This is a genomic window from Vibrio sp. S9_S30, assembly GCF_014694455.1.
GTDB lineage: Bacteria > Pseudomonadota > Gammaproteobacteria > Enterobacterales > Vibrionaceae > Vibrio.
On record NZ_JAAUWT010000013.1, the window covers coordinates 1 to 167385 of the forward strand.

At 45.0% G+C, this 167385-nt stretch carries 139 protein-coding genes and 3 pseudogenes; 52 read left to right on the plus strand and 90 right to left on the minus strand.

Features of this window, described 5'->3' with window-relative positions; translation table 11 throughout:
- Positions 1–198: 198 nt before the first annotated feature.
- Both HC752_RS15680 and HC752_RS15685 read right to left on the minus strand, forming a co-directional pair.
- Positions 199–1725, minus strand: a complete 1527-nt coding sequence (locus HC752_RS15680) for an anti-phage dCTP deaminase (RefSeq protein ID WP_190336116.1) — start codon at positions 1723–1725, stop codon at positions 199–201.
- Between the two features lie 659 nt (positions 1726–2384).
- Positions 2385–2587 (minus strand): annotated as a pseudogene (locus HC752_RS15685) (hypothetical protein).
- A gap of 619 nt (positions 2588–3206) precedes the next feature.
- On the opposite strand from HC752_RS15685, the gene zur reads away from it, so the two are divergent.
- A complete protein-coding gene (zur, locus tag HC752_RS15690) occupies positions 3207–3665 on the plus strand; it encodes a zinc uptake transcriptional repressor Zur (protein ID WP_190336117.1) in 459 nt (152 codons plus the stop codon).
- 13 nt (positions 3666–3678) lie between these two features.
- Positions 3679–4140 carry a chemotaxis protein CheX gene (locus HC752_RS15695; RefSeq protein WP_102523156.1) on the plus strand — a complete coding sequence of 154 codons (462 nt, stop codon included), beginning with the start codon at positions 3679–3681 and terminating at the stop codon, positions 4138–4140.
- Between the two features lie 130 nt (positions 4141–4270).
- On the opposite strand, the gene pgi is transcribed toward HC752_RS15695, so the two are convergent.
- Positions 4271–5923 carry a glucose-6-phosphate isomerase gene (gene pgi, locus HC752_RS15700; protein ID WP_190336118.1) on the minus strand — a complete coding sequence of 551 codons (1653 nt, stop codon included), beginning with the start codon at positions 5921–5923 and terminating at the stop codon, positions 4271–4273.
- 284 nt (positions 5924–6207) lie between these two features.
- Here pgi and HC752_RS15705 point away from each other — a divergent pair, with 284 nt between their 5' ends.
- Entirely contained in the window at positions 6208–6633 is a 426-nt protein-coding gene (locus HC752_RS15705) for a secondary thiamine-phosphate synthase enzyme YjbQ (RefSeq protein WP_190336119.1), read from the plus strand.
- A 114-nt stretch (positions 6634–6747) separates the two neighbouring features.
- Here HC752_RS15705 and HC752_RS15710 read toward each other — a convergent pair whose 3' ends face one another.
- The 3 genes from HC752_RS15710 to HC752_RS15720 are packed head-to-tail and all read right to left on the minus strand — an operon-like array spanning position 6748 to position 10464.
- Positions 6748–7962: a BamA/TamA family outer membrane protein gene (locus HC752_RS15710; protein WP_238930534.1), complete on the minus strand. Its 1215-nt coding sequence runs from the start codon at positions 7960–7962 to the stop codon at positions 6748–6750.
- Positions 7963–7965: 3 nt separating this feature from the next.
- Entirely contained in the window at positions 7966–9042 is a 1077-nt protein-coding gene (alr, locus tag HC752_RS15715) for an alanine racemase (RefSeq protein WP_190336247.1), read from the minus strand.
- An 18-nt stretch (positions 9043–9060) separates the two neighbouring features.
- On the minus strand, positions 9061–10464 hold the full coding sequence (locus HC752_RS15720; RefSeq protein ID WP_190336120.1) for a replicative DNA helicase: 1404 nt from the start codon (positions 10462–10464) through the stop codon (positions 9061–9063).
- A 224-nt stretch (positions 10465–10688) separates the two neighbouring features.
- Here HC752_RS15720 and HC752_RS15725 point away from each other — a divergent pair, with 224 nt between their 5' ends.
- On the plus strand, positions 10689–11447 hold the full coding sequence (locus HC752_RS15725; protein WP_190336121.1) for a DUF481 domain-containing protein: 759 nt from the start codon (positions 10689–10691) through the stop codon (positions 11445–11447).
- Between the two features lie 88 nt (positions 11448–11535).
- On the opposite strand, the gene rplI is transcribed toward HC752_RS15725, so the two are convergent.
- From rplI to pilM, 29 genes and pseudogenes are all read right to left on the minus strand, one after another.
- Positions 11536–11988 carry a 50S ribosomal protein L9 gene (gene rplI / locus HC752_RS15730; RefSeq protein ID WP_190336122.1) on the minus strand — a complete coding sequence of 151 codons (453 nt, stop codon included), beginning with the start codon at positions 11986–11988 and terminating at the stop codon, positions 11536–11538.
- A 33-nt stretch (positions 11989–12021) separates the two neighbouring features.
- Positions 12022–12249 carry a 30S ribosomal protein S18 gene (rpsR, locus tag HC752_RS15735; RefSeq protein WP_000090471.1) on the minus strand — a complete coding sequence of 76 codons (228 nt, stop codon included), beginning with the start codon at positions 12247–12249 and terminating at the stop codon, positions 12022–12024.
- Between the two features lie 67 nt (positions 12250–12316).
- Positions 12317–12554: pseudogene (locus HC752_RS15740) on the minus strand (primosomal replication protein N).
- An 8-nt stretch (positions 12555–12562) separates the two neighbouring features.
- Positions 12563–12952, minus strand: a complete 390-nt coding sequence (rpsF, locus tag HC752_RS15745; RefSeq protein WP_190336123.1) for a 30S ribosomal protein S6 — start codon at positions 12950–12952, stop codon at positions 12563–12565.
- Positions 12953–13189: 237 nt separating this feature from the next.
- Positions 13190–13981, minus strand: coding sequence for a DUF1338 domain-containing protein (locus tag HC752_RS15750; RefSeq protein ID WP_190336124.1), 792 nt, complete (start codon positions 13979–13981; stop codon positions 13190–13192).
- A 143-nt stretch (positions 13982–14124) separates the two neighbouring features.
- Positions 14125–15585, minus strand: coding sequence for a succinylglutamate-semialdehyde dehydrogenase (gene astD / locus HC752_RS15755; RefSeq protein ID WP_190336125.1), 1461 nt, complete (start codon positions 15583–15585; stop codon positions 14125–14127).
- A 27-nt stretch (positions 15586–15612) separates the two neighbouring features.
- On the minus strand, positions 15613–16632 hold the full coding sequence (gene astA / locus HC752_RS15760) for an arginine N-succinyltransferase (protein WP_190336126.1): 1020 nt from the start codon (positions 16630–16632) through the stop codon (positions 15613–15615).
- A gap of 94 nt (positions 16633–16726) precedes the next feature.
- On the minus strand, positions 16727–17938 hold the full coding sequence (locus HC752_RS15765) for an aspartate aminotransferase family protein (protein WP_190336127.1): 1212 nt from the start codon (positions 17936–17938) through the stop codon (positions 16727–16729).
- Between the two features lie 349 nt (positions 17939–18287).
- Entirely contained in the window at positions 18288–18866 is a 579-nt protein-coding gene (locus HC752_RS15770; RefSeq protein WP_190336128.1) for an aminodeoxychorismate/anthranilate synthase component II, read from the minus strand.
- 211 nt (positions 18867–19077) lie between these two features.
- Complete coding sequence (locus HC752_RS15775; RefSeq protein WP_190336129.1) at positions 19078–20718, minus strand: chitinase; 1641 nt, start codon at positions 20716–20718, stop codon at positions 19078–19080.
- A 291-nt stretch (positions 20719–21009) separates the two neighbouring features.
- On the minus strand, positions 21010–22806 hold the full coding sequence (locus HC752_RS15780) for a HEAT repeat domain-containing protein (protein ID WP_190336130.1): 1797 nt from the start codon (positions 22804–22806) through the stop codon (positions 21010–21012).
- A 21-nt stretch (positions 22807–22827) separates the two neighbouring features.
- The gene (locus HC752_RS15785) at positions 22828–25212 is read right to left on the minus strand and encodes a hypothetical protein (RefSeq protein ID WP_190336131.1); all 2385 of its coding nucleotides are present in this window, start codon (positions 25210–25212) and stop codon (positions 22828–22830) included.
- Between the two features lie 8 nt (positions 25213–25220).
- On the minus strand, positions 25221–26354 hold the full coding sequence (locus HC752_RS15790; RefSeq protein WP_190336132.1) for a hypothetical protein: 1134 nt from the start codon (positions 26352–26354) through the stop codon (positions 25221–25223).
- A gap of 72 nt (positions 26355–26426) precedes the next feature.
- Complete coding sequence (locus HC752_RS15795; RefSeq protein WP_190336133.1) at positions 26427–28013, minus strand: hypothetical protein; 1587 nt, start codon at positions 28011–28013, stop codon at positions 26427–26429.
- 8 nt (positions 28014–28021) lie between these two features.
- A complete protein-coding gene (locus HC752_RS15800; RefSeq protein ID WP_190336134.1) occupies positions 28022–28333 on the minus strand; it encodes a hypothetical protein in 312 nt (103 codons plus the stop codon).
- Between the two features lie 10 nt (positions 28334–28343).
- A complete protein-coding gene (locus HC752_RS15805; RefSeq protein WP_190336135.1) occupies positions 28344–28682 on the minus strand; it encodes a hypothetical protein in 339 nt (112 codons plus the stop codon).
- Positions 28683–29150: 468 nt separating this feature from the next.
- On the minus strand, positions 29151–31757 hold the full coding sequence (locus HC752_RS15810; protein WP_190336136.1) for an ExeM/NucH family extracellular endonuclease: 2607 nt from the start codon (positions 31755–31757) through the stop codon (positions 29151–29153).
- Positions 31758–32208: 451 nt separating this feature from the next.
- A pseudogene (trpS, locus tag HC752_RS15815) lies at positions 32209–33222 on the minus strand (tryptophan--tRNA ligase); the annotation flags it as partial.
- A gap of 127 nt (positions 33223–33349) precedes the next feature.
- Positions 33350–34042: a phosphoglycolate phosphatase gene (locus HC752_RS15820; RefSeq protein ID WP_190336137.1), complete on the minus strand. Its 693-nt coding sequence runs from the start codon at positions 34040–34042 to the stop codon at positions 33350–33352.
- 100 nt (positions 34043–34142) lie between these two features.
- On the minus strand, positions 34143–34817 hold the full coding sequence (rpe, locus tag HC752_RS15825) for a ribulose-phosphate 3-epimerase (protein WP_190336138.1): 675 nt from the start codon (positions 34815–34817) through the stop codon (positions 34143–34145).
- Between the two features lie 78 nt (positions 34818–34895).
- Complete coding sequence (locus tag HC752_RS15830) at positions 34896–35726, minus strand: Dam family site-specific DNA-(adenine-N6)-methyltransferase (protein ID WP_190336139.1); 831 nt, start codon at positions 35724–35726, stop codon at positions 34896–34898.
- Positions 35727–35795: 69 nt separating this feature from the next.
- Complete coding sequence (locus HC752_RS15835) at positions 35796–37310, minus strand: AAA family ATPase (RefSeq protein ID WP_190336140.1); 1515 nt, start codon at positions 37308–37310, stop codon at positions 35796–35798.
- 30 nt (positions 37311–37340) lie between these two features.
- Positions 37341–38429, minus strand: coding sequence for a 3-dehydroquinate synthase (gene aroB / locus HC752_RS15840; protein WP_190336141.1), 1089 nt, complete (start codon positions 38427–38429; stop codon positions 37341–37343).
- A 22-nt stretch (positions 38430–38451) separates the two neighbouring features.
- The gene (gene aroK, locus HC752_RS15845; protein WP_190336142.1) at positions 38452–38970 is read right to left on the minus strand and encodes a shikimate kinase AroK; all 519 of its coding nucleotides are present in this window, start codon (positions 38968–38970) and stop codon (positions 38452–38454) included.
- Positions 38971–39158: 188 nt separating this feature from the next.
- Positions 39159–40862 (minus strand): type IV pilus secretin PilQ, encoded by a 1704-nt coding sequence (locus tag HC752_RS15850; protein WP_446751445.1) that lies wholly within the window; start codon positions 40860–40862, stop codon positions 39159–39161.
- A 44-nt stretch (positions 40863–40906) separates the two neighbouring features.
- Positions 40907–41422, minus strand: a complete 516-nt coding sequence (locus HC752_RS15855) for a pilus assembly protein PilP (RefSeq protein WP_446751444.1) — start codon at positions 41420–41422, stop codon at positions 40907–40909.
- Complete coding sequence (locus HC752_RS15860; protein WP_190336145.1) at positions 41412–41999, minus strand: type 4a pilus biogenesis protein PilO; 588 nt, start codon at positions 41997–41999, stop codon at positions 41412–41414. Before HC752_RS15860 ends, HC752_RS15855 begins: the two co-directional genes overlap by 11 nt.
- Entirely contained in the window at positions 41996–42556 is a 561-nt protein-coding gene (locus tag HC752_RS15865; protein ID WP_190336146.1) for a PilN domain-containing protein, read from the minus strand. The genes HC752_RS15860 and HC752_RS15865 overlap by 4 nt, the downstream gene beginning before the upstream one ends.
- The gene (gene pilM, locus HC752_RS15870) at positions 42549–43565 is read right to left on the minus strand and encodes a type IV pilus assembly protein PilM (RefSeq protein ID WP_190336147.1); all 1017 of its coding nucleotides are present in this window, start codon (positions 43563–43565) and stop codon (positions 42549–42551) included. The genes HC752_RS15865 and pilM overlap by 8 nt, the downstream gene beginning before the upstream one ends.
- A 143-nt stretch (positions 43566–43708) precedes the next feature.
- On the opposite strand from pilM, the gene HC752_RS15875 reads away from it, so the two are divergent.
- Entirely contained in the window at positions 43709–46204 is a 2496-nt protein-coding gene (locus tag HC752_RS15875) for a PBP1A family penicillin-binding protein (RefSeq protein WP_190336148.1), read from the plus strand.
- Positions 46205–46491: 287 nt separating this feature from the next.
- Here the strand turns inward: HC752_RS15875 and oxyR are convergent, their stop codons facing one another.
- Positions 46492–47373 carry a DNA-binding transcriptional regulator OxyR gene (gene oxyR, locus HC752_RS15880; RefSeq protein WP_190336149.1) on the minus strand — a complete coding sequence of 294 codons (882 nt, stop codon included), beginning with the start codon at positions 47371–47373 and terminating at the stop codon, positions 46492–46494.
- A gap of 179 nt (positions 47374–47552) precedes the next feature.
- Here oxyR and HC752_RS15885 point away from each other — a divergent pair, with 179 nt between their 5' ends.
- The 3 genes from HC752_RS15885 to HC752_RS15895 all read left to right on the plus strand — a co-directional run bounded on the left by HC752_RS15885 (position 47553) and on the right by HC752_RS15895 (position 50262).
- Entirely contained in the window at positions 47553–48284 is a 732-nt protein-coding gene (locus HC752_RS15885) for a glutathione peroxidase (protein WP_190336150.1), read from the plus strand.
- Positions 48285–48366: 82 nt separating this feature from the next.
- Positions 48367–49818, plus strand: a complete 1452-nt coding sequence (locus HC752_RS15890; RefSeq protein WP_190336151.1) for a dihydrolipoyl dehydrogenase — start codon at positions 48367–48369, stop codon at positions 49816–49818.
- 189 nt (positions 49819–50007) lie between these two features.
- Positions 50008–50262 carry a DUF3624 domain-containing protein gene (locus tag HC752_RS15895; RefSeq protein ID WP_190336152.1) on the plus strand — a complete coding sequence of 85 codons (255 nt, stop codon included), beginning with the start codon at positions 50008–50010 and terminating at the stop codon, positions 50260–50262.
- Positions 50263–50393: 131 nt separating this feature from the next.
- Here HC752_RS15895 and HC752_RS15900 read toward each other — a convergent pair whose 3' ends face one another.
- The 5 genes from HC752_RS15900 to argC form a co-directional block, all read right to left on the minus strand.
- Positions 50394–51860, minus strand: coding sequence for an alkaline phosphatase (locus HC752_RS15900; RefSeq protein ID WP_190336153.1), 1467 nt, complete (start codon positions 51858–51860; stop codon positions 50394–50396).
- Positions 51861–52194: 334 nt separating this feature from the next.
- Complete coding sequence (gene argH, locus HC752_RS15905) at positions 52195–54069, minus strand: argininosuccinate lyase (protein WP_190336154.1); 1875 nt, start codon at positions 54067–54069, stop codon at positions 52195–52197.
- 100 nt (positions 54070–54169) lie between these two features.
- A complete protein-coding gene (locus tag HC752_RS15910; RefSeq protein WP_190336155.1) occupies positions 54170–55384 on the minus strand; it encodes an argininosuccinate synthase in 1215 nt (404 codons plus the stop codon).
- Between the two features lie 66 nt (positions 55385–55450).
- Entirely contained in the window at positions 55451–56236 is a 786-nt protein-coding gene (gene argB, locus HC752_RS15915; protein WP_190336248.1) for an acetylglutamate kinase, read from the minus strand.
- A gap of 10 nt (positions 56237–56246) precedes the next feature.
- Positions 56247–57251: an N-acetyl-gamma-glutamyl-phosphate reductase gene (argC, locus tag HC752_RS15920; RefSeq protein WP_190336156.1), complete on the minus strand. Its 1005-nt coding sequence runs from the start codon at positions 57249–57251 to the stop codon at positions 56247–56249.
- Positions 57252–57408: 157 nt separating this feature from the next.
- Between argC and argE the strand changes: the two genes are divergently transcribed.
- From argE to HC752_RS15935, 3 genes are all read left to right on the plus strand, one after another.
- Positions 57409–58545 carry an acetylornithine deacetylase gene (gene argE, locus HC752_RS15925; RefSeq protein ID WP_190336157.1) on the plus strand — a complete coding sequence of 379 codons (1137 nt, stop codon included), beginning with the start codon at positions 57409–57411 and terminating at the stop codon, positions 58543–58545.
- Positions 58546–58805: 260 nt separating this feature from the next.
- Entirely contained in the window at positions 58806–61439 is a 2634-nt protein-coding gene (gene ppc / locus HC752_RS15930) for a phosphoenolpyruvate carboxylase (RefSeq protein WP_190336158.1), read from the plus strand.
- 404 nt (positions 61440–61843) lie between these two features.
- Positions 61844–62383, plus strand: coding sequence for a PadR family transcriptional regulator (locus HC752_RS15935; RefSeq protein WP_101114053.1), 540 nt, complete (start codon positions 61844–61846; stop codon positions 62381–62383).
- Between the two features lie 90 nt (positions 62384–62473).
- Here HC752_RS15935 and metF read toward each other — a convergent pair whose 3' ends face one another.
- From metF to HC752_RS15950, 3 genes are all read right to left on the minus strand, one after another.
- Complete coding sequence (gene metF, locus HC752_RS15940) at positions 62474–63364, minus strand: methylenetetrahydrofolate reductase (protein ID WP_190336159.1); 891 nt, start codon at positions 63362–63364, stop codon at positions 62474–62476.
- A 241-nt stretch (positions 63365–63605) separates the two neighbouring features.
- Positions 63606–66017 (minus strand): bifunctional aspartate kinase/homoserine dehydrogenase II, encoded by a 2412-nt coding sequence (locus HC752_RS15945; RefSeq protein ID WP_190336160.1) that lies wholly within the window; start codon positions 66015–66017, stop codon positions 63606–63608.
- Positions 66017–67183, minus strand: coding sequence for an O-succinylhomoserine (thiol)-lyase (locus tag HC752_RS15950; protein ID WP_190336161.1), 1167 nt, complete (start codon positions 67181–67183; stop codon positions 66017–66019). The genes HC752_RS15945 and HC752_RS15950 overlap by 1 nt, the downstream gene beginning before the upstream one ends.
- A gap of 302 nt (positions 67184–67485) precedes the next feature.
- Here HC752_RS15950 and metJ point away from each other — a divergent pair, with 302 nt between their 5' ends.
- Positions 67486–67806 (plus strand): met regulon transcriptional regulator MetJ, encoded by a 321-nt coding sequence (metJ, locus tag HC752_RS15955; protein ID WP_190336162.1) that lies wholly within the window; start codon positions 67486–67488, stop codon positions 67804–67806.
- 145 nt (positions 67807–67951) lie between these two features.
- On the opposite strand, the gene HC752_RS15960 is transcribed toward metJ, so the two are convergent.
- On the minus strand, positions 67952–69211 hold the full coding sequence (locus HC752_RS15960; protein ID WP_190336163.1) for a malic enzyme-like NAD(P)-binding protein: 1260 nt from the start codon (positions 69209–69211) through the stop codon (positions 67952–67954).
- Between the two features lie 267 nt (positions 69212–69478).
- Complete coding sequence (rpmE, locus tag HC752_RS15965) at positions 69479–69694, minus strand: 50S ribosomal protein L31 (RefSeq protein ID WP_190336164.1); 216 nt, start codon at positions 69692–69694, stop codon at positions 69479–69481.
- A gap of 303 nt (positions 69695–69997) precedes the next feature.
- On the opposite strand from rpmE, the gene priA reads away from it, so the two are divergent.
- The 7 genes from priA (at position 69998) to rraA (ending at position 77770) form a co-directional block, all read left to right on the plus strand.
- Positions 69998–72199: a primosomal protein N' gene (gene priA, locus HC752_RS15970; protein WP_190336165.1), complete on the plus strand. Its 2202-nt coding sequence runs from the start codon at positions 69998–70000 to the stop codon at positions 72197–72199.
- 272 nt (positions 72200–72471) lie between these two features.
- Positions 72472–73476: a DNA-binding transcriptional regulator CytR gene (gene cytR, locus HC752_RS15975; RefSeq protein WP_190336166.1), complete on the plus strand. Its 1005-nt coding sequence runs from the start codon at positions 72472–72474 to the stop codon at positions 73474–73476.
- Positions 73477–73586: 110 nt separating this feature from the next.
- The gene (locus tag HC752_RS15980) at positions 73587–74123 is read left to right on the plus strand and encodes an SPOR domain-containing protein (protein WP_190336167.1); all 537 of its coding nucleotides are present in this window, start codon (positions 73587–73589) and stop codon (positions 74121–74123) included.
- A 111-nt stretch (positions 74124–74234) separates the two neighbouring features.
- Entirely contained in the window at positions 74235–74771 is a 537-nt protein-coding gene (hslV, locus tag HC752_RS15985) for an ATP-dependent protease subunit HslV (RefSeq protein WP_190336168.1), read from the plus strand.
- A 13-nt stretch (positions 74772–74784) separates the two neighbouring features.
- Positions 74785–76116, plus strand: coding sequence for an HslU--HslV peptidase ATPase subunit (gene hslU, locus HC752_RS15990; RefSeq protein WP_190336169.1), 1332 nt, complete (start codon positions 74785–74787; stop codon positions 76114–76116).
- A 130-nt stretch (positions 76117–76246) separates the two neighbouring features.
- A complete protein-coding gene (locus HC752_RS15995; protein WP_190336170.1) occupies positions 76247–77164 on the plus strand; it encodes a 1,4-dihydroxy-2-naphthoate polyprenyltransferase in 918 nt (305 codons plus the stop codon).
- Between the two features lie 78 nt (positions 77165–77242).
- A complete protein-coding gene (gene rraA / locus HC752_RS16000; protein WP_190336171.1) occupies positions 77243–77770 on the plus strand; it encodes a ribonuclease E activity regulator RraA in 528 nt (175 codons plus the stop codon).
- A gap of 221 nt (positions 77771–77991) precedes the next feature.
- Here the strand turns inward: rraA and zapB are convergent, their stop codons facing one another.
- Positions 77992–78234 (minus strand): cell division protein ZapB, encoded by a 243-nt coding sequence (gene zapB / locus HC752_RS16005; protein ID WP_190336172.1) that lies wholly within the window; start codon positions 78232–78234, stop codon positions 77992–77994.
- A gap of 307 nt (positions 78235–78541) precedes the next feature.
- Here zapB and glpX point away from each other — a divergent pair, with 307 nt between their 5' ends.
- From glpX to HC752_RS16020, 3 genes are all read left to right on the plus strand, one after another.
- A complete protein-coding gene (gene glpX, locus HC752_RS16010; protein ID WP_190336173.1) occupies positions 78542–79549 on the plus strand; it encodes a class II fructose-bisphosphatase in 1008 nt (335 codons plus the stop codon).
- 159 nt (positions 79550–79708) lie between these two features.
- Complete coding sequence (locus HC752_RS16015; RefSeq protein WP_190336174.1) at positions 79709–80326, plus strand: helix-turn-helix transcriptional regulator; 618 nt, start codon at positions 79709–79711, stop codon at positions 80324–80326.
- A gap of 179 nt (positions 80327–80505) precedes the next feature.
- Positions 80506–80835 (plus strand): DUF3135 domain-containing protein, encoded by a 330-nt coding sequence (locus HC752_RS16020; RefSeq protein ID WP_190336175.1) that lies wholly within the window; start codon positions 80506–80508, stop codon positions 80833–80835.
- Between the two features lie 128 nt (positions 80836–80963).
- On the opposite strand, the gene HC752_RS16025 is transcribed toward HC752_RS16020, so the two are convergent.
- Complete coding sequence (locus tag HC752_RS16025) at positions 80964–81392, minus strand: DUF805 domain-containing protein (protein WP_190336176.1); 429 nt, start codon at positions 81390–81392, stop codon at positions 80964–80966.
- A 17-nt stretch (positions 81393–81409) separates the two neighbouring features.
- On the minus strand, positions 81410–81757 hold the full coding sequence (locus HC752_RS16030; protein ID WP_190336177.1) for a 5-carboxymethyl-2-hydroxymuconate Delta-isomerase: 348 nt from the start codon (positions 81755–81757) through the stop codon (positions 81410–81412).
- Between the two features lie 246 nt (positions 81758–82003).
- Here HC752_RS16030 and tpiA point away from each other — a divergent pair, with 246 nt between their 5' ends.
- On the plus strand, positions 82004–82774 hold the full coding sequence (gene tpiA / locus HC752_RS16035) for a triose-phosphate isomerase (protein WP_190336178.1): 771 nt from the start codon (positions 82004–82006) through the stop codon (positions 82772–82774).
- Positions 82775–83029: 255 nt separating this feature from the next.
- Here the strand turns inward: tpiA and HC752_RS16040 are convergent, their stop codons facing one another.
- From HC752_RS16040 to HC752_RS16060, 5 genes are all read right to left on the minus strand, one after another.
- Positions 83030–83623, minus strand: a complete 594-nt coding sequence (locus tag HC752_RS16040; protein WP_190336179.1) for a DUF2913 family protein — start codon at positions 83621–83623, stop codon at positions 83030–83032.
- 121 nt (positions 83624–83744) lie between these two features.
- Entirely contained in the window at positions 83745–84566 is an 822-nt protein-coding gene (cysE, locus tag HC752_RS16045) for a serine O-acetyltransferase (RefSeq protein ID WP_190336180.1), read from the minus strand.
- Positions 84567–84687: 121 nt separating this feature from the next.
- Positions 84688–85737: an NAD(P)H-dependent glycerol-3-phosphate dehydrogenase gene (gene gpsA / locus HC752_RS16050; RefSeq protein ID WP_190336181.1), complete on the minus strand. Its 1050-nt coding sequence runs from the start codon at positions 85735–85737 to the stop codon at positions 84688–84690.
- Between the two features lie 295 nt (positions 85738–86032).
- Positions 86033–86497: a protein-export chaperone SecB gene (gene secB, locus HC752_RS16055; RefSeq protein WP_190336182.1), complete on the minus strand. Its 465-nt coding sequence runs from the start codon at positions 86495–86497 to the stop codon at positions 86033–86035.
- 74 nt (positions 86498–86571) lie between these two features.
- Positions 86572–87006, minus strand: a complete 435-nt coding sequence (locus HC752_RS16060) for a rhodanese-like domain-containing protein (protein ID WP_190336183.1) — start codon at positions 87004–87006, stop codon at positions 86572–86574.
- 377 nt (positions 87007–87383) lie between these two features.
- Here HC752_RS16060 and HC752_RS16065 point away from each other — a divergent pair, with 377 nt between their 5' ends.
- The 4 genes from HC752_RS16065 (at position 87384) to HC752_RS16080 (ending at position 97448) form a co-directional block, all read left to right on the plus strand.
- Entirely contained in the window at positions 87384–92246 is a 4863-nt protein-coding gene (locus HC752_RS16065) for an alpha-2-macroglobulin family protein (protein ID WP_190336184.1), read from the plus strand.
- Between the two features lie 11 nt (positions 92247–92257).
- Positions 92258–94459, plus strand: coding sequence for a penicillin-binding protein 1C (gene pbpC / locus HC752_RS16070; protein ID WP_190336185.1), 2202 nt, complete (start codon positions 92258–92260; stop codon positions 94457–94459).
- A gap of 230 nt (positions 94460–94689) precedes the next feature.
- A complete protein-coding gene (gpmM, locus tag HC752_RS16075) occupies positions 94690–96228 on the plus strand; it encodes a 2,3-bisphosphoglycerate-independent phosphoglycerate mutase (RefSeq protein ID WP_190336186.1) in 1539 nt (512 codons plus the stop codon).
- A 65-nt stretch (positions 96229–96293) separates the two neighbouring features.
- Positions 96294–97448, plus strand: a complete 1155-nt coding sequence (locus HC752_RS16080) for a murein hydrolase activator EnvC family protein (protein WP_190336187.1) — start codon at positions 96294–96296, stop codon at positions 97446–97448.
- Between the two features lie 76 nt (positions 97449–97524).
- Here HC752_RS16080 and HC752_RS16085 read toward each other — a convergent pair whose 3' ends face one another.
- From HC752_RS16085 to rfbB, 5 genes are all read right to left on the minus strand, one after another.
- Positions 97525–98691: a nucleotide sugar dehydrogenase gene (locus HC752_RS16085; RefSeq protein WP_190336188.1), complete on the minus strand. Its 1167-nt coding sequence runs from the start codon at positions 98689–98691 to the stop codon at positions 97525–97527.
- A gap of 333 nt (positions 98692–99024) precedes the next feature.
- Positions 99025–99564, minus strand: a complete 540-nt coding sequence (gene rfbC, locus HC752_RS16090) for a dTDP-4-dehydrorhamnose 3,5-epimerase (protein ID WP_190336189.1) — start codon at positions 99562–99564, stop codon at positions 99025–99027.
- Entirely contained in the window at positions 99561–100442 is an 882-nt protein-coding gene (rfbD, locus tag HC752_RS16095) for a dTDP-4-dehydrorhamnose reductase (protein ID WP_190336190.1), read from the minus strand. Before rfbD ends, rfbC begins: the two co-directional genes overlap by 4 nt.
- Positions 100443–101327 (minus strand): glucose-1-phosphate thymidylyltransferase RfbA, encoded by an 885-nt coding sequence (gene rfbA / locus HC752_RS16100; RefSeq protein ID WP_190336191.1) that lies wholly within the window; start codon positions 101325–101327, stop codon positions 100443–100445.
- Positions 101324–102394 carry a dTDP-glucose 4,6-dehydratase gene (gene rfbB, locus HC752_RS16105; protein WP_190336192.1) on the minus strand — a complete coding sequence of 357 codons (1071 nt, stop codon included), beginning with the start codon at positions 102392–102394 and terminating at the stop codon, positions 101324–101326. The genes rfbA and rfbB overlap by 4 nt, the downstream gene beginning before the upstream one ends.
- A 374-nt stretch (positions 102395–102768) precedes the next feature.
- On the opposite strand from rfbB, the gene HC752_RS16110 reads away from it, so the two are divergent.
- Both HC752_RS16110 and HC752_RS16115 read left to right on the plus strand, forming a co-directional pair.
- The gene (locus tag HC752_RS16110) at positions 102769–103779 is read left to right on the plus strand and encodes a sugar transferase (RefSeq protein ID WP_190336193.1); all 1011 of its coding nucleotides are present in this window, start codon (positions 102769–102771) and stop codon (positions 103777–103779) included.
- 1 nt (position 103780) lies between these two features.
- Positions 103781–104590 carry a glycosyltransferase gene (locus tag HC752_RS16115; protein ID WP_190336194.1) on the plus strand — a complete coding sequence of 270 codons (810 nt, stop codon included), beginning with the start codon at positions 103781–103783 and terminating at the stop codon, positions 104588–104590.
- A 149-nt stretch (positions 104591–104739) separates the two neighbouring features.
- Here HC752_RS16115 and HC752_RS16120 read toward each other — a convergent pair whose 3' ends face one another.
- The 17 genes from HC752_RS16120 to HC752_RS16200 all read right to left on the minus strand — a co-directional run bounded on the left by HC752_RS16120 (position 104740) and on the right by HC752_RS16200 (position 125645).
- Positions 104740–105771: an EpsG family protein gene (locus HC752_RS16120; protein WP_190336195.1), complete on the minus strand. Its 1032-nt coding sequence runs from the start codon at positions 105769–105771 to the stop codon at positions 104740–104742.
- A gap of 324 nt (positions 105772–106095) precedes the next feature.
- Positions 106096–106803, minus strand: coding sequence for a glycosyltransferase family 25 protein (locus tag HC752_RS16125; RefSeq protein WP_190336196.1), 708 nt, complete (start codon positions 106801–106803; stop codon positions 106096–106098).
- A 1-nt stretch (position 106804) separates the two neighbouring features.
- Positions 106805–107692 carry a glycosyltransferase family 2 protein gene (locus tag HC752_RS16130; RefSeq protein ID WP_190336197.1) on the minus strand — a complete coding sequence of 296 codons (888 nt, stop codon included), beginning with the start codon at positions 107690–107692 and terminating at the stop codon, positions 106805–106807.
- Between the two features lie 11 nt (positions 107693–107703).
- A complete protein-coding gene (locus HC752_RS16135; protein ID WP_190336198.1) occupies positions 107704–109065 on the minus strand; it encodes an oligosaccharide flippase family protein in 1362 nt (453 codons plus the stop codon).
- Positions 109058–110131: a glycosyltransferase gene (locus HC752_RS16140; RefSeq protein ID WP_190336199.1), complete on the minus strand. Its 1074-nt coding sequence runs from the start codon at positions 110129–110131 to the stop codon at positions 109058–109060. Before HC752_RS16140 ends, HC752_RS16135 begins: the two co-directional genes overlap by 8 nt.
- A 3-nt stretch (positions 110132–110134) precedes the next feature.
- The gene (locus HC752_RS16145; RefSeq protein ID WP_190336200.1) at positions 110135–111415 is read right to left on the minus strand and encodes a protoporphyrinogen/coproporphyrinogen oxidase; all 1281 of its coding nucleotides are present in this window, start codon (positions 111413–111415) and stop codon (positions 110135–110137) included.
- The gene (locus HC752_RS16150) at positions 111408–112985 is read right to left on the minus strand and encodes a capsular polysaccharide export protein, LipB/KpsS family (RefSeq protein ID WP_190336201.1); all 1578 of its coding nucleotides are present in this window, start codon (positions 112983–112985) and stop codon (positions 111408–111410) included. The genes HC752_RS16145 and HC752_RS16150 overlap by 8 nt, the downstream gene beginning before the upstream one ends.
- Positions 112986–112998: 13 nt before the next feature.
- Positions 112999–114033 carry a nucleotidyltransferase family protein gene (locus HC752_RS16155; protein ID WP_190336202.1) on the minus strand — a complete coding sequence of 345 codons (1035 nt, stop codon included), beginning with the start codon at positions 114031–114033 and terminating at the stop codon, positions 112999–113001.
- Positions 114030–114707 carry an acylneuraminate cytidylyltransferase family protein gene (locus HC752_RS16160; protein WP_190336203.1) on the minus strand — a complete coding sequence of 226 codons (678 nt, stop codon included), beginning with the start codon at positions 114705–114707 and terminating at the stop codon, positions 114030–114032. The genes HC752_RS16155 and HC752_RS16160 overlap by 4 nt, the downstream gene beginning before the upstream one ends.
- Positions 114707–115762, minus strand: a complete 1056-nt coding sequence (locus tag HC752_RS16165; protein WP_190336204.1) for an N-acetylneuraminate synthase family protein — start codon at positions 115760–115762, stop codon at positions 114707–114709. Before HC752_RS16165 ends, HC752_RS16160 begins: the two co-directional genes overlap by 1 nt.
- 9 nt (positions 115763–115771) lie before the next feature.
- Entirely contained in the window at positions 115772–117220 is a 1449-nt protein-coding gene (locus tag HC752_RS16170) for a NeuD/PglB/VioB family sugar acetyltransferase (protein ID WP_190336205.1), read from the minus strand.
- Positions 117221–117222: 2 nt separating this feature from the next.
- On the minus strand, positions 117223–118371 hold the full coding sequence (locus HC752_RS16175) for a LegC family aminotransferase (protein WP_190336206.1): 1149 nt from the start codon (positions 118369–118371) through the stop codon (positions 117223–117225).
- Between the two features lie 12 nt (positions 118372–118383).
- Positions 118384–119574, minus strand: a complete 1191-nt coding sequence (locus HC752_RS16180; protein WP_190336207.1) for a UDP-N-acetylglucosamine 4,6-dehydratase — start codon at positions 119572–119574, stop codon at positions 118384–118386.
- Positions 119575–119602: 28 nt separating this feature from the next.
- The gene (locus HC752_RS16185) at positions 119603–120580 is read right to left on the minus strand and encodes a Wzz/FepE/Etk N-terminal domain-containing protein (protein ID WP_190336208.1); all 978 of its coding nucleotides are present in this window, start codon (positions 120578–120580) and stop codon (positions 119603–119605) included.
- Between the two features lie 76 nt (positions 120581–120656).
- On the minus strand, positions 120657–123278 hold the full coding sequence (locus tag HC752_RS16190) for an SLBB domain-containing protein (RefSeq protein WP_190336209.1): 2622 nt from the start codon (positions 123276–123278) through the stop codon (positions 120657–120659).
- A gap of 92 nt (positions 123279–123370) precedes the next feature.
- Complete coding sequence (locus HC752_RS16195; RefSeq protein WP_190336210.1) at positions 123371–124681, minus strand: capsule assembly Wzi family protein; 1311 nt, start codon at positions 124679–124681, stop codon at positions 123371–123373.
- Between the two features lie 325 nt (positions 124682–125006).
- Positions 125007–125645, minus strand: coding sequence for a TetR/AcrR family transcriptional regulator (locus HC752_RS16200; RefSeq protein ID WP_190336211.1), 639 nt, complete (start codon positions 125643–125645; stop codon positions 125007–125009).
- A gap of 201 nt (positions 125646–125846) precedes the next feature.
- Between HC752_RS16200 and HC752_RS16205 the strand changes: the two genes are divergently transcribed.
- The 9 genes from HC752_RS16205 to HC752_RS16245 all read left to right on the plus strand — a co-directional run bounded on the left by HC752_RS16205 (position 125847) and on the right by HC752_RS16245 (position 136320).
- The gene (locus tag HC752_RS16205; protein ID WP_190336212.1) at positions 125847–126077 is read left to right on the plus strand and encodes a hypothetical protein; all 231 of its coding nucleotides are present in this window, start codon (positions 125847–125849) and stop codon (positions 126075–126077) included.
- A 67-nt stretch (positions 126078–126144) separates the two neighbouring features.
- On the plus strand, positions 126145–126816 hold the full coding sequence (locus HC752_RS16210; RefSeq protein WP_190336213.1) for a YjbF family lipoprotein: 672 nt from the start codon (positions 126145–126147) through the stop codon (positions 126814–126816).
- 6 nt (positions 126817–126822) lie between these two features.
- Complete coding sequence (locus HC752_RS16215; protein ID WP_190336214.1) at positions 126823–127542, plus strand: capsule biosynthesis GfcC D2 domain-containing protein; 720 nt, start codon at positions 126823–126825, stop codon at positions 127540–127542.
- Positions 127539–129761 (plus strand): YjbH domain-containing protein, encoded by a 2223-nt coding sequence (locus tag HC752_RS16220; protein WP_190336215.1) that lies wholly within the window; start codon positions 127539–127541, stop codon positions 129759–129761. Before HC752_RS16215 ends, HC752_RS16220 begins: the two co-directional genes overlap by 4 nt.
- A 136-nt stretch (positions 129762–129897) precedes the next feature.
- The gene (rfaD, locus tag HC752_RS16225) at positions 129898–130839 is read left to right on the plus strand and encodes an ADP-glyceromanno-heptose 6-epimerase (RefSeq protein WP_190336249.1); all 942 of its coding nucleotides are present in this window, start codon (positions 129898–129900) and stop codon (positions 130837–130839) included.
- Positions 130836–132599, plus strand: coding sequence for a polysaccharide deacetylase family protein (locus tag HC752_RS16230; protein ID WP_190336216.1), 1764 nt, complete (start codon positions 130836–130838; stop codon positions 132597–132599). Before rfaD ends, HC752_RS16230 begins: the two co-directional genes overlap by 4 nt.
- A gap of 63 nt (positions 132600–132662) precedes the next feature.
- On the plus strand, positions 132663–133697 hold the full coding sequence (gene waaF, locus HC752_RS16235; protein ID WP_190336250.1) for a lipopolysaccharide heptosyltransferase II: 1035 nt from the start codon (positions 132663–132665) through the stop codon (positions 133695–133697).
- On the plus strand, positions 133694–134977 hold the full coding sequence (gene waaA, locus HC752_RS16240; protein ID WP_190336217.1) for a lipid IV(A) 3-deoxy-D-manno-octulosonic acid transferase: 1284 nt from the start codon (positions 133694–133696) through the stop codon (positions 134975–134977). Before waaF ends, waaA begins: the two co-directional genes overlap by 4 nt.
- 116 nt (positions 134978–135093) lie before the next feature.
- Complete coding sequence (locus HC752_RS16245) at positions 135094–136320, plus strand: O-antigen ligase family protein (RefSeq protein WP_190336218.1); 1227 nt, start codon at positions 135094–135096, stop codon at positions 136318–136320.
- Positions 136321–136352: 32 nt separating this feature from the next.
- Here HC752_RS16245 and HC752_RS16250 read toward each other — a convergent pair whose 3' ends face one another.
- Positions 136353–137069, minus strand: coding sequence for a 3-deoxy-D-manno-octulosonic acid kinase (locus HC752_RS16250; protein WP_190336219.1), 717 nt, complete (start codon positions 137067–137069; stop codon positions 136353–136355).
- A gap of 95 nt (positions 137070–137164) precedes the next feature.
- Between HC752_RS16250 and HC752_RS16255 the strand changes: the two genes are divergently transcribed.
- Positions 137165–138217, plus strand: coding sequence for a glycosyltransferase family 9 protein (locus HC752_RS16255; RefSeq protein WP_190336220.1), 1053 nt, complete (start codon positions 137165–137167; stop codon positions 138215–138217).
- Complete coding sequence (locus tag HC752_RS16260; protein ID WP_190336221.1) at positions 138214–139005, plus strand: glycosyltransferase family 2 protein; 792 nt, start codon at positions 138214–138216, stop codon at positions 139003–139005. Before HC752_RS16255 ends, HC752_RS16260 begins: the two co-directional genes overlap by 4 nt.
- A 14-nt stretch (positions 139006–139019) precedes the next feature.
- Here HC752_RS16260 and HC752_RS16265 read toward each other — a convergent pair whose 3' ends face one another.
- Positions 139020–140069, minus strand: coding sequence for a glycosyltransferase family 9 protein (locus tag HC752_RS16265; RefSeq protein ID WP_190336222.1), 1050 nt, complete (start codon positions 140067–140069; stop codon positions 139020–139022).
- 112 nt (positions 140070–140181) lie between these two features.
- Between HC752_RS16265 and coaD the strand changes: the two genes are divergently transcribed.
- Positions 140182–140688 carry a pantetheine-phosphate adenylyltransferase gene (coaD, locus tag HC752_RS16270; RefSeq protein WP_190336223.1) on the plus strand — a complete coding sequence of 169 codons (507 nt, stop codon included), beginning with the start codon at positions 140182–140184 and terminating at the stop codon, positions 140686–140688.
- Here the strand turns inward: coaD and mutM are convergent.
- Entirely contained in the window at positions 140667–141488 is an 822-nt protein-coding gene (mutM, locus tag HC752_RS16275) for a bifunctional DNA-formamidopyrimidine glycosylase/DNA-(apurinic or apyrimidinic site) lyase (protein ID WP_190336224.1), read from the minus strand. The genes coaD and mutM overlap by 22 nt on opposite strands.
- 80 nt (positions 141489–141568) lie before the next feature.
- Between mutM and HC752_RS16280 the strand changes: the two genes are divergently transcribed.
- Positions 141569–142039 (plus strand): hypothetical protein, encoded by a 471-nt coding sequence (locus HC752_RS16280; protein WP_190336225.1) that lies wholly within the window; start codon positions 141569–141571, stop codon positions 142037–142039.
- Positions 142040–142177: 138 nt separating this feature from the next.
- On the opposite strand, the gene rpmG is transcribed toward HC752_RS16280, so the two are convergent.
- The 3 genes from rpmG to radC form a co-directional block, all read right to left on the minus strand.
- Positions 142178–142345 (minus strand): 50S ribosomal protein L33, encoded by a 168-nt coding sequence (rpmG, locus tag HC752_RS16285; RefSeq protein WP_190336226.1) that lies wholly within the window; start codon positions 142343–142345, stop codon positions 142178–142180.
- Between the two features lie 13 nt (positions 142346–142358).
- A complete protein-coding gene (gene rpmB / locus HC752_RS16290; protein WP_190336227.1) occupies positions 142359–142595 on the minus strand; it encodes a 50S ribosomal protein L28 in 237 nt (78 codons plus the stop codon).
- Positions 142596–142949: 354 nt separating this feature from the next.
- On the minus strand, positions 142950–143624 hold the full coding sequence (gene radC, locus HC752_RS16295; RefSeq protein ID WP_190336228.1) for a RadC family protein: 675 nt from the start codon (positions 143622–143624) through the stop codon (positions 142950–142952).
- A 329-nt stretch (positions 143625–143953) separates the two neighbouring features.
- Between radC and coaBC the strand changes: the two genes are divergently transcribed.
- The 4 genes from coaBC (at position 143954) to lpxL (ending at position 147767) form a co-directional block, all read left to right on the plus strand.
- Positions 143954–145174 carry a bifunctional phosphopantothenoylcysteine decarboxylase/phosphopantothenate--cysteine ligase CoaBC gene (coaBC, locus tag HC752_RS16300; protein ID WP_190336229.1) on the plus strand — a complete coding sequence of 407 codons (1221 nt, stop codon included), beginning with the start codon at positions 143954–143956 and terminating at the stop codon, positions 145172–145174.
- Positions 145175–145355: 181 nt separating this feature from the next.
- Entirely contained in the window at positions 145356–145946 is a 591-nt protein-coding gene (slmA, locus tag HC752_RS16305; protein ID WP_190336230.1) for a nucleoid occlusion factor SlmA, read from the plus strand.
- Positions 145947–145949: 3 nt separating this feature from the next.
- Complete coding sequence (locus HC752_RS16310) at positions 145950–146810, plus strand: glycosyltransferase (RefSeq protein WP_190336231.1); 861 nt, start codon at positions 145950–145952, stop codon at positions 146808–146810.
- Positions 146811–146828: 18 nt separating this feature from the next.
- The gene (gene lpxL, locus HC752_RS16315; RefSeq protein WP_190336232.1) at positions 146829–147767 is read left to right on the plus strand and encodes an LpxL/LpxP family Kdo(2)-lipid IV(A) lauroyl/palmitoleoyl acyltransferase; all 939 of its coding nucleotides are present in this window, start codon (positions 146829–146831) and stop codon (positions 147765–147767) included.
- Positions 147768–147880: 113 nt separating this feature from the next.
- Here lpxL and pyrE read toward each other — a convergent pair whose 3' ends face one another.
- Both pyrE and rph read right to left on the minus strand, forming a co-directional pair.
- Complete coding sequence (gene pyrE / locus HC752_RS16320) at positions 147881–148522, minus strand: orotate phosphoribosyltransferase (protein ID WP_190336233.1); 642 nt, start codon at positions 148520–148522, stop codon at positions 147881–147883.
- A 123-nt stretch (positions 148523–148645) separates the two neighbouring features.
- The gene (gene rph / locus HC752_RS16325; protein ID WP_190336234.1) at positions 148646–149362 is read right to left on the minus strand and encodes a ribonuclease PH; all 717 of its coding nucleotides are present in this window, start codon (positions 149360–149362) and stop codon (positions 148646–148648) included.
- Between the two features lie 188 nt (positions 149363–149550).
- Here rph and HC752_RS16330 point away from each other — a divergent pair, with 188 nt between their 5' ends.
- On the plus strand, positions 149551–150417 hold the full coding sequence (locus HC752_RS16330) for a YicC/YloC family endoribonuclease (protein ID WP_190336235.1): 867 nt from the start codon (positions 149551–149553) through the stop codon (positions 150415–150417).
- 91 nt (positions 150418–150508) lie between these two features.
- On the opposite strand, the gene HC752_RS16335 is transcribed toward HC752_RS16330, so the two are convergent.
- The 4 genes from HC752_RS16335 to HC752_RS16350 form a co-directional block, all read right to left on the minus strand.
- Positions 150509–151744: a DNA cytosine methyltransferase gene (locus HC752_RS16335; protein WP_190336236.1), complete on the minus strand. Its 1236-nt coding sequence runs from the start codon at positions 151742–151744 to the stop codon at positions 150509–150511.
- Between the two features lie 169 nt (positions 151745–151913).
- On the minus strand, positions 151914–152624 hold the full coding sequence (locus tag HC752_RS16340) for a PmeII family type II restriction endonuclease (protein WP_190336237.1): 711 nt from the start codon (positions 152622–152624) through the stop codon (positions 151914–151916).
- Positions 152625–152776: 152 nt separating this feature from the next.
- Positions 152777–153607, minus strand: a complete 831-nt coding sequence (locus tag HC752_RS16345) for a hypothetical protein (RefSeq protein WP_190336238.1) — start codon at positions 153605–153607, stop codon at positions 152777–152779.
- An 83-nt stretch (positions 153608–153690) separates the two neighbouring features.
- On the minus strand, positions 153691–154689 hold the full coding sequence (locus HC752_RS16350) for a YecA family protein (protein WP_190336239.1): 999 nt from the start codon (positions 154687–154689) through the stop codon (positions 153691–153693).
- Between the two features lie 314 nt (positions 154690–155003).
- Here HC752_RS16350 and HC752_RS16355 point away from each other — a divergent pair, with 314 nt between their 5' ends.
- The 5 genes from HC752_RS16355 (at position 155004) to trmH (ending at position 160922) form a co-directional block, all read left to right on the plus strand.
- Positions 155004–156899, plus strand: a complete 1896-nt coding sequence (locus HC752_RS16355; protein ID WP_190336240.1) for an LTA synthase family protein — start codon at positions 155004–155006, stop codon at positions 156897–156899.
- Positions 156900–157026: 127 nt separating this feature from the next.
- Positions 157027–157650 carry a guanylate kinase gene (gene gmk / locus HC752_RS16360; RefSeq protein WP_190336241.1) on the plus strand — a complete coding sequence of 208 codons (624 nt, stop codon included), beginning with the start codon at positions 157027–157029 and terminating at the stop codon, positions 157648–157650.
- 59 nt (positions 157651–157709) lie between these two features.
- Positions 157710–157982: a DNA-directed RNA polymerase subunit omega gene (rpoZ, locus tag HC752_RS16365; protein ID WP_101111469.1), complete on the plus strand. Its 273-nt coding sequence runs from the start codon at positions 157710–157712 to the stop codon at positions 157980–157982.
- Positions 157983–158015: 33 nt separating this feature from the next.
- Entirely contained in the window at positions 158016–160133 is a 2118-nt protein-coding gene (spoT, locus tag HC752_RS16370) for a bifunctional GTP diphosphokinase/guanosine-3',5'-bis pyrophosphate 3'-pyrophosphohydrolase (RefSeq protein WP_190336242.1), read from the plus strand.
- A 102-nt stretch (positions 160134–160235) separates the two neighbouring features.
- On the plus strand, positions 160236–160922 hold the full coding sequence (gene trmH, locus HC752_RS16375) for a tRNA (guanosine(18)-2'-O)-methyltransferase TrmH (RefSeq protein ID WP_190336243.1): 687 nt from the start codon (positions 160236–160238) through the stop codon (positions 160920–160922).
- Between the two features lie 182 nt (positions 160923–161104).
- Here the strand turns inward: trmH and HC752_RS16380 are convergent, their stop codons facing one another.
- Positions 161105–166849, minus strand: a complete 5745-nt coding sequence (locus HC752_RS16380) for a non-ribosomal peptide synthetase (RefSeq protein WP_190336244.1) — start codon at positions 166847–166849, stop codon at positions 161105–161107.
- Positions 166850–166851: 2 nt separating this feature from the next.
- Positions 166852–167385, minus strand: a 534-nt coding sequence (locus tag HC752_RS16385; protein WP_190336245.1) for a phosphopantetheine-binding protein, incomplete at its 5' end; no start/stop codon positions are given.

Consider the following 167385-nt stretch of genomic DNA (forward strand, 5'->3'; position numbering starts at 1 on the left):
CGAACGCCAATAGAGACATTAGAGGATGGGAAATCAATCTGGGCAGAAAAGAATCTAGCCCAGATATAATCTGACAGGCACCGAGTCGAAAAGTGGGTAACTGTCAGATCAGGTCTGAATTAGTACACCCAATTAAACCCTAGTTCTCTACACAAAAGGTAGGTTTAGGAAAGGGACCCCCTTTCCTACTTCGAAAGACTATGCAGGCTGGGGATTAAGTTTTTTATCAACAATATCTGCAATCCGATATTCATAATCATGATAGCTATCTAGGTATTGAGCATCCACATGGTGACACTCAATAATATCGAACTCAATTGCTCTACCCGTCTTATCTTTACGCTTGTTGTTAAACTTAAAGAAAGATTCATACCTATTTGGAGCCACGCCTTCAAACGCCTCAAAGGATACCTTGTTAGATTCATTGCTATCAGTAATTGCATCACCATGAAGCTGCATGGCTAAGCTCTTCTCATATGGCTCAATGTAAACCACACGTTTTATTCCAGCCGCAACAATATGTCTAGCACAATTATGGCAAGGGTATGTCGTACAATAAAGGGTTTTATCTTGCGTGGAGGAGGATGCCGTTCTTGCTAGGCTAGTGATCGCATCCATCTCAGCATGGATAGCTCTAGAATACTCAATAATTGATTTAGCTTTCGTCTCGTTAATTATAAGCGACGCTAGTTCTTTAGCTTTTTGAGCGGGCAGTTTATTCAGTTTGAGAACATTTTCTATTTCACCCTCAAGGATACCTTTGTGTTTGTCGTTAGAACATCTCTTCTGATGAGTGCATCGAAAGTCTTTGTCTGCAGAATGGGCATCATACAAACCACCTTTGTACTTAGGTACATCATTACACCCAGTTGCAATGACTCTACCGTTCTCATCCATGATGGCAGCACCTACTTGTCTTGATAAACAAGCTGATTTTAGTGCTTCTGAATATGCAGAGAACAGCCCAACTTCGTCGTGAGTTGGAGTGATACCGATCTGTCCGTGAATCAGATTAACGAATCTGGTAACAGAGCTTTTAAGTTGCTTTCCTTGATTAGCTTCATTTCGAATAAAGTAATCTGCGCTATATAGTGCTTTTTCTACTTGTTGACCATGGTCATCACTTGCCTTACGGTCCCGTCTAATCAAAGCATCTATATTACCAGCACTAATCTGCTCTTCACTAAGGTTAACTTTGCGCTCTTTCTCTGTGCGAATCAAAGCCACTTGATAGAAATTGTTTGGGTAAACAGTTCTCAATAGACTTATTTCGTCGGGGTGCTTTAGTTGATCAATCAAATAAGCAACTTTCTTTTCAGTCTTAACAACATCACCCTGATCCGCTTCAGAAGCCGAACCAAATAACTTGTCTCTAGTTACGGTAATGTCATTTATCGCCACTTCAGCTAAAAAGGTAGTCTTGTACTGTTTTCTTAAGCTGTCCCCTGCATCTTGAAGTTTTTCATATCTCTCATACCCTTCAAGACTAGATAAGCCTCCTCCAGCAATACGACTGATGTGAGAACTAATACGAACATGATGAATATCATAGCCAGATGCTTTCAAAGCGGTTGTGAGGGTATCTTTGAGGCCTTTAACACCAGAACCAACAGCTCCGCATAGACCAATGACAAGCTCTTGAGAGCGTCTATTCTGAATATGTTTGGTGGTATTTTCTGGTGTTTTACTTTGTACTAAGGTGGGTGCAGTGTTTTCTTTTGACATTATGCTCTCATTTATTCTATGTGTTTTATATGCACACAGGATATATGAGATTACACATATATCTAAATTACCACTTTAGTTTTTTTGCAGCTCGTAACACATTTTGCTGGGATTTTTCTTTAGTTCGAGTTCTTGACTTGATAGAAACAACATTTGAACGACTTTTTGACAAGTCCGCTCTAGTTTCTTTTATAACAGTGTCATTTTCCGTACTAACTAAAGTCAACATATTATTTCCTAACCATCCAGCTTAACGTCTAATTATCGGCTGCGAATTGTACAGCGTCCGTGCATCAAATCAATATTAATTTAGCTGATAAAATATTATTTGTGAAGATTTAGCATCAATATTGAGAGGTGCATACAATAAACATAACTTATTGAAATTAAAGAAGATAAAATTAATGACACTTTATGTGGAACTCAAAAGCAATGAACACCACTATATGTAGTGGTGTTCATTGCATAATCACTTTGTTATTTTTCCTACTGATATTATTGATGATTTCTAGACAAGCACTCTAAACGATATATTCGTTCTTCTAATTTAACTAGAGTGATCCGCAGCCACTTAACGTCTGTTTTGAGTATAATTCCGACACCTACCCCACTAGACAAGGCACTGGCAACAGCGACTATTAGTGTTTGATACTAGGCCATTACTTGAACTCATTGCGCAAGGTTTCCCAAAGACCAAATACTATTGGAGCACTTGCGCCAATAATACTGCCGATAAGCTCGCGGTGATGAGTTCAGGGTGACCAGATACCAAAGCCGCTCCCGCGCCAAGTAATGCTAAACCCTTTTTTGTGGATGGCTGGTCAATGTCGATATTCAATTTCTCTTTAATGAGCTTTTTCATTTTGTTTTCCTTTGCTAATTGTGAGAATTAATAAACAGGAAATTACCCCCCCCCATTCTTGCCACAGCGGTATCGGCGTAAACGTTGGTCGGGTTTTCGTGGTCAGGTGCCCATCGGTTGATTATGTCGAACATGGTCACTAAGCCACATCGAGGTCATGTAGTTGTTGATGAGTTTGGCACCCGCTCTGATGCCGTATTTCATGTGGGAGAAAGTGGCAAAGCGCCCGAGTACTTCAACGCTTGCTGGTCATGTTGACGAAATGGCTTTGGGGTTTTCATAGATATAGAGGCACCATGATGACGAATTCAGATTTACCCCATAATTAACGCCAAATCACACCTTGTTTAACGCTTGTCCATAAAGTTGTTGCGGTTTTTATCAAAAATCTGGTAGAAACGCATTTAATGCATTTACCGCATGCATTCTAAATATGTGACACATTGTTGCAGTGTGCACAATTCCTAGTGTAGGAAGTGATTTATAATCACAAAATGTTTTTCACAATCTATTCATTGCTTGATTGGTTCACTTCTTTTGCATAGGGTTAAAAAAAACACCGTTTACTGCCTAACTCGCTAGATAAGTGGTATATTATTAATAATGTGCACCAAAATGGATGAGCCAATTGGAGTTGTCGTTGTTAGAACAAATTGAAGGCATCTGCCAAAGCCGTGGTGTCAGGCTTACGCCGCAGCGGAAACGAGTGTTCGAGTTAATCTTTGCAAGTAAAAGTGCTTCTAGCGCGTATGATTTGTTGGATAGATTAAAAGAAAGTGAACCTCAGGCAAAACCACCAACGGTTTACAGAGCGTTGGATTTCTTATTGGAGCAAGGTTTTATCCATCGAGTTGAGTCCACGAATAGCTTTATCTCGTGTTGCTCTTTTGGTGCTCACAAACATTTCTCTCACCTTCTTATTTGTGATAAGTGTGGGAATGTAGCTGAACATCAGGATGACCAACTTATCGCCTTGTTGGCAAAAAACAGTGGAAAACAGGGGTTTCAAATAACCAATCACGTTATTGAAACTCACGGTACTTGCAAAAGTTGTTTTTCAGACTTTACGGACAAATAAAAGATAGAACGTTATGCGCGCTGAATTTGTAAACCCGTTTTTAGCTTCATTGATGAATGTACTGAAAACTATGGCTTCACTGGAGCTAAAGCCTCAGAAACCTCGAGTAAAGAAAGATGAAATTGCTCGTGGTGATGTGTCTGGTTTGATTGGTATGGTCGGAGACCAAAGCCGAGGTTCAATGTCGATTACTTTTGACGAGTCTCTGGCATTGGAAATCATGCAAAATATGCTAGGCGAACGTCCGAATGGTCTGAACGAAGAAGTGACCGATATGGTGGGTGAAATCACTAACATGGTTACAGGCGGTGCAAAACGCATTCTTTCAGAAAGCGGGTTTGATTTCGATATGGCGACCCCCATCGTTGTGTCGGGTAAAGGCCACACCATTCGTCACAAATGCGAAGGCGCGATCATCATCATGCCATTTACCTCTGAGTGGGGTAATGCATTTATCGAAATCTGCTTCGAATAAGAAGACAGAGCTGAATAAGGGAAAAGCTGTTGCCAATGCGACAGCTTTTTTGTTTTCAGTTAGAATGAAAAAAGGTCAGCAATTGCTGACCTTTTTAGTGTCTAATTCACGTACTGCTTTTTTGAAACGCTTAGGCTTTGTAGGCTTTGAATGCGTTAATCAAACCGTTGGTTGAGCTATCGTGAGAGCTAACTTTAGATTGATCGGACAGTTCAGGCAAAATCTGATTCGCTAACTGCTTACCAAGTTCTACCCCCCACTGATCGAAACTGAAGATATTCCAAATAACGCCTTGCGCAAAGATTTTGTGTTCGTACATCGCAATCAGGTTGCCCAGTGTTCGGGGCGTGATTTGCTTAACCAAGATCGAGTTCGTTGGGCGGTTACCTTCGAATACTTTGAACGGCACGAGAGCCGCTACTTCTTCTTCATTCTTACCTGCGTTCGCGAATTCCGCTTTTACCGCTTCTTCCGATTTCCCAAACGCTAAAGCTTCGGTTTGTGCAAAGAAATTGGACATCAGTTTCTGATGGTGGTCGCTTGTTGGATTATGACTTAGTGCGGGTGCAATAAAATCACATGGAATCAGTTTTGTACCTTGGTGAATAAGTTGATAAAACGCATGCTGACCGTTTGTGCCCGGTTCACCCCAAATCACGGGGCCGGTTTGATAAGTGACTGCATTGCCGTTGCGATCAACGTATTTACCATTGGATTCCATATTGCCTTGCTGGAAATACGCGGCAAAGCGATGCATGTATTGATCGTAAGGCAAAATTGCTTCCGATTCTGCACCATGGAAGTTGTTGTACCAAACGCCTATCAGCGCAAGGATCACGGGGATATTGTGTTCTAGATCGGTGCTTGCGAAATGGTTGTCCATCTCGTGTGCGCCTTCCAGTAGCTCAACAAAGTTGTCGTAGCCTACCGCCAGCGCAATCGACAAGCCAATGGCAGACCAAAGCGAGTAACGTCCACCAACCCAATCCCAGAATTCGAACATGTTGTTTGTATCGATGCCAAATTCGGAGACAGCCGTAGCATTCGTGGAAAGAGCAGCAAAGTGTTTCGCGACATGCGCGTCTTCGCCAGCCACCTTGAGGAACCAATCGCGGGCAGTATGGGCGTTCGTCATGGTTTCTTGCGTCGTAAACGTTTTAGACGCGATCAGAAACAGCGTTGTCTCTGGGTTGACTTTCTTCAGCGTTTCTACGATGTGCGTACCATCGACGTTTGAGACAAAATGCACGTTCAGGTGGTTTTTGTATGGTGTGAGGGCTTCGGTCACCATGTAGGGACCTAAATCTGAACCACCGATACCAATGTTGACGATGTCGGTAATCGCTTTTCCTGTGAAACCTTTCCACTCGCCATCGATGACACGATTGGTGAATGACTGCATTTTTTCAAGCACAGCGTTAACCGCAGGCATGACATCTTCACCCTCCACGAAAACGGGCTTGTGACTGCGATTACGAAGTGCCGTGTGAAGAACGGCGCGATCTTCCGTCTGATTTATCGCTTCACCACTGAACATGGCGTCAATGGCGGCTTTTAATTCTGTTTCTTCCGCTAAAGCAAACAGGTGCTTAAGCGTTTCCTCGTTAATGAGGTTCTTTGAGTAATCGACAAGAATATCCGATCCGAAACGTGTAGATAATTTATCGAAACGTTGAGCATCGTCAGCAAACAAAGCTTTCAGATCCATGTCTTGTGCCGATTCGAAGTGCGCGGTTAATGCATTCCAAGCTTGGGTCTTGGTAGGGTCAATATTTTTTAACATGGTAATTGTCCAATGTTCGTTCGATTATGTTCTCTTCAGCGAGATTAATGAATATGATGCTGAGTGAGTTCCAGATTAAGCGAAATAAAGAATCGTACGTTTGTGCTTGGTATATCCTACCGACACAAAGCAACGTAATAAATTTTCAGATTCCGGATTATGGCGTAACCCATTATCGCTGACATTGAGGTTTATCACGTAAACTCAATTGTACCTAATTGGAATCAACTATTAATGCGATTGTTTATAACAATTAGTGATTAAAAACAACAAGGCATAACCTAATGTGGCATCAAACTACCTTTTTTCTCACCGCCAAACGCCGAGGCTTTCACCTCATAACTGATGAAATTGAACAACATTTACCACAAATTGATCTGTATTCGATAGGTCTTTTACATCTTTTTATTCAACATACGTCCGCAAGCTTAACGTTGAATGAAAATGCAGATCCAACCGTTCGAAAAGATATGGAACAACACTTTAATCACTCTGTACCTGAACGAGCGCCCTATTATTTACACACATACGAAGGTGATGATGATATGCCTGCGCATATCAAGGCATCCACTTTGGGAGCAAGTGTGAGCATTCCTATTAGTAATGGAAAATTGGCATTAGGTACTTGGCAAGGTGTGTATTTAGGGGAGCATCGTGATCACGGTGGCGCTCGAAAAATTGTCGCCACTCTGCAAGGACTACGTGAATAACTACCCATTATTTTAAAATGAAAAAGAGGCGCATATAGGCACCTCTTCATCAAATTCTTACCCATAACCCATACGGCTTACTCAACGCTGCTAGCTAACTTGAGCTCGGGATAACTAAAATGGCTGATTGATCATCACGCGAAATATGTTTTCTTCATCGCCAAACGCCATTTCTGTTCGAACCACAATGCCTTCAACTTGAAAGCGAATTCCGCCGCCTAAATTGTATTTCATGTCCCTATGCAACTCTTGAATGCTAAATTCATCAGCCACTCTGCCCGCATCAACAAACGCCACCCACTGCCACCATGGCACTTCATACCAATTTAAAATGGGCCAACTCTGTAAGGGCTGCCATTCTGGCATGACTCGATATTCTAAGCTGTAATGCACCGCACTTCTGCCATGATAACGATTCGCCGAATACCCACGAAGATGATACAAGCCCCCCAAAGATACCCCAGCGTATTCCGGTGGTCTTTCACAGATTCCTGAAGCACAGCGATTCCATGTCGGAGTATCGGCAACATACATGTCAAACGCTAAAACTTGGTGGGACAATAGATCGTCTACTTTCCCTAGGCTAATGTAGTGGCTTTGTTCAATTTCAACTTTGGTCCACGTGTTGTCATTCCCTGAATCCGGTGCGTGAGCAATGTTCAATTTCAGCTTCGCCCCTAAGCTTGGGTTGCGCACATCATTTCGATTGTCCCATTCAAACCCAAGGTTCACCCCCCAAGTCGAATTGGGTGACGCCTCATTCGATCGACTTAAACTGCGTTTGGATAAAAACGGTTCAATCTTAATGGTCGAAATCCCACTGGTAGCAGGAGACGCTCCTTGAATGCGCCTTTTGGGTTCATACGCCGCTCTTGCCCCTTTGAAGGTCGCAGCCCCCCAAGGAATGATGTATCGCATCGTGAAATGGTATTGCGCTTCTTGGGCATCCGTGACGGTTTTCTGACTGAGAAGTGAATCGTTATCGCCCGCATGCCCTAAATGATAAATGTAGTCAGAGTAACTGGCGTTATAAGCATCAAACCCTAGTAACCATGCCTTATCCACTTGAAAATTGTTGTACCCAATAAAAGTCACGTTACTGCCTTTATCGGAGATCAGCCCTGCACCAATCAACCCGGCTTGCGGCTGCCCAAGACCTTTCAATAAACCGGCTACCCCAATGGTGTTTCCCAATGAGCTGGATGAAAAGGCAAAAGGGACGGCGGCGGTGTCTGGCATCCAAGGTGGAAGCCATTCGTAGGCAGAAGCGACACCTGACGCGCAAAAGGAAGAAACAAGTAGGCTTGAAAATATCAGACGCTTTGTCATAACTCAGTCAATGTATTCCATGGCGACACGTGGCGTCAGTTTTGTCACCAGTTCGTAGGCGATGGTGCCAATGTGTTGCGCGACTTCTTCTGAAGGCAGGTCTTGTCCCCACAAAATGACTTCATCACCGACCTTATCTTGGCAATCCGATCCTAAATCGACGGTCAGCATGTCCATTGAAACTCGACCAACCACCGAGACTCGTCGACCATTGACCATGACGGGCGTGCCTGTAGGCGCGGTTCTGGGGTACCCATCACCATAACCAATCGCTATCACACCAATTTTGGTGTCGCGCGTACTGTGCCAAATGGCGCCATAGCCAACGGGTTCGCCCTTTTTGAGATCGCGAACTGCAATCAGATGCGATTTAAGCGTCATCACAGGCTTAAAGCCCAATTCAATCGCGCTTTTGTCTGCAAACGGTGATACGCCATACATGATGATACCTGGACGCACCCAATCAAGGTGGCTGTCTTTCCAAGCCAATAGCCCTGAAGAGGCCGCCAAGGTTCTTTCTCCCTTACAGCCTTCCGTCAGCAATAAAAAGCTGTCGATTTGTTCTTGAGTTACCGGATTATCTAATTCATCCGCACACCCAAAATGGCTGATGTAACGCAGCGGCTTTGCCACATTGTCGCACGCCTTCAAGCGTTCAACATAGTCAGAATACACTTCAGGGCGAACACCTAAGCGGTGCATTCCTGTGTCTATCTTTAACCATACCTTAACTGGGGTTTCTAACGTGGCTTGCTCTAACGCTTCCAGTTGCTCTTCGCAATGCACCACCGTTTGAATGTTATTGGTCACCAAAATAGGTAAATCACGTGAGGAATAAAAACCTTCAAGCAACAAGATGGGGGTCACAATCCCCCCGGCACGCAACTGCAACGCTTCTTCTATTCTTGCCACACCAAAAGCGTCGGCATCAACGGCTGCTTGCGCGATTTTCAGTAAGCCGTGGCCATAAGCATTGGCTTTGACAACCGACATGACATAACTTGTCGGTGCATGCTGCTTCACCATTTTGAGGTTGTGCTTTAATGCAGAAAGGTCAATGCATGCAGACGCCGCTTTCATATAGCTCATAGAATAACGTTACTCATCATCAAACGCAGGGCCTGCGTAGTTATCGAAACGGGAGAATTGACCTTGGAACGTCAGCCGCACTGAACCGATAGGACCATTACGCTGTTTACCTAAGATGATCTCAGCGATACCTTTTAGTGTGCTGTCTGGGTTATACACTTCATCACGATAAATAAACATGATCAAGTCGGCATCCTGCTCAATGGAGCCGGATTCACGAAGGTCCGAGTTCACTGGGCGTTTATCCGCTCGCTGCTCCAAAGAACGGTTAAGCTGCGACAGAGCGACAACGGGGACATTCAGCTCCTTCGCCAACGCTTTTAAAGAACGCGAAATTTCTGCGATTTCCAATGTACGGTTGTCGGACAGTGCTGGCACACGCATCAGTTGGAGGTAATCGACCATGATAAGTGACAAACCACCATGCTCACGAGCAATCCGACGGGCACGTGAACGCACTTCCGTAGGCGTAAGAGCAGAGCTGTCGTCGATGTAAATGTTCTTTTTCTCCATGAGCTTACCCATGGAAGAAGAGATGCGCGCCCAATCTTCATCATCAAGCTGACCTGTACGGATTTTCGTTTGATCTACGCGAGAAAGTGATGCCAACATACGCATCATGATTTGTTCCGATGGCATCTCCAATGAGAAAATAAGCACAGGTTTATCCGATACCATGGCGGCGTTTTCACACAAGTTCATCGCAAAGGTTGTTTTACCCATTGATGGACGTGCCGCAACAATGATCAAATCCGAACCTTGCAAACCCGCCGTTTTCTTGTTGAGGTCGCTAAAGCCAGTGTCCACACCCGTCACACCATTTTGTGGCGTTTTATACAGAATTTCGATGCGTTCCAGCGTCTTTTCTAGGATGTTATCAACATTCTGAGGACCTTCATTCTCATTGGTTCTGTCTTCTGCAATCGCAAAAACTTTACTTTCTGCTAAATCAAGAAGATCTTCGGAACTGCGCCCTTGCGGATCATAACCGGCATCAGCAATTTCGTTAGCAACACCGATGAGGTTACGAACCAGTGCACGTTCCGCGACGATGTCAGCATAAGCATTGATATTGGCCGCACTTGGGGTGTTTTTCGCGAGATCAGCAAGATAAGCAAACCCACCCACGTCGTCGAGGGTTTCACGTTGTTCTAAGTATTCCGATAAGGTAATGAGGTCCAGCGGTTTACTTTCTTCTAAAAGGGCTCTTACCCCTTCAAAAATCATCCTATGTGGTCGGCTGTAAAAGTCCTTCGCCACCACCCTTTCAGAGACCGAATCCCAACGCTCGTTGTCCAACAGTAACCCACCGATAACAGATTGCTCAGCTTCTAACGAATGCGGCGGTACTTTGATGGCATCGACTTGGCTATCTATTGGTTTCTTATTGCGATTATCTCGGGTATCTGGCATGAGTGCTCTCAACAGCTTATCGTGATCGTTTATTATAACTAAGTTCTAATTAGGTGCTACTTCAAGATACATAGCACCGTGAAGAATTTGAGGATTCAACGAAATTAACACTGCCCTGACCGACGGTTTAGAGGGGGTCAATACAATCTCCTCTGTCATACGCCATAACGTCGCGGAACCTAGGAGTATGCTTGATTAAGGTTAGAATACGAGAGAGGTATTGAGTGTCGAAACATTTGCTTGTGCTTAGTCTGGCAGTCGTCCATGTCAGTCTTCATGCAGAGGAAAAAACCGACACGGATGCGTCGTCTTCATCTCCCTTGAAAACAGAAGTGGAATTTGGCTACCAAGCACACAGGGGCAATTCCAACAGCGAATCGCTGAATAGCCGCTTAGAGGGGGTTTACATTCAAGGACGGCATCGACATTCCGGTGAATGGAAGTTTTATAAGCTGAACAAAAACAGCAAAGAAGGTAAGAAACAATCTACCTACCAAGTCCAAAGTGACTACAAACTAGCCCCCCGTACTTACCTATACGCCAACTTCAAAGGCATTGACTCAAAGTACAGCGCGTATTTTAAAGATTACACGTGGTCGGGTGGGCTCGGTTATCAATTCACCTACACGGATGATTTAAAGCTTTCACTAGAGTTAGGTCCGGGTTATCGACATCAAAAGCCCAATCTAGATGAGCTGGATGACAATGACTTAATTTTCCCAGACAACGTAGATGAGTTTATCTTTCGAGGGCACTTTACTGGTGACTGGAAAGTGTTGCCAGTATTATCGCTCAGCGCTGATTTATTGGTCGTGAGCGGAAAATCCAACACACGCTTCGATAATGAAATCAGTATAACCAACGCCATTACTGAAGATATTGCGCTCAAGCTTTCTCATTCCCGACAGTATCTCGATCGCGTCCCCAATGATTTAAGCAACACAGATACCATGGTGTCGGCTAACCTGTTGGTCAAGTTTTGACGCATACCGAAACTTGATTACTGCACCATTTGTAAACATAAAAAAAGCTGGCAATAAGCCAGCTTTTCTCAAATCGCTTGGTACTGAATTACTCAGCAGCAACAACTTGTAGGGTGATCTTAGCGAACACTTCAGAGTGAAGTTGTACACTAATTTCGAACTCACCAGTGTTACGTAGAGCACCTTCAGGTAGGCGAACTTCGCTCTTAGCTACTTCAACACCTGCCGCTGTGATAGCGTCAGCGATGTCGCGAGTACCGATAGAACCGAACAGTTTACCTTCGTCACCCGCTTTAGAAGCAACAACAACGGCTTCAAGAGCGTTAACTTTCTCAGCACGAGCTTCAGCAGCTTGTAGTTGCTCAACCACTTTAGCTTCCAGTTCAGCACGACGAGTTTCGAACATTTCAACGTTAGAATTAGTGGCCATTACCGCCTTACCTTGAGGGATAAGGAAGTTACGAGCGTAACCAGATTTAACATTTACTTGATCGCCAAGACCACCTAGGTTACCGATTTTATCAAGTAGAATAACTTGCATTGTTTAATCCTCTTTCTAAATAAACGGTGCCGATTACTGATGCTTGTCAGTGTACGGCAGTAGTGCTAGGTAGCGAGCACGCTTGATAGCGCGAGCTAGCTGACGCTGATACTTAGCGCTTGTGCCAGTGATACGGCTAGGTACGATTTTACCAGCTTCAGTGATGTAGTTTTTAAGAGTTGCTACGTCTTTGTAATCAATCTCTTGTACGCCTTCTGCAGTGAAACGGCAGAATTTACGACGACGGAAGAAACGAGCCATGGGCTATCTCCTGATCTAAAATATATGTGATATTTTCAGCATGTAACACTAATTGACCATGACCATTTCAGGTGGCCTGATAAGCAATAAACTGCTTATCTTAATGTGACTGCCTATTACGAGTACTTGAATTAACTCTTACGACCTTTGCCCACGAATGATGACCGCTATACGACAATACACTTGTCTGGGGTAATCCGCTTTTCGCACTGTAAAACGATGCCCTAATGGGTGGCGCCTACAAGGCTATGGCTTCGAATCGGTGCTTTCGCGACAGTGCCACTGGGCTCCGTTCGATAGGTCATACAATGAATTACTCAGCAGCTGCTTCTGGTTGAACTTCTGTACGCTCTTCACGACGAGGAGCACGCTCTGCACGCTCTTCTTTTTGCTTAAGCATAATAGATTGTTCAGTCACAGCACCTTTAGTGCGCATGATCATGTTACGTAGAACTGCATCGTTAAAACGGAAAGCAGTTTCTAGCTCGTCAATCACTTCTTGACCAGCTTCAACGTTCATAAGAACGTAGTGAGCTTTATGAAGCTTGTTGATTGGGTAAGCCATTTGACGACGACCCCAGTCTTCTAGACGGTGGATAGTACCGCCAGCTTCAGTGATAGAACTAGTGTAACGCTCGATCATGCCAGCAGTTTGCTCGCTTTGATCAGGGTGAACCATGAATACGATTTCGTAATGACGCATTTGGTTGCTCCTTACGGATTATTAGCTTCCACGAGTGGCTCGGTCGTCCAGAGGAAGCAAGGAACTAAAGAAAAATGACCGAGTTTTAAGGATGGCAAATAGTATAGAAAAACACCGACAAGAGCAAGAGGTATTTAAGGCGTGATAAGAGATATCTGTAAGACACAACTTTGTCTCCCCAAAAGGCATCGAAAACGTTGCCGATGCCTTAATAATCCTAGGTTGTTCAATGAATGTTTAGCGGTCTGTACTTTCAAAAATCTTATCAGCAGAAGCGGCAACAAAACCAGGGTAGAGGAGTCCATTTTCCATCGGATAGCGTTTAGCGAATTCATAAAAGCCTCCCGGAACGACTTCCGCACCTTCTACGAAATCTACGGGAACTTTATCCGCCATAGTGGAAGATTGCTCTAACAATACGTCGGGGGATCCTTTCACTTCGCCACCAAATTCATTAATGGTAAAGCCTGAATCTCTAAGATGACGGTTCACATCAATGACGTCTTTAAATTGATTTAGCTGGTTCACGCTAACGGTAAAGTGGTTAGCACCATAGCCGTGCGCGGCTAACCATGCGGCATATTCACTTTCTAACGCCAACTCTCGATAGTCGGTATGATGGATGTCCCACAACCGACCGCCATGCAGAAATACGCTGCTCTCTAGTTGAGTTTCATCCACTTGCTCCACCAATCTCGCAACAATATCTTGTAACTTGGGAGAACATTTGCCGACTTCCAGTTCACTAATAAATACTTTGGGCTGTTTAGGATCTGGATGTTCAAAATGCTTTGCCACCAGCTTTTTGGATTCAAATACATAGTCGCCCGCCTCCCTGTACCCTAATTCCAAAAAAGGTTTGGCTAAGGTTGCAATACCCAATGGCGCCACACCAAACGTTCTTAGCGCAATATGATCATTGATGAGTGCTTCATCTTCTTGCAGCAAATCATGAACCTTGTGAGCAGAAGGGCACAGGCGGGTAATGTAATCGTTCCAAAGTGAAGCAAACAAATTATCTGGCGACATAATAGCGCCTCCTTGTGAAGTCTACTGAGACGAGTAGGAGCTTAAGATCTGTGACAGAGTTTCAATGAATTTCCCTCTTCACACAGGCGTCAAGTTCGTTTAGGGCTACCGTATCGATAGCCCCAATGCATTTTCTTGGTCTTTTACAGCTCGACACCTGGACTTAAAGTGGCGGGCAATACGGTTTCTTTCCCTTCCATTGAAGCCATCGGATAAGCACAGTAATCTGCTGCGTAGTAAGCGCTTGGTCGAAGGTTGCCAGAAGCACCCGGTCCGCCGAATGGCGCGTCACCGCTTGCACCTGTAAGCTGACAGTTCCGATTGACAATCCCTGCGCGAATGTGTTCAACAAAGTAGTCCCAATCGCTGTCCATGGTAGAAACCAAGCCAGCGGATAAGCCAAATCGAGTATCGTTCGCCATCTCAACCGCCGACTCTAGACCTTCGTAACGGACCACTTGTAAGAGCGGGCCGAAGTATTCTTCATCTGGCAGATCAACAATTGGGGTGACATCGATGATGCCCGGTGTAACAAACGCTTCACCTTTCGATTCCGCTTCTATCAAGCTGATGCCACCGAGGCTTTGCAGGTGAGACTGTGCACTTAAAATGCCTTCCGCTGCGGGAACCGAGATTTGTGGTCCCATAAAGGGAGCGGGATCAGCAAAAGGTTCATCAACTCGGATGTTCGCCGTTGCAGACACCAGCTTATCAACCAATTGATCGCCGCGTTCGCCGACTGGTACGTACAAGCGACGTGCACAGGTGCAGCGTTGCCCCCCACTGATAAACGCCGACTGAATGATGGTGTAGACCGTCGCATCAATATCTCCGAATTGCTCGGCGATCACCATAGGGTTATTCCCCCCCATTTCCAAAGCCAGCATTTTATCGGGCTGACCTGCAAACTGACGATGAAGTACATGACCCGTATTCGCGCTACCAGTAAATAATACGCCATCGATGTGCTTGGAATTGGCTAGTGCGATCCCCGTCTCTTTCGCACCTTGTACCAAGTTAATGACGCCATCAGGCAAACCTGCCTTTTGCCAAAGTTTCATCGCAAATTCACCCGTCCAAGGGGTTTGCTCAGACGGTTTGAAAACCACCGTGTTCCCAGACAACAAGGCGGGCACGATATGTCCATTAGGTAAATGACCAGGGAAGTTGTAAGGACCAAACACCGCCATCACACCCAGAGGACGATGTCGAAGGACAAATTGATTGCCCGCGGCTTCTCTTTGCGCTTCGCCCGTACGCTCGTGATAAGCGCGAATGGAAATGGCAATTTTTCCAGCCATAGCGCCCGCTTCTGTGCGTGTTTCCCAAATCGGTTTACCCGTTTCTTTCGCGATGATGGTGGCGATGTCTTCGCTGTTTTCTTTTACCAACTCAGCGAATTTCAGCACGACAGCTTCGCGCTCAACAAAAGGTCGTTTCTTCCACTGTAGAAAGGCGGCGCGAGCGGCACTGACTGCCGATTCAACCTGCTCTTTCGTTGCGCCTTTGCCTTGCCAAATCGTTTCACCATTATAAGGGCTGGTTGACGTCAATTCTTCACCTAAACCGTCTACCCAAGATCCATTTATCCAGTGCGTGCTCATACTGCTTTTCCTTATTTCATGTTCACGTTACTGTGCGAGCAAACGCACGTATTCGCCGTCTTTGACTTCCAATGCATTGGCAATACTTTCCGCCAATAAAACGGTGTCCGACGCTTTGTCGTATGCTGCTGTGCCTGCCACGGCTCTAAAATTCTCAAATGATGAATTACACATCAGATATTGTTGAGCACTGGAATGCGCTTGAACACTCACTTTGGCTCGAAACGATCGACGCACCGATTCGATATTGCGTAAGTCACACTCTACCGATGGACCAGCGTCAAAGATGTCGACATAACCACGACATGAGAATCCTTCTTGCTCCAATAAACGCAGCGCTGGGCGAGTGTTGTCATGCACTTTACCAATGACGGCTTGCGCTTCTGGCGACAGCAAATTGATGTAGATTGGTAGCTTAGGCATAAGGTCGGCAATAAAGCCTTTCTTACCTATCCCTGTAAGATAATCCGCCATGGTAAATTCGATGGAGAAAAAGTGCTCTTGCAGCCATTTCCAAAATGGTGAGTTACCGTCCTCATCCGATACTCCGCGCATTTCGGCAAAGACGGTTTTAGAAAACCGATGGGGGTGCTCCGCCATCATAAGAAAACGGCACTTAGACATCAGACGCCCATTCAGCCCTTTACGGTACTGAGGACGCAAAAATAAGGTGCAAATCTCGCTGCAACCCGTGTAGTTATTGCCAAACGTCAGCAATTTCACCACGTTATTCACACCAAGTTTGGGGGATGAGTGCACCACTTTACTGATGTGATAGGTATAAAACGGTACATCCCAACCAATCGAGGCTTCAATACCCGTTGTCCCTGCTACTTCTCCGGTTTCGCTATCCATCCCAACCATTAAGTACCCTTCATCTCCGGGTTCCTTAACATCAGATTTATCAAAGCTGTATACAGAGTGGGCTATTCGATTAGTCAGTAATTCTTCATTCACAGGAAGAGAAGTAAATCCATGTCCTGATTCGACGGCACACGTATGCAGTGCCTCATAATCTTGTTTTGTAATCGGACGAACTACAAGCATCACAACTCCCTCCAGATGCTATGGTCAGACCCCGTTCGAAGTGAAAAGGTCGGGCGATGAACACCCGACCTTTACTCGAATCGAGCGACCTAACCTAAACTAAGCTCGCGATGGCTTTTTCCAGTCGTGCTAATCCTTCTTCGATGTCTTCTTTTGAAATCACTAAAGATGGTGTAAATCGAACGACATTGGCACCGGCAACCAGAACCATCAGCCCTTCATGCCCTGCTGCGACTAGCACATCACGAGCGCGACCTTGCCACTCTTCGCTCAGCGCTGCACCAAGCAACAATCCTTTACCACGAACTTCAGAGAAAATCGGGTACTTATTGTTAATTCTAGTCAAACCTTCACGGAAGAGTGCTTCACGTTCTTTTACCCCTGCTAAAACGTCTGGCTGACTGACCACGTCCACCACCGCTTCTGCCACGGCACAAGCCAGCGGATTACCACCGTAGGTGGAACCGTGAGTACCGACTTTCATGTGATTAGACAATTCTGTCGTTGTGAGCATGGCACCAATAGGGAAGCCGCCACCCAGTGATTTTGCCGTGCTCAGAATGTCTGGTGTAATGCCAAGACCTTGGTAGGCGTAAAAATCCCCTGTGCGTCCATTTCCCGTCTGCACTTCATCGAAAATAAGCAATACGCTGTGCTTATCACATAGTGTGCGAACCGCTTGCACAAATTCAGGGGTTGGCGAAATGATCCCGCCCTCGCCTTGCAATGGTTCCATCATAATGGCGCAGGTACGCTCTGAAATGTGCGCTTCCAGCGCTTCTACGTCGTTATAAGGCAGGTGAGTAATACCTCCCGGTTTCGGACCGAACCCATCAGAATAGGCGGCTTGTCCCCCCACCGTGACGGTGAAAAAGGTGCGGCCGTGGAAACCCTGTTTGAATGCGATGATTTCCGATTTGTCTTCACCATGCGTATCCACTGCCCAGCGACGCGCTAATTTCAATGCAGCCTCGTTCGCTTCCGCGCCGGAGTTTGCAAAGAACACTTTCTCTGCAAAACTGACCTCGGTGAGCTTTTTCGCAAGACGAAGGGCTGGCTCGTTGGTCATCACATTGCTGAGGTGCCAAATTTTGTTCGCTTGCTCTGTTAATGCCGAAACCATAGCCGGATGACAATGCCCTAAGCAGCTCACAGCAATACCACCAGCAAAGTCGATGTATTCTTTGCCAGCTTGGTCCCATACTCTGGCCCCCTCTCCTCGAACTGGGATAATATCCATCGGGTTATAACAAGGTACCATTACGTCGTTAAACCAACTGCGTTCTACTTTATTTTCCATTGTCATCACATACTCCATTTCGATCCCAATGTAATCCGCATTAGTAGGCTCAAATACCTTGTGGTATTTTCTACTGCTCAAACATTGTATTTACATTAATTTAACTATTTCAATAGTGATTTGTTCTTTTTACTGAGTAAGTAACACGCCACCATACCTCTCGCATGATTATTTATGCACAAGCGAACCGCTTTTATGAAGCAATTTATACTTATGGGCAAAATAAGCTGAGGTTAACCATATATAGATAGTAGGGTTAGACAAATAAGAGAATCGTATGGCGAATAGTTTTGCATTGACTGCGGATAGAAAAATAAATCAGACAAATGTTCGGAAAAGTGACCCTAAGCAGGGTTTAGCGGCGCAAAAAGTTCGCGAGTAACTCGTGACCTTGTTCCGTTTTGATGGATTCGGGGTGAAATTGAACCCCTTCAATCGGCAATGTCTTATGTTGAAAGCCCATAATTTCATCAAACTCCCCATCCAAAGACTGTGTCCACGCTGTAATGTCAAAGCAGTCGGGTAGGCTTTCCGTTTCCACCACGAGCGAGTGATAACGTGTCACGGTGAGTGGCAAATTCAACTGCTCAAACAACCCCATATTAGCATGCTGAATGGACGACGTTTTGCCATGCATCACCCTTTTAGCTCGAACCACATTGCCACCAAAAGCTTGGGCGATAGCTTGATGTCCAAGACACACGCCTAAAATAGGTAACTTGCCTGCAAAATGCTCGATTGCACTCAAAGAAATACCAGCTTCGTTTGGCGTACAAGGACCGGGGGAGATAACCAAATGCGATGGTGCTAGCCACTCGATTTCATCCAATGTGATTTCATCATTACGCACCACTTTTACATCAGCCCCTAACTCACAGAAGTACTGATAAAGGTTATAGGTAAAAGAGTCGTAATTATCGATGATTAACAGCATAAGGAACGTCGTTTACATGGATGATTGGCTTTGTAACTTAAGGGCGGTATTGTGCAGCAGAGGCGATGAAAGGCAAGTGAAAATTGTTCATAAAATGAAATTCAAAGTATTCAAGCTGTAAAGAGACATTAACAGTTCTCAATCACCGCTATGATCTTCTGAGATAAAAAAGCCTCAGCAACCGCTGAGGCTTAACACGATTTCAATGCGATTACTTACAAGGAATCTCGTCCCAGAAATAGCCAGATTCCTTTGGTGTTTCCCACTCCCTCGGGGAATTTTGCGCAATAAAGCATTTGCCCGCGTGCGTCACTTTGTCGCCATTCGCAACCTGACTTACACCGTCTTCCCACTGAATAAACCCATCTTGATTGACCGGAGACGATGTTGACGATGTTGCTGTTCCGTCAAACATTACCCAAGAACCGCCTAGCTCAGGATCCTGACCTCGTGTCCAGTTTTTCGCTTGGTACACCACACCATTACGTGCCGCTTTGTCGCCGACATTGTATACCTTAGTGGCATCCCAACCAGCCACACCATCAACAGAAGGCTCAGCCTCCGCTCCTGGTTCGACAGGAATCGGCTTATCTGTTACTCGAATTTGAGGCCACATCGCATGCGAACCATAGAGATTCGTTACGCACTTTTCGTAGTCGCCCGGTACAAGTGCTGAGTAAGCTGTTTGGTAAGGAACGAGTTTACATTCAAATGAAAAACCACCTGGACGGTCTTTGTAGTGTACCCAGTTGCCATCCCAGTTGGTATACAACACGTCTGTCGCGCCCGTCAGATTCAAGCTACCAAACGGGGTTTGCTGGTAACAGGTGCTCTTTTCGTCGGCTTCAATTGGAATTTGATAGTGTGCAGCTAAACCTTCCCAATAGCTGATACGGTTAACTGGCTGACCTTTGTTTTTATTGTGTTCGCCACACTCAATACCGCCGTTGATAACGTTGATGGTTGTACCAAAACCGTAACCGATGCCAGCATCGATCTCGCGTTGCGACGGCTTCCATGTACGGTCGATAACATGAAGCATTGCAGGCTTAGGAGCCTGTGGCGTTAGGAAGAACCAAATCGCAGAAGCAAGGTTTAACCATGAATCGGCTACTAGAGCTGGGTTTTTCAGCAATACTGTCGCATCACCGTCAAACATCACCTCGGAGAATGCGCCATAGTTAAAGTGGTAAGAAAGTTGTTTAGCACCACGACCAAAATATCCTTGCCCCACTTCACATGGCCAACGTGCATTTTGCCAATCATTTTGTCCACAACCCGTTGTGTAACCTTCTTGACCTTCTTTCCAGCCCACCTCTCTAACGTAAAATAGCGCTTGTCGCCACTCTTCTAAACCAAGAGGGTTATCGGAAACATTTTGGATTTTAATGTGACCACCTGTTTCTTGAGCAAAGTGTGCAAATGCCGTTACGATGGATTTCTTACAAATCGCATCCGAATCTCGACCGTCTGTGTATTCACCACAGAACGCAGAGAATTTACCAATCGCGCGTAAAAAGCGAGTATATGTGTATTCCGGAGCCGCCATTTGCGTTAAGAAATCCCACTCTTCTTGCGGGAACACGCGCTCTACACGCTTAACGTTTTCAGGGTTGCTTGCTAGCCCCGGAAGAATCGCTTCAACAATGGTATTTGGACGCGTCTCCAATGCTTTAGACCAGATGTCATACATTGGATCCATTGTCAGTGAATCTTCAACCGCTTGAATATCGGCACGGGAGATGATGTAGCCATTAGAATTGGTAGGATCCGGTTGGATGTTCATTGCTGCAAAGGCATTTGCCGACAATAAACCGCCAATTAATACAGAAAGATAACGTTTGGTCTTCATTGTTATTCCTCTCGCTTCATAAAATGTAGGGGATTAACAGAATGATAAGTCACCACTTGGGGTTTACAGCAGTGAAATGTATAAGTAAAATCCATTATTTAGAGTCACTTCCACCATATGAAAACCGCATACCAGCTTGCTACATTGTAATTGGGTAACCTATCAAGAAATTCACCCCCTCACACAACACTTCGTTGCATATCACCAGATCACATTACTGAACCTTTGCCTCAATAAAAAAACAGAAGCTCAATCGCTTCCGTTTCCAGTCGGGTAACGTCAGCCGAAACGCTAGCTTTTTATCTGCTCCAGCACACTTTCCCCGTAGTTTTTTAAACTAGTGATACCAATGGTGGGCACATATTCCTCAAGGACAGCAATCGCCTCTGGGTATTGGGTGGACATATTACCAAGGAGATCCATAAGCTGCTTAATCACTTGCTGGTTCGTTTCCTCAAAAAGTCTTTCCCTATAGACACGAATGAACGCTTTCTGAGAAGTGGTATACCCCAACCCAGACGATGCCAGTTCCCGAACTCTTTCGTCTTCATCTTTCAATGAATCCAGCAATACGGATTGAGCTTCAGGGGTGTTGACGAACCGAAGGGCGTTCACCGCAGCATGCCTAACTGATTTTTCTTGGTGACTGAGATAGGCTTTGACCTTTTCTGTTTGCTTAGGGGAACCAATATTCCCTATCACACTTAAACTGTCTGCAATCTGGCTTGCATCCGTTGCTGCATCCAATTCCAAACTCAGTTTTTGGTAAATTTCATCCCCTCTTTCTTGATCTGCATCCAGAAGGTGGTTAGCCATACTGCCTAGCACCAACTTTGCTTGAACTTGGTCTTCTCTTTTGTAAAGGGAGCCCGCCATGGCTGTTACAGCAGCAACGCTTGCTTCGGTTGGGTGTGCCAAAAAGGCCATTTTAAGCATAATCGCTTGCTGCTTAGATACTGAAGACGTGTCGAGCACTCTCAATAAGATGTCTTGCGCTTCAGGCGTACCAATGTTCACCAATAATGCACTCAGCATCTGAAATGAAGGGTGATTTGACTGGTATAAACGCAGCCAACTTTCTATTTGATTTAACTCACTCGGGTTGAGTGATACCCACGCCCGAAGCTCAAAAAACAATTTAGACAGCGACTGGTTTCCCATCGAAGGCGTGGAACGCAGCCGACCACTAAAACCATTAGGGTCGGTATTCGCCAACGTATTTGCATACATCTGCTGCTTCAACGCTTGCTTTTGATGCTCCCCAGACAGCGTATCCTCAATCACGCGCCCTAAAAGCTCGGGGTTAGAAAGCCCTGTTTCAGACTTCGAGACAAAATGCAGAGTCAACTGCATATTTTCTTTCGCCATCAAACGATTGGCAGAGAATGTGCTTCTTTCTCGGTGGGTTTCTATTTTTTCAATACGCTCAAACAACCGATTGATTGTGATGTCCGTTGTTTGATCCATACGAACTTGAGGGTTTGTCGGAATGAATTGCTTCGTCAGCATCATGTCAACTGAGGGGATAGAACGTGCAACAATCGAATAAGACACGTCATAGAGTGACGTAAAGTCTTCCTCTTGAGTTTGCCAACGCGCCTTGCCTCGGTTAGACATCGACACCTGAAATTGACTCATCCACTCTTTCAGAACTTGCCCATATTCCAAATAGTATTGCTCTTGAAACTGCAATTCTGACAGTTGACCCGCTCTATTCAAGTTGCCTTTGACCACAATATCGCTTGGCCAAACCCAATGGGTGTCTTCATTCAAGCTGGCTTTGAACGATTCAGCGTCAAACGTAAATTCAAGCTGGTACCCAGAAACCGTCTCTTCCAGCACATGAATGTTCATTTTTCCTTTGAATTCATAATGAACATTCACTTGTGCCGCAATCAGGTTGGCGGTGTCGGCGTACCCTGATGCATGCCCAGACGCCTCACTGACGTACTCTAACTGGTAGGTATAAGTTTCACCTGGCTCATAACGAATCTGATATGCCTCTTCGGTGCCTTTTACGTACCCCAGAAAAATCAAAGCAACCAATGCCGCGAACACAGCAAAATACAGCGTTACCTTTTTAGTCATTGTCTACCAACCTGGCCGTTTTTAGTGTAAGAATCCATGTAAGCTTCGCAGCACATTTGAATTGTCGATTTCTCCTGAAGGCTCAGCTTCTGCACCTACCACACTCTCAGCAAATGCTGGGTTTGCAGCGTATGCTGGCGAGCTAACCACATCCATTCGCCAATCCGCAGAGTTTCGCAACATCACATTTTGACTGCGCGATTGCACCACGTTGTTGTCTATCGTCGCCGCTAACCAAGATTCGTATTGAGCTAGGTTTTTCTCCGCAGCTTCGGCGTTCAGCCGCAAAGCGGTTCGTTTTTGTGGAACCAATGTGGCAGAAGCACTTTCAAGCTCCTCTTTCAGTTTGGCAAACGTATTTTGGACCCTGACTTGTGTTTTCGTACTGTAATCATTCAAGGCTGTATGCCTTTGATAAAGACTCACTTGCCCTTTTAAAGCCGCGGCTTCTTGTCGGTCGGTTTGATCGATCAAAGAACCGGTCATATGCACCCCATGATACCCATACACCAACTGCCAGTTCATGATGGATTTAGACCATGAATAACCGCTGTAATGGTATAAGTTCTTCGATTTACGCTTGGATCGAATGCAAGGGTAAGGGATTTTAATGAAGCCAATTTTCTTTTTACAGATCTTAATCCAAGGGTATTCCACATAGGCACTAATGCCACCGCTCATGGCTCTGACTATGGCATCCGATGTCAGCCCCAATTTGAGGTATGGCTCACCAGATGCCGCAAAAAACACACCCGCCTTCCCTCTAAGGGGAGCTGAGAAATTAAGCACATCAATGGTTCCTCGGACGCCTGCCGACAACACTTTCTTAATGCCGACAGCACCTTCGCCAAACGCTCCGGCTTTCGCCATTGGTTGTAGCTCGGCGTAAACCTGTGTCAGGTAAAGCCCCCAATTCAACTTCGCATTGGCACTGGCATACACACCAACAGAAACGTAAACCGGAATAGGACCTATCGCAAATTGTTGTGTGTAATCATAGGAATAACTGTAACCGTCTCCATTTCCGAGCAGATCTATACTGTCTTTGATGATGCCATCGTTTTTTAGCCAGTGTCTCTTGTACAGCTGCATGCCAAGAACCTGAATATCCACATTGCCTTCTAGCTTTTGCGGTCCCGCTTCGGCTTGGGCGTATGCACCGATCGCATTGTTCTCTTTGTTAAAGATATACACATCGGCTCGCCCGACGGCTATCGCCCATTGAACCTCTTCTGACCCTCTAATTTCGTAGTAGGCAGAGGCTTTTGTTCCTACCACACTGCGCTTCCCAAGATCAAAACCAACCCAATCTTTACGCTTTTTGAGCACAAGATCGTCTCTTGTGGGCGGCTTAAACGAGTCATTGAAGCTGATGGTGGGAAGATCAGGAATATCCCAGCTATCGGGCACGGCCAACCCTAAATCTTCAATCGTTTGTTTAATGAATTCGGGAGAAGGTAATGTCAATTTTATGTTCAACCCATCCAGCTCCAAAAACTCGGAGCCCCACTCCATCGCTTTAACTAAAGGCGACCAAGTCAGAATACTATCGATGGCTGGCATATCGAAACCGATACTCACCAACGCTTGATTGATCCTGTCTTCAATGTATGAAATCACTGCCTGAGCAGTACCACTCCCAGTACCACCGCCCACGGAAGCAATCAATTGTTCAACGTCGACTTCAGTAACACCGTTCACCGTTTTCATTGGTAAACCCATGGCTTCATAAATGCTGTAGCCTAATGCACACAATATCTTGTTGGTGTTGTTTGCCGCACGAATGTACTCATCAAACTTAGCCAAATCACCCGATTTTAAGCGCAGGGGCTTATCGGTGAATTCACTGACTTTGTCATCCACCTTGTCGGCAATATGCCCATTGATTTTTTCCACGATTCTATCGACATTGATTTGCGGACACATGCCTGGGTCGATGGCGTCTAGTCGGCGCATGAGCTCGCGTTGCGCATACACTTCTAATGCATCCAGAAGCCGTTTTTGCATCATTTCTGGGTCATTAAACAGCTCGTAAATATCGACAGGCAGTTGCTCAAAAGAGTCATCCCTCATGCTATAACCATATGGGGTAATCTGCGCTTCTAGCTTATTCGCCATGCCAATGTATTCGTTAATTTCAATCCGTTCTGGCTCAGCTTGAGAAACAATATCCAGCAGCAGATACGTTTTCCCACTTTGAACGTCGAGCTCTAGTGCATCACTGGGATCTTCTTGCGCCAACGCCCTAATTTCGCTTTCGGTAAACGGGATAAACTCTTTTGGCGTTCTGTCACCTAGAATCAATTTTATGATTTCTTGCCCTGGCGACTCACCCGCATTTTGCGCGTACACGTTCACCGAGCTAAACATGGAAAACAGAATCAGTGCACCAAGTAATTTTTTCATTAAGGGAATCATTGCGTCACCTCCGAGAAAGGTGCTTGAGGAACACGAGAAAGCTGCGCATGCAGATAACGCTGCTGATCAATCGTCATTTTTTGAATGGCGGTGCGGTCTAAACCGATAAGCGTTTTTAATAATGCACAATTGTATTTACGGTAATTATCCGCCACCTTACATCTTGGTGCGTATGTGGATGCAGTACGGCGATAGACATCATACAAGGTGATGTAATTTCGAAGCTTACTGACCTCTAGTGCACGTTTCGCATCCTGATATTTTGTGTCCATGAATCTCAAGCTCGGTTGCTTCAGCGACAAATCCAATGGACTCTTGACAATGCGACTTCTATCTAACTGATATTTCTTTTCAAACTCAGTGAAATAGGCGTCGGCTAAAAACCAATCTCTTCGCGCTTGGGATGACACTAAAGCGGCGTATTGAGACGCGCGATCAACGGGCTCTGACACTAAGGCTTCAACGGCAAACAACTGCTTTAAATGAGTGAGCGATTGAACCAATTCAGGAAACTCTAGCTTTGACAGGTTGATAATGGACTGCAAAACATCACTGCTCAGCAACAGAGCACTTTCGATTCTTTGCATTTTATCGCTGGTGAAATTGTGATGTATCTCTTCAAACGCACCACGAGTCATCACGACATTACTGTTCAATGCGGGAATCGCGGCACTGAATTCTTGAACATAGTTTTCAGGGTATTTGGGTATGTTAGTCAGCAGGCTCATCCCTCGAAGGGCACGTTGGCGGATAATGGTCGCTTCATCCATCGAACGATATAACCCCGTAAGCAATGACGACATTTTGCTTTTAAATGCACTAGCATCCGATTTCGCCAATGTCTGATAATCGCTTAGTTGACGGCGAAGTTCATTCATTTGATTCATCCACGAATTATGGTTGGTATACCAAACTTCTACGCGGTCCGCTACGCCATACTGTCCAAGGTAATGTTCGTCTCTAGCCAATTTGTATTGGCTTAATGACTGCAGTAATTCGTCTATTCGATAATTAATTTGATTGAGTGACTTCTGCTGATTATCTAATTGCTCGGAGGTAATATTCGACGCACTAACATTACTCTGAAATAAAGCCAATAGCAGGGCGACTCCAACTAGCCTAACTTTCATGTTATACCCAGTAAGAAATGATTTATAAGAAATAAAAAAGCCACCTAACGTTCGTATAGGTGGCTGAGTTGCTTATAGTTGCGTTAACTTAGTGTGAAGTGCTTTGATTTTATCGCGCTCAATGCTGCTCGCATTTCTGGCAACGTTTAGCGTATGCTCGATGACACTAATGAGAGCGAGTACCTTCTTATCATTGATATTCTTCATGTTCACAATGATGGGTTTTAAATCTGTTGTCGCACTATCTGAATAACGGATATCACCCGTTAATTGAGCCAGAGATATCAAGAAATTCCAATGGGCATAATGAACCGTTTCATATTTCTTGTATCCCCAGTCGTCATAGAGGTAATCGAAATCAAAGTTAAACAAGTTCTCAATGCCTTCCACACCGGTCTCTTGGGCTAGCTGAAGAAGTTTGTCGAAATTAGGCTTTACGTTAACAGAATCGTGTAACACGGTCTCGCTCACCAAAGTGTACTCTAGACCAGCAACATCAAACTCTGCTGGCACATAGCCAGCGGTAAAGAAGTCCGAGACATACACAGAATTAGCGATAATATCCCAGATAACAGACAGCTCAGCCTCAACCTGATGATTCATATCATTACTATTGCGTAATAATGCGTTCAGAGATTGTCTTTCCACAATGAGGCTATTGGCTTCTGCTACCAATACGTCGGCTAGCTTCTCTAACTCACCGATGTAATCGCTACCGCCTGTAATATCGAGGTTCACTCTCCAATACGGTTCATTCAAATCTTGGCTATTGACCACGGCAAACCTTACTGGGCTCGCAGCACATCGCTTCATGAACGTATCGAGCAGTTTCGGTTCAAATCCACCGATGCCTGAATTTGATGCAACACCGATTTGAGACAATTGCGCATCTTTATATAACAGCGGAATTGTCACTGATGGCACAGTTGAGTTATCGACACAGCTCATTTCATAGTAGGTGGACGGTTTCACCTCCGAACTGAATTGTCCAGACCACTTGTGATTCACTTCCGTCAGGAGCGGCGACAAGTTCGTCACCTCGGCAGGAATAAACGTCGTGATATCGCCGACTTGAACCGGTACCAATCCTAGGCTTTTAGAAATACGGTTTTTCTTAATAACTTCTTTTAATTCACTTTGATAATGCGCTTTTGGTACCTTGTAATTTAGATCCGCTTGAAAAGGCGTGACCACTAAATTGTTGCTCACACAGGTTTCAACGTCACCAGAGACACGGCAGTGAGCGTTTCTGTGGTAATACGTCGCTTTTTCAAATTGGTAAGGCCCACTTTCACACGTGACCACGTTAGCAAACTTTCCAATTTGACCATTGAAAGATTCATAAACAGCGGAACAGTTTTGAAGCTTTTTGCTCACAGAAAATGTGGCACTGCTTTGCCTAACACTGAGATCCCCGGCTAACTCTAGACCTTCTGGATACAACACAACGGAAGTTTGGCTTGAAGACAACGTTTTACGCTGGGTAGGTAACGTATTGCCACTGACCCAATCCTCCAAGCTACAAGACCACTGGGCATGAGCCGGATATTCATTGGAAGCGAGAGAACAGGTATTGGCCGTACTGGTGAAAGAGACGGCTGAAAGCACCGCACCGACGGCAAGGTAACCGACACCAAGGCATATGTTAGATAGTTTCATTTCCGAGCTTACCCCTTAAGCATTTGATAACTCTGTACGACAGGACTTCCTTGTACGCACTCTTCAGAGACATGGAATTTCACTTTGGTTTTAGTAAACATGGCAGAAGCCAGTACAGACAATGTTTGCTGCTGGGACACCTCAACCAACACTTGATTCCCAGTGCAGCCGCTTGCTGTATTCACCGCACTGGGCAGTACGATCTGACAAAAATCACTGTTCATCGAACATTGAATCTTGTGGATATCACTAATATGTGTACTGCCTGCACTCGCCCCCAGTGAAACAAAAGCCAATCCAAATACCATTTTGAATGTCATTATGCGGCTCCTATTTCTTCGCTGGACGTGAAAGCACGTTGAACGACGCGAGTTCAGGCAAAGAGTGATAGCAACCGTCAGTAACCGTCAGCTCAACCTGATGCTGCGTCATCATTGCGGATGACAGCAGTGCTAAAGCAAGTTTTCCTTGGTCACTGCTCGAATCCCATCCAATTTTGTTGGATGCGCATTCTGAAGAACCAAATTGCTCTTTTGCAATCGTTAACGAACAGCTGTTTGTTGCTTGATCGCACCCTAAACTTTGAATAAATACCGAGGGGAGACTTTGCGCAAATGAAGCGTGCCCAAATACAGATAATGTCAGTGCTAGTAATAACTTATGTTTCATTTTCTAACCTACGTACGCTGTTAACAAACTTCGATGAATGGTCAGTACCTTTCGGTTCACTCAGAAGCTATCTACTGAAAATTAATGAGGCAAATCTCAGCATATTTTTATAAATAGAAAGACGGGAACGGCAACAACATTGACATATAAATCAATATGCATAATAACCAATATGCTTATGCTATCTTATAATTCTGGGTGGATGTATTAGGAGAGAGTGTCAATTCATAAGATTCTGAGGCATATCACTTTTTTCTATCGGTATGTGAAACCCGATATACCCAGTGCTCTCAAGATGTAGGGTTTAGAGCGCATTTTCTTATTTGCAATATGTCTACTGGAGTTTGTCGGGGGACAAATAGGAGAAAGGAGAAAGCCAGCATTTTACCTGTCTCTTGATCACTGTTTTCAAGCGAAGAGAAAGGAAAACGCTGGCTTTTGAATGTCACGCTTGTTGAGTTCGACGATCTATCGGCGACGACGCCACATACCTAGACCGAATAAAGCCAATACCCCTGCAAACCCAACCGATGCGCCACGCATGTTGAGATCCAATACCGCAGGGTCGTGATCCGAAGAACGGAAGTGATCTTGGTACTTAGGCAAGTCACCTTTGTACTCATCGTTATAGTCAAACAATGTCGACTCACCACCGTTAATGTGCCAATCCGTTGCATCAACAACTTTCTTCTTCAAGCTCGGACTGATCAACAAATGGTCCAATGCCCCAACCTCGTCATTGAATGAATAGCTCCAACTGTTCGGATGCTTCATCTCAACAGCATTAATGTAACCGTAATGGTGGTTGATCACCGCACCGCTGTCGCCAAACTGCTCATTGTCGCCTACGAAGGTGTTACGTGCGCCCTTGATCACTTTGCCGTACTTCTCTTGAGAGTAATCCGTTAATACAAGCAATGGATCCTCTTTACCATAGGCATTGAGATCGCCAAGAATGACTTTGTGACCTTTAATATTGTCCAACGCATCGCCCAATGCCACCGCTGCCGCCACTCGGAACGCTTCACAAGAGCCTTGCTTGTCGGGATCTGCACCGCCTTGACCACCTTGATCCACAGGGGCAGCATCTTCCCAACATGTCGACCCTTTCGATTTAAAGTGGTTCACCGCAACGGTGATCTCATGCTTGGTGCCTTTCACTTTAAACGTTGGCGCTAAGCTATCGCGTTGGTAGTTCTTACCATCTTCAATCACTTTTCCGCTGTCATCCAATACTTCTGGCGCGACTTGACGCGGCATTGGAATTACACGGGTTTTCTTCAGCTTGACTATTGAACCGCGATAAATCACACCAGTTGTAATGGCATCGGTGCCTACTGAGTCCATTTCATCTGTTACGCCATCGGCATTTGAATCCACGGAAACAAACTGGTATCGCTTGTGTTTTTTGTCGATGTTTTCATTCAGTTTATCGACAAGCTGACGAATCGCGGCACCTTGACCAAAGCCGTTATTTTCGATTTCCATTAACCCGATAATATCGGCATCCAACCGCAATATGGCATTCACGATTTTGGCTTCTTGAACATCAAATTCCCCTTGGTTGCTCGCACCACGGTTATTCCCATGCTGGTTCGCATCACCACCAAATGGCGAATTGAAATAGTTCAGAACGTTAAACGTTGCAATACGCAAGTCGCCACCACGTTCAAGAGAAGGCTTCTCGGTGCGTGGGTTGTTATGAACAAAATTATTACTGGTCAGCGAATTGGTGGCGATTAAACGGTAATCACCATAGCTATAGGCAATCACCCCCTCAAGGTTGACAACAGTATCGTCAATACGAATGTAATCTTCCGTTGAACCGTCTTGATCTGCATCGGTGCGACCAAAATCTGGGTAGTATGGGATCACGCCGTTAGGGGCTTTGGCATCGGATTCAACGTACAAGCGACGTTGCGCATTCTCTTCCGATTGTGCTTTCGCGCCATCGGATCCCGCCGCGTTACTTTGGTTTGGCTGAGTATTTGGACGCCCCTGAGCCAACACCATATTGTTTCGGCGAGCCGCATAGTCAAACCCAAAGGTACGCGTTACACGCATGTCGAGCGCTTGGGAGGTTTTCACCAACATGCCTTCGTAACGTTCAAGAGTGGCGTCAAAATTGGCGTCGCTATCTGCAATTTGGATTTCTGTCGCACTCGGCACAGGAGCATCATCTTGCTTAACGTAGTTCCCATCTTCAACCTTAAGCTGCGTGTGATCGTAGAATTCTTGAACCTTGCCTCGGGCACAAACCACATCACCAGGTTGCAGCTCGATACTGCTTTCCCCCGTGTGAACGAACAAACCTTCTGATGTGTTTGGGTTGTTGTCGTTTGACTCGGCTTGTAAATAAAAGCCTTTCGTGAGCCCTGTCGTCACCGCACTCACAACACCGCGAACGAAGTATTCATCATCAGTGATGTATGGGTAACCGCTAATGAATGGCGACGTTGCCCCTTCTCCTTGGATTTCTTGAATAGCCGTGAAGCTTGGTGCTTGGCCCTCAATGGTGCAGTTAAAGGCGACTGGCGATGTATCACCATCCAACTCACCTAAACCATCAATGTTGTCTTTACCCAGCACTGTCCATTGACTGGCTTGATAGGTTGATGATGGTGTCAAGCTGTCGGCGTTACGAACCAGCGTCTTGTCTTTCGCAAAGTCCACGTCCCCCATCACACCAATAATGTCATGCACTGAATCGTCTGAGTTGAGCAACGCGATAGGGTCGTCACCGTTGAAGTTGACCACACTTCCATCGTTTTCATCGGTTACGGCTTGTATAGCCGCATTGGCGCTGGGGTGAGAAATCACCAAAACGTCCTTGGCTGCGATGGTTTTCCCATCTAGCGACCGTTTTTGAGTCCATGTCCCTCCGCCATTCGTCGATTTGGCGAGCTGAAAACCATCTAGGCTGACCATGGCATCGCTGGTGTTAGCAATCTCGATAGCTTTGTTAAAGCTACCACCTTCAACATACTGGGAGAGCACAATATCCGCAGCTGCAGGCGCAGAAACAGCCCCGCTGACAGCAAGCGCGAGTAATGTCCGTGTTAATTTGGTTTCCATTGTCCACCTCTTGTCACTAAGAATGTGTCGACCGCTTTCATCCGTAGCGGTTCTCTATCACAAATTTGGAATGTCACCAGTTTAGGTAACGTGCGAAGTGTTCACTTTTTATGTAACTGACAAAAGTATTCACACACCCATTCGAGAGATAAATCGCATTGTTAGAGTAAAGACTTGAATCGAAACCCAAGTTTCAACAGAAACAGTAACTAGGAAATATGACAAGAAACGGAATGATTGATGAAGGTTATGTGTGAGCGATGGAAAGGATCAGAATTGGGAGAGCAGGAAACAAAAAGCCCCCAGAAATCTCTGAGGGCTTGATTCAATATACGAGTATCTATTTCAACTTTATGTCATCAACATTCAGATGAGCAGAAGTAATTTCTATGGGATCCATATCATCGATAAGATCTTGAGCACACGGTCTTTCTGTCAGTAATACCTTAGACGGTCTCGGTACAAAACCAACCGCTTCATACACTTTCTTCAATGTAACAGCGGCCCGCTCAGAAGCTTTTTCTGCCCCTTGTTGCATGACACTGTCCATGTAGGCACGATCTTCTCGAATGCGTCGGTATTCCGATTGAATCGGATCAAGCATGGCAACCAAAGCTTCGCCTACATCCTTCTTAAACGGACCGTACATTTCGACGCCTTGGTACTTAGCTTCAATTTCCTCGAAGCTCATGCCCGTTGCTGCCGAATACAGCCCCATCAAGTTAGAGATACCCGCTTTCGAATCCCAATCATGAGCAATACGCGGCGGGGTTTCGGCATCCGTTTGCGCCTTGTTGATTTTCTTCAAGATGGATTTTGGCTCTTCCAACAACGTGATAACGTTCTTACGGTTATCGTCCGATTTGGACATTTTCTTCGTCGCATCTTGCAGGCTCATAACACGCGCGTTCACGGTAGGAATATACGGTTCAGGCACTTGGAAGATAGGAGCTTCAGGGCTGTAGATATTGTTAAAACGCGTCGCAATATCACGCGCCAATTCAAGGTGTTGCTTTTGATCATTCCCCACTGGAACTTGGTGCGCACCATAGAGAAGAATATCTGCCGCCATCAATACTGGGTAGCCGAACAAACCCGCATTCACGTCATTGGCGTAACGCTGAGATTTGTCCTTGAACTGAGTCATGCGGCTCAGCTCCCCCATTTGCGTATAACAATTAAGAAGCCAACCCAATTGAGCATGCTCAGGTACGTGTGACTGAACGAATAGCGTGCTCTTCTTCGGATCAACACCAACAGCCAGACAGATCGCCAATGCGTCAAGCGTCGCTTCATGTAACGCTTTCGGATCCTGACGAACCGTAATCGCATGAAGATCAACCACACAGTACTGACAATCGTAATCGTCTTGCATTTGTTGCCATTGACGTAGAGCACCCAAATAGTTACCGATACTTAGTTCACCTGACGGTTGAACACCACTCAATACAATGGGTTTGCTCATGGGGATGGTTTCCTTGCTCATTTCAAATAGGTCTAAATTAATAAACGCACGCCCTTATGCGAAAAGGCATGCGTCTATGCAGTGTACTCATTGACAAGTATTTTACTAGTGCAAACTGAGTATTTCGTTACGAATACTCGGCGACTGGCACAATATTCAAAATTTCAGCAATATTGTCTGCAACGAAATCGGGATTCGCCTCTGAAATAGGCTCGCCATGATTGTAGCCGTACGTCAACGCAAACGAATGACACCCTGCATTTTGAGCGGCAAGAATGTCATTTTTTGAGTCACCGACCATCAACATTTCTTCGGCTTTAACATCGTGTTTTTGTAGCAACCAATTGAGTGCCACTGGATCGGGCTTTTTCTCTGGGAAGGCATCGCCGCCTAAAACATCGGAAAACAGCTCAGACAATTGATGTTGCTCTAGTACTTCGGGGACAAATTTAGACGGCTTGTTTGTCACAAGCGCCAACGTGTATCCTGCCGCTTTGAGCGTGACTAAAGTATCACGTACATTCGTGTACAAGTGGCTTAGCTTGTGACCACCTTTCTCGTAGTAATCATCAAACTTGCTGCGTGCTTCCTGAATGATTTCTGGCGACAAATTTGGGTCGATTTGGATACTTTGAGAAAGGGCGCGAGAAATCAAAACATCCGCACCGTTTCCAACCCAATCTCTCACTTGTTCTTCATTCACTGAAGCAAACCCCAGTGCTTGCACCGCTAGATCCGCCGCCACTGCCAAATCTGGAACGCTGTCTAGCAATGTTCCATCTAAATCAAACGCAATAAGCTTGATTCCATTTAAAGACATATTCTTGTTCTCAAAAAATCTTGCTTTCAAAAAGTTCTTGTTTTCAAAAAAATGAGGCAGCGCCCAAGCACTGCACATTCACCTTAAAAATAAGGACCGCTTAGCGGTTCACTTTCGCCAGTTCGCCACGCATTTCGTCAATCACCGCTTTATAATCTGGCTGATTGAAAATCGCACTACCGGCCACAAACATATCAGCGCCCGCTTCGGCTATTTCGCGAATGTTTTCAACTTTCACACCACCATCGATTTCCAAACGGATGTCACGTCCAGAAGCATCAATACGTTTGCGTACTTCACGTAACTTATCCAGCGTATTAGGAATGAAAGATTGTCCACCAAAACCTGGGTTAACGGACATCAGCAAGATCATGTCAATTTTGTCCATGATGTAGTCAAGGTGATGAAGAGGGGTTGCAGGGTTAAAGACCACTCCCGCTTTACAGCCGTGTTCTTTGATCAACTGTAACGTACGATCAATGTGTTCAGACGCTTCAACGTGGAAAGTGATCATAGAAGCCCCCGCCTTAGCAAATTCAGGAACAAGGCTATCAACGGGTTTCACCATAAGATGAACATCAATCGGTGCCGTAATACCGTAATCGCGAAGCGCTTTACAAATGGGCGCACCAAACGTGAGGTTAGGTACATAATGGTTATCCATTACGTCGAAATGCACCACATCCGCACCAGCGGCAAGCACGTTTTCTACGTCTTCGCCTAAACGCGCAAAATCCGCAGAAAGGATGGATGGGGCGATGAGAAAGTCTGTCATACCTGACCTCAATATTGGAAATTCGAGTAACTATTGCTCGCAATTCTACCCAACAGTGAGGAGAGATCCCAGAGTTTATTACTTTTCAGACGTCACTGGCTCAAACAATGCAAGCAGCTCATCAACTTTATTTCTGCCAGCACCATTACGGCTAATCGTACGTTTCACTTTCACCACATTCAACTTTGCCCCTTTGTATAAGCGACGAGTCAATGCCGTATCGTGATTCGAAATAAGCACGGGAATGCCTCGTTGTTTTGCCGTTTTTTCTGCGATCTCACCCAGTTCTCCCTGATCGTCCAAAGAAAAACCATTTCCAGCATAGGAAGTAAAATTGGCCGTTGTAGACAAAGGGGCGTAAGGAGGATCGCAATACACCACACTGCCCTTACGGGCTCGGCTAAAGGTTTCGGCATACCCTTCACACACAAAGGTGGCTTTTTTCGCCTTTTCAGAAAAGAAAATGAGCTCCTCTTCTGGAAAATAAGGTTTTTTATAAGAACCAAACGGAACGTTAAACCCGCCTTTTTTGTTGTAGCGGCAAAGCCCATTAAACCCAAAACGGTTCATGTAGAGGAATGCAACCGAGCGAAACAGCACATCGTCTGTTTGATTAAATTGCGCTCGGGTATCAAGGTAGACTTCTTTTCGATTGTGCTCAGGCGTAAACATACGCTTGGCTTCTGCGATGTACTTTTCAGGCTCTTCTTTGAGCAGGTTATACAAGTTGATGAGATCGGGGTTGATGTCGGCCAACAAGTATTGATCGTAATCGGAATTGAGAAACACGGAGCCCGCCCCAACGAAAGGCTCTATCAGCTTTCGTGCCGGAGGAAGATGACGCTGGATGTCTTCCACTAAGCCATACTTACCACCAGCCCATTTTAGAAAGGCACGTTGTTTCTTCATCGACCGTTCAATTCCAACTACTCAAAATAAGGCTGCGGAATGTAACATATTTTGCAGCAAACCTCAGCGTTATTTCCCACGTTCAATCTCTCGCTGAACCTGAATCATGGATTTCGCCCATGGCCCCAACGCTTGAACATCGGCAGACAATTCAGACACGGCATCACGTGCTTGTTGAATGGTCGGAAAATCTTTGTATGTGACAATAAACCACTCAACGCCATTTCGAACCGTTGGGTAGATACGAACGCCTTCTTGAATTTGGTGCAAGTCGATAAAATCTTGTACCTCTTCTTTGGACGTCAGTGCGGCAAGTTGAAGTGTGTAGTTTCTGGAAGATACCGCCGACAATTCCTCTCTCGAATAAGAGAATGTGATCGGTTTAGGCGCGAGTTCCTGACTTGCCGTCTCAGCTTCCTCTGACGGTTGCTGGCTGAGTTGTTCGCGGGCAATCGCATCGGTTTTAGCGTCTTCGATGGCATCATCAATAATCGTGACAGTTTGCGGCGGCCTTTCATCTTGTAACAATGCATCCACAACATCAGACGGAACCACCACTCGCTTTCCTGCATCGCTTCGTCCCACTTCCGCAGTTTGGTCGGTCACTTGCGGTGGTAGAGCGGCAAAGTCGTCGCTGCGGTCATCCCTTGTCTTGGACTCGTTATCGGCGGTTACATCATCCAAGTTCCCCTCAGAAGCTTGCTTGTCTCCCGAGCCATTGGACACACTGTCGACTTCCGTTGCCATGCTCTGCGATGCATCGCCAGTATTTGCCGCATCAATACCATCGAGCAAAGTGGGTTGGCTTAAGTACCACCAGTATCCGCCACCTATCAGTAATATCAGCAGTAATACGACAATAGCAATACGAATAGGTGATTCTATCACCGAGCGGATGATGACTCTTCTTTCCACTTTCTTATTTCCCAATTCCATTAGCTGCCCCGGTAGTCGCTGAGTTTTTGCGATAGATTTACGAACTTTCTTCTTTGCCTCTTCGCCTGCGGTATAGCGAATCACTAACGCTTCAGTGAACGCGATGGCTTCTTCTGAGCTGAGTGGTTCTATTTCGAAATCAATCGGTTTGGTTTCTTGACCATAGCTAATACGAGTCAAAATGTGCTCTAGGCTGTCCCCTTTAGAAAACAGCACCACATTAACTGTCCATTGGGGATGGTTTTGAGCTTCGATGACCAGCATCCATAATTCAGCAAGTAAGTCCTCGCTTAATAGTTCGGCATCATCCACCACAAACACAACATCGCATGCTTCGTCACCGACTAAGCGAGAAAAGCTGTCAATAATCGAATCGTGTTCATTGAATAAGGGATCGGAAACAATCTGATTCAGCATCATTGCACGTTGCTGCTCATCAGATTGTGTTGGAAAACAGAGAAGGAGAGATTGGTTTTTTTCAGACGCCCAAGCTTCAAGGTAGCGCTGAGCAAGCCAGGTTTTTCCTGAACCGGCATCACCCGTGATGTTGATTAAGTTGGAGCCAAAACGAGTCAGAAGCTGCACTCTGTCAAGCAGCTCTGTCTGTGTTTCTAATTCCAGTACTCGCATTTCATGAGCAAGACTCATTGACGCCACCTTTGGTAATTGGCAAGCGTACTATTCACTCATTCGACATGCGTCGATCGCCTGCTCAATAACATGATTGGGAACATCTGAGACAACCTTAGACGTTCCGATACCCGTAGGCAGCACCAAGCGGAGCTTGCCTGAAAGTACTTTTTTATCACGCATCATGTGTTTGATAAAGTCTTCAAAACTCATACTGTTAGGCGTATGCACTGGCAAACGGGATTTCTTAAGTATAGATAGGATTCGTTCAAACTGTTGCTGATCAATCATTCCCTGCAATAACGCGGTTTTTGCAGCCATGACTGTACCGGATGAAACCGCTTCTCCGTGAAGCCAGTTTCCGTATCCCATTTCCGCTTCAATCGCGTGTCCGAAAGTATGACCTAGGTTCAACAAAGCGCGAATTCCGGACTCTTTTTCGTCCTGAGCAACAACGTCGGCTTTTATCTGACAGCAACGGGCAATGGCATACGTTAAGGCACCTTCATCCAGTGCGTACAAACGCTCTAAATTATCTTCAAGCCACGAGAAAAATACGCCATCATAAATGATGCCGTATTTAATGACTTCGGCAATACCCGCAGCAAACTCGCGCTCAGGTAAAGACTTTAAGCAATCGGTATCAATCACCACAGATTGAGGCTGGTAGAACGCGCCAATCATGTTTTTGCCAAGCGAGTGGTTCACTCCTGTCTTTCCACCAACAGACGAATCCACCTGTGATAGCAATGTGGTGGGTATTTGGATGAAGTCAACACCACGCTGATAGCTCGCTGCCGCGTAACCAACCACGTCACCAATCACACCGCCACCCAAAGCAACGAGCGTCACATCACGACCGTAGTTGCCCTCAAGCAAAAACGTCATGATGGTATTGAACGTGTCTAGATTTTTGTATTGCTCGCCATCAGGCAGCTCAAGCAACTTGGCTTCATGACCAAGAGACTCAAGCTTGCTGATGATGGTATCAGCGTAAAGAGGCGCTACCGTCACATTGCTGATAACAACGACTTTCTTTGAAGATAAGTTAGAAAAGTACGCCGAGTCTTTGAATAACCCGGCACCAATAGATATTGGGTAGCTACGCTCACCAAGATCGACCGTAATCCGCTCCATGGTTTGCTCTCCGAAATTGAACTTAACGTTCTTCTAGCATTTTTACGATTTGGTTGGCTACTACTTTTGCACTTTGATCGTCGGTACGTACTACGTAATCGGCAACTTCTTCATATAAGCCATTACGCTCTCCAGCTAGAGATTCAAGCACATCACGAGGATTGTCCGTTTGCAGCAGAGGACGCTTTTTGTCGCGATTCGTGCGTGCAAGCTGTTTTTCAATTGTGGTTTCGAGATACACCACCACACCGCGAGCCGAAAGACGGTTGCGGTTTTCTTTACTTTTGACTGAGCCGCCACCTGTCGCCAGAACAATACCTTGTTGCTCTGTTAGATCATTGATGACCGCTTCTTCGCGTTGGCGGAAGCCATCTTCACCTTCCACATCAAACACCCAAGCTATATCAGCACCTGTGCGCTCTTCGATAACCGTGTCAGAATCAACAAACTCCATATGAAGTTGCTGAGCTAGGTGTCTACCAATTGTACTTTTGCCGGCGCCCATTGGGCCAACAAGAAAAATGTTACGTTTTTCAGCCATATTAAGCATTAATTTACAACGTTAATTCAATGACATCGCCTTGAAGTAAGCCAGATTGGCACTGTATGAAAGCCTTCAAGGCACCTTTTCCTCACAGATAAATTCGTGATCAGACCCAAAATTATCTCAATTATGATGCCTTGAATGCAACCTTATTTTTTGTCGATGATTGAGAATTTTAATAAACACTACTGTAGAACCACCTTTGGCGTAATGAAAATCAGCAATTCGCTTTTCCCTAAATTTTCGTAACTTCGGCGAAAAAGTGCACCTAAAAGAGGTAAATCACCCAAAAGTGGCACTTTATCGACAGTATTTGTCACACTTTGTTGATAAATTCCGCCCAGAACAACCGTTTCACCATTATCGACTAGAACCTGAGTACCAATTCTCTGAGTTTCAATAGCAAGGGCTTCACCGTTCCCTGTTTTTACGACTTTGCCGGGTCTATCTTGTGTGACACTCAGATCCAACACCAATTTGTTATCGGGGGTAATTTGAGGTGTGACTTTCAAGCTCAGAACGGCTTTTCGAAATGACACCGTCGTCGCACCACTAGAGGATGCTTCAAGGTAAGGAATTTCTGTCCCCTGCTCAATATAAGCTGGTTTTTTGTTGGTCGTAATCAGTCTTGGGCTAGAGATGATTTCCGCTTTATTTTCTGTTTGAAGCGCTGACAGTTCCAAATCTAACAGGGTATCTGTCCCAAGTTTCGCAACTTGAAATGCAATGCTGGCTGCATTTTTATTTGTCGCGCCTAAATTGACGGCAAGAAAGTCATCAATGGTTGAGCTGCCACCTCCGTCAGAATCTCCCCCCGATCCACCGCCGGCTTGGTAAAGCCCAATGGTTGCCAGATTGCTTTCTATGCTCCCTCCCACTGTATTGGTTCCTCTGGTTGAGCTGAAGCCCCAACGAACCCCTAATTCTTCCAATTCGCCTTCCGTTACCGTGACAATTCTTGCTTCAATTTGCACTTGCTTTACAGGGATATCTAACGACTCGACAATGTCTTCAACAACCGCGATACTTTCTGGTAGATCACGGACTAATAATGCGTTTGTCCGCTCGTCAATAGAAATGCTTCCACGATCAGAAAGCATCGATACGTCGCCCTGACCACCAATCATATCGGCAATATCGGACGCTTTTGCAAACTTTACTTCGATGATTTTTGATTCTAACGAACCAAGTTCTTGTGCCAAACGCTCCTGCTCAAGATCTTGCTGCTCTCGGCTATCAAACTCTTCTTTCGGTGCCACCAATATCACGTTGCCTTCAACGCGTTTATCCAATCCTTTCACTTTCAAAATGATGTCGAGTACTTGCTGCCACGGAACGTCATCGACTTTCAGTGTGAGGTTACCGGACACAGAATCCGACACCACAAGGTTGAACCCATTGTAGTCAGCAATGAGTTGCAGCACACTTCGTACAGGAATATCTTGGAAATTAATGGAAATGAGCTTACCGTCTTTTTCAAGAATATTGGCTTGTTCTGGCTTCTCTTTTGGTTTGGCAGAAACCGTGACCTCAAGAAAGCGATCACGTAATCGATAATCATAATTATAATCGGTGTTCGTCGTCGCAAACAGGCGGGTATTGGCACCATCTCTAAACACTTCAACGGTGTCTACATGGGTAGAAAAGTCGGTCACATCCACGACAAACAGCTTTTCATCGTCCACACCGGTTTCATGCAAAGAGATGTTCAAGCCATCGGGCATTGGCTGAATATCAACAGCCGCTGCGTTAGACGCCAATTCAATCACCAACAATGCGTGCTTGTCTTTATTGAGTCTAAAGTCAATTCCTACAAATTCATTGGATTGAGCAGACGCTCCAGTCGCAACAAATAACCCTATAAAAATAAGCAAAGCGCGACGATACATCTGTGTCATATTGACTTCTTCCCTTTTAATCTCAAATCCTAAATTTATTTCAATGCCAGCTTCACGTTACGTTGCTGCCAACACCCTAAACCATCAGGCAATGTCTCCTGAATCGTCAGGTGTTTTGGGGTAATGTTGATCACCTTGCCATTGTTTAAACCAAGGTATTGCCCCTGTTGTACCTTGACGACATGACCATCAGGTGCCTGAATAATGCCCGACACTTTTTTCCCGCTCCCCATGACCCCTTTTAATTTGAGTTGAGTCAGCGCAAATTTTTCTAATTTCCCACTCTTCTTTCGAGATGCAGGCTGCCAACAGTCCTTTATTAAGGAAGGTTGGGTTTCAATAACCGCAATTTCAGGTAAGGCAAAGGGGAGACGATCTGTCATTGGCGTATATTTACTGGCTTTAAACGACTGTTCCGCTTGTAGCTTAGAAATGTGCGCAGAAGCGTTGGCTTGTGTCTGAAAAATAAAGTCTTGAAGCGGTTCATGGTTTGCACGGCACCCACTTAAAGCCGCAATGGTGACCAACCCTGTCAGCCACTTATTCATCACTCACCTCCGGTTTAAACTGATAGGTGTATGCCCTAACTCTAAAATGCAGTGTGCTGCTTTCCTGGCTCACTCTTTGCCAATCCACGTCATCAAAATTGATGATGCGAGGTAAGTTCGCGATCGCCGCGGAAAACTCACCAATATTTTGGTACGTTCCCGTCAATTCGATGTTGAGGGGCAATCGATAGAGGTACGCTTGGTTTTGCTTTTCGCCCCAATCAATGCGGGTAAACGTTAGCCCGTGCTGAATACCAAGTTCATTGACGGAGGCAAGCATACTTGCCAACTCTTTTTGTTCCGGTAACTGCTTTAATAGGTAGTCATAGCGATTGTTGAGTTCGTCCAATTGCTCTTCCAACTTAGGCAATGCCGCCACTTTATTGGTTTTGATGATCAACGTACTTTTGAGGGTCTGTTCTTTTTGACGCAGTTGTTCCAACTCCTCATTCATTGGCGCGAGGTAAAACCAACTGCCTAACGCTTGTATCAGAAGGAAGAGAAGCCCAAAGACCAAAAGCTGTGCTGGAAGCGGCCATTCTGGCAAGTCTTCAAAATCAAGGTTTTGCCAGTCAATCATGATTCGTCTTCCTTTTTAGGAGCAAAGACAAACGACACTTTGAACGTTTTAAACACTTTGCCAAACAACTTTTTTCCCGACACAATCGAGTGCATTTCTACATCCGAGAGTTGAGTCGAACGCTCCAATAGATCCAGCATGGTTGTGATATTCGCGGTGCTGTCACTGATGCCATTAATTTCCACTTCAAAATTGTTCATCTCAATTTTATCGACGAAGACACCGGGTGGAATGGCGTTAGGCAACAGAGACATGAAATCGGTTGTTTTATTGCGTTTGATTTGCAGTGCTTCTACTGAGCGCAAACGCGTAAGGATGGATTCATGTTGATCGCGAACTTGGTTTAGCCCACGTAATTGCTGGTCAAGATAAGCAATGTGTCGAGTCAGTTCGGCGTTGCGCGCTCCTTGCACGCTTTTCTGTTGGGAGAAATACTCCCCAGCGCCCCACTGCACACCAACAGCGACCAAGACTGCCGCGGTGAGATAGGAAAAGAACTGACGGCGATATTTGGCACGCAGCTCGTCTCGCCAGGGCAGTAAGTTGATGTTATGCATGGTGGTTTCCTTTTAGCCACTCAACACCGCTGATCGCCAACCCCATTGCCACACCGTAAGCCGCAGAATCCGACAATTGCTTAACCGACTGTTTAGTGCCGTTTTCAACCAACCCAAATGGATTCAAAAGCGCCGTTTCTAACCGGAGTGCCCTACTGAGCATGTCGGTGACCCCCACCAAGTTAGCCCCGCCGCCGCTTAGCCAAATCCCGTCGATGTTCTGCTGTGGGTTAACGGAGTGGTATAAGCTGATGTGCCTCTGTAGCTTCTCACTCAGATCTTTTACAAAGCTTTGGGTCACTGAATCGCTATTGAGCGTGATGGCATCAGACAACGCTTGAGACTGCGCAACATTTTGGGTACCAAAAGAGAGCTCTTTATAGAAAGGCGTTCTACCGGCTGCAACCGTGCACAAAGACGTTTGATGCAAACCGATATCCACCAGCATCCATTGCCTTCTATCTGGGTGAACTTGGCTAGCCAAACGCCATACTTTCAACAAGCTGTTCGCGTGAACATCAATAGTAAGGGGCTTAAAACCCGCTTTCGTTAATGCCGCAACACGGGAGTCGATCACTTCTTTACGTGTCGCATACACTTGAAAGGTGGACGTCGAGCTGCGAGTCGTGACCTTTTGGTCTACTTCAATAAAATCGAGGCTTAATTCTTCAATAGGGATCGGCGACTGCTGACCAAACGCTTGATGTACCGCAAACTCCTGTTCTCTCCCATCCATATCCTGTTCAATTTGAAGTACTTTGCTGATCACCGCCTTATCAGGTACAGAAACTGCGACTTGACGACTAAAAAGAGGTAAGCCCTTTTTAAGTTCTTTGAGTTTCTTTACAATCTTCTGATAATCGAGGGTATGGTTTTCAGAGAATATATCTCCGGGTACAGTAATCTCATTATAACCAACCAATTGCATTAGTTCGCCGATAGGTCTCATTACGACAGCTTTAATACTGTGATGACCAAAATCGATGCCAATTACTAAAGATCTACCCATGGCGATTTGGCTCCTAAAAGAGTGTTACACTCGGCAAGTTGGAAAAACAAGTTATTAAGACATGTCTAAAAAACAATCCTGACGTTTTATCGCAGTCACAAAAGATATGTAACCAGATAGCCAAATTTAACAGGGATTCTCCGGTGAAGTTCATAAAGCATTTGTTAATATTTTCATTGGTTTGCACCATTTTGGGAGTGACCACAATTATTGGGTTTTACTTTTACGTCAAACCCGAGCTGCCCGATGTTGCAACACTAAAAGACGTAGAACTGCAAACACCTATGCAGGTATACAGTCAAGATGGAAAGCTGATATCACAATTTGGTGAAAAGCGTCGAGTGCCAGTTTCACACAACGACATCCCCCAAGAACTCATTAATGCGCTTATTGCGACCGAAGACAGCCGTTTTTTTGACCATCCTGGTATTGATCCAATTGGTATTGTTCGCGCCGCTATTGTTGTTGCAACAACAGGTTCAGCAAAACAAGGCGCCAGTACCATTACTCAACAGTTGGCGAGAAACTTCTTTCTCACTAACGAAAAAAAGATCATGCGTAAAATCAAAGAGATTTTTATCGCCATCCACATTGAGCAACTACTGACTAAAGAAGAAATTCTAGAGCTGTACATCAACAAAATTTTCCTAGGCTATCGTTCTTATGGATTTGGAGCCGCCGCTCAAGTCTATTTCGGTAAAGAGTTGAACGACTTATCTTTAAGTGAACTCGCTACTTTGGCTGGCATGCCAAAAGCCCCTTCTAGCATCAACCCCATTCGTTCGATTGAACGTGCCACTAATCGCCGAAATGTGGTACTGATGCGCATGCTTGATGAAAAATACATCACTCAAGAACAATACGATTCCGCTCGCTCAGAAGCCATTGTGGCCAAATACCACGGTGCAGAAATTGAACTCAATGCGCCTTATGTGGCTGAAATTGCGCGTTCTTGGGCATTAGAGAATTACGGCGAAGACGCTTATACGTCCGGCATGAAAATCTACACCACCGTGAACTCCAAGCTGCAACAAGCCGCTAATGAAGCCACCATCAATAATTTGCTTAGCTACGATGAAAGACACGGATATCGGGGTGCAGAAGAAACACTTTGGGCATCAGGCGAAGTGCCGTGGACTGAAGACAAGATGAGCAAGCATCTACTTGCCGTACCGACTTACGGTGAGCTCATACCCGCCATTGTGACTGAAGTCGGAGAAAAATCCGCGAAAATTTACATCAAAAACCAAAGTTTTTCGTTTCTCGATTGGGATGCAATGAAATGGGCTCGTCCATTCAAAAGCGATAACCGCCAAGGCAGCGCTCCGAGCAAAGCGACGGATATCTTATCGGTAGGAGAGCAAATTTGGGTTCGTAAGCTCTCACTTCCAGCAAGTGATGACCAGCTTGAACAGCAATGGGTGTGGAAGCTGGCTCAGGTTCCAGACGCCAATACCGCATTTGTCGCAATGAACCCAAATGATGGTGCGATTGTGTCATTGGTGGGTGGCTTCAACTTTGTTCACAGTAAGTTTAATCGCGCCACGCAATCTGTTCGTCAAGTAGGTTCAAGCATCAAGCCATTCATTTACTCGGCCGCCATCGATCAGGGCATGACACTGGCAAGCTTAATTAATGATGCACCAATCAATAAATGGGATCAGAGCCAAGGTACCGCTTGGCGTCCAAAAAACTCGCCACCGACATACACAGGGCCTACTCGCATGCGCGTTGGGCTCGCTCAATCAAAAAATGTTATGGCAGTACGAATATTGCGCCGAGTAGGATTGGACGAATCCATTGATTACCTTGCTCGATTTGGTTTTGAAAAAGACCAACTTCCTCGCTCTGAAACCCTCGCGCTCGGGGCTGGTAGCTTAACTCCGGTGAAAATGGCGCAGGGTTATTCTGTTTTCGCGAATGGTGGCTATTTTGTCGAACCTTACTACATAAGCCGTGTGGAAGATGCCTTTGGCAAACCCATAATAGAAGCTCAACCCAAAATGGTTTGCCGCACAGATTGCCAAGCTCAGGAAGACAACGAGTTTGAAGAGCAAGATGTGGATTCGCCATACGCCCCACAAGTCATCTCGGAGCAAACCGCTTTCTTGATGCGAGAAATGATGTACAGCAATGTATGGGGCGGCGGCGACTGGAGCAAGGGTACGGGCTGGAACGGTACGGGCTGGCGCGCTAAGAAGCTAGGGCGTCGCGATATAGGTGGCAAAACCGGTACCACCAACGACTCCAAAGACGCTTGGTACAACGGTTATGCGCCAGGAATGGTGGCCATTGCATGGGTAGGCTTCGACAACCACCAACGAGAGCTCGGTGCGAGTGTGGTAAACCCGAACTTAGGTAAAGACCAAATTACAGGAGCCGAATCGGGAGCGAAAACGGCTCAGCCAGCTTGGGTAAACTTTATGAAAGTGGCACTGGAAGAGGTACCAGCAGAACGTAAAAAGTTACCCGAGGGCATCATTCGAACCCGTATTGATGCAGAATCGGGGCTGCTTACCAACAAATCTGACGACTCAACCATGTTTGAATACTTCAAACGTGGGACAGAGCCAAAAGAGTACGCTCGCGATCCAATCAGTGAAGCCATATACAGTGAAGATGGTGAAGAACTGTTTTAGCAGGGGTACAGTACACTTTCCGACGTTAAAATAAAAAGGCGCATCAGCGCCTTTTTTATTTAACCTCCACGTTGGATACACAGCATCACTCATTGAATAAAATAGACACTGTATTGCGACCCTTTTCTCATTAGGGGTTGTGTTGGTAACAAGGCGTCTTTGCGTCAATAGGGATCCGATGGCAATGGAACTCAACCAGTTAGAGGCAAATCAGCAGTTAGAGACAAATCAGCAGCTAGAAAAGGACCGGCTATTCCGAGCTGCAGTGATTGACATTATCACCCTCGTTATACGAGCTTTGAAATACTCTCAGCCAACTGTTCAAAACGGCTTCTCAGCGGAGAACCTGGTCGGTAAACCAACACAATACGCCGGCTTGGTTGAGGGTTACTCGCACGGACATAACACACACCATCGCGCTTTTTCTCAGCCGGCACCGACAACGCTGGCAACAACGTAATGCCCCCACCCGCGGCAACCATGTTTCTCAGTGTTTCAAGGCTGGTGGCTTTGAAGCGTTCGTCGTCGCGTGCCCCTGCTGCAAAACAGAATCCCAGCGCTTGATCCCGTAAACAATGCCCATCGCCTAACGCAAGAACCGTCTTACCATTTAGCTCAAGCATGTCTATTTCATCTCGTTCCGCCCATTCGTGATCACAAGGCACAGCAACGCTCATGGGTTCGTCGTAAAGATCCAGCTCTTTAAAGGGTTCCGTCTCTGCAACCGAAGCCAACACTAAACAATCTAACCGACCTTCTTCAAGTTGCCTAACCAGCTGGTGGGTTTGCGCTTCATGCAAAAACAGTTCGAGATCTGGGAATTGCTCTTTGAGCTGTGGAATAATTTTAGGCAGCAAGTAAGGACCAACCGTGGGAATAAAGCCGATGTGCAAAGGACCGCTCATCTCTTTCCCTTGTAAGGTCGCCATATCGATAAATAACTTCACTTCCCCTAGAATTCTCTTCGCTTGATATACAAGCTGCAAACCCGACTCGGTAAACAAGACCCTGCGGCTGCTGCGCTCTAAAAGCGCTGTTCCCAATTCATCTTCCAATTTGCGAATTTGACCACTCAACGTGGGCTGACTAACAAAACACGCTTCTGCTGCTTTGCGAAAGTGTTTGTGCTCAGCAAGAGCCACGAGGTATTCGAAATCACGAATGTTCATCTTTCCTCCCTAAAATAGAAACAGCCTATCAATACCATAACAATAAACGATTGGAGCTATCAACTCAATCGTTGAATAATGGACTCAACAAAACGAAACAGGCTGTATAAACAAAAGCCAGCTACGCTGATTAAACGTCGGCTACCGTAAGAATTCAAAAATCCAAAGAGGAAACCAACATGTTCGCATCAAAAGAAGGTCAAACTGTACCACAGGTCACTTTTCCTACTCGCAAAGGGGATGCTTGGGTAAACGTCACGTCTGACGATCTTTTCAAAGACAAGACCGTCATTGTATTCAGCTTACCCGGCGCATTTACGCCAACGTGTTCTTCTAGCCACCTACCTCGCTACAACGAATTGTTTCCTGTTTTCAAAGAACACGGTGTCGATGAAATTGTGTGTATCTCTGTGAATGACACGTTTGTTATGAATGCATGGAAAGAAGACCAAGAAGCAGACCACATTTCTTTCATTCCAGATGGAAATGGTGAATTTACGGATGGCATGGGCATGCTCGTTGACAAAAATGACCTCGGTTTCGGCAAGCGTTCATGGCGTTACAGCATGTTAGTGAAGAATGGCGTTGTTGAGAAAATGTTCATTGAGCCAAACGAGCCAGGCGACCCGTTCAAGGTTTCGGACGCCGATACCATGCTGGGTTATATCGCTCCAAATTACAAAACTCAGGAATCCATTACCGTATTCTCAAAGCCAGGTTGCCCTTTCTGTGCGAAGGCGAAACAAAACCTGATTGATCACGGTCTTCAATATGAAGAAGTGATTCTAGGTAAAGATGCCACCACCGTTAGCTTGCGAGCTATCACTGGGCGCGCAACGGTTCCACAAGTGTTTATTGGTGGTAAGCACATTGGTGGCAGCGAAGAACTTGAAAGCTTTCTGCTCAAGTAATCCCAAATCACATCGTATTCCTGAATAAAGCCCGGGGAAACTCGGGTTTTTCTTTCCAAACCGACATGAAAGAGAATCCATTATGAAACAACTGAATGTTGATGTAGCGATCATTGGTGGCGGCACTGCGGGTCTAGGCGCCTATCGAACAGCAAAAGCGCATACATCGAATGTCGTGATGATCGAAGGTGGTCCTTACGGCACAACTTGTGCTCGCGTTGGATGCATGCCATCTAAACTTTTGATCGCAGCGGCAGAAAGCGTTCACCAAATTGAAAAAGCACCAGGCTTCGGTATTCACCCACAAGGTGAGATCGTCATCAATGGGCGCGAAGTAATGGATCGAGTGAAACGAGAGCGAGACCGTTTTGTTGGCTTTGTATTGGAAGGGGTAGAAGACATTCCAGCGCAAGACAAAATATCGGGCTATGCGAAATTTATCGATAACAACACTCTCATCGTCGATGATCATACCGAAGTCAAAGCACAGCGAATTGTCATTGCTACGGGTTCTCGCCCTGCTTATCCAGGCATCTGGAATGAGTTGGGGGATCGACTCATCGTCAATGATGATGTGTTTGATTGGGACGATCTTCCTAACTCTGTCGCGGTCTTTGGCCCTGGGGTTATTGGTTTGGAACTGGGACAATCACTGCACCGACTGGGTGTCGAGGTGAAACTGTTTGGTTTGGGTGGGCAAGTGGGTCCACTGACCGATCCTGAGGTGATGGCCTACGCGAACAAAACGTTCAGTGAAGAGTTTTACCTAGATGCCGATGTCAAAGTCGAAAGCATGAAACGTGTCGATGAGAAGGTTGAGATCCAATTTATTAATCACGACGGGGAACTTGAAACCTTTGTTACCGACTACGTATTGGCTGCAACGGGTCGACGCCCTAATGTGGATAAGCTGGATTTGGAAAACACAGAAATCGATTTGGACGATCGCGGTGTCCCCAAAGCGGATCACTACACGTTGCAAACGTCGGTTGATCACATCTTTATCGCTGGTGATGCAAGCAACCAGATCCCGTTGCTTCACGAAGCCGCCGATCAAGGTCGCATTGCGGGAGATAACGCAGGTCGCTTCCCAGACATCCGGGCAGGGCTGCGCCGCTCGTCTATCTCCGCCGTATTTTCAGACCCTCAGATTGCGATGGTAGGTGAAACTTACCGTCAAATCACTCAACGCTTAGGAGGTTGTGGTTGCTTTGCGACGGGTGAAGTGTCATTTGAAAGCCAAGGTCGTTCCCGAGTGATGCTGCGCAACAAAGGTGTCTTGCACGTCTATGGCGAACAAGGGACGGGGCGGTTTCTCGGCGCTGAAATGATGGGGCCTAATGCCGAGCATTTAGCTCACCTTCTGGCTTGGGCACACCAAAACAAAATGACAGTATCTGACATGCTGGACATGCCCTTCTATCACCCAGTGATTGAAGAAGGGGTTCGCACCGCACTTCGTGATTTGAATGCCAAGTTACACCTTGGTCCTGAAATGATTAAGCACTGCTTGGATTGCGGTCCGGGTTGCTAATTCAACTCAGCCTACAAATACACTACTTAAAATAAGAAATTGCTTCTAAGTCCTTTTTTACCCTGACTTTATCTCCAGAGTCAGGGTCTTTTCATATTAATTTCATCTAAAGTTGAACTTACGTCCTAATGGAACGGAATACGTTTAGTTATACTTATCTTAATATTTGTTTAACGAGACGGCGATGTTATGCCTTGTCAGACATGCCAAGAACACTGGTTTTGGAAGAAAATCGGCCGTTGCAAGCAATGCATGGATCAACTCACGATACTTTCCGTCGTGTGTTGGGTTATTTGGTGGTTTGCTTTTCAAGAATCCCCCAACAGCATTCAATCCATTACACTGATTTTTACTGGTTTTGCTTTCAACGCCTTACTTGCGATGCACTTGTGGATGAAATTTGTGGTTTTTCCTTGGCAGGAACGCAATAAAAAACCGCGCTGATTTTCGCGCGGTTTTTATTGAACGACAGATTACATTGAACAGCAGCTTACATTGACATAAGACTTACACTGAGATAGTACTTAACGCAGAAACAGTACTTACACAGAAATAGTACTTACACGAGATAACACTTACTGAGTTAACCTTAACGCTTCATCAATCACATGGTAAATGTAGTTTTGCTCAACCACTCCTTGGAACAACCAAGCTTGAGGACCACGAGCAAAAATCGCCACGTCTTCGCCAGAGTGTGTTTCGGAGCCCAACTTCACTAATGATTGCTGTAAGTAATCTAACTTGAGCACGTCTTCTTCCAATAAGTCATTTCGTCCCCCCTCTGCCGCACCCGGTCCATTACCATACGCCAGCGTTGTGTAGTTTTTCCCAAATTCGTCTTTATTCAATTTGCCTTTGGATTTGGATAAACCAAGTATTGGGTTACCACGTTCTGCATAACCGTTTGAGATCAGAGTATGCGCATGATCGGCGGTCACGATGATCAACGTCTCCTTGGGATCCGTCATTTCCAACGCGGCTTTGATGGCACGATCATATTCCACGGTGTCTTCCAGTGCTCGCGCAGCATTACCTGCATGGTGAGCGTGATCGATTCGACCCGACTCCACCATGAGTAGGTAGCCTTTCTTATTATTTTTTAAGATGTCGATGGCTTTAGAAGTCATTTCTGACAGCGATGGTTCATTATTTTCCTTCACACGATCGGCTTCATATAGCATATGGCTACTTTCAAATAACCCAAAAACACGTTCAGTGCTTCCATTCAACTTATCAAAGCCAGCGCGATCATAAACATAGTTACCCTCTGGATAGCGCCTTTCCCACTCTTCAATTAAGTTACGCCCATCTTGTCTCTTACCTTTCTTCCCTTCCGGATCGGTCACCGTCTCGGGAATGAATTCACGTCGACCGCCCCCAAACACGACTTGGAAACCGTTACCGGAATCAAATGAAACAAACTGCGAGGCTATGTCTTTACAACCGGTGTTTTTGGCAATGTTTGGCAGTTTAGTGTCGTTTTCCCAATTTCGGTCAGCACTATGCGCATAGGCAGTGGCGGGAGTGGCGTGGGTTAAACGCGCCGTAGACACCACACCCAATGATAAGCCTTTTTCGCCTGCCATTTGAAAGGCGGTTTTGACTTCATTGCCTTTTTGAGTATTGCAAAAACCACGCTGAACATTGTCGTTCACATTAATGACCCCAGCTTTGGTTTTCACACCCGACACCATTGCAGTTGCCGTTCCTGCCGAGTCAGGCGTTTGCATATCGGTGTTGTAGGTTTTGGATAATGCGGTATGTGGCAAACGCTCCATGGCCAGCACATACTCCTCCCCTTTTAGACCTTTTTTCTGGCCTGCATAAATCCGTGCCGCGGTGATGGTTCCAACGCTCATACCATCCCCCACAAACAAAATCACATTCTTTGCAGGACCATCAATCGGCTTACGCTCTTTTGCAGCCGCAATGGTACTTTTTGCTTCTTGATACCATGTATCTGATTGCTGAGGGACATTTGCATTTGCGGTTGCCGCGACAATGACACCAATCGCCAGCATAGAAAGTTGAACCCCTTTCATGGGAAGTCTCCGAAGTAGTTTGATAATCAACGGAGGACACTCTAAAGATCAATCAGAATGCTTAGGTATCAATGCGGTGAAGGTTTCATGAACATTCCATGAACATGAAATGTTATAACAAATCAAAAGAAAGATAGGAGGAAATCTGAATTGAGCTGGATTGGAAAAAGAAAAAAGCCCCTATGCCAAATCTGGTTAGGGGCCTTCTTAGATTCATCTAAGAAAAAGCAGTGGTATTAATATGACCGTGCTTTTCCTTATAAAGTTCCCAAAAAAGATCTATTTTCATTAAAAATGATCTGAGCCAATAGAAAAACTACCTTTAATCACACCGTTACGCAACATTACTTTTAGTGATCACGTGTTCTGACAGGTTGATCTCCAGCGCGACTTCATCACACGCGTGTGTTCGCGGACACTGATCGCAATCTTTCAACACCTTCTCTGGCAGCAACGATTTTGATGTTGGAACAAAGCTGTATTTCATGAAGAATTCAGGGACACGGGTTAAGACAAATACTTTCTTAATCGCCATCTGACGTGCTTTGTCAGTCAGGTATGCCACCAGTGCACTTCCCTGCCCCTGACCTTGCCATCCCGCTTCGACACCAAGGGAGCGGATTTCGGCGAGTCCAGAATCATAGACATAGAGGGAGGCACACCCCGTTACCTCACCATGATGCTCTGCAACGGCAAACGATCCAACGTCGCGAACCAGTTCATTGCGAGTGCGAGGAAGGTTTTCACCCAGCCCTGCCCAGTACGCCACCATACCTTCTAACGCATCAATATCGGTTAAGCGCGCCGCACGCACTTTCACCCCTGATGTGTCTCTTTGCGCAATGCGTTGTTCGGCTTGCTCCACTGCATACGCGACTTGTTTTGGTGATACCCCACCCAATGCCGACCGTTTTTCTAAACAGGATTCAATGGTGAGAATGTCGTACACATCCTCTTCGATCACATCCGAAAACTCTTTGAGCTCCGCTATCGATAATTCTTCTAATGCGCAACCCTTGGCAATTGCAGCCACAACCGCTACACCCACAATATGGTGCGCTTCACGGAATGGAATGTCTTTCGCGACAAGGTAATCGGCCAGTTCTGTTGAGTTAGCGTAGCCTTGTTTCGCCGCTTCTAACGTGCGCTCGCCATTCACTTTGATGCCATCAAAACAAAGTGCGGCCATTTCCATGCATTCATTCCAACTGTCTAAGGCATCAAACAAGCCTTCTTTGTCTTCTTGCATGTCTTTATTGTAGGCAAGCGGCAACGCTTTAACGGTCATCATCATGCCAGCCATTGCGCCATAAACACGCCCACACTTACCACGGATAAGTTCGAGAGCGTCTGGGTTTTTCTTTTGTGGCATCAGTGACGAACCGGATGTCACGGTATCCGCCAATTCAATGAAATTAGATTCACCTGAATTGTAGAAAATCATGTCTTCAGCCAAACGAGACAAATGAAGCATAGAGATAGAGGCAACCGACATGAGCTCCATAACATGATCGCGATCCGATACCGAATCAAGGCTGTTACGCGTCGCTCGGCGAAAACCAAGGCTGTGCGCCAGCGCTTCACGATCCATGGGGTATGCTGTACCTGCAAGCGCACCAGAACCCAGTGGACACGTATCCAAACGCTTCATGGCATCCGAAAGACGAGAATAGTCACGTTCGAACATTTCTACATAAGCCAAACACCAATGAGCAAAGGTCACGGGCTGGGCACGCTGCAAGTGTGTATACCCCGGAAGGACAGTACCTTGGTGTGCCTTAGCCACTTCAACCATTTGACCTTGTAGGCGATCCAGCGCCATCAGCAACTGGTGACCTTGTTGACGGCACCACAGCTTAAGATCGGTGGCAACCTGATCGTTACGAGATCGTCCCGTGTGCAGCTTTTTACCCAAGTCTCCGACTTTACCTATCAACTGCTGTTCTACCCAGCTGTGAATGTCTTCGGCATCCGAACACAAAATCTGCTCAGGATCTTCCATGACTTCAAGCTTAAGCTCGTTCAGAGCGAGCTCTAATTTTTGCTGCTCACTTTCATTCAAAACGCCAACCGACAGCAGGGCTTTAGACCACGCAATCGATCCAACAATATCTTGCTCTGCCAATCGGTAATCGAATCGCAAAGAATCATTGAATTGTTTGAATCTGGTGTCTGCTGCTTGGGTAAATCTACCGCCCCATAATGCCATGGCGTCTCTCCTGGAGTTGCGGCTCTGAATCGTTCAGAGCCTCATTTGCTTGCTTGTGTAATGTACTTAAATAGCTGAGATGCGCGTACGAATCGTTCGCTTATTTTTTATTTTCGTTCAAAGCGCGAATACGACTAGACAGGGAATACAGGCGGATAAAACCACCCGCATGACTTTGGTCATACACATCGTCTTCACCAAACGTCGCAAACTCTTCAGAGTATAAGCTGTTGTCTGAACGCTTTTGCGTGACGGTTGCTTGACCTTTGTACAGTTTGATCACGACTTCGCCGTTCACATCTTGCGCCAACTCCTCAGTCGCTGCAAGGAGAGACTTACAAAGCGGTGTAAACCAACGACCGTCGTATACTAGGTGAGAGGCTTTTAACCCCAACTCTTCACGGAATTCATAAGAGGCTTTATCTAGTACCAACTGTTCAACAGCACGCAGCGCTTCCATGATAATGGTGCCCCCCGGCGTTTCGTAACAACCACGTGATTTCATCCCGACAAGGCGGTTTTCAACGATATCAATACGACCCACACCGTGTTTCGCGCCTTTCTCGTTGAGGTAAACCAAAGCATTATATGGCGTCATTGCCTCGCCATCTACGGCAACAACTGCTCCTTTCTCTACTTTCAGCGTGACGCTTTCTGGCTCATTTGGTGCTTGCTCTGGATCAACGGTCCAAACCCAGCAATCCTCATTTGGGGCATTCCATGTATTTTCAAGAACACCACCTTCAGTCGAGATGTGCCAAGCGTTGGCATCACGGGAATAGATCTTAGTTAAAGAAGCCGTGCATGGGATGTTGCGCTCTGCTAAGTAATCCAAACATTCCTCACGACTCACCAAATCCCACTCACGCCATGGCGCAATGACATGCAGATCCGGTGCGAGAGCAGCAAATGCCCCTTCGAAACGAACTTGATCATTACCTTTACCTGTACAGCCATGACACAACGCATCGGCGCCAACTTTACGTGCTACTTCTACCTGAGCTTTGGCAATAATAGGGCGTGCCATAGACGTACCCAGTAGGTATTTACCTTCATATAGCGCCCCTGTTTTCAGAGTCGGGTAGATGTAATCTGCCACCATTTCTTCTTTTAGGTCTGCGATGTAGCACTCTGATGCCCCCGATGCTTTGGCTTTTTCTTCAATGCCTTCAAGCTCTTCTGCGCCTTGACCAACATCCGCAACAAATGCCACGACTTCACAATCGTAGTTTTCTTTTAGCCACGGAATGATCACTGAGGTATCCAGACCGCCAGAGTAGGCAACGACGACTTTCTTAACGTTTACTTTGCTCATGTTACTTCTCCTAATCCTTGGGTCTGCACTTGGCGGTCAGCGCCCAAAAGGTCATACAAAATTGGTTTATTCAGGTAAGAACTGCGTACCAATGTTGGCACCAGAAAATAATTCCGTCAGTTTTTCAGGGTAACGCCATGTCGCTACCTGAATCGGACGACCCAGATCGTTTGCCGCTTGTAATGCGGCGTGCACTTTTACGATCATGCCATCGGTAATCACCTTGCCTTCAATAAGCTGTAGGGCTTGGGTTTTGTTCAAACTGTTAAGTAGGTGCCCTTTCCCATCCAGCACCCCGCTGACATCGGAAAGCAACACCAATTCCGCATCCAATGCGCCCGCTACCGCAACCGCAGCTTGGTCGGCATTGACGTTCATGAGTTGCCCTTCTTCTGTCATGCCAATCGAACTGATGATCGCGATAGCACCTGTATTCATAACGGCTTGCAATACATCAGGATTTCCCGGGATTGCATGACCGACTGCACCGAGATCAGGATTCAATTCCGTCACTCGGCATAAACCACCATCCGCAAGGCTCAACCCAACCGCGTTTACACCTGATTTAATGGCCTCACCTTGGAGTAGCTTGTTTGCTGTACCTGCGAGCGCACCAGCAATGAATGGAATTTGCTCGTAAGGGGTAATGCGCAATCCATCTTTTTTAAAGGTGGCCAATTGAAGCTTGCTCATTAAGTCGTCCACGAGGTAGCCGCCACCATGAACAATCACAATCGCGCGCTGCGCCGACTGTTGGTAATCTTTGATTGCCCCAAAGAGCTTTCCAAGCGTTTCACTGCACTCTAATGCCGCTCCGCCCAGCTTTATGACAAGTGGAATTTGTATACTCATCATCGCTTCCTTAAATCAATGCTGTTAGAGGTTCATAACCAAATCGAAGGTTCAAACACTGCATAGCTTGGCTTGATGCACCTTTCAATAGATTGTCGATTGCCGATACCACAATCACGTGCTCGCCTTGAACTTTCCAGCCCAAGTCGTTAAATGGGGTGTTTTCTACTTGTTGGATGGCCGGCAGTTGATCGCCAAACAAGCGCACTGCAGGCTTATCGCCATAGGCATTATGGAAAGCATCGGTTACTTGCTGAGGAGTGACACCTTCTTTTAACTTCATGGTAATGGTCGCTAAAATACCGCGCTTAAAGTTACCAAGATGAGGGGTAAAAATGACATCGCACCCAAGGTGAGACGCAATTTCTGGCTGATGGCGGTGAGTAAACACACCGTAAGCTTGCATCGATACTTCGCAGAAACTGTTGGTCATGGTCGCTTTTCTGCCAGCACCTGACACACCGGAAGTGGCGTTGATGACCGGCCATTGGGACGTTTCAACCAAACCCGCAGCTAAAAGGGGCTTAATCGCCAACTGTGATGCCGTTGGGTAGCACCCTGGTACCGCCACCAATTGCGCTTCGGAAATCGCGGCTTCATTCCATTCAGCTAAACCGTATACGGCTTTATCTAGCCATTCTGGGTTGCTGTGCTCAAACCCATAATAATCTGGATAAAAATTGGCCTTCTGAACACGATAGGCTCCAGATAAGTCAAACACGGTGCAACCTTGCTCTAATAAGGTCGGCGCTAGGTCATGGCTGATTTCATGTGCGGTTGCCAAAAAGACCACATCGGATTCTTTGGCCACCGCTTTAAGATCGGTTAATGGGCTGACAGGCATATCCACGACACCCGATAACTTTTTATGTAACTCTGATATCGGCTTATTTGCATCAGCACTATTGGCGGACACATACAAACCTGATAGCTTGAGATTTGGGTGTTTGGCGACCATCAGAGCAAGTTCTGCACCTGTGTATCCGCTGGCACCAATGATTGTGGTTTTTAACATCTGCAACACATCCAATTTCGCTTGTCACTCAATGTCTACAAAAGTGACTATCCATACTTGATTATTAACTCTATTTGAGTTTTTATTCACTTATAATGATTTAATATGTGTTTTATCGTTTTAATCTTAGTCTGTCAACAGTGGAAGTGAAGTTAATATGCAAATACCTGGTTTTATCGATATCTACGGTGGCTTAATTTCCACCTCTTCTATTAGCTCAAGTGATGCGAGTTGGGATGAAGGAAACAGTGACGTCATTGCGAAACTTGCCACATGGTTTCATGACTTGGGGTTTAAAACAGAGGTGGTTGAAGTCGAAAAAGGCAAACATAACCTGATAGCCAAAATAGGACAGGGAGAAGGCGGCTTACTATTATCAGGCCACTCCGATACCGTCCCTTTTGACGAAGGACGCTGGAATTATGACCCCCACGCGTTAACGCAAGCAAACAACCGTTTTTATGGCTTGGGTACAGCGGATATGAAAGGCTTTTTCGCTTTCATATTGGAAGCCGTCAAAAATATCGACTGGAGTACACAAACCAAACCACTGTACGTATTAGCGACGTGTGACGAAGAAACCACCATGCTTGGGGCACGACACTTTACTCAAGATGCCCCGTTCAAGCCGGATTACTGCATTATAGGCGAACCCACCAGCTTGGTACCGATTCGAGGGCATAAAGGACACGTGGCAAATGCCATACGTGTGACCGGTCATTCAGGGCACTCCTCAAACCCCGCTTTGGGTGTCAACGCCATTGAGATCATGCATGAAGTGCTTTTTGCACTCATGCAACTTCGAAATCAGTTAATAAAAACCTACCATCATCCAGGCTTTGAAATCCCAACCCCGACCTTAAACCTAGGGCATATTCATGGTGGCGACAGTGCAAATCGAATTTGTGGTTGTTGCGAGCTGCACTATGATGTAAGACCATTACCAGGCATCAGCCTCGATGGATTGGACAATCTTCTGCGCGATGCGCTCAAAGACGTGGAGGCCAAGTGGCCTGGGAGAATCGAAATTCAGCCATTACACGACCCCATCCCCGGCTACGAGTGTGACCATGACCATCCATTTATTAGTGGAATGGAAGCCATCTGTGAAAAGCCAAGTGAAACCGTAAACTATTGTACTGAAGCCCCTTTCTTGCAAGAGCTTTGTCCAACTCTCGTCCTTGGACCGGGTTCGATTGATCAGGCTCACCAGCCAGATGAATTCCTTGCGTTTGAATTTATCGACCCAACCATCAATGTTTTGAAGAAAGCCATTCATCAATACTGTTTCTAAACATTTCAAGAAATCATCCCCAAAAGCGCAGACACCTGCGCTTTTTCATCACTTCTTAAACCAGAGCACATCAGCCCTCAGCAAAAATGAAATAAAATTTCACAATGCCATTACAACGAACGTATCAAAAATGAGCAATATCAATAGTTGACCGAATTCCTGTGTTTTAGTCTCGGATTATTTGACTCAAGCCAAACAATTTCGCTAGATTGTGGGCTTAACAAAACATCGGATGTAATAAATTTACGAGGCGGAACACAATGAATGAAAAATATGCCGCACTAAAAAGCAATGTAAGCATGCTAGGTCGATTGCTTGGCAATACCATTCAAGATGCACATGGCGAGGCAATCTTAGAGAAAGTCGAAACCATTCGTAAACTCTCAAAATCAGCACGAGGTGGCAGTCAGGAAGACCGCGAGAATCTCATCAAAGAAATTGAAAGCCTACCAGATGAACAGCTCACTCCAGTGGCTAGAGCATTCAATCAGTTTTTAAACCTCACTAACATAGCAGAGCAGTATCACACCATTTCGCGCCATTGTGAGGAACACGTCTGCGAACCAGACGTTATTAACAGCTTATTTTCAAAGCTAAGCCAAAGTAACATCAGTAAACTCGATACGGCTCAAGCCGTTCGAGATTTGAATATTGAACTGGTGCTCACGGCGCACCCAACAGAAATTACGCGCCGCACCATGATCAACAAGCTGATCAAAATTAATGAATGTCTTTCCAAGCTAGAACTGAATGACCTATCGTACAAAGAGCGTCACAAAACAGAGCGTCGCCTAGAGCAACTTATCGCACAGGCATGGCACTCTGACGTGATCCGTCAGCAACGCCCAACCCCAATCGATGAAGCCAAATGGGGGTTTGCCGTTGTCGAAAACTCGTTATGGCAAGGTGTACCCGATTTCCTGCGCGAGCTCGATGAGCGCTTGGAGGGTTATCTAGGCGAAGGTTTACCCATTGACGCTAGACCTGTGCACTTCTCGTCTTGGATGGGAGGAGACCGCGACGGTAACCCATTTGTTACCCATACTGTTACCCGTGAAGTCATGTTGCTGTCTCGCTGGAAAGCAGCGGATCTCTACCTCAATGACATTAACGAGCTGGTCAGCGAATTGTCGATGACCAAATGCAGTGACGCATTGCGTGAGCTAGCTGGTGAAGGGGAACACGAACCCTATCGTGCGATCCTCAAAGGCATTCGCACCATGCTTACCGAAACACGCGACATTCTTGAAGCCAAAATCAATGGCGAGCAACTGACCGTCAAAGCACCATTGCGCTCCAACGAGCAACTTTGGGAACCTCTTTATGCATGTTATCAATCACTGCATGAATGTGGCATGGGCGTCATTGCCGATGGTTCGCTTCTGGATACGCTGCGTCGAATCAAATCCTTTGGCATTCATCTTGTGCGTCTCGACATTCGCCAAGAAAGCACTCGCCACTCTGATGTATTGTCGGAGCTGACACGTTACCTCGGCATTGGCGATTACGATCAGTGGAGTGAACAAGATAAAATTGCCTTCCTCACAACGGAACTCAGCTCTAAGCGCCCACTCTTGCCACGAAACTGGGAACCGTCAGAGCCAGTAAAAGAAGTCTTGGATACCTGTCGTATCGTGGCAAGCCAGCCTCGTGAAGCATTTGGCGCCTACGTGATTTCCATGGCAAGAACCGCTTCAGATGTACTGGCCGTACACTTGCTACTTCAAGAATCGGGTTGCCCTTATCGCATGGACGTCTGCCCACTGTTCGAAACACTGGAAGACTTGAATAACGCTGAAACCGTCATCACTCAATTGATGGGTATCGATTTGTACCGTGGTTTTATTCAGAATCACCAAATGGTCATGATCGGCTATTCTGATTCAGCGAAAGATGCGGGTGTGATGGCAGCGGGTTGGGCACAATATCGCGCAATGGAAGCCTTAGTGAAGGTATCGGAAGAGGCCGGCATAGAGCTCACCTTATTCCACGGCCGTGGAGGAACGATTGGGCGTGGTGGAGCACCTGCACACGCGGCATTACTGTCTCAGCCACCGAAAAGTTTAAAAGGTGGTTTGCGCGTCACTGAACAAGGTGAAATGATCCGCTTCAAGCTCGGCTTACCCGAAGTGGCGGTCAACAGTTTCAACATGTACGCCAGTGCGATATTGGAGGCAAACCTGCTTCCGCCACCTGAACCGAAACAAGAATGGCGTGATTTGATGGATACCCTCTCGGAGGTATCTTGTGAAGCCTATCGTGGGGTTGTTCGCGGTGAACCGGATTTCGTACCATACTTCCGCGCCGCAACACCAGAGCTTGAACTGGGGTTACTCCCATTGGGTTCTCGACCATCTAAACGTAACCCAAATGGCGGCGTCGAAAGCTTACGCGCCATTCCATGGATTTTCTCGTGGAGTCAAAACCGCTTGGTATTACCAGCGTGGTTGGGTGCAGGAGAAGCCATTCAATATTCTGTCGACCAAGGACATCAATCGTTACTGGAATCCATGTGCCGCGAATGGCCATTCTTCTCAACACGACTAGGTATGCTGGAAATGGTGTACTCAAAATGTAATCTCGAGATCTCAAGCCTGTACGATCAGAAGCTAACGGACAAATCTTTGTGGGCCCTAGGAGAAAAACTGAGATCTCAGTTACAAAAAGACATTAAAGCGGTGCTCAATGTTGAGAATAATGAGAATTTAATGCAAAGTGATCCGTGGGGATTAGAATCCATACGCCTTCGTAACATCTATGTAGAGCCGTTGAATATGCTACAAGCAGAACTGCTTTACCGCACAAGGCAGACAGAAACGCCATCAACCGAGCTTAAAGAAGCATTAATGGTCACGATTGCAGGTATTGCAGCAGGAATGCGCAATACTGGTTAGCCAGTCATTTATTCTAAAAGTGAGACAAAAAGCCGCTTTGTGCGGCTTTTTGTATGGAAGTAACTCTCTATTGAGAATATTATCAGTTTTTCAATTCATTCATATTTTTATTCTACTTAATGCTTATTATTATTGATATGCTAACTAGCCGCTGTAAATTTTCTAATAACTAACCGCAGCAAGCAGCAATAATATGGCATAGAAATAGAAGTTTGTTTTAAGGCAGCAAATTCAATAGCTGCCATTTTCTAGGTGATATAAGGCTAAAGAAGGTGACAGAGCCATCTAAATTTGTCTTTAGATTGGTATGAGCGCATTCACACACCATACAAACGTGCCAAAGAAGCACACTCGATGTTTATGCGTTCAAGTTTTACAGTTTGATTGACCATTGGATTGAAGACATGTCATTACCGCACGTAATCCTCACTGTTTTAAGTACTCGAGATGCTACTGGATACGACATCACAAAAGAGTTCTCATACAGTATTGGCTATTTTTGGAAAGCAAGTCACCAACAAGTATATCGCGAGCTAAATAAAATGGCTCAAAACCAACTTGTGACTTGCGTGCTTGAGCCACAAGAGGGCAAACCAGACAGGAAAGTTTATTCAATAACAGAAGAAGGACGCCGAGCACTAGGGGAGTGGTTTGACCAACCCACTGCACACCCAACTGTTCGTGATGAGTTCTCTGCCAAATTAATGGCATGTTCCGTACAGCCTTCGACTTCGTATATTGAGCAGCTGACTGGTCTGATTGAAGAGTCTCGTCAACTGGTGAACCACTACAAAGAAATTGAGTCGGTTTACTATGCGACCCCAAGCACGTTAGACAAGCAAGCGCGTTTAGAGCGTTTAACCCTACGTCGCAACTTGTTGCTTCGTAACACTTGGGTCGCTTGGGCAGAAGAAGCACTTGCCGAACTAGAAGCAATGGCGTAAATCTTCGCCATTCTTAAACAACAAAGGTTGGTGTATGCACCAACCTTTTTTTGTGTTTGACGTGTATTATCGGACGGTATTTCTACCAAACTAAACTTGTGGGCGAACACCCAACGTATGGCATAACGCATACGTCATTTCCGCTCGGTTCAGCGTATAGAAGTGAAAATCCTTCACCCCTTCACGGCTTAAAATTCTTACTATATCGATCGCTTGACTCGCCCCCACCAACTGACGGGTTGTGGGATCATCATCCAATCCTTCGAATTGCTTCGCCATCCATCCAGGCACTTTGACGTTATTGATGCTTGCAAAACGAGAGGCCTGCTTAAAGTTCGACACCGGCAGGATCCCCGGAACAATCTCAACGTCAATCCCCGCTGCCACACAACGATCGCGAAAACGCAGATAACTCTCTACATCAAAAAAGAACTGAGTGATGGCGCGGTTGGCACCCGCATCCACTTTACGCTTCAAATTGAGTAGATCAGCTTGCGCACTTTTGGCTTCTGGGTGAACTTCAGGGAATGCCGCGACAGAAATATCAAAATCATGCAGTGACTTCAGTAATTCGACCAAATCGGAGGCATACATATCTGGCGCACCACCACCCGGTGGAATGTCGCCACGCAACGCTACAATGCTTTCAATGCCATTCCTCCAGTAATCATTAGCAATGTTCACCAATTCATCACGGGACGCATCGATACACGTTAAGTGTGGTGCCGCAACCAAACCTGTTTGATCTTTGATTTCTTTGATAATGGAATGCGTGCGGTCACGTTCTCCAGAGTTTGCACCGTAGGTAACAGAAACAAACTTTGGCTGTAAGGTTTTCAGGCGGTGCACTGAGTTCCAAAGCGTTTCTTCCATTTTTTCACTGCTTGGTGGAAAAAACTCAAATGAGACATTGATGTCACCAGAAAGCTCAGCAACGTTCTGATTCAAAGCATCTATATGACTGGCGTGGGTATAACTCATGCTTCTCTCCCTGTGGCACCACCACAAAAAATTCTTTTTAAATTCGCAGCGACGTTTAGACGTCTATATGTCCAGAGAATGTCTTTTATCCGATTTAATGTCAACTGGATCACCATGAATTTTATTCATGATTAAGCTGAGTATTTTTCATTAAAAAAATCACAGCATCTGGATGGCGTTGGAATAACAAAATTGGAATAACAAAAAAGGGCGCGCAGCGCCCTTTAGTGATAATAAATAGTTATAGCAAACTTGCAAGCCGATTCAGGTCCGACTGAATAGCCCCTGCCGTCACCGCTTTACCGGCACCAGGACCGCGAATAACCAACGGGTTGTCTTTATACCACTTACTCTCGATGGCAAAGATATTATCGCAGGGTAATAAGTTCGCTAATGCGTGCTCGCAAGGTAATGCTTCAACCCCTACGGTTGCGCTCCCGTTCTTTTCTAGTCTTGCAACATAGCGCAATACTTTGTCTTCACGTTGTGCTTTCTCAAGACGCTCGGCTAAGTTCTCGCTCAAGATCTGTCCATTGTCCAAAAAATCATCCAGTGGCAAATCACGTAATTGCTCTGGAACCAGTGATTCCACTTTCACGTTTTCAGGTTCTAGTTCTAATCCAGACTCACGCGCCAAAATCACCAACTTACGCATGACATCAGAGCCATCTAGGTCACAACGGGGATCCGGTTCGGTTAACCCCTGCTGCCAAGCAAGATCCACCAAGTCACTGAAAGGCACCTGACCATCAAATTGTTGGAAAAGCCATGACAGCGTTCCTGAGAAGATGCCAGATAGCGCAAGGATATCATCCCCACTTTCACGCAAATCACGCACGGTGTGGTTTACAGGAAGCCCTGCGCCTACTGTCGCGTTATAGAACCAGTGACGACCCGTCTTTGAAAAGGCATCCTGAACTTGATGGTAAATTTCCCCCGGTGCAGAGCCTGCCACTTTGTTTGCTGAAATTAAATGGAAACCATGCTCCGCAATGCTGACATATTGATTAGATAAGGCTTCACTTGCGGTAACATCCAGTACGATCACTTCATCGTATTTCTGCTGATGTGCCAGTTTGTCGAGCCATTCAATGCCGTCATTGCTGATCGCTTCATCATTAAAACGGTTGAAGACTTCTTTCGCATCGATACCATCGAAATCCAACCAATACGTTTGGCTATCTACGACTGCAACCAAGTCAAACGTTTTCCCATGGCGCTTTTCGAGCTCTTCTTTTTGCTCATCAAACAAGGCTATCCAACTTGAGCCGATATTGCCTTTACCACACAACGCAATCGCAATGCGCTTTTGCGCTTGAAATAACTGGCTGTGAATGCCCTTTATCAAACGAGATGTATCGGTTTTACGAAGAACCGCAACCAAACTAAGTCCAGATTCAGCTTCACTGATGAACTCAACAGGGCTGTTTTTCAATTGCTGGTAAAAACCGTAGCAATGATTCGGGTTGTTCGTCACGCCAGCCCCAACAGCAGCAACTAGGGAATACCCTTCTTTTAATTTAATTTCCGCACCAATGGCGACATCTTGTAGATGAGAAAGCGCTTCACCTGCCACTTCGGAGGTATACGCTAAGAGCAAGCAACCTTGGTCATCTTGCGCTTCAAACGCCAAAGGGCTGAGTTGCCCACGTGAAAGCGTTGTCAGTACTTCTTTGGCTAGGCGTTCAAAATCGTGCCCATGCCCAAAGTCCACTTTAACCAGCAACACTTCATCTAAAGAGGTAATGATCTTAGCGCCACGCCCTGACGCCAGAACACGTTCAATACGCGTCGAACCCGATTCAGCTTGGTAGCTGCAACGCAAATGCAGCTCCATCGAACTTTGAGCGACAGGCTGTAAAGTACGGCTATGGAGAACTGGGGCAGCCAAACGAGCAAGCTCACTGGCTTCATCCAAGCGCAGCAGAGGCAACAAACAGGCGTCAGAGACTTTACGAGGGTCAGCGCTGTATACGCCCGCGACATCACTCCATATCGTGACTCTAAACGCTTCGGCTAACGCACCAATGACGGTTGCTGAGTAATCTGACCCATTACGCCCTAGCAGTACCGTTTCACCGTCTTCATTTTTAGCCATGAAACCGGTGATAACAATTCGACACTGACGATGCTGTGCTAACGACTCTTTGATTAAAGGGTAGGAACGGGCTCGGTCCACTTCCGGCTGAGCACCATGTTCAGCACGAAGGAAATCACGTGAATCTTGCGAAACGGCTTCTAATCCATTGTGATTAAGAAGTTCCGCCAGTAATCTTGCCGACCAGATCTCGCCATGTCCTATCGCTGACGATTTTTGAGCACTGCTTAAGGGATAGGACAGCTCACCTAACCTAGAAAACTCGGTATTCAGAGCATCAAGCAAAGCTGCTGCGCGATCCGCTGGTAACAAGCTTTCAATGAGGTTGGTTTGGTACAGCCTTAATTTTTGCAACGCTTCATGCGCTAAGCGTCCGTCTTTTTCTAACGCGGCTAACCAAGCAATAAGTTGGTTTGTCGTGGTGCCCGCTGCGGACACCACAACCAAATCGCTCGTGTCGGAGTATTCTTTAAGTATACTCACGACACGCTGATAGCAATTCGCATCAGCCAAGCTACTGCCACCAAATTTGTGCAATTGTCGCTCGATAGTCATTACGCCACCTCCTTGGCTTTTGCAAAGGCTTGCTCCAAGTCTGCCACCAGATCTTGTGCATCTTCCAGCCCCACAGACAAACGCAATAACGTCGGTGCAATACCCGCTTCCTCTTGCGCTTCATCACTCATGGCGCGGTGTGTCATTGAGCCAGGGTGGCAGATCAAGCTTTCCACGCCACCCAATGATTCGGCAAGCGAGAATAGCTCCAGTGAGCTGGCAAAACATTTCATTTGCTCAAAGCTTCCATTTAATTCAAAACTGAGCATTGAACCAAAACCCGATTGCTGCTTCTTAGCGATCTCATGCCCTGGGTGATCTGGCAAACTTGGATGGTAAATCGTTCCAACCAATTCATGTGTTTTCAGAAACTCTAGAATAGTGTTTGCGCTTTCCTCATGAACTCGCATACGTGCACCCAGTGTACGTAGACCTCTCAGAGTCATATAACTGTCGAATGGCGTCCCTGTCGCGCCAATACAGTTCCCCCACCATGCCAAATCTTCCGCGTGCTTTTCATCTTTACAGATGATCACACCACCAATAACATCAGAGTGTCCATTAATGAATTTTGTCGTGGAATGCACAACAAAATCGGCTCCCAGTGTCAGTGGCTTTTGGTAAACCGGTGTTAAAAAGGTGTTGTCGACAGCTATCAACGTCCCCACTTGCTTTGCCTGTTCACAAATTTTGGCAATATCAACAACACGTACCAGTGGGTTGGATGGCGTTTCAAGTAAGATCAGCTTTGGTTTTTTACTCAATGCTTGCGCAAGAGCGGATTCATCTGACTGATCAACAAATTCAACCTTGAAGTCTCCCTTAAGTGAACGGGTGTTAAACAGACGGTAAGTACCACCATAGCAATCATGTGGCGCGATAATCAGATCATCAGGACCTAGGAATGCGGTTGCCCAAAGATTAATGGCTGCTGTACCTGTATTGGTGATGATGGCATTTGCGCCTTCTTCCAGTTCAGCTAACGCTTGTTCAAGCAACCCTCGGTTTGGATTTCCTGAACGCGTGTAGTCATATTTGGGCACTTCGCCAAAGGCAGGAAAGCCATAGTTCGTAGACAAGTAAATTGGTGGGACAACCGCGTGATACTGAGTATCCGCTTCAATACCAGTGCGTACGGCAATAGTGGCTGGCTTTCGTTGGCTCATAAATAGGGTCTTCCTTTCCTGTGGTGCAATCTTTTCGAGCATCTGTTATACCAATTACACACGCGGGTTAACATGCATGTAACGTATTTTAACGGAGAGAGTCACGCTTAATAAGCCGTACTTTAACGCTCTCACTTTAGGACGTCAACACTTCCAGACGTCTATATGTCTTTGCTTGTGGCAGTAAAAGTCGCTAAAATTGCATCTTAATGAACGGCTAAGTCACTAAAACACATGAAAACCGTTTTCTGTGCGGAGTAGAGTAGCCATATAACTTAGATAAATATAATTGAAGGTGCGCAATGGCAGACTGGAATGGCGAGTACATCAGCCCCTATGCTGAGCATGGTAAGAAAAGCGAACAAGTAAAAAAAATTACAGTATCGATTCCGTTAAAAGTCCTTAAGGTCCTTACAGACGAAAGAACACGCCGCCAAATTAACAATCTGCGTCACGCCACCAACAGCGAACTGCTTTGTGAAGCTTTTTTACACGCTTATACCGGCCAGCCGTTACCAACAGATGAAGATTTGCGAAAAGATCGCCCTGACGACATCCCGAGTGAAGTGAAAAAAATCATGACGGAAATGGGGATCGAATACGAAGCCTACGACGAAGAATAGAAAAAGGGGATGGAATGAACTATCCCCTTTTTCATTTATTTTCAACAAGCCATTTGGCGATGAACTTGCTTGCCCTCCTGCGGGGCTGGGTTTCACGCGGGGGTGCTTTCTCTATTGCCTTGATTGATCGACTGCATTGATTTATCTACTGCATATAGTTTTCAGGCATTTCAATGCGAGCAACCCCTGAATCAATAGCAGCTTGCGCCACCGCTTTTGCGACTCGTGGGAGCAAACGAGCATCCATAGGCTTAGGGATGATATAACCCGATCCAAACTCTAATTCTGAGACGCCGGCTGCTTTTTTCACTTCTTCTGGTACTGGCTCTTTTGCTAACTGTCGAATAGCATCCACCGCCGCGAGTTTCATTTCATCATTGATTTCACTGGCGCGAACATCCAAAGCACCTCGGAAAAGAAATGGGAAACAAATAACATTGTTGACCTGATTTGGGTAGTCACTTCGACCAGTCCCCATGATCAAATCATCGCGAACTTGATGTGCCAACTCTGGTTTGATCTCTGGATCTGGGTTAGAACACGCAAAAACGACTGGTTTATCCGCCATTAATTTTAGCGCTTCAGCAGGCAATAAATCGGGACCAGATACCCCCAAGAACAGGTCGGCACCTTCAATGACATCTTCCAGTGTGCGCTTATCCGTGTTGTTTGCAAATAATTGCTTATATTCATTAAGGTCATTGCGACGAGTATGAATGACCCCTTTGCGATCCAACATGTAAATTTTTTCACGTTGTGCACCACACTTTATCAGCAATTCCATGCAAGCTACGGCGGCGGCCCCCGCACCTAAACAAACAATCGTCGCGTCTTCAAGTTTCTTACCTTGAAGTTCAATAGCATTCAACATGCCCGCTGCGGTCACAATGGCTGTACCATGTTGATCATCATGAAAAACGGGCACATCACAACGCTCAATTAAGCGCTGTTCAATTTCAAAGCAATCCGGAGCTTTAATGTCCTCTAGATTGATGCCACCAAAAGTATCCGCAATGTTGGCGACAGTATCTACAAATTCGTCAATCGTACGATGCTTCACTTCGATATCAATAGAGTCCAGACCGGCAAAACGTTTAAACAGAAGAGACTTACCTTCCATCACAGGTTTCGACGCAAGGGGGCCTAGGTTACCCAGCCCAAGGATAGCTGTACCGTTAGAAATCACAGCCACCATGTTACCTTTGGCTGTGTACTTATAAACATTATCGGCATTTTGTGCGATCTCTCGTACAGGTTCTGCTACACCAGGGCTGTAAGCCAGCGCAAGATCTTCCACCGTATTGGCAGGCTTGGTGAGTTCGACGGAAATTTTACCGGGAGTAGGTTGCGCGTGATAATCCAGAGCTTGTTGGCGAAAATCTTGTTGGCTATTGTCTTCGGACATGTGGGGACGTTCCAATTATTGTTTTGGGGTTAGGTAAAAGGTGTTTCTTACATTATGAGTTGAAGCCGACCGCAAATATAATATCGACTCGATCATTATACTAAAGTATGACTTGCAATCTTCATAGATTACTAAAGTAAAAGAGAAGTCATTTTGAAAGAGCTAAGACCACTTAACCGAGAGCTAAATCAAGAAACCGTGATTTCATGAACGAAAAAAGGACGCCAAGGCGTCCTTTCAAATTTGGTCAGTATTACGAGTTCGTAATTACTTGCTGCTAAGAGCACCAAAACGCTTGTTGAAGCGATCAACACGGCCGCCTGTATCAACGATACGCTGCTTACCTGTGTAGAACGGATGACATTTGTCACATACGTCTAGGTGGATAGATTCTTTGTTTAGAGTTGTTTTGAACTCAAAAGTGTTGCCACAAGAACATGTTGCTGCAACCGCTTTGTATTCTGGGTGAATACCTACTTTCATGGGATAACCTCAAATTGGGCCGTGTCGCCATCCGAATCTATGCCGGACACCACACGTAGTTTCAGATAAATCGATGCGGTCTGACCACATCATCAAGGCGCAGTATATTAATGAAACATTAGGGAAGGATCAACCTATTTGATAGTTTTTTCGCCAACTATTTTCGCTTAAAAGGCAACTTGCCTCCCGTTACCCTATGGGTAAGCAAATCTGGGAACCCGCCAGATTGGATGGATAGGTTACTTAGCCAATCTTACTCGGTTATACTCACCTCATTCCTATCCGGTTCTTTATAACAGATTTATGCGCCCTTCTATTGCCAGAGTCGCTTTGCCCGTACCATTGGACAAGCAATTTGATTACCTTGTTGCCCCTCATCAGTTTCCAGTGATTGGAGGACGCGTAAGTGTGCCTTTTGGCAGGCAAACCTTGGTTGGTATTGTCACAGAGCTCGTAAGCCAGTCTGAGTTTCCCGTTCATCAACTCAAAGGCATCAAAAAAGTACTGGATGAATCACCAGTTTGGCAAAGTTCCCTCTATTCTCTCTTACAATGGTGCAGCCAGTTTTACCTGTATCCGTTAGGCGACACATTGGCGAATGCCATGCCAACTTTGTTAAGGAAAGGCAAGCCTGCTGACTTTAGTACCTTAAAAGAATGGGCTATTACTCACTCTGGTAAAGATCAGATCATGAGCGGGTTTGGTCGAGCCGTCCAACAAGCCAAAGCAATGCACCTCGTCGCCAATGGCACCGTTCCCCACCAAATGATGCTCGACAATGACATATCCGGTCAAGTCTTGAAAACCTTGTTAGAGAAGGGCTGGATAGAGCAGATAGACCGCAAACCTATTGCCATAGACTGGACGAAGCAAGTAGAAAACACTGAAGAAAAACCAACACTCAACGAAGAGCAATCTGTCGCCATTGCCGCCGTGAACAGCCATCACGATTTTGGCTGTTTTCTGTTAGAAGGGGTCACCGGTTCAGGGAAAACCGAAGTTTATTTGAATATGATTAAACCGGTTCTAGACAAGGGGAGACAGGCACTGGTTTTGGTGCCAGAGATTGGCTTAACCCCTCAAACCATCAATCGATTCAAACGCCGATTTAATGTCCCCGTAGAAGTCATTCATTCAGGATTAAACGACACCGAGCGTCTGAATGCTTGGTTAGCGGCACGCGATAAACACGCAGGCATTGTCATCGGTACTCGCTCGGCATTACTGACGCCGTTTGCAGACCTTGGCATCATTATTGTTGATGAAGAGCACGACGCCTCATACAAACAGCAAGACAGTTTGCGTTATCACGCCAGAGATGTTGCCGTGATGCGGGCAGCTAAAGAAAAAATCCCTGTCATTTTAGGCAGTGCCACTCCCGCCCTCGAAACACTCCATAATGCGCTGAATGGTAAGTACCACCACTTAACGTTAACTCACCGCGCTGGCGCCGCAATGCCAACGACCAATAAAGTGCTCGACGTTAAAGGGGTATACCTCGAGAGTGGCTTGTCTGCCCCACTGATTGCGGACATGCGTAAACACTTAACGGCTGGTAACCAAGTCATGCTGTTCCTCAATCGCCGAGGTTACTCACCCGCCCTCATGTGCCATGAATGTGGTTGGATTGCCGAATGCCATCGTTGTGATGCGTATTACACATTTCACCAAAATAGCAGGGAGATGCGATGCCACCACTGTGGTGCTCAGCACCCCGTATTGCATCAGTGCCAAGGCTGTGGTTCGACACAACTGGTTTCCGTTGGTGTTGGTACAGAACAGCTAGAAGAGCAACTTGCCAGCTTATTTCCCGAGTTTAAGGTCATTCGCATAGACAGAGACAGCACCCGACGCAAGGGCAGTTTAGAAAGTGCCTTAAAGTCCATTCGAAACAATGAATATCAAATCCTTATTGGTACGCAAATGCTGGCGAAAGGTCACCACTTTCCAGACGTCACGCTCGTCGCACTTATCGATGTCGACAGCTCATTGTATAGCAGTGACTTTCGAGCATCAGAAAGGCTGGCACAGCTCTTTACTCAAGTATCAGGACGAGCAGGGCGAGCCAGTAAAGCCGGTGAAGTTATCTTACAGACCCATCACCCTGAACATCCACTACTGCAAGCGCTTCTTCATAAAGGCTATGGGCATTTTGCTCAAACGGCACTTGAAGAAAGAAAACTTGCCTTACTTCCCCCCTACGCTTTCCTTACCTTATTTCGCGCCGAAGCAAATCATGAGGAAACCGGCGAACAATTCTTAAGGCAAGTTCGGCAAACCATTGAATCCAACCCTATTATTAACAACGAGTGCATGGTGTTAGGGCCAATGCCAGCACCACTAGCAAGGCGAGCAGGTAAGTCACGCTGGCAGCTAATATTGAGAGCCCCATCACGTTCTTTGATGCAGAAATTATTATACAGCTCAAAAGTCGCCATCGATGCGCTCCCATTGGCCAAAAAAGTGCGCTGGACAACCGATATTGAACCCCAAGATCTTAGCTAAAAAATAAAATCTCTGTAAATTGATGTGATGTCAGTTCTGTTACTCAACGGTATTTTGTTGCTTGTGTGAGAAAATGAATATGATCCTATGTGATTGGTGTCACGCCACATATGTAAAATTTGTTAATCTGCCCGTAAATTAATCTTAATTTAGAGCATAAAATATCCAATAAAAAGTTGCTCACGTCAGCGTTAGATAAAATCTTATAAATGCTATTACAGCCATGAAAAATAAAGAGGACAACTTACTATGGCGACAATGAAGGATTTACTATGGCGACAATGAAGGATGTTGCCCAGTTAGCAGGAGTTTCGACTGCAACCGTATCACGAGCTCTGATGAACCCTGAAAAGGTCTCATCAACTACCCGTAAACGTGTAGAGAGTGCCGTTTTGGAAGCTGGTTATTCACCGAATTCACTGGCAAGAAACTTACGACGTAATGAATCCAAAACGATCGTTGCAATTGTACCCGACATCTGTGATTCCTATTTCACTGAAATCATCCGTGGTATTGAAGATGTAGCTGTGGAAAATGGGTACCTCGTACTGTTGGGGGACAGTGGTCAGCAAAAGAAACGAGAAAGCTCGTTGGTTAACTTGGTTTTCACGAAACAGGCCGATGGCATGCTGCTCTTAGGTACGCACTTGCCATTCGACGTCAGCAAGCCGGAACAAAAGAACCTGCCACCACTCGTGATGGCTTGTGAATTTGCGCCGGAACTGGAATTGCCGACGGTGCATATCGATAATCTGACATCGTCTTTCGAGGCGGTCAACTACCTGACGCAAATGGGTCACTCCAAAATTGCTCAGATATCAGGACCAGATGATGCTGCCCTATGTCAGTTTAGAAACCAAGGGTATCAACAAGCTCTGAGAAGAGCCGGCATTACGATGAACCCCACTTATAAAGAGATGGGAGATTTCACCTTTGAATCGGGTCATAAGGCGATCACTAAATTGCTTTCATTACCCGAGCCACCGACCGCGGTATTCTGTCATAACGATGCCATGGCGATTGGGGCCATCAAAGGAGCAAAAGCCGCAGGATTAAAAGTACCTCAAGATTTATCCGTCGTAGGCTTCGATGATATTCAGTTCGCTGAATTCTGCGATCCTCCACTGACGACCATCACTCAGCCACGCTATGAGATTGGTCGACAAGCGATGCTAATGTTGCTTGAAATCTTAAAAGGTCGTGATGTTCATGCGGGTTCACGCTTGCTGGAAACACACTTAAAAATCCGAGAAAGCGCAGCGCCACCGAGAAACTAACGCCTCGAAAATGGACTCGCCTGCAAGCTTTTCACTGGTAACACTGGTTTTCCAGATCCATTCTGGATTACCATGTTACCCGTTTTTTATTGACTGCAAGCTGTTAGACCGTGGCAAATAAAGATTACGTAAGAAGAGGGCGTGGGCAAAAGAAGCCTACCAAAAAGCAAACATCCAACAAAAAGCCGTGGAAAGCTGGTCTTATCGCCATTTTACTTGCTGGCGGGTTTGGTTATGTGCTTTATATGCTCAGCCTAGATCCAGAACCACCCCAATCTCAGGTGATTCAGAAACCGAAACAACCAGTGAGCAAACCTAAACCGCTGCCACCACCACCGGAAGAAAAGTGGGAGTACGTCGATTCACTTCCAAAGCGTGAAGTACAAGTCGAAGCCAAAGAGCAAGTGGTATCAGATGTTCCATACATAATGCAGTGCGGCGCATACAAAACACTTGAACAGGCAGAAGCACGCAAGGTTGACATAGCCTTTCAAGGCATTAGCAGCAAAATCCGTAAAAAAGAAGACAGCAGCTGGTACCGTGTTGTGCTTGGACCGTATACTAAAAAACGCGATGCCGAGCGTGATCGTCACAAGCTTCAACGCGCCAAAATAGAGCCCTGCGCCATTTGGAAAGAGTCGCAATAGAGCACCGCGTTCAACATTAAATTCGCAAGGGAGCCGTTTGGCTCCCTTGTTTTTTTCTCTGCTGCCCTCATATCCGATTTATATTGCGAGCGAATTAAAAGGTTAATAAAAGTGACTACTATCGTATCTGTACGCCGAAATAATAAAGTCGTCATCGCTGGAGACGGTCAAGTCTCGTTGGGTAACACGGTCATGAAAGGCAACGCAAAGAAAGTGCGCCGCCTCTACAATAATAAAGTATTGGCTGGATTTGCTGGCGGTACTGCTGATGCTTTCACTCTTTTCGAAAGGTTTGAAAGCAAGCTGCAAATGCATCAAGGTCATCTCACAAAAGCAGCCGTAGAACTGGCAAAAGACTGGCGCAGTGACCGCGCACTAAGAAAACTTGAAGCTCTACTCGCCGTAGCGGATGAAACAGCCTCGCTGATCATCACGGGTAATGGTGATGTGGTCCAACCTGAAAACGATCTCATCGCCATAGGTTCTGGTGGCAACTTTGCTCAGGCCGCGGCCACGGCTCTACTCGAAAATACAGAGTTGGATGCCCGTGAAATCGCTGAGAAATCACTGACCATTGCTGGCGATATCTGCGTATTCACCAACCATCATCATACCATTGAAGAACTCGACACCGCGGCGCAAGAATAATAAGGATTACCCTATGTCTGAAATGACACCTAGAGAAATTGTTCACGAATTAAATCGTCATATCATCGGTCAAGACAAAGCCAAGCGCGCTGTCGCGATTGCCCTGCGTAACCGCTGGCGTCGAATGCAACTCGAAGAAAGTTTGCGTGCAGAAGTCACGCCGAAGAACATCTTAATGATTGGTCCAACAGGTGTGGGTAAAACGGAAATTGCTCGCCGTTTGGCGAAGTTAGCCAATGCCCCCTTTATAAAAGTAGAGGCAACAAAATTCACCGAAGTGGGCTATGTCGGCAAAGAAGTCGATACCATTATTCGTGATTTGACTGATGTCGCGATCAAGATGACTCACCAACAAGCGATGGAAAAAGTCAAATTCCGCGCTGAAGAACAAGCTGAAGAACGCATTCTGGACGCGTTACTTCCTCCGCCACGTGAAGGCTGGGGTTCAAGCGAAAACACCGAAGACAAATCCAATACTCGTCAGATTTTCCGCAAAAAACTGCGTGAAGGGAAATTGGACGACAAAGAGATCAACATTGAAGTAGCCGCGCCTCAAATGGGTGTGGAAATCATGGCACCTCCAGGCATGGAAGAAATGACCAACCAACTTCAAGGCATGTTCCAAAACCTGGCTGGCGATACCAAGAAAAGCCGTAAGATGAAAATCAAAGACGCGTTCAAAGCTCTGGCTGAAGAAGAAGCGGCAAAACTCGTCAACCAAGAAGAGCTGAAAGAACAAGCCATTTATAATGTAGAGAATAATGGCATTGTATTCATCGATGAAATTGACAAAATCTGTAAACGTGGGGAGAGCTCTGGTCCTGATGTGTCTCGCGAAGGTGTTCAACGTGATCTGCTTCCTTTGATTGAAGGCAGTACAGTATCAACCAAGCACGGCATGGTAAAAACCGACCATATTCTGTTCGTTGCCTCCGGTGCATTCCAAGTCGCGAAGCCATCCGATCTGATCCCAGAGCTGCAAGGTCGCCTGCCTATTCGTGTCGAGCTGGAAGCCCTAACAAGCGATGACTTCAAACGTATCCTGACCGAGCCTAAAGCTTCACTGACTGAGCAATACTCAGCCCTAATGGCCACAGAGTCTGTCGACGTTAACTTCACGGAAGAAGGGGTTTTACAAATCGCAGAAGCAGCATGGCAAGTCAACGAAACCACGGAAAATATCGGTGCTCGACGCTTGCATACGGTGATGGAGCGTTTGATGGAAGAGATCTCATTTGAAGCCACCGAAAAAGGAGGAAGTTCGTTGACGATAGATTCCGACTACGTGCAATCCAAGCTCGGTGAATTTGTAGAAAATGAAGACCTAAGCCGCTTTATTCTATAAGAACCAAATGATTCTATAAGCATTTCATATTTGATATAAAACAAGCCCGTCGCACTTAGGCGGGCTTTTTGTATTCCCCCAACTAAGTCGTTGTTATACTGGATGCAAATCGAGCAACGATGTGCGAAGCATGAGACAATCATTAAACGTATGGCTGGCCGCCGCTCGCCCTAAAACATTACCTTTAGCCTTTGCCTCTATCGCAACAGGCAGTAGCTTAGCTTTATTCAATGGCCACTTTTCTCTTCCAGTGATGCTATTGGCTTTGCTGACTGCGATTCTTTTACAGGTGCTCTCCAACTTAGCCAATGATTATGGTGACGCTTTAAAAGGCACTGACAATCAAGATAGAATCGGGCCCGTCCGTACGATGCAATCGGGGGCCGTCACCGAAGCAACCATGAAAAGTGCCATTCTCATCAATATTGCCATCACGATACTGTCTGGACTCGCTCTCATTTTTTATGCCCTGCAATCCCCCACCAGTATCGCCGCCTTTCTGGCACTCGGACTGCTCGCCATTGTGGCTGCCATTGCCTATACCGTTGGTAACAAACCCTATGGCTATATTGGCCTGGGGGACCTGTCCGTGTTCATCTTCTTCGGGCTTCTTGGCGTTGCGGGCACTTTCTTTCTTCATACTGGGTTTATTGATGCCACCATTTTCTTGCCCTCAATAGGTTGTGGGCTGTTGGCCGTTGCCGTCCTTAACATCAATAATATGAGAGACATCGACAATGATGCCGCGTGTGGAAAGCGAACCATGGCGGTTCGCCTTGGAGCCGAACGTGCCAAACGCTACCACATGCTACTGTTAACTGGCGGCATAGCCCCTTTCATTGTTTTTTTGGCGTTACAAAATACAGCGTTAGCTTGGTGGTTAAGTATGTTGCTGGCCGTAACCCTAGTGGTAAATCATGGTCGAGCAGTACTGGCGGCGACCTCCCCAACCGAACTGGCACCCATGATGCCCGTCATTGTTAAATGTGCCTTGATAACTAACCTCTTATTCTCAATCGTGATCACGGGTCAAACTCTGATGACATAATTGAGCCTTGTCATTGCAATGACTTCCGAGGCATATATACTCGAATACAGAACTGTGTAACAGAAGACGACCTTGCTTATGGAATACAACACCTCAGCACTATGTGATATCTACTTGGATCAAGTCGATGTAGTGGAACCTATGTTCAGTAATTTTGGTGGCAGTGCCTCGTTCGCGGGTCAGCTTATAACCGTAAAATGCTTTGAAGATAACGGTTTAATACGAACGGTACTAGAACAAGACGGTGTAGGCAGAGTCTTACTCATCGACGGAGGCGGCTCACTACGCCGTGCTTTAATCGATGCGGATCTGGCGTCCTTAGCAGAAGAAAATGAATGGGAAGGCATTGTCGTTTACGGATGCGTTCGTGAAGTCGATGAACTCGAAGACATGAATATCGGCATTCAAGCGCTCGCTTCCATCCCAGTAGGCGCTGCGCAGCAAAGCATCGGTGAAATCGATGTTGCGGTTAATTTTGGTGGCGTGACTTTCCTTCCAGAAGATTACCTCTACGCAGACAATACAGGCATTATCATCTCCCAAGAGCCACTCGATTCCGATTTAGAAAGCGAAGATGAAGAAGAGGACTTCTCAGAAGAAGAATAAACACTATCTTCTCCTTACTCATACCAAAAAAGCAGCCATCGGCTGCTTTTTTTACATTGTTAGGTCTAAATCTACGCAAGTTGATCTTTCAACCTACCAACCAGAAATCAATGTCTAAGTACCGCTCCTATTTTTAGAACTAAGAAGAAGCGCGCAATTTACAAATGTAAATGAGCACTTCTGACAACGCTATAAAATCATGGGGCAAACTTAGGCGTGATTTACTCTACGTCGTCCATCTTTCCTAAAAGATTACGAATACGCTCTTGCCAAGCAGCGTGCTCTTCACGCATCTTCATGTTCTGCGATTCTAGCTCTTCACGGTTACTTTTCAGTACGTTTGCTTCAGAACTCAATTGAGCGTTTTGCTCTTTCAATTCTTCCACTTCCATTTGTAGAAGTGCGATAGTATCAACTGCGGTTTGGATTTTTACTTCTAGCTGCTCTAGGACTTCTAAAGACATGTTAGTCACCTGTTTATTTTGATTCGGTCTGCGTGAATGAAAGTTCACAAATTACCCCACATTCTACTCAGCATCTTTGATAGACACACGTTCAAAATTGGTGATCTATGCTCAGTTGGTTAAAAAAAAATCGATATTTAACCAAATCTTGACGTTCGCTAATCATCTCAACCATATTGACCATTAAAAATTGATGCTGGGCAAGCGACGCGGGATTTCCAAGGCAAAATCGCAAACGTTTGAATAGGGCTATGATAGAATCGCCGCCAATTCTTTCTCTATTTTTTGTCTGGTATCTGGAGTCCACATGAAACGCGATTTGGCGATGGCATTTTCCCGAGTAACTGAAGGCGCCGCACTGGCTGGCTATAAATGGCTAGGTCGAGGCGACAAAAACGCTGCTGATGGTGCCGCTGTTGAAGTCATGCGTGCCCTTCTCAATAAAACCGATATCTCTGGTGAGATTGTCATTGGAGAAGGCGAGATTGATGATGCTCCAATGCTTTACATTGGTGAACATGTAGGTGTTGGCGGTGACGCCGTTGATATTGCCGTAGACCCCATCGAGGGGACTCGTATGACCGCCATGGGGCAATCTAATGCACTCGCAGTATTGGCGGCGGGTGAAAAAGGCAGCTTCTTGAAAGCACCGGACATGTACATGGAAAAATTGGTCGTGGGACCTAGCGCAAAAGGCGCGATAGATTTAAACAAACCTTTAGCCGAAAACCTAGTCAACATCGCTGCCGCTTTAGGGAAAACACTGGATACGTTGACGGTAACGACACTCGCCAAACCTCGTCACGACGCCGTAATTACAGAAATGCAGCAAATGGGTGTCCGCGTATTTGCCGTGCCAGATGGCGATGTTGCTGCATCCATTTTAACGTGCATGCCAAATAGCGAAGTGGACGTGATGTACTGCATTGGTGGCGCACCGGAAGGTGTGGTGTCCGCTGCGGTTATTCGTGCCTTGGATGGCGACATGCAGGGGCGCTTACTGCCTCGTCACGAAGTTAAAGGGGACACGCCGGAAAATCGTGCTCATGGTGAAAAGGAATTAGAACGCTGCAAAGCAATGGGCGTTACCGCTGGTCTCGTTTTACGCATGGAAGACATGGCACGCAGCGACAATGTCGTCTTCTCCGCAACAGGCATTACTAAAGGCGATCTGCTCGAGGGCATCTCACGCCAGGGGAACATTGCTGTAACAGAGACGTTATTAATTCGCGGTCGTTGTCGTACGATTCGCCGCATTCAGTCTACCCATTATCTTGACCGGAAAGATGATGAAATTCGCGACTTTATTCTGTAAGCGATAATCTATTTATCATTAGCGCAGCCCTTTATAGGCTGCGCTTTTTGTTTTTAGCCTATTATTTCCTAGGGCAACAAAGCGACACAGGATTAATCAAGAGTTTGCTTTATTAACCTCATACCTCATAATAGTTATCAAGCTAGAGGTAAGGACAACATGAAAACCACTGATCGGATTCTGAATAAAATCAAACGTGAAGGCGCCATCACAGCCAAAAAACTTTCACAAGATTTATCCATGACAACGATGGGCGCACGCCAGCATCTTCAGAGTCTAGAGGACGATGGGTTCTTAGATTTTGATGATATCAAGGCGAAAGTCGGGCGCCCGACACGCCATTGGTCACTTACCGATAAAGGTCATGCACAGTTTTTTGATGGTCATAGCGACCTGACGATCAATATGATTGATGCCGTGGAATCAGTGTTTGGCAAAGAAGGGATGGAAAAAGTCGCCGCAGAACGTGAAGCAACCACACTTCGACAATACCAAGCCGCCATGGCACATTGTAAGACATTGGAAGAAAAGCTAAACGTGCTTACTGAGCTCCGCGATCGTGAAGGTTATATGGTTGAACTGCTTAAAAACGAGCAAGGATTTGCACTCATCGAAAATCATTGCCCTATTTGCCGAGCGGCAAAACGGTGTCCTCATCTCTGCTTATCTGAACTGAATGTCTTTCGTAAGCTTTTAGGAAAAGAATGTTCAGTAACACGAACCGAGCACATCATTCAGGGAAAGCGTCGCTGCAGTTACCAAATCATCCCCCAGTAATTTCCCAATTGCATCAAAAACTTACGCCGAAGGCTCAATTTATCACAAAGAAATAAGCTCATATTTGCATATATTAATAATGAGACAGAGTGGTAATTGAGCAATTGAAGTACATTTTTTGAGCTGATTTTATCGTATGCTCTGATCATGTGCTGTAACAAAGAAGTAGGAGGGTGCAGATGGGACGCGCTCAATATGATCAAACTTTACCTCCATTTGAGGAGCTTGTCGCTCTGGCTCAGGATGACCCAGAAGCATTTAATCAATTTCGACAGAAGATGTGTGATGAGATGATCACCTGCGCATCGACCGAAATGCAGCCTCGCTTGCGGGCACAACAAACTCACATCGAACGAGTCATCGACCGATGTAAAAACCCAAACCATGCCAACGTAGCACTAATGAACGAGCTCACCACTCAAATTGGTAAATTCCAAAATGCTTTGTATGGCGATGTCTATAAGGAATCCGCCGATATTGTTCCATTCAACTTAGAACGAAAACAATAACGAGGTGCACCCAAGCAACGCCTGCTGAATTCAGCATTTGAAGCTCATTGGAGTATAAAACACAAAACGGACCGCCTTGGGTCCGTTTGTCGTTTAGCTCTGCACTATCACAATAGGTAGGATTTGGCTTATTTGAGTGGAGGGGCACCATATTGGTTTTCGTCGTCGTCGCCTTTCAGCAAGCCACATTCCACAAAAATCCATAATCCCGCCACCAACGCCAAGATAGACGCGATCATTTCAAGCGGTGATGTTTGGATTTCAACCCCTGGCGCGGCAACAGGGACCAGTACGCGACCAGCAATCACCGGAATATGCAAGGCGAGCCAGTACACAGATTTTCCTCTATCGTGCCAGCGTTTAGCGGTTATCGCCAAGTCAGGGAAAAGCATGAACGCTAAGAAGACAATAGCAATCACGTTCCCTAAGTCTGGAAATAATGCCCCCACTCCGAAGCTAAACCCAATAACAATAAGATAATAGAACGCATTCCAGATCCAGAAAACCTGACGCCCAATACGCCCGTGAAAAGAAAACAAATACTGCTTCATCGACATCTTTTACTTACCTTCGCTCAATTGAGCACTTTTTGAAAACATTTGGTGTCCATCTCACGGACATTAATGGTCAAGCTATGAACCTCGCTGGCTTGCTGCTGCAATGTCTCCATCAACTGACGCGACAACGCGCGCTTTTGTTCTTCGGTTCTACCGCACAATAACTCAAATGTAATGTGAATAAAATCCACCGAATCTTCTTGGTCGCCCACCAACCAATGGTGGCAACGCAGCGCTCGAGACTTTACTGAAGATACGTCGAATAAACCACTGCTGATCGCCACTTGATGTAACTCTTCCAACAACAACTGCACATTCACGCGCTCATCGACCGAATTCGAATACTCCATCACCAAGTTAGGCATTGCTCGTCCTTATTCATCTTTTCCGTGATTGGGCTTAACATACAGGAAATTAAACGCCTTAGCGCAGCCCAACCATGAAATTGCCTGCCTGATCACTGGATTTTATCTTGTTGACAACACCATCAGATCTAACCTTACAACCAGATCACGGAAAGACATGACGCCAGTCATGATTTAGCCGTATTAATCTGTTATATTCTTCCGCAATCACGTTTATTTTTTACATTAATTAATGGAGATATTCCTATGCGTCGTCCTGTAGTGATGGGTAACTGGAAACTGAATGGCAGCAAATCAATGGTCACTGAACTGCTCAATGGCCTGAATGCTGAACTTGAAGGCGTAACTGGTGTAGACGTTGCCGTTGCTCCACCTGCACTTTACATCGACCTAGCTGAGCGTCTAATCAAAGAAGGCGGCAACAAAATCATCTTGGGCGCGCAAAACACAGATGTAAACAACAGCGGCGCATTCACAGGTGACACTTCTCCTGAAATGTTAAAAGATTTCGGTGCGACTCACATCATCATCGGTCACTCTGAGCGTCGTGAATACCACGCTGAGTCTGATGAGTTTGTTGCTAAGAAGTTCGCGTTCCTTAAAGAAAACGGTCTAAAGCCAGTATTCTGTATCGGTGAGTCTGAAGCTCAAAACGAAGCAGGCGAAACGGAAGCCGTCTGCGCTCGCCAAATCAACGCCGTGATCGACGCTTACGGTGTCGAAGCACTGAATGGTGCAATCATCGCTTACGAACCAATCTGGGCGATCGGCACAGGTAAAGCAGCCACAGCAGACGATGCACAGCGTATTCACGCTTCTATCCGTGCACTTATCGCCGAAAAAGATGCGGCAGTCGCTGAGCAAGTGATCATCCAATACGGTGGTTCTGTTAAGCCAGAAAACGCAGCGTCTTACTTCGCACAGCCAGACATCGATGGCGCGCTAGTGGGCGGTGCCTCTCTAGACCCTAAAGGTTTCGTCGCTATCGCTAAAGCCGCAGCTGAAGCAAAAGCGTAATTCTGATTGTCCAGAATACCTAAAAAAGACCAGCCTCGGCTGGTCTTTTTGTTTTCAGGTACTGGTCTTTCTCAGCACCCGGTTTATTGCCGGACGAACGCGACCAACGTGTCGTAGTGGATGCGATAAAAATAGCGAGACGTATCGGGCAACACCAATGCCTTTACCATCATGATTGCAGAGAAAGCAGCCGATAGAATTTGGGAAGATAACTGCCGCTAGAAATGCCAAGCAATAGAAAGCACTTGACGACGATTAGCTTTCAGCTTTGGCAGACAGAAGAATACGAATAAAACTGTCGTCTTCGTACTCCACTTCGTAATCAAATTGACCATTGGCGTAGATACTGCCAAGAAACGTGTGTCGATGCGTTAAATGACCTCGAAACAGCATCGGAATAGACGTTTGAAGCTGATTGGCGTCGTTAAAATGCGCATTGAGATCCCGAGATAACACTGCGACAAGGTTGCCGTTTTTATTGTGGTCCAGATCCAGCGCTTCAGGTGTGGACAACACCACTGTCGTTCCCAGTTTTTTCTCAATCTCGTTCACTAACAATAAGTAGCCATCAAGATGCGGGTAGCCAGGTCTCCCATCTTCCCCCATCACCAAACCTTCCAAAAACCGCTCAAGATTAGAGCTGGAATGCTTGCTTAAGTTAACAAACAATTTTATTTGCTTACGGATCGACTTGTACTTATTGAGCTTTAACTTGGGTTTAAACCAGCGGATGAGAACATCGTTTTTCGCCAGTGTGCCCGCGACAACACGTGGCTTTAGCTGGATTTGAAATTGAAGATGCAATAGCGCATGCAGAGCAAGTGTTTTAAATAATTGGGAGTGTTCCATTTAACCGACGTTATTGATTTTATAATTAGAATTCTGGAGCTTAAGATAAAAATCTAAGCCGCTTGAACGTATCAAACCACTTGGGCGATGATTACTCAAGTGGTCTTTTTCATTACATTGGCTAAATGCCATCTCCGCCAATGAACGTTTGAGATTTTCCGTTGAACTGTTGGTCCATATCGAGAGAAGGCTTGTCACTTTTGGGTCTACCCACAACTTTAGCGGGTACGCCTGCCACGGTCGTGTGCTCCGGAACGGGCTGAAGAACAACCGAGCCAGAACCAATCTTAGCTCCTTCACCGACTTCAATATTACCCAAAATTTTTGACCCCGCACCAATCATAACACCCTCACGAATTTTCGGGTGGCGATCGCCACTTTCTTTACCTGTACCACCCAATGTAACGTCCTGAAGTATGGAAACATCATTCTCTACCACCGCCGTTTCACCGATAACGATACCTGTTGCGTGGTCAAGCATAATGCCTCTTCCGATTCTGGCCGCAGGGTGAATGTCTACCTGACACGCAACGGATATTTGGTTTTGCAAGTATGTGGCCAATGCCACTCTACCCTGCTTCCAAAGCCAGTTCGCCACGCGATAGCCTTGCAGAGCGTGAAACCCTTTAAGATAGAGAAGTGGCATGGAATACATAGCAACGGCGGGGTCGCGGTTGACCGTTGCACAAATATCACAGGCGGCTGAAGCGGTAAGTTCTGGATCGGAATTAAATGCCTGCTCCACCACTTCACGCACTCCCATGGCTGGCATCGAAGTCGTTTTCAGCTTGTTGGCGAGAATGTAACTCAGTGCCGCACCCAAACTGTCGTGGTTTATGATAGTGGCGTAATAAAAACTCGCCAGCATCGGCTCTTGCTCTGATAGTTCACGTGCTTCACGGACTATCGTCTCCCAGACCTTTTGTTTTTCACATAGATTCATTGTGGTATTCCAATCATCCTTGAAATAGATGTCTTATCTCTGCAAAGTGTCACTAAGCAAAGTATAACGAAGTAAAGCGCAACGCCGTTTTATGCTTCAGTCGTTTTATGCTTCAGTCACTTTATGCTTCTGCTTTTTTGTCACGCGCCAGCAAATCTTGCGCTGCCATGCGGGCGTCCTTTCCTTGATACAATACTTGATAGATTTGTTCAACTATTGGCATTTCAACCCCCATTCGTTCCGACAATAACCAGACTTCCTTGGTGTTGCGATAACCTTCCACCACCTGACCGATTTCCTCTTGTGCGGTATCAACGTTTTTCCCCTGCCCAAGCGCAAGACCAAATCGACGATTTCGTGATTGGTTATCGGTACAGGTTAGAACCAGATCGCCCAACCCAGCCATGCCCATGAACGTCTCTGGCTGCGCTCCTAAAGCGGCACCTAGGCGAGTCATTTCCGCCAACCCACGGGTAATCAACGCAGTACGGGCGTTCGCACCGAATCCAATGCCATCCGACATGCCCGCCCCTATCGCGATAACATTTTTCACGGCACCACCAAGCTGCATACCTATAAAATCACTGTTGGCGTAGACACGGAATGTCTTGCTGCAATGGATTTTCTCCTGCAAATCTTTCACAAACTCGCGGTCTGGAGAAGCCACTGAGATGGCGGTTGGCATTCCTTTCGCTAGCTCTTTTGCAAAGGTGGGGCCAGACAACACCGCCAAAGCATAATCCTCGCCTAACTTCTCTTGCGCGACATCTTTCAGTAAGCGCCCTGTTTCGGGCTCTAACCCTTTAGTTGCCCAGCAGATGCGTGAATCGGCTCTTAAGAAAGGTTTCATGTTTTGCAAAACAATGCCAAATACATGGCTAGGCACCACCACCAGCAAATCTCGGCTCGCTTGTACGGCTTTTTCTAGGTCGTCTTCAATGATCAGGGAAGGTGGAAAATCCACGTCTGGCAAAAACTCATGATTTGCTCGGTTCGATTCAAGACGCGCCATATGTTCTGGCTCGTGCCCCCAAAGAATGACATTCGCTCCATTGCGAGCCAAAGAAATCGCCAGCGAGGTTCCATAAGATCCTGCCCCAATGACCGTCATGGCGATGTCTTTGCCATAGCTAATATTGGTACTGTTTGAGTTGGCTGAAGAGTGTGTCATCGTTTCACCTGATACGTGTCGTGAATGTCCAAAATAGTATACACCTAAGTCACTTTAGCATGCCGCTCTCGGTAGTCTTAGGTTTGCAGATCTCTCAAGCATGCAGGGTTTGCCGAGAGAATATGGCTAAATCCGCTCGCACTTCCAACCCCGTTAGCTTAAGACAAAGCCGTCGTTAGCGAAAAACAGAAAAGGTAGACAACAAAAATGCACATCGTATCGTGAGATCAGATGTGCATAAAAATTGATTTTTAACGGTGGCGATCCGATCTTGCTAGACTGCCCACTCAAGCGATTAAGCTTGCGCTTCACCTTCAGAAGCTTGCTGTTGAAGGTAGTTCATGAACAACGCGTCAAAGTTGACTGGCGCTAGGTTCAATTGAGGGAACGTACCTTTCACCACTAAGCTTGAAATCGTTTCACGAGCGTATGGGAAAAGAATGTTCGGGCAGAATGCACCTAGGCAATGCGCCAATTGACCCGCTTCCATTTGCTCAGCCGTGAAAATACCGCCTTGTTGAACTTCACATAGGAAAGCCGTTTCTTCTGCATTTTTCACGGTTACTGTTAAGCGAAGAACCACTTCGTACACCCCTTCACCTAGCTCACGACTTTGAGTGTCTAGATCCAGATTGACATCTGGGTTCCATTCTTTTTGGAACATATCAGGAGAGTTAGGCGCTTCGAAAGAAACGTCTTTTAGGAAAATACGTTGAATTGCAAAGTTTTGTTGAGCTTCTTGAGGTGCTGCTTCAGCCATGTCTAAATCCTTTGTTTATTTGACTGCTCCGACTGACCCAGTCAGAACATAAAAACCATTTGAGTATCGGTGAATTACTTCTTACCACGAATCAGTGGCAAATTAGCTTCATTCCACGCAATCAAGCCACTTTTTAGAACGAAAACCTTTTCAAAACCGGCTTTCTTCAGTTCATTCGCACTCGCTTGCGCCGTGTGACCTGTTTTGCATACCACAATGATTGGGTTCGATTTATGCTTTTCAAGGCTCGCTGTAGAACCATTTTTGATATCGGAAGGCAAAATGTGAACTGCGCCAGTAATATGCCCTTTCTTGAATTCATCTTTTGAACGGATATCAACCACAACGCCGTCTTCACGGTTCAGCATATTGGTGACTTCGTTTGCCGATACTTCTTGGTAACCGGCTGTTTTACTCTTCACTATGTTCGCGATTAGGGCAACAACAATACCTGCCCACACCATCGCTAAAATTGGGTTATTGGAAATAAAATCTAAATATTCTTGCATGTCCTACGCTCTTGCAACGCTTACGCGGATGTCTGTAAAGGGCTGAGTATACCGTTGAAGATGAGGAAATTCGATAAGAGGGACCGAAAGAAGTGAAATAAGAGGCAACGCTCACCTTTCAGGTCTCGATTCGTGAGCTTCTGACCCAACTTTGACAATGCTTCCAAAACGACAAACCAAACTGACATGTGATGGAGTCAGCTTATAGATATCAAGGACATATGCATTGAAATTTATACAATCCGACTGAGATACTGTATAGTCTGAGTGCATTATTCACCCAAGAGCTCATTGACTTATTAGGGTGACAACGACTTACACATTTTGGTTTTCAGTGACTTTTCTCTTTAGTGACCTATCACGGTAAAGGAACCACCATGAGACGATTTGCCCAATTTACGCTCGCTATGACATTCACCTTCTGGTCATTTCTCAGTTGGGGAACCCCCTCTATTTCTTATATTGGTGACTATACCCACAATGGTGCACCGGCCATTATTGTGCAATTTGATGGTGAGGTGCCGTATCAAGATGCGGTCACTATTCAGAAAATAAGAACGAATCAGAAAATAAGAACGAGTCAACAAACAGAGACGGGGCAAGACGAAGGCGTTGAATTCCCACTCCCAAACACATGGCAGCTCAGCAAAACTCATAATGCTCTGATTTACACCGATATCGAGGTGGGTCAAGACTATCTTGTGGTGCTCAATCACGACTTAACATACAACGGCGCCTCGACTCAAGAAGTCACCATACACAGGAAAGATCCGACATTAGAGGTGATTGGGCGTGGACCGGTTGTGCCTTCTAAAGGCAAACGCAGTGTCCCAATATCGACAACGAACGTTGAACAAGTCTCCGTCGAAATCCTTAAAGTTAGCGACCCTGCTCGTTTCCTGAATGCTTCCCACTATTCTACCTCGCCGGATCGCTGGACACTGAATCGGCTCACTAAATCCACTCAACCCATCACCGAGTTGAGCTTTGATATTGAGAAAACACACACCAATCAAACTCAGTATTCGGAACTCTATTTGCCCCCCGAGCTCGACAGTGGCTGGTACTTGCTGATCGTCAAACCGACGGGAAGTTTCAGTTACGACAGCGAAAAAGCCATTCAGATCGCGTTAACTGACATTGGTATTCAAACCAAAGTGTTTCCTCAATATTTGGCGGTTCAGCTTTCGTCGCTATCGAACTCTGATCCCGTGACACAGGCTCACATTTCGGTTTATCACTCCGATGGGTCGAAAACCGATTTAGGGATTTCCACAGAAGGCTTTGCGCAATTTGACTATCAGGTAAAACAAGGCGACATCCTATTCGTTAAGAAAGGCAAAGAAGTGAGCGTGCTGCCACTGCGAGAGATGCCACTGGATTTGTCTGACTACAAAGTAGCGGGGCGTCCATACCAAGATCATGAAGCGTTTGTGTATTCCAATCGTGATTTATTCCGCCCTGGTGACGTCCTTCCATTGAACATTATTGCCAGAGACCAAGATGGTGAGATCTCTCCCGATATTCACCGCCTGTATGTGGAATACATCAAACCCGACCAAAGCGTTGCGGCGGGTCGTTGGTTAAGCCCAAGTGCCGCAAGTGGTTTTTACCGAGATGATTACGCCATTCCAAGCAGCGCGCCATTGGGTAAGTGGACCGCTCAGATAAAGCTGCACAAGAAAGCCAAGTCGCCTATCCGCACCTTTACCTTTAATGTCAGTGAGTTCGTTCCTGAAAGAATGGATCTCACGGTCGATCTGCCCAAGAGCATTGAGCTCGGAGCCAAAAGCGTCACCGCTGATCTTGATGGTCGATACTTGTTTGGTTCTCCGGCGGCGCAAAACCGAGTCTCGATTCGTGCGGACTATCGCCCAACGAACCATTTCAATACGACGTTCAGCGAGTATTTTGTTGGGCAAGCATTCTCTATCTCGCCTTGGCGTGACATAGAGAGCATTGATGACATTCAACTCGATGAGCAAGGCAAATACTCACTGACTTTTCCTCTGTATCAAGCCTCATTAATGGAATCTCCGGTTAACGCTCGCTTCACCTTTGAACTGTTCGAAACCGGAGGCGCCAGCGTGTCTCGCAGCCAGCAGCGCCAGCTTTGGTCTGGAAAGAAATTAGCCGGGCTTAAAGCACCTGAAGGTGAGATTGATTCGTACAGTTCTGTAGAATTTCACGTGGCGTTGCTCAGCGGTGATGGAAAACAACTGGAAGCGGGGAAAGTCGATTACCAATTGGAACGCAATGCGGGCGGTTATTACTGGGTATACAGTGAAAGCAGTGGCTGGGATATTCGCAGTGACGACCAATGGCGACCAGTGCAAACAAACCAAATTAACACCGTTGCCAACCAATCGGTACCGCTTCAGTTTAAGCTTGACTGGGGACAGTATCGGCTCACGCTTCGCACCGAAGAGGGCACCATTACACGCTACCCATTTTGGGCTGGTTGGAATGAAGGAAGTGCTCAACAACCCGTTAAGCCGGAGCAGCTTTCCCTCACGTTAAATAAGAAACGCTATGACGCTGGCGACACTGTTGAAGTGTCTTTATTCAGCAAACAAGCGGGTGAATTGATGCTCAGCTTGGATGGCGGTCAGTCTCTTTTTCAGCAGCGTCACACCATTGCCGCGGGTCAGCACCAATTTCAAATCGCGTTGCCCCCGAACACCAACCGTCATGATCTTTACCTAACCGCGACCTTAATCAGCAGTGCGACCGATCAATCCCCATCAGGCACCGCATTACCACGGCGCTATTTTGCGGTTGCCCCCGTAATGCTGGATCGCGAAGCTCGTCGATTACCCGTCTCCATTGAACATGCTGAGACACTGCTGCCTCTGGAGCCCGCCACGATCAAAGTGAAACTCGATAAGGCGGTGGAAACGCGCGCATGGGTCACACTTTCTCTCATGGACAGAGGTATCGTAAACCTTGCCAAATACCATCCCCCCCAAATGGCGGATTGGTTCTTCTCGCACAGACGCTATCAAGGTGACGTCATTGATTTGTACTCGCGCTTTTATCAAACCCGACCGGACTCCTTTGTCACTCACCATCGATATGGTGGCGATCAGGAAATCGATTTGAATGTCAGCAAAGAGGATGTAGTCGAAAGCAAAACCATCACCATCATGTCGGAATTGATTCAATTTGACCAAAATGGCGAAGCCAATATCACGATCGATATCCCAGATTACAACGGGCAGGCTCAAGTCGTTGCGATGGCATTTACCGACAATCAATTCGGACAATCAGAGTCGAACGTTGTGATTTCGGCACCGATTGTGGCTGAACTTGCCGTACCCAGATTTTTAGCACCAGGCGATTCTAGCCAGACCTTTATGGAGATTTTCAATACCTCAGGGGGAAGCCAGACGATCAAAGCCTCTATTGCAGCAGACGACATATTGTCTTTGCCTGGGGATTCAGATTTTGAATTTACGCTTCAAGATGGTGAACGCACAGGCGTGCCTATCCCCTTTGAGGTTGGTCAGATTCAGTCGAGTTCAGACACCATCACACTCAAGTTAACCATTCATGCGACAGGGGAAGATAACAGTCAATATCGTCAAGTACGAGATTGGACCGTTCCCGTTCGCATTGCTCAACCCATGGTGAGCCAACGTACCCTCATCACGTTAACGCCGAAAAACAACGACAGCGCCGAAAACCTCGGAAATCCGTCTTTTGAATTAACGCCAGATTTGTGGAAAAACTACCAAGACTTCACCGAGCAATTTGCAGCCATGACCTTCTCTCACTCCCCGCAAATTCATATTGCTGAACATGCATCCGGCTTGTTCCAGTACCCCTATGGATGTGCAGAGCAAACCACCAGCAAAGCCATGCCATGGTTATTTGAAGACAGCGACCTTGATCAAGTCAAAGCCAAGGCAGCAAACGGTAAACCTGTACGTCAAATTATCGAAGATTCAATGAATCGTTTGTCGACCATGCAAAAAGCCAACGGCAGTTTCTCGCTCTGGAGCAAACATGGCTCTGCCGACCCTTGGCTGAGCATGTACGTGACGGAATACTTACTCGAAGCCAATGCACGCTATAGCGATATCGTCCCTGAACACATGCTGGCGAAAGCGCGGGAAAATCTAGTGCGTTATATCGGGGCAAGTCAATCGACCGATGCCAGTCACTTTTACGCACTTTGGTTAGGAACAAAAGCGGGCTTGGTGAATAACGCTCAGCTCTACAACACGCAATCCACGTTAAAAGACCCATCAAGTCACGGCATTTCTAGGCTGTCTGCCGCTCACTTAGGCGGCGCATTCTTGATAAACGGGCAAACCAAACTGGGCGAGGAATACCTATCATGGGCGGAATCCGACGCCATGCGAAACCGCGTATCGTATTATGAGTATGGAAGCGATGTTCGTGATTTGGCACTGACGATTTCCATTCTCGAAGATGTGCAAAAAGTCATGAAGCTTAGCCCCGACATGCTCGCATTAAGGGATCGCCTTGCCATTCGAGTCATGGAGTTATCGGCGAGTAAATCTTACCTAAGCACGCAAGAGCGCATGGCACTGGTGAGAGCGGGTCTTGCCTTAAAAGACGACTCGAACGAAACCATCGAGCTGATCATTCACGAGAAAGGCATTAGCGAGAACGCTGCTAACGAAAAGAGGGTTGAAAGAAACGTCTCCAGCCAAGGGGCGGGGCATGAACGGCTGTCGGTAAGGAGCTCGGTATCTTTAGTCGGTGATCAATCCGTCTTCCTTCAACTGGTCACAAAAGGGCTTGCTCACCCAAGTTATCTGAATTCCACCATCGACTTCAATCAAGCGCTTCGCTCTTATCGCTTGGAAGATGGCAGCATCTACAAGGGGCAGCCACTCAAAGTTGGGGATAAATTGATTGTTTCCGTCGATTACAACTTGAAAGAAAAAGCCAACAATGCGCTGATGGTCGAATACCTTCCAACTGGCTTCGTACTAGAAAACCCGCAATTTACCAATAGCGCGGACATCATCAAGTCCTCTAACGTGATGGAAAGCAGTGAGTGGGACATGTTGGAATACCGCAACGATCGACTGGTTGCTTCAATCAACATGAAAAAAGAGCAGGATTACCGGATCAACTATGTTTTACGTGCGGAAACGCCGGGAATATCTGCCCTGCCGGCACTCTTTATGGAAAAAATGTATCAGCCTGAAAAACTGATTTACAAGCCATACCCATCAATAGAGTTCATTACCATTCGTCCATAAAGCGTAAAACGATGAAACCTCTATTCAAGCGACGATGCATTGGGACGATAAGCGGTATTTTGATACTCATACTGATGCTGCTTATCGTTGGGGCGTTTTTTATTGCCAATGCGCTCTCTCCTCTCAACCTCGAACAGAAAAGAGATCACAGCACCACGGTTTACAGCAAAAATGGGGAAGTGCTACGCCAATTCTCCAATTCCAAGGGTATTTTTCGAACCCCAGTCAAACACCAAGTACTCAACGGAAAAGTCGTACGCCTAGTCTCGGATGTGTACTTAACGGCTTTACTGGAATACGAAGATAAGTATTTTTACGTTCACCCTGGCTTTAACCCATTCTCCCTTGCCAGAGCACTGTTTCAACAAGTCACCCATGGTCGGGTGATCTCAGGCGGCTCCACGATCACGATGCAAGTCGCGCGTATGTTTTATCCTTATGAGCGCTCATACGTTGGCAAAGTTGAACAAATATTTCGAGCGATGCAAATCGAGCGCCATTACAACAAGGAAGAAATTTTAGATTTGTACCTCACCCATACGCCTATGGGGGGGAACATTGAAGGAGTCGAAGCCGGAGCACAACGTTACTTCGGTAAATCCGCTCAGAATCTCAATTTAACCGAATCACTCACTTTGGTGGTGTTGCCTCAGCGACCGAGCAGTACTCGCCCCGACCGGCATCCTCAACGTGCACTAACGGCAAGAAACAAAGTACTGCATCGAGTCAGTGAAGCATTAGCGCTGACGGATTCCACCACCGAGCTGCTGACCAGTTCTCCACTCGGCGCGTCACGACACCTTTCGCCAGTGATGAGCCCACTGCTTGCGAGAAAGTTGCGTTCAAACCAGCCAAACCTCACTGAATTTACCACCTTTATCGACCACACATTACAATCTTCCATCGAAATGCTGATATCGAAGCGCTCGACAAACTGGTCGTCCACGTTATCCAGCGCTGTGCTTGTTATGGAGAACGAGACAGGAGAAGTGATAGCTTATAAGGGATCCGCCGATTTCACTGACTTGCGCCGTTATGGGCATGTCGACATGGTGCAGGCGATCCGTTCTCCGGGCTCAACATTAAAGCCTTTTATTTATGGTATGGCACTGGAAAAGCAGCTCATCCACAGCGGCAGTTTGATGATGGACATTCCTATTTCTCATGGCAACTACCAACCACAAAACTTTAACCGTTATTTCAGTGGTCCGATTCGCATGGACAAAGCGCTGCAACTCTCTAAAAATTCGACCGTTGTTCAAATTCTTAGTCAGCTTGGTCCTGAAGCGTTTTTGCGTTTTCTGAAGATCAGCCAAATCCCTCTCAAAGCGGATGAAGCAAACTTAACCTTCGCTTTGGGCGGAGTAGGCACTAACTTAGCGGGTCTGGTTTCTCTTTACTCATCATTGGCAACAGAAGGCAACGCGATTCAACCTCGATACCTAAACAGTGACTCCAAAACTCAGCATACGTTGCTAACCCCAGCCGCCAGTTGGATCCTGTTTGATATTTTATCTCACATTCCGCCGCCGCAGCGCTTTGCCCCCGCGCATGGCAGAAAAGTCGCTTGGAAAACAGGCACCAGCTATGGATTTCGTGATGCATGGTCCATTGGCGTTAGCCCTAAATACACCGTTGGAGTGTGGGTGGGAAGACCAGATGGGTCGCCCAATGTTGGGCAAACTGGTGCCAAGCAAGCCGCCCCCATCATGTTTGATGTATTTGATTTGCTCCCACCAGAATCGAAGCCATTGATCAAACCTCTTAATGTCGCTTCGAACATCGTATGTTGGCCAAGTGGACTATTAAAAACGCAAATCAAACAAGAAGACTGTTTGAGTACTCAACTAGCATGGCTAATTGACGAGCAAGCCCCCCCAACACTGAGATACCAAGAACCTTTTAACACATTGCATCAGTGGCCGGAGCCTTTACAACACTGGTCGCTCTCTAATGGGATACCTCTGAACCAATCAGCACTCATTAGTCCTGAAAAGGTGGCCATTTTAACGCCTCAAAATGAGACTCAGTTTTTTCCTTATTCGGGGCAAGTTTTAAACCTCAAAGCCAGTGTTGATGGAGCGGATTGGTATTTGAACGATCAACCGCTTTCACAACCCCAAATTGAATTTGATCAATTAAGCGACGGTCGATATCAATTAACCGCCTGTTTGGTCCACTGTGATAATGTTGTCATTCAAGTGTTTAAATAACCTGATAGCCACCCAAAATAGGTTCGACCGATACCGTTCATTGAGGAAAATGATTGTCTTTCCTTCTTGTAATTCGCAATAATCCTTTCTAACTACAACGCACTTTTGAAAACTTGTAACAGTCAACTGCGATCATTATTTGATCTAAGGCTACAGTTCCAACTACAAAGTGTAGTAAAATTACGCTAATTTGATTTATCAGTTACTTTGAATTTGACGAGGTTAGAACTATGTCAGCTAAGAAGCCAATGGCTCTAGTTATTTTGGATGGGTGGGGACACCGCGAAGACTCAGCAAGCAACTCTATTGCTAACGCTAAAACACCGGTAATGGATGAACTGTTTTCCACTTGCCCAAACACTCTAATTTCTGCGTCTGGCCTTGATGTTGGTCTGCCTGATGGTCAAATGGGTAATTCAGAAGTGGGTCACACCAACATTGGTGCAGGTCGTGTGGTATACCAAGACTTAACTCGCGTCACTAAGTCGATTTCTGACGGTGAGTTCGAACAAAATGAAGCGTTGGTCGCGGCGATAGATAAAGCCGTGAATGCGGGTAAAGCCGTTCATTTGATGGGCTTGATGTCTCCAGGCGGTGTACACAGCCACGAAGACCACATTTATGCCGCCGTAAAAATGGCCGCAGCACGTGGCGCAGAAAAGATTTACCTTCACTGTTTCCTAGACGGTCGTGACACGCCACCGCGCAGCGCTGAACATTCTCTAAAGCGCTTTGACGATTTGTTTGCCGACCTAGGCAAAGGACGAGTGGCGTCTTTGGTTGGTCGTTACTTTGCGATGGATCGTGATAACAACTGGGATCGCGTTCAAGTTGCTTACGAACTGCTGACTGAAGCAAAAGCAGAGTTCACATACAGCAACGCCGTTGAAGGGTTAGAAGCAGCCTACGCACGTAACGAAAACGACGAATTCGTGAAAGCAACAGCGCTTCAAGCAGAAGGTCAAGAAGAAGCACGCATTGAAGATGGGGATGCGGTCATCTTCATGAACTACCGTGCGGACCGTGCTCGTCAAATTACGCGTACTTTCGTCACCGATTTCGCTGGTTTCGAGCGTAATCGCTTCCCTGCAGTCGAGTTCGTTATGCTAACGCAATACGCAGCAGACATCCCTCTGGCAACCGCATTCCCACCAGCTTCTTTAGACAATACGCTCGGTGAATGGCTTTCTAAATGTGGTAAAACTCAGCTTCGCATGTCTGAAACAGAAAAATACGCACACGTGACGTTCTTTTTCAATGGCGGCGTAGAAAGCGAATTTGAAGGTGAAGAGCGCAGTTTGGTCGCCTCTCCTAAAGTGGCTACTTACGACCTTCAGCCAGAGATGAGCTCTGAAGAGCTGACTGAGAAATTCGTTGCGGCGATCAAATCCGGCAAATACGACTCCATCATCTGTAACTACCCTAACCCAGATATGGTGGGCCACACAGGCATTTACGAGGCAGCAGTTCAAGCGATTGAGGCAGTCGATGCATGTGTTGGAAAGGTGGTTGAAGCCATCCGTGAGGTAGACGGTCAAGTTCTTATTACGGCCGACCACGGCAACGCAGAAATGATGGTTGACCCAGAAACTGGGGGCACCCACACGGCGCACACCAATCTCCCCGTTCCACTGATATACGTAGGTAGCCGTGCACTGGAGTTTGTTGAAGGCGGTAAGCTGTCTGACCTTGCTCCAACGATGCTCAAGCTATCAGATCTGGAAATCCCTACTGAGATGACTGGTCAGGTGATCGTTAATCTGAAATAATCGTCCTCATAATCAAGAGGCTGGAACCCTTTCAGCTTCGTCTTATGGCGGAACGATTCATACGGATGAACCTGTTTAATTTACAGCATTCCTTTAACGCCGGTGCATTTCGCGCTGGCGTTTTCTCATGTCTTCTTATATTTATCTCGATGCTCAGTAACCACGCACTTGCGGCTTCTCAAACTGAGCTTACTGGGGTGAAAACTGAAATCTCTCGCCAACAACAGCAACTCGATAAAGCACAGAAACAACTCAACAACCTGCAAGGCGAGCTCAAAAAACACGAGCTTTCAATCAACGCGATAGAACAAGCGATAAAGCAGACGGAAGCGCACCTAAAAAAAGCCAACACTAATGTCAACCAATACCAACAACAAAAATCTGCATTAGAAAAACAACAAAAAACACAAAGTGATACGTTAAAAGAACTGGTCAAAACCTATTACATCACTCGACGCAAGTACGATGCCGCGACCTTACTGCAAAATGATAACAAAGCCGAATTGGACCGCATCAGTCACTACTTCCAACACTTAGCCAAAGAACGCAGCAAAGCCATTGAAGCGCTCATGGCAACCGAAACCGAATTGGAAACGACCCACCGTGCGTTGAAACAGAAACAACAAGAAATATCCGATTTACTGGCAACTCAACAGTCCAAGAAGAAAGCGCTGACCGACTCACAGACCAACCGCAAGAAAACGATATCTCAAATTAAAAACACCGTTAAGAATGACAAAACGTATTTATCCGAGCTGCAACGCAATGAAAACCGATTAAAAGCCGAAATTGCCAAAGCAGTAAAACGCGCCGCCATTCCAATGAATGGGCTGACTCAACAGAAGGGTCGGCTGCCTTGGCCACTGCGAGGCACCGTGCTGCACCATTACGGAACGAAACAGACTGGTCAGGTAAATTGGAAAGGCATGGTGATCAGTGCCAAACACCAACAACCCGTAAAAGCCGTGTATTCGGGGACAGTGGTGTTCGCGGAGTACTTGCGAGGCTATGGTTTGCTCGTGTTGGTTGATCATGGGAAAGGCGATATGACCCTGTACGGCTTTAACCAAACTCTGATGAAAAAGGAAGGAGACAAGGTGCAAGCAGGCGAAATCATTGCTCTCGCAGGCGACACGGGAGGTCAAGACAGAACCTCTCTGTACTTTGAAATTCGCCGAAACAGCAAGGCTCAAAACCCAACCTCTTGGTTAACCAGATAAGCAAACTCCATAAAACACAGATAAAAAAGAGCACTCGGTGCTCCTTTTTTGGGATAATTGCAAGTTCTATTCGGAATCAGTCACTGCCAAACAAGTCTCGTGTATAGACTTTGTCTTTTACATCGCCCAATTCCTCAACCATTCGGTTCGATACAATAACATCGGATATAGTCTTAAATTCGTTCAAATCTGTCATAACTTTCGAATGGAAAAATTCCTTCTCTTTCAGAACGGGTTCAAAAACTACGACCTCAATCCCCTTCGCTTTCAAACGTTTCATAATCCCTTGAATGCTTGAAGCACGGAAATTATCCGACCCTGCCTTCATGATTAAGCGATAGATCCCAACCACTCGGGGTTGCTTCTTAAGAATAGATTCGGCAATAAAATCTTTACGTGTGCGGTTGGCATCCACAATGGCTTGAACAATATTGTTGGGAACATCTTGATAATTTGCCAGCAGCTGCTTGGTGTCTTTTGGCAAACAGTACCCACCGTACCCGAATGATGGGTTGTTGTAGTGGCTGCCAATACGAGGATCGAGTCCAACCCCTTCAATTATTTGGCGAGAATCCAACCCATATGCCTCAGCATAAGAATCCAACTCATTGATGTACGCCACACGCATCGCTAAGTACGTGTTCGAAAATAACTTCACGGCTTCCGCTTCTGTTGAGTTGGTAAATAGAACGTCAATATTCTCTTTCTCAGCGCCTTGAACTAATAGATCCGCAAACTTCTTTGCCCGCTCGCTTTGTTCACCCACAATGATCCGAGACGGGTGCAAGTTGTCATACAAGGCACGTCCTTCTCTCAAAAACTCAGGAGAAAATAGAATGTTATCGCAGCCTAGTTCTTTACTAATACGTTCTGTATAACCAACTGGTACTGTTGATTTAATTACCATCGTCGCGCTGGGATTGATCGCCATAACATCTTTAATCACCGCTTCTACAGTAGAAGTATTAAAGTAGTTGGTGATTGGGTCGTAGTCCGTTGGCGTGGCGATAACGACATATTCTGCATCTTTGTATGCGCTTTCTTTGTCTAACGTCGCCATTAAATTCAACGGCTTTTCAGCAAAAAACGATTCGATTTCTTTATCTGCTATGGGAGAAACTTTGTCGTTAATAGAATTCACTTTATTTTCAATGACATCTACGGCGACAACCTGATTGTGTTGAGCTAACAAGACTGCATTGGATAACCCAACATAACCTGTCCCTGCTATTGCGATTTTCATCTATTCCCCACCCTAACCAACAAGAAATCGACGCTCTCTAACTTATTTAAGTACAGCATTGATTTAACATTGCGCAAATAGCGCGCTTATTTTGCTCAAAAAAAAGAACATGAGCTTACAAGACAATTTAGCAAACTAGGCTAATTAAGGATTATGAAACGGGTATGAAATCAAAGGCTAAGGAAGTATGAAGACTGGCTAACACGCCAATAATCGCACCTTGAGAATATGTTATCGAACTCGAAAGGCTTAATAAGTACAAAGAAGACACCACTGCCACAGACAGTGGTTTAGGGGAAGACAATTGAAGCTTTTTAACTTACCTATACTAAATCATATTTCAACAAGTAGTTTTGCATTTCTATCTTTATCTGATAAAAGAACCTCGCCACCTGTCAAAGGCCATTCAATGCCTAAATCTTTGTCATCCCAACGAATGGAGATTTCAGCGCTAGGATTATAATAGTCGGTACATTTATACACAAACTCCGCTTCGTCACTCGTCACATAGAACCCATGGGCAAAGCCTTCTGGCACCCAAAGCTGACGCTTATTTTCAGCAGATAAGTAGACACCGACCCACTGACCAAATGTAGGCGAATCTTTGCGGATATCCACGGCTACATCGTATACTTCACCAGAAACCACGCGCACAAGCTTCCCTTGAGTATTTTCTGTTTGGTAATGCAAGCCACGCAAGATACCTTGTTTGGACTTTGAGTGATTATCCTGAACAAACTGTATTGGCTTGCCTGTTACCAGTTCTTCAAACTTCTTTTGTTGCCAAGTTTCCATAAAGAAGCCACGCTCATCACCAAATACCACTGGCTCTATTATTTTCACATCGGGGATGGCAGTATCAATTACTTTCATTGTTGATATTCTCGGATATTTTCTAAAGCCTGTTTCCAATCACTTGGTGTTACATCGAAAATCTGCGTGATCTTCTGGCAGTCTAATGTTGAGTTTTTTGGGCGGGGTGCGGGTGTTGGATATTCGATAGCAGCAATTTCATTGACTTCAGGTGATTTTTTGAACATTTGATATTTAACTGCCTGCTCAAAAATCTCACATGCGAATTGGTACCAACTGACATGAGGAACACCGGAGTAGTGAAATACACCTGATGGCGTATCAGCGGATTGGGTGTACTTGTCCATCATTTTGATAAGGGCAGTGGCAATATCACCAGCGTAAGTCGGTCCACCAAGCTGATCACCAATAATTCTCAGTTCAGAACATTCAACACCTAAACGCAACATGGTTTTTACAAAGTTATTGCCATGTTCGCCAAATACCCATGCCGTTCTTAAAATACCATAACGCGTACAGTGTTCTTGAACCATTTTCTCCCCAGCAAGCTTACTTTGCCCATACACACCTTGTGGTGCTGTTGGGTCCGTTTCTATGTAGGGGGAATGTTTCGAACCATCAAAGACATAATCCGTAGAGATATGCAGTAGCAATGCATCAATCCGCTCTGCTGCTTGAGCCAAATACTTGGGTCCATCTCTATTGATGGCATAACTTGAGTCAATATCCGTTTCTGCCTTATCCACGGCAGTATGTGCTGCCGCATTGATAATGACATCTGGCTTCAGCAATTCAACCTGACTAAACACAGCATCTTGAGACGTAATATCAAGCTCTTCACGCTCGTAAGCAAACAGCTCAATATCTGAACGTATGTTTAGCTGCTCAACTAAGCAGTAACCCACCTGCCCACGACATCCCGTAACCAAGACCTTCATCTAGCTGCTCTTCCTGTTTTTAATCAGTTGCATAAGATACTGACCGTATTCATTCTTCATCATTGGTTCCGCGATTACTGCTAACTCTTCATCCGTTAACCACTTATTCTGCCATGCAATCTCTTCTAAACACGCAACTTTTAAGCCCTGAACGTGCTCAATCGTTTGTACAAAAGAAGATGCCTCATGCAAACTTTCATGAGTACCTGTATCTAACCACGCAAAGCCTCGCCCAAGTAGCTCTACATTCAAACTACCATCATTGAGGTACATCTCATTTAATGTCGTAATTTCTAACTCACCACGAGCAGACGGTTTGACCTGTTTTGCCATTTCCACAACACGATTGTCGTAGAAATACAAACCTGTTACCGCATAATTCGATTTGGGCACCAAGGGCTTTTCTTCGATTGAAACGGCTTTCATCTCGGTATCAAACTCCACCACACCAAAGCGTTCTGGATCTTTTACTTGGTACCCAAAGACTGCCGCTTGCCCCAACTCTGCTCGTTCTCGTGCACGTTGTAACTGCTGTCCAAATGACTGACCATAGAAAATGTTGTCGCCTAACACTAAGCAAACCGAATCATCACCGATGAACTCTTCACCGATGATAAATGCTTGAGCTAAACCATCCGGACTTGGTTGAATAGCGTACTCTAGGTTAATACCGAAGTCGGATCCGTCTCCCAGCAAACGTTTAAAACTGGCGTTATCCTCTGGTGTCGTGATGATCAATATGTCTCGAATCCCAGCCAACATCAATGTTGATATCGGGTAAAACACCATCGGTTTGTCGTAAATTGGGAGCAACTGTTTAGAGGCACCACGAGTTAGAGGGTAAAGGCGCGTTCCAGAGCCGCCTGCTAAAACGATACCTTTCACTTCAAACCTCCTGAACCAAGGCGCTCACGCGCATAAGAACCATCCAGCACTCGAGACCACCATTTTTGGTTACTCAGATACCATTCGACCGTCTTCCTAATTCCAGATTCAAAGGTTTCTTCTGGTGTCCAGCCGAGTTCACGTTCAATTTTTGACGCATCAATGGCATAACGAACATCGTGACCAGGTCTGTCTTTGACATACGTAATCAAGTCGGTGTAATTTGAAATGCCTTCTGGTTTTTCTGGTACAAGTTCTTCCAGTAATGAGCAAAGTGTTTGCACCACTTCGATATTCGCTTTTTCATTGTGACCACCGATGTTATACGTTTCTCCGACCTTACCTTCTGTTGCCACTTTGTAGAGTGCGCGAGCGTGGTCTTCAACATAGAGCCAGTCTCGGATCTGCATGCCGTCGCCGTATATTGGAAGCGGTTTACCTTCGAGCGCATTAAGAATCATGAGTGGAATCAACTTTTCGGGGAAATGGTATGGACCGTAGTTGTTAGAGCAATTGGTGACCAGCGTAGGTAATCCATAGGTGCGTTGCCAAGCCCTTACTAAGTGATCACTGGATGCTTTTGATGCTGAATATGGGCTGCTTGGCTCGTAAGGCGTGGTTTCTGTAAACAGTTCGTCCGTTCCCTCTAGGTCGCCATACACTTCATCTGTAGAGATGTGGTGGAAACGAAAGCGTTCTTTGTTCGCTGCATCTAATTGGCAGTAATAGCTTCTCGACACTTCCAAAAGGTTGTATGTACCAATAATATTGGTTTGAATAAATTCAGATGGTCCATCAATCGAACGGTCTACGTGGGATTCGGCTGCCAAGTGCATTACGATATCTGGCTTATGCTGTTCAAACACACCTTCAAGTGCCGCTTTGTTGCAAATATCGACTTGCACGAACGCATAGCGATCAGACGTGCTCACTGTTTCTAAAGACTCCAGATTTCCAGCATAGGTCAACTTGTCTAAGTTGATCACCGAATGATTTGTGCTTCCAATGATGTGCCTTACCACCGCCGATCCAATAAAGCCTGCGCCACCTGTTACCAATATCTTCATATTTCCAATCCGCTAGTGTTTTAACTTCTGTAATCCAAAATATATCGATTCGCTAAGAATTCACGCATGCTGCCACTCTTGAATAACACTTTAAAAAGTATACAAATCGAGGAAATAGCCTTAAAAATGCCGGAATTGTAACTGGATTTTGATTAGGGTACGAGGGTAATCGAGCTTACACCTATCAACTTGATGAGTTACTACACATGAGATCACGCTGTGTCCGTATGTTGCCGATAGGGGTCTTCAAATGAGAAATATGCTAAGATTCGATAATTGTTACTTTGTATAACTTCAAATACCGCACCTAATCGATTATTATTGCAGGACTACTGTGATTAAACATTAGTTTTTTGGCTAGTTAGAATAAATTTATGAATGATAGTATCAGCGAGACATTACAAAGGCGCCAACCAGTAGAACCACCAATTCAAACTAGCATTGGTCCTCCAACTACAAATATTTCCAGTGAGGACTCTTCCAAGCCAAACAACTGCATTTATGTTTTCTGTCCGAAAAGTGATGCTGTTAGAATTTTAACTGTTTTAAAACGGCACCCTCATATACCTGTCAGCTTAAATGACTACTCCATTAGAGACTTTAAGAACAAAACTCTATGTCATTTTAAAAGTGCTCAACTCACCCCTGAGCAACAGAGCTTTTTAGTGGCCGCTACTGAATTGGGAGCACAAATAGAGCCTCTGGTGAGCTTCTTAGATCGAGCATTGGGTTACACTGAACCAGAACTTCTTCATAGTGGATATTTCTTACACCAAAAAGCATTTTCCATCTTGTCTAGCCGAAAGAATAGTTGGGAAAAAAGAAGTATTGATCTCCTGTTCGTATTCTTGCTTGCATGGATCGCTATCCCTATAGGTCTGGTAGCAGCCCTGTTTATAAAACTCGAGTCTCCCGGACCTGTTTTCTTCAAACAAAGAAGAACTGGGCAATTTAATCAAGAGTTTGAGGTCTTAAAGTTCAGATCGATGAGAAATGATGCAGAAAAGGAAGGAGCAAAATGGGCTTCACAAAATGATGCTCGCGTTACTCGTGTTGGAAAATTTATCCGTAGGACACGCATTGATGAATTACCTCAACTTATTAATGTCCTTAAAAATGAAATGTCGATGGTAGGACCGCGCCCAGAACGAGAAGTTTTCATAGAAAAGTTGGAAGAGGAAATTCCTTACTATCGATTTCGTCATGCCGTGAAACCAGGTGTTACAGGTCTAGCCCAAGTTAAGTATCCATATGGAGCATCAGTCGAGGATGCTATTTGGAAACACAAATATGACATTTTCTATATCAAACATCAAAACTGGCGTATGGAATTTAAAATTTTACTTCTAACAATTAAAACAGTTTTGTTTGGAATGGGGAGATAAGGTGTTATCAAATTTCTCTGTACTTTGCTCACTATATCGCAAAGAAAAACCCGAATATTTAAAAGAGTGCTTTGAGAGTATTGCGGCACAAACTCTACAAGCAACTGAGATTGTAGTGGTTCATGATGGCCCTCTGACAGAAGAGCTATATGCTGTTCTAAAATTGTGGCAGTCTAAGCTTCCTCTAAAGCAAGTTTACATTACAAAAAATGTTGGATTGGGCGAAGCTTTAAATAAAGGTCTAGAAGCTTGTACTTACGACTTAGTTGTACGCATCGATACTGACGATATAAATCACAAAGATAGATTTTGTAAACAAGTTAGGTATATGGATGCCAACCCCGAAATATGCGCTGCCAGTTCTAACATTTATGAGTTTGAAAATTGCTTTAAAAAGCCATCTAGAATAAAAACCGTACCTCTTGGAAAAAATATACCAAGGTATATCTTAAAAAGAAATCCATTAAATCATATGGCAACAATTTTTAGAAAACGGGCTGTTCTAAAAGTTGGTAGCTACCAGCACCATCTGTATATGGAAGACTATTACTTATGGCTTAGACTTCAAGCTCATGGCTATAAACTCAGCAATATGCCGGAAGTTTTAGTCAGCGCTAGAATAGGAAATGGGATGTTAGAAAGGCGAAGGGGAAGCCAGTATGCTAGAAGCGAGCTGTCATTAATGAAAAAAATTTATGGACTCAAGCTTACAAAAAGCCCAAGAACGGCAATAATTTTTACTACTCGAAGTTTGACAAGATTAATGCCTAGCTCATTTATAAAAAGAATATATGAATTTTGTCTACGCTAATTTGTAATCCTCCCCAAAACTAGAAGCATTTAGAAATAGAGTTCTTCAGTCTAAACTAAACCCAATGGAGAGCGCTGATGAAAAAGTCACGCTATACAGAAACAAAAATCGTCAATACCCGGTACAGTCATGATTTTTCACTAGTTTATTTATAACGCGCTTGCAAATAAACTAAAAAACATTGATTCATACTCTAAGTAGTTAAAATCGACCTGAATACCTCTAAAAAAGAGCATTAGAAACAATATCACTACAAAGCAACGAACCCAAAATACATGTTCTGGTCGTTTAACGCGAGATACCATGTAGGGAATAACTATAATTTGGGCGACCAAAAGGGCAACACTAAGTCTTCTAAATATTATCGCTTGAAACGACAAATTTTGAACCACCGCACCAACTAGGTACATATTGAGATATGGAACCATTTTTTTATTCATTGATAACTTTGAATAATAGAAAGCAACTGATAGTGCGATTAGATTAAACATAATAAAACCTAGCCCAATACCAGAGAACTCACTTGCCTGAAAATGCGATGTTCCAACATAAGCTTGATAAAACGACGGTATTAAATGAAACGGAATAAAATTAAACTTAATACTAAGAGTTGAAAGCAACACAGCTAAAAACCAAAAAGTCGTTGAGTAAGTTCTACTCAAGAATAAAAAAAATAAAAAGTAAAAAAAAGCAGACATGTGAATGAATATACATACCACCGTAACCACAAAGAACGTTAAATTCCTCTTATCAGCCAGATACTTTATAGCATAGAGCATTATAACAACGACCAAATATTGCCTGACAATATTAAAAGAATCGAAGTAGCCTCTAGTTGAAACAAATAAAAACAACGCAAGCCAAATAGAAACTCCTGCATTTCTAATTGCTAAAAAAACGAATAAAATCGTCAGGAATGAAATAAAAAGAAATAACGATTGCGGTCCAAAACCAATCCATTTAAAAATAACAATAAGATAATTAAAGAATGGCTCAGGAAAAGAGTCTTTAGGAAAGTCAATATAAACATTATAATAGTTTTTATAATCGCTGCCAACAAAAAATCTGGAGCCTGATATAAAAAAAAGAATCAAAAATGCAAAAAAAGACAGCAAATCTGAACGAACATTAAATATAGCTAACAATCCAAAAAAAGTAGCCAGAAAAATATAAATAGCCATATTAGTCCAAATTAAGCCTAACCGATTCTGTCAATAGAGAGTTTCGTTATGCGAACTAAAAGAGTTGGTAGGTTAAAACACCCAAAATAATTGAAAAACTTTCAAGTAAAAGTTTAACTAAGCCATTAAAACAGTTCAAAATAGCTATAAGTGACATAATCAAATCAAATATAAAAGGAGATAATAATATTGAAAATTCAAAATTTCAAGTGATTAAATTATACACACTTGAAAAATTATATCTGCAAACCATAGCGACTCATTATTACTAATTTTAGCTAATAGTAAGCTTGTACCATACAAACTCAAATATTCATCACAATATCACTCTCTATTAATAATATATTTAATTGACTGCCTTTCTTTTTCAATTAGTGAACAAGACAAATCAAGGGGATGAGAAAATATTTTTGAGTAGTAAATTCCTTTTACATTAGAGTTTTTTGCAATAAACCGCCAATCATCAATGATAAACGATTTAGATTCCAATAATTTTAATATGGATAATGCAACTTTTCGATTAATCAAATAACAGCATGTTCTAAAAACCCATCTTTCAGTCCAAAGAATAATTTTTTTAAATTGAGTACTTTCTATTTGAAAAGGGGATAAAACAAAACGTTCTTCACATGAAAGACCATCTTGTCCACCGAGTATATAAATTCCATCATCAAGTAGTTTTGATTCATCGACCTCTAAAAGACTAATTAGCGTTTCCTTAGTAGAAGACACATCATCTTCCAAAACTAAAAGCCAATCTTGATGTGAATTATGTATAAATTCCTTTAGTGCTTTTTTATGGCTAAGAAAACAGCCAACCTCTGAAGGCGTAAGTATATGACGATTACCGAAACTTGGATTGTCATTTTTCACATAGAGATAATATTCAGAAGCTTCCATGCTGGGACCATAAACAGCCTTAATGAATCTATAATTTTTACAATAACCATTCAATAGATTTGATATATTTTCTTTTTTTTCTAAATCTTTTTCTAAATTAATAATTAGTATTTCTAAATTGTCAGATAACATATCAAATATATTTCCTTAATTTAATTGACATAGTCGGCGAGATGAATGTTAAAATGGACTTTATTAGCAAGGTTATATCCATAGAATATAGTGAGCTTTTTAGATAATATAGTGAAGCTACTCGACTCAGTAACATAAGGTGAGAATGAGCCATATGTTCATTGCTATATCTTTTAAAAGTTAACTTATATCCAGAATAAAATTCACGTTCAAAATAATTTAATGCTTCTTTTGTGTTTTTGATATCCTTAGATACACTACTTCTCTTTGTGAGGTAATTACATTGAGTCAAAGGAGTATTGATATAAAACAAGTCTGTCTTTTTAATATGTTTTAGCATCCTTAAAATAAACTCATAGTCCTCCAGCGCCTTCAAAGAATTATTAAACCCTCCCAACTCTAAAAACAATTCTTTTGATATACACCACATAGGTGTTCCACCAATTGGATTTGACCTTAACATACTAGCATTAGATATCGAAGAGGGTTTTTTCTCTGGATTGGTTTTATAAGAAACACCCTCAAATAACATATTAATGAAAGCAGGATGATAATAAAACTTTACGTCAAAGGCTTCAATGTATGTCTTTAAGATTTCACACTTATTATTTAAAAAAACATCATCATCATCTAAAAACATAATCCAATCAAACCTACTAATTTCCACACCCTTGTTTCTAGAACCAGCCGCACCCACATTAATTTTATTGCGCACAACGACCAAATCAAACCTATAGCTTTGATCATCTATATAAGTGCTTATAGGTATTTCAGAATTATCATCAACGACAATTACTTCAAAATTTGAATATGTTTGTTTATTCAAATTTTTCAAACACACCAATAAGTCTATTTTCCTATTATAGGATGGAATAATAATTGAAAACATAATCTATATTTTTATATTTTAAAAAGAGTTTTTCTTTTCCCAAAAGCAAAAGAAAGTAGCAACAATGTAATAAAGAATCTGATAAAAAGATCTGTATTAAAGGATACGATAGAAACAAGGACTAAAAATGAGAAACATAATAAAATCCTTATAAACCCTACTTCAAATTGACCACTATATCTAATACTTATCATAATATGAAGTAGTAAATACAAAAGAAGATATGACATGAGTGTTGCGATTGCTGCACCCAAAGCACCATATTTTGGTATGAGTAATAAATTCAACATTACGTTAAAGATAAGGCTAGAAATGGTAAATACTGACGACCACATAACCTTGAATTTAAAATTAAGGAACCACAGATATAAAGTCAAGGAAAATATAAAAAGATTGGATAGCAAAACTAAGTTTGTAAGAACTGTTGTTTCAGAATAGCTTTCGCCACCAACCACCAAAGATATTTCTTTGTTGAACAGTACCGCTATTGAGGTTATAGCTGAAACCACCAATAGGAATTGATTTGATTCGCTATTTAATCGAAAAAAATTTCTTTCGTTACAACATTTCATAAAACTAGGGTTCCAGGAGACAAGAATAACACCAACAAGAAGGTATGGTAGTGACCCTACTGAGTACGAAAAGCTGTAAAAGGCTACACTTTCTAAATCATCTAGATATCCGAGCATTACTCTGTCAAATTGCTGAAGAAGAAACCCGGAAAGAGCATAAGGAATAAGTGAAATAGAATATCTAAAAGGAGAATATAAGCTTTTAAATGAAAATTTAAATGAATTTAAATTTCTATAAAAAAAATATAAAAAAACAAAAACAATAGGTATGAGTGATATAATCTTAGCTGTGATAAATGAGAGCGAGCCATCTTCAAAAAGAAAAACAAATAGTAACAAGCATGAATAAAGTATAGCACCACCAACCACAGTCAATGTAGAAACCATCTTAGATTTCTCATCAACCTTAAAAAACTCCTCTAAAGAATTATATATAGCTTGAATATACGCCGCGATAACCAGAAAAAAAACGCTTTCGACAGCAAGTTCAAGAGAGTTAGATAACTCGATCCTAAAGAAATAAAGAACAAAGAGAAAAAATGAAATATATATTATTGACAAAAGAAGGAATGAAGAAACTTTCTCGGATATATCGTCATCCTTAAAGTAAAATCGAGATATCGATGATTGAAAATTAAGAACCAAAACTACTACCAATATGGAAAAGTAGGTATTAATCAAGCTATAGCCAGCATACTCTTCAACGGTCAAGGTTCTAACAATAATGGGCATCGAAACGACGCTCATTATTTTGAGTAGTATAGTGCCTGTGAAATACCTAATAAAGTGTTCTTTAATCAATCTTTACACCAAAACTTGCTAAGTTAGCATTCCATATTGTCTTGATATTGTCTAGTTGATAACGCTTAGCGGTGTCATTCTGTTTTTTCGATACATTTGAAAGGAGATGTTTATTATCGATGATATACAACATCTTCTTTGCGAGATCTTCAACCGAATTTCTTCGCGCAAGAAAACCATTTTCCTCATCCTTGATAAGGAAAGAGGGACCAACGCAATCTGTCGCTAGTATAGGTACCCCAAAGGCCATAGATTCAAGCATTACCATTGAGAGCCCTTCCTCTCGAGAAGGAAGAACAAAAAATAAAGATGATTTGAAATAAGAGTCTATTTGGTTTGTTCCGTCGATAAATTCTACACTTGAATTTAACTGAAGTTTAGAGGCAAGATAATCTAACTCACTCTTATGCCCAAAATCTTTACCAACAATAGTGAGTTTATAGCCATCCCTTTGCTTACGGACTATATCAAATGCCTTTAATAAAATATCTTGACCCTTTACATAATCGAGTCGACCAATATTCAATATCGTTTTAGGAGTCGGCTTGTATCCATCATAAATATCGACAGAAATAGGGTTAGCTATAAAGCGCACATCACAGCCATATTGAATATAGTTATCTTTTTCAAAAGGGCTTGCAGGTACAAAAAAACTTAGATGACGATAAAACGTCTTTCGCATTAGCTCTAAGAGCCCGGAGTGCTTGACATAGTTATAGTGTTCATATCCTACTGAAAGAATACCAAACCTTTTAGCAATTAAAGCAGCCATAGAAGAAGTCTCTATAGTCTCACCAATTATAAGACCAATATCATGCTCTTTAACTAGACTCGATAATCCTCTGTATATTTTGAGCCATTTACGAGCTCTTGAGTTAATATTTTGAAGCTCGGCAAATGTAATAGACACCTTACTATCAATTTCATATGCTGGAATAGTCTCACCATACATACTGTAAATAACAACTTCATTTCCAGAATTAGACCATGAGTTTGCTAGAGTAGTAATAAACTTCTCAACCCCACCTAAACTGTCTATACCTTTCGATATAAATAAAATATTCATAAACTAACTACCCGAAGATACAGATTCAACCGCTACGCGCGCATCAATCATAGAATCTTCAATCGAACAATACTTCCATCTCCCGTATCGACCCACCATATAAATACCTTTATCTTCCAGCTCTCCAAAGCTAATTTCTTTTAGTTCATTACTTTGCTTAGATATATGAACATAGGCTGGATCCATTAGTATGGATTCGTAGGAAACTAGCTCATGATCTGTAATTACGCCAATTTTTCTTAAGTTTTCTAAGGTAGTCTTCAATTCGCCTTCGATACAGATTTCTGCATTACTCGAAGATGACGGATAACCTATCTCTACATACATACTAAGACGCTCTGAGTTAAGAATATTGTCATAAAAGCCTAGTCGATAGAAGTTTATGTCTTTCGATGGATAGTAGATCCAATGCTCTTCTTTTAGAGGAGATTTCTTGTTGAATCCAAGATTTAACACCAGTACTTTATTCGACGATAAACTTGGTAATAGGGACTTCGAATAATCATAATTTTTGGTGAGCGAAATGAACTTGTCGAATGGGATTGAACTTATCAGTTTTTCGAATCGGTATTCATTTTTTGATGTTACAACAATACGATTTTCAATATCGATATAAAGAACTTCCTCTTCAAGATGAACACGTTCTTTGTCAATTTCATTAAATAGTGCTTCAACGAAGGTCTCAGCTCCATTTTTTGGATAAAGAAAAGTATTGTTATAAGAAGAGTCCTGCTCAGATTTCATGTTATCGATAATCTCTTCAATATCGGCATAAGGGAAAAAACGTCCCATTGCATCAACATCAAGTTCATTCAGATCACATGAATATAACTTCTCGTTATAAGGCTTGAGGAACATGTTTGTTATAGACTTACCAAACTTACCATATAACATCCCCTCAAATGAATCGTAATTCTCAGAGGATTCCTTCTTAAAGAGGTCGTAAAGACAACTTATAAAGTCTTCTTTCGACAATTGATGAATATTCTTCTGAAATGGATAATCAATATATCTATCTTCAAAGAATATTTTAGTATTCTTTTCTTTGAAAATAAGTTCTTCTTTATTAATTTTGCTCTCAAAGAATGACTTTATTTTCTCATCAGCAAAGTGAAAGAAGTGACCTGCATAATCCCAAACGAAGCCATCTTTCTTTATTGTTCTACAATAACCACCGGGAACTGATTCTCTTTCTACAACTCTGTAGTCACCGTCACCCAATAGATAAGCAGCATAAATTCCCGAGATTCCGCCACCAAGAATAAGACACTCAGTATTAATCATGTAATTCAATTCCTTTCTCAAAAAAGAGCATTAGTTGTTCTAATTGGACTTGAGCCTCTCCGGCCAACGCTTTATTATGTACTATCGATGACTCTGTCGATAATATGAGATCTGCAAGCTTAACTTGTGTACCAACACTTTCTACTAGTTCAAAGTAGTTAGAGATATTATTGTCCGTTTTTTCACACCATGTCGCATCTAACATCTCGCTAATACACTGACTAAGGTCGTCCATCGAAGTGCATTTAGTTATATTAGGGATAACTGAATAAGGCACATTACCGAATATTAACGCTGGGCGTTTAAGCATTATTGCTTCAAGAGCGGAACTACCTGCAATTGTAATAACTCCTTTTGAGTTTTCAATCATCGGCTTAGGGTCTTTATAGTGATCTAAACGAATTATTCTCACATTTGTTAACTTTCGCAACTCTCTATAAAATTCACTAGGTCTTTCTCCAGACATTGCAGGATGTTCTTTGACATATAATTTCACATCATACGGTAGAGACTTTGAAATATTGCGAATGACACTTAATTCGTCGATAAACATCGGGGCTTGTACAAAAGTTGTCGACTCCGGAATCAAGTGTAGAGGGTAGTAAATATAACGCTCACTAGGCACTGGTGATTCAAAATACTTATTCTTTCCGGTCAGGGCTAAGTAACGCTTGTATTCATAACACACATGGAACCATACCTTTTTGAAAGGGTTTTCGAAAAGAGGTAGCCCTATCTTGTATGATTTTTTTGACAAGTTTCCAGAGCGAATTTCAATGTCATATTCTCTTAACGCTGAGCCTACGATCATTTTTAACCCATGGAGCCAATCATATTTTGTATCAGTGATCGAATTCTTAAACTTTTCGGGTAGTATACCTGACTTATTTCGATAAGTTTCAAGATAATCACTTCTTACACTCTCATTATTCAGCATGGATTGATACATGTTCTCAAAATACGTATCATTCTCTATTGATAAATTAAATGATGGAATTAAGTAATCCTTATATCTGGGGTAATTCAACCCGATATATTTAACATGAGCTTTCTCTGCATAGTACTTAATCGCTACTCTCGTAATTGTTACATTTTCGAGATCTAAAATAATCTCTGGTCTAAAGTTTTCGATAACAGATTGTGTATCTCTGTAAACTAGCTCGAGCCAATATAACTTTTCATCATCTGAAATTTCGTTGTTTTGAAACCTAGCATGAAATTCAGCACAAAGATTTTGTTCAAATAAGAATTGCTTTCTAATTGGATAGTAAGAATCTATGTCTCTTAGAAGGTCAGTATCTATTTTTTCTTGAAATTTACTATTCCGATTAATGAAAGTATCGGTAGCGTTGTTAAGATCGTAGACAGTATTAAAATTCTTTTTTGCATAGTAATAGGTTGTTCGATTGTGCCTAGACTCATTATAGAATCCTTCGAAACTAGAGACGAAAAACAAAGCAACTTCATTACCTTGAGCTTTCAGTTGCTTTGCCAAAAAAAATAGAGGGTAGCTCGATCGCTCTCTGCAGATAAGCAACACTCGTTTGTTCGAAATTTTATCTTTATTCATTATCCAACTGGCTCTAGGAGTCGTAATTTATATCGCGATTTGCTTTCTCAAAATCGTTTACTTGACCGATATCCAGCCAGTAATCATCTAGCTTATATACTGAACAATGTTCTCCACTGCTAAGCATATTCCCAAACAACTCAGGCATGTCATACATCTGTTCTTCGGGAATAAAATCAATAACCTGGGGTTCAAGTACATAAATACCACTGTTTACGTCAAAAGATTGAGTCGGTTTTTCAGTTATTCCCACCAACCTACTAGATTTATCACTCGATATTACACCATAAGGCAGTGTGTGTTGATACTCCCTTACACACATGGTAGCAATAGAGCGGGCTGCGCAATGGTATTGCATAAGTCTTTCAAAATCGAGGGTCGTTAATACATCAGCGTTGATAACAAAAAATGGCAAATCAAACTTCCCACGTAATAGACTAAGAGCACCTGCTGTGCCTAGCTTCTTTTCTTCGACAACGTAACTAATCTCCACATCGAAATCCGATCCATCACCGAAATGATCCATGATCTTTTCTTTAAGATGATTCAAGCAAAAAGTGAACTTCTTGAACCCCTGCTCTCTAAATTGCTCAACAAGATGTTCTAACATAGGCTTGTTGCCTACTTTCAGCATCGGCTTGGGGATCGTCTTGGTTAACTCTCCTAGCCTCGAACCTAACCCTCCAGCCATGATGACAACGCTATTGCTCTTTTGCGGTAACTCAAAACCATCAAGGACGAACACTGATTGCAACCTGCCATGGGAATCAACTAGTGGCATATGGCGGCGATGAATTGCTTTTAGCTTCCTAACAACTGTGTCTTTCGGAGCATCGTAATGCATCTTTATAGGAGAATCGTTGATGACCTTAGCTAAATTTTCTTCTCGGTTAAGAATTGCTCGACGGAGGTCACCGTCAGTTACAATACCTACGAGCTTCTGTGACTGATCCACCATAGCAACAAGACCGATTCCGCCTTTATCGAGTGCTATGATGATATCTTTTAGAGTCGTAAGTTCAGTATATTCTAAAGTATACTTCGTCATCTTTTCCTCATCAGATATTCTGCATACTCAAAGTCTTCGAGTGTATCAATATCTACCGAACGTGATCTTGGCATTATGTAGGGGAAAGTTTTAGAACCATGATACAAACCCTGAGCTACCAATTCGTGTTTAAATACGTATACAGCACCATTCGGGTAGTAGCTTTCTCGGTACTCCTGCCTATTTGCAAGGCGCTCATCACTAAAAACTGACTCTAACATCCCATTTTCATTCATAAACTTATGCCAAAAGATGGGATGATCTTCCCTACAATAACTGATGACTGAATCCGCATCTTTATCTAAGAACACATCAATGGCACCATCTATATCTTCAACTATTCTGAGAGGAGATGTTGGCTGAAGGACTACAAATGAGTCGATTTTTTTTCGTGTTGAATTTTCTAAGCGTTTAAGAGTGTACTTATAGTTATCAATTGCAATAGAATCGTCCGCAGCCAAATGAGCTGGTCTCAAAAAAGACTCTTTAGCGCCCAGCTCAATGGATAAATCATATATCGACTGGTCATCAGTCGATACAATAACGTCTGTGATAAAGCGAGATTTAAGTGCTTCTTGGATACTGTACCCAATCATCGGTTTATCACACAGCATCCTTGTATTTTTCCCCGGCAACCCTTTCGAACCACCTCTTGCAGGGATAATTGCTAGCATTAGACCAAATCATCCATAACCAAAATGTGATCAGATACTAGATCTTTGTTCACGGTCATTCCTACTACAAATTCTGTCATTTCTGGCTTCAATCCTGTCCCCGGGCGCTTGTATTCGATGTCAGTTGCCTTGATCTTTTCACCAGCTTTCAACGCACGAGCTAACACAATACTTCGGCGAAACTCTGCTTTTTTCTCATTTGATTCAGGAGCAGAAATACGGTGGCTACCCAATGCGTCGTTTATCCGCTTCACCCCTTTCACGATGGTTTCCAGCTCAGCTTTATTTGCTGAAACCTTATGATCCCAGCCCTCCATATCCTTATCAAGAGTGAAGTGCTTCTCGATCAAACATGCCCCTATAGCCGCTGAAGCCAATGGAATCTCTATACCAATAGTATGATCAGAAAAACCAACGCAGTAGTCAGGATAAGCATTCATGAGAGTCTTCATATTGTTCAGGTTTACATCCGTATCAACAGGAGGGTATGTAGAGACACAATGCAAAATCACAATATTCGTGTTGCCAGCTGATTCAATGCATTTAATCGCTTTATCTATCTCGTACATCTCGCTTAAACCGGTAGAAATAACCATTGGCTTTCCTTTCTTTGCTAGGTATTCAAGGAATGGATAGTTATTCAAGTCCATAGATGCGACTTTAATAAAAGGTGTTTCCATTTTCTCAACTAGAAAATCAGCTTCATGCTTACTAAATGGTGTCGATGAACAATCAATACCCACTTCATCGGCAAAAGCTTTCATGTCTAGTAGCTCTTGTTCAGAAATTGAATACTCTTCAACTATCTCTTCCAATGTAAAATCGGTGCGGTCACGATAGTCATCAGCGATAAAATAATTATCCTCATACTTTTTTCTAGCGAAAATCGTATCTTTCGACCAACTCTGAAATTTCACACAGTCTGCCCCCGCTTCTTTAGCCTCAAGGATCAGTTTTTTTGCTAGCTCCATATCGCCATTATGATTTGAGCCTAACTCTGCGATAATGTATGGCTTGCAAAAATTAAATACTTCTTTCTTTTCTGTTAGTTTCATGCTAATTGCCTATTTAACAATAACTTCCCACCAAAGCAGAGAGCCATTGGTAGTCTGATTCATTTCTATAACAGCCTCGCACTCTTCTTTGTTATTGAGCAGCGCAGCAAGTTGACGGTTTTTCTTCAATTCAGCCGAGTAAATATCAGTGACATCCAACATTTGCTTATAATGATTCTCTCTTACTTTCAATGAGTGTAATAAACTCTCTTTTGTTACACGACCAATACCGACTGTATTTGATGAATGTTGACGATAATAAGTCATCGCTTTATTTGTAAATACAGCACGTTTAGATTGGCACAACAAAACCGAAAAAAGGTACCAATCAACTGCGACTAGTGAACTAGGAAAGTTAATACTACCCTTATCTATATCAGTCAGACGCAACGCAGTATTTGATAGCCCAAATACATTCTTATCACGAATAAAATCTAGGTTTATCTCATCCCCGTCAGTAATTCGAGATGACAAAATACATACTGCGAGTTCTTTTTCGCCACTAAACGAAGTTAAATCGTTAACCACTATATCGTATTCAGCTAATAAACTAAGTGAATGAGCCACACGGTTATCAGAGAAGTAATCATCTATGTCGGCGAAAACTACTGCTTCATACCCGTTGCGTAAGGCAAACTGAAGCATATATTCACGATTTTTTGCAACACTATTAGCAGGCTCCAATTCGATGATATTTAGCGAAGGGTATTGAGATCGGAGTCTGCTGATGTCTCCATATCCATCATTTATTAGAATTACGTCAAAACCTTGCACTGTTTGTCGACAAAGCGATTGAAAGTAATCTCGAACATACCCCTGATTGATAGGAAATATGGTAGTTAACACTGCAGTCTTCATTGTAACTATCGGTATTCGAGGAGAAGCATAACAACTCCCTGCCTTTACAAAGTCTTCTGTTTTAGTACTCACCCCATGCACCACCACAGAGTTACTACCAACAAACGTACCCGACGATATTTTTGCACCACCATTAACTATCGCCCCTGTTGATATATGGCAATGTGCTCGTACATATGCATCATGCTCAATCAAAGACTTAGTATTGATGATACAGTTGTTTGAAATATGTGCGCCAGCATTAACAAGAGCGTCATGCATAACAATCACACCCTTATCTATCTTTGCTGTACGAGCTATGTAGGCTCGAGGTGATATAACTGTTGCAATGGAGGCATTTAGATCTTCAAGCTTGCCATATAAACGCTGGCGCAAATTACTAGATTCGATTTGTCCAACGGTCACCAAAAAATAGCACCCTTGCGCTACATATTGAGCCATTGCATCATCCGTATCTATAATAGGATAACCCGATAACGTTTCTCCAACCTTATCAGCTGTATCTAAAATCCCAAGAATTTCATACTTTTTTTGTAATTCAATAACGTCGATACAGGCTTTACAATGTCCCCCACCACCGACAAGGATAAGCTTTTCCATGTTTACCTGTTGAATATTGGAGTACTTGGAAGGTTGATTAAATGTACCTCAATAAATTCAGAGTTAGTAAGATCACCGCGTATTGCATTCTCAAACATTGGCAATCTATGCATGAGTTGCCAAATTGGTCGAGTCATCACACCAGAATCATTGGTACCAGAAAGAATCTCTTCCCTGCTTCCCTTATCTGGACAAATGAGCGCATTTAGCCAGTAGTTGGACTGCGCATATTCTGGCTCAGTGACAAACTTAAAGTCTGTTCCTTTGAAGAACTCATTGTAACATTCTGCAAGCTGTCTCTTTTGTTTCAAATACTGCTCTATAACTTCCATCTGAGCACACCCCAGAGCTGCATTAAGGTTAGGCATACGGTAGTTGAAGCCAGGTTCATCATGGAAAAATTCATATGGATGAGGGACTTTCGCTGTCGTAGTGACATGCTTAGTTCGCGCTCCTAATTCTTGAGTCTTACATAACACCATGCCACCACCACCAGTGGTGATGATCTTATTGCCATTGAAGCTGACAGCACCACAATCACCGATTGTGCCAGTGTGCTTGCCCTTATAGAATGATCCTAGACTTTCTGCGGCATCTTCAACCAACGTGATGTTCCATTTCAAACAAACAGTAACGAGTTCATCAAGCTCTACAGGGTGACCAAATGTATGCATTGGTACAACTGCTTTGATTCTTCTGCCTGTTTGTTTATGGATACACCCAGTGTCTGTGACTTCAGCATTCTCTTCTAAGAATGCATCCACAGCCTTAGGGCAAAGCCCTAAACTCACTGTAGACACATCCACAAAAATCGGCTCAGCGCCCATATGATAAAGGGCATTGCAGGTAGCAACGAAAGTCAAAGCTTGCGTGATGACTAAATCGCCTCTTTGTACATCAGCCATGAACAATGCGGCATGTAACGCTGCTGTGCCATTAACCGTCGCTACCGCTTTAGCCGTACCAGTATATGCTTCGATTTTTCGCTCAAAGTCATCAACGAACTTACCCACGCTAGAAACAAACGTACTTTCAATCGTTTCCATTACATACGCTTTTTCGTTTCCATCAAACCTTGGGGCATGCAAGGGAATAAAGTCGTCAGTTTTGTATGTATCTCTCACAAATTCAACAATAGATGTCGCTTTCATTGAGTGCTCCACTTACATCTTACTATCGAGGTATTTACCCGTTTCTTTGTGCCCAAAATCAGGGATCATGGTAAAGAACAATTTTACAATTTGTTCTTTAGTCCAGGCTCGCTCGCCTTTCATCTCAGAAATGCTGTTTTCAAAAAAATTAAGAAGCTCTTGCTCATAGATAGGAGCATTTTTGATGATGCCTAGATTTTCAAATCGAGCCATATCCAACTCTTCTTTGTCTGTAAAAAACTCTTCAAAGTCTTTTTCACCTGTGGTATCACTTGCAGTAAACAAACATGGCCATTTGCCCTGCTCTGGAAGTGTATATGCAAGTTGGCGGGCTTCTTCTTCTGTTTCACATAAGTGTGACTCAAAACCAAGTTGCTCTAGGTATTTCACCGCAATATCTGCAAACGAAATAAGGTGTAGAGCTTCACTCAGTTTCGGGAAGAAAATGTCACGGTTTTCACCAAAGATACAAGACATTAAACATAGTTCACCCGACTCTTGAGGAGTAACAAAATAACGCTTGATGTCGTTTGGTGCCACGATAGGCTGACGCTTTTGGATACGCTGATTAAATCCGTGTAGCAATGAGCCATCAGAGAATGCCACATTTGCAAAGCGAGCAGTTGAGATTGCCATTTGCTCACTTTTACGCATCAGGAACATTTCCATAATACGTTTGGACGCACCCATCATATTGACTGGGTTTGCGGCTTTATCTGTCGAAACACAAAAGTACTTTTTCGCACCAGCATCAATAGACTGCTGAATGGTTTTATCTGTATTAAATACGTTTACATCGATCATACGCATCAATGTATAAGGGTCTTTTTCACTTCTCACATGCTTAAGAGCAGATAAGTTCAGCACATAATCAAACTTACCATCCGCTTTAATAAATGCATCATACTCCAATGAACCAATATCTAAAGCAAATGTCTGGAAGTCGCCATCGATGTAGCCAAATGAACTCCGGATATCTCGAACGAGTTCAACCATGTTATTTTCACTAATATCAACAATATGCAGTTTTTTTGGATTACGTTTAAAAATTTCTTTGGTTACAGCTTGACCAATAGAGCCAGCACCACCTAGAACAAGAAAACTTGACTCAGAAACAATGTGCGACAACTCTGCTTCACGGTTCTCAATATCTTGAGTGAATAAGGCTTCGGTACGACCGATCAGCGTTAAAATACTACTCATGTCAAAATTCCTAGCTTAATATGGATTATTACTTTTTAGGTAGATTTTTTATATATACAAACCTTGACAGTATAATGGCGACACCTAGTATTCCCCCCAGCAATGTTGCTATCACACATATCAACGCTCGTTTGGGTCCCGCTTTTTCTTCTGGCACCACAGCAGGGTCTATGGTTTTAAAAGCAAACTCGGTTTCCACTTCTGCTAGCATCAAGTTTTTGGTTTGCTCTTCAATTAATTGAAAAAAAACAGTCCGCATATCGGATATATTTGTTTTATTTAATTGCTGTTCCAAATAACCAATATTACGTTTTGTTTCATTCAGAGATTTTTCTTTCATCCAAGCGTTTAAGTCCAACACTAACCAGTCAATCCACTGCTGTGCGATGATTGGAGAGTGATGTGTAATAGAGAGACTAACCAAACCTGTGTCCTTTGCAATCGAGTTAGATAAAAGTGCATTGAAAGCTTTGTACGCTTCCCAATTTGTCGGGACTGCAGATTGACCGGTAGATACCTGTCGGATCCACTGTTTGGTTGTGGCGTCATACAATTCCGTATTCAGTTCAAGTTCACCACTACCTTTATGCCATTGAACCGAAGCCATTAGTGGCACCAATAGGTCATGCTTTTGGATAAACGCATTAATAAACTGGCGAGATTGCAACACGGCTAATGCCATGGTTTTATTATCGCTTCCACCGCCCCCAAGGTTGATACCCGCTAAAGAAGCTAACCCACCAAATTGGGCCGCCATGGCCGCCATGCCACCTTTCCCACTGTCACTGGTCGAAGCTAGTACAACGGTTGCTTTATAGGTATTCGGAATAGAAAGCGCATAGAGCACCCCTCCTACAGCAAATACTGTGGTCAACAGCAGAATGACCCACTTCCCTTTCCACAGAGCTGCAAAGAGCTCTCTTAAATCAATTTCGTCACTTTCTGCTACTGGAGGTTGCGGGTAGTAAGGTGGATAAGGTTGATTTGGCGGTACTTGTTGATTCATAGTGTTACCTAAAAATAGAGCGTGAAATGAATCACGCTCCAAATGGATATTTTAAAAATGGTTTGTAATCGATTGATTAGTCTGATATCGCTTTCCAAGCGACACCAATTTGGTAAAGGATCTGCGTTGCTGAAGTTAAAGTACTTAATCCATCGAGGTAATCCGTATCAATCGGCACAATAATGGTGTCACCCGGCGCAAGAGGCTTGTCTTTTCGGCTAAACCAGAAAGAATTGTTTGGTAGCATTACAGAACCATCCGCTCTAACAATGTAAATGCGATCGGTATCCGCCTGCTTTTTAGTGCCACCCGCTGATTCTAAATACTCTTCTACCGTCATATCGGGGCGGAAGGTATGATTGGAGGAATATTGAACCTCACCCATCACACTAATAGTCGGGTTTTTGGCTGGAATATACAACTTATCGCCTTTCTCTAGCATCAGGTCTGATATAGGATCTTCGTCCATCGCTTCGGGTAAGTTAATTACTAAACGACCAACGGCTTCCGTTTTAGCGAGCTCTTCTGCAATTTCCATTGCTTGTGCTGGTGACGTAGTGTACGTTGCTGCGGAGTTTTGACGCCTCAGTGCCAAATTGCCAATTTCTTGTTTTAGCTGCATATTCAGTAACCGCAAACGCTCCTGCTCTTGGCGTTTAAGCCTTACTCGGCTAAATACCGCACCTTTTGCATAAGCATACTCGGTTAACCCACCAGCTCGGTTGATCACATCACTCAGTGTTTCACCGCGCTGGAAACTGTACTTACCAGGGAAAACGACCTCTCCCTGCAGCTCAATTACCATGTCTTGCTGCCAATTGGGCTGGGTTTTAATAACAATATGATCCTGCGCTTGCAGTTCTAGGCTGGAATCACCGCTCAGTACATCCCGCAAAGCAAACGGTATATGGCGAGATTCAAAGCTTTCACCCACTCGCTGGCTACGCGTGATCTCAGCTTGAGTGAGATACGCCCGCTCGCTTAAACCACCCGCCGCTTTTATTATCTTCTCTAGCGTTTCGCCAGCAGGCAATGGATAGGTGCCAGGAAACTTTACCTCCCCAGAGACTTCAACCAGCCTTGCTGGCTTTTTGAAACTTGACTGCGCTTTTAAGCGTTCAATAATGGGGTTAAGTAATTGCTCTCGACTGGATTGTTTGATGTTATCGGCTTTGGCTACTGTATCGACATCCTGAACCGCAATTTCATTCACTTGCTCGTTTAACACGACTGCGCCTGTTTCTTCATCAATCCGTTCTTGATGTTTTTCAGCAAGCTCCTCTTTCGCTTTTACTTTTTGATTTTTCTGGTCACCATACCAGTAGTCAAGCTCGAGCCCATTATCAAAAACAAAGATTTGATCGCGCTCTTGCAGCTTTATATTTTCGCTAGAACGCTTGTTTTTCAGTACTTGCTCTAAGTTAAATTGAATCACTTCAATATCACGGTTGGCATTCACTTCACGCACAATCAACGCATAGTTGAGATCAGCATTCAGTTTAAGGTCATCTTCAGCAGAGCCGATCACATCAGATACTCGCATGCCTTCTTTGTAGCTTAATGCGCCTTGGCGGATCACTTCCCCACGTACCGCTACTGCACCCTTTAAGTTACTTGATGAAGGAGCAATCTCTATTTTATCGCCAGATTCTACAATAAAGTTACGACCCGAAACCGTAGTTAAATCCACGGTGAATTGCTCTTGCCCTTGTGAGGTTTGGCGACGAACATTGATCTTAGAGAGATAGCCTTGAGGAAGAACGCCACCCGCAAGTTTTACAACATCAGATAACGTCGTTACTCCACCTAGTTCATAAATCGCGGGGCGAAGCACTTCACCGTCAACTTCAATACTCGATGATTTTGTCGGAATAAACAGCGTATCGCCTGCAAGAAGACGCACATCAGAAGACGTGTTTCCATTGACCAGAAGATCATAAAGATCAAGTGTCGCAACTGTCTCACCTCGGCGTTTGAGCTGTATTTGACGAAGACTACCCGACTCTTTTACCCCACCACTCGCAACAAGTGCTTGTGTGATCGTGGTTAATCCATTCACATTGTAGGCACCTGGCTGGATGGTCTCACCCACGATATAGACTTGCATCGTGCGCATATTGCTCATAGTGACAGCCACATCGACACCCAGTACTTTTTGCTCCACAAGCTGCGTTACTTGCTCACGGACTTGAGAGAAAGTCTGTCCTGCGACTGCCACCGGTCCAAATTCAGGGAAGTAAACCTTACCTTCTCGGTCAACTTTCAATCGAAATTCTTGATTGGTTTTACCGTAAAGTAACACTTTTATCTCATCACCCGCTTCCAGTACGTAATCTAATGGCACGGGAAGGTTTTCAACTGGTGTATATCCTTGGGGTTCACCTAGAAGTACATCATATCCAAATGGCTTTATTACTTCTTCTTGGTCCACTTCTTCTGTATTTTCTTCGGCGCTTAATGTAAGCAGAATGCGCTCAGGCTGCTGTACGCCATTTGGGGAACCTTCTAAAGCAGTTGAATTGGAACTAGGTAACGCATTTAAGTCAATACCATATTGACGAGCCAACTGCTCTTGTTGAGCTTTGGGCAAACTTTTGAACTGCGCCATTTGCGCAGGCGTTGGTGTATTTGCGATTGCGCTTGCACTCAAAGCTGAAACGCAAAAAGCAAGAAATGAGGTCTTAAATAGGTTGTGCATGGTTTACTTCACTTTTGTGTGTCAGCCACTCATTGAGGTCACTGACCGCTCGTAGAAAGGGCGTTGTAAATGTAAAAATAGAAAATGAATATTTAGAATCGAAACTCATACCCCGTCCATATAGACGTTGAGTTGTTCACTTTATCCCCAACTTGTTGGCTGTATCCCATACCTACGTGTACCATTCCCGCGACGGCAGGAAATTGATAGGTGATGTTGGTATTTCTGTGTCTATTTTGGTCTTGGTAAGAATCTTGCAATACAACACTAAACTTGTGATCGTTATTCAATTGCACGTATAACGATGCGGAGGTGCTTTTATCTAGAGAATAAGTGTTTCGAGATAGACCTTTGTGAGATGAAGGGTATACGCTATTGGTCCAACTTTGGGTATGTTCGTCCACTTTGGCTGCAGTGGACTCTTGCCTTTCAAGTACGAAGCGCCAAGTGTGCTTGAAAGCGTCAACTTGCCCTGTCCATCCGTAAAGATAAGCGCCTGCCTCAGTGGTATTGTGAGTGGAGGCAATTTCAGTATAAATAGAATGGTATAACCCCATAAACGATGGTAAAGAGACCTTTGCATCTACAGCAAACTGCTTATCTCCATCGTTCAATGCTGTACCATCAAACCAAGTTTGATAGGTAATGCCCATATCCAACCAGTTAATAGGCTTAGACGTTAACCGTGAAGCACTGTAACGTTCGAAACTCGCCTCATCAGCAAAACCAACAATGAATTCAAAACCCCATCCACCCAAAAGGGTATTTTTCCCAATGTAGCTCACACCCAAGTCGGCGGTTGAAGCGCTATAGCTTCCTAGTACAAGATTGTGTTGCCAACCTTGCCCCCACCATCGGTCTAATTTCCCCACCGAGAAGAGCCAAGCACCCGCATTTAAAGATAAGTAACTATCATCCCAAACAAATTGGGCATCACCATTTTGCTTTGCATATCCCGTTGATAAACGAAAAGCATAGCTATTTTCCAATGCTTCATAGGAAGCGTATGCGCCCCATTCATCTTGATTAAACTGCCCAAAGCCAACGGAAGAAGGCTCATTTCCGATCACCACTTTCGCGAAACGGTTGCCTCTCGAATATTTTGCAGAACTCAACGCATAACGAACATGTGCATTGGCTCTACCAAGGCTTTCATTATCAGAATGCGATTTATCCAAATCATCACCAATCGATGCCCATCGTAAAGGGTAATGATTAACGGAAGAGCGCAACAATCCAGCATCAGAAAGCAGCGTGACATCAGAGCGTAAATAGGGGTCTTTGGCTTCCAGCCATGGAGAGGCTTTGGAAGAAAGTGAAATCATGCTCAGTGGTAAAAATGCCACTAAAAAACGGAGCGGTTTGATGGGCATAAACAAAGGGTTGAACAGAGTTTTATTCACGAGAATACCTATCCTAACGCAACAAAGCTTGGTATTTGGGCACGCTACCGCCCATTAGCACACGCATAGCCACATTACGTTTTCATCTATCAAATGAGTGTTTAGTTCAGGCTATTACAGTTATTTTTCAATCCAGCCCAATTGTTGCGACACCATTATCCACAACAAACATCAAATCTCAACGAAGTAGATCTTCAAACGGATAAAAAGACGTCATATTTTTAGGAAAGGACAATGAAGCCTAGACATACTCTATGATTCCAAATGAAATCTAACTCATAACAAAATGTAACTGAGTGTAGGGAAAGAAACATCTTGTCCTCACCTAAAAGCTCCCGCTTCGTGGCAATCCTTTAGCGAATTGATTTAACATCTCTTTGCCTTTCGGCGTAGCGTGAGGAGTCATAACACTGACCATCTGTCTAACACCATTGGCGACGTCTTGCTCTGTGACTTTCTCCTTTGGAGTAACCGCACTTTGATAGCTAAACCAGTTTGTTGCAATGAAATGAATGGTGGTGATCAGATCATCCTGCTCTTGCTCATCCATGTTAATCAAATTTAATGATTGGAAGGTATCACATATCAAAAACAAATTTGCACGCAACTGCTTTTGTACGAGCAAATAATCTCGATGCAATTTATGGTCGCGAGAAAGAATCTCAGGAAGATTGGAGTAGAAAAAACGGAACCGCCACATTAAAGTAAAAATGCTGTTCATATAATGTTCAAACAGACCCACAGCGTCTGTCGAATCAATGCATGGTGAAAGATGACGAAGCAGCTCTTCCTCGTAGAGGTTGAAAATGCTTCGAACGATTTCCTCTTTGTTTCGAAAATGATAGTAAAGATTACCAGGGCTAATAGAAAGGTGCTCCGCAATGTGATTGGTGGTCACATTTCGTTCACCGTATTCATTAAACAACTCTAGCGCCCCGAACATTATTTTAGCTTTTGTTTTCACATTTTGCTCCACGATGATTCCGTTACCCAACAACACATGACACATGAGGCCATGCTTAAAACAATGTATTTCAAATTTTTTTGTCAAATATGGTCTGATCGGCATGCAGATTATTTACTTTACACAAATGAGTACACTAGAATAGCCCTGAGGAGAATTTCATCACCTCAATACATCGATGTAAATAAGTAAGGATAAATAATGAAACATATCGCTCTAGCAATGCTGGTTGCACTAGGTGCTGCAGGTAACGCTTTCGCCGCTGGTGAAAACAGCTCAACAGCAGCTTCAGGCGGCACAGCAGGTGGCGCTGGTGCTACTGGCGCAGCAGCAGGTACGACCACTGCAATCGTTGGTGGCGTTGCAGCGGCAGCAATCGTTGCAGTCGCTATAGCAGATTCAGGTACGACGTCTACGTCCGTATCTCAGTAATCTGATATTGCTATGCAATCGCCCTGACTGGTTCAGGGCGATTTTTTATTTGTAGGATGATACGACCGTGCTTTCAAATCTATCAGTTCGCTTACTGCTTTCCCTTCTCGTGATGTTTTTCTTAGCTGGCTGCACCCAAAAAATGAACGATGTGGGCAGCAGCTTATCAGAAGCTTTTTCCGCCTCCGATGATGTCACACTGAGCAGTGAGGAAATTTCCAATATCCCGTACGCCAGTACGTATGTACGCATCAATGATGGGCGCCAAGTATTCATGGTGTTAGCATTTGCCGACATCAATCCCACAACAGGCAATACTCAACTGAAATGGGTGTCTGCCGATGGTTCAATGATAGCGACTGAGCAAGGGCGAATTGTGAAAACACTGGGGTTTGATGGCAGCAACCTCATCAATATGTCAGGTCAAGGTATATCAACAGGTATCGTCAAAGATAACCGATGGAATGCAGTGTATGATTGGAGCCCAGATCACCGATACCAATTTAGTGCATCTGTCGAATCAACGTTTATAAAAAAAGAAACGATCAGCACAAGCCAGTGGACGCTAGAAACCAACAAAATTACTGAGCACGTTACTTTTAATGGATTAAACAAAGCCTTTACCAACAGCTACTGGATTACCGATGATGGTCAAACAATGAAATCCATTCAGTATGTGGGACCGAATATGAATAAGTTTGAAATGACCATCCTGAAAACATTTGCACCTGTAAGGTAACTTTTTATGAGAACTTTATTTGTCATCCTATTAAAAGCTCTGCTTGCCACTGCCGTATTCTTTAGTGCCTTGGTGTCATCACATCAACTGACGGTTCATCTTCCCAATCAAAAATTAAACCTAAACTACACGATGCCAAGTCCGTTATCTCAGGTGATCGCCGACACACAAGCCCAAAATAAAGAAACGCTGTTCTTTGAAGGTGCGGTCTTAGCGAGCGCCACACAGCAAGCCAAAGTCGACAGCCAAAAACACGCCCTATTTAAGCGCCTGACACGTGAAAACTCAGAACAAACCCTATACCTGCTGAATCAACTTAAGGCATTGCATTTCGTGGGTCGTGAGTGGGTTAACCTAGATTACGATCTCATTCGACTGAAACCCGAATTGAACCCCTTATTGTCCGGCAGCTACGATTTTTATGTCTCCCCAAGACGCAATCAAGTTCGTATTCTCGGGCAGTTAAAACAACCAGCAAGCTTCCCATTACTGGATACCCAAGACATCACGGCTTATTTAGATGACATTGAACTCTCTGCATTTGGCGATTTAGACCAAGTATTTATTATTCATACAAACGGTGACGTCATCCAAGCACAACTAGGCTACTGGCAGCCAGAGCGCTATTACTTAAGCCCAGGGGCGATGATATTCATTGGTTCCAGAAACGCTGAGCAAACAAACAAAGACATAGCCCAACTTCTTAGATACGCGGTGGATAAATGATGTTTCGCCAATCAATACTGACTCTTTCGTTATTCGCTGCACTTAATGTAAGCGCAGAATCATCCGATGCCATTTTTCAGCCTGTCTCGTACACCCCCTCTCAAATGGATTTTGGTGGTGTCGGGCTGATCAAAATGCCAACAGGGAGAATGGCGCCCGAAGGTGAATTCAACTTAAGTGCGAACCTCAACCACGAATATCGCATGTACAACGCATCACTCACGCTATTTCCGTGGTTCGAAACGACCATTCGCTATGCTATCGTGCCAAACAAACGCATGGGCGCCCAAGAGTTCAGTGGGGACAGCCCATACTTAGACAAAGGCATCGATTTTAAATTTCGTTTACTGGAAGAGAGCCGTTGGTTACCGGAAGTGGCGGCAGGTGTCCGAGATTTTGGTGGAACGGGTCTGTTTGATGGCGAATTTATCGCAGCATCCAAAAAAGTCTACACCAATGATTACGGCGTATTCGATTTCACATTAGGCATGGGTTGGGGCTACATGGGAATGCACGGTAACGTGACCAATCCGTTTTGCAAAGCCAACGATAAATTCTGTAAGCGACCAAAAGACTTTGGCGGTACTGGCGGCAAAGTGGATTATCATCGTTGGTTCAAAGGTCCGGCAGCCATCTATGGGGGCATCGAATACCAAACACCTTTTCAGTCCCTTCGCTTTAAAGTGGAATACGATACCAATGATTACTCCGAAGATTTCCCAACCAGGTTTCGACCTGGAGATTTTTACGAAGTCGATATGACTCAGCACACCCCCATAAATGTTGGTTTGATCTATCGCGCTCATCGGAACATAGATCTTCGCTTGAGCTACGAACGCGGCGATACCGTCTCTGCGGGATTCAGCCTTCGAACTAACTACAATGAATTGGCATCCCAATGGCGTGATGAACCCATTCCACGCCCCAATAACGAACAGCCAGAAAGTGTGGAGGACGTGGACTGGTCATCACTCGAAAACCAACTGGCGTTGATCGCCGGTTATGAGGATGTGAAGGTTCATGTGGATGACACGACCGTGATCGTCTCCGGCGAGCAGGTCAAATACCGAGATTCAGACATTGCTCACGAGCGTGCCGCCGCGGTGTTACGGAATCAACTGCCAAAATCCATTAGCACCTATAAAATCATCAATACGCAGCAACACATCGCGACAGAATCCGTCGACATTGATGCAAAAAAATACGAGCGCGTTGCGAACGTCCGTTACATCAATCCGCATATTTCGGATGCATCCAACGTCAGTATGGATACCAACGTCCGCGGCAAGCAAATGTATGATGGTTCAGAGCGCTTATATTACGGTGTTTCGCCAACACTTCGCCAATCCATTGCTGAGCCCGAAGAATTTTACATTTTCAATCTCGGTGTTCGTGGTGAAGCCAGTTATTGGTTAACCAGCCAACTTCAAGCTTCGAGCTCGATCCAAGTCAATGTATACGACAATTACCCTGAGCTGAACTTCATTGTACCGCCCGATGGTACAACGGTACCCCCAAAAGTTCGCTCGTTGGGTCGGCTGTATTTTCACGACAATCCGGTCAGAATGGATACGCTTCAACTGACTTGGTTTGATAGTTTTGGCGACAGCATTTATCAGCAAACTTACGCGGGTTACTTAGAAAGTATGTTTGCTGGCGTCGGAACCGAATGGCTTTATCGCCCAAGAGGCAAGAACTGGGCGATTGGAGCCGACATCAACCTTGTTGCACAGCGCGATCCGGACAGCTGGCTTGGTGTATACCAACAAGAAGCCCAATACAGTAAAGCAGATAACCGTTCATTTAAAGTACTCGACAGGGGCTTTACAGGCTTTGTTTCGGGTTACTACATGCCAACGTGGTCATGGCTGGATGACACTCTATTCAAAATCGATGTGGGTCAATATCTCGCTCAAGATATGGGTGTTCGAGGGGATTTCTCCAAACAATTCAAAAGCGGCGTAATAGTGGGGGCGTACGCTAGCTTGAGCAATTTGTCCGCAGAAGAATTTGGTGAGGGGAGCTTTACTAAAGGATTCTACATCTCGATTCCTTTCGATGTCATGACGGTGAAACCAAGCCGGAATAGAGCGAAATTCGATTGGCAACCCCTGACTCGAGATGGTGGTCAAAAACTCAATAAAGAACATGACTTGTTTAGCCTAACGGATTCCGCCTCACCTTGGTTTACGAGAAAAAATACGGTTCCCCAGCCATAACACAATGCGAACCTAACCCTTGCACACAAATCAATGTGCACAAAAAACAATACCGTACAGAGGCGCCATGCCTCTGTATTTTTTAGTTGCTTCTTTGGTACACTCGCAACAACTCAATTTAAAGCTTGGTGAAAACATGATCATTGTAACTGGCGGCGCTGGCATGATTGGCAGCAACATTATCAAAGCCCTAAACGAACAAGGCATCAACGACATCTTAGTCGTCGATAACTTAAAAAACGGGAAAAAGTTCAAAAACCTCGTTGACCTTGATATCGCTGACTACATGGATCGTGATGACTTTCTGGTTCAAATCATGTCAGGTGAAAACCTGGGTACCATTGATGCGATATTCCATGAAGGCGCGTGCTCAGCCACTACCGAGTGGGACGGCAAGTACATGATGCTCAACAACTACGAGTATTCTAAAGAACTGCTGCATTATTGCTTAGAGCGCGACATTCCATTCCTTTACGCCTCCTCTGCGGCGACTTACGGTGAAACCACCGTTTTCAAAGAAGAAAGGGAGTACGAAGGCGCCCTCAATGTGTACGGCTATTCCAAGCAGCAGTTTGATAACTATGTACGCAAAGTGTGGGAAGAGGCCGCCGCACACGGTGAAACCTTATCTCAAGTCACGGGCTTTCGTTATTTCAATGTGTACGGTCCGCGTGAAGATCACAAAGGCTCGATGGCGTCCGTTGCTTTCCACCTTAACAATCAAATGAACGCAGGCGAAAATCCAAAGCTGTTTGAAGGCAGTGAGCAATTCATTCGCGATTTTGTTTATGTTGGCGATGTCGCTGCGGTCAATCTTTGGTTCTTAGAAAAGGGCGTCTCTGGCATTTTCAACCTTGGTACAGGCAATGCGGAATCCTTTGAAGAAGTCGCGAAAGCCGTCATCGCATTCCATGGAAAAGGCGAGATTGAAACTATCCCTTTCCCTGAGCATTTGAAAGGTGCCTACCAAGAATACACCCAAGCTGACCTGTCTAACCTGCGCGCTGCGGGTTGTGATCATCAGTTTAAAACGGTGGCAGAAGGTGTCGCTGAATACATGGCCGTTGTGAACGCATGAATATCCTAATGGCACTGTCGCAACTGGAAGTGACTGGTGCCGAAGTCTACGCGACCACGGTAGGAAATGAACTGGCAAAACGGGGACATAATGTATTTTATGTCTCCGACACCCTCACCAAACCGCATACTGGTGAGTTTTTTAAGCTGCGTTTTAACAAGCGCAGTGTCTTACGGCGCTTCTGGCATGTCGGGTACCTTTGCTACCTCATCAAAAAATACAACATTCAGTTGGTGCATGCGCATTCAAGAGCATCCAGCTGGAGCTGTCATATTGCCTGCAAATTAACCAATACTCCGATGATCACAACGGTACACGGTAGGCAGCCCGTTCATGCTTCAAGGAAACGCTTTCATGCCATGGGGAACAAAGCCCTCCCTGTCTGTGAGGCGATTGAAAAACAGCTAATTGATGAATTAGATGTACCAGCAGACAGGCTGACGGTCGCTCGCAATGGTATCGAAACGACTGACTTTACTTGGCAGGATGCCCCTACCAATACCAAACCTGTCATTTCGATTATTGGTCGGCTGACAGGACCTAAAGGCGATTTGTGTTATCGCCTTCTGTCTGAATGTTTGGATTTCAATCTTTACGACGTTAGAGTGGTATCGGGTTCCGAACCGGACGAACGCTTTGACCAGTTTAAGCATAACGTCAATTTTACTGGTTACACCAATAACGTGCCTAAGATGCTAAAAGAGTCCGACTTAGTCATTGGTGCTGGCAGAGTTGCAATGGAATCGTTGCTGTGCGGGCGCCCAACTCTTGCAATCGGCGAGGCCATCTCCATTGGTCTTGTTACCGTCGATAACCTCTCACTCGCCATGGCCACCAACTTTGGTGACATTGGACCAAAGGTGTTAGACATTGACTTTTCAGCACTGGTCTATCATGTCGAACAAGGTCTCACTCAGAAGCACTGTGATGTTGAAGTAAAAGAGGCGATCTTAGCCAACTACGATCTTCAACGCGTGGTCGACCAATTGGAAGATGAGTACCAAACGACGTACGTTCAAACTCGCCAAAGTGAGATGCCCATTCTCATGTACCATCGCTTTATCCAAAGCGAAGATGAAAAAGGCACGCGTGGACCGTATCTTGATATCCACATGTTTGAGAAGCATCTGAAGCTGCTAAAAAGGAAAGGTTTCGAAAGCCTCACATTTGAAGAGCTATCAAAAGGGCGAACCATCGATAGACTGGCTTCGGGCAAACGATATGTCATGATCACCGTCGATGACGGATTCTCAGATAACTACCACCTAATGCTGCCTCTTTTGAAAAAGTACGAATTCAAAGCCATCGTCTATGTGGTCACCGGAGAATCGTTCAATCGCTGGGATGTGGAAACGAACGACAATCCAGACAAACCATTCAAGCTCATGAGCCAGGAAGAAATCAAAGCAATGGCGGATTCTGGGTTCATTGAAATTGGTGGACACACGTTAACGCACCCTAAACTGAGCCAGCTTTCTGTGGAAGAGCAGCGGCATGAAATCTTAGAAAATAAACATCAACTGGAATCCATCATCGGCAAACCTCTCACCTCGTTTGCTTACCCCTATGGAGACCACAATCAAGACACAAAAAAACTGGCATTGGAAGCTGGCTATCAATACGCCGTCGCCACCAACAGTGGCCCAGTAGAATTCCATAAAGATTTGACCCAAATTCGCCGTATCGCCATTTTCCCGCGAACGGATGTCTTCGGGTTGTGGCGCAAAGTATCTGGACGCTATGCTTTCCGTAAGAAATGATCTCGCGATAAGATTCAAGGATGATATCCTATTGCGTTCGAAGAGAAATCAGTGAGCAACAGTATGAAGATTTTGGTTATTGGACCTTCATGGGTAGGCGACATGGTCATGTCGCAAAGCCTGTACACCGAATTGAAGATCCAGCACCCAGACGCCACAATTGACGTACTTGCTCCTGCTTGGTGTAAACCCATTCTTGAACGCATGCCAGAAATATCCCGAGCCATAGAAATGCCCATGGGGCACGGGGAATTCAATTTATTAGGGCGACGCAAAATAGGCAAATCTCTTGCCCAAGAAGGCTATACACACGCCTTTATCCTTCCCAATTCGGCGAAATCAGCACTGATTCCATGGTTCGCTGGCATACCAAACCGCATAGGCTGGAAAGGTGAAATGCGCTATGGGCTGCTTAACGATTTACGCCCTGATAGAACAGTCTTTCAGTACATGGTTGAGCGCTATGTTGCGCTTGCTCACAGCAAACACGCCATGCTCGATTCGGTTACCTTGCCACAGTGCCCGACACCCACACTCACGATAGATTCGGACTCTCAACGCAATGCCTTACTTCGGTTAAACCTAACCGATGAAAGAATGGCTGTCGGTCTTTGTCCTGGCGCGGAATACGGTCCTGCCAAGCGATGGCCCGACACTTACTATGCGGAAGTCGCACAATTTGTGATAGAACAGGGCAAACAAGTTTGGCTGTTTGGATCCGCCAAAGACAGAGAGGTCACCCAGAAGATTCGAACGGCATTGCCCAAAGAACTTCAGGTTCATTGCCATGATTTGGCTGGGCAAACGAGTTTGATTGAAGCCGTAGACTTGCTCGCTGCCTGCGATACCGTTGTCTGTAACGACTCTGGCTTAATGCACGTATCAGCCGCGGTCGGGTGCAATATTGTTGCGATTTACGGCTCAAGTTCACCGAAGTACACGCCCCCACTCACCGATAAGTTGACCATGCTTCATACTGACATTGAGTGTCGCCCATGTTTTAAAAAAACCTGCCCTTACGGACACATGAAATGTTTAACCGAGTTGCCTCCAAGTCGAGTAATAGCCGCGTTAGCATCCAGTAAGGCTTCAGTATGATCGTCAGAGCCTTGTATACCATTTTACTCACATTCGTCGCACCGATATTGCTCTATGGTCTTTTCCGTAAACGCAAAAACAAGCCGTCTGTCGGCTCTCGCTGGAAAGAACATTTTGGGCTGACGCCTAGGCTGGATAGCGAAGAGAAACCTATATGGATACATGCAGTCTCGGTCGGTGAGGTGATCGCGGTAACGCCTTTTATCAAAGCGTTGAAAGAAAAAGTGCCCGAGACCCCCATATTGATCACCACCACAACCCCAACAGGTGCAGAACAAGCAGAAAAGCTGTCAAATCTCGCCACGCACCGCTACGCCCCTGTCGATTTTCCTTTTTCTGTTCAGCGATTTTTAAAGAGAATGAACCCTTCTCAGCTTATTATTGTAGAAACCGAATTGTGGCCGAACACCCTTTATGCAGCATCAAATTACGGCGTCCCGATTACGATTTTGAACGCAAGGCTGTCTGATAAATCGTTTCGTGGATACAAAAAAGTTCAGCCCCTATTTATAGGTATCGCAAACCAACTGTCGCAAGTACTGTGCCAACACAAAGAAGACGCAGATAATTTTGTAAAGCTTGGTGTCAGCAATGAGAAGATCCTAGTCACTGGCTCGATAAAATTTGACATCAAGGTAACAGAAAACACCATCAGCGAAGGTAACCTTCTTCGTGAACAATTGGGGGCGAAAAGACCCATTTGGATCGCCGCGAGTACTCACGCAGGTGAAGATGAACAATTAATAAAAGTACATGAGCAGCTATTAGAAAAACTGCCCACGGCCTTGCTCATACTGGTGCCAAGGCACCCAGAAAGATTTGATGACATGTTTAACCTTTGTGTGTCAGAAGGCTTAAAAACGGCAAGAAGAACGCGCTCAAATAATGATTTAAGCGATCAACACGTCTACTTGGGCGATACCATGGGTGAAATGCTCACCTTAATGCAAGCAGCCAATGTGTGTTTTATGGGGGGGAGCCTATTGGGCAATAAAGTGGGCGGTCACAACCTGCTAGAACCCGCGGCATTGGGAAAACCCACCATTATTGGTCCTAGCTATTACAATTTTTTGGAAATCACCAAAGAACTCCGCAGACTGAATGCTACCCGGGTTATTCATGATTCAGCCGAGTTGGTCGATAGCTTAGTTGTGCTTCTCACCTCTGAACAAGAAGCACGACAAGCTGGGTTTAACGCCATGGCGTTCGTCGAAGAAAGTCGCGGAGCATTAACCCGCTCACTCAATGCCATCACCAAGAATAATGCGTGTACACTATGAACAACAAACATCTCATCCGAAGTACCCATCATAATAAGTTCATTGTACGGTCATGCACATAGTCTTGCTAAAAATATTCACACTTCAACTTTGATGACTAAGGCAATATAAAGTCTATGCAAACAACTAAATGCGATGAAAAACAGGTCTTGCTCTCTTCCATCCTTGTTTTTCTTTACCCCATAACTCTGTTGATTCAGCCATATAGTTATTCTTGGCTGCCCATTTTAATAGCCCTAGTTTCTTTAGCTTTCTACGCCAAAACCAGAAAAAGGGTTTCCATTAACGAATCACAAAAACTGACTCACTGGCTCATATTGAGTTACTTTATTTCTATTGTCGCTTCCTATTTGATCTTTGATGGCCCACCAAAACAATTAGATATTCCCAACCGAATCTTACTGATTTTTCCAATAGTGACCTTTCTTATGGCATATCGCCCAAGCACTACATGGGTAATTTTAGGGATAGGCATTGGAGGTGTGATTGCTGGCATCATAGCGGTTTATATGCATTTTGTGCTAAATGTGCGCGCTCTTGGGGCCCTTGGATATATGTCCATCCAAGCGAGTGGCATGGCAATGACGTTAGGTATTCTTTCTTTGGTAGGCATGTTTCACTTTATTGAGAAAAGAAAAACTGCTTTTGCATTCCTGACCGCAATTGGATCGTGTGGGGGAATCGGTGCCAGCTTGTTATCTGGAGGGAGAGGGGCTTGGCTTATTTCACCGTTTATTATCGCCTTCTTACTCTGGCACTATAGAAAATGGATTTCTCCGCGCTTAGCTGTTATTGCTTTGCTTTTATTTTCTGCAGTTTTATCCATCACATATCCTGTTATTGAAAAAAGAATTACTGCAATAAATTATGACTTACAAATTGGAGGTCAAAGCTCATCAGCGGTGCGTATAGAACTTTGGAAAGCTGCTATATATATCGGTAAGGAGTTTCCTATCTTTGGAACGGGTTATCATAACTTAATCCCTGAAAAGCAAAAACTAGTGGATATCGGTATAGTGGAAAAGTCCGCTGTGTTGTTTTCAAATGCACACAACCAATATCTCGATGCTTTGCAGGAAAGAGGCATCATTGGTTTAATGGCAATATTTGCCATGTGCATCGCCCCAATTTGGTACTTTAAAAAGCAATATCAACGGCATAAGAATACAGACAAAGCATACTTTGCTGTGATGGGGATATGCCACATTACATTGTTAATGGGCTACTTCCTAACCCAGACCTATCTAAATCATCATTCTGGGATTCTTCTTTACATCACATTCACGGCCATATTTATGGCAATGTGCACGGAAAGCGATGAGAACGGTCGAGTAGAAACATAATAAATTAAAGGGGCTAATGATGACTATTTCTGTTAGCCCCTGTTATTCATGTAACTGTTTCTCAGGCATGCCCACTCAGAGTTGATGTTAAAAACGATCTCGTTTTTTTGATCTTCTTTTTCAAAAGATCGCTTCAACCTATCTAGATTCCTTTGCTTCCAGTTCTCACCCGTTTGCTGAAAGCACTTATCAAAATCGATGACCCACACTTTTTCTTGCTCATCCATCAAAATATTGTGGATATTCAAATCAGTGTGATTAATGCCAAGGTCATGCATTTTCCGGATTGCTCGACCAATTTGCTTGTAGTGATGTGCATCTAGCCGCTCCGACTTTAAAATAGCCACCAAGTCTCTGGCGTTTTGTATCTTCTCGGTAATGATGTCCGCGCGGTAAATGAATCCCGATTTTTGAACTTTGGCTGCGATAGGTTTGGGAACATTCAGCCCACCTTTACGCATGACGCCAAGCAACGAAAACTCCAGCGCACTGCGAGTGTTATCAAACCCCGTAAACACATACTGATCTGTGACCAGTTTACCAAATAGCCCACCACGTCGATAATGGCGTAATGCGGCATGGGTTACCCCCAAATCCACAAACCACGTTGTCCCTCTACCACTGGCTTGCCCAATCACTTTGTTTTGGTCTTGCCAATACTCGATATCAAACAAGCGCTCTAAATCATGGTGGATAACATTGCTGTCGTACCATATTTTTTGATTCTTGCTGCATTGGGTTTTGATCATGATTTATGAAGGGTGAGAAAACGGTAGGTCGATTTTACATTCTTAAAGCTTAACTGCATAATCCTTAGCAACTTATCAGAGAGCTTTCTACTACTATGCCGCTTTTTACAAGCCCTCCCACCTCTATCTGTGTCGTACGTTTGTCTGCCATCGGCGACGTCTGCAACACCATTGCCGCCGTGCAAGCCATTCAACACCATTGGCCAGAAACTCAAATAACGTGGATAACAGGGAAGATCGAAGCACAACTACTCGAATCCATCGATAATGTAGAAGTCATTATTTTCGACAAAAAGCTGGGCTGGAAAGGCTATACGTCGGTATGGCAGCAGCTAAAAGGTAGGAAATTTGATGCGTTATTGCACATGCAGTATGCCATCAGAGCCAGCATTGTTACCCTAGGTATTAGAGCCAAATACAAATTGGGGTTTGACAAAGTCCGTAGTCAGGATGGACAGCATTGGTTTACCAATATCAAAGTGCCTTCACCAAACACACCTCATGTGTTAGACGGGCTCATGGCCTTTAATCCAGTATTGGGAGTACCAAACGGAGATCCAAAATGGCTACTCTCTTACCCAGAACCAGCAAGTCTTTGGGCACAAAGTCATTTGCTTACGGACAAACGCAACCTTGTGATCGTTCCCGGAGCAAGCAAAGCCTACAAAAATTGGACAACTCAAGGTTATGTCGATGTCATCCACCATGCGGATCAATTAGGGTGGAACATCATTCTCGCAGGCAGCCCATCCCCTGCGGAACAAGAATTGGCTCAGTCCATTCTTCAATCACTAAAAACCCCCGTCACCAACTTAGTCGGCAAAAGCAGCTTACTTGAGATGTTAGCCCTGCTTGATCACTGTGATTTGGTGGTGGCTCCAGATACGGGTCCGATTCATATGGCGAATGCGATGAATACCCCCGTTATCGGGCTGTATGCTCATCACAACCCCGCTCGAACAGGTCCCTATGTTTATCAACACTATGTTGTCAGCGTATGGGCAAAAGAAATAGAAAAACAGACGGGAAAAAGCCCATCTCAGTTACCTTGGCGCTCACGTGTCAAAGACGACAATGCAATGGCTAACCTCCGATCAGTCGATGTCATCGACATGTTTAACCGTGTTTGCAGAGAACAAAAATTATGACGCAGCTTTCCCACCCTAACCGCGCAACGATCGCCGCGGTCATCATTACCAAAAATGAAGAGGACAGCCTCAAAGGCTGCTTAGAAAGCCTAACATGGGTTGATGAGATTGTTATCGTCGATTCAGGCAGCACAGACAAAACCGAAGCCATTGCGAGGCAATACACCGACAAATTCTTTGTCAACGCGAATTGGCCGGGGTTTGGCAAACAGAAGCAACTTGCCCAGAGCTATACAGAATACGATTGGATTCTGGCCGTGGATGCCGATGAACGCATTGATGATACGTTAAAAAACCATATCCTTGAGATGCTAGAAAATGCCCCCGATAACACCGTTTTTAGCCTCAATGAGCTGACTTGGGTATTTGGTCGATTCCTAAAACACTCAGGCTGGTACTATCGACACGTCCGTCTGTATCCCAATAAACTCACCACATACAACGACAACCTCGTTCACGAATCGGTGGTGATTCCGGACGGTTGTAATGTAGCCGAACTCAATGGTGATATCCTTCACTACTCCTACAAAAACCTCAACCATTACCTCGTTAAATCCGCCAGTTATGGTAAAGCGTGGGCAGACCAAAGGCAGGCTCGCGGGAAAAAGGCGTCATTGTCTCAGGGAGTAATTCATGCCCTCGCCTGCTTTATGAAGATGTATCTACTCAAACGAGGCTTTTTGGATGGGAAACAAGGGTTCTTGATCGCGTTATTGTCCGCCCATTCCACCTTTATTAAATACGCAGATTTGTGGGCAAGAGATAACGACCCGCACTATAAGCAATGATCGAACCGCTTATCTTAGTTCCGATGGGCAAGTGAATTTAAGCTTGCCCACCATCTCTTCACTTGCTCGGCGCATTCTGTCACATCAATACGAGACATGTCTTCTTGCTGATCTTTACTGCTGGCTTCCGATGGACAGAAAGCAATGTGCTTCCCTTCTGCGTTAATGGGTCGCCAGCGAAGTGGCGTGGCTGAACGTTTACTTGGAAAGAAGCCAACCGTGGGCACATCCAATGTAGCAGCAATATGAAGTGGTCCTGTCGAACCGGCAATAAACATGTCAGCGCAGGCAATCGAATACGTAAAATCAACCAGCCCCTCGTTTTTGCTGTACACCACCGACTTCACACCGAGATCGGATAACAACGCTCGCAGTTCCATGGCTTTGCCTTCTTCACCTGGTCCCGCAGTAAGAACACATTCACCATCCAAATTCAATGTCTGGATTAAAATCGAATACTGCCTCAATGACAGGTTATTGGCAGAACCGCCACTGCCAGCGTGCACAAAAATCCAAGGCTTCTGTTTATCAAGGCTTAACGTTTGAGCAAGCATCTCTTTTTGAGCGTTCAACGTTGTGATACTCGGCACCAAATAAGGCGCATTGGGCTCTCGAATGTTGATGTCGTTGTCCGACAGAAAGGAGCGAACAAGATCGAGGTTGTATTCATACTCAGGTTTAGCGGATTGTGAACGTTTCTGCTTAATGCGCTTATTGTAAAAAATCTGGGCGATTTTCGTGGCGGGTGCAAGTCGGTATGGGATCTTGGCTTTCCAAACCAGAGACGCGCTGTAAGAGGTAGAGAATAAATTGATGGAAGCATCAAATTGCTCCGACTTTATTCGCTTCATCAGTTCAACTTTATCTTGTTTCGGCGCATTTGAACCACAATCGACGATAACAGAATCAATCCAGGGGCAAAGCTCAGCCAATGCTTTAGTGTAGCGAGGAACAAGTGCAGTGACCTCTGCCTCAGGCATCGATTGTTTCAACATGGCGAAGCTCGGCCACGCCAACATAAAATCGCCAATCTTATCGTTTCGAATTACCAGTATTTTTTTCATCTTATTGTCCGCACTGTGGTTCGCCACACATGATACCCAGTTACATAGCGAAGTTTGAGTGTTTTTTGCTATGATGACAGCAGATTAGTAACGAAAAGCAAGTGAGTAAGGTGTGTCAGCAAAACGTATTTCCCGAGTGATTTATCCGGGTACTTTCGACCCATTAACAAACGGTCATTTAGACTTGATTGAGCGTGCTGCCGACATGTTTGATGAAGTGATTGTCGCCGTCGCCGCCAGCCCAAGTAAGAACACCATGTTCACCTTGGAAGAGCGAGTCACGTTTGCACAAGTTGTCACGAAGCACTTAGATAACGTCACCACAAAAGGTTTTTCTGGTTTGATGGTGGATTTTGCTCGTACAGAACAAGCCAACGTTCTGATCCGTGGGCTACGAACCACAGGCGACTTTGAATACGAGTTTGGTTTAACGAACATGTACCGAAGGCTCCTACCCGGATTAGAAAGTGTGTTCCTTACCCCAGCAGAAGAACACGCGTTTATTTCATCCACCATTGTCCGAGAAGTGGCGATCCACGGTGGCAGTGTCGCGCAATTTGTTCCAGCTATCGTCGCCGCAGCCTTAGAGAAAAAATATCAAGAACGAGTTAAAGGCTGACACTCTGGGCAGTAGAAGGTGTTTCGCTGCCCAATTTTGACGTCTTCTATCACGCTATCGCAAACCGTACATTTATCCCCTGAACGCCCATACACCTGAAGCTCTTGGGCGAAATAGCCCGGCTTACCATCAGCTTGATTAAAGTCTTTAAGAGTCGTCCCACCTTGCTTAATCGCGGTATTCAGCACTCGTTTGATGTTGCTATGCAATAATTCGAGCTCGCCGTCATTGAGTTGATTCGCTGGTCGCTGCGGGTGGATGTGAGACATAAATAGCGATTCATTGGCGTAAATATTCCCCACCCCCACCACCACTTTATTATCCATAATGAACTGTTTGATGACGGTTTTCTTACGCTTAGCTTGCAGTGTAAAGGACTCAAGATCGAACGCATCCGTTAAGGGCTCGGAACCCAAATGCTTGAGTACATCTGGTTGCTCACCATATTCTGTGTGTAACCACGACCCAAAGCGACGCGGATCATTGTAGCGAAGGACTTTGCCATTCGTTAACACCAGATCGACGTGATCGTGCTTCCCCGGTTCAATAAAGGCATCGAGTACGCGCAAACTTCCCGACATTCCCAAATGCACAACCGCACTGCCCGCCTTGGTTTCGATCATGAGGTATTTGGCTCTGCGAGTAATAGCCAGAATTTCTTCGCCCACCAACGTTTGAATACTTTCTGGCACCATCCAACGCAGTTTGGGTTGCCTCACATGTATGGCTTTCACTATTTGCCCTTTCAGGTGAGGCGTAATACCTAGACGACTCACTTCAACTTCTGGCAATTCTGGCATCTTAATTCCTTGATTAGGCTGTCGGTACATCGGGAACGGGGTTATGATTATACTCAAAATACGTCTGTTTGAGGCATTCAATGAAGCTTTCCCGTAAAGGCTGGAACAACATTCTGATCTTATCGATCTTGGCATTTATTGCCATTATCAATGCACCAAGTCTGTTAAGAAAACACTTCGGACTTGGTGAAACCAGCACACTTCCTTATGTTATCAGTCCAAGTGAAAAGCCAAGTGCATTGCATTTCGCCCAATGGTCACTTGAAAATGTCGATAATCAATGGCGTTCAACACGCCAACTCTCTATCGAGCCTTTACAAGCCGCACTACGATGGACGGAACTCACAGGTACTCAGGTAGACTCGGATACGTACGATAAATTGAAAGGCAATCTCCCCCCCGCCAGAACGTTAGAGGTGTGGTATGTCGGTGTCGATGAACCGGAAAGAATCACATTTTACCAAACCCCAAGCTTTTGGTTGCTGCAAAATTGGCAAAAAGAGTGGGTAGCAGTATCGGTAGAAAAGAGTTACCTATTCCCCTTTCTGTAGTTGGTGTTTAAATGCGTTTTAATCACAACGCAATTTGTGACGCGTAGTTAACCTGCACTCGGAAGTGAATCAATAAGCAATAAAAAACCCAGTCGATTAACTGGGTTTTTAAACACTAGCAAAGAATTGGGAAATCAATTACTTGATTTTCGCTTCTTTGTACATAACGTGCCTGCGTAAAACTGGATCATACTTTTTGATCTCAAATTTGCTTGGCATGTTACGTTTGTTTTTGTCCGTTGTGTAGTAGTGAGGACTCTCACTTGAACATAGACGGATTAGCTCGCGAGCGCCTTTTTTAGCCATTATTCAATTCCTCTTATACGTTCTCGCCACGAGCACGGACATCAACAAGAACAGCATCGATGCCTTTCTTATCAATAATACGCATACCCTTAGCAGTGAGACGTAGTTTAACAAAGCGCTTTTCGCTTTCTACCCAGAAACGATGAGTTTGTAGGTTCGGCAGAAAACGACGCTTGGTAGCATTTCGTGCGTGTGAACGGTTGTTACCCGTTATAGGACGCTTACCAGTTACTTGGCATACTCGGGACATGAATGTCTTCTCCAAATCGTTTCAGCTCGATATCAACCTTGGTGGCCGAACCTCTCTATCTATCATAAGAAGACTAGAGGTCAAATACCGTTATGGAATACCCATACAAGGCTATCAAAGGTCGCGCATTATACTAACTTGATATGCATTGCTCAAGACCCGAACAGATCCTTTTTACAGGTTTTCGTGATCTTTTTTAGGCAGAGCTGATTGAGGTTCATAAATTTTAGTGCGGGGATGATAGCAGATTATGACCACCAGACAACTAAAAAGTGACCTCTAAGCCGACTCAACATGCCTTATCGTAATTCTCTAGTATGTTATGAGTACTTTCAGTAAAAAAGCGCGCGATATTCATATCCACCCTCTTTCTGCAAACGAAACCACCTCTCCATCCCCAATCACAAAGTGATCCAAGATCCGTATATCAACCAGTGCAACGGCATCGGTTAAACGCCGAGTGATGCTTCTGTCTGCCTGACTAGGCTCTGCTACGCCTGAAGGATGATTGTGCGCTAAAATCAATGCTGCCGCGTTATGGTGTAGCGCCCGTTTGACCACTTCCCTAGGGTAAACACTGGCAGCATCGATGGTGCCTTCAAAGAGCACCTCATCTTGAATCACACGATGTTGATTATCTAAAAACAGTATATAGAAGGCTTCTCTGTGCCTGTCTCGCAAAATACTGGAAAGGTAAAGTTTGGTGTGCTCCGGGCTCGTGAGTGCATCACCACGCTTTAACGTTTCACCAAGATAACGCTGAGTCATCTCGATCACCGCTTTCAACTGCACAAATTTGGCCGATCCTAATCCTTTCTTCTGACAAAAATCTTCTTGGCTGGCTGAAAAAAGGGCTCGCAGTGAACCAAACTCCTCTAGCAGCTGGGAAGACAACTCAATCACGTTAGTGCCCTTGATTCCCGTTCTCAGAAAAATAGCCAGCAGTTCAGCATCGGTAAGCGCACTGGGACCTTGGTTCAGAAGCTTTTCTCTAGGTTGAGATTCAAATGGAAGGTTTTTGATACTCATCTAAACGACCTACAATAGAATAATGAGGTACATTGGATAGAGAATGTCGTTTCATATCAATTATCAAGCAATAAATTTCGAGTGAGCGACGATCTTTATGAAATTGAGGAATCAGTGAATTCCAAACTCACTTCAAAAATGAAAATATAGATTCTTGAAATCTTATGAGATTCAATCTGAATGACCAACAATTCTTGTTGCACACCAAAAGCCAGCATAATGAGCATGACTTACTTAGAAATTAACTGGGCAGGTTTAAGGTCTCATTGAAGATATTTATTTGATATGGTTACTTGGGTATAACACAAAATCCAATTGAGATACGAAGCATGCAGACACTCGCAGGAAAAAAAATACTTTTAGGGATAAGCGGCGGAATTGCTGCGTATAAATGTGCAGAACTCACTCGCAGGCTCATAGAGCGAGGAGCAGAAGTGCAAGTCGTCATGACTCATGCCGCCAAAGAGTTCATCACCCCGCTGACCATGCAAGCCGTATCCGGTCGCCCAGTATCAGATAGCTTGCTTGATCCGGCTGCCGAAGCCTCTATGGGGCACATTGAACTCGCCAAATGGGCAGACCTAGTGCTGCTTGCGCCAGCAACTGCTGATCTGATTGCCCGTATGGCTTCAGGGCTGGGGAATGATTTGCTGACAACACTCGTATTAGCAACGGATGCACCGATTGTTGTATCTCCCGCCATGAACCAGCAAATGTACGCCAACCTCGCAACCCAAGAAAACATCCAGACGTTAAACCGCCGAGGAATGGCGATCTGGGGGCCAGCGTCCGGTGAGCAAGCTTGTGGCGATGTGGGGCAAGGTCGCATGCTCGAACCCATGCAATTGGTGAACTTATGCGAAGATTTCTTCACTCCTCCAGTGCTCTCTGGTCAATCCGTGGTGATCACCGCGGGGCCCACTCGCGAAGCCATCGACCCCGTTCGCTATATATCCAATCACAGCTCAGGAAAAATGGGGTTTGCCATTGCCAGTGCCGCAGCAAAATTAGGCGCTAAGGTCACCTTAATCAGCGGCCCCGTTGCGCTACCTACACCTGCTGGCGTCAATCGAATCAATGTCGACAGTGCCATAGAGATGCATCAAGCCGCCCTAGAGCAAGCCATAAAACACAACGTATTCATTGGCTGTGCGGCGGTTGCCGATTATCGCCCAGAGTCCATTGCCGATCAAAAAATCAAGAAAACAGACAACAACGATGCCATGACAATTCGGATGGTCAAAAACCCAGACATCATTGCCTCCGTCGCCAAGCTTGAAGAGCACCGCCCATTTACCGTAGGCTTTGCAGCAGAAACACAAGAGGTCGAAACGTACGCTCGAAGCAAACTCGCGAAAAAGAACTTGGACATGATTTGCGCCAACGATGTGTCCATTCAAGGGCTCGGCTTCAATAGCGACAGCAATGCTCTGCATTTGTTCTGGAAAGAAGGAGATAAGATCCTACCTACCGCCAGTAAAACCGAACTGGGTAAAGCCCTAATGGAAGAAATCGCTGCGCAGTTGAGGCAGCACTCTTGCCCCCAATAAATGGCACTATGACATCAATAAATAGCACTATGACATCAATAAACAGCGCTCTTACAGGGCGCTGCAAACAACGAATGCTTTTATTCCTTGAAAATCACGAGTGTATCGCTAGCCTCTTTAGCTGGCTGACGCTAAAATGCTGGCTCGTGAATTTTTCGCCAAACATTAAGGAATGGACTGAATGACCGGCAATCGAAAATCCAATCGTCGTGAAGAAATCCTACAGGCACTGGCTGAAATGCTGGAATCTACCGATGGAGCCTCTCGCATTACGACAGCCAAGCTTGCCAAGCAAGTAGGCGTTTCCGAAGCCGCGCTATACCGCCATTTCCCTAGTAAAGCTCGCATGTTTGAAGGGTTAATCGAATTCATTGAAGACGCCCTGATGTCTCGTATCAATCGCATTCTGGATGAAGAAAAAGACACGCTTCAGCGTATCCGATTGGTTATGCAGCTTATTCTCGCATTTTCAGAACGCAATCCAGGTCTTTCACGTATTTTGTCTGGTCATGCATTGATGTTTGAAAACGAGCGTTTACGTGAGCGAATCAACCAACTGTTTGAACGCATTGAAACCCAACTGCGCCAGATCCTGCGCGAACGAAAACTGAGAGAAGGCAAATCTTTCCCTGTCGACGAACGCATTTTGGCCACCCAGTTACTTGGTCAAGTAGAAGGCAGTTTAAATCGCTTCGTCCGTTCCGATTTCAAATACCAACCTACCGATAATTTTGAGGAGTACTGGGCATTACTTAGTGCCCAGATTCAGTAATCCATGGAATATAACGATAACCAACCAAGAGCAAGCCTAATTATTGCCTTTTACAATAATATTGAACTATTGGAACTGGTTTTTAAGGCTCTGAATGAGCAAACAGAAAAAAATTTCGAGTTAGTAATTGCTGATGATGGCTCCAAAAAAGAAGTCGTAGATCATATTAAGAACAGGATAGAAAACTTACCTTTTCCAGTGCAACATGTGTGGCATGAGGATAAAGGGTTTAGAAAAAACCGTATTTTAAACAAAGCGGTGATTGCCTCCAAAAGTGATTACCTTATCTTTCTTGATGGCGATTGCATCCCAGAAGCGCATTTTGTAGAGGATCACCTATCGGAATCTTCTCGAGGCTACGCGCTTAATGGAAGACGTGTAGATTTATCAGAAAAATATTCACGGTTACTCAAGAGTCATAAGAACCCAGCTACATTTTTTACCGAATTCAAATGGTCGATATTAAAAGACTATATTTTCAGCGGAGGAGGTCAAAAGGAAAAAGGGAGAAATATTGAAAAAGGATTTAGAATTCTAAATCCAACACTAAGACGAATGATTATACCGAAGGATAAAGGCCTCGTAGGATGCAACTTCTCCCTATTCAAAGATGACTTACTAAAGATAAACGGCTTTGACATGCGGTACGAAGCCCCTGGCGTAGGTGAAGACTCAGATTTAGATTATCGGTGGCTATTAGCTGGCTTTAAAAAAAATTCTCTCTTTTATAAAGCAACTCAGCTTCATTGTTACCACCCTATACTAGAACGCTCGTCTAAAAATGATGACATTTATAACGCCATGAAGTCACAAAATAGCCCAAAAGCCCAGCTAGGTATACAGGAGCTGAAACGTGAGAAATAACAATAGATTCAGTCATCCATGAAAACATTCGAAACAGCAAAATTTCACCCCAGATTGCTTCACCCTCGTTTCTGGCTGGTATGGTTTGGGTTTGGCTTATTAGCGCTGATCGTGACTCTTTTTCCTTACCCACTGCTTAAAAAGATGGGAAGAGGTTTGGGCAAAAGCGTGGCCCCCCTCATCAAAAAGCGCGCAAAAATCATTCGTAAGAATTTGGAAATTTGCTTTCCAGACTTGGAAGAAGCTGAAAAACAACGTATTACCGATGAAGTCTACAAAAACTCTGGTCTTGCGCTGATAGAAACGGGCATTGCGTGGTTTTGGCCCAACTGGCGCTTCAAACGCATCATCAATTTTAAAAACGATCAACATATCCTCGACCTAGAAGCGCAAGGCAAAGGAGTCTTGGTTGTTTGTACTCACATGCTGAACCTTGAGATTACCGCGCGGGCGTTCAGCCAATTTGCACCGGGTTATGGGGTTTATCGCCCTCACGAAAACCCTGTGATCGACTTTATTCAACATTGGGGACGCACTCGTTTCGGACATCAAATGATCGATAGAGAAGACGTTCGAGGGATGGTACGTGTGCTGAAATCGGGCGGTCGATTATGGTATCTTCCGGATCAAGATTACGGCAGCCAAAATTCCGTCTATGTTCCATTCTTTAAATACGAAAAAGCGTGCACCCCATCGGGTACCGGATTTTTGGTCGATATGGGGAAATGTGCCGTCATTACGGCATCAAGTGTGCGAAGTGGTAATCAGTATTGCTTAGAAATCGACAGCGATATCAGCGCTCAATTCCCAAGAAGGGATGCGGAAGGTGCAGCGATCGTCATGAACAAAGCCATAGAAAAAGTCATCACCCGAGGCTTGGATCAATACATGTGGATGCACCGTCGATTCAAAACCATGCACGATGGCAGCGAACGTGGGCATCTCTATAACGACTGATTTTTTATCAAGCTCTATTGACGCCAAAAGCATTCGATACCAAAAAAGACAGATACAAAAAAGACAGCCTCGGCTGTCTTTTGTAACATCGATACTCTAATCATTCCGTCAGATCAGATTCCGAATTCGGCGCGGTACGCTTTTACAGCCTCAAGGTGCTCTGAATTGCCACCTTTCTCTTCCAGGTAAGAGATAAGATCCGTCAAGTTCACGATCGAAATCACGGCACAGCCAAAGTCGCGCTCTACTTCTTGAATGGCAGACAGTTCGCCTTTGCCTTTTTCTTGGCGGTCAATCGCCACTAGAACACCCGCTAAGTCCGCGCCATTCGCTTTAATGATTTCCATCGACTCACGAATCGCCGTACCCGCTGTGATCACATCGTCCACCAGCATAATGCGACCTTCTAGCGCACTGCCAACAAGGTTGCCACCTTCACCATGGTTTTTCGCTTCTTTACGGTTGAAGCAGTATGGCGTGTCCACATCGTGGTGATCGGCCAATGCAACTGCCGTCGTTGTTGCGATAGGGATACCTTTATACGCAGGACCAAACAGCACATCGTAATCAATCTCAGAATCGACCAACGCCGCGGCATAGAAACGCCCCAACTTTGCCAAATCACGACCTGTATTGAACAAGCCAGCGTTAAAGAAGTAAGGGCTCTTACGACCTGATTTTAAAGTAAATTCACCAAACTTAAGCACTTCTTTCTCTAGTGCAAACTCAATAAAATCACGCTGGTATGCTTTCATTCATTCTCTCTCTATTTTCTTAGTGTGTTTCATCGCCTACTTCGTCCACGGCGCTCAAATAGATTAGAGTCATGAACAAAGTAAGCAAAAAAATAGCCCCTCAGTGAGGAGCCATTCATTAAATCAGTTTTCTAACGCTTTCTTCTGTGTTTCTACAATGGAATTGATGCCAGTTTTTGCTAGCGCCAGCAACTCCAATAATTCTTCGTGGCTAAACGGTTCACCTTCTGCGGTGCCCTGCACTTCAATCATACGACCGTCTTCCGTCATCACAACGTTCATATCGGTTTCGGCGGCGGAATCTTCAACGTACTCAAGGTCACACAACGCTTTTCCTTCCACAATACCAACAGAAACTGCGGCAACGTGGCCTTTCATGGGGTTCGCTTTCAGTTTGCCTTGGTCTATCAAACGTTGGAACGCGTCTGCCATCGCAACGCTTGCTCCGGAAATCGCCGCGGTACGAGTACCACCATCGGCCTGGATCACATCACAGTCGACCGTCACCATCACTTCGCCCATGGCTTCTAAATCCACTGCGGCGCGCAAGCTGCGAGCAATCAAACGTTGGATTTCCATCGTACGACCGCCTTGCTTACCACTTGCGGCTTCACGGCGATTACGAGTGTGGGTTGCACGTGGCAACATACCGTATTCTGCGGTTACCCAGCCCCTGCCTTGACCTTTTAGCCAACGAGGCACATTTTCTTCCACACTGGCGTTACACAACACCTTTGTATTGCCAAACTCGACAAGCACGGAGCCTTCGGCATACGCAGTATAGTTACGAGTCATTTTGATTGGGCGAACTTGTTCCGCGGTGCGATCGTCTGGACGCATGGATAAATACCTTTCATGGGGAGGCGAATTTGGTTGGAGGCAAAGTATATAGGAATTCCCTCGAGCTGCCTAGCCATGACGACCACCCAGATCACGGCAAACCACCGGATATCTCGTACCTAACACAGTGATTATGCTACTATACCGCCCATTCAAAATTTTCATCTCCGCGAGCAAAGGACAATTCAATGATCTACAGCATGACTGCTTATGCACGAAAAGAAATCAAAGGTAACTGGGGCAGCGCAGTTTGGGAGATTCGCTCCGTCAATCAACGCTATTTAGAAACCTACTTTCGTTTGCCAGAGCAATTCCGTGGTCTTGAACCTATCCTGCGTGAGCGCTTTCGTAAAAAGCTGGCACGCGGAAAAGTAGAATGTCACCTGCGCTTTGAAGCGAACCCAGCAGCAAAAGGCGAAATCACCATCAATCAAGACTTGGCACAGCAAGTGATCAACGCAGCAAATCAAGTGATGTCGATGACCGGCGAAGACAGCCGCATCAACCCGTTCCAAGTCATGAACTGGCCAGGTGTGATGGAAACCCCTGAACAAGACATGGACGCCATAAACAAAGATCTACTGGGCGCCTTTGATGAAGGGCTAAAAGACTTTATTGACGCTCGTGGCCGTGAAGGCGAAAACATGAAAGCCTTAATCGAGCAGCGTTTGTCTGCCATCACCGAGCAAGTAGTGAAAGTTCGTGCGCGCATGCCAGAAATTCTAGAATGGCAACGCGAACGCCTACTCACCAAGTTTGAAGAGGCCAAGATCGAGCTAGAAGGTTCACGCGTGGAACAAGAGCTGATTCTTTTGGCTCAAAAATCCGATGTCGCTGAAGAGTTGGACCGCTTGGACTCACACGTAAAAGAAGCCAACAACATCCTTAAGAAGGGTGGCGCATGTGGTCGTAAACTCGACTTCATGATGCAAGAATTCAACCGCGAGTCGAACACGCTGGCATCCAAATCCATCAGCACAGACATCACTGCATCTGGCGTAGAACTGAAAGTTCTAATCGAGCAAATGCGTGAGCAAATTCAGAATATTGAGTAGTCAAAGATGACACAGTTTATTGAGTCTCAACACTCAATAAACTGTAAGCCATAACAAATCACTTAGTGCCAACAGAAAAGGCACTAGTTCACTATGCGTCGAGTTCATTTAAAAGGCGAACCAGAGCCCGTCCCATAGCAGCAGACAAATTGACTGGAACGGCATTACCAATTTGTTTGTATTGGGCACTCAATGGACCTTGGAATTCCCAGTTATCAGGAAAAGTCTGTATCCTTGCATACTCTCTAATTTGTAAGGGTCTAGTCTCTGTTGGGTGACATCTTTCGGTCTGCTTCTGAGCAGGAGAGGTTGTTAACGTTAAACTGGGCTCATCCATAGACAATCTTCTCGCCATTCCTGTCTTACCGCCGCCTAAGTAATAACTTCCTTTCATATAGTCTTTTTGCATTTGTTCTGGCAAATCTCTCCAATATCCACCCTCTGGTACATGCTCCATTATTTTACGTTTATGTTCTGGATAAACTTGCCCCACCGAGGCTGCTACATCGGTATCGTATAGTTCCCCTGCTTTCAACGCATGCTTCAATGTCAACGGTTTGCAGTAATAGGACGGCCATTTAAATTGCGCCTTCTTTGCCAAATCATTTCTTATAGCAACAATAAATAGACGCTCTCGCTTTTGGGGAACTTTATAGCAGATTGCCTTTAATACACGAGGTTCAACTAAAGTATAGCCTAGCTCTTTAATCACCTCTTCAATCGTTTTAAGAGTACGACCATCATCGTGAGTCAGAAGAGCTCTAACATTTTCAGCTAAGAAAACCTTCGGCTGCGTCTCCTTAATCGCTCTAGCCATTTCAAAAAATAACGTACCCCTAGTATCTTCAAAGCCTAAGCTCTTACCTGCATAAGAAAAAGCTTGGCAAGGAAAACCACCTGTCAAAATATCCACTTCTCCCTTATAAGGAGTAAAGTCTACTTTGGAGATATCTCCCTCTACAACATTCCACTCTGGTCGGTTATACCGCAAGGTGTTGCATGCGTGTTTATCCCACTCATTTAAAAGGATACTCTTGAAGCCAGCTTGTTCCATACCAATAGCCAATCCTCCTCCTCCAGCAAATAACTCAATCAGGGAGTAGTTTCTATTTGGTGTAGTGTCTATTTCTCGCTCCCAGTTAGATTCAATAAACGCTCTCACTGACTCATAATGGATAACTTGCTTGGCAGGGATCAAGCCGGTGGTATCACAAGGTTTTATCTCCCCTTTTTTAATCTTTCCTTCAATCACTTTTTTAGACGTTGAGATCATATCTGCAAGCATACTGGGGGTGTACTGATAAGATTCATTGTGGACATCATACATCTGACGCTTCCATCCTAATTATCAATTGACAAACACTGTTCAAGTATACAGCAACATCTGTGCTAGGTCCAATTGAAAAGCCTAAAAGTGAAATATCCTATGGTTTTTAGCTTAACCTGAGACTTATAGATCCACGATCTCAAATGCTTTGTATCTCTTGAAGGGCTAGTTATCCGCCATTTAGCATTCCGCTCTCTTCAATCTCTTTTGCCAAAGACAGGCAGCCCTCGTTTAGAAAATCATCTGTAGGAAGGCTGAATATGAGAGTATCTAATTCCGCGACTAACTCATGATAAAACTCTTCATAACCTGTTAGTCTATGCCAAAACTCCTGCCCAACAATAACTGGGTACTGTTCATTAATGGTCATATAGTGCTGACTTAATTCTCCAGCTGTCCCATAAAGCACTCCCATAATTAGGTCATTATTGTTAAGTAACATAGAGTTTGTTCTAGCAAGATTGGTAACTGCCGTAAACTTTTTGAGAAGCGGTTTTACATCTTCAGAGTTTATAGTATTAGGTCCTGATTTGAGCTGGCACCACTTCTTTCGACCATCAATGCGATCTTCAAACTCTATATCCATTCCTTTAATCAAAGAACCTTCCGCCAACTTCAACTCAACAAACATTTTTTGGATACGATCACCAAAAGATGTGTTAATTGAAGTCCCTAAAACTCTAGGGTAATAGAGCGCCTTTGCTACTCCGATTGGTGTGAAGTCATCAGCCAGAACCTTTGACAAATAACGAACAACTATTGGATTAATATTGTATGACTTAAGCCGAGCGTTTTGTTTTAGAGATTTTTCTTTGTGATTTAGAAAGATTTTCTGCTCGAAATACTCGGTAATCTGACTTAACAAATGTTCTTTTTTCAATGTGTTAACCTTCATTTCCAATCGACTAAGTTGATATTAATCGTTTCAATTGAGCAATTCATTAATTTATAAGAAAAAAATCTCATTTAGACTACCTGTGGATGATAGGAGCACTTATCTAGTGTCCTTTATTGGTAAATAACTAACAGTGTTCACTCTTGAATTAACACAGAAGCAGTCAATAGCGCTTGCAGCCTTTTTATCAATGCCTTTCGTTTTTTGTGTTCCAAAATGAAGTCGTTAAAGCGGCGCTCAAAGGCAGGAAATTTATCCATAAACTGACATGCCTCAGCAAGTTGATGTAAATCGTTCGATGCATGATCATAACCACTGGCACAAGCGCGATTAGCCTGTTCTTGTATGCGCAGCCAAACTTGATCACGCTGACTGTAAACCTCAGAAAGTTTTGCTTCCTTTGCTACTTTTTCTTCTGCCAGCCGTTTAGCCATGGCAATCGCCTGTTCTTTTTCTAATTGCGCTTCAGCAATATCAATGTAAGGTGCGATGACTTGCCCATCCAACCAATGAGCATATTCCAAGTGTTCAAGTTCGCTCCCCTTTCTCGTCATTGCCATGGCTTGACTTCTAGATAATTCCCCTTGCTCGAATAAAGCAGTTAACAGATGGTCTTTCTCTTTTTCGGAAAGCTGGCTCAACCAAGCCGATGAATTCTGGCTATTCTGAATAGGGCAATGGCTTGCCCTATCCTGTAGCGCGAGGGTTAATGCTTTTAACATTCCCAAAGGGACATCGAACAGTGTCACAAACGCAAGCTGCGGCTCACTGAGTCTGTCAAAGTCAAACCCAACCATGGGAATCGGTGCAACGTCACTGCCACCATCCAACGCTCTAAGCCACATTAAATACAGTAAACGCCAGTCACCTTGTAAGAGTTCAGCACGAAGTGAAGATAAATGCAGAAAAAATTCATCGGCATCTTCGTCATCAAAATACTCGTGGTATTCCTCTAGTGAGAATACCAACAGCTGCCATTGGTCACTGCCTAAATGCCCTTCTAGACGTTCAAATCGATAATATTGATATTCGCTTATGCTATTTATTACTGTTAGATATCAAATAAAAAAGTGTCTTTTAACAAGGATTGTACTTTTACTTCTCTCTGTATGTATTCCCCATTGCAAAAGCATTTAGGATCCATGGTGATGAATCCCCAAAACTGCAAAAATCGATTAATAAAGCGCGATTCAACCATGGAACTCAATAACTTGCTTGGTGTGGCATAGTCGTCCGGTGGGAACTGTTGCAACAAGTCGGGAAATGCTGTTGCGACTTCATCAACCAGCAGTTCAACGTTAGCATGATTTTGCAAGCGCCACAGCATAAATAGCCAGAATGTCCGTAGGTCAATATCGTACTCCCAAGCATCCAAATATCCCCAGTTGTACTGGCTGATTGCCACTTCCAACATAGGTTCAAAGAATGCCTGAAGCCCCTGACTTTGATACTGTTTCAGAGCCGCCTTTTTTACATGATATCGACCGCTCCGGCGATAGATAATACCTGCGATTTCAGCCAAGACTCGGGTATAGTGCAATGCGTTAAACTTATCTTCATTGCTCCCTGCAAATTCGCTGATGCTTATGTCGCTTTCATATTGGGCAACGGCAAACTCGGGCAATAAATCACTGGCTTGTTTTACTAACTTCGCGGGTACATTCCCTTTACTGGTTGCCTTAAAAGAACCTTCATTTCGCATCGCTTCGTCTAAAATTAGCGCTAAATAACGCATTACAGGGCTACTGGATAAGTCATTTGGTGTATGGATGCTTACCCCTGACAACTCTTTAAACGGTGCATGCAGCCAATTCCCCATCTGAGTCGGAGAGAGACCACAAAAATCTGTAATGGGCTGATTGTTTCTGTCATTCACCCTATGCTTTAACACCACATTCAATTCATCCAGCGATAAATCAGTATTCATAGAGAGAATGTTCTCTACTTCATCAAACATCTCCGCATGTTGCTTTGACACGCTATTCATACAGCATCGCTTATACTTTTTCCCGCTACCACAGGAGCAAAGATCGTTTCGTCCCAGCTTCATTCCACATCACCATTATCAACTTTGCATAGACACAGCATGCCACCTGCAATTTCAAATTTTCAAGATTTTAAATGCATTATCCTGATAGAATTTGAACCGATACGCCCATAGGGGTAGGCGCATGCATCGCATATTCAATTGGCATACTCATCTTCTAATTCAATTTACAATCTTCACATCTCCAAATTGAACCAGTTGAGCGAACTTTTCCACAATCTGCTAACCTATGCAGCATTCAATAACTTGAGTAGCCAAACCACAAGGTTTCCGCCCTCTAATACAGACCCAACTACTTTGCTTTACCCGAGTTCACCATGATAAGAAACATACTAAGACTGTTTTTCACCTGTTTGCTGACCGCTTTTTCAAGCAAGGTTGTTTTCCTTTTCGCGGCAACGTCGATTCCTCTGAGTCTGTTCAGCGTGGATGGCATCATTAGCTTGCTTTACGGGCTGCGATTTGATGCCACCATAGCGGCATTATTAACGGCACCCGCAGCATTGGTGTTACTGGTTCTGAATTTTCTTCGTTTCGACATGCGATGGGCGCTTCGCTTGTGGGCGAGTTTGGCTGTTTTATGGATCATTGGTGCAACGGCATCCGACACCATTTACGCTGAAGATGCGCGTAAACACGTCACCTTTGAACTCTTCACGGCGTCTGGCTTGGTTGATTCCGTACTGATCACGGCTTTCACCGTGTATTACCCGCTGGTGATTTTAGGGCTGGTTCTGAGTGCCATTTCTGTCTTCATTATTTGGAAAAGCCGCTGGACGAGCATGGCGACCAGCCGCTTAACTATTGGTAAATACACACTGGCGACGCTGGCTTACCTCGTACTCACTGTCACCTTTATTCGTGGCGGTTGGTTCGATGCGCCTCAGTCCCCCATGAGCGCGTATAAAATCGGCCATAACGACAAAGCGTATCTGGCGTGGAGCGCGCCTTACAGCGTGACTTACTACCTTGCAAACGGCAAAAATAAGTCCATTTCGCGCATCACGGCCAGCCCTGAACCTTCGGTTCTTGACGCCTTCAATACCGCGCTCGATCAAGACGTCGCCTCCAACATTAGCGACGTCAAAAAAGCCAACGTGGTCTTTGTGTTGTTGGAAAGCTGGGCATCGGTGGACATGAATAGCTCGAATCCAGAACACCACTCCACCCCATTTTTTGATGCCCTACGTGCCAAATCGCTGACATCGGATGCCATGTATGCCGATGGATACCGAACCGTACAAGGTATTTTTGCCAGCATGTGCAGCTTCCCTAACCCTAACGGGGGCATCGTGGCGGGTACGCACTTGCAAAATAGCCAATATCAATGTTTGCCCGACATACTTCGTGAACAAGGATGGGACACACGTTTCGTCCAAGGCAGTGGCAAGGGCATTGTCGGCGCATTTGCGCAATCGCTCGGATTTACGGAATCCTATGGTAAAGAAGATTTTGACTTTGAAGCGCCGCGCAATGAGTGGGGGTTCCAAGACGACAGCATCTATCGTTTCTCGATGGACAGAATCAAAGAAATGCAAAACAACGATTCCGGTAAACCCTTCTTTATTGCCATCAATACGGGGACAACGCACGGTTCGGTGTTGCCAGCCGAAGACGATTTTACGTTCGGAAAATCCACCATGCCTGAACTGCGCCGCAGCACCATGAACTACGCCGATAAAGCATTAAACACCTTTATCACCGAACTGAACGACACCGTCAAAGCGCCAACATTGGTCGTACTGATGTCGGATCACACCGCCAAGATTGTGGAGCCGAACCTAGCGAAAAATTCGATTCCATTTCTGATCTACGCCACCGACGGCAGCGTACCCGCCATTCGCCACAATCGCGCCTCGTCTCAGCGTGATATAGGGAGCACCATTCTAGACTGGCTGGGAGGCTACGCGCCTTGGTTTACCGGTCATTCCCTGCTCAATGAAAATTACGCAGGGCAATCCAGCTTCTCCGATGGCGGCCTGTTCTTTTGGGTGGACGGCAAACGCATGGTCACGATTGACTCCAGCAACAACCGCTTACAGCAATGTTTTCTGATTAAAGAGGACACCATAAAACTGAAACCAGCCAACTGCGACGAGCCTTGGGTCGCGCCTCTATTCGAGCAAGGTCGCGACTTCAACGCGCTCACCCAAGAGCTGTTATTTAACGGCGAAACGACTCGGTATCGGGACATATTCAGCCAATCTCAATAGGTAAAAACAGAAGCATTGAGGTTATTGAACAAAAAATGCTATCCTTTCGCCCCATTTTTTAGGCATCTCATCCTGCAGTGCGTTACACTCGCATTCAGGTAACTAGGGTAAAGTAAGCGGATTATTCATGGGTAAAGGTACGTTATACATCGTTTCAGCACCAAGCGGTGCAGGTAAATCAAGCCTGATTTCAGCGCTATTGGAAAAAAATCCAACCTACGCGATGAAAGTATCAATATCCCACACAACACGTGGAATGCGCCCTGGAGAAGAAGACGGCACGCACTATCACTTTGTCAGCAAAGACAAATTTGAAGAATTGATCAGGCAAGAATCGTTTCTTGAGTATGCCGAAGTGTTTGGCAACTACTACGGTACGTCTCGCCCATGGATTGAAGAAAACCTCGATAAAGGCATTGATGTGTTCCTAGACATTGATTGGCAAGGGGCGCGTCAAATACGCGAGCAGATGCCTCTGGCGAAGAGCATTTTCATTCTTCCACCCTCAAAAGAAGAACTGGAGCGTCGCCTCAATGCACGCGGTCAGGACAGCGAAGCGGTGATCGCCAAACGCATGAATGAAGCACAATCCGAAATATCTCATTACAATGAATATGATTACGTCATTGTGAACGATGACTTCGACACCGCAGTGCTCGATTTCAAGTCCATTCTTCGAGCTGAACGCTTGAAGGAAGACAAACAAGCCGCGAAATACAGTAGCATGTTAACCGCGCTATTGGCCGATTGAGCCTTTAGACTGTATAATTTCTCGTCATATTAAATTTTTAGTTAACTATTGGAGTTCTCATGGCACGCGTAACTGTACAAGACGCTGTTGAAAAAATTGGTAACCGTTTTGACTTGGTTCTGATTGCGGCACGCCGCGCTCGTCAAATGCAAACTGGCGGTAAAGATTCATTAGTGCCTGAAGAAAACGATAAGCCATCGGTTATCGCTCTTCGCGAGATCGAAGAAGGTCTTATCACTAAAGAAGTACTGGATGCTCGCGAGCGTCAAGAGCAACAAGAACAAGAAGCAGCAGAATTGGCGGCAGTAAGCAGCATCGCTCACAACCGTTAATTGTAATTCTTTAACGCATTTCGGGCCTGTAATTTGTATCTTTTTGAAAGCCTAAAAGAAGTTGCCCAAGAATATCTGACAGAGCCTCAACTTGAGGCTCTGAGTCGATCTTATGTGGTAGCAAGAAACGCCCATGAAGGGCAAACCCGTTCCACGGGCGAACCGTACATCATCCACCCTGTCGCTGTTGCTCGTATCCTTGCAGAAATGCACCTCGATAATGAAACTCTGATGGCCGCTCTGCTGCACGATGTTATTGAAGATACGGAAACCACCAAAGAAGACTTGGAAGAACAGTTTGGCGCCACGGTCGCGGAATTGGTTGATGGGGTATCCAAGCTGGATAAGCTTAAGTTCCGAGATCGCAAAGAAGCACAAGCCGAAAACTTTCGCAAAATGGTGCTCGCCATGGTTCAGGATATTCGCGTTATCCTGATCAAATTAGCAGACCGTACGCATAATATGCGCACCTTAGGCGCACTTCGCCCTGATAAAAAGCGTCGTATTGCTCGTGAGACGCTGGAAATCTACGCACCACTTGCTCACCGTTTAGGGATTCACAACATCAAAGTTGAGCTCGAAGAACTCGGCTTTGAGGCTTTATACCCAAATCGCTATCGCGTTTTAAAAGAAGTGGTGAAAGCCGCGCGCGGCAATCGAAAAGAAATCATTCAACGTATCCACAATGAGATTTCGGGTCGGTTGGAAGAAATGGGGCTCGAAGCGCGCGTGTTCGGGCGAGAAAAGAATCTGTTCTCCATCTATAACAAGATGCGAACCAAAGAGCAGCGCTTCCACACCATTATGGACATCTACGCATTCCGTGTGGTAGTGAAATCCGCCGATATGTGTTATCGCGTATTGGGTCAGGTACACAGCCTTTACAAGCCACGTCCGGGCAAAATGAAAGATTACATCGCCGTTCCAAAAGCCAATGGCTACCAGTCTTTGCACACCTCTATGGTCGGGCCTCACGGTGTACCGGTGGAAGTACAGATTCGAACAGAAGACATGGACCAGATGGCAGACAAAGGGGTCGCGGCACACTGGTCATATAAGAGCAATGGTGATAAGTCTGGCACCACCGCACAAGTGAAAGCCCAGCGCTGGATGCAAAGCTTGTTAGAATTGCAACAAAGTGCCGGTAACTCCTTCGAATTCATTGAAAACGTAAAATCCGATCTATTCCCAGATGAGATTTACGTGTTCACGCCCAAAGGCAGAATTATTGAAATGCCCGTGGGCGCGACCGCCGTCGATTTCGCGTATGCTGTGCATACCGATGTCGGTAATATGTGTGTTGGCGCGCGGGTTGATCGGCAACCTTATCCACTGAGCAAATCTCTGAAAAACGGTCAAACCATTGAAATCATCAGTGCACCGGGTGCTCGCCCGAATGCCGCTTGGCTGAATTATGTGGTGACCTCTCGTGCACGCACGAAGATCCGTCAGGTTTTAAAAACCATGCGCCGTGAAGAGTCCATCACCTTAGGGCGTCGATTACTGAACCACGCTCTAGGTGAGCACTCAATTTCCGACATCAACCAAGACAACATCGATCATGTCTTGACTGAACTAAAAGTCGAATCGCTTGATGACTTGTTGGCGACTATCGGCCTTGGCGAGCTCATGAGCATTGTCATTGCGCGTCGCTTATTAGGGGACGTGGATGAACTGACCGAAACGAGTGACTCGAAAAACAATAAGAAGAAGCTGCCCATTCGCGGTGCGGAAGGCATTTTGCTCACGTTTGCCAATTGTTGCCACCCCATTCCAGATGATCACATTATTGCTCACGTCTCTCCGGGTCGAGGCTTAGTGGTTCACCGCGAAACGTGTCCAAACGTCCGCGGCTATCAAAAAGAACCGGATAAGTACATGGCGGTGGAGTGGTCGAACGATTACGATCAAGAGTTCATTACCGAACTTCAGATAGACATGCAAAATCACCAAGGTGCTTTGGCGGCCTTAACCAATGTGATTTCGCAGACCGGTTCGAATATTCACGGTATTTCAACCGAAGAAAAAGACGGTCGTCTATACACTATTACCATGTTGTTAACCACGAAAGATCGTGTTCATCTGGCGGGCATCATGAAGCGTATTCGTGTTATGCCACAAGCAACGAAGGTTCGCCGACGTAAGCACTAATTCGTGATAAAAACGAGTTCGCGCGATCCACACCAATGAGCACGAAAAACTAACATTGAAGGTCTCTTATCGTCAGGTAAGAGACCTTTTTCAGAGCTTCCCATGAATTTAGAACGTTACCACCGCATTCATACCGTGCTTAAAGCACGCCAACCTGACCTGACGTTATGCCTTGAAGAAGTGCATAAACCGAATAATGTCTCTGCGATTATCCGCAGTGCGGATGCCGCAGGCGTTCATAAAGTCCACGCCGTGTGGCCGGACCCGAAAATGCGCACTCTCAGCCACACCTCGGCGGGCGCAAGAAACTGGGTAGAAGTGGATACCCATGAATCGATTGATGACGCCGTCAGCGAGCTGAAAAGCCAAGGCATGCAAATACTGGCAACCCACTTGTCAGACACCGCTGTCGATTTTCGTGACATCGACTACACCAAACCCACCGCCGTGATCTTAGGCGGTGAAAAGCATGGGATCACTCCCCACGCGCTGTCCATGGCCGATCAGGACATCATCATTCCCATGGTCGGCATGGTGCAATCGTTGAATGTTTCGGTTGCCAGTGCGCTGATCTTGTTTGAAGCACAAAGACAGCGTCAACTTGCGGGCATGTATGAGCGAGACGAATCCGCCCTTCCAGCTGAGTACATTCATCGAATTCTGTTTGAGCGAGGGCATCCCGTTCTCGCCAACGTCGCCAAGCGCAAAGGCTTACCTTACCCGCCATTGGATAACGCGGGTCAAATCGTGGCTGATGAAAGCTGGTGGGCAGCCATGCAAAGAAAGTAGGCTGCGTTGCGTGCTCGCGCCTTAATAAACCAACCTTAATAAACCGGCTTTAATACACCCTAGCAGCACGCCTTGTTCAAGCACCAAATCAAGTAAACGATAGGATAAACACGCGGTCTTCCAACTTATCGATGCGTGTTATCCAATCAACGCTAGACTCTCACCATTTTGCACAGCTCCATTTAAGATACCGTTTGCTCATGCAATTTTTTAGGCTTGCTCATTGCTGAACTGGGCTCCTCGTCAGGGATGACATCGGGCAGCCTTTGTTCCATCAACCTCAGAGGGCGATAAAGCAGGCTCATCACCCCCCAGATTACGGCAAATAATCCTAATGTCGCCAATAGCGCCCCAACCCCTCGCCCTTCGCTTCCGCCGAATAAAGACACCGCCACATGCGCCATGGGGGAATCACTCATCATAAACGGCTCCACCACATTTTCTGCCAGATGACCGATAACGAAATACGCCAAAGGCATCATCGACCACGACATCATCTGGTTGGTGGCGATCACCCGCCCCTGCAATTCGAGCCCAACTTTCACTTGGATCAGACATTGCCAGTGCGCGTTGACCAGCGCCAGCGACATGCCGATACCAAAGAACCCAACCATGAGATAAAACGAATTGGCTTGAATGCCCGCCACAATCATCGAGACACCGGTGAGCAGCGTGAAACCGATCATGCCATGCGCTCGGAGCTTGGTACCACCCCAAATGCCCATAATCAAGCCGCCGGCCAACTGCCCTATCCCATCAAATGCGAGCACCTGACCAAGCAAGTCTGCCTTGCCCACAGACAGAACCAATGGAGTACCGAGTACCATAATGGCGCTGAACGCAAAGTTATACACCGCAAAGAACACCACCATCGCCAGCATTTCTTTACGCTGAAGGATGTATTGCCAACCTTCGACGATTTCCTGAACCAATGGCAACTCACGCTTTTTGAACATCCGATTCGGGAAGCGAATCAGAAGCAACGTGGTAAACGCCACACAGAATGCCGCGATGTCCAGCATCAACACATTCTGTAGCCCAACCTCTAGGAACAAATACCCACCCGCAAAAACCGCGAGCACTTGGCTGGTGGAGGACGCCAATTGCGCCAACCCATTCGCTCGACCGAGGTATTTCTTCGGCACTAATTGCGCAATGGTGGCAATGTAGGCTGGTCGCTGAAACGCTTGCCCGATAGAGCTGATAGCAACCACGGTGTAGATTTTCCAAATCTGCAATTCCCCCGTCCATAACGTGAAGAAAATAAACAGGGTGCCGCAAACGGAGATGGCGTCACTGAACATCAAAATCAGCCGCCGATCCCACCTGTCGACCAATGCCCCTGCAAGCGGCAACACCAAGATACCCGGGAGCAATGCAAACACCGAAATATAGGCAAACTCCGTCACCGATCCGGTTTGCATGTAAACCCAAGTCCCCAAGGCAAACGCCGTCAAACCGGTGCCAAGCATCGACATAAATTGCCCGAAGACAATCACAAAAAACAAAGGCAAACTGGGTTTAGCCTCACGGTGTTTCCTATTGAACAAATGGCTAAATGAGAACCTCTCTTTTGGCTCGCTCTCTGGTTCGTTCAATGGTGAGGGGGTGACGTTTTTACCCTTTCTCTCTCCCTCACTTTTTGGTGGAGTTTCCCATTGATGAATGTGTGCAGTCAGGATTCGGCTCAATGCCTGAGGTTGATGCTTAATAAAGAAATGCCCGGCATCAGGAATCACTTCCATCGACACATCGGTCGAAAAAGCTCGCCAATCTTGGTATCGTTCTTCATAAAATTCGGTGCTTTTGTCTTTGTCGCCGTATATCGACACTATCGGCGCACGGATCGCGTATTCATCGGGCGATAAATTCGCAAGCGTGTAGAAATCCTCGGCATCACTGACATCTTGTCGCATGGCGGACATCAAGAAATTCAACTCATCTTCTTCCAGTGATTCGGAAAAACCACCTAACGACAGAATCGACTCAAAACGTAAGCGATTGGAGACTAACTTATCAAATGGAATCCATTTCCTAAGTGACTCCAGTGCGGCAAAAGGCAGCCTAGGGAATGGGAACGTCGCCGCTAAGAATACCCCTTTTACTGGCAACCCTTTCGCTTCTAGCCTGCGAGCAATATCCAAGGTGAGCGCCCCCCCGACACAATGCCCATAAAGGTACACATCTCCTAAAATGCCCGACGCTATTTCGTCTACACACTGCGCCGCAATGTCACTCATCGGCATCAGTGCTTCCTCTGACCGTGCGTAGTCATGGCCGGGGAAATTCAACGCATGCAGCGAATAATCATCGGGAAGGCAACCTGATAAAGGTTGATACGCGATGGGGCTTCCCCCGCCATACGGAATACAAACAAGGTGACGCTTGGGCTTGGTTTTCTTGTGGGTTGAGGAGGTAAGGCAATGCAACAAGCCTGTGGGTTGGGCATCGGTTTCGGACTCAATGTGCTTGGCGATCTCCGCCACGGTTGGGAAGCGGAACAAATCCACTACCGTGACTTTTTTCGGTTCACGACGGCTTGTTTCCGGATCTAAAACACATCCTTCTAACACATACCCTTCTAAAACATGTCCTTCTAAAGAATAGGATGCTAAAGCGCGATTGAGCATGCCCACCATTCGAATCGCGGTAATCGAGTTGCCGCCGATCTGAAAGAAATTATCGTGAACGCCCACCAGCTCAACATGCAGCGCTTGCTGCCAGATATCGGCAAACAGGGTTTCCAATGCGGTACTGGGTGCGACGTATTCCTCGGTTTGGTTCCATACCGGATCAGGGAGCGCTTGTCGGTCTAGCTTTCCGTTTGCGGTCAATGGAACCACATCGATCAAATTGAAAGTGGACGGCACCATGTATTCAGGTAAAGCGTCAGACACCACTTGGCGAAGCCGTTCAAACAATGTTTCGCTGTCGTCATCGGACACAATATACGCCGCCAAGTTCTTGATGCCTTCTCGGTCGACATCGATGACCACAGCGTGTTTCACCCCCGCTTGCTCAGACAACAAGGTTTCAATTTCCCCCAGCTCGACTCGATAACCCCGCACTTTCACTTGGAAATCTTTACGCCCCTTGAACTCGATATACCCGTTGTTATTCCAACTGCCTAAATCACCCGTTCGATACAAGTGACCCAGTGTGGGGTGGTCAAAAAACTGGGCGGCGGTTTTTTCTGGTTCGTTGTAATACCCTTTCGCTACCCCCACGCCGCCGATGTGGATTTCCCCTATTGCGCCAGCAGGGCAATGCCCCCCTTGCTCGTTGAGTACCCACATGGTTTGATTCGGCATCGCCAACCCGTAAGGAATGCTTTGCCAATGAGGGTTGACCGACTGAATGGGATACCAAATAGACCAAATGCTGCCTTCCGTTGCCCCTCCCAAGCTGATGGCTTGCACCGTCGGTATTAAGCGCTTAAGTTGCTTTGGCAGTTGAAGCGGAATCCAATCCCCACTCATGAGCACCACTTTCAATGAATGGAGGCGTTGTGCTTGATCGCTTTGGGAAGAGCTTTTCTGAGACGCATCGATGGGTGATCCCACCTCTTCCACCAAAAGCTGCACCAACTGAGGCACCGAGTTCCAAATGGTCACTTGATGAGCATCAACAAGCTCTACCCATCGACTTGGGTTTTGTACGTCTGATTGATCTGGAAAGACGATGGCTGCGCCTGCCGCTAAAGGGCCGAATACATCGTAAACAGAAAGATCAAAGCTCAAGTCTGACAGCGCCAATACTCGATCTTGCGGCTGAACGTGGAATGCTCGATTCACCGCTTCGATGGTGTTCATGGCTCCCTCATGGCTGATCACCACCCCTTTCGGTTTGCCCGTGCTGCCAGAGGTGAAAATGATGTACGCCAATTCATCAGGGCTAACATGAGGTAACGCCTCTTGCCATCGCTCGTTTTGCCAATGCTCTGGAATGGACGTTTGGTACGCCTCTTCTATCACGGTGATGTGATACTGTTTCAGCCACTCTTCGTCCGTGTATTCATCATACTGACGCTGAGTCACCACAAGGTGTGTCACCCCGCCCGCCTGCAACACGTCGTTCAAACGCGATGCTGGCCATGCCACATTTAACGGCAGATACGCCGCCCCAATCGACATAATACCTAACGTCGCTACCAGCTGCGGCTCGCCTTTTTCCGTCAGTACGCCGACCAATTCCCCTTGCACTACCCCAGTTTGCTGTAGCTGGTTCGCTAACAACAAACGGTGCTCATGCACCTCTTGATAACGGAAGCTTTGGCTACCACAAACCACCGCAAGGGCATTAGGTTGCCTGACCACTTGTTCATTAAATCCGTCGAGCAAATTTCTTTTGGGGTAATCGGCTTGAGTGTTATTCCACTGATTAAAAAGCCGCTCACGCTCAGTGGGGGAAAGCACATTGATTTGCCCGATCGCTTGATTCGGTTCTGCAACAAAGCCTGTTAATACACAGAAAAACACGTCGGCAAACCTTTGGATCGTGTCATCATTGAACAAGCTCGTGGCAAAATTGAAGTGGCCGTAAATGTCTTGCCCACTGTCATCTAAATACAAACTCAAATCAAACTTAGCGGGGTTTCGCAGCGAGCGCACCTCTTCAAATGGCGCTTGTTTAAAGGGCAACGTCTGCGCTTTCAAACGCTCTTCACCAAAACTTTGTAGCGAGAACATCACTTGGAAAATCGGGTGGCGTGACATATCCCGCTCGACGTTTAACGCTTCGACAAGTTGCTCGAAGGGCAGATCTTGATGTGCCTTTGCTTCCAGCACAACACGGTGAACACGCGTGATGAAGGCTTGTACGCTCGACGACAAGGAGACATCCGCCCGCATTGGCAATGCGTTAACAAAGTAGCCAATCAAATTTTGAACTTGCGTGTGGTGACGGTTATCAGAAGGCGTGCCAACAACAATGCTTTTCTGACCCGACAAAAGCGCCAAAGTCGCATAGAAACCACTCAGCAAAACGGTGTACAAGGTGGTCTCTTGCTGACGGGCAAGCTGACGAAGTTGTTCAGACAACTCACTATCGAACGTGAAAACCCGATCTTTACCGTGGTAATCAATGGTCGCTGGGCGCGGTGCATCGGTCGGAAGGGTCAACGTTTCTACGTCATCAAGCTGACGCTTCCAAAAAGTGAGTTGCTTTTCAAGCTTCTCCCCCGCTAAATGCTGACGCTGCCAAAGGGCGTAATCCGCATAGCCGATGTCCAATTCAGGGAGCACAGGCGTATGCCCTGCACTGTACGCTTGATACGCCAACGATAGCTCATTGAGAAAAACATCCGTCGACCAACCATCAAAGGCGATGTGGTGAAAGATGACCAGTAAATAGTCTTTTTCCAAGCCCAGATAACGAATCAACCGGATCGGTCGCTCTTGATCCAATTGGAAGGGCCGAGAAATTTCAGAATCGAAAATGGTTTTTAGGGGGGTGTTGGGCGCAATGGACTCCACGTCCATTTGCACAGTGGAGGCCAATGGCTTCACATACGCCTTGTCTTGATCGTCTGTCAGGTAGACCGAATTCAATACTGGATGACGCTCAACGACGGTTTGAAAGGCACGTTCCAGCGCCGACAAATCGACATCGGCATTGAGCTCAAAGACATACGGAATATGGTACGCATCGGTGCCTTGCTCAAACTGCTCGATGAACAACATGCGCTCTTGTGAAAAGGAGAGCTCGGCTTGCTCCATAGGCATGACCAGTATCTCTTTATCCCAAAAGGCGTGTTTGGAGGTGATCCGGTTCTGCCGCAAAATGACCAACAGATCCGGCTTTTTTGCTTTGATCTCGTCAAGTAACTCTGAACACGGTTTGTCACCGGAAAACGCCAGCTTAATGGCATCCCCTTCCACCCAAACCGACATGTTACTGGCTTTGATTCGATTCACTAACTCGTACATAGCTAAATACTCATTTCGTTATCTTGCTCATCCAGGAAGCTGACCGTTTGATTCTCTTCGATGTACGCTGCCAACTCGGCGATCGTTTTAACGGTATAAAGGTTCACTAGCTCCAGACGCAGTGAATGACCAAGGTAGCGATTGATCTGGCTGATGACTTTGATGGCGTTAATGGAGTTGCCACCGATTTGGAAAAAGCTGTCGTGAACACCGACTCGCTCTAACCCCAACACCTGAGACCAGATGTCGCACAGCGCTTTTTCCAATTCACTGTCTGGAGCAACGTAGCCGCTGGCTTCCACCCACTCCGGTTCGGGCAACGCTCGACGGTCAAGCTTGCCGTTCAACGTAAGAGGGATTGACGCAATCTGGTTGAAGGTGGCGGGCACCATGTAATCCGGCAAGTGCACATTTAAGCTATAGCGGAGGTCATCGACGTTGAGTGTCTGGTCACTCACGAGGTACGCCGCAAGGTACTTGTCGCCTTCTTTCTCGCGGTCAATGACCACGGCTTGTTGAACTCCGTCTGCCGCCAT

Excerpts from the sequence above, each read along its gene's own strand:
- pgi (WP_190336118.1), bottom strand. The coding sequence starts at position 5,923 with ATGTTAAAAAATATTGACCCTACCAAGACCCAAGCTTGGAATGCATTA.
- gpsA (WP_190336181.1), bottom strand. The coding sequence starts at position 85,737 with ATGACACACTCTTCAGCCAACTCAAACAGTACCAATATTAGCTATGGC.
- HC752_RS16185 (WP_190336208.1), bottom strand. The coding sequence starts at position 120,580 with ATGAATCAACAAGTACCGCCAAATCAACCTTATCCACCTTACTACCCG.
- HC752_RS15885 (WP_190336150.1), top strand. The coding sequence starts at position 47,553 with ATGTTCGCATCAAAAGAAGGTCAAACTGTACCACAGGTCACTTTTCCT.
- trmH (WP_190336243.1), top strand. The coding sequence starts at position 160,236 with ATGAATTTAGAACGTTACCACCGCATTCATACCGTGCTTAAAGCACGC.
- HC752_RS16060 (WP_190336183.1), bottom strand. The coding sequence starts at position 87,006 with ATGCAAGAATATTTAGATTTTATTTCCAATAACCCAATTTTAGCGATG.
- gmk (WP_190336241.1), top strand. The coding sequence starts at position 157,027 with ATGGGTAAAGGTACGTTATACATCGTTTCAGCACCAAGCGGTGCAGGT.
- secB (WP_190336182.1), bottom strand. The coding sequence starts at position 86,497 with ATGGCTGAAGCAGCACCTCAAGAAGCTCAACAAAACTTTGCAATTCAA.
- rfbD (WP_190336190.1), bottom strand. The coding sequence starts at position 100,442 with ATGAAGGTCTTGGTTACGGGATGTCGTGGGCAGGTGGGTTACTGCTTA.
- HC752_RS16030 (WP_190336177.1), bottom strand. The coding sequence starts at position 81,757 with ATGCCTAACTTGGTGATGGAGTATTCGAATTCGGTCGATGAGCGCGTG.
- argC (WP_190336156.1), bottom strand. The coding sequence starts at position 57,251 with ATGTTAAAAACCACAATCATTGGTGCCAGCGGATACACAGGTGCAGAA.
- HC752_RS16065 (WP_190336184.1), top strand. The coding sequence starts at position 87,384 with ATGAGACGATTTGCCCAATTTACGCTCGCTATGACATTCACCTTCTGG.
- HC752_RS15785 (WP_190336131.1), bottom strand. The coding sequence starts at position 25,212 with ATGAAAAAATTACTTGGTGCACTGATTCTGTTTTCCATGTTTAGCTCG.
- HC752_RS15945 (WP_190336160.1), bottom strand. The coding sequence starts at position 66,017 with ATGACTATCGAGCGACAATTGCACAAATTTGGTGGCAGTAGCTTGGCT.
- astD (WP_190336125.1), bottom strand. The coding sequence starts at position 15,585 with ATGAGCACGCACTGGATAAATGGATCTTGGGTAGACGGTTTAGGTGAA.
- rpmE (WP_190336164.1), bottom strand. The coding sequence starts at position 69,694 with ATGAAAGTAGGTATTCACCCAGAATACAAAGCGGTTGCAGCAACATGT.
- HC752_RS16085 (WP_190336188.1), bottom strand. The coding sequence starts at position 98,691 with ATGAAAATCGCAATAGCAGGGACAGGTTATGTTGGGTTATCCAATGCA.
- rraA (WP_190336171.1), top strand. The coding sequence starts at position 77,243 with ATGGAATACAACACCTCAGCACTATGTGATATCTACTTGGATCAAGTC.
- waaF (WP_190336250.1), top strand. The coding sequence starts at position 132,663 with ATGAAGATTTTGGTTATTGGACCTTCATGGGTAGGCGACATGGTCATG.
- HC752_RS16335 (WP_190336236.1), bottom strand. The coding sequence starts at position 151,744 with ATGTATGATGTCCACAATGAATCTTATCAGTACACCCCCAGTATGCTT.
- gpmM (WP_190336186.1), top strand. The coding sequence starts at position 94,690 with ATGTCAGCTAAGAAGCCAATGGCTCTAGTTATTTTGGATGGGTGGGGA.
- HC752_RS15765 (WP_190336127.1), bottom strand. The coding sequence starts at position 17,938 with ATGACAATGGAAAATAAAGTAGAACGCAGTTGGTTTAACGACGTAATG.
- HC752_RS16180 (WP_190336207.1), bottom strand. The coding sequence starts at position 119,574 with ATGAGTAGTATTTTAACGCTGATCGGTCGTACCGAAGCCTTATTCACT.
- HC752_RS16080 (WP_190336187.1), top strand. The coding sequence starts at position 96,294 with ATGAACCTGTTTAATTTACAGCATTCCTTTAACGCCGGTGCATTTCGC.
- HC752_RS16020 (WP_190336175.1), top strand. The coding sequence starts at position 80,506 with ATGGGACGCGCTCAATATGATCAAACTTTACCTCCATTTGAGGAGCTT.
- HC752_RS16130 (WP_190336197.1), bottom strand. The coding sequence starts at position 107,692 with ATGTTTTCAATTATTATTCCATCCTATAATAGGAAAATAGACTTATTG.
- HC752_RS16145 (WP_190336200.1), bottom strand. The coding sequence starts at position 111,415 with ATGATTAATACTGAGTGTCTTATTCTTGGTGGCGGAATCTCGGGAATT.
- tpiA (WP_190336178.1), top strand. The coding sequence starts at position 82,004 with ATGCGTCGTCCTGTAGTGATGGGTAACTGGAAACTGAATGGCAGCAAA.
- HC752_RS16155 (WP_190336202.1), bottom strand. The coding sequence starts at position 114,033 with ATGACGAAGTATACTTTAGAATATACTGAACTTACGACTCTAAAAGAT.
- HC752_RS16220 (WP_190336215.1), top strand. The coding sequence starts at position 127,539 with ATGATGTTTCGCCAATCAATACTGACTCTTTCGTTATTCGCTGCACTT.
- HC752_RS15895 (WP_190336152.1), top strand. The coding sequence starts at position 50,008 with ATGCCTTGTCAGACATGCCAAGAACACTGGTTTTGGAAGAAAATCGGC.
- slmA (WP_190336230.1), top strand. The coding sequence starts at position 145,356 with ATGACCGGCAATCGAAAATCCAATCGTCGTGAAGAAATCCTACAGGCA.
- HC752_RS15710 (WP_238930534.1), bottom strand. The coding sequence starts at position 7,962 with ATGACAAAGCGTCTGATATTTTCAAGCCTACTTGTTTCTTCCTTTTGC.
- rpsF (WP_190336123.1), bottom strand. The coding sequence starts at position 12,952 with ATGCGTCATTACGAAATCGTATTCATGGTTCACCCTGATCAAAGCGAG.
- HC752_RS16255 (WP_190336220.1), top strand. The coding sequence starts at position 137,165 with ATGCCGCTTTTTACAAGCCCTCCCACCTCTATCTGTGTCGTACGTTTG.
- HC752_RS15910 (WP_190336155.1), bottom strand. The coding sequence starts at position 55,384 with ATGAGCAAAGTAAACGTTAAGAAAGTCGTCGTTGCCTACTCTGGCGGT.
- HC752_RS16190 (WP_190336209.1), bottom strand. The coding sequence starts at position 123,278 with ATGCACAACCTATTTAAGACCTCATTTCTTGCTTTTTGCGTTTCAGCT.
- HC752_RS16025 (WP_190336176.1), bottom strand. The coding sequence starts at position 81,392 with ATGTCGATGAAGCAGTATTTGTTTTCTTTTCACGGGCGTATTGGGCGT.
- HC752_RS16355 (WP_190336240.1), top strand. The coding sequence starts at position 155,004 with ATGATAAGAAACATACTAAGACTGTTTTTCACCTGTTTGCTGACCGCT.
- HC752_RS15680 (WP_190336116.1), bottom strand. The coding sequence starts at position 1,725 with ATGTCAAAAGAAAACACTGCACCCACCTTAGTACAAAGTAAAACACCA.
- HC752_RS15775 (WP_190336129.1), bottom strand. The coding sequence starts at position 20,718 with ATGAAGACCAAACGTTATCTTTCTGTATTAATTGGCGGTTTATTGTCG.
- HC752_RS15890 (WP_190336151.1), top strand. The coding sequence starts at position 48,367 with ATGAAACAACTGAATGTTGATGTAGCGATCATTGGTGGCGGCACTGCG.
- HC752_RS16125 (WP_190336196.1), bottom strand. The coding sequence starts at position 106,803 with ATGTTATCTGACAATTTAGAAATACTAATTATTAATTTAGAAAAAGAT.
- HC752_RS16230 (WP_190336216.1), top strand. The coding sequence starts at position 130,836 with ATGAATATCCTAATGGCACTGTCGCAACTGGAAGTGACTGGTGCCGAA.
- HC752_RS16140 (WP_190336199.1), bottom strand. The coding sequence starts at position 110,131 with ATGAATATTTTATTTATATCGAAAGGTATAGACAGTTTAGGTGGGGTT.
- oxyR (WP_190336149.1), bottom strand. The coding sequence starts at position 47,373 with ATGAACATTCGTGATTTCGAATACCTCGTGGCTCTTGCTGAGCACAAA.
- HC752_RS15800 (WP_190336134.1), bottom strand. The coding sequence starts at position 28,333 with ATGACATTCAAAATGGTATTTGGATTGGCTTTTGTTTCACTGGGGGCG.
- HC752_RS15820 (WP_190336137.1), bottom strand. The coding sequence starts at position 34,042 with ATGTCTTTAAATGGAATCAAGCTTATTGCGTTTGATTTAGATGGAACA.
- HC752_RS15780 (WP_190336130.1), bottom strand. The coding sequence starts at position 22,806 with ATGACTAAAAAGGTAACGCTGTATTTTGCTGTGTTCGCGGCATTGGTT.
- aroK (WP_190336142.1), bottom strand. The coding sequence starts at position 38,970 with ATGGCTGAAAAACGTAACATTTTTCTTGTTGGCCCAATGGGCGCCGGC.
- HC752_RS16205 (WP_190336212.1), top strand. The coding sequence starts at position 125,847 with ATGAAACATATCGCTCTAGCAATGCTGGTTGCACTAGGTGCTGCAGGT.
- HC752_RS16160 (WP_190336203.1), bottom strand. The coding sequence starts at position 114,707 with ATGCTAGCAATTATCCCTGCAAGAGGTGGTTCGAAAGGGTTGCCGGGG.
- HC752_RS15805 (WP_190336135.1), bottom strand. The coding sequence starts at position 28,682 with ATGAAACATAAGTTATTACTAGCACTGACATTATCTGTATTTGGGCAC.
- HC752_RS15935 (WP_101114053.1), top strand. The coding sequence starts at position 61,844 with ATGTCATTACCGCACGTAATCCTCACTGTTTTAAGTACTCGAGATGCT.
- coaBC (WP_190336229.1), top strand. The coding sequence starts at position 143,954 with ATGCAGACACTCGCAGGAAAAAAAATACTTTTAGGGATAAGCGGCGGA.
- rph (WP_190336234.1), bottom strand. The coding sequence starts at position 149,362 with ATGCGTCCAGACGATCGCACCGCGGAACAAGTTCGCCCAATCAAAATG.
- mutM (WP_190336224.1), bottom strand. The coding sequence starts at position 141,488 with ATGCCAGAATTGCCAGAAGTTGAAGTGAGTCGTCTAGGTATTACGCCT.
- HC752_RS16245 (WP_190336218.1), top strand. The coding sequence starts at position 135,094 with ATGCAAACAACTAAATGCGATGAAAAACAGGTCTTGCTCTCTTCCATC.
- priA (WP_190336165.1), top strand. The coding sequence starts at position 69,998 with ATGCGCCCTTCTATTGCCAGAGTCGCTTTGCCCGTACCATTGGACAAG.
- HC752_RS16280 (WP_190336225.1), top strand. The coding sequence starts at position 141,569 with ATGAAGCTTTCCCGTAAAGGCTGGAACAACATTCTGATCTTATCGATC.
- cytR (WP_190336166.1), top strand. The coding sequence starts at position 72,472 with ATGGCGACAATGAAGGATGTTGCCCAGTTAGCAGGAGTTTCGACTGCA.
- rpe (WP_190336138.1), bottom strand. The coding sequence starts at position 34,817 with ATGACAGACTTTCTCATCGCCCCATCCATCCTTTCTGCGGATTTTGCG.
- HC752_RS16215 (WP_190336214.1), top strand. The coding sequence starts at position 126,823 with ATGAGAACTTTATTTGTCATCCTATTAAAAGCTCTGCTTGCCACTGCC.
- HC752_RS15810 (WP_190336136.1), bottom strand. The coding sequence starts at position 31,757 with ATGGAAACCAAATTAACACGGACATTACTCGCGCTTGCTGTCAGCGGG.
- HC752_RS15695 (WP_102523156.1), top strand. The coding sequence starts at position 3,679 with ATGCGCGCTGAATTTGTAAACCCGTTTTTAGCTTCATTGATGAATGTA.
- zapB (WP_190336172.1), bottom strand. The coding sequence starts at position 78,234 with ATGTCTTTAGAAGTCCTAGAGCAGCTAGAAGTAAAAATCCAAACCGCA.
- HC752_RS16310 (WP_190336231.1), top strand. The coding sequence starts at position 145,950 with ATGGAATATAACGATAACCAACCAAGAGCAAGCCTAATTATTGCCTTT.
- pilM (WP_190336147.1), bottom strand. The coding sequence starts at position 43,565 with ATGGGTAGATCTTTAGTAATTGGCATCGATTTTGGTCATCACAGTATT.
- HC752_RS16330 (WP_190336235.1), top strand. The coding sequence starts at position 149,551 with ATGATCTACAGCATGACTGCTTATGCACGAAAAGAAATCAAAGGTAAC.
- metJ (WP_190336162.1), top strand. The coding sequence starts at position 67,486 with ATGGCAGACTGGAATGGCGAGTACATCAGCCCCTATGCTGAGCATGGT.
- metF (WP_190336159.1), bottom strand. The coding sequence starts at position 63,364 with ATGAGTTATACCCACGCCAGTCATATAGATGCTTTGAATCAGAACGTT.
- HC752_RS15950 (WP_190336161.1), bottom strand. The coding sequence starts at position 67,183 with ATGAGCCAACGAAAGCCAGCCACTATTGCCGTACGCACTGGTATTGAA.
- rpmG (WP_190336226.1), bottom strand. The coding sequence starts at position 142,345 with ATGGCTAAAAAAGGCGCTCGCGAGCTAATCCGTCTATGTTCAAGTGAG.
- rpsR (WP_000090471.1), bottom strand. The coding sequence starts at position 12,249 with ATGGCTCGTTTCTTCCGTCGTCGTAAATTCTGCCGTTTCACTGCAGAA.
- rplI (WP_190336122.1), bottom strand. The coding sequence starts at position 11,988 with ATGCAAGTTATTCTACTTGATAAAATCGGTAACCTAGGTGGTCTTGGC.
- HC752_RS16040 (WP_190336179.1), bottom strand. The coding sequence starts at position 83,623 with ATGGAACACTCCCAATTATTTAAAACACTTGCTCTGCATGCGCTATTG.
- HC752_RS16350 (WP_190336239.1), bottom strand. The coding sequence starts at position 154,689 with ATGAAGCTGGGACGAAACGATCTTTGCTCCTGTGGTAGCGGGAAAAAG.
- rpoZ (WP_101111469.1), top strand. The coding sequence starts at position 157,710 with ATGGCACGCGTAACTGTACAAGACGCTGTTGAAAAAATTGGTAACCGT.
- waaA (WP_190336217.1), top strand. The coding sequence starts at position 133,694 with ATGATCGTCAGAGCCTTGTATACCATTTTACTCACATTCGTCGCACCG.
- hslU (WP_190336169.1), top strand. The coding sequence starts at position 74,785 with ATGTCTGAAATGACACCTAGAGAAATTGTTCACGAATTAAATCGTCAT.
- HC752_RS15865 (WP_190336146.1), bottom strand. The coding sequence starts at position 42,556 with ATGCATAACATCAACTTACTGCCCTGGCGAGACGAGCTGCGTGCCAAA.
- aroB (WP_190336141.1), bottom strand. The coding sequence starts at position 38,429 with ATGGAGCGGATTACGGTCGATCTTGGTGAGCGTAGCTACCCAATATCT.
- HC752_RS15830 (WP_190336139.1), bottom strand. The coding sequence starts at position 35,726 with ATGAAGAAACAACGTGCCTTTCTAAAATGGGCTGGTGGTAAGTATGGC.
- rfbC (WP_190336189.1), bottom strand. The coding sequence starts at position 99,564 with ATGAAAGTAATTGATACTGCCATCCCCGATGTGAAAATAATAGAGCCA.
- HC752_RS15705 (WP_190336119.1), top strand. The coding sequence starts at position 6,208 with ATGTGGCATCAAACTACCTTTTTTCTCACCGCCAAACGCCGAGGCTTT.
- alr (WP_190336247.1), bottom strand. The coding sequence starts at position 9,042 with ATGAAAGCGGCGTCTGCATGCATTGACCTTTCTGCATTAAAGCACAAC.
- HC752_RS15995 (WP_190336170.1), top strand. The coding sequence starts at position 76,247 with ATGAGACAATCATTAAACGTATGGCTGGCCGCCGCTCGCCCTAAAACA.
- HC752_RS16120 (WP_190336195.1), bottom strand. The coding sequence starts at position 105,771 with ATGGCTATTTATATTTTTCTGGCTACTTTTTTTGGATTGTTAGCTATA.
- cysE (WP_190336180.1), bottom strand. The coding sequence starts at position 84,566 with ATGAATCTATGTGAAAAACAAAAGGTCTGGGAGACGATAGTCCGTGAA.
- argB (WP_190336248.1), bottom strand. The coding sequence starts at position 56,236 with ATGAGTATACAAATTCCACTTGTCATAAAGCTGGGCGGAGCGGCATTA.
- HC752_RS16265 (WP_190336222.1), bottom strand. The coding sequence starts at position 140,069 with ATGAAAAAAATACTGGTAATTCGAAACGATAAGATTGGCGATTTTATG.
- HC752_RS15900 (WP_190336153.1), bottom strand. The coding sequence starts at position 51,860 with ATGAAAGGGGTTCAACTTTCTATGCTGGCGATTGGTGTCATTGTCGCG.
- glpX (WP_190336173.1), top strand. The coding sequence starts at position 78,542 with ATGAAACGCGATTTGGCGATGGCATTTTCCCGAGTAACTGAAGGCGCC.
- rfbB (WP_190336192.1), bottom strand. The coding sequence starts at position 102,394 with ATGAAGATATTGGTAACAGGTGGCGCAGGCTTTATTGGATCGGCGGTG.
- HC752_RS15850 (WP_446751445.1), bottom strand. The coding sequence starts at position 40,862 with ATGTATCGTCGCGCTTTGCTTATTTTTATAGGGTTATTTGTTGCGACT.
- HC752_RS16150 (WP_190336201.1), bottom strand. The coding sequence starts at position 112,985 with ATGAATAAAGATAAAATTTCGAACAAACGAGTGTTGCTTATCTGCAGA.
- HC752_RS15790 (WP_190336132.1), bottom strand. The coding sequence starts at position 26,354 with ATGAAAGTTAGGCTAGTTGGAGTCGCCCTGCTATTGGCTTTATTTCAG.
- ppc (WP_190336158.1), top strand. The coding sequence starts at position 58,806 with ATGAATGAAAAATATGCCGCACTAAAAAGCAATGTAAGCATGCTAGGT.
- rpmB (WP_190336227.1), bottom strand. The coding sequence starts at position 142,595 with ATGTCCCGAGTATGCCAAGTAACTGGTAAGCGTCCTATAACGGGTAAC.
- HC752_RS16260 (WP_190336221.1), top strand. The coding sequence starts at position 138,214 with ATGACGCAGCTTTCCCACCCTAACCGCGCAACGATCGCCGCGGTCATC.
- HC752_RS15860 (WP_190336145.1), bottom strand. The coding sequence starts at position 41,999 with ATGATTGACTGGCAAAACCTTGATTTTGAAGACTTGCCAGAATGGCCG.
- pyrE (WP_190336233.1), bottom strand. The coding sequence starts at position 148,522 with ATGAAAGCATACCAGCGTGATTTTATTGAGTTTGCACTAGAGAAAGAA.
- pbpC (WP_190336185.1), top strand. The coding sequence starts at position 92,258 with ATGAAACCTCTATTCAAGCGACGATGCATTGGGACGATAAGCGGTATT.
- rfaD (WP_190336249.1), top strand. The coding sequence starts at position 129,898 with ATGATCATTGTAACTGGCGGCGCTGGCATGATTGGCAGCAACATTATC.
- HC752_RS15770 (WP_190336128.1), bottom strand. The coding sequence starts at position 18,866 with ATGCTGTTAATCATCGATAATTACGACTCTTTTACCTATAACCTTTAT.
- HC752_RS15835 (WP_190336140.1), bottom strand. The coding sequence starts at position 37,310 with ATGAGTCTTGCTCATGAAATGCGAGTACTGGAATTAGAAACACAGACA.
- HC752_RS16380 (WP_190336244.1), bottom strand. The coding sequence starts at position 166,849 with ATGTACGAGTTAGTGAATCGAATCAAAGCCAGTAACATGTCGGTTTGG.
- argE (WP_190336157.1), top strand. The coding sequence starts at position 57,409 with ATGCAAATACCTGGTTTTATCGATATCTACGGTGGCTTAATTTCCACC.
- HC752_RS15795 (WP_190336133.1), bottom strand. The coding sequence starts at position 28,013 with ATGAAACTATCTAACATATGCCTTGGTGTCGGTTACCTTGCCGTCGGT.
- argH (WP_190336154.1), bottom strand. The coding sequence starts at position 54,069 with ATGGCATTATGGGGCGGTAGATTTACCCAAGCAGCAGACACCAGATTC.
- HC752_RS16170 (WP_190336205.1), bottom strand. The coding sequence starts at position 117,220 with ATGGAAAAGCTTATCCTTGTCGGTGGTGGGGGACATTGTAAAGCCTGT.
- HC752_RS16175 (WP_190336206.1), bottom strand. The coding sequence starts at position 118,371 with ATGAAAGCGACATCTATTGTTGAATTTGTGAGAGATACATACAAAACT.
- astA (WP_190336126.1), bottom strand. The coding sequence starts at position 16,632 with ATGCTTGTAGTTCGTCCGATTACAAAACAAGATTATGAGGCACTGCAT.
- HC752_RS16110 (WP_190336193.1), top strand. The coding sequence starts at position 102,769 with ATGAATGATAGTATCAGCGAGACATTACAAAGGCGCCAACCAGTAGAA.
- HC752_RS15720 (WP_190336120.1), bottom strand. The coding sequence starts at position 10,464 with ATGCCAGATACCCGAGATAATCGCAATAAGAAACCAATAGATAGCCAA.
- HC752_RS16250 (WP_190336219.1), bottom strand. The coding sequence starts at position 137,069 with ATGATCAAAACCCAATGCAGCAAGAATCAAAAAATATGGTACGACAGC.
- HC752_RS15750 (WP_190336124.1), bottom strand. The coding sequence starts at position 13,981 with ATGTCGCCAGATAATTTGTTTGCTTCACTTTGGAACGATTACATTACC.
- radC (WP_190336228.1), bottom strand. The coding sequence starts at position 143,624 with ATGAGTATCAAAAACCTTCCATTTGAATCTCAACCTAGAGAAAAGCTT.
- HC752_RS15960 (WP_190336163.1), bottom strand. The coding sequence starts at position 69,211 with ATGTCCGAAGACAATAGCCAACAAGATTTTCGCCAACAAGCTCTGGAT.
- HC752_RS16015 (WP_190336174.1), top strand. The coding sequence starts at position 79,709 with ATGAAAACCACTGATCGGATTCTGAATAAAATCAAACGTGAAGGCGCC.
- zur (WP_190336117.1), top strand. The coding sequence starts at position 3,207 with ATGAGCCAATTGGAGTTGTCGTTGTTAGAACAAATTGAAGGCATCTGC.
- lpxL (WP_190336232.1), top strand. The coding sequence starts at position 146,829 with ATGAAAACATTCGAAACAGCAAAATTTCACCCCAGATTGCTTCACCCT.
- HC752_RS16165 (WP_190336204.1), bottom strand. The coding sequence starts at position 115,762 with ATGAAACTAACAGAAAAGAAAGAAGTATTTAATTTTTGCAAGCCATAC.